Raw genomic sequence first — 165,180 nt, forward strand, 5'->3', positions numbered from 1 at the left:
GAGGAGGCGATACATCATGTGTTGCCCATTAAGCGAGAAGAGCGAATATACCCGAGAGCCGTGAAGCCTAAGGCAAAGAAATACCCCAATAAAAAGAAAGCCAGTCAGCTTAACTGACTGGCATTAGGCGTTAAGCCCTGTTTTTGTCTTTGATGTTGGCGATGGGCGGTTACTCGCCCTTGTCCATGCCACCAAGCTCTTCATAAAGGTTTGGCAGGAAGGCACCCAGTTCGCCGCACAACAATGACAGGTCGGCATCCAGACGCTGTGCAATGTCTTCACGGTCGATATCCGCGTTCTGGTCACGCAGCTCTTCGGAGAACTTGATGCGTTTGACTGACATATCGTCACACAGCATAAATTCGATGCGGTCTTGCCAGTTGATAGCCAGTTTGGTCACCAGCTTTTCAGCTTCAATGTGTGCCAGAATCTCATCGCTGGAAAGATCCTGCTGCTTGCAGCGGATCACGCCGCCTTGCTCAAGAATGGCTTTCAGCTCTGCTTCTTCACCGATTTCGAACCCTTTTGGCGCATTACCTGAACGAACCCATTCAGTCATTGCCAACTCTACCGGCTTGTTGGTTTCAACCGGAACCACTGGCAAGCTGCCAAGGGATTTGCGCAGCAGCGCCAGAATGTCTTCGGCTTTCTTTGCGCTACCGGCATCCACCAGTACCAAACCGGATTTAGGCATGATAAGTGCGTAAGTCTGGCTCATGCGGCTGAATGCGCGAGGCAGCAGATCCATCACGATGTCATCTTTGATGCTGTCTTTTTCTTTTTTCTTCAGCGGACGGCCTTGCTCTTGCTCCATTGCGTCCACTTTGGCCGCCAGCGAATCTTTGATCACAGATGCAGGCAGCATTTTTTCTTCTTTGCGGGCGCAGATCAGCAGGTTGCCATCGCTGACGTGGGTCATCATGTCGCCGTGCTTGCCGAGCGCAGTGGTCCAGCCAAACTTCTGCATGTCCTGACTGCCACATGGGGTGAAGCGAAACTCAGACAGTTGTTTTTCAACATGCTCAGGGTCGAGCTCAATATCGCGGGTCAGGCGGTAAGCAAAAATGTTCTTAAACCAAATCATGGCGAGGCTTTATCCATCCGGTAGTGAGAAAGGCCACATGGTATTGCATTCAGGGGCGAATGTCCCTTTATATGGGGTACAATTTGGCCTCAAGCACAAGAACGGGCGCACACCTTTCAATGAAAATACTCCACACGTCAGACTGGCATTTAGGGCAAAACTTTTTCACCAAAAGCCGCAAGCAAGAACATCAGGCCTTTCTGCAATGGCTTCTTCAAGAAATAGATAAAAACCAGATTGATGCCGTTATTGTTGCCGGAGATGTTTTCGATACCGGATCGCCACCGAGCTATGCGCGCGAAATGTATAACCAGTTTGTGGTCTCCATCAGCCAGCGCAACTGCTCGCTTGTTGTGTTGGGCGGCAACCATGATTCTGTTTCTACGCTCAAAGAATCCAAATCCTTGCTCGCTTGCCTGCATACCCATGTGGTGGCAAACACCAGTGACAATTTAGAAGAGCAACTGCTGACACTGAAAGATCAGCGCGGCGAGGTTGGGGCGATTGTCTGTGCAGTGCCCTTCGTGCGCCCCCGTGATGTATTAACCAGCCAGGCCGGTGAATCGGGCGTTGAAAAACGACAGGCGCTCGGTGATGCCATCAAATCCCACTACCACGAGTTGTATCAGGCCGCGATGAAGCTGCGTGAAGACAATGGCTGGAAAGTGCCGATCATCGCTACCGGGCATTTGACGGCGCTGGGTGTCAGCCCGTCCAAATCAGTACGTGATATCTACATCGGCACGCTGGATGGCTTTGCTGCTGATGGCTTCCCACCGGCGGACTACATTGCCCTCGGGCACATTCACCGCCCACAGGTTGTCGCCAAGTCAGAACATATCCGCTACAGCGGCTCACCGATACCTTTGAGCTTTGATGAACTGAAGTTCAACAAGCAGGTTGTGTTGGTCGAGTTTGATGCCGACCAGCGCGTGCGCATCGAACCCATCAGTATTCCGCGCTTTCAGCCTATGGGTGTTCTGAAAGGGTCGCTGGACGAGATAGACGTACAGCTTTCGGAGTATAAAGATCATGATGATCCAAAACCTGTCTGGCTCCACATCGAAGTCTCCGTGCAGGACTATCTGTCTGACTTGCAGCAACGTATCCAACTGATGACCGAAGGGCTCAATGTGGAAGTGTTACAGCTTCAGCGTAGCCGTGGGCCAAAAGCCCAGGCGCTGGCGCAGGAAGCAAAAGAAACCCTGTCTGAACTGACACCGAATGATGTATTCCAAAAGCGTCTTGCTCTTGAAGTGTTTGAAGGGGAGGACGAGGTGGCGCGTAAAGCGCGGATCGAAACCCAGTTCGCCAAAATTGTTGCTGAGGTTGAGCATGGGGAGGCTGACGCATGAAAATCCTGAGCCTTCGCTTTAAAAACCTGAACTCACTGAAAGGTGAGTGGAAAATAGATTTCACCCAGACACCGTTTTCCGACAATGGCCTGTTTGCCATCACGGGCGCGACCGGTGCAGGTAAAACCACCCTGCTTGATGCGATTTGTCTGGCGCTTTACCACCAGACTCCGCGCCTGGGACTCATCTCCACCTCGAGCAATGAAATCATGACCCGCGGCACGGCAGAGTGTGCCGCCGAAGTGGAGTTTGAGGTCAAAGGCCACCCGTACCGCGCCTTTTGGAGCATGCGCCGTTCGCGCGGCAAAGCGGACGGTAACCTGCAGCAGGCAGATGTGGAGCTGGTGGATGCTGAGTCCGACAAGGTGCTGGCTACGCAGGTAAAACAGAAAAATGAATTGGTCGAGCGCATTACCGGTCTCGACTTTGCCCGCTTTACCAAATCCATGATGCTCTCCCAGGGCGAGTTTGCCGCTTTCCTGAATGCCAAGGAAAATGAACGTGCAGAGCTTTTGGAAGAGCTGACGGGCACTGAAATTTACGGCCGGATCTCTGAAAAAGTGCATGAGCATTTTGCGGCCGCCAAACTGGCGCTAAGCCAGAAAGAAGCTGAAGCCAAAGGCGTGCAGCTGCTGGGTAGCGAGGAGTTGGAAGCGCTGGAAAATGAACTTTCCGGGATTGACACCTCACTCAAGACCGAGCGCGAAAAGCATACAGAGCTGACGGCGCACTTCTCCTGGTGGAAAGAGCATGAAAAAAGCCACTTGGAGCAATATCAGGCGCAAGCGCAGCTGCAGGCTGCAGAAGCGAATTGGGAGGCGGCAAAACCGCAACTGGATAAGCTCACTCACAGCGAACCGGCCGAAAAGTTACGCATGCCTTACGAGCGCTGGCAGTCGTCACTGAAAAGCGTTGCAGCCGTAGGCGCGATGCTGACAACAAAACAGGAAGCGCTTAAGACCAACACAGAAAAAAGCGCTCAGGCTGACGAAGCCCTGGTGAAAGCGTCAGAAGCGCTGGCGCTGGTCAAAACGCAGCAGCGTGAGCTGGAAACACTGATCAGCGAGAAAGTGTCGCCGCTCGATACCGATATCAAACACCAGTCGCAACGCCTGCAGGAATTGTTACTGCAACAGTCTGGGCTGAAAACCAAGCATCAGTCGTTGGTCTCGTCACAGGAAATAACCACACAAAACCTTGAGGCGAAAAAACATGCGCTGGAAGAAGTCACCGCGTATCTGACGAGCCATCAATCTGCAGGGCTGCTTAAACAACACCTTGGCCAGTGGGCACAAATGGGGCAGCAGATCGCGCAGGAGCAAAGCGCGATTGCCAAACTGACGCAATACGAAACCGAACTTGAAGCCCAATTGCAGGCAGAGACGTCGAAAGCGGACAGTGCAGAGAAAGAGAAACAGGTCGCACTGAGCGCAAGTGACAAGGCGAAGCAGGCATGGGAAGCGCAGCAAGAAGCGCTGAGCCAGGCCACAACAAACGGTGATATCGACGCGCTGGATAAACAACGCGAGCAGTTAAGTGCGCAGCTTTCTACTTATTTCCAGCTAGGCCAATGGCAACAACAATGGCTGGCGCTGGACAAAGAAAATGCGGAAAAGCGCCAGACGTTAGCTGATCAGACTCAGCAAGCCAAAGTGCTGGAGCAGGAAGTGACCTCGCTTCGCCAGCAATATAAAGATAAAAAGCAGCTGATTGAGGCGCTGTCGAAACTTGTCAGTCAGGAAGAGCATCTAGCACAGTACCGTGCGGCATTGCAGCCACATGAAGCGTGCCCGCTCTGCGGATCGACTGAACATCCTGCGTTGTTGGGGGCTGTGCTTGATGTTTCCGAAACCCTGCGCCAGTTGACGGATGCAGAATCCGCACAAAAAGAGATATTTGAGAAAGGCAGAGATTCAAAAGAGAAATTTGAAAGTTGCCAGCGCCATATTGAAGAGCTCCAGAAACGACTGGAAAGCACTCAGCGGCAACAACAGGCACTGGCTGAACAATGGAGCCAGGCCGCATTGCCACTCAACTTAACCCTGACGATTGATCAGCGCGAGTCTTTTGCTGCGTTCAGTGACCAGCAAACTCAAGCAAGGGATGTGTTAACCCAAAACCTGAATGCGTTAAAAGCACAGGAGAAGGCGCTTCAACAGGCGAAGCTGCAATGGGATGAAACGACTCGTGCTCTGGATGCTGTCGAGAAAAACATATCGATTCTCTCTGTGACCATTGAGAGTAAAAAGCAGGAAGCCCAGAAGCTGGCTGTCGATAAGCGCCAGAAGGTCGACTATCTCGAAACATTGGAAAGTGTGTTAAACCAGCAGATTGCAGACAAAGGCTATGAAGCCCCTGAAACCTGCGCGCTGCAAAGCTGGCTGGAAGCGAGAAAGCAGGATGCTGACCTATGGGAGCAGAACCAGCAGCAAAAAGAAGCGCTGGCAAAAGAGGTCGCCTTGCTTGAGGTCGAACTTGCAAACTGCCTGAAAGAGATCAACGCGCTGTCTGAGCAGCAACGTGCACAGCAATCAGACATCGATGCCTTGTCGGCCAAGCTTGAAGAGGCGAAATCAAAACGTGTCGCGCTCTTTGGTGACAAGCGGGTGGATGATGAAAAACGCCGTGCTGCCGTTCAGACCGAGCAAGCTGAAGAGGCTCAGAAAGCGGCACAAACCCTGGCACAGCAATATCAAGGGGATTTGCGTGCATCACAGGCTGACGTCGTGAGCCAGACCCAGTCGCTGGAAAGCGCCAATGCAGAATTGCAGTCCAATCTGTCCCAGTGGGATGAAAGCCTCGCTGCTTCGCCATTTGATTCGCTGGAAGCGTTCCAATCTGCCTTGTTGCCAGAAGAAGAAAAACAGCAACTGCTGGCAAGTAAACGCTCGCTGGAGCATGCGCTGGAAGGTGCCAAAGTACTGCTGAAAAAGGCGCAACAACACGTCAGTGATGTGCTTGCCCATGAGCGAGCGAAAGCGTGGCAGACATTGCCGGTCGAGCAGGTGGAATCGGCGTTGCAGCTGCAATCAGAAACGCTGAACAATCTTGTGCGCCGAAGCGGTGAGTTGAGCAACGCGTTGGCGTCAGACAAACAGCGCAGGGAAAACCAGCAAGCGCTGTTTGCGGAGATTGAAAGGTTGCGCGCGGAATACAATGATATTCAGTATCTCCATGCCCTGATAGGCTCGCAAAAGGGCGATAAATTCCGCAAGTTTGCTCAGGGGCTGACGCTGGACAATCTGGTCTATCTGGCCAACAAACAGCTCGACCGGATCCACGGGCGTTACCAGCTAAACCGCAAACAGGGGGAAGGGCTGGAACTGAGTGTGCTGGATACCTGGCAGGGCGACATTGAACGGGATACCAAAACCTTGTCAGGCGGGGAAAGTTTCCTTGTCAGTCTGGCGCTGGCACTGGCGTTGTCGGACTTGGTCAGCCACAAGACCAGCATCGATTCGCTCTTCCTCGATGAGGGCTTTGGCACCCTGGACAGCGAGACGCTGGATGTGGCACTGGATGCGCTGGATAACCTCAATGCATCGGGCAAGATGATCGGCGTGATCAGCCATATTGAAGCGATGAAAGAGCGGATCCCGACCCAGCTTCATGTTTCAAAGAAAACCGGACTGGGAATCAGCGAACTGGAAGAAAAATACCGCGTTGCTTAAAAAAGTGTCAATGCGGTAACAGGCGCTGGCTTTCGTTGGATAGCGCCTTCAATACGGGCGACAACTGTCTGGAATAAAAGGCAGTTGTCGGCTACTGCTGGTTGCAAACCTCGCCAAAGGTCACAAAACTGTCATAATAGAATCACATAATGACGGCCAAGACATATACCCAAACCACCTAAGAAACTCAGATTGTTTGGGTATAACGATTACACACACTCTAACTGGGTATGGAAAAATGGTAAGACGGATACTTGTTGTTGAAGACGAAGCACCAATTCGTGAAATGCTGTGCTTTGTGCTGGAACAAAAAGGTTATCAGGCCGTAGAAGCAGAAGATTATGACAGTGCTCTGGAAAAAATCTGCGAGCCTTACCCTGAACTGATCCTGATGGACTGGATGTTGCCGGGTGGCTCAGGGATCAACCTGATCAAACACCTCAAACGCGATGAGCTGACCCGCCAAATCCCGGTGGTTATGCTGACTGCGCGCGGCGAAGAAGAAGATAAAGTGCGTGGCTTGGAAGTCGGTGCCGATGACTACATCACTAAGCCATTCTCGCCGAAAGAGCTGATGGCGCGTCTGAAAGCCGTTATGCGCCGCGTGTCACCTACCTCGCTGGATGATGTGATTGATGTACAGGGCCTGAAGCTGGATCCTGTTTCGCACCGCGTGACGTCCAACGAAAAACCGTTGGAAATGGGGCCGACTGAATTCAAGATGCTGCACTTTTTCATGACTCACCAAGAGCGTGTTTACAGCCGCGAGCAGCTTCTGAACAATGTTTGGGGCACCAACGTCTATGTTGAAGACCGCACGGTTGATGTTCATATTCGTCGCCTGAGAAAAGCGCTGGAAGAAGACGGTCATGATAAACTGGTGCAAACCGTGCGTGGCGCGGGTTACCGTTTCTCAACGCGCACTTAATCCACAAACATGATCTTTGTGTCGCCCAAAGGCCTTGGGACGGCATACTGGAGAGATAGATGGTCGAAAGACTGACGTGGAAAAAGCTGGCACTGGAGCTGGCTTTTTTTTATTTACCCTGGTTTTTGATTGGCTGGTTCTTTGGCGGTCTGCCTTGGCTGCTGCTGCTTGCGACCGTGTTGGTGTTGCTGTGGAACTTCTACCACCAACTCAAACTGTCTGACTGGCTGTGGAAAGAACGTAGCCTGACACCACCGACTGGCTCGGGCAGTTGGACTCCGCTGTTCAATGGCATCTATCGTCTGCAGAAACGAAACCGTCGCCGCCGCAAAGAGCTGACTAACCTGATCCGACGCTTTAAAAACGGTGCCGAATCCCTGCCCGATGCGGTGGTGGTATTTGAGCATGACGGCTCCATTGTCTGGTGTAACAAGCTGGCGCAGGATCTGCTGGGCTTCCGTATGCCGGATGATGCTGGTCAGTACATTGCCAACCTTATCCGCACACCTGAGTTTATCGAATACCTTTCCCGTGCAGAGTTAGGGGAAGCCTTTGAAATGCGCTCGACGCTTCACGCCTCTAAAACACTGGAATTCCGTACCATGCCGTATGCCGAAGGTGAATACTTGATGGTGGTACGTGATATTACCCAGCTCAAACAGCTGGAGGGTATGCGCCGTAACTTTTTTGCCAACGTTTCCCATGAACTGCGTACCCCGATGACGGTTCTTCGTGGCTATCTTGAAATGGCGGAAGACCCGGATATGCTGGTGGGGCCAATGTGGGGCAAAGCCCACGGTGTAATGACCGAGCAGCTGACGCGGATGGAAAGTCTGGTCGAGCAGCTTCTGACCCTGTCCAAGATTGAAGCGAGCGTGAAGATCGCCCTGGATCAGAAAGTCGATGTGCCGGCCATGCTGGATGTGCTGGAAAAAGAAGCGCAAACCCTAAGTGGCGATCAAGCCCATGAATTTGAGTTTGAAATTGACCATTCACTGAAAGTGCTGGGCGATGACGATCAACTGCGCAGCGCGATTTCTAATCTGGTTTATAACGCGGTGAAGCATACGCCACCGAGTGCAAAAATCCGTGTTCGCTGGTTCCGCTCGGTGAAAGGGCCGCGACTGGAAGTGATAGACAGTGGTGAAGGTATTGCGCCACAGCATATCGACAGGCTGACCGAACGCTTCTACCGCGTTGACAAAGCACGTTCCCGTGAGACTGGTGGTAGTGGCCTTGGGCTGGCCATTGTGAAGCATGCGCTGAACCACCACGAGTCTGAGCTTGAAATTCAAAGTCAGGTGGGCAAGGGTAGTACCTTCTCTTTCACCCTGCCGGAGCGCCTTGCATGTTAAAAAGGATGGTTGCCACCTTGGCGTTGTTGCTGACCCTGACACCTGCGGTGGCTGATGACCACCTGCCGCTCTATCACAGGGTCGACAACATCTCTGGCAATCTCTCTTCGGTTGGCTCAGACACGCTTGCCAACCTGGTCACGCAATGGGCCGTGCTGTTCAAAAAGTACTACCCGAGTGTGAACGTGCAAATCCAGACGTCAGGTTCATCGACTGCGGTGCCTGCCCTGATTGAGGCGACCACCCAGTTTGGTGCCATGAGCCGACAGATGCGCGCCCGTGAAATCGAACTGTTTGAACGCAAATACGGTTATCCGCCGACGGCGATCAGAGTCGCCATTGATGCCATGGCGATCTTTGTCCATCAGGACAACCCGATTCAGGGTCTGGACATGAAGCAGGTGGATGCCCTGTTTTCTGAAACCTTGCGTTGTGGTTCAATGGAACGCTTTAATAAATGGGGACAGTTGGGGCTGACTGGCAGTTGGGAAAAACGCAATATCCAGCTGTTTGGGCGAAACTCAGTTTCCGGTACTTACGGCTTTTTCAAAGACAAAGCCCTGTGTGATGGTGATTTCCGCGCGGATGTAAATGAGCAGCCGGGCTCTGCCTCTGTGGTGCAGTCAGTCAGTTCATCGCTCAACGCGATTGGTTATTCCGGGGTAGGTTATCGTACCTCCGGGGCGAAAATGCTGCCGTTGGATGTGGATGGCCAACGGGTATATGCCACGGTCGACAACGTTATTTCAGGCCTCTATCCGCTCTCCCGCTACCTGTATATCTATGTCAACAAAGTACCGGATAAACCACTGGCACCGATGGAAGCGGAATTTATCAAGCTGATCCTTTCCCGACAGGGACAGGCGCTGGTGGCGGCAGAAGGGTTTGTACCTTTGCCGGAAAGTGTGATTGAAGCGCAGCTAGATGCGCTAGGGTTGATGCCCTGAGTTGCTCGGATAGTAAAGCGCCGGTGAATTTGCACCGGCGTTTTTGTATCTATGACCCTGAGGTGTCTTTGGGCGTCAGGCGTTAATAATGAGTTTCCAGCCTGCCGATTCCCAGTAGGTTTGCTCCACATCCAAATCGGCAGCCAGCAATCGGTTGTTGGCAAGCCAGCCTTCCGGAAACGTCAGTGACCAACAATCGTCTTTGGCATCAAGCTTCACTTCAGGCGCCAGCTCGCCCGTGCGCTGCACATTCAGCACACATGCCAGACGCAATGCACGGATCAGCGGGAAGATATGCTTGGTTTTGTAAAGAGTAAACTCCGGCATTTCCTCCAGCTTGAGTGATTTTCGGTGGAAGCGGGTCAGGGTTGCCAATACCGTCTGCTGCTCCTGGTTGAAGCCGGGTAAATTGGTGTTTTGCATAATATAGGCTGAATGCTTGTGAAAGCCGGAGTGGGCAATACTCAGCCCAACTTCATGCAGCAATGCCGCCCAGCTAAGCAAGATCGCGAGTTCTGCCTTCTTCAAGCCCAGTTCGGGCTCTGCCTGCAAATAAATATGCTCTGCTGACTGCTGGACACAATCGGCGTGGCGCTGGTCAATATGATAGCGCTCGGCCAAATCAGCGGCAGTGCGGCTCCGGATATCACTATGCTGGAACCTGTCCTCCATTTCATACAGCAACCCTTCACGCAATGCTCCGTCAGAAAAAACCATTTTTTCTATTCCCAGAGCGTGGAAAGTGCCGGAGAGGATCGCAAGCCCTGCCGCGAAAACCGGACGCCTGTCGTCAGAAAGACCAGGTAAGCTCAAGTCCTGACAGTTCTTGGCTTTCAGCACCTGATCAATCAGGCCATCCAGCCGCTTGCGGGTAATAATACCGTCTTCATGCCCCGAGGCTTTCAACACTTCGCGTATGGCTTTAATCGTGCCCGATGAGCCCACAGCCTCTTCCCAACCCATTTCTTTATATTGGCGGGCAATGGTTTCCAGCTTCAGTTCAGCCGCCAGTTGCGCCTGTGCAAAGCGCTTGGTTGAAATGTCACCGTCTTTGAAAAAGCGGGCGTTGTAGCTGACACACCCCATGTGCTTGCTGTTAACCAATGAAGGGGTGAAATCCCGCCCTATCACCAGCTCGGTACTGCCGCCACCAATGTCGACCACCAGTTTCCGCCCTTCTCCCGGTTGGGTATGGCTGACGCCCAGATATATCAGGCGCGCTTCCTCTATCCCGGGAATGATTTCAATGGGGTAGGGAAAGGCATTTCTGGCGCGTTGGAGGAAGATGTGGCGGTTCTTGGCTTCGCGCAGGGTAAACGTCGCTGCAACCCGCACGTTTTCTTCATCGAACCCTTGTAGACGCTCAGCGAACATCCGCAGGCACTCCACCCCGCGTTCAATGGCGGCGTTATCGAGGTTGTTGAAACTGTCGAGACCGGAGGCCAGACGCACACGTTGTTTGTGTCGGCTGACAATTTGCAGCCCTTGCCCGACGACGCGGGCAACGACCATGTGAAAGCTGTTGGAACCCAGGTCAATCGCGGCGATTTCCCTAGGTTTATCCACCGTTGTATCACTCATTCTTTTGTTTGCTCGCTATACGTTTTTCGGCGCGTTCTGCTTGTTTAAGGTACTCGTAGATAGCAATCTGCGAACGTACTTTTTTGCGATTCCCGCGTTTTACGTATTCGTTGGTCATGTCTTTGTCCAACACACGTGCCTTGGCGCGATCTGCAAACTGTAGTTCAAGAATATCCATGATGCGCTGTTTGAGGCGTTCATCTTTGATCGGTGTGCCGACCTCAATACGGTTATCGATGTTGCGCGTCATCCAGTCTGCTGAAGAGATGTACACATCGCGATCCCCACCGTTTTCAAAGGTAAACACGCGGGGGTGTTCCAGAAAACGGTCAACGATACTGATGGCCTTGATATTTTGGCTGACGCCTTTAATGCCGGGAACCAGGGCGCACATACCACGCACAATCATCCGGATTTTCACCCCTTCGTTGCTGGCTTTGTACAGCAGGTTGACCAGCCCTTTGTCGACCAGGTTGTTGACCTTGATGGTGATCCCCGCCTTGCGCTTGGCTTTGGCGTGTTCAATTTCGCGTTCTATCAGGCGATACAGGCGGCTGCGCGAGTTGCGCGGCGAAACAATCAAGTGGGTGAATTTCACCGGTTTGTAGGGGTTTTCGATAAAGTTAAAGACTTTACGAACCTCTGCTGTCAGTGATTTGTCAGCAGTAAACAGGGAGAAGTCGGTGTAGATGCGGGCGGTTTTCTCGTGAAAGTTACCGGTGCCAATATGGGCGTATTCGCGCACACCATCGTCTTCCCGGCGGGAGATAAGGCAGAGCTTGGAGTGGATTTTCAGCCCCGGCGTACCGAATACCACTTTCACGCCAGCATCGGTCAGCACGCGCGCCCACTCGATGTTGGCTTCCTCATCAAAACGTGCCTGCAGTTCAACCACCACAGTAACCCGTTTACCGTTGTTGGCGGCATCCATCATGGAGTTGATGATGCGGCTGTTTTTCGCCACGCGGTAAATATTGATGCGGATGCTGCGTACTTTCGGGTCGAAAGACGCCTGACGCACCAGTTCGGTCATGTGGCGGAAGGTGTGGTAGGGGTAATAGAGCAGGACATCCCGGTTGCGGATCGCATCAAATGCGTTGTCGAAGACGGTAAAGTCCGCGGAGTCCAGCGGCGGCAGCGGCGGGTTTTCCAGATACTTCATGCTGACATTCGGAAAGCCGATAAAGTCTTTGAAGTTGTGGTAACGCGCGCCGGGTAGAACACTGTCCAGATCAGAGATCTTCAGCATCTGGATCAGCTTTTTCACCATGTCCTGTGGCATATCCCGCTGGTACACAAAGCGCACCGGCAGTGCCGTCAGGCGCTGATCCAGACTGTCAGACATATTTTCGAGCAGGCTGTGATCTACCTCGTTAGTCAGGTCATATTCCGCATCCCGGGTCATTTTCATCGCGTAGGCTTCGATACTGTCGTAATCGAAAAAGCCCCGGAATATCTCATCAAGGCAAAGACGAATGATGTTATCGAGCAGAATAATGGTTTTCCGACGGCGCTTGCCTTTTGGCTCCGGTACCTTGATAAAGCGTTCGATTTCGTCCGTCGGGATCTCTATCAGCGCATAGCGGGTGGCTTCCCCTTCTTTTTTCAGCTCGACAGCCAAATAGGAATAGGCGTCTTTGAGAAAAGAGAGCACATCCATATCATCGGTGAGGATGATCGGGGTAATGTGGGGAAGTAAGTTACTGACGAAGTGTTTTTTAAGCCAGTTTTGCTGGTATTCGGTCAACTGACGCTCGTTGACCAAAAAGATATGGCGGCGTGCCATTTCCAGCAGAATATCGTTGTAAAGGTGGTCAAAATCCTGATTCAGCTTGAGCACTTTTTGCTGGATTTTGATCAGTAACTCTTTGGCTTCATTGCCGCCACCTTGTTCCTCACTGATCAGGATCCGTCGCTTAACATCGGCAAAGCGTACCTGATAAAACTCATCCAGATTGCTGGAGAAAATGCCGAGAAAGCGAACCCGCTCAATGATGGGAACGTTTTTGTCGGCGGCTTCCTGCAACACCCTTTCGTTAAACGATAGCCAACTAAGTTCTTTTTCTATGTAGTAATTATCCGTGCTCATGAGTTTCCTTTACATCAGAGAATATCGCTCTCGTCGAATTCAACAATCAGGTCGTCCGACAGGCGCTCAAGGGCGGCACCGATATCGTCGAGGGCGATGGTGTTGGCAATATCAAGATCAAACGCTGCAGTGAAAATCACGCCGCCTGAATTTGGGGCACTCTCTGCGTTGGTTTCCAGATTATTGATATTAATTCCAAACTTGGCGATTTCCCGGGTAACTTCCTGAATAATGCCAGGGCGATCATTTCCGGTAACAGACAATGTATGGGTGGTGGTGTCGTCATCGAGTGCATTGCTTGCTTCGGTGACCACAACGTCCAGATCAGGAATACTCTTGAGTGCTTTGGTCAGCGCTGGGACATCGTCTTCTTTGATATCAATTTGCACGATGCCGGCAAATTTGCCTGCGAGCTTGCTCAGACTACTCGCTTGCCAGCTGCCGTGATGTTTGAATACGGTGTCGGAAACAGTTTCTACAAGACCAGAACGGTCGGCGCCGATAAGTGTGATAACTAGCTGCTTCATGGTCATTCCTTAACGTCTAAAGCGGGGAGGGAATGGACATTATCTGAGCTGTATGAAAGTCTGTCCACCGGCGCTTTCGTGGCACATTTCTGATCTGTGTTTCACGTCAATGTTAGCGGAGGCTAGCGATTTTTTATTACACTTTCATTTCAGTCAGTTAAGGTGTAACTCTGTCTTACTGTCACATAACTGTCATCAAAAAGACATATTATGAGCCGCTTGACCAGAAAATGAGGTAACAATGGCAGACGCCACCAACGCGTTGATGCGGGGAGATACCCGTCGGCGCTTACAAGACAGACTCGCACGCTTATCCGTAACTGGCGGTGGTCTTGTGGTGTTATTTGCATTGCTGCTGATATTTTTCTACCTCGCTTATGTCGTTTTGCCGCTGTTTAAAAGCCCTGATGTGGCGGTGGCAAAACAGCTGACAATGAATTTTCCGCAACCTGCTGCCCAACTGGGGCTGGATGACAACAACCAGCTCGGCTTTCGCTATTCAAGCGGCGGCACCCTGGCCGTTTTCTCCCTCAATGATGGGAAGACAGTATTGCGCCAGTCTCTGGCTGAGAACCCGTCCAGTTTTGCTGCCCAGCATGGGTACGCCGGTATATCAGCGTACGGCCTGAACGATGGCCGGGTGAGTTTCCAGCGGCTCCGTTTTATCAACAGCTATAAGAATGGTGAAACCAGCATTACGCCCACCGTTGAACCCCTCGATACCATTGAGCTGGGCGGGCAGCCACTGCCGGTGACAGCACTCACTTTTGCCGAGCAAACCAGCGGTATGACAGTGGCTGGCATTGTGGGCGATAAACTGCAGGTGGTTTCAACCGACGCACAAGGCATATCCCGCTGGCATAATGCACTGCCGGTAACTGAAGGCACCCAGGTGTTGATGACACCGGATGGACGTAAGCTCTACGTGATGTCGGGTGATGTGATCAAGGTTTACAGCTTGTCATCAAAAGGCGTTTTTTTGCGCGAGTCTGTCAATGTGGATGTGGTGACAGGTTTCAAGCCGGTTGCGATGACACTGTTGGCGGGTGGTCACTCACTGATGGTGCGTCTGGAAAACGGGCATATCGGCCAATGGTTTGATGTGGTGAAATCCGGCTCCCGGACACTGACCATGGTACGTGAGTTCGACACTATGCCGGGCCAGGCGGTCGTTGAACCGCACCGTAATGTATTTGCTAACCTTTCTACGCTAGGCGTGCTGTCACTCTGGCATGCCCCGAGCGAAAGCCGCGAGCGGTTTGACTTTCCCGATTTGTCTAAAGACGTCGATATGCTGGCCTTTTCGCCCCGTGCCAACCGCCTGCTGGTGGAGCAGGGCAATACCCTAACCCTGCTGGATGTCGATAATCCCCACCCAGATGTGAGTGTCCGCTCACTGTGGAGCAAAATCTGGTACGAAGGCTACAGCGAACCGGATTATGTTTGGCAATCTACGTCTGGGTCTGACTCGTTTGAAGGTAAGCTGAGCGCGATGCCTGTGGTGTTTGGCACCATCAAAGTGGCGGCTTATGCGCTGATCTTTGCTATTCCGCTGGCAGTCGGTGGTGCTATTTACACAGCGTATTTTATGCCCGCCGGTATGCGCCGTGTGGTGAAGCCGACCATCGAAATTATGGAAGCGCTGCCGACCGTTATTCTGGGTTTTCTGGCCGGGCTCTGGCTCGCACCCATCGTTGAAACCCATCTGCCGGCGATGTTCCTGATCTTTGTTTCAATGCCGTTGTCTTTCATGCTGACTGCGGTTGTGTGGGTTTTCTTGCCCAGAGCGTTGCGTAAAAAATTGCCACCGGGTGGACACCTGTATGTGGTGATCCCTCTGATTTTGCTGCTTGGCTATGTCTCATTTGCGCTGGGCCCCTGGGTTGAGCGCGTGTTTATGAGGGGAGACAGCCGGGTATTTGTGACCGATGTACTCGGGGTGAACTTCGATCAGCGCAACGCGATTGTTGTTGGACTCGCAATGGGTTTTGCGGTGATCCCAACCATCTTCACCATTGCTGAGGATGCAATATTCTCGGTGCCTAGCCACCTCACCAATGGTTCTCTGGCATTGGGGGCAACCCACTGGCAAACTCTGACCCGTGTGGTGCTGCTGACGGCAAGCCCGGGCATTTTCTCTGCTGTGATGATGGGATTAGGCCGCGCAGTGGGGGAAACCATGATTGTATTGATGGCAACCGGGAATACACCATTGATGGAGTGGAACCCGTTTGAAGGGCTTCGTACCCTGTCGGCCAATATCGCGGTTGAAATGCCGGAGTCAGAAGTGGGCAGTTCGCATTACCGTGTCCTGTTCTTGACGGCATTTATTTTGTTTTCATTTACCTTTTTGTTTAACACCGTGGCGGAATTTGTCCGTCAGCGGTTACGGGATAAATACCGTGCGTTGTAAGGTTTCAGCCGATTTTCTTCTCCTCCTGAGAGGCGCGAATGTTTAAGCGTTTGAACAGCAGTTCGCCTTGGGTTTGGATGACAGCAGGTATGGTCAGTCTGTGTCTGGTCGCAGTGCTGGGCGTCATGCTGCTTATCGGCTGGAACGGACTGACCTATTTCTGGCCTTCGCCTGTCTACCAGTTCGAGATCAAAACGCCTAGCGGCACAGAAACCGCGTACGGAGAAATCTACGGTATAGAATCTGTCTCAACACGTCAGCTTCAGGAAGCGGGCGTTACCTTGCAAGACCCTACGCAACCGACCCACGACCGGCTGATGATTAAAATCGCCAACCGCGAGCGTGAAGCGCATGATTTTATCTCGGTGCTGGCACAAAACATTGTGTCGCAAAAAGCGCTGCCTGATATTGCCGTGATTGAGCGTGCAGAGAACGGCGCATTTTTCGGTATCCCTGTAGGCTATTTGCATGCCGGTAAGCTGGTGGAAGAAGGCATTACGTCGGCGTTCTATCAGCAGAAAATCGCTCAGGCAGATATCCTTCGCTCAGAGATTGCCAACATTGAGCGCACGGAAATTGAGAGCGTCAATTACCGTCTCAATGCACTCAAGCAGGATCGCAAACGTTTTGAGCAAAAAGGAAAGGTCGTCCCTGAGTGGCTGCAGGATGAAATTGATGTGCTGGAGCTGCGCTATCAGTCGATAGAAGAGGTGCTGATGAAGCGCCGAAGCGATCTGGCTCTCGACAGTTTGGTGGTGAAGGATCGCTTTGGTCAATCGGTTCGCATTCCGCTCAACAATGTATTGTCGATCTGGTACCCCAATGCCATGAGCTGGCATGACAAGTTGGTACACTGGGGACATCAAGTCGTCGCTTTCGTGACTGACAATCCACGTGAAGCGAACTCTGAAGGGGGCGTGTTTCCGGCCATCTTCGGCACCGTATTGATGGTGCTGCTGATGTCGGTCATGGTCACGCCACTTGGTGTGCTGGCTGCTGTTTACCTTCATGAATACGCGGGGAAAAACGCATTTACCCGTGTTGTCAGGATTGCGGTGGTCAATCTGGCAGGTGTGCCGTCGATTGTTTATGGCGTGTTCGGCCTCGGCTTTTTTGTCTATTTCGTCGGGGGCAATATCGATAACCTGTTTTATTCTGATGCCTTGCCCAACCCGACGTTCGGTACACCGGGGATTTTGTGGTCTTCACTGACACTCGCCATTTTGACGCTGCCTGTTGTCATCGTTTCAACGGAAGAAGGCTTGTCACGCATTCCGATCTCAGTACGTCATGGTTCGATGGCGCTGGGGGCGACGCAGGCTGAAACCTTGTGGCGTATCGTGCTGCCGATGGCGAGCCCTGCTATTATGACAGGATTGATCCTGGCGATAGCGCGCGCGGCTGGGGAAGTGGCGCCGCTGATGCTGGTGGGTGTGGTGAAAGTGGCACCGACACTGCCGCTTGACGGTAATTTCCCATTTCTCCACCTGGAGAGGAAGTTTATGCATCTGGGTTACCATGTGTATGATGTCGGCTTCCAAAGCCCCAATATTGAAGCTGCAAGGCCATTGGTATACGCCACCTCCTTACTATTGGTGACTGTGATTGTTGGCCTTAACTTGGCTGCCATTACCATCCGAAACCACCTGCGTGAAAAATACCGTTCGCTGGAACAGGACATATAACGAGGAAACCGCAACGAAATGATATCCATCAATGCCAATATCGGATTGCTGAACCCGGTTGATCTCTCCGCTTTGCCGGACGAGAAAACCGCGCTGGCTATCCGTCATCTCAATTTGTTCTATGGCAATACCCAGGCATTGTTCGATATCAATATGCGTATTCCAAAGGGGAAGGTGACCGCCTTTATCGGCCCGTCGGGCTGCGGTAAATCCACCTTGCTGCGCTGCATCAACCGCATGAACGATTTGGTTGATGGCTGTCGCGTGGAAGGGGAAATCTCATTGCACGGCACCAATGTTTACGATGAAGCCGTGGATGTACCGGCACTTCGCCGCAGCGTTGGCATGGTTTTCCAGCGTCCGAATCCATTTCCGAAATCCATTTATGAAAATGTGATTTATGGCCTGCGTCTGCAGGGCGTGAAAAATGTGCGTACCCTGGATGATGCAGTAGAGCGCTCACTGCGCGCGGCGGCGCTTTGGGATGAAGTGAAAGACCGTCTGCATGATAACGCCTTTGGCCTTTCCGGCGGTCAGCAGCAACGTCTGGTGATTGCCCGTGCGATTGCAATTGAGCCTGAGGTATTGTTGCTTGATGAGCCTACCTCGGCGCTGGATCCTATCTCCACCCTTACCATCGAAGAGCTGATTAACGACCTCAAGCGCAAATATACCGTCGTCATCGTTACCCACAACATGCAACAGGCGGCACGTGTGTCTGACCAAACGGCCTTCATCAACCTTGGCAAGTTGGTAGAATATGCCGATACAGATACACTCTTTACCACACCGAAAAACAAGCAAACCGAAGATTACATCACTGGCCGTTATGGTTAAGGTCTGTTGATCTTTAGTGATGATTTTTGCTAGAACAAAATTTAACCCCCAAAGGGTAACAGACCCTAAGGAAACGCACGCAGATGGATAATCAAAATATCAGCCGCCACATTTCCGGTCAGTTCAATGCTGAGCTGGAAGCTATCCGTACCCATGTGCTGGCGATGGGCGGGCTGGTGGAACGCCAGCTTACTGACGCACTGCGTGCGATGCATTACCAGGATGTGGATTTGGCCAAACAGGTGATCCGGGAAGATCACAAGGTCAATTCGATGGAAGTGGCAATTGACGAAGCCTGTACCCGCATTATTGCCAAGCGCCAGCCGACTGCAGGCGACCTGCGTCTGGTGATTGCCATTATCAAAACCATTACCGATCTTGAGCGCATTGGTGATGTTGCGGACAGTATTGCCAAAATGGCGCTGGACAACTTTTCCAATCACCAACAGCCGTTTTTGGTATCACTGGAAAACCTGGGCCATAAAGCTGCACGTATGCTGCATGACGTGCTGGATGCGTTTGCCCGTATGGATGTGGATGCTGCGATGAAGGTGTACCACTCTGACGATCACCTTGACCGCGAGTACGAAGCTATTTTACGCCAGCTGATGACCTACATGATGGAAGATCCGCGTTCAATCCCGAACGTGTTGAAAGTGATGTGGTCAGCCCGCGCGATTGAGCGGGTGGGGGATCGCTGCCAGAACATTTGCGAATACATCATCTACTTCGTAAAAGGCAAAGACATTCGTCATACCAACAAAGAGCAACTGGAAAAGATGCTCAAGTAAATACGCATCCGCAAGTCATGAAAAAGCCTAGGCATGAAAAAACCCGCATTCAGCGGGTTTTTTGCTCATTGGCTTGTGATTAGCGGATCACTTCGAAGAAGCTGGTACCAGGCTGGAAATCGCCTTTCATACCGACAAGCTGACCGTTGTCATCAAATGAAAGGATCAGCTCTTTTTGCTCAGGTTCCCCGTGTCCAGGTTTCAACCATTGAACAAAGTACCAGGTATTCGGATAGCCGGACTCCACCAACATTGGTGGGCCAAGTAAGAATTTCACCTGCTCTTTGGTCATGCCAAATTTGAGCTCTTCGACCGCGGTCTGGTCGATGTAATTTCCCTGATTGATATCTATGCGATACACCAGTTGGTTTACCCAGCTACAACCGGAGAGTGTGGCCAGTACAAGTGATGTCGCAACGATGTGTTTCCAACGCATGACTTCTTACTTCAATTCCAAAATAGGTGACGATGATAAACAAGCAACTGAGAGATGTAAAAAACTCTTGCTCGAACTTGCCTGTTTGACCGTGCTATTGGAAAAAAGTTTCGGGAGTGAAACTGGCCCGTATGAGCCAGTATTCGAAAGGGTGTTCAATTAAGCAGCAATCAGCAACTCTTTGGCGTTTGCCAATGTATGGGCGGTAATTTCACTGCCGCCAAGAAGACGGGCCAGTTCCTGTACCCTTGCCTGTGAGTCCAATGCCACCATGCTGGTTGTTGTGGTGCCTTTGTCGCTGGACTTGGCGACAAACATCTGATGATGGCCGCATCCGGCGACCTGCGGCAAGTGTGTGACACACATGACCTGGGTAGACTCTCCCAGTTTACGCAGAAGCTTGCCAACGATAGCCGCTGTCGGGCCACTGATACCCACATCCACTTCATCGAAAATCAGGCTGGGTGTATCGACTTTCTGAGCGGTGATCACCTGGATTGCCAGAGAGATACGCGACAGTTCACCACCGGAAGCCACGCGGCCAAGCGCCTGCATTGGTTGTCCTGGGTTGGTGGAAACCAGAAACTCGATATTGTCGACTCCAAGCGGTGACAGGTGGCTCTCTGGCTGACTATCCAGGGCAATATGGAACTTGCCATGCTGCATGCTTAGCTCATGCATGCTGGACGAAATCAGCTTATCCAGCTCTTTGGCGTAGCGTTTGCGGCTCTTGCTCAGCTTCTCTGCTGCGGCAAGGCAAGCCTGGTGTTTCACATCTACATTGGCTGCAAGCTGCTCAATCTGGTTGTCACTGTCGTTGAGGTTTTCCAAATCGTGCATCAGCGCCTGATGGGTGTTGAACAGTTCATCCGGTGTGACCTGGTGTTTGCGTGACAGGCGCATGATGGTCGCCATGCGTTCATCAAGGTATTGCAAACGCGCCGGATCCATATCCAGTCTGTCCATATAGCTTGAGATTTCATGGCTGGTTTCCTGCACCTGAATACAGGCTTCATCCAGCATCTGGGCTAAATCATTAAACCGGCTGTCCATGGCTGTCAGTTCTGCAAGCTTTTGCTGGGCATACTGCAGCAACTGCATCGCATTGTTTTCGTCATCCTCACTCAATGCCTGCAAGACACTCTGGCTGCAAAGGGCGATATCGCCGCAGTTCGAAAGGCGCTTGTGTTCTTCTTCCAGCTCCGGGTATTCGGTTTCACCAATCGCCAGTTCATTCAGTTCATTGACCTGATACTCAAGCAGCTGACGCTGCGCTTCGAGCGCTTCCTTGTTCTTTTCCAGTTGCTTGAGTTCATTACGCGCGGCGCGCCAGTCCTGATAACGCTCGCGCATAGTGCCCAGCAGGTTTTGGTGACCGGCGTACTGATCAAGCAGCGTGAGCTGGTAGTCGTTTTTCATCAGAAGCTGGTGGGCATGCTGACCGTGAATGTTGATCAGATGCTGCCCCAGTGATTTTTGCTGGGAAGCTGGCACAGGACTACCGTTGATAAACGCGCGGGAGCGGCCTTCTTTGGTGATGACTCGACGCAGAATGCACTCATCGCCGTCGACCAGTTCATTGTCTTCCAGCCAGCGGCGTGCGGCAGGGTTATTCTGAAGCTGGAACTGCACTACGATTTCGGCTTTTTCTTCGCCCGGGCGTACCATGGATGCATCTGCCCTGTCACCAAGGCATAGCCCCAGAGCATCAATCGCAATGGATTTACCGGCACCGGTTTCGCCGGTAATAGTGGTCATTCCTTTTTGGAAGTCGAGTTCTAACGCTTTAACAATGGCAAAGTTTTGGATTGTGATATGCGCCAGCATGAGAAAGTACCTGTGTTTATCATCACCTGTTGTTATGTACAGTATATACTGTGTTTGTATACAGTAAAGTTATTCGATGCGACATGGCGTAAAATTTTGTGACAGGCATAACGAAAAGAGCAGGCGACGCCTGCTCTTCGAAAAGGGAACCGAGTGGTTTTAGAACAGCTTGCTTGACCAGCCGAGCTTTGTGCGCAGGGTTTTGTAATAGCTGTATTTTTTAGGGTGAATCAGCTGAAGTTGTGTTGGGCTGCGGTAGATATGGACTTCATCGCCCGGATTGACCGGCAGGGATACCTGACTGTCGCAACTCACTTCCAGCGTGCTACCGTTGTCCGGTGATACCACAAGCTTGATATGGCGTTTGGCGTCCACAACCAATGGGCGGCTCGAAAGGGTGTGTGGGAACATTGGCACCAGTGAAATCGCTTCCAGGCTGGGTGACAGGATCGGGCCACCACCGGACAGGCTGTATGCTGTGGAGCCAGTGGGCGTTGAGATAATGATGCCGTCAGAGCGCTGGGAAAAAGCGAAGTTGTCATCAATATAAACTTCAAACTCAATCATGTGCGCCACCTGCCCGGGGTGTAATACCGCTTCATTCAGCGCGGCATTGTGGCTTTTGATTTGCCCGTGGCGGTGCACTTCCGCCTCCAGCAAGAAACGGTGGTCTTCAATGTATTCGCCATCCAGCACGGACTGCAGTGCGTCTTCATAGTCGTCCGGATCAAGGTCGGTCAGAAAACCAAGGTTGCCGCGGTTAACACCGATAACGGAAATATCGAAGCGTGACAGAACACGGGCTGCGCCCAGCATGTTGCCGTCACCACCGATGACAATGGCAAGATCTGCTTTGGCGCCGAGGGAAAGTAAATCGTGGAAATCTTCTGCAGGAACATTGATAAAGTTATGTAGCCTGTTATCGACCAGCGCACGATATCCTTTGCTGGTCAGCCAGTTATACAGACTCTCGTGCGTTGCGACCGCGTCTGGGTTGCGCGGCTTTCCGACCAAAGCAATAGTATTAAAGCGCTTTGTCATCTTATTGATCCTGCGTAAATTAGTGGCTTGAGTATATGTGAATCATCCTCACTTGTCGTGCTTTACAGCCAGCGACATCTTGAAACGCGAACATTCATCCCCATAATAGGCAAAACCGTCGAAAATGAAGCCTCACACAAACGCGTTTGGGGTTCAACACAGAGTAGTGTGTCGGAGAGAGCATGAGCAAAGAAGAAAACAAGATCCAGGAAGAAGAGCTGCTAAACGAAGCGGTTGACGCACAAGCAGAAGAAAATGCCCTTGATGCAGAAACCGATGCAATGATCAGCCGGATCACTGAACTTGAAGCGGCGCTTGAAGCAAGCGAAGCAAAAGTGAAAGAACAACAAGACAGCGTTTTGCGTGCACGTGCAGACGTGGAAAACATGCGTCGTCGTACCGAGCAGGAAATCGACAAGGCGCGTAAATTCGCCCTGGAGCGTTTTGCCAATGAACTGTTGCCAGTGATGGACAACATGGAACGCGCAGTTGAGATGGCCGACAAAGAAAACGAAGCCCTCAAGCCAATGATCGAAGGTGTTGAGCTGACGCTGAAGACCATGAAGTCAGCGGTTGAGAAGTTCGGTCTGAAAGAATTGAACCCGCACGGTGAGACGTTCAACCCTGAGTTCCATCAAGCGATGTCTATCCAGGAAAGCGCAGACCATGCACCAAACACTGTGATGTTCGTGATGCAAAAAGGTTACGAGCTGAACGGTCGCGTGGTTCGCCCTGCGATGGTAATGGTATCTAAAGCGGCAGCCGGTAACGTGGACGAAAAAGCGTAATTGGCCTGTTTGCAGAAAAAACCCGCATTGTGCGGGTTTTTTTTCGTTTCAGCCCTTGAAAGCTTATCCGCCGCCCTTATCTATGGGGCATCGAAAAGAAAATTTAAAAATTTTTTCTTGTACAGGGTTGAACCCTAATCCGTGACCCCCATATATGGGTTAACGCAACATAGACGTAAGACGAATTTTCGGAGAAAACCAAATGGGTAAGATCATTGGTATCGACTTGGGTACTACCAACTCATGTGTAGCAGTACTGGACGGTGACAAGCCACGCGTAATCGAGAACGCAGAGGGCGATCGCACAACGCCATCAATCATCGCGTACACCCAAGACGGTGAGATCCTGGTAGGTCAGCCTGCAAAACGTCAGGCAGTAACCAACCCAGAAAACACGCTGTTTGCAATCAAACGACTGATCGGTCGTCGCTTCGAAGACGAAGAAGTTCAGCGTGATATAGAAATCATGCCTTACAAAATCGTTAAGGCTGACAACGGTGATGCATGGGTAGAAGCAAAAGGCCAGAAAATGGCAGCTCCTCAGGTATCTGCTGAAGTCCTGAAAAAAATGAAGAAAACTGCGGAAGACTTCCTGGGTGAGGAAGTAACTGGTGCAGTTATCACAGTACCTGCGTACTTCAACGACGCACAACGTCAGGCAACGAAAGACGCTGGCCGTATCGCGGGTCTGGAAGTTAAACGTATTATCAACGAACCAACTGCTGCTGCACTGGCTTACGGCCTGGACAAGCAAGGCGGTGACCGCACTATCGCGGTATACGACTTGGGTGGTGGTACTTTCGATATCTCTATCATCGAGATTGACGAAGTTGACGGCGAGAAGACTTTCGAAGTTCTGGCAACCAACGGTGACACTCACTTGGGTGGTGAAGACTTCGACAACCGCATGATCAACTACCTGGTTGACGAGTTCAAAAAAGACCAAGGCATCGACCTGCGTAAAGATCCACTGGCAATGCAACGTCTGAAAGAAGCGGCTGAGAAAGCGAAGATCGAACTGTCTTCTGCACAGCAAACTGACGTGAACCTGCCATACATCACTGCAGATGCGACGGGTCCTAAGCACATGAATATCAAAGTGACCCGTGCGAAACTGGAGTCACTGGTTGAAGATCTGGTTCAACGTTCTCTGGAACCACTGAAAGTGGCACTGGCTGACGCAGACCTGTCTGTAAACGACATCAACGACGTAATCCTGGTTGGTGGTCAGACTCGTATGCCTATGGTTCAGAAGAAAGTTGCTGAGTTCTTCGGTAAAGAAGCACGTAAAGACGTGAACCCTGATGAAGCAGTTGCAGTAGGTGCAGCGGTTCAGGGCGGTGTTCTGGCAGGTGACGTGAAAGACGTTCTGCTGCTGGACGTAACTCCTCTGTCTCTGGGTATTGAAACCATGGGCGGTGTGATGACCAAACTGATCGAGAAGAACACCACTATCCCTACTAAGGCGAACCAAGTGTTCTCTACTGCTGAAGACAACCAAAGTGCAGTAACTATCCACGTACTGCAGGGTGAGCGTAAGCAAGCGATGTACAACAAGTCTCTGGGTCAATTCAACCTGGAAGGCATCAACGCAGCGCCACGTGGTATGCCACAAATCGAAGTTATCTTCGACCTGGATGCTGACGGTATCCTGAATGTGTCTGCGAAAGACAAGCAAACAGGTAAAGAGCAGAAGATCACTATCCAGGCATCTGGTGGTCTGAGCGACGACGAAATCGAGAAAATGGTTCAGGAAGCGGAAGCGAACAAAGAAGCCGACAAAAAGTTCGAAGAACTGGCGACTGCGCGCAACCAAGCTGACCAAATGATCCACGGTACTCGCAAGCAAGTTGAAGAAGCAGGCGACGCACTGCCAGCAGACGAGAAAGAGAAGATCGAAGCCGCAATCACTGAGCTGGAAACAGCGCGTAAAGGTGAAGACAAAGCAGCGATCGACGAGAAAGTTCAAGCACTTATCGCAGCTTCTCAGAAACTGATGGAAGTGGCACAGCAGCAAGCGCAAGCCGCGCAAGCTCAAGACGCCGGTGCACAACAAGCTAAGCAAGACGACGACGTTGTTGACGCTGAGTTTGAAGAAGTAAAAGACGACAAAAAATAAGACCGGGACCAACCCGCGAGGCTGATGTTGGAATAACAAATTCAACATCAGTCCCAAAGGAATAACCGATATTATTTCGCACGGGCGTGGGAGGGTTTTCTCCTTCGCCCGTAGTTGTATGATACTGGGCGAAAAAAATCGATTCGTTTAGTAGAAAAGCAGGTGACAAGTAAAACATGTCAAAACGTGATTTTTATGAAGTGCTGGGCGTAAGCCGTGATGCCAGCGAGCGCGACATCAAAAAGGCGTACAAGCGCCTTGCGATGAAATATCACCCGGACAAAAACCCGGGTGACGATACCGCTGCGGATAAATTTAAAGAAGTGAAGCTGGCGTATGAAGTACTGACCGACGACCAGAAGCGTGCGGCGTACGATCAATACGGTCATGCAGCCTTTGAGCAAGGCGGTATGGGTGGCGGCGGTGGCTTCGGCGGCGGCGCAGACTTCAGCGATATCTTTGGTGACGTGTTTGGTGACATCTTCGGCGGTGGCCGTCGTGGTGGTCAGGCGCGCGCGCAGCGTGGTGCAGACCTTCGCTACAACATGGAACTGACCCTTGAGGATGCAGTCCGTGGTGTGACCAAAGAGATTGAAGTACCGACTTATGTAAGCTGTGACAGCTGTAGCGGCAGCGGTGCCAAACCGGGCTCTTCACCACAAACTTGTGGAACCTGTCACGGTCAGGGCCAGGTACAAATGCGCCAGGGCTTTTTTGCTGTACAGCAAACCTGTCCAACCTGTCACGGTCGCGGCAAAATCATCAAAGACCCATGTGACAAGTGTCATGGCCAGGGCCGCGTTCAGAAAACCAAAACCCTCAGCGTTAAGATCCCGGCCGGTGTCGATACCGGTGACCGTATTCGCCTGACCGGCGAAGGGGAAGCAGGAGAGTATGGTGCGCCAGCGGGCGATCTTTACGTTCAGGTACATGTTCGCGACCACCATATCTTTACCCGTGATGGTAACAACCTTTACTGCGAAGTACCGGTGAGCTTTACCATGGCGGCATTAGGTGGGGAAGTGGAAGTCCCAACACTGGACGGCCGCGTAAGCCTGAAAGTGCCACCTGAGACCCAAACCGGCCGCATGTTCCGCATGCGTGGCAAGGGTGTGCAGTCAGTCCGTGGCGGTGGCCTTGGTGATTTGATCTGTAAATTGGTGGTTGAAACCCCGGTTAACCTCAGCAGCAAGCAAAAAGAATTGCTGCGTGAGTTTGAAGAAACCTTGGGTGGAACAGCCGCGAAGAAACACAAACCGAAATCGGAAGGTTTCTTTGACGGCGTGAAGAAGTTCTTCGACGACCTGACCAGCTAATCTGCACAACGTTAAAAACCGGCGGCTTCGCCGGTTTTTTTATACCTGCTGTACGGCACGCCAATGTTGCGGTAGCTTGAAAAGAGAGACTCAACATTTCTGGTCGACCATGATTGATACCCATTGCCATTTTGATTTCCCACCTTTTGACCAAAGCCCTGAGGATTGGCTTTCCCCCAGTCACGATGCAGGCGTCCACCATCTTATTGTCCCCGCCGTTTCCCGGCAAAACTGGCAAAGGGTAGATGACCTCAGCCAGCGCTTCTCTTCGATTTACTTTGCCGCGGGATTGCATCCGGTGTGGCTCTCTGAACACCAAAACGAAGACATCGCTAAGTTAGACGCATGGTTAGCGACGTCTCCCAAAGGGTGTGTGGCTATCGGCGAATGCGGTTTGGACTTTGCCATTGAAAATCCCCAACAGGAAAGACAGCTTCATTTACTGCGTGAGCAACTTGCTTTGGCGGTGAAGTACAAACTGCCGGTCATTTTGCATTGCCGCAAAGCGCATAACGAACTTTTGCAGGTGTTGAACGACTTTCCAGCTGTGCGCGGTGTTTTGCATGCTTTCAGCGGCAGCGAGCAAATGGGGCTTAACTATATCAAGCGCGGTTTTATGCTCGGTATAGGAGGTACGATTACTTATCCACGCGCCAATAAAACACGCAATGCGGTGTCGGCGTTGCCGCTGGCTGCTATGGTGCTGGAGACCGATGCGCCGGACATGCCGGTCAGTGGTTTTCAGGGACAACCCAATTCACCGGAGAAATTACCGCTGATTGCAAAGGCACTGTCCGAGTTAAAAGGTGTGACTGTAGAGGAAATTATTCACAGCACATCACAAAATGCTGCGAATTGTTTTGCATTGCAGAAGCAAATTTCATCGTTTGCCTAATCGTTTGCGTAAGATCTAGGTCACAAAATTCGATCTCCGTCACCTTTTTGAGTGAATTGCAGCGAAATTTACACTTAAAGCGTGACTCATGCATTCCTTTGCCATGCTTCACATGCGTATAATCGCGACCGGACTAAAACTCCAATTTGTCGAGACGCCAAGACTTTTTTAGGAACCCCTTTTATGAGCCTGATTATGAGCATTGTTGGGATAGTAGTACTGCTCGCTATCGCAGTCCTTCTGTCTGACAACCGCAAAGCGATCAACCTGCGTACCGTTGGTGGTGCATTTGCAATCCAGTTCCTGCTGGGTGGTTTTGTTCTGTTCGTTCCGTGGGGTAGAGACCTGCTGAACGGCATGTCAAATGCTGTACAAAACGTAATTAACTACGGTAAAGACGGTATCAGCTTCCTGTTTGGTAGCCTGGTTAACTTCTCTGTGGATGGCATCGGTTTTATCTTTGCTTTCCAAGTACTGCCTACCGTTGTGTTCTTCTCAGCGCTGATCAGCGTGCTGTACTACCTGGGCATCATGCAGTTTGTTATCCGCATCCTGGGTGGCGCACTGCGTAAAGTACTGGGTACTTCTCACGCGGAATCAATGTCTGCAACTGCGAACATCTTCGTAGGTCAGACTGAAGCGCCGCTGGTAGTACGTCCTTTCGTACCTAAAATGACCCAGTCAGAACTGTTCGCAGTAATGTGTGGTGGTCTGGCGTCTGTTGCCGGTGGTGTACTGGCAGGTTACGCAGCAATGGGCGTTCCACTGGAATACCTGATTGCAGCATCATTCATGGCGGCACCGGGTGGTCTGCTGTTCGCGAAAATCATCAAGCCTGAAACTGACGAGCCAATCGAGCAAATCGGTGCAGATGACGAGCAAGAAGACAAACCTGCGAACGTTATCGACGCAGCGGCGGGCGGTGCATCTTCTGGTATGCAACTGGCACTGAACATCGGTGCAATGCTGCTGGCGTTCATCGGTCTGATTGCGATGATCAACGGTATCCTGGGTGGCGTTGGTGCATGGTTCGGTATGGAACACCTGACGCTGCAATGGATTCTGGGTCAGATTTTCCGCCCACTGGCATTCCTGATTGGTGTTCCATGGGCAGAAGCAGAGCTGGCTGGTTCTTTCATCGGTCAGAAACTGGTTGTGAACGAATTCGTTGCTTACCTGAACTTCGTACCTTACGTTGGTGCTGATCCACAACTGGTTGCGGCAACTGGCGCAGCAATGAGTGCGAAAACAGTAGCAATCATTTCTTTTGCACTGTGTGGCTTTGCGAACCTGTCTTCTATCGCAATCCTACTGGGTGGTCTGGGTAGCATCGCACCGACCCGCCGTCACGACATCGCTCGTTTCGGTATCAAAGCAGTGTGTGCAGGTACTCTGTCTAACCTGATGAGCGCAACCATCGCTGGTTTCTTCCTGACGCTGTCAACCATGTAATCTGGTCTGACACTCAGTTAAAAAACCGCCTCAACCGAGGCGGTTTTTTTGTGCCCTTTACCCGGTGCCGGGTTTCCCCATGAATAAGACACTGGCTGGCTTTCCTGCTTCGTATAGTGAGCTAGGATATCTGTCACCAACAGCAACAAAGTGTTTATCAACAGAAACAGGTAACACCTAGTGCTGACACGGGAAGATTGGTAAAATTGGTGAACGCTGTCAAAGTTTCAATGGTGGGTTTTCACTAATTTCACTATGGTTTCACGACAGCGGAAGTGAAACGACATCCTGCACGGGTTACCCCGATACAAGGTGCGTGTGGGATTACACTCTGATTAGAGTGTGCGGCAACAAGGATGGTTGATTGGTTCTGAACGTTCAGCACCAAACTTCAAGGAGCCAAGTCCGCTCATCAGATGACAACGCCAAACCTGGCATTGTGATTTGTTACTTGGTTTTGAAATATTAAGACTGGAGAAAGTCATGAGCGATCTAAAAGCAGCAGCTCTTCGTGCCCTGAAATTGATGGATTTGACCACCCTGAACGATGACGACACCGATGCGAAAGTGATCGAACTGTGTAAGAGTGCGAAAACGCCGGTTGGCAACACTGCTGCTATCTGCATCTACCCACGCTTCATCCCTGTAGCGAAGAAGCAACTGCGCGAGCAGGGTACACCTGAAATCAAAATCGCAACCGTGACTAACTTCCCACACGGTAACGATGACATCGAAATCGCCGTTGCTGAAACCAAAGCAGCTGTGGCTTACGGTGCAGATGAAGTTGACGTGGTTTTCCCATACCGCACCCTGATTGCTGGCGACGAGCAAACCGGTTTTGAACTGGTTAAACAATGTAAAGCGGCGTGTGGCGATGTGACCCTGAAAGTGATCATCGAAACCGGTGAGCTGAAAGAAGCAGCACTGATCAAACGCGCTTCTGAAATCTCTATCGAAGCAGGCGCTGATTTCATCAAGACCTCTACCGGTAAAGTGCCAGTGAACGCGACCCCAGAATCAGCAGAAATCATGCTGACTGTTATCAAAGACATGGGCGTTGCAGAGAAAGTGGGCTTCAAGCCTGCAGGTGGTGTACGTACTGCTGAAGATGCAGCTGAGTATCTGGCAATGGCTGACCGCATTCTGGGCGGTGAGTGGGCAGACAACGCGCACTACCGTTTCGGTGCATCAAGCCTGCTGGCTAACCTGCTTCACACTCTGGTTGAAGGTGACAAAGCGGCGGAAGGTGGCTACTAAGCACTTCCGGATGGGGAGTGCTTGCACTCCCCCTGTTTTATACCAACCTTGAATGTGAGGTCGACCATGTACCTTCCCCAGGAAATCATCAGAAAGAAACGCGACAACGTCGCACTGAGTGCTGATGAAATTAATTTCTTTATCCAGGGCATTGCCAAAGAGACTGTTTCTGAAGGACAGATCGCGGCTTTTGCCATGGCGGTGTACTTCAATGACATGACCATGGACGAACGTGTCGCACTGACCTGTGCAATGCGTGATTCCGGCATGGTGATTGACTGGTCACACATGAATTTTGATGGCCCTATCGTCGATAAACACAGTACCGGCGGTGTGGGCGACGTGACTTCCCTGATGCTTGGCCCTATGGTGGCGGCATGCGGTGGTTACGTCCCAATGATTTCAGGCCGCGGCCTGGGTCATACCGGCGGTACGCTGGACAAACTGGAAGCGATTCCGGGCTACAACATCACGCCGACCAATGAGATTTTCGGCAAGGTGACCAAAGAAGCGGGTGTGGCAATTATCGGCCAGACCGGCGATCTGGCACCGGCGGATAAGCGTGTTTACGCGACCCGTGATGTGACCGCAACCGTGGACAACATCTCACTCATCACCGCATCGATCCTGTCGAAGAAATTGGCAGCCGGTCTGGAATCGCTGGTGATGGACGTGAAAGTAGGCTCTGGCGCTTTCATGCCGACCTACGAGAAATCTGAAGAGCTGGCGAAATCTATCGTGGCTGTTGCCAATGGCGCAGGCACCCGCACCAGCTCTTTGCTGACCGACATGAACCAGGTACTGGCTTCAAGCGCAGGTAACGCGCTGGAAGTGAAAGAAGCGGTTCAGTTCTTGACCGGTGAATACCGCAACCCACGCCTGTATGCCGTTACCATGGCATTGTGCGCGGAAATGCTCACCATCAGCGGTCTGGCAAAAGACAAAGACGAAGCGATGAACAAACTGCAAACCGTGCTGGATAACGGCAAGGCGGCAGAGTGCTTCGGCAAGATGGTAGCAGGCCTAGGTGGCCCGCTTGATTTTGTAGAGAATTACAGCAAGTACCTGGCAACAGCAAACGTAGTGAAACCTGTGTTTGCGGGCACCTCAGGCTTTGTTTCTGCCATGGACACCCGTGCGATCGGCATGGCAGTGGTAGGACTGGGCGGCGGCCGCCGTGTTGCGAGCGATACCATTGATTATTCTGTGGGCTTCAGCGATGTTATCCGTCTGGGTATGCAGGCTGACAGCACCACGCCACTGGCAGTGATTCACGCCAAGGACGAAGCGGCTTGGCAACAGGCTGCAGAGCAGCTTCAGGCGGCAATGCAAATTGCTGATACCGCACCTGCGGCTACACCTGAAGTGTACTGTCAGATCGGCCCACAAGACGTCTAAAGGAGGCGATCATGAAACGCGCGATTATTTTGGTACTGGATTCATTCGGTATCGGTGCATCAGCAGATGCTGAGAAGTTCGGTGATGTGGGTGCGAACACCCTGGGTTCTATTGCGAAAGCGTGTGCGGCGGGTAACGCCAACAACGCAGACCGCTCTGGCCCACTGTCACTGCCTAACCTGAACAAACTGGGTCTGGGTAAAGCGTGTGAAGAAGCGTCTGGCTACTTCCCGGAAGGTCTGGATGCCAACGCAGAGATCATCGGTGCTTACGGCCATGCGCAAGAGCTGTCGTCGGGTAAAGATACCCCGTCAGGTCATTGGGAAATTGCCGGTGTACCGGTTCTGTTTGACTGGGGCTACTTCACTGATAAAGAGAACAGCTTCCCGAAAGCGCTGACCGACCGCATCCTGGCACGTGCTGGCCTGCCTGATTACCTGGGTAACTGCCACGCATCAGGCACCCAAATCCTTGACGATCTGGGTGAAGAGCACATGAAAACCGGCCTGCCGATTTTCTACACCTCAGCAGACTCTGTGTTCCAAATCGCGTGTCATGAAGAAACCTTCGGTCTGGATCGCCTGTTAGAGCTTTGCCAGATCGCCCGTGAAGAGCTGGAAGACTACAACATTGGCCGTGTTATCGCGCGTCCGTTCATTGGCCCGGGTAAAGGCCAGTTCGAGCGTACCGGTAACCGCCGCGACCTATCTGTTGAGCCGCCTTCAGCCACTGTGCTGCAAAAGCTGGTGGACGAAAAGCAGGGCGAAGTGGTGTCTATCGGTAAGATTGCCGATATCTACGCTAACTGCGGTATCACCCAGAAAGTGAAAGCAACCGGCCTGGAAGCGCTGTTTGACGCGACCAAAGACCAGATTGCCAAAGCGGGCGACAACAGCATTGTGTTCACCAACTTCGTGGACTTTGACTCCCACTACGGCCACCGCCGTAACGTGGCAGGTTATGCTGCGGCGCTGGAATATTTTGACGGCCGCCTGCCTGAGATCATGGCAATGCTGCAGGATGATGACATCCTGATCCTGACCGCAGACCACGGCTGTGACCCAACCTGGGAAGGTACGGATCACACCCGCGAATACATTCCTGTACTGGTGTATGGCAAGAAAGTACCGGCAGGCTCTCTGGGCCGTCGTGAAACCTTCGCCGATATCGGTCAGACACTGTCAGCGTACTTCGGTACTTCAGACATGGAATACGGAAAAAACTTCCTGTAATTCCAAACCCTATTCCGGCCACAGCGCACGCTGTGGCCAGAGAAACCTCGGTTAGACGCCGAAATTTGATCAAAAGGAAAGAGAAAATGGCAACTCCACATATCAATGCCGAAATGGGTGATTTTGCAGATGTAGTTCTGATGCCGGGCGACCCGCTGCGCGCAAAATACATTGCAGAAACCTTCCTGGAAGACGTTAAGCAAGTTTGTGATGTTCGCAACATGTTCGGTTACACCGGTACTTACAAAGGTCGTAAGATCTCTGTAATGGGCCACGGTATGGGTATCCCTTCATGCTCTATCTACACCACTGAGCTGATCAAAGACTTCGGCGTGAAGAAAATCATCCGTGTAGGTAGCTGTGGTGCAGTACGTGAAGACGTGAAACTGCGTGAAGTTATCATCGGTGTTGGCGCGTCTACTGATGCGAAAATCAACCGTACCCGCTTCAACGGTCACGACTTTGCTGCGATTGCAGACTTCGACATGACCCGTAACGCAGTCGATGCAGCGAAAGCAAAAGGCATCAACGTACGTGTGGGTAACATCTTCTCTGCAGACCTGTTCTACTCGCCAGAGCCAGCATTCTTCGACACTATGGCGAAGTACGGCATCCTGGGTGTGGAAATGGAAGCGGCAGGCATCTACGGTGTTGCAGCAGAGTTCGGCGCGAAAGCACTGACTATCTGTACCGTATCTGACCACATTAAGACCGGTGAGCAAACCACCTCTGAAGAGCGTCAAACCACGTTCAACGAGATGATTGAAATCGCTCTGGAATCTGTACTGCTGGGCGACGCTGAAGAAGCGTAAGTTCTGCTGACAGACAAAGACGAAAAAGGATGGCTTCGGCCATCCTTTTTGCTATCTGGGATATTCTCTTCCAGTACCCAGTACCCAGTACCCAGTACCGCTCTCGCTCTACTAGTCGTTACTCTTCAATAAAAACGTTGAACGCAGTAAATCTTTGCGGTTAGCGAATGTGAAGATCAGCAGGGCGCCTGTGACAATCGCCACCAGGATCATCGCGCGCACCAGATTGATGCTTTGCTCAAGGCGGTTTGATGCATCTTTGATCACCTCGCCATGCTCAAGCGTGATGCGTACAAAGCCCACCATGTTGTCACTGCCGACAATTGGCTCCACCAGTTGCTGGCGGCCAATACTGGCGACAGACAATGGAGTATTCAGCCCGGTAAGCTGTTCCAGCGGCATTGCGCCGAGCGAGCTGGCCATCAGGTTTCCTTTGATGTCGTAGATGGCAGCATCAAGGATCAGTGGTTCGTCCTGCAGGTGAGCGACCAGCTGCTGTACCGACTCAATATCATCGTTGGCAACTGCCGGGTAGGCCGTTGCCGCAGCCTGGCGCAGGATCACCCGCGACAATGACTCCGTCTGGTCGAACAGCATTTTGTAGTTTCGGTTGTTCAACTGGTTACTGTACATAAACAGCATCATGACGGTTGAAAAACACGCCACCAGAATGATGAACTGCCAAAGCCTCTTCAGGCGTTTTTTATTGATTTTCAGCATAGGCTTTCCAGGCTCTAGGCGGGAGTGAATGCTTTCCCGCGTCAAATCAGCGCCCGCTCAGTTTGCTGTTGTGGCTGGAAAATTGCAAGCAACCTGCCAGTGTATTGCGCAACTGTGACGGCTGTGATCTGTCGCACTCTTTGATATAGTAGCCTCAGTTTATAAAAAGGAACTTATGCAATGGATGCACATTCGGTTTATCCCATCAAAAAGCACGTTAAGTTGCTGAATCGCTTTCCAACCTTGCGCGGTTTCCGCCCCTCCGATTGCCGTCAGGCTGGGTGGATTTTATTTGGCCCTTTTCTCAGCCCTGCCTGCCTTGATGATTTTTCCTTTCTGCTCGGCGAGCCGGTTGCACCCTTAGCGGGCTGGACCGTTGGCCCATATGAAGTGCTGTTGATGCGTGGTGAGCTGTCGCCGGAAATCGTGGCTCTGGCGGATGCCATGTCACTGGATTGCGCACCACTGGACAATATTCCCAACCTCTATGAGCCGGGGCTGGCGCTGTTTGATATGGACTCCACGGCGATTCAGATTGAGTGTATCGACGAGATTGCCAAACTGGCGGGTGTGGGCGAGCAGGTGGCAGAAGTGACTGAGCGCGCTATGCGCGGAGAGTTGGATTTCGAGCAAAGCCTGCGCCAACGGGTCGCAACGCTGAAAGGCACGGATGTCTCTGTGCTTGAGCAGGTAAGTGACAACATCCCTTACATGCCCGGCATGAAGCGCCTGACCGCCAGCCTGCAGGCACGCGGCTGGAAAGTCGCCATTGCGTCCGGCGGATTTACCTGGTTTTCAGACAAGCTGAAAAACGACTTGTCCCTGGCGTATGCGGAATCCAATCAGTTGGTGATTGAAAACGGCAAGCTGACCGGTGAAGTCGCGGGCAATGTCGTGGATGCACAGCGTAAGGCTGATATCCTGCGCGATCTGGCAGCAGGTTATGAGCTTACCCCGGCCAACACTTTGGCTGTAGGGGATGGCGCGAATGATCTCACTATGATGGCTGCGGCAGGGCTGGGGATTGCTTACCATGCCAAACCAAAAGTGCAGCAGGCAGCGCAGGTGGCGATCCGTCATGCGGATCTGGGTGGTGTACTTTGTGTTCTCTCTGCCTCTTTACTGCCCCAGCGTCTGAGTTGGTAAAAGCACGAGCATAAAAAACGGGGCTGACGCCCCGTTTCTGTTTTCAGGAAAGCATTATCCCATTTCAAGCCGGCGCAGGACTTCCTCAGTGATATCCGTCATTTCGCCATACGCACACAAGTCGGCAAATTCCATCTCAAGTTGCCTTGCCCGCTGGGAAGAGAGGTGCATCAGAGACTCGAGCTTTTTCGGTGACAGCCACTTCTCACCGTCTTCCAATGGTTGCACCCAGTTACGCACAGCAAAAAATTTACCCCGCTCCCTGGCCTGTGCAATGAAGAGTTTTCGCTCTTCCGGCGTGTCAAAGCTTTCCAGCGGCCTCGCATTGATATCGACAATATTGCCTTCGGTCGTGCAGGTGGCTGCGAGATAAAACTCCTGTTTCACCTGGGTAAGACGGTTGCGCTGGCGAGTGACGCCATTGATGTATTTCGACAAGTGCTCCCCAAGCACCGGAGCCAGCGACATCATGCCGGATGCCGCACTCTTATGTAGCAGGCGGCTCAGCTCATCACTTGGGTAGTTGGCGCCTATGGCTGAAACCTGCAGGGTCTCACCGCGGCGCACAATGAAATAAGGTGTAGCGGCGAGCCTTGTCAGCAACATTTGGTGCATGGCCCGGAGTAGCGGCGGCGGTGGCAGCCTTTCGCTGTCGACCATCAGCCTGTGCTGGTTGTGTTCAATCAGGCGCTGAAGATAGTGACTGCGCTGCTGGCTGTTGCGGTTTTTGAGCAGGGCCAGCTTTACATTGGTTCTGTCTTCACTGATCTGCACGACCTTGTAAGGCACATTGCCCAAAGGTGCGTTAGGATCGACCCGCTTTAAGTCATCAAACGTCACCGATACCTGCTCCAGCTTGCTGCCGGTGAATGGCTTGTTCAGCTCAAGGTTCAGGCCGTGTGAAGAAAAGTCGATGGTTTTCCCCTGCAGCTCACCGCTTTGGTGGTGAACCAAGGTGGTACGGGTGCGGTGTTGATATCGGGGTTCTTTACGCTGTGGCAGCAGGGCAGAGGAAACCGCTTCAACCTTCACAATCGGGTCGCGGGTATGGACAAAACGGTTCAGGGTTTTGGTCGGTGTCTTGGGCTTTATAGCCAGCCGGAAATCCGGGGTTGCGGTTTCCAGCGTGAGATCCTGCACGGTAGCAATGTGCGTCAGTTCATCAATCTGCTGGATATAGGCCGGGGCGGCTTCCTGCAGGCGGCGATTATCTTCGTCATTGATACGCGCCATGGTGACACGCAATACCCGCCACGAGGCGCGGCTTGAACCCACATGCCAAAAAAGGTGGCGTAAATCCTGATCCAGCTCGGTGGCGCAGGCCGAGAAGAAGAAGGTTTTGTCGCCATGCTGGTGGCTGAAGCAGTAGATAAGAGTTTCGCTGCTGGAAAGGCCATCCATCGCCAAATGTTGCAACCGTTTTGGGCTGAAAAGCTTATCGATCACCGGCAGGTTGCGTTCGTCATGCCAGTAGTCCCAGATGGCGCGGTTTTGCTCAGTCAGCAGGCTGTAGCGCAAATCCCCTTCACAAAAAAACAGCGGCAGGGAAGGGGTTTGTTCCAAGAATACCTGCTCGTAGGCACGGGTGCGGTAAGAGAGGAATTTGTCCTCATTTTCCCGTCGGATATCCTGAGCGCCTTTCTGCGTCTTTTGTTCAATCACCTCGCCAATCGCATCCGTACTCGACATCAAACGCAGGCGAAGGCGCTGGAAAGTATCCCCGGAAGCATTCAGTTCCTTGCCGACAATGCAGTACTCCAGCCCGCTGAACAACTCCGGCAGGTGACATTCATCGCCAAGTTGCGGGAAGTAAACAACCAGTGACGCGCCCACTTCATAGTGGAACGAGGCAGGAAGCTTCACCTGCATGCCGGAGTGGGAGATATCGACGGTCGAGCCGTTGACTTCCGTGCCATCAGAAAGAAATGCCTGGATACGGCTGGAGATCTGAATGCGGTTTTCGCTGCGCGACAGGTAGTGACCGAAGCGTAGAGGAACGGCGTCCAGCGTATCGAGGGATTCTGTCGTCTTCACTTCACCACCTTCGCGTTGCAGCACCCGGTAGCTGTTGGGAGTGTGGTGCAACTCTTCAAACAGACCAAGTGTCATCTGGCCTTGGTAGATATCTACCCGGCGGTGATAGAGGTTAATGGCAACATCATCCATCCAGTGGTTGGCACCGTGGAGAAAATAGGGGCGGCAGTTGCCGGCAACCTTACCGCGCAAATCCACCGGTTTGCCACAGGGTGACATCAGATGGCGGATTTCTATCTTAATAAGCAGACGCTGAGGGTTGGTTTCATTCGGTGTCAGCTTGTTAAGCAGCTCGTCAAAGCCGTCTTTTTCGTGCAGTGGCAGTAGCTGATCATACAGCGCCTTGTCGTGGTCCTTCATCTCGGTAAAGTCTGGTAGAATCTTGAAATATTTAACGGCAGAGAAAGCCGGAAGTTTACCTCCTTTTTACACTTAAGTTCCGAAAAGGTGAGTAAAAATGTATGACATCGCACTTCAGGAGAAACCATGGCGAAAACAAAGCGTGCCTACGTCTGTAATGACTGCGGAGCTGATTATCCGCGCTGGCAGGGGCAATGCTCGGCCTGTGGGGCGTGGAACACCATTACCGAAGTGAGATTGGCGGCATCACCTACCGTCGCGCGCACCGAAAAATACGCCGGTTATGCCGGTGCTACCGAAGCCAAGGTGCAAACCCTGGCGGCGATTGATTTGCAGGAAGTGCCACGCTTTACCAGTGGTTTCAAAGAGCTGGATCGCGTGCTGGGCGGCGGGATTGTACCCGGCGCAGCAATATTGATTGGCGGTAACCCGGGTGCCGGTAAAAGTACTCTGCTGCTGCAAACCATGTGCTGGCTGGCAGGCCAGATGCCCACCTTGTATGTGACGGGGGAGGAATCATTGCAACAGGTCGCCATGCGCGCTGAGCGTCTGGGGCTGCCGAAAGATAAGCTGAAAATGCTGTCGGAAACCAATGTTGAAACCATCTGTTCAATTGCCCGTACCGAACAGCCGAAAATCATGGTGATCGACTCGATTCAGGTGATGCACTGCGCCGATGTGGTCTCTGCACCGGGCAGTGTGGCGCAGGTGCGTGAATCCGCTGCGGCGTTGACCCGTTATGCCAAGCAGCACAATGTGGCGATATTTATGGTCGGCCACGTCACCAAAGACGGTACGCTTGCTGGCCCGAAAGTGTTGGAACACTGTATCGACTGTTCAGTCCTTCTCGATGGCTCCAGTGACAGCCGTTTCCGTACTCTGCGCAGCCACAAAAACCGCTTTGGTGCGGTGAACGAACTGGGCGTATTTGCCATGACCGGGCAGGGGCTGCGTGAAGTCAGTAACCCTTCGGCAATTTTCCTTTCCCGCGGTGAAGAAGCCACTTCAGGTAGTTCCGTAATGGTGCTTTGGGAAGGGACTCGACCATTGCTGGTGGAGTTGCAGGCGCTGGTAGATTACAGCCAGCTTGCGAACCCTCGCCGTGTGGCTGTGGGTCTCGAACAAAATCGTTTGGCACTGCTGTTGGCGGTGTTGCATAAACACGGTGGCTTGCAGATGTCCGATCAGGACGTGTTCGTCAACGTGGTTGGGGGTGTGAAAGTGACGGAAACCAGTGCTGACCTTGCGTTACTGCTGGCGTTGATTTCCAGCTTCCGTGACCGCCCGCTGCCAAAGGATTTGGTCGTGTTCGGTGAGGTGGGTCTGGCCGGTGAAATTCGCCCGGTACCGAGCGGACAGGAGCGCCTGATGGAAGCAGCCAAGCATGGCTTTACCCGTGCGGTGGTGCCAATGGCCAACGCGCCGAAAAAAGAGATCCCTGGCATGAAGGTGTATGGCGTAAGCAAATTGTCTGATGCCCTGTCGGTACTGGATGAGTTTGACTAAACCTTTATTCCGGATAGGAAAAAGTCTGGATATGAAAAAAGGCGCCGCGGGCGCCTTTTTTCATGCTATTGATTTTTGCAGAGTATTTTTTGAGTGGCTTATTGGGTTGATGCGTCTTTTTCGCTGGCTTTAGCGTCCACCACTGCGGTTGCTTTTGCCGTTACATGACCTGGCTGGGAAACCACTTCAGAAGCCAGTTGTACCTGGGTTGCCACCATGCCTTCGACAATTTTCACCAGGCTTGCCCATTTCACTTTGTCTTCCTCTTTGAACAGGGATTCAAAGTTATCTGGTGTCCAGGCGATAAAGCGTTTCGGGTTCAATGCACGGCCAAGGAAGCGCACTTCATAGTGCAGATGTGGACCGGTAGACAGGCCGGTGTTGCCAGACCAGCCAATCAGGTCGCCTTTTTTGACGAACTGGCCGGTATTGACGTTAAACTTGTCGAGATGTGCATACAAGGTCATAAAGCCAAAGGCATGGTCAATCTTGAGTAGATTGCCATAGCCCTTTTTCTTACTTGGGCGCTTGTACTCCACCACACCGTCCGCCGGGGCATAGACGGGCGTACCGATGTCTGCGGTCAAATCCAGTCCAAGGTGAAACTTCTTGTTGCCGGTAACCGGATGGGTGCGTGAGCCGTAACCTGATGAGCGGCGGTAGCTTTCAATCGGCTTACCGCTTGGGATCAGCTGCAGCATGGTCGCGCGCACCGCAGAGTTAATCGCGGCAACATCAAGGCGCTCTGACAGTGGCACTGCATTCTCAGCATCTTTCTCCAGTCCCAGCACTTCCTCCACGGTCGAAACGCGCTGGGTCAGGTAGTTCAGTTGGCTGTCTTTATCCTCAATGATCTGGGCGTACTCTTCTTCCTTGTTGGAAATGAGTTGCTCAAGCTGTTGGCGCTTTTGTTTCAGATCTTCCAGCTGCCCGACCAATGCAGAGCTTTTCTCTGTCATCGATTTCAGCGTGTCTTCCGCTGCTGTAGAGCGGTGGTTGAGGTAATAGATGGTCGCGATGCTGGCAAAAATACCAATGATCAGCGTCGCCAGCAGGGAGAGAAGGATTTTCTTCAGCGACGGAGAGAGCACAAAATGGCGAGATCCATTCGCATGGGAAACGGCTATACGTATGTTTTGTGGCATGTTTCTACTACTTCGTAACTATGCACGCTCTCGGAATACGGCGTGCCGACAACTTTACGCTTGGGCAAACTGCCGCGATTATACGGTATCTTTCAAATCTGTCAGTTGTGCAAGTTCGCGATGGAGCAGATCGTCGTTACCCACGTTCAGTTCCACCAGACGTTTCAAGTGGCTGGCGCTGTCGATATCAATATGGTCGAGCTGGAAGCGCAGGTACTCACCGCACTCTTGAATCAGCTTGAGTTCCATCGCCAGTTCAATGTCTGAATCATGCAGGCGGAATGAAATGTCGTAGTCCTTGTTGTTTCCCTCTACCCAGTCAAGCGGGGTTGCGAGCAGTGCACCTTTCAAGGAAAGGTCGAGCACCTTGGACTGCCAGCTTTGCTCTCCTTGCTGGATCGTGGCGGGGGTGCGGTACACCACGCGCGAAAATTTGCGACGTTCTGGCATGTGACAATTCCTTTGATTTATTTACAACCAGTGTAGGAGAGTCGACGCTATATCTCTACTTTGGTGTTCCGTCTCCGTGATGTTCTGCGCGTCTTATTTATGATTTTAACAATACGTTATGCGGTACCCGATGGCGCGCCATAAAAAAGGGCCACCGAAGTGACCCTGATTCTTATCAGCGGTGATTACTTGGTCACGCGCTTGTATTTGATGCGGTGTGGCTGTGCCGCCGCAGCGCCCAGCGTTTGCTTCAGCCAATCGCTGTATTCGGCGTAGTTACCTTCGAAGAAGTTCACTTTACCCTCATCACGGTAGTCCAGAATGTGGGTCGCGATACGGTCAAGGAACCAGCGGTCGTGCGAGATAACCATGGCACAGCCAGGGAACTCAAGCAGCGCTTCTTCCAGTGCACGCAGGGTTTCTACGTCCAGGTCGTTGGTTGGTTCATCGAGAAGCAGTACGTTACCGCCAGCCTTCAGCAGTTTTGCCAGGTGAACACGGTTGCGCTCACCGCCCGACAGTTCGCCGATGCGTTTTTGCTGATCGCTGCCTTTGAAGTTAAAGCGTGAACAGTATGCACGTGCAGGGATCTCGAAGTTGTTGATGCGGATGATTTCTGCACCTTCAGAGATTTCCTGATAAACCGTGTTGTTGTCATTCATGCTGTCACGGAACTGATCAACCGATGCCAGTTGTACGGTTTCACCCATTTCGATGGTGCCGCTGTCTGGCTGCTCTGCGCCGCTCAGCATCTTGAACAGGGTAGATTTACCCGCACCGTTGGCACCGATGATACCCACGATCGCACCTTTTGGTACGCTGAAAGACAAATCGTCAATCAGCACGCGGTCACCGAACGATTTGGTCAGGTTATTCACTTCAATAACCTTGTCACCCAGGCGTGGACCAGGTGGGATGAACAGCTCGTTGGTTTCGTTACGGCGTTGGTAATCAGTGGTGTTCAGCTCTTCAAAGCGCGCCATACGTGCTTTAGATTTCGCCTGACGGCCCTTCGGATTCTGGCGAACCCACTCCAGCTCTTTCTCGATGGTTTTCTGGCGGGCTTTCTCAGAAGACGCTTCTTGTTGCAGACGCGCGTCTTTTTGCTCCAGCCAAGAGGTGTAGTTACCTTCCCATGGAATACCTTCACCACGGTCAAGTTCCAAAATCCAGCCAGCCGCGTTATCCAGGAAGTAACGGTCGTGCGTGATAGCCACAACAGTGCCGCTGTAATCCACTAGGAAGCGTTCCAGCCAGCCCACAGACTCTGCATCCAAGTGGTTGGTTGGTTCGTCGAGCAGAAGCATGTCAGGACGCTCAAGCAGCAGACGACAAATCGCGACACGGCGGCGCTCACCACCTGACAGGTGTTTGATTTTCGCATCCCACTCTGGCAGACGCAGTGCATCGGCTGCACGCTCAAGGGCGTTGTCCAGGTTGTGACCGTCTTTCGCCTGGATCAGTGCTTCCAGTTCGCCTTGCTCTTTTGCCAGTGCGTCGAAGTCTGCATCAGGTTCCGCGTAAGCGGCGTAAACTGCGTCCAGACGGGACAGGGCATCAACAACGTCCGCTACGGCTTCTTCTACCGTTTCGCGTACGGTTTTTTCTTCATCAAGCTTAGGTTCCTGAGGCAGGTAACCGACTTTGATGCCCGGTTGTGCACGTGCTTCACCTTCGATATCGGTGTCGATACCCGCCATGATGCGAAGAAGGGTTGATTTACCTGCGCCGTTCAGACCCAATACGCCGATTTTGGCGCCAGGGAAAAAGCACAGAGAGATGTCTTTCAGGATCTGACGCTTCGGTGGCACGATTTTGCCAACGCGCGACATGGTATAAACGTACTCAGCCATTTCTGCTCGCGTTCTCTTGTCACATAAAAGGATTATTCTAACCGCTAAACCTCATCATTGTAACAGTCAGGTGTTGCAGGGAACCATTTGCCCCTTCTAATTATCAAAACAAGCTGAGACAACCGAAATGAGCCTCGCTTCCCAATTTGAATTTTGGATAAGTGAGTGAACGCACACGGTTATTTTTCGTAACCTTTTTTCCCCGGCAATGTCCGGCGCGATTTGATATACAGAATGACCGACACAATGAAAGCCTGCCGGGATAGACGAATAGGTATAAGCTTAAGGTCTGGCTTGCTCACAAAAAGCATGAGATGTGCTGTCGATGAAATACTCAATAAATACAAAAGTGTACATTAAGTCAGTGGATAGAATTCGTAAGGCAGCGCCGATAGGGCTGGCGCTGTTGATAGCCGGTATTGCACCGGCACAAGCCCTGAGCCTCGATGAGCAGCGTACGCGGTACGAAAAAGCCATCGCGGCCATTGAACGAAACGATCTGGCGACCTTTAGCTCCCTGAAGGCGCAAATCAAGGATTACCCGCTTTATCCGTATCTGGAATATCGTGACTTTACCCGCGATCTCAATCAGGCCAGTCCAAAACAGGTAGAGAATTTCCTTGCCCGTTACGATGCGCTGCCCTTTACCGACACCGTCCGTGCTCGCTATATGAATGTGCTTGCCAGCCAGAAGGATTGGAAAGCGCTGCTTAAGTTCCAGCCGAGCGTGCCGCGTGGGGAAAGCTACCAGTGTAATTACTACTATGCCCACAGTCAGGCCGGGGACAAGGCGCTGGCGCTTTCCGGTGCAAAATCCCTTTACCTGTCCGGATCATCAGTCGACAGGGCATGTGACAAGCTGTTTGATTACCTCGACGACAAAGGCAAGCTGACCGACAAACTGGTGCTGGATCGCATGTTGCTGGCGTTTGAAAACCGCAATGGCAACTTGGTGCGTTACCTTGATAAGCAGCTTAGCGGCACCACCGCAAAAGCACAGGCAGATGACGTGCTGGCGCTGTACAAAAAACCGCAAGGTGTGGCGGATTTTTCTAAAAAAAGCAAAGTGACGCCGTTCAACCAACGCCTGACACAAATGGCGTTTGAGCGTCTGGCCCGCAGTGATGCTGAAGAGGCCGTTGCCCAGTTCAAACGCACGGTAGAAGGCCAGCACTACAGCAAAAGTGAACGTCAGAAAATGGCGGATTACCTCACTAGTCGCCTGATGTCTACTGATGATGACAAGCTGGCGGCTTGGCGGGATAAATGGCTCAAGACCACCGCAAACCAATCACTTCTGGAGCGCCGTTTCCGGGTCAGCCTGACCCAGGCGGACTGGCCTGCACTGGCCGGTTGGCTGAGCCGTATGTCAGCCAGCGAACGCAAAACCCTGAAGTGGCGTTACTGGGAAGCGCGTATTGCACTGGAAACCGGTGATATGGCTCGCGCCAACAAATTGTTTGAAGCCATGGTGGGGGAGCGCAACTTCTACAGCGTGGCGGCAGCCTCTCACCTTAATAAACCGATTGCCTTCGACTATTCGACCTCTGCACTGGATGTTAAAGCGCTGGCACCTTATAAAACCTCACTGAGGCGCATCAGCGAACTGCTTGAACTCGATAAGCTCACCGCAGCTAAGCGCGAGTGGTACCACCTGTTAGAGCGTGTAAACAGTCAGGAGAAAGCCATGCTGGCAGCGTATGCGGCCGAGAGTAACTGGCACCATCTGGCGGTACAGGCGACCATTTCCGGCAAGCTTTGGGATCATCTGGAATACCGCTTCCCGGTAGCACACCGCTGGTGGTTTGAGTTTTTCAGCAAAGAGCGCGAATTGCCGCTGACAACCCTACTTGCTCTGTCACGTCAGGAAAGCGCGTTTTACACCCATGCGGTGTCGCCCGTGGGGGCGCGTGGCTTAATGCAGCTGATGCCTGCGACAGCAAAAGAAACATCGAAAAAGCTCGGTTTCCGCTACCTGGGCGTCAGTACATTGAGCGATCCGGGGATCAACATTCGTCTTGGCAGCGGCTATCTGAAAATGCTGCTCGACCAATTTGATGACAACCGCATTCTGGCGTTTGCTGGCTACAACGCCGGGCCTCACCGGGCAACACGCTGGCTGGAAAAAACCGACGGCAAACTCGATGCGATTGCTTTCATTGAAGCTATCCCGTTTAACGAGACCCGCCGCTACGTGCAAAACGTGCTGATGTACGATGTTTACTACCGCAAGCTTCTGGGCCAGCCTTTGCAGTTTTTGTCTGAAAATGAAGCGAATCGCCGCTATTGAGGTATGAATTGCTAAGACTCCTTAGGAGTTAGCGTATAATGGCACGGTTAATCAGAACCGTATCCCTGAGGTGACTATGAATGCAACGCCGGAATATTCTGACTGGCAGGATGTGTTGGATTTGATCCACCGTGCCATTGAGAGTGGGCAGGAAGCCGAATTGCTGAAGATGTTGCTGACGCAGGATGAGCGCACCGCGTTAATTGCGCGCGTGAACATCATCAATGAGCTGCTCAAGGGCGAGATGAGCCAGCGTCAGCTCAGCCAGTTGCTCGGTGTGGGGATCGCAACCATCACCCGTGGCTCCAACGAAGTGAAGCAACTGGATGATGAGCAGAAAAACGGGCTGCTGGCGCTTTTGGAAAAGTGAAAATGGTTCGAGAGACGGGGTTATTCTCGTCGCTAGATAACAGAATTGAGACGTGAGAAAAAGCAGATAAAGAAAAAGCGAAAAGAACTGAGCAAAGTTTGATTCTCTCTGAGAAATGACTTCATCCTGCTCGTCTCTCGTCTCTCGTCTCTCGTCTCTCGTCTCTCGTCTCTCGTCTCTCGTCTCTCGTCTCTCGTCTCTCGTCTCTCGTCTCTTATTCCGTCGGAAACAGCCCCGGATTCATAAACGGGATCAGCGCTAAGATCAGCGCCTGATGGTATACCGAGCTTCGGGTGAGCAAATTGCCCGTCAGCATGCCGATTGCCCCGCCTTTCTGCTTCACATTTTGTTCGTTGAACATTTCGTCCATCACATCGCCCAGCTCTTTGCCCTGTTCCAGCATTTTCAGAGCTTGTGGCGGCAAGGGAACAGACGCCGAGCGTGATTCACCAACACGGCACGCCGATTCCACCACCATCCAAGCAAAGGTGTAGGGCGCATCCAGCCCGGCTTCCACACCCACGTAGAAATTCCCGTCTATCACCTTTTTCGCGTTGTGTACCCGGTTGCGCGCACCGGCCAGTGTTTCCTCACTGGTCATTGGCTGGTCGGCTACACCACTCGAGACAGAAATGCCTTCAAACGTCATGTCGTTATTGGGGAAAACTTCTTTGAACGCAGCTTCAACGGCTGCAATTTTGGCTGGGTTTAACGAAGTGACGATCACTTTTGTCATGGGCATTCAGTCCTGAATTAAATGTGTTTTTCTGTTTTCTTTTTCGGTTGTCGGCTGAACAGGTGGAAAGGCAGCGTGAGCAGCCCGGTCAGCCAAATCACCTGCTTCTCGTCGCGGTGACTTTTTATTCCTATGGTCATGCCATCATGCCCACCCTCAGGCTGGGCGCGGTAAGTGTTAAACAGCCTGTCCCAGATCGCAAGGTTGAACCCGTAATTGCTGTCGCTCTCGTAGCGGTGAACCGAGTGGTGGACACGGTGCATATCCGGCGTGACTACCAACAGGCGCAGCCAACGGTCGACCGACAGGGGAATCGCGACATTGCTGTGGTTAAACAGTGCCATGCCGCTCAATATCACTTCAAACAGGATCACGGCGACTGCTGGTGCGCCGAGCAGGGCGATAGCGGCCACTTTTATCACCATGGACAACAGGATTTCGATGGGATGGAAACGGGCACCGGAGGAGACATCGAGATCGCGGTCTGCATGGTGTACTGCGTGAAGACGCCAGAGAACTGGAATACGGTGAAACAGTCTGTGCTGGAACCAGATAATGCCATCCAAGGCGACAATACAGACAAGGATGGTCAGCCATTGCGGCGCTGCTATCTGGTTAAAAAGGCCAATGCCATTATCACGACACCAAAGGGCAAAACCGGCGGCAGCCAATGGGAAAACAGCGCGTAACAGGGCGGTGTTAAGCAGGGTCAGGGCGATATTGTTGAACCAGCGTTTGGATTTGCTCACTGTCAGTGGGCGGCGCGGATAACGCCACTCGGCGAACGCCATCACCGCAAAAATGCCGAAAAAAAGACTCAGGCGGAACAGTGATTCCTGTGATTCGATAAAGGCCAGCACACCCACTCCTTGTTCGCATGGTTTGTTATCAGCTTAACACAGGCCGACACCAAAACCCGGGATGATGCGCCCAGTGTGAATGGGCGCATACATTGACTCCTTCCAGCTGCGTTACCACTTGCGTTTGATGGTGATTTTGGCGGCGGGATTATCGAAGCGGTGGCGGTAGTGCAATGCTGAGCCTGTCAGTCCGTCGTCAGCAGAAAGCACTCCGGGATGAATGCGGATACGGTTCACATCATCGCGTTCAGGGTTATAGCCTTCCCCTTGTGCCGCAGGCCCGGGTACAGTGGCCTGGGATTCGCTGTTTCCTTCCGTACCGGCATCCCATGCCGGTACCAGCAAGGTGATGCTCTGTCCCGGACGCAGGGCACTGATGTTGATATCCGTTTCAGCAACGAGGGCATCATTGGTGTTGACCAGCATTGAAGTCATAGAGAGATAGCGTGTATGCGGATTGGTCACGTAAAGGGAAAACTCGTCGGATGCGCCGGGTGGCAACAGCGCCTTGCCGGATAGCGCTTCTTCAACATTGCGCTGCTTACCGTATTTCAGCACCGCACTGTTGTCGCCCCCTTCCGCCAGCAACTCCACGGCCTGTGAGACAGGGGTGCCAACAGTAAACAGCAAATCGGCGTCGCTGTGGGTCAGCAGTGCAACCGGAGACATGGGTTGGGCATCGGTGAGGTTTTCAACAGTAACCGTATACTCTTTTTGCAGCGGACAGCCTGCCAAGGCCAGTGCCGCTGCGCCAATCAGGGCAAAGCGATACATGGTGAGCCTCCTCAGTACACGGTGACAGTGATGATAGCGACAGGGTTGAGCCAGCGGTGCTTGGTGCTGTCGAAATCACTCAGTCCGCCGTTGGGGTCGGTGTCGCCCAGATTGCCGGGGTGGATGTGTACTTTGTCATTGGCAACGTCAGTGTCTACCCCTGTGCCCCCTTGACCAAAGGTGATAAAAGGCGGGGTAGGTACACTTCCTGCCAGCTCATCATTGGCTTCCGTACCGGCGTCGTAACCGTTGGCTTCAATACGGTAGGTGCCCTTTTTCTTTGGAATCTTCCAGCTGTCGACGCCGATAAATGCGTCATTGGAGGGAAGCAGCATGGCCGTCACCGAAAGGACATCACCATGTTTTGCTGAAAGGGTTGTGGTTGCTGAATCGCCAGGATTCAGAATACCGCCTGCGGGGTTTTCGCTGATTTCTGCTCCGATGCCACTAGCCAGTGCTGAAAGTCCGGAAATATCGCCGCCTTCTGCCATGGCTTCAATTTCTGCCGAAGCCGCCTCGCCGGTGCGGAACAGGTAGTGGTCACTGGCATGGGTGGCAACCAGTAAAGGGGTGAAATAAATGCCATCGGTCGCGTTGGTAATGGTGACATCAACCGTAGCCGCATGTGCTGAAAAAGCGGCACCCATTGCCAGGCTAAGCAGTAATGTTTTCATGACGTTCTCCATGCTTTGAGGATTTCACCTCAAAGCATGGCGGGTAAAAGTAGCAGACTGATCTCAACTTTCTCGCAAAACCCTCACAATGGAGGGAGGCGGTTCAACCATTGTTGTTGAGCGTCAACGGTGGCTCAGTCGGGTTCACGTGAATCACTTCCACATGGGTCAGCACCCGGTTGCGTCCGCGCTCTTTGGCGAGATAAAGGGCGGAATCTGCCGCTTCGATAATGCTGTCCACCGATGTGAATTCAGGGAAGGTCGCTATACCGGCGCTCAAGGTGGCGTAAAAGTTCTCATCACCGTTGGAGAAAGGGGTGCGGGAGAACATCAACCGGAATTCGTCAATCAGCCGCAGGGCAATGTCTGCCGGTGTGTCGGGGAGGATCAGCGCAAATTCCTCGCCACCATAGCGGGCGCTGGTATCCGATTTACGGAAGCGGTAATTAAGCAGCCTTGCGACGCCTTTGATGACTTTGTCCCCAACAGGGTGACCATATTTGTCATTGATGGATTTGAAATGGTCGATATCAATCATCACAAAGCTGACCTGGGAGCCATTGCGCTGGGCGCGGGACAGTTCTTTTTCCAGCTCAATTTTGAGGTTGGAGTGATTAAGCAGTCCGGTCAGGCTGTCTCTGTCCATCATGGCACTGAGCGCCCGGAAACGGCGGGTGCGGATAGACACTGCCTGTGTCAGGTGGTGATCACTGATAGGTTTGGTCAGAAAATCATCGGCACCGACCTGCAGGGCTTTCATCTGTAGCTTCAGGTCAGTTTCGCCGGAAAGGTAAACAATGGGTACGTTGTTGTGCTTGGCATGTTGGCGTATCACACTCGCGGCTTCCACCCCGGAGCAGGTTGGCATATACAAATCCATCAGCACCAGATCCGGCGAAAACTCACCCAGTTCTTCCAGCAGTTGTTCGGGTTGGTCGACAATGACTGTGCTCATGCCTGCATTTTGCAAAATGGCGGCGAAGTGCTCAGCGAGCACCCGGTCGTCTTCGACGATCAGAATGCGGTATTTGGCATGGCTCGACTCCCAGAGTGAGTCGAGCACTGAGAGTATTTCATCGTATTCGATGGGTTTTTGGAAAAAGGCATAAGCACCAGATCGGGATGCGTGCAGGCGGCATTCCCAGGAGTTGCTGTTACTGAGCACGACCAGAGGAACACCGCTGCGTTTTCGCCACACTTTCTTGATGTCTTCGAGCAACGCGTCGCTATTCATGTCCAGAATGATCACGGATGGCGCTTCTTTATCCAGTGCTTTTTTAAGTGTGGCGGTGTCCTTGTAAAAGTTCACTTTGTAGTCGATATAACGCAGTTGATCGACCATTTCCTGTGTGGCATCCATGTCTTCGGCAACCACATAGATCAGCTGGTGGTTCTGCTCCTGTTCATGTAACAGTGTGGCTTCATTGTTCAGTAATTTATCCGCGCGCTTGGGTTCTATTTCAGTAACCGTGTCTAGGCAGTCCATCAGGCGCTGAAGTTCCGGATCTTCATAGGCTACCGTGGCACGTTGCTGGTGGGATTTGAGCAGGGTTTCGACATCGCGGCCCCATTCCCCCAAATCAATAAAGCCCAGCGTGGTGGCGGTACCCGCCAGCTTGTGGGCTTCGAGAATCATATCTTCACGGCTGCTTTGGTCTGCAGGCACCGCCGTCGCCATTTGGGCCCACAACATCTTTATTCGGGCGACCCGGTCAGGCACCCCTGCTGTAAATTTATCCTGTTGTTGTTGAAAGCGTTGAATTTGCGATGGCTTCATAAACCCCGTCCAGTCATCAAGTTTTTAATCTCATCAGCCAGGCTCATGGGATCGAATGGCTTGCTGATAACGCCGATGGCGCCGCAGTCTTTATAGGCCTTGACTTCAGACGGATGCACTTTGGCTGTCATAAAGATGGCCGGTGTACTTTCCAGGTGTGGGATTTTCCGGAGATTGGCCAGGGTTGTCGGGCCATCCATGTCGGGCATCATCACATCCAGCAGCAAGAGGTCCGGGCTGGCGAGCGCCGCTTTTTCCAGTGCCTGGTTGCCGCAATCGCAGGTGAGCAAAACAAAGTCATCGCCTTCCAGAGCCATCTCGGCGACGTCTCTGATATCTTCGTCGTCTTCAACATAGAGAACGGTAATTGGTGTACTCATCACATCACCTCTCGCGGGAAGGTATTCTTAAGTATAAGACGGAGTTCGGATTTTAGATGGGACATGTTGCATGTCGACTGATTGCATATTGCAATCACCCGCTCAGGATGGGGAAAGGGCTTGTCTCCGTGAGAAAGTAAAACAATAGGAATCTCTTGTTTATTAAAAAGTTTTATCACTTCATGCTCATCGGCTTTAACCGGCCATTCCAGCACTAAAAGATTAAAAGGCTGTTTGGAGGTCGCCAACAGTGCTTGGGACAGGTCGTCAGCGTGTGAAACATCGCAAGTTGAAGAAAAGCTTTGACGGAACTGGGACAGGATTTTTTCATTGTTGCCAAAGTAAAGGATCTGGTAACCAGATACCTGAAACACAGGGCTGGCGTCCTGCCAGCTGTCACTGGCTGATTCTGTCGGTAAGGTGAAGTAGAACGTTGACCCTTTGCCCAGCTCAGAGAAAAACTCTAACGTACCCTGATGCCCCTCAACAATGGCTTTGGATATTGCCAGTCCGAGTCCTGTCCCCCCTACGCGGCGGGTATCTGAACTGTCAGCCTGGGAGAAGCGCTCGAAGATTTTTTCATGGTATTCAGGGGGAATACCGGTACCGACATCTATCACCTCAACCCGGTAACCATTGGAAAGGTGTTTGAGCGAAACCGTCACCGCCTCGCCGGGTCTGGAATACTTGATGGCATTGGAGAGCAGGTTAGCCATGACTTGCTGCAATCGGATGGAGTCGGCATTGACAAAGGCTTCTTGTACCTGGGAGTTCAGCACGAGATCCACATTGTGCTGGTGGGCATAACTTTCGTTGTCTTCGATGCTGCGGCGAACAATGGTGTCGAGGTTGACGCGGGTAAACGTCAGGGTCAGTTGGCCGGATTCGAGTTTTTCAATATCCAGAATGTCGTTGATGAGCAAGGTCAGGCGTTCACTGTTGCGTAACGCCAAAGTCAGCATCTTTTTGTTCTTCTCACTCAATTCGTCGCCAAATTTCCCCAGAATCAAACCCAGCGCACCACGGATTGACGTCAGAGGTGTACGCAATTCATGGCTGACGGTGGCGACAAATTCATTTTTGACCGCCTCGTCTTTCTTACGCTCGGTGATGTCACGGATAACGCCGGTAAACATACGCTTGCCATTGATGCGCATTTCGCTGACAGCCAGTTCTGCCGGGAATACGGTGCCGTTCTTGCGCCTTGCGGTAATTTCGCGGCCGATCCCGATGACTTTTGCCGGTTTGCCGGAGAGGTAATTGGTCATGAACTGGTCATGCTGGGAAGAGTAGTTGTGCGGCATCAGAATGTTGACCTTCTCGCCGATCACTTCGGAGGCGGTATAGCCAAACAAACCTTCTGCGGCAGGGTTGAAGGTTGCGATAAAGCCAAGGGTGTCGATGGTGACAATGCCATCGATAACCGTATCAACAATGGCGTGTACCTGACTTAAGCCGGAACGGCGCTCTTCCTGGATGGTAGACTCGCTGGCTTTACGAATGTGCTCTGTGGCCTGGTTGAATGCCTGTGCGAGCGAAGTCAGCTCGCTGCTTTCATAGGGGCTTTCAATGGGGTAGTTGCCTTGTTTGACCTTATCTGCCAGTTCGACGATGGGACGGGCCATTTTTTTACCCAACCGGCGGGCAATGATTATCACCGGAAGCAGGGTCAACAGCGCCAGCAGGCTAAAATTTATCAGCCAGGAAGAAATGTCTTTTAGCAAGTTGAAGTAGGGCGTTGTTAGCGTCAGAGTGATGGGCAGTACCCCTTTGCGCATGCCGGGTATTTGGGAAACAGATACCGATACACCGGGCCTTTTTTCCACAATATTGGTAAAGGTAAGGTTGTTCCCTACGGTCAGGGTGTAAAGGCTGTCCAGGGAGCCCAATAACGGGGCTAACAGGTTGTCCAAATCAACATGGGCAATAATGCCGCCTTGAACCGCACCGTAGTAAATAATGGGCTCGATAATGTAGAGATGGTTTTTACGGAGCAGGGTTTTCCCTTTGCCGGAGACCAACACCTCTTCCACCATGTCCGGTTTAAACCATTCCTTGTCGTCGTCATGACTGAGAATTATCCGTCCGGCATAATCAAACAGATGCGGATCTTCGATGGCGGTGTAAAGGGTCAGGTCTTCCAGCGCATATTGGAAGTAGCTGCTGCCTGCGCCCAAATCAACCAGGCTGTTAATGGAAAGTTGGCTTTGTGCGGTGCGGACGATGGCGCTTTGCTGGGTATTTAGCTGCAGATCTATCAGGTTGAGCGTGTTGAACGCCTGATCCTTCAGACTTTCATGCTGTTGCCGCGCCACACTGGCGACTTCCATGACGGATGTTACGCAGACGGTAAACAGCAAAACGCCTGTCAGCATTGACAGGATAAGTTTGGAAAAACGGTTGGCAATACTGCCGTTATTCAGCTTTGGCATCAGACCTCTTTGGATACAGCGTGCCATCTTTGTAGATGGCGAACAGATAGTCGTCCGCTTTCAACGCGTCCTGTGGATCATTGAGGAATGGCTGCTGGTATTGCTTCATCAGCCCTGAGTAAGCGTCGATTTTCTTCAGTTCGTGGCGGATGGCAGACATGTCTGGCTTGCCAGCGCGCTGTGTTGCAATCGCCAGCATTTTCATCAGGTCATACGCATGCGCAGTGCCGGAAGGCGAAACAATGTCGGTCGCATTTTTGGTGTAGTAGCGCTGGTGGTATCGCTTGGCCAGCGAGACGGCAAGGGGATTGTCGTTATCGACAAAAGTGAATGTCTGCAGCACTCGGAAGTCGACTTTCTCCAGCGCCTTTGCTGCTTTTAGGCCAAAGTCTGATCCTGTTACCCCCCAATGTGAAAACACCACCGGCGGGTTGGGGTAGGAGGCAAGCAATTCGACAAATGCGTGGCCTTCCACTGAACTGCCGACAAAGATGAGCGCCTTGGCACCCTGGTCGATCAGGTTTTTGATTTTTTGGGCGCTGTTTTTCTCCCCCCAGTCAAACCACTCGGTGTGTACCGGCCTGACTCCGCGTTTTTGCATGCTTTCCTGCAAGGCGGTGTAATTGCTGCGCCCCCAGCCGTTATTCACCATCAACAGGCCGATATCCTCAGTCTCGCTTAACGCGCCATCCAGCATAAACTGTGCGGCATACTCATCCCGCACGGAGACACGGAATACATAGCTGGGATCCTGTCCATTACTGGTGATGGGGGTCGCCGCCGCCCACGGTACCAGCATCAGCATTTTCTCCTGGTGCAGCAGATCGATTTCACTGAGCACTACCGGACTGCTGATCCCGCTGAACACCGCAAGCAGGTTCGGGTATTGGGAAAAGCGTTTGATGTTGTCCAGTCCGCGGGAAGGCAGCATCGTGTTGTCCCGCGCCAGCAACACCACTTCCTTACCCAACAAGCCGCCGTTGGCGTTGATTTCCTCCAAGGCCAACTCAATGCCGCGGCGGATAGACAGCCCTGATTTGGCTGATGCGCCGGTCATGGCCGCATCCAGAGCCACAATCAGTTTGTCAGGGTAGGGGTTTTCCCAGTCCTGCTTGAGCTCGAGTAGTTGCTCAAGGTTGGCGGTGCCAACGACGTGGCGGTTTTTCTCCAGTGTGTCCTCATATGCCTGCTTGAGTGATGCCATCAACGCCGGACTGGGCTGGTAAACAACGCCCTTCTCCTCGAGTGTTTTCAGCGCCTTACCGTTGATGCGCTCAGCGACGATATACTGCAGACTGGAAGCCTCTTTCGCTGCTTCACTGATGATATTTTTTTGCTGAGGTGTCAGTCGGTAAAAGGCCTTCTCAGACATGATCAGAAGCAGGGTCTGGTGACCGTGATTGGTCATGTACACCCGTTTACCTTCTAAGGTCTGGTGCCCGATATGGGAAAGGGACTCCTCACTGCCGTTAATATCCCCGTTCTGGAAAGCCTCGGCAACCAGGCTGTGGGCGATGGGTGTGGTCGCCGCGCCCCAGTACTCGAACTGTTGCTGGAGAAGGGTACTTTCCATGATCCGGAAACGCTTACCGGCAAAGTCGTCCACTGAATCCAACGGAAAGTTGGTGACCAGTTGTTTGAAGCCGCCATCCCAAAACCCGAGGCCGATTAACTTGTCCTGCTTCAGCAGTTCCAACAACTGGCGCGCTAACTGGCTGCGGTAAACCCTGTGTACCTGCTCCACGTTGGAGAAAATAAACGGCACATTAAACAGCTCCAACTCGGGGCGGATATGCGTCATTTTCGCGCTGGGTATGACGGCAAAATCAATCAGCCCTTCCTGAAGACCGGCCAGTACCCGGCGTTCATCTGTATGCTCAATGGGGTGCTGGGGCAAGACCACGAGCGACCCCTGTGACAGGCTTTTCACCAATTCACCAAACTGAACGGCAGCCTCATGCGCTGCGCTGCCTTCGTGGCTGCTCACCTGTATGACCAGGGAGGTGGGCATTGCGGGCTGCGGTGCTTTTGATTTCTCAGCCACTTTGGCCTCATCACACCCAGTCAGCAATGCCAGCAGCAGAACACAGTAAAAGCGCGTCATGGATAATCTCCGAACGTTTGGCGAAACAAGTGTTTATACAAAAGCGGGTAATCACTTAAAGATTAGAGATGAGACTAATGTTTCGCCAGTGATATATCTTGCAGTGATCCAGCAACGGCTGACGTTTGGAAGGCGACGCTGCCAGCACACTGAATTTCCTTTCGTTTAATAAATCCTCGATAAAAGGCGGAGATCCATAACTGCGCTAGTATGTTAAATAATGGTTAATTGCCGTTTGGGCGGCGTAACCACTTCGGCATTGATTAAGGGGCGGTATATGCTTTACGAACTGAACGCAACGTATATGGATGCGATAAAGCCATTAAACAGCTGGGCAAGGTTAGTGCGGGATATCAATGCTGCGCCGTGGAACATCATGCGCACCTTGCCAATGACGCGCACTCTGGATGCCTCCATGGAACTAATGGAACGGCTGACGGGCTGTTACGATGAACCGGCCTGGGGGCTTGATACGACGGTCATCAGGGGTGAAACGCTCACTATCCAGTACAACGTAATTGCCAATAAACCTTTTTGTAATCTGCTCCACTTCCGCCGCAGCAAAGCGCAGCCAAACCAACCCAAAGTGCTGTTTGTTGCCCCACTTTCCGGCCATTTTGCTACCCTGCTGCGTGGCAGTATTGAGGCGTTTCTACCCGACCATGATGTGTATGTGACAGACTGGCGCAATGCCCGTGATGTTCCGTTAAGCGAAGGCGAATTCCATTTTGATGATTATGTCGATTACCTGATTGAGTTTCTGGAACTGCTGGGGCCGGACACCCATGCGATTGCCGTGTGCCAACCCTGTGTCCCTCTGCTGGTGGCAACTGCCAGAATGTCAGCCATGAACAACCCTGCTGTGCCGCTTTCCATGACGTTAATGGGCGGGCCGATTGATACCCGCATTAACCCGACAGAAGTGAATGACTACGCCAGTGGCAAAGATCTTGAGTGGTTTGAGTCCAATGTCATTTGCTCGGTGCCGGAACAGTATGAAGGGGCGGGGCAGTTGGTGTATCCGGGGTTTGTGCAGCTGTCAGGGTTTATGTCGATGAACCTTGATACCCATGTGCAAAAACACTTCAAATTCTTCGATGATTTGATCAAAGGAGATGGAGAGAATGCTGAGGCACACCGCAAGTTCTACAACGAATACCTCGCCGTGATGGATTTACCTGCCCATTACTACCTCGACACCATCCGCAAGGTCTTCCTGGAACAAAAACTGCCCAACAAAACCATGCTCTACCGGGGCGAACCGGTTGACCTTGGCACAATCAACAAAACAGCGGTGTTCACCATTGAAGGGGAGCTGGATGACATTACCGGGCGTGGACAGACCAGGGCAGCCCTTGATTTGTGTGCCGGATTGAAAGCGTCGAAAAAAGCCCACCTGGAAGAGGCGGGCGTCGGTCACTACGGCATTTTTAACGGTCGCCGTTACCGGGAAAGCATTGCGCCGAAGATCAAAAGCTTCATCAAAAAACATCAACCCAAAATGGCACGCACGTCCGGTAGCTAGCGGCACAAAAGCTAGCTCAGTTCCTGCGAACCGCCGCCACTGACAGTCAGTACCTGACCGCTGATCCAAGCGGCTGCCGGTGAGCAGAGAAACAGCGCTGCGTTGGCGATATCATCGGTTTTGCCGAGGCGTCCCAGTGGCGTGTGCTTGAGCATGGCAGCCTCAATGTCAGGTGTCAGCACCTTCTCAAGCGCAGCGGTACGGATTGCACCCGGAGCAATGGCATTGACCCGGATCCCTTTGGGGCCCAAATCGAACGCCGCGTTTCGGGTCAGGTGGTTAACCGCGGCCTTTGACGAGCCATACGACGTCATCATGGCGTTTTTGTTTTCACCCGCCATGGAGCTGATATTCAGGATCGCTCCCCCTCCTGCTTTTTCCATTTCAGGCGCGCAAAGCTGCATGAGCTGGAAAGGGGCAAAAACGTTTAACTGGTATGCCCATTCAAAATCACTGATTGGCATATCAAAGGGCTTTGGCCCGCCACCCCCTGCGTTATTGACCAGCAATGTGACCTTGCCGAACGTTGTGATAGCCCGCTCAACCAGCGCTTCGCGTTGCTCTTCAACGGTGACATTACAAGGCGCTGCAATGGCGTGTCTGCCGGTCGCATTGATGCGTGATGCGACATCGTCAGCGGCGTCCAAATCAAGATCACTGACCACCACTTTGGCGCCGGCATCGGCAAACACTTCTGCGATGCGGCGACCTATTCCGGCGGCGGCACCTGTGACGATAACAACCTGATCATTAAGACCGAATAGGGATTCAAACGACATGATGTTGTCCTCTTTTCCTGTTGTGCATTGAGCGTAGAAGTGGGGACAGCATGATAGCGGATCAAAGGTGATACGGGAGAGGATTAAGATGAAAAGCGCATGGGGGATTTGAGATTGGAGACGGGAGATTGGAGATAAGAGATAAGAGACAAGAGACAAAAGAAAAGAGGCAGGGGATTAGAGAGCAGGGAAGCAGCGTGATGGCTGCTTCCCGGGTGTTTGGGATTAACTGGCGTAGCGGAAGTAATCCAGACCTTCTACCTTGCTGGTGATCTGGTCTGTAATGATCTGCGCCAGCAGGTGGCCTGAGCCACACGCCATGGTCCAACCCAGTGTGCCGTGGCCTGTGTTGGTGAACAGGTTGGTGAACGGCGTTTTACCAATCAATGGCGTGCCGTCCGGCGTCATTGGGCGGAAGCCTGTCCAGAACTCAGCTTTGGCAAAGTCGCCGCTGTTCGGGAACAGATCTTTCACCACCATGGAAATGGTTGCTTTGCGCTTTTCCGGAATCGACGGGTCGAAACCGGCAAGCTCAGCCGTGCCCGCGACACGGATACGGTCGTCAAAACGGGTCAGCGCTACTTTGTAGGTTTCATCCATTACGGTTGATGTCGGCGCCTGCGATTCGTCAGTGATAGGTACAGTCAGCGAGTAACCCTTTACCGGATAAACAGGAATGCTCAGCCCAAGCCCAGCCATAAATTTGGTGGAGTAGCTGCCCATCGCAACCACATACACATCCGCTTCCAGCTCGCCTTTGTCGGTGACCACGCGGGTGATCCTTGTGCCTTCGCGTTTGACGTCCTGCACCTGGGTATCAAACATAAATTCGACGCCGTGGGCTTTGGCAAGCTCAGTCATTTGCTGGCAGAACAGGTAGCAGTCGCCCGTTTCATCGTCCGGCAGGTACAGGCCACCTGTCAGCTTGTGGCTGACCGCCGTCAGGCCAGGCTCCTGCTTAATGCACTCTTCCACCGACATACGTTGGTAGCGGGTGCCGCTTTGTTCCAGCAGGGCAATGTCTTTTTCTACTGCATCCAGTTGTTTCTGGTTGCGGAACACCTGCAGCGTGCCTTTCTGGCGACCCTGATATTCAATATTGTGCTTGTCACGCAGTTCAATCAGGCACTGGCGGCTATGATTGGCAATGCCCAGCATGCGGGATTTGTTCACCTTGTAACGATCCAGCTGGCAGTTGACCAGCATCTGGGATGCCCACTTCATCAGCGCAGGATCCAGTGAGGGTTTTACTTTCAGCGGCGCGTGCTCTTCCAGCAGCCAGCGGATGGCTTTTTGCGGAATGCCAGGTGCAGCCCACGGGGAGGAATAGCCATAGGAAATCTGTCCGGCATTGGCAAAACTGGTTTCTTCTGCGCTGCGAGACTGGCGATCAACCACAGTGACCTGATAGCCCGCTTTTTGTAAATACCAGGCGCTCATCAGACCAACTACGCCGCTTCCCAACACCAATGCTTTCATGCTTTTTCTCCTCGTAGAAAACAGCGTGAGTTTGTGGTGTTTACATGTCGCTAACAATCGATTTAAATTAATCGCAGTGTTTAGAAATTCTATAAGCAAAAATGCAGGTATTAAAAGGACAGCACTTAGGTGCGCTATTTACGTTCGCCGAAGTGGGAAAGCACAGCACCCTGACGGCTGCAGCCAAAAGCCTTTGCCTAACCACAGGTGCGGTGAGCCAGCAGTTGTTGCAGTTGGAGCAACAGCTGGGATTTTCCCTGCTTGAACGCCACTCCCGCGGTATCCGATTGACAGATAAGGGGAAATCCTTACATCAGAGTATTAGCTTCCATTTAGCAGAAATTGACGCAGAAATCGCCAGTCTGCAACAGAGCAGCCATAAGCGGCAGGAGATCCGTTTAAAGCTGACGCCATCCTTTGCCTTTAAGTGGCTGGTGCCCAAGCTGGAAAGCTTTCATCAAAGCTTCCCGGATATTCAGGTGCAGATCTTTGCCGAAGGGGCGCTGGTCAACAGCGATACCCGCGACTTTGATTTGGCGATTGATTACCGCCCCCATCCGTTTCGCCACCCCCATGGCGAATTGCTGCTCGATGAATACCTGCTGCCAGTGATGAGCCCGCGCTATCTGGAACGCCACAGTTGGCTGCAAAACGATGCGGGAAATGCGAAACGCTGGCAGGAAGTGACGTTGTTGCACGACGCCATGCCGTGGGAAAAAGCGGAGAAAAACCTGGAGTGGCGTGACTGGGCAAAGGCAATGCAGCTTCCGATTACGACGGACAAGGGGCATTTTTTCAACCGCACCGACATGGCGATGTCAGCCGCCGAAGCAGGCGTCGGTATCGCCATGGCGCGGGTTGCCCTTATCGACAACGAGCTGGAAACCGGCCGTCTGGTGTCCCCGTTTTCACCTATCAAAGCGGACGCGGGGTATTACCTGATCAGCAGCACACAGAATGAGAGCAACGAGCAGTTTGTGGACTGGCTAAAAAACAACATTGATTAGCCCAGGTTTATTCCTCATCACTCTCCTGTTCAGCACTCACACCTTCAGGCAGTGCTTTGTGGCTTGCCAGCCAAAGCCTCAACATGCCCAACAGGCGCTCCGCGTCGAGGGGTTTGGTCATGTAGTCGTTGGCGCCAGCCTCAATGCAGATTTGGCGGTCTTCTTTCATCGCTTTGGCGGTCAGGGCGATGATTGGGGTGTGCTGATAGGCTGGGATTTCACGAATACGGGTCATGGTTTCATAGCCATCCATTTCCGGCATCATGATGTCCATCAGGATCAGGTCAAATTCCGCCTTATCCTCTACCAGTTCCAGTGCTTCGAACCCGTTGTTGGCAATGGTGCAGTGCATGCCATGGGTTTCGAGGATCTCCGTCAAGGCGTAGATATTGCTGAGTTGGTCATCGACAACAAGCAGGCGCTTGCCGCTGTATAGATTATCCGCGCGGTAGTGCTTGCGCAGCAGGGCTTGCTGCGCCGGGGTCAGGGAGAGGCTGACCTGATGCAGAAACAGGCTGGTTTCAATCAGCAGGGAATCGTTCGTGATCACCTGCACGATGGGGTGTTCCCGCTCCAATACACTGAGCACCGCTTTTTGTGCTGACGAAAATGGCGTACTGGAGTGGATGATCACCGGTGCTGGGATTTGACCTGCCAGTGAGTGTTGCTGCAAAAGGGCGGTCACCAGACTGATATCCGGGTCGTCATCGAGCGAGACAATCACAATGTCGATGGGGTCATTGAGCAGGTGTTCACCGGCGGTTTCCAGATCCTGACAACCGAACAGCACCAGACTGTCAGAGGCGAGAAAATCGCTCAGTTGCTGTAAGACGGTCTGGTGAGGCGAAAGCAGCAGGGCATGGCAGGCGTCGCGCTGCAAAAAATGACTGATGTTATTGAGCATGGCCTTGATGCGCTTGCTGCTGACCGGTGTAGCGTGAGCGTCGGCAACACCCAGCGTCAGTACGTCTTGTTCATTGGGTTCACCGGTAATGAGGTGGATAGGGATGTGTCGCACATCCAGATTGGCTTTGAATTTCTCAACCAGCAACTTGCCATCAACAATATTGCGGTTGTCAGCAATGATAATGGCACTTGGCAGCAGGGAGACGGCAAGTTCCAGCCCCTTACCACCGTCAAAGGCGGCGACCACATCGTACCCGGCCTCTTCGCCGATTTTACGCAACTGATTGTGTAGTTTCGGGTCATCGGAAATGATGAGGATCCTAGATTTGTGTTCGTAGGTCGCCAGATAGTGCTCATCGACCGGCGCTTGTCTGGACGGTGGCTTCTCTTCTTCTTGCAGGCCAGCCAGAAACTCCGGCGGGATCAGGGTTTCGACATCCTTGAACTTACTTTCGCTGTCGGGCGTCAGCACGGTGTGGCGGGGCTCTTCTTCGCCCAGCGTGTTTCTCAATACCGGCGGCTCGCTGCTTTCTCCATACTGTTGCGGCAGATAGAGATAGAGCGACGTCCCTTGCCCTTCGACACTTTCTACTTCCAGATGACCACCAAGTAATTGCGCCAGTTGACTGGAAATAGAGAGCCCCAAACCTGTGCCTTCGAAGTTGCGGTTTGCTTTGCCATCCGCCTGACAGAAAGGGTTGAAGATATCGTCCAGCTTTTCGTCAGGAATGCCGATGCCGGTATCTTTGATGCAGTAGCAGTAAGTCGGGGTCTGGAACGGTTTGCCGTAAAAAGAGGTATCGCCTACCTTCAGGGCATTAATTTGCAGCTCCACCGAACCTTTTTCGGTGAACTTGATGGCGTTGGCGATAAGGTTGATCAGTATTTGCTTCAGGCGCTTGAAGTCGGAAGTGAGGTTGTCCGTGCCTGAGTGATCGTCAATGGTGAAGGTTAATCCTTTTTCTTCCGCCATGTGGGCGAAGGTGTCAGAAATATCCCCCAGCAGGGTGGCGATGGGGAAGCTTTCCACCACCATGGCCATTTTGCCCGCTTCGACCTTGGAGAGATCTAGGATGTCATTGATCAGCGCCAGCAGGTTGCTGCCGGAGCGGAAGATAACTTCGGCGTAAGAGCGTTGTTTTTCAGAGAGATTGCCTTCGGCATTGGTTTTGAGCAAATCGGCCAGAATGAGCATGCTGTTAAGCGGGCTGCGCAGTTCATGGGACATGTTGGCGAGGAACTCGGATTTGTATTTGACCGACTTTTCCAGCTCTCTGGTTTGGTTTTCCAGATCGCGCCTTACTGCCTCCAGCGCCAGGTTTTTCTCCTGCAGCTTCTCTTGCTGTTCGGTTAACTCCCGCGCTTTTTCTGAAAGCTGCTCGTTGGTGTAGCCAAGCATATTCTGTTGTTTTGCCAGCTCTTCGGTCTGGCGCTGGCTTTGTATCAGCAATTGCGCTATCCGGTCGCGGGAAACGGCTACGCGCATGGCAATGCCAAGATTAGGTATCACCTGCTGAATGAAATCCAGTTTGTCACTGCTGGGGTTTTCATGGGTTGCCAGCTCCATCACCCCCTCGACTGATTGTTCGAACAGCAATGGCGCCACAATCACAAAACGGGGGCGGACTTTGGCGATGCCGGACTGGACGATGGGGAAGGTGTCTTCTGGGTTAAGCTCGTGTACCGAGACCGTTTTATCGATGCAGCACTGGCCTATCAAGCCCTCGCCGGGGATGTATTCACTGGGGAATTCTACGTTGGTGTGTAGCGCCGCCCCGTAGTGGGCAGTAATTTTCAGTGCCTTGATTTGGTTGTCTTCCCCATATTCACTGCGGTACAGGAAGGCGACATTGGCACCCAGATATTTGGCAATAAAGTCAATGGAACGTTTGGCAATATCCTCTAATGGCAACTCACCGCGCAGACTGCTGTTAAGGTCGCTGATCCCGTTTTTCAGCCAGTCCTGACGCAGACTGCGCTGGTTCGCCTCTATCAGGTCGCCGAGTGTTTTAACCAGGTTGGCCCGTACTTCCTCAAACTCTTCAATGGCAGTGTTGCTTTCCTGATTGGTCGGGTCGTTTTGCAGCAGGTTTTGCTTCGCTTCACTGAAATCCCCATCGGAGATGGCTTCAGACACATCCATCACGCTCGACAGGGCGTTGAGGATCAAGCGGTTGAGTGCGTAGACAATCGCAAGCCCCAACAGCGCCGAAATGATCGCGGCTGTTAACAGGGCGAAAATGGTGAGGCTGAGGGTTTGGTTGAGGGAGTTCAGCGCCTTATTGGCATCGTTTTCCTCTTCCTGGGCAGATTTTGCCAAAATACCGATAAGGCGGTCGTGGACATCATGTTCCAGCTCATCTACCCGTTTGGTAGCGAGCGCTTTTGTGGTGGGGTTGTAGTTCAGGTAGATGTCGTTGGCGGTGGTTTTTATCTCTGAAAACAGGACACGGATATCTTTGAGCTTCTCAATTTCCTGCGGTTGGAGTTCCAATTGGTTAAGGCGCTCAATATATTCGACAAACAGCTCCGCACTGCTGGAAAAATCCTGCTTCTGGCCGGTTTCTCCGGCGACGTAGGCAAGCAGGGCATTCATCATATCGCCCGCTTCATCGATCATTTTTAGATAAAACTGGATGATAAGGGATTCACTCACCAGTTCGGTGTCAGCGCTTTTGCCCCCGCGGTGGTTTATCTCCCGATCCTCCGTCAGCTTTTCCAGCATTAAAATGATGTTGGTGCCTGCCCCACTTGCAAGGTTGTTGTAAACCTCAAAGGCATCGATTTCATTTTGGGGATTAAAACGTTCAAAGACGCCGTTTTCGATACTGGTTTTATACTCATCAATCAGGTTTTTGATCGTCACCATTTTCTGTACGTTTTCAACGGTTTCTGATTCAAGCTTGATGAGATTGTTGAGCTTGGTGTTGAAGTCGAGGGACGCTTCTTTAAAAACCTCAATTTCTTCGGCTTCACCGCCAAGGTATTCCAGCACAGTAGACTGCATCAGGTTCGCTGATTCGAGCATTCGCAGGTAATAGAATGCGGCAGGGACATCATCGGTCGAGATACTTTTCGATGCGCGCTGGGCATTGTTGAGGAAATACCAGGCAAGCATGAAGGTGATCAGCAATATGACCAGATTCAGGCTGAAGCCGGAAAGGATGATGGTTTGCAGTTTCTTATGCTTTGCCATAAATGCCGTCCAGAATCTTGTTGCGCTTTTTCAGCCAGGCCAGCGTGTCTGCTTCTGACATGGGTTTGGCGTAGCGGAAACCCTGGGTGAAGTCGACGCCCGCTTGTCTGAGAAACGCCTCCTGCTCGCGTTTTTCAACGCCTTCTGCAACCACGCTGAAACCGAGTTTGTGGCAAAGGTCGATGGTGGATTTCACCACCACTTCATCTTTCCCTTGAGAACCCAGCCCACGGATAAAACTCTGGTCGATCTTTATCTTGTCGGCGGGCAATTCTTTCAGGTACATCAGGGAGCTGTAGCCGGAACCAAAGTCATCGACGGCAATGGTAATCCCCAGTTTCCTGAGGTCTTTGACGATTTGGATGGCACTTTCAATATCACTCATCAGCAAGTTTTCGGTGATCTCCAACTCGATGAGGTGCAGGCCAATCTGGTGTTTTTCCTGCGCGGCTTTGATTTGGGTAATAATGATGCCTTGCTGGAACTGCTTGGGACTGACGTTGATAGTGACCCTTGCTGTTGGCGGCCAAAGCCCTGCATCCGTCCAGGATTTTAACTGGGCAAAGGCGTTGTCGATGACCTGCGCACCGAGGTCAATGATCAGGTTGGATTCTTCAGCGACCGGGATGATTTTGCCGGGCATGATGAGCCCTTTCTCCGGGTGAGGCCAACGGACCAGCGCCTCCATGGCGCCGAGGCGGCCGGTTTTTGCATCAATAATGGGGTGGTAGTAGCAGACAGTTTCATGGCGGGTAATGCACTCGCGCAGCTCACTTTCAAAGGAATAGTAATCGGCGGTTGAGTTTTTAAATTCTTCTTCAAATTCCACCCATTGGTTGCCACCGGATTGTTTTGAAAGGCTTATGGCGATATGTCCGGCGCGGATGATGTTTTCGGCATCGCCGCCACAATCGGGGTAGGTAACCGCGCCAATGCTGGCGGTGATGTAGCGCTGTCTGCCGTCACAGTCAAACGGGGCATTAATGGTCGACATCAGTTTTTCGGCGGTCTCTTTGATGTCAAAACCGTCTTCGACATCCTGGAACAGAATCGCGAACTCATCGCCACCGATGCGGGCAATCACATCGGTTTTACGGATATGGTTCACCAGCCTTTCCGCCACCTTGATAAGTAACCTGTCGGCGACAACATGCCCGAACTCATCGTTGATTTTTTTGAACTTGTCCAGACTGACAAAACACACGGAGAAGCGTTTTGCGTGGCGATCGCTACGGTGAATTTCGTTTCGGAGCAGCTCGGCAAACAGCACGCGGTTGGGATGACCGGTCAGGGCGTCGTGTGTGGAAACATGGAGCAGGGTATTCTGGTATTTAATCTCTTCAGTGATGTCCTGGAAGATCATGACACCGCCTGAACCTTCTGCGGTGTTGTAGGGGCCAAAGGAATATTTGATGGTTCGTACATCCTGATTGGCGGTCACAATGTCCAGTTGGCGGTGCTTGCGCACGGTATTGTTGGCAATCGCCTCTGCCAAAGCGCTTTGCGCCCAGTCAATATAGGTTTCCCCCTCAGGGTGGAGCACATCGAGCAGGTTTTTACCAAGCAGGGTGGATTCGGTTTCGCCCAGCGTGACCAGAGAGGCCGGGTTGAGATACACCACGGTGCCGTTTTCGTCGCAGGCGATGATCCCTTCCTGCGCGTACTCAAGGATCAGGTTTTTACCGCGTTCGAATTGTGTGGTTTGCTCAACCAGGGATTTCAGTTTGTGGTTCTGGTTATCCAGCGAGAGGAAGTATTTCACCTTGGTGGTGAGTATTTTGGGGTTAATGGGTTTGCAGACGTAATCAATGGCGCCGAGTTCATAGCCTTTTTCCACATAGGCTTCGTCTTTGTGGATGGCGGTGACAAATATAATCGAGATATGACGGGTTTTCGGGTGTTTACGGATCAGCTCTGCGGTGCTGAAGCCGTCCAGTTTCGGCATCTGCACATCCATCAGTATCAAGGCAAAGTCCGGGGTGCTGGCGAGGATAGCGAGGGCATCAGTACCGGAGAGCGCTTTAACAACCTCAGCCCCCAGTGGTGCTAACAGCTCTTCCAGGGCAAACAGGTTTTCTTCTTTATCATCAACGATGAGTATTTTGGATTTGTGATTTTTGAGTGGTGAGCGTTTTGAGCGAAAGAATAACGTCATACTGTTCTTATCTCTTTGATAGATTCGCACCAGTCGGGTTTGCCTTTTTGTGCTCCGGCCTTGCAAGGAACGCGCAATCAAAGTGCCGCGTAACCGCAGACAGACCGTTGGCGGAAAGCCGCCTCCCCGGATTTTCGCAGTCAGGTAACAACCCTCTTAAAAATTAAGTCTAGTCTCACTTTTGATTTGCATGGGGAAAGCGGGAATTTCGCTTGCGGCGTGCAGGCCGCGGGAGGTGGGCGTACGGATGCAGGAATTAGTGTGATGGAATCGACACTTTTTGTGACAATACCAAAGCTTTTTCCTTTGTCTGCCGATACATAGGGAGATCGTTTGCCGCTTTTGGCTTTTGTAGCGTCCCTCCGAGTAGTATCGAATGAAAAGAACCATCAAGACCCGACTTCTTCTCTCTATCGCCCTGATTGTGGCTGCCGTGAGTGCAGTGCAGTCCTGGATTTCTATCAATACCCTTCGCAGCACTACCGCTGAAGCCATCGAGCATGAAATGCGCGATGCCGGTCACTCGCTTTCCAATTACATCAACAGCTGGTTGGGGATCCGTGCCGACATGCTTTCGGCCAACCTGACCTTACTGGCTGCCGGTGAGAATGCTGACCGTGAAATGCTGGTGACGAAAAAAGCCGGTGATTTTCTGTCGGTGTATGCCGGTTTCAGCGATGGCACCATTGCGTGGGGGGATAAGTCTGAGTCCTGGCCTTCAGATTACGACCCCCGCACCCGCCCTTGGTACCAGGATGCGATGAAAGCCGGTGAGCAGATCATTACCGATCCGTATAAGGATTTTGACGGCAGCATGGTGGTGAGTATTGCGGAACCGTTCCGAAATGCGCGTCAGGGTGTCGCAGCACTGGATGTGACGGTGACAGACATCGTCAACCAAGTGCTGAATATCAAGCTCAGCAACAGTGGGGTTACTTTCCTGCTCGACAGTAATGACCTTATCGTGGCCTACCGCGACAATGGGCTAGTGGGCAAAACCGCAGCCGCCATCGATCAGGCGCTTTCCTCTGACAAATTGGCCACTTCATTGCGTGAAGGTGGCTTGCAAACATTCACCTCTGCAAGAAACGGGCAGGAAAAACTGCTGGTGGTGATGCCGGTCAGTGGCACGGAATGGAAGCTGGTGGTCGTGGAAGACAGTGCTGAAGCCTTTGCGGTGGTGACGGATGCGGTTTATGAAACCCTGTTGATGTCGCTGGTATTGTTTGTGTTGATTGCCGCGGTTGCCACCTGGCTTATCAGCAAACAACTGCGCCCATTGGCCGAGCTGAACCAGGCGGTGAGTGAGCTGGCAAACGGTGAGGGTGATTTGAGCCATCGTCTGCACATCGAACGTGACGATGAGATTGGTCAGCTGGCGGTCAGTGTTAACCGCTTCCTGGCGCAGCTTCAGGTTATCATCAAAGACATTGTTTCCCAGACTTCGGTACTTAGCGAGTCGGCTTCGCAATCCCGCGTACTGTCGGAAGGGGCAACGGATGTACTTCGCGGCCAACAGAGCAATATCGATCAGGTGGCGACGGCAATTCATGAGATGTCGGCCACCGCCGGTGAAGTGGCAAGCCACGCTGAAATGACAGCAAACGCGGCGCAGGTAGCGGAAACATCGTGTCATGACGGGCTCGAGGTTATCGGGAAAAACCGCACCGGCATCGAGACCCTGTCGACCCAGATTGATGCCGCAGCCGGCGTGATTGAGGAGCTCGACGCCAACGCACAAAGCATCAACCAGATCATCGCGACCATTCAGGGCATTGCCGAGCAGACCAACCTGTTGGCACTGAACGCGGCCATTGAAGCGGCGCGTGCCGGTGAGCAAGGGCGTGGTTTTGCCGTGGTGGCCGATGAAGTGCGTGTGCTGAGCCGCCGCACCCATGATTCGACCGAAGAAATCCGCGCCATGATTGAAAACCTGCAGGGCAATACCCAGCAAGCCGTTAGCACCATGAAAGCGAGCACAGAGCAGGCGACTTTTACCGTTTCGCTGGCAGAAGAAGCAAGCGCCAAGCTGGATCAAATTACCCAGGCGATTGGCGATATTTCCCAGATGGCGTTCCAGATTGCCAGTGCCGCTGAAGAGCAACGTGCGGTAACAGAAGACATCAGCCGCAATACGCAGGCCATCAAGGATGTGTCCGACAAAGTGGCGGCGCAGGCTGTTGTCAGCGGCGAGCAGAGCGCGAGCATTGCAGCAACGGCTGACCATGTCAGGGAAAGCGTCAGCAAGTTCAGGGTGTAAGCGCGTTCCCACACCTATCAACGAAAGAGCCCCGGTCAAAACCGGGGCTCTTTGTTATTTAAAACGGAGTCTTACACCGTCAGCGATACCGCAGGGAAGTCGACATCTGTGCCTGCAATGTGGTTGGCGTAGTTGGTGAAGGTGTTCAATGCTACCTGCGCCAGCACTTCAAACAGCAGCTCGTCAGTCAGCCCTTTTGTCTGCAGCTGTTGCAGTTGCTCATCAGAGATAACGCCGCGTTGCTTAACTGCCAGTGCCGCAAATTCCACAATCGCCTGATCCAGCGGGTTGTCTGCCGTGATCTTACGCGCTGCGAGGATTTCATCCTTGCTCAGGCCGGTGCTTGATGCGATCAGCGTGTGTGCTGACAGGCAGTATTGGCAGGCGTTTGTCTGACCAACCGCCAGAGCAACCAGCTCACGCTGACGCGCAGTCAGTTTGCCTTTACCCAGCTCATCACCCAACGCCAGAATCGCATTCAATACGGTTGGCGAATGGGCGATAGTCGCATACAGGTTTGGCACCATGCCCAGATTTTTGTTGATAGCAGACAGGGTGATTTCCGCGGCGCCTTGAGGGTTAACCAGTTTTTCGATACGAGACATAGTGATATTCCTTTTTATTTGTGTCTGTTGTTTTGTTGGAGCCATATTGACACGACATGTGAGACGAATTATCACTAATAGTCTTAATAGATATACCAAGAGTCTTTTTTATGGATGCGCTATCGGCCCTTATTCAACATGCCTCTCCCAAGGCAAACCTGTTTTTCAGTGGCAACCTGTGTGGCAGCTCAGAGAGCGATTCGCAAGGCGGTCAGCTTCATTTGCTGAAAAGCGGTGAGTTAAATGTGTATGAGACAGGCGGCAGCAAGCATGTGCTGACTGAGCCGACGCTGATTTTCTACCCCAAGGGGCGCAGCCATAAAATCCAGTCACAATCACTGCAAGGGTGCGATTTGGTGTGCGCCACGGTGACGTTTCAGGACTCACCCTTATCCAGGGCAATGCCGGAGATGGTGGTTATACCCCTCAGCCAGCTAACTCATCTTGAGGCTGTGCTGACCTTGCTGTTTGATGAGGCGTTTTCAGAGCGCTACGGCCATGTGGCGAGCGTCGCCCATCTGCTCGACTTGCTGTTGATCCTGCTAATCCGCCATTTGGTGGCAGAAAAAGTCTGCGAAGCCGGGGTGCTGGCGGCACTTTCACACCCGAGGCTGGCATCCTCATTGGAAGTGATGCACAACCAGATGGATGAGCCTTGGACGATTGAAACATTGGCGCAGAAAGCCGGTATGTCCCGCGCCCGTTTTGCGGCGGTTTTCCAGCAAACCCTCGGCCAGCCTCCGCTCACCTACCTGACCGAAGTGCGCCTGCTGAAAGCTCAGCAACTGCTGCTTGCCGGACAGCCGATAAAATCGGTGGCACTGGAAGTGGGATACAGCGGCAGTGTTGCCTTTACCCGCGCTTTCAGCCGCTGTTTTGGCACAACGCCTGCCCAGTGGCTGGCGACGCTACAAGCCTAGTTTGGTGACAAACTCACTTTTGAGGTAGAGATCGATAGATTGCTGTGGCCAGCCGGGATGGTCAGTAAACCATTTGTCGAGCAATGGCATCACTTGCGTTTTGCCCATACCGGCTCGCACCTCAGGTGAGTAGAGCAGGCGCAGGAGCGTGATATCCAGCGGGGACATCAGGTTGTTCTTGGAAGAATCATTGAAAATGGAAGGGTAGACCTTATCGGAGTCGTTCGGCAGCCCCATAGTCTGGGTTAACTCTTCCACCAAACAGGCAAGCAACTTACCACGGTGACGGGCCAAATCCACCGGGATAACAATCAACGCCGTTTTGATCTCCCCGACAGAGGATGTGGTCATGTGCGCCATACAAATCGCACCACGGAACGGAAAATCCTTCTGCGTTGGCCAAAGCTCGCGGGTTTCATCCTGCCAACGTTTCTCAGTAGTAAACACCACCCGGATATTGGCCTTTCCTGGCGCATCAACCAACGCAATATCATGCCCTGTTACCCGCGCTAGATCGCCCAGTTGAATGGTCGTCAGCATGGTATGCAGCGGCGCATCACCCACTCGGTGATCTAAATACACACGGATAGGTTTGTGCCATTTGCGCACCGGATGGGAGAGGTTGTCATACTCATTGTTCAAGGCAATCAGGCTAAACGCCCTTTTCACATACGCCGGATCGTTCCAGTTCGCCAACGCAGGGGCGCAAAGCAGCGACAGCAATAAACCCCAGATAAGTTTTCGCATTTGGCTCTCCATAGCCCAAGAGAAAAGTCGTTTTAGTAATGGCAGCGCATCGAAAATTGTGGCGGTTTGTGGAGGATGTTTCCAGTTGCGGGGTTCAATGTCCAGACACAATCATCCAAAAGATATTTGTGAGGGCTGGGGGAGTGGTGGTTTATCCCCAAAAGGGGGTATTTTGACCGCGAAAAGTGATAGGGGCTAAAAGCGATAGCCTTTAGCCCCTTGAATATTTACAGTGCTTTAAAGCCGCAATTTATTAGATAGCTGTATGTGCCATCGTAAAAGCGTCGAGGGCGAGTCGAATCGCTATCATCACCATTTGGTATAAAAACGATCATCCCTTGTCGCGCGCGTGTTAAAAGTACACGATAAGCATTTTCCAAATAGCGCTTATCTTCTTCTGAGCGACGTTTTTGCCATTTGGTGCCTTTGAATTTCCAATGCTCGAAGGATTCGCCATGGCGGCGATAATCAGCATCCCAGCCAATCAGACACCAATCCAACTCTAACCCTTGAACATCAAACTCGGTGGCGACATCTTCCAAGAAGTGACAAGAGCGAATGTCGTCATGATCATTAAGGAACCAAGCTGCAGGGTCGAACTTGTTCTTTACAAAAATCCCCTCTGCTTTCAGGCGAATACCATTAGATGAGGCAAGTAGCCCTATGCTTTCGTTTGCTCTGGACTTGGCTTTTAACCATGATTTCGCAGCGCTGAGATCTCTGGTCACAAACAATGGATATTGAGCGTGGAGTTGAGAAGCAAGGGCTTGTGCTTTGTGCGATTCGCCAGCAATCACATTGTGCACAAAGCTTGATAGCTTTTCCGCTCGAAAAGAGCGCATCGAAGTGGCAAGGTGAAGGCTGGCTAATTGTTTCACTTTGTTCAGCCTCTTTCTATCAACGCCATCCGAGACATATTCACCAGTAAGAAGTTGCTCAGAACAGTAAACGTTCCAATGAGAGAATTGTTTTTCTAGTGCATCAAGCCAACCTGCAAGGCCTGCTTCCCCAGTGTTAATTTCCTGCCCTCCGCCAATCAAAGCGACGATGACAGCCCAATCTCGGTGTCTATCCATCACTTCAATAAGAAACTCTGGCTCTGACTTATTGAAGTTGGGTTGGTTGCGTTTCCGTTGCATAAACGCTGATGCTTGAGTTGCATCCCAAGCGCGTTGCGCTTCATCGAATATCGCCACTTTCTCTGGTGGCGTTGACCCATTTAAAGCTTCATCTCTGAACCTATGAATGTTCTGAATAAATTGAGAAGTTTCACGACGAGCCGCTGCTTTAGTGATGCTCTGGCGAGAAGATTTATCGATCGCCAATGCTTCTTGCAATACCGTCACAAGAGGGCCATTACCGCTTAAAAATACTGAGTACTCATTATCTTTCGGATTGGAGTGGGTATTGGCTATGTTTAGGCCAACCAATGTTTTCCCTGCCCCGGGCACACCAGTGACAAAGCAAATGAGCTTCTTTTTTTCGACGCGCGCTTGATGAATAAGCTCAAGTAACTGCTTGCTTGTCACCCCAAGATTTTGGGTATCTGCTTCATTTCTCGCGATATCTTGGACGGCATGATCGGCGTAAAGTGCTTGGGCTGCCTCGATAATAGTTGGTGTCGGCAGATAACCACTTGCTGCCCATTCGTTGACCTCTAGGAATGTTGCATTCGTTTGTTGAGCAACTGATTCAATCAACTCGCAAAGATTGTTTCCATTGCTCAAAAGAGGCGAAGCGACCAGATCATCCTCATAACATAATGCTTGGTCGAAGCCCTCCGCGTTTGTAGCTACTAACAGTGGGACGATGTGCTTGTTATGGCTTCCTTTATGGAAGTTTTTGAGATCAAGTGCATACCCATGAGCCTGTCGAATATCAGATGAGTGGAAACGGCTCGAGCCGATTTTGAACTCAAGAACAAACACAATGCCGTGATACAGGAAAACGACATCAGCGCGTTTGCCCATTCGTGGAATCAGAAATTCAAAGTAGATTTGCCCGCTTTTGTCCTCGAGCCCTTTGAGGCATTGAAGCACATTGATTTGCGCTTCCCATGCATAGGTTTGCGAGTGCTCAAGCCGCTGAGTGTGGTGTTTTGCGATCTCGCCGATTATGTGTTCTGCGGGCGTGTTAAGGAAACCTTCTAGCGTCGACGAATAAAAAGCGCGGTTACTCATTGGTTGTCTCAACTGAAAAATCTAGAAGGGCTGAGGGAGTCGCGCCAAGAGCTTCCGCCAAACGAAAAATATTGATAAGGCTAACGTTTCGCTTTCCACGCTCGATACCACTTATGTAGGTTCTATCAAGCCCGCAATTTGCAGCGAGTTCTTCTTGGCTGATTTCTAATTGTTGGCGCAGTGATCTGACGTGCTTGCCGAAAGCGATAAGAAGTTCTTCGTTCATGCTTCTAACTCATTGAGAGGTATGAACGATATGCTGTTATGGTGAGGATTATGAGTCTACGGACTATAAGTCACGTGTCGCGGCTAGTTGCCAACATTTATACGTTTGGGTACTGATTTGCATAACAGCCCCAACGACGGGGCTGCTGTTTTGTTGAGTGTTCGCTATCGAATCACCGCTTTCAACCTCGCAAACGTGCGCATGTTGTCCGTAGCGGCCATATTTTGGTAATCCGGATTTTGAGCTTCCAGCTCGTATTGCCCGTCTCCCGTTTTACGCACCACTCTCAGTAGGTATTGGTTATCTCCAGTGTCATCTTGGGTTTCAATCGCCATGGTGAGATTAGAAATAGAACCTGCACTGTCAGGTGTTACCCATTCCAGCAGCAACATATCGCCATCCCAAATGGGATTCTTGCCGCCATTCATTGAGTTGCCCGAAGCGGGGGCAACGAAGTGGCGTGATGGGTCGAGCTTTCCATAACCGTCAGGCACAAAGGTCGTTTCTGCGGATTCATGAGAGCCAGACTTAAAGTGGCCGCAAGCGATTTTAAGGTCAGGATAGAAAGGTAGTGCTGTGCCCTGAGGCGCTTCATCGTTGCGTGTTAACGGCAAAATATCTGCACTGGCCTGAATGTTGGTTTTTGGCGACTTGCCACCAACTCGGGCAATATATTGCGCAAGGCGCAAATCTACCAATTCTTGCACCAAATCATGAAGCTGTGGCACTTCAGTCGGTGATACTGAAAAGGTTGGTACAAAGAAATTATTTTCGACTTTAAACCATTGCTCACCAGATTTGTTCGGTTCCGCATAGGCTTTGATAGGGTTCCCTTTCCAGTAACTTAACCAGCCTTTATCCGTAGCAGAATAGGCTTTTACTTTTTCCGGTAGCTCCGAGTCCCGTAAATCCGGTCGGCGAGAGAGCGCCTTGTAGCTTCGTTCTGCTAACGCTTCAAGTGTCGGCGAGGTGCGAAAACCATCCAGCTCCAGCAACGCCTCCAGCAAAATAGCTTTAAAGCATTTTGACATCGCTGTGGTTTCTATGCCTTTAAGCAAAAACTCACCGTGATGTTTCAGTAATGAAGTCAGAGGCTCGTCTTGTTCTTGTTTGGCGACCAAGTTGAACCAACTGGTGTCTTGCTTGCGCACTTTCGCGAGATCAAATCCGTGATGGAAAAACTCGGTGGCGGTGGGGCGATGAGCAAGCTGCAGTTTAAGCTCATTGTAATCATCGGTGGCGGACGCACGAATTTTCTTGGCGAGCGTTTCCCAAAAGTTAACCAATGTCGGGTCAAAATTGATAAAACAACCATCAGCAAGCGTTGGTTTGCCTTGGAGTTTTTCAACGATGTCTTTGGTTCCACTCGCGTTGAGTAAGGTTGCTGGGCGGTTTAAGAAAGACTCGTGATTACCGATAAAATCCAACACCACCAAATGCTGCTTGCCGGTTTGAGGTGATTGGCGAAGCCCGCGACCAAGTTGCTGTAAAAATAGGATCTTGGACTCTGTCGGGCGGATCATCAACACGGTATCGATGGAGGGTAAATCTGTGCCCTCGTTAAACAAGTCCACCGAAAACACCACTTCCACATCCCCCCTGTTCAACATATCGAGCGCATCGTTGCGCCGCACTTCAGAGTCACTGTATACCGCGACAGCAGCTATGCCCTGAGCGTTAAATTGTGCCGCCATATAATCTGCATGGGATTTGGAGACGCAGAATGCCAGTGTCCTTTGCTGGCGTTTCTCTTGCCAGTGCTCAAAGATATGGTTGGCACGTTGTTTGGTCGCGAAGGCATTGTCGAGGGAAGCAGGGTCGAACTTACCATTTCGCCACGGTATTTCCTTATAATCGACAAAGCTGTCGTGAATGCCGTAGTAGTGGAAAGGCACCAGTATTTTTTCGTCGATGCCATGAACGAGGTTTCTTTCAAAGACTAGATTGTTGTCACATAGCGATAGAATGTCAGCCTGATCTGAACGCTCCGGTGTCGCTGTTAGCCCCAGTAAAAACTTGGGTTGGAAATGGGCGAGTAGAGCTTTGTATGTTGGAGCGCTAGCATGATGGAATTCATCCACCACGATGTAATCAAAGTGGTCTGGCGCAAAATGCACCAAATGTTCCTCTTTGCCGAGTGTGCTAATAGAGGCGAATAGATATGGCGCTTGGGCATCTTTGCTCGCTGCGTTGTAAAGGCCAGTATGAGCATTAGGTGTGAGTAAACTGAACGTTTTTTCTGCCTGCATCAGGATTTCTTCGCGATGGGCAACAAACAACACTGTTTTTGCATTTATTTGTCTAGCATCGAATGCAGATAGCCAGGTCTTACCCATGCCAGTCGCCAGCACCACCAAGCCCCGTTGGTAGCCTTGTTGTCGACTTTGGTGAAGGGCTGAAAGCGCAAGCTCTTGAATACTATTTGGTGTTGGGGGCTCTATTTCTTCAGGCGTAGTATCCCCGTTCACTGGCACCAGCGGTCTATGCGCTTTAGCTTGTTCGTGACGAACAATGTATTCATCTATCCAGTGGTGGCTGAGTTCACACGTACTTGGGTGAGTGAAGATAGCGTCAAACTGCTGGCGAATATAACGAAACTCCAAAGCCGCTTTGGAGTCGGGTGGTAGCTCATAGTCGTGGCGCAGTGCCCATTCATGACTTTCCAGAAGTGCTGTTTTACTGATGTTATTTGACCCAACCCATGCACAGCCCTCTACGGTTTCTCCGTTTTGTGTGCGCACAAAAATGTAGGACTTCATGTGAAAGCTTTTGTCCCCTTTGCACTCAAACATCCGGCATTGCGCGCCGCGCTCAACCAATAGCATTAACTGGCGAAGCGCAACTGGACTAGTGATAGAAAGATAATCAGAGGTCAGAAGTTTCAATGATGCGCCGCTTTTAAGCGCATCGAGGATTGGGTCAAATAATAGGTTTAAACCGGAGGGCTGAATAAAGGAAACGGAAATTTCAATTTCAGAGGCATGGTTAATAGCCTGAACTAATTTGGGTAGCAAGGGGTCGCTGGCGCCGCCGCTTGTCAGTTTGTTACCACTGTAGAGCTGCGCGTTGTTATTGGTTGGCTGCATGGTATTTATTTTTATTGTTTAATCAAAATGGCGTTTAACCAGCGTTCTTCTTCTCGACCCGGTCTTAAATCCGTGGTTTGCCAGGTTTCATGCACTGCCAACCTGGCTTCTTGAATAAAACTTTCCAGTCGCGCTTCGTCACAATTGGTGAAGTATCGCCCATCTCGTTCTGTATCTGACGAGCCGTATTTGAACGAACAGTAAAATGTGCCGCCAGTTTTAAGTAGTGATGCCAAGTGCGCAAAGGTTGAAGGGAGTTCACTGGCAGGCACATGTAGCAAAGACGCGCATGCCCAAATGCCATCAAATTGCGTGTCGCTCTCAAAATCAGCAAACGTGCAGATAGACACCGACTGTTGAATATAGCCTTCAGCAATAGCAGCTAAAGCGGTACTGGCATCAAAAGACGTTACCGCATAGCCCATTTCGAGCAGTCTCTTGCTGTCCCGACCAGAGCCACAGCCAGCATCAAGCACACTCGCACCATTGGGCAGGTGGGGCGTGAAATGAGCCAAAAGGGAAGAAACATCCACCTCTTTGGTGGAATCAAAAAACGCCTGCGCGTTCTGGTTGTAAAAGTCGACCGACATACAAACTCCTTGATGAGTAAAAACATTGTATCGGTAGGGGAAGGGGGGCTCAATGAATGAAAGAAGAGATTTACTTAAAGCCGAGATCGAGAAATAAAAGCCATGGTTTATACCAAATGGCTCATCTTTCGCATTAATTTACATGTTATTTTTCCTACAGTAATCGTGACGGTCGCTTAATTACAGGGAGTATTAGCTAGGATGTTGTTAGCACTGGCGATGGTGTGCGTTTTTTTCATTGGTTACTTGTCTCAAACCACCGGGCTTTGCATGGTGAGAGGGGTTAAGCAGGCGAAAGCGGGGAGTCCCTTTTTCTTAACGGCGATTGTTTCCAGTGGCGCGTTTGCTTGGGTGTTAATGGCGAGTAGTCACTACTTGGTTGGTATAGAGCCGGGAAGTGGTTTTTATCCAAGTATCTACGCATTCATTGGCGGTCTGCTGTTTGGTCTGGGAGCTGCGGCAAACGGGGGATGCGGTGTGTCGACAGTGAGTCGTTTTGCTCGCGGTGAACTGCCCATGCTCATGACTATCTTTGGATGGGTTGTCGCTTGGCTAGCGCTGGAGCCTTTTATTCCGCAGGCGATTTCTCCCGAGCCAATCCATTTAGGCTGGTCTCTGCGCTATGGGGTATTGGCACTACTCTCTTTCATTGTGCTTTGTTGCCTTTTCTTTGTCAGATCAGAGCGTCGTAAATTGTGGCTTTCTATTCTTGGAATTGGGCTGCTTGGCGGCTTAGTTTTCCTCTACGAGCCTCACTGGACACCAAGTGGGTTGCTGCGCTCGATGAGCCTCTCTATGTGGCATAGTGACGATGCCAAGTGGCCTGAATCCTCGAGGTTTGTTCTTGTCGCTATTTTGATTCTAGGTATGTTTGTTGCTGCAAAACTAACGAAATCGTTTCTCTTACGGGGAATGAGATTTGGTCGTGGTGCCAAACACTTTGCTGCTGGTTGTTTGATGGGGATCGGCGCGGTCATGGCTAAAGGTGGAAACGATACTCAGCTTCTTGTTGCGATGCCTTCGTTGTCGCTCAATGGTTTTGTTGCGGTGGCGAGCATGGTGGTGGGTATTTATGTTGGGTTGCTCGTGATTGAGCGTCAGTGAGCGTACCGTTAAGCATCGTACGAGTTCAACCGTCCAGATATCTTCATCTAACACCATTCGCATATCCCTTACTGGGTATATGCAAACCAATATCCCCTTAGAAGGATATTAATCAATATAAGTGTGAGCAGTTTGTCATAAATGGGCGCTGACTCAGGGGCTCAGATATTAAAAAAGCGCCAACCCTTTCGAGTTGGCGCTTTCCCAAACGTTTGGTGGAGCTGGCGGGAGTTGAACCCGCGTCCAAAATCAGTCTAACTAATGGCGCTACATGCTTAGTCTATCTTTAATCTCGTCAGTGCACTGCGGGTAGACACGCCATACAAAGACACACCCGAATTATCTTTAGCGCTTCAGCTCTCGAGTCAAAGCATCCACGCGATCCTGTTTGGGTTTGACTGCCCTGATTCCCCGTCCTACAGGCGGAGGCTAGGGAGGGCAGGCTCTAAGCAGGTTATTAAGCTGCTAGTGCGTAGTTTTCGTCGTTTGCGACTATTTTTTTGCGGCTTTTAACGAGGCAAACCGCCCCTCGGCATGCTCCACGAGCCTTCTTGATCCTGTCGAATCCTGAATCAGCCCCGGAATATGGACGCGATGTTAGCATAAAGCTCTGCTGCGTCAACGATTATCTGGCGGCATGTTTCATGATACGCGCTTTGTCGCGCTGCCAATCGCGATCCTTGGTTGCATCGCGCTTGTCATGAAGTTTCTTACCTTTTGCCAGACCAATCTTAAGTTTAGCCCATGACTGTTTCCAGTACAGGGAAAGCGCGATCACGGTGTAACCTTCGCGGTTTACTTTGCCAATCAAGGTGTCGAGTTCACGACGCTTGAGCAGCAGTTTCCGTACGCGTGTTGGATCGGCCACTACGTGCGTAGAGGCAACATTCAATGGGGTGATGGTCGCGCCGGACATGTAAGCCTCTCCATCACGGAAGAACACATAGCTCTCGCTGATGTTGGCTTTGCCAGCACGAAGTGATTTCACTTCCCATCCTTGTAGCTCAAGCCCTACCTCTATATCGTCTTCGATGAAGTATTCGTGGCGAGCCTGGCGGTTCATAGCAATCGTGTTGCTGCCCGCCTTATTCTTTGCGTTTTTCTTTACCATAGTGGCGGCATTATACGTAGTGGAATTCACAGGCGAAACTGTTTTTAACGGATTTTTGAGCTGTCGGCAACTGCTTGTATCAGCAATATTGGGGCTTTGGGAGGTCGCGACACAAAACCGTGGGCGGGGATATGCCCTAATGGTGGAAATTGGCCGAAGATTGAAGGTGTTTGGGCTATTTTGTGCGGCGGTGATATGATGTCGCCAATACCTGAAAGGAGACGCTATGCCGCGAATTACCCGTTCTGCGCTGGTGCCGTATAGTGCAGAGCAGATGTTTAAACTTGTTAATGATGTGGAAGCCTACCCGGCGTTTTTACCGGGATGTGCCGGTTCACGTGTGCTGGAAGCGAGCGACAGTTCGATGACGGCATCAGTGGATGTGTCCAAAGCCGGGATCCGCAAAACCTTCACTACCCGCAACGAGCTAGTGAAAGGGGAAGCCATTAAGATGGAATTGGTCGACGGCCCGTTCCGCAAACTGGTGGGCGGCTGGCATTTTACTTCGCTGGATGTGGATGCCTGCAAAATCGAGCTGAATCTGGATTTTGAGTTCACTAATGGCTTGGTGGAGATGGCATTCGGCAAAATTTTTAACGAGTTGGCCATGAACATGGTGAAGGCGTTTACCCAAAGGGCGAGAGAAATTTATGAGTGACGAAAAGCTGCTGCACGTTGAGGTGGTGTATGCCTTGCCGCAAGAGCAGCGCGTGTTCAAGGTGGTGGTAAAGCCGGATACCACGGTTGAGGCCATAATCCGCCAGTCTGGCATCTTGGATGCTTACCCTGAAATCGACCTTGGCAGCAACAAAGTTGGTGTGTTCAGCCGCTTGGTGAAACTTGATGCTACTGTGTTTGATGGTGATCGAATCGAAATCTACCGCCCGTTGGTGGCTGATCCAAAAGAAATCCGCCGCCGCCGTGCCGAGCGCATGAAGTCGGAAGGCAAATCTGATCCGGTAACCGGCGGGAAGGTGAATCCGCTGCGCAAAGGTGAGTAATTCTGCTTTCTGATTGCGGATAAGAATAAAAAAGAAAAGCGGTGGTCATTGGCCACCGCTTTTTTGATGGATTAAAGCTTCAGCCAGGCATCCTGCCAGTATGGTGAGCGACTCGGCTCATAGCTTGGGTTGCTGCACCAGCCTGAATTTGGCCACGGTTTGCACTGGTAGAGCTTTTTGTTGTGCGCCCTGACAATATCCCCGGCCTGATAGGCTAAACCTGCCTCGTAATCTGGGTATTCACCCGGAACAGGAGGAGTAATGTCCGGCTCCTCGGTATCAGGCGCACCGCAGCTGGTGTCGTCTGTTTGTTTCCATACGCCCCATTCACCCGTGGTACCCGGCTCTTCGCCTTTGGTCCACCAACCGGCCAGCCAAACAGTGCCTTGGTGCGAAACTTTATCACCGCCCACGTATGTTGCCTTTTTCTCCCAGTTGGCAATACAAACCGCACTTGCTTCCACGGTTACGATGCGAGTGACGGAGACTGTCTGCCCCTCACTGTCTGTCACACTGTAAGTCAGCACATAGTCGCCCGGTGTTTGGGTGTCCACGCTGCCTGAAACAACAATGCTGGCGGTAATGTCACCGTCTTCTGCATCAAATGCCTGAATGCCATCCAATGGATTGAATGCATCGCCCTGTTGCAGGGTAATGTGCTCTGCGCCTGTGAGAGTCGGCGCCTCGCCAAGCTCTGTGGTAACAACGCCTGCCTTCAGTTCGACGGTTGGCGCGGTAATGGCAGTGCTCGCCAGCAGCTGGTTATCACAGAAAAGTTCAGCGCGGTAAGGGATGAGCGCCGTTTCCACATTGACATGGAAGCGGTTCATCAGGCCTTCCTTAAAGCGGCGGTTGTGCAGGTTGAATGTCTGGGTGCCGCCTTGTTGGGTAAGGACATTCAGCTGGCATGACGATGTCGTAAAGTTATCTGCATACACTGCACCGTAAGCGCCGTGCAGCGCAGGGTAGATGTAGCTTGGCAGTGAGTTGGTAGGATCGTAATAACCGACCAAGGTGGTGACAGCAATGCCCTGTTTCGTTGCAATACGTGGCACGGTTTTGTCGATGATATCTTTTTCCACTTCCATCCATTGACCCGCTTCAAAACGGTAGGCGTACTTGGTGCCGTTGACCAGAAGTTGGGATTGATCGCCGAAGTAAATGTGGGAGTTGTAGCCTGCTGAGGAGCTGAATACCACGACCTTGCCTTCGAAACTGCTATCTGCAGGCAGGTAGAATTCACGCGCCCAATAGCCGTTTCCGGTGTTGATGCGCACTGCATCGGCGTCTTGGAACAGTTCGTGAAACTTGCGGCTATCCGCGCCAAATTGGCTCAGGGTATTGTTGTCGCTGACAGTCACTATGTTGTAGGCCAAATCGTCCTTCACATTGTGCTGCCAAGGTTCCATACGCTGACTTTCCGGGTTCCATTTGCTGAAACCGGTTGGAGAGGCTGGGTCGAAATTAGCTTTGCCTTCAAGGAAGTTCTGGAACACGTTCAGTTCATAAGGGGTGTGGAGCGTGTACTCGTTGCCTTTCGGATGAAGCGGCCAGCCGCCCGCCATGGTGCCCTTGCCAAAACTGTGTCCTGAAAACGGCTCTGCGCATTGGCCTTCGTAGCACGTTGAGCCGTTGGTTCTGGCTTTGCTCAGGTTAGGCAGGAAAGTGTTGGTAAACAGATCCCAACCCCAGGTGGAATTGATGTTGGTAGAGCTGTTGTGCACTGAGCCTGCAAACCCACCCAGATAGTGGGCTTCTGCGTGTGTGCCTGCGCCAAATTCATGGCCGACTTCGTGGCTGAACTCATTGCCGGTTGAGCTGACGACTGAAGCGACACCTGCATAAGAGCCGAGCAGCCCGTGGTTGATAATGCCGTTGCTGTAATTGCCCCGTGAGTTATTCACCGTCACCTGTGCGGCGAAGTAAGGTGCGCTGATGTTCCACTGCGAGCCGTTCATCACATCGGCGCTATGTACGCCGTAGTTGGCACTGTTGATACCGGCGGAAATCAGCTCGCGGGCAATGCGGTAGTGGGAATCACTGCCGTAGGCGTCGGCTTTACTTGGGTCGACATCGACCAGTAACCTGCCGTCCGGCAACATGATTTCTTCGAGGTGGATCGGCGCGTAAGGGTTGACGATAAGCTTGCTGATTTGCAGGGACTGGAAGTAATCGCGGTGCAGGTTTTCATCAGTCATAAAGCGGAATTCACCGCGTGGTTCGGTCAGCAGGCCCACATCTACCGTGTTCATGATAAGCGTCGTGTTTGCGCCAACTTTTATTCCTTCAACCACGCCTTCCTGATTGCCGTCATTGAACGTCAGGCTAAAGCCCGGTTCAACCGCTTCGGCAGGCAAAATGCCGGTGTAGGCTTTATCGCTGTATGCCAGTTTGCTGTAATCAAGATCAGATTGGGCAACCCAGTCGCCACCGACATTGTTGTAGGTAATACGGTTGCCTGAGGAAAGTGTGTCGATGCCATGAGTGTAATGAATACGCGAGTTGTATCCGGCCTGCGAAGAGAAAGTAATGATCTTTCCATCAAGCTCTGCGCCTTCTGGCAACATAAAGTCGTAGGCAAAGTTACCGTTACTGGTTGCGATTTCTACTGTGTCATGTTCGATCAGCAGGGCTTTGAAAGCCGCCTTTCCTGATTCGTAGGCGATGGCGTCGATAGCCTGCTGTGAAGCAATACGGTGGGCGTAGCTGTCTGGCACAACAAGGTCTAGATCCACGTCAATTTGGCCTGTGAGTTTTGGCTGTGCAGAAGGCTGGCGCATGGTTGCCCGGTGCACTTCTTCACCCTCGCGGTTTTTTACCACGACAGAGATGTTTTTACCTACTAGCGCCTCACTGTCTTTAGGCTCGAAGATGACCAACGCTTTGCGCAAGGCAACAAGGTGCGGCTGGCGATCGCCGTCAATACCATGCACAGTCGGTACGATCACACTCTGCGCCATACTGACACTGGCGGCGAGGGTGCCCTGCGTATCTGACGGAAGCGATTTTTGGTTAAAGTAGACGGTTTGGGTGCTTTGCGTTTCTGCAAAGACTGCCTGAGTGCTCATGCCAGTAAGAAGGGCAGGGATCAGGCAAGCCAAAAGTTTCTTGCTCATATGCTGATTGTTGCTCTGGTTAATAGGAAGGGGCGGGAATATATAGAGGGATGAATAAGTTAGTGATCAAAACAAGCGGTTATTTGAACCAGTGCCTCAAATCAAAACGCTAAATTGGCAGCAGGCGCACTGCAGTGACAATTTTTCGGCGATTTTTCGAGGAAATTCAAGTAATTGACGCTGTCAAGAAAGGAAGGCGAAACGAAATAAAATCCATACAAAACAAAAGGAAGCGCCATTCCATAGGGACGCTTCCTTTGCAAGAGGTGGTTTTCAGCTGAGATCTTCAGTTACATCCGGTACGAAGCTCTGGCTTTCCAATGGTACCCGTACATACCCCTCTTTGTTGATCTCCGGCAATTCGATAGGGTCATATTCAATCGCTTCGTAAGGAATACTTGTAAGCAGGTGTGAAATACAGTTCAGGCGTGCCCGCTTTTTATTGTCGGCTTCAACTACCCACCAGGGGGATTCTTTGGTGTCGGTAAAGGCAAACATCTTGTCTTTGGCTTCGCTGTATTCCACCCAGCGGCTGCGGGATTCCAAATCCATCGGGCTGAATTTCCAGCGTTTCATGGGGGTGGTGATGCGTTCGCTGAAGCGTTTTTCCTGTTCCTCGTCGGAAACTGAAAACCAGTACTTAAGCAAGATGATGCCAGAGCGTTGCAGCATGCGCTCGAACTCGGGACAGGTACGCATAAACTCTTCGTACTGGTCATCGGAGCAAAAGCCCATGACCCGTTCTACACCGGCGCGGTTGTACCAGCTACGGTCAAACAGGACGATTTCGCCTGCGGCTGGAAGGTGGGAAACATAGCGCTGGAAATACCATTGGGTGCGTTCACGTTCTGTGGGTTTATCCAGCGCGACAATGCGGCAAACACGGGGGTTGAGCTTTTCGGTAATGCGTTTGATGACGCCGCCTTTCCCTGCGGCATCGCGCCCTTCAAACACCACCACCACTTTCAAGCCTTTCAGCTTCACCCACTCCTGCAGTTTGACCAGCTCGGTTTGCAGTTCCGCAAGCTTGTTTTCGTAGGCTGATTTGGAGAGTTTTTTGGATTTTTTGTCTTTGGGCGTGTTGGAATCTGCCATCGTACCGCTTCCTTTCGTTGGTCTTATTTTCACCGTAGAAAGTGAGGGGGATGTTTGCAATCCCCCTTTTGGAAAAGTGCGATGCTGGCTGGTGGTCAGGCGCGGATGGCGGCAATGGTCTGGGCGATTGTCTCAGGGTTGGTAACAGTGATCGCGAAATCAGAGTCACCGCTGCCCATGGTGGCTTTCTCGTTGCGGTAGCTCATCAGGGAGTTGCGCACTGTTTTGCCTGAAAGGTGAATTTCGGTAACGCCGGTTTGTTCGATGATGCGCTTGGCGTTATCCGGTGAAACACCTGCGCCCGGCATAATACTGAGTCTGCCTTGGGTAAAAGCGACCATTTCTTTGAGGGTACCAATACCTTCGTCAGCGCGTTTGGCAAGGCCAGAGGTGAGAACGCGCTCAACGCCATGGGACATCAAAAACTCCAGCGCATCGAACGGCGCTGAGCAATGGTCGATGGCGCGGTGGAAAGTCATCCCCATGCCGGAAGCGGCCTTCACCATGTCGGCAACGACAGTCTCATCAATTCTGCCGTCTGCTTTCAATGCGCCGATCACCACACCATTCAGGCCAGCCTGCTTGGCGGTATGGATGTCAGCCAGCATGATTTCAACGTCGTCACTGTTGTAGAGAAAATCTCCTTCGCGTGGGCGGATAATGCCGTAAACCGGAATGCCTGATATGCGCGCCGCCTGTTTCATGTAGCCTGCGCTGGCGGTTAACCCGCCTGTCGCCAGTGAACTGCAAAGCTCAATGCGCCCAGCACCAGCTTTTTCGGCAATTGGAAGGGATTCAATACTATCAATACACACTTCGACCAACACAGACATACAACTCTCCTTGCAAATGGGAGACTCATCATCAACGAGTTAGCGGTGGAATTGAAGCGGTGGGGGTGTAAAAGTTTGGTAAAAGTTGGTTAAGAGCGGGAAGAGCAGGACCTATAAAGTCCCTTTGAAACTCTGAAGTGCGGGCTTAATCAAGAGGTGGTGAACCACCAAATCTCTGAGGCTCAAATACAAAAAGGGCCCGGTGGTCCGGGCCTCAATTTTATTTTTATAGCTGACTTTTGGCTTTACGCTTACGCGTTAGGGGGAAACTGCGCGAGCAGCTTGCCAAAACTTACAGGTCTTCAGTGTGCTCAGACAGGTAAGCTGCAACGCCTTTAGGAGATGCGTCCATACCTGCTTTACCTTTTTCCCACTGAGCTGGACATACTTCGCCGTGCTCTTGGTGGAAGTTCAGAGCGTCAACCATGCGCAGCATCTCGTCGATGTTACGGCCCAGTGGCAGGTCGTTAACGACTTGGTGACGAACCATGCCGTCTTCGTCGATCAGGAAAGAACCACGGAAAGCAACGCCTGCTTCTGGGTGCTCAACGTCGTATGCTTTGCAGATTTCGTGCTTAACGTCCGCTACCAGTGGGTATTTAACTTGGCCGATACCGCCGTTGTCCACTGGAGTGTTACGCCATGCGTTGTGAGAGAACTGAGAGTCGATTGAAACACCGATAACTTCTACACCTTTCTCTTGGAAATCAGCGTGACGCTTGTCGAATGCGATCAGCTCAGAAGGACATACGAAGGTGAAGTCCAGTGGGTAGAAGAAAAGAACTGCTTTCTTACCTTTAGTGAACTCTTTCAGGTTGAAGTTTTCTACGATCTCACCATTGCCCAGAACTGCTGCTGCAGTGAAGTCTGGTGCTTGACGGCCTACTAGTACCATTTCTCAGCTCCTAAAAATGTTTAATTATCAGGCTTAAACGCCCTGATTCATCTATGAACGGGACAAACTATAATGGAACTGCTAGATTGGAAAAAGCGGATTTAACAGATTAACACAATCGGAAAAATCGATGACAAAATTCCCTTCTCTCAAACAACTCCATTATTTGGTCACACTGTATGAAACCCGCCATTTTGGCGAGGCTGCCAAACAGTGTTTCGTTAGCCAGTCTACACTAAGTTCCGGCATACAGAACCTTGAAGAACTGATTGGATCTCAGCTTATTGAGCGCGATAACAAAACCTTGGTTTTTTCCGCGATAGGCGAAGATGTGGTATCCCGCAGCCGTGAGATTCTGGCACGTAGTCAGGATCTGATGGAGCTGACGCAAGTCAGTGAAAAGCCGATGCAGGGCAACCTGCGGCTGGGCTGTATCCCCACCATTGCCCCCTTCCTGTTGTGTGATTTGGTGCAGGCGGTCAACCGGCAATATCCCGAACTGCATCTATTGCTGCGTGAAGACACCACCGCCAACCTGCTGACCGCACTGAAAAGCGGCGAGATGGATGTGCTGATCTTGGCATTGCCGGTTGAGATTGGTGGCATGCAAAGCCGTATTGTGGGTAAAGACGTTTTCAAAATGGTGCTCAATACCACGCAGGCTAAAAACGTCAATGTGCCTGTGAGATATGCCGACCTTCCTGATGAATCAGTGTTTTTGCTGGAGCGGGAACACTGTCTGACTGATCATGCCGTGTCTGCGTGCCAACTTACTTCATCGGAAAAGATAAACCCTTTCACAGCAACCAGTTTGCACACTCTGGTGCAGATGGTCGCGAATGGACTGGGCACTACCTTCCTGCCGCAAATGGCGATCAACCATGGGTTAATTGATAACCTGGACTTGGTTGTGGTTGAGCCGCCTGGCCGCGAAGCCTACCGGGAGATCGGTCTGGTCTGGCGTCCGACGTCGAGCCGTAAGGCGACATTTGAGCAGTTGGCCGATTTGGTGGAAACCCTGCTGTAACTTAAAAACGCAGTGGGTGGGCTGGGGATTATTCATTCTGTTTCGGCGTGACAACGCCTGAAAATGATGAAATTTCCCCAGTTTTTTCAATATGCTTTAGTACTTTTTGGTATTCGCAATAACTTTGGTCGAATCATCCTCTTATTTCCCTCTTTTTAGATTTTAATTTTGTTTACAATTTTGTAACCAATATGCATTCCTGAAATTAAATTCTGTCGGAATGCCGACATTTTTTTTATCAATTATTAATCACTTAATCTGCATAACTGTTTCTCTGTCACAAAATCAAATGATGTTATCTTTTTGTAATAAAAAGATTTTCTGCACAAATTCCATACAGGTGCTACGTTTAAAACATGCCGTACAAATATTCGGTGTGTTAGTTGTTTGTGTAATTTAATTTCGTAAGTGGTTACAAAAATCACTCCAAAGGATGAAAAGGTCACAAACCGTATAACCCTCTAAGATTCGTTTTAATTTAGTGTTTTGAGTTAAAACTCTATATTTTTTAAATTATTGAAATATATACAAATATAAGAATTAATACTTAAGTCTAACCTTGGCTTAGGTGTTGACGCACAAAAAGAAATACGCCAGCTTAATGGGGTGTTTCGGCGATGTGAATGTATTCGAAGCAGTAAGGGATTATTGAGTACCGTTGTGATTTAGTTACAAATGGAAATGGAGGCCTTTTATGGGATCACAAGCACAACACGCTTTTAAGGAGTTATCGTTCGTTCCGCCGATCACTGAGAAAGAATCTGATGTGCTAACTGATGATGCGCTGGCGTTTATTCATCAATTGGCAACGCGATTTGCACACCATGTGCCTGAACTGTTGGCGGCTCGAGAAGCGAGACAAGCCAAATTTGATGCCGGTGCCTTGCCTGACTTTCTCTCTGAAACGGCTGATATCCGTGAAGGGGATTGGACAATCCGTGGCATTCCCGCTGATCTTCAGGATCGCCGTCTCGAAATCACCGGCCCGCCTGAGCGAAAAATGGTTATCAATGCCCTGAACGCTAACGTGAAAGTGTTCATGGCAGACTTCGAAGATTCATTCTCTCCGGTTTGGGGACCTGTGCTGCAAGGCCAGCGCAATCTCACCGACGCCATTGCGCGTACGATTTCCTACGAAAACCCCGGCAACGGAAAAAAATACGCGTTGAATGATGACCCCGCGGTTTTGATTTGCCGTGTCCGTGGCCTGCACCTGAAAGAAAAGCATGTCCTGCTGGATGGCAAGCCTATTCCCGGTGCTCTTTTTGATTTCGGGCTTTATTTCTACCGCAACTACAAAGCGCTGCTGGCGAGTGGCTCTGGCCCGTATTTCTATCTGCCGAAGCTGCAGGCGCACCAGGAAGCGGCGTGGTGGAATGATGTGTTCTGTTTTGCCGAAGACGAATTCGGGCTGGATCGCGGCACTATCAAGGCGACGGTGCTGATTGAAACGCTGCCTGCTGTGTTCGAGATGAACGAAATCCTTCATGCGCTGAAAGACCACATTGTGGCGCTTAACTGTGGCCGCTGGGATTACATCTTCAGCTACATCAAAACCTTCCGTAATCATCCGGACCGTGTGTTGCCAGACCGCCAGGTCGTGACCATGGAAAAACCTTTCCTCAACGCTTACTCACGCCTGTTGGTGAAAACCTGTCACCGCCGCGGCGCGATGGCGATGGGGGGCATGGCAGCATTTATCCCGTCGAAAGACCCAGAGAAAAATGCCTGGGTGCTGGAGAAAATCAACGCGGATAAATCGCTGGAAGCCAAAAACGGCCACGACGGCACCTGGGTTGCACACCCTGGTTTGGCTGATACCGCGAAAGCCGTCTTCGATGCCGCATTGGGTGAGCGTAAAAACCAGCTGGATGTAATGCGTGAGCACGATGCGCCGATCACTGCCAAGGAGCTGACTGAGCCTTGCGACGGTGACCGCACGGAAGAAGGTATGCGTCACAACATCCGTGTGGCGGTGCAATACATTGAAGCCTGGATCTCGGGCAACGGCTGTGTGCCTATCTATGGCCTGATGGAAGATGCGGCGACGGCGGAAATCTCCCGCGCCTCTATCTGGCAGTGGATCAAACACCAGAAATCACTCAGCAACGGCAAGACCGTGACCGCCGATTTCTTCCGCGCATGTCTCGCAGAGGAAATGGAGGTGCTGAAACAGGAACTTGGGGAAGACGTATTCAACGCAGGTAAATACCAGCAGGCGGCCAGTTTGATGGAGCAACTGACCACCAGTGACGAGCTGGCAGATTTCCTGACGTTATCCGGATACGAATTGCTGGACTAATCAACATACTTGAACATTGAGAGAGGGAAGCACAATGACACTGACAAGACAGCAGCAAATTGAAGCACTGGAAAAAGACTGGGCAGAGAATCCACGTTGGAAAAACGTGAAGCGCACTTACACCGCACAAGACGTGGTCGACCTGCGCGGCTCTTTCCTGACAGAGCACACTATCGCCCAGCGCGGTGCTGACAAACTGTGGGAACTGGTCAACGGCAGCGCGAAGAAGGGCTATGTGAACTGTCTGGGCGCATTGACTGGTGGTCAGGCTGTTCAGCAAGCAAAAGCGGGTATTGAAGCGATTTATCTGTCAGGCTGGCAGGTCGCGGCTGACAACAACACCGCATCTTCTATGTATCCGGATCAGTCACTGTACCCAGTGGATTCTGTACCGGCAGTGGTGAAGCGTATCAACAACGCGTTCCGCCGTGCTGACCAAATCCAGTGGTCGAAAGGCGGTTCTCCGGAAGAAGGTACCGATTACTTCCTGCCAATCGTCGCGGATGCAGAAGCGGGCTTCGGTGGTGTGCTGAATGCCTACGAGCTGATGCGTAGCATGATTGAAGCGGGTGCCGCAGGCGTTCACTTTGAAGACCAACTGGCTTCAGTGAAAAAATGTGGTCACATGGGCGGTAAAGTACTGGTACCAACCCAGGAAGCGGTTCAAAAACTGGTTGCTGCACGCCTGGCCGCTGACGTTGCAGGTACCACAACACTGGTGATTGCACGTACCGATGCGAACGCAGCAGACCTGCTCACCTCAGATTGCGACCCATACGATGCAGACTTCATCGTGGGCGAGCGCACTTCTGAAGGCTTCTACAAAGTCCGCGCGGGTATTGAGCAAGCTATCGCACGTGGTCTGGCTTACTGCCCATATGCAGATTTGGTGTGGTGTGAAACCGCGAAGCCTGATCTGGAAGAAGCGCGTCAGTTTGCTGAAGCTATCCACGCGAAATTCCCGGATCAACTGCTGGCGTACAACTGCTCGCCATCGTTCAACTGGGAGAAAAACCTGGACGCAGAAACCATTGCCAAGTTCCAGCAAGAGCTGTCAGACATGGGCTATAAGTACCAGTTCATCACCCTCGCCGGTATCCACAACATGTGGTACAACATGTTCGATCTGGCACATGCTTACGCGCAGGGTGAAGGTATGCGTCACTACGTGGAAAAAGTTCAGCGTCCTGAATTTGAAGCTGCAGAGCGTGGTTACACCTTCGTTGCTCACCAGCAGGAAGTGGGCACCGGCTACTTCGATAAGATGACCAACGTGATTCAAGGTGGTAATTCATCAGTCACAGCACTGACTGGTTCTACCGAAGAAGAGCAGTTCTAAACAAGCAAGACTCCTAGCTGTTCAGGGGCTTCCCGAGCCCCCGTTTTATCCACGCATTTGGGCGGCCTTTGGCCGCTTTTTTTATTTTCGGCGTATTTTTACGCGCCAAGAGCAAATAACACCCAGCCAAACTCCGGCCTTCTACTTGATATTTCAGGAAAAATCACCTGTCTTTCTGTGAACTTTTTGTCATACAGATCAAAAATGTGTGCTTCAGTCCACATTTTTAAAGTTTTCCTAGTCCGTATTAAATCTGTGGATATATTGCGCGCAAACGAAAAAGAGCAATTAGCTCAATAACTTCTCCGTAATTTATATATCTAGGACAAGAAGATGCAGACACCGGGTCACAAGACGGGTAAGCGCTTTGCGCTATCGATCGTAGCAGCGTCATGCTTGCTGGCGTTCCAGGCGCAAGCAGCTGTGGATTGCTCTGGCATTGCAGAGTGGAATGCCTCCGTTGCTTACAATGGCGGCGCAGAGGTTCAAAAATCAGGCGTGGTTTACAAGGCAAACTGGTGGACGCAGGGTAACGATCCGGTTCAGCATTCAGCGCCTTACATGGAATGGACCAAAGTTGATGTCTGCTCTGGCGATGGTGGCACCGATCCCGAACTGCCAAACGAAGCGCCGACAGTGGCATTTACAGCACCTACTGCGGGCAGTGAGTTCACCGTCGGTGATGCAGTTTCACTGAACGTCAACGCTGCGGATAGCGACGGCGCCATTGCGAAAGTCGAGTTTGCTGTAAACGGCACCACCATTGCGACGGTAAACCGTGCACCTTTCCAGACCGTTTGGACAGCAACCGAAGGCAATCAAACCATTACCGCCACCGCGTTTGATAACGAAGGTGCAACGGCTGTAGCCACTACCTCTGTGACTGTTAAGCCAGAAGTGGTTGAGCCAGAAAACCAACTGCCAACTATTGAGCTTGCTGTGTCCAGCACCAGCATCAAAGTCGGTGAGAGTGTCACTCTTGATGCCACCGCTGCTGATGCCGACGGTTCCATTGCGAAAGTGGACTTCTTTGCCAACGGCGTGCTGATCGGCACCCGCGCAACGGCACCTTACTCATTGGCGTGGACATCAACCGCCGCTGGTAATGTGACCTTCCATGCCCGTGCAACAGACAATGAAAACGCTACCCGCGATTCACTGAAAAAAGTAGTGAAGGTGCAGGGTGATGACACCGGTGGCATCGTTGAAAACTGCCGCCCTGAAGGCCTGTACCAGACGGAAGGCGTGAACGTGCCGTACTGTTCTGTGTATGACAAGGACGGCCGCGAGATGCTGGGTGACGATCACCAGCGCCGCGTGATTGGTTACTTCACCTCATGGCGTACCGGCGACAACCCTGCAACCGGTAAATTCCTGGCTAACGACATTCCTTGGGACAAGCTGACCCACATTAACTATGCCTTCGTCAGTATCGGTCAGGACGGCCGTGTAAACATCGGTGACGTGAACGATCCGAACAACGTGGCTGTGGGTAAAACCTGGCCGGGTGTGGACATCGATCCTGAGCTTGGCTTTGCCGGCCACTTTGGTGCACTGGCGACTTACAAGAAGCGCTACGGTGTGAAAACCCTGTTCGCCGTTGGCGGCTGGGCGGAAACCGGTGGTCACTTTGATGTCAACGGCGATCGCGTGGCAGACGGTGGTTTCTACACCATGACTACCAATGCTGATGGCAGCGTCAATCATGCCGGTATCGAGAAGTTCGCGGAATCTGCCGTTGAAATGATGCGTAAATACCAGTTCGACGGTATCGACATCGACTACGAATACCCGACCAGCATGGGTGGTGCAGGTAACCCGATGGATGCAGAGTTCTCTGAAGCCCGTCGTCCATACCTGATGCGCTCTTACAACGAGCTGATGCGCGTATTGCGTGAGAAACTGGATCAGGCATCTGCAGCAGATGGCACCCACTATATGCTGAGCATCGCGTCGCCTTCATCGGCGTACCTGCTGCGCGGTATGGAAAACTTCGAAGCGCTCAAGTACCTGGATTACGTCAACATCATGTCTTACGACCTGCACGGCTCGTGGAACGAATATGTTGGTCACAACGCGGCACTGTTTGACACCGGCGAAGATGCCGAGCTGGCACATTGGGGCGTTTACGATGAAGCACAATACAAGGGCGTGGGCTACCTGAACACCGACTGGGCGTTCAACTATATGCGCGGTGCGCTGCAATCTGGCCGCATCAACATTGGTGTGCCTTACTACAGCCGCGGCTGGCAGGGTGTAACCGGTGGTGAAAATGGTCTGTGGGGCCGAGCGCCACTGCCGAACCAAAGCGCGTGTCCGGAAGGCACAGGCGGTACCGGTGGTAAGTGCGGTGATGGCGCAATGGGCATCAACAACCTGTGGCACGATCTGGATGCCAACGGCAATGAGATTGGCGCGGGTGTGAACCCGATGTGGCACGCGATGAACCTGCAAATCGGCCGTCAGGGCAGCTATACCTTCACCAACAGTATGGACCCGGAAAACAACCCTGATCATCAGGTTCGCGGTACTTACAGCCGTCATTACGACGAGGTGGCTGGCGCGCCTTGGCTGTGGAATGCCGAGCAGAAAGTGTTCCTGTCGACTGAAGACAAAGCGTCTATCGCCAACAAGGCTGACTATGTCGTCGATAAAGGCATCGGCGGTGTGTTGATTTGGGAACTGGCGGGCGACTACAGCTGTTACGAGCTGGGTGCAAACGGTGAGCGCGGCGCGAAAGACCCTTCAGAGCAAGCGTGTCTGACCGGCCGTGGTGAGTACTACATGGGTGATACCCTGAGTGCGACCATGTACGACAAGTTCAAGAATGCAGAACCTTACGGCAACAAGCGTGCAGTACGTGACATGCCGGCGCAGGCAGTGAACATCACTGTGTCTGTGGGCGGTTACAAAGAAGGTGATCAGAACTACCCGATTAACCCGAAAGTCACCTTTACCAACAACACAGGCGCGGCGCTGCCGGGCGGTACCGAGTTCCAGTTCGACATCCCGACTTCCACGCCGGATAATGCAATGGATTGGTCAGGCGCGAAACTCTCGGTGGTGGAATCGGCGCACAGCCGTGATAACAACGTGGGCGGTATGGACGGTGAAATGCACCGCGTCTCGTTCAAGTTGCCACAATGGTCTGACGTAGCGGCGGGTGAAACTTACGAGCTGGACATGGTGCATTATCTGCCAATCTCTGGCCCAGCCAATTACACAGTGATCATCAACGGCACTGAGTATGCGTTCGCATTCGAATACCCAGAGTTGCCTTTGGCAGACCTGGATGACGAAACTACGAACCCGGGTCCAAACCCAGGCCCAAACCCGGATCCAAGTGACTGTGACACCACAGGTGTGAACGTGTACCCGAACTGGCCTCAGGTTGACTGGGCAGGTAACCCTGATCACGCAACCGGCGGTGACCGCATGGTTCACAACGGCGCGATGTACGAAGCAAACTGGTGGACGAAAGCCGAGCCAGGCAGTGACGGCAGTTGGACGAAAGTGTGTTCAGTTAACTAAGCCTATGGTTTAGATAAAACGATGAAGGGTCACTGCGGTGGCCCTTTTTCATGCTTGTTGTTTCCGGAACTGCAGGGCGGCTTGCAGTACATCTTCATAAATCGGCACAAATGCATCGAGGAGCGGTTGGCGGTACGTAAGCAGGGTGTCTGCGGTCTCTGCCAGCGGCGCCATACGAGGGCTGCGCGTTGACATGCGTTGCAGTACAAAGGGCAGGGTGTGTATATCCTGATAAGACTCAATCCAGCCTTCGCGCCACATCCTTGAAGAAAGGCGAAGATAGTTTTCGGGCAATGGATAGTTTTCCTGCCTGGCGGCATCTACACATGCATCCTCAGCATTTTCAATAAACCGGGAGAAGGCGTCTGAGCTGAAATGTTGCCAGTGGTGCACCAGCGCATGATCCCAGAAGATATCCAGTGCAATGGCACTGAAACGATACAAAGATTTGGGAAACAGTGAGCGGCAGGATTGGATAGCAGGCAGGTTGTCGATGTAACTGTCTACGAATCGATGGAGGTAGATAGCTTGGGTGGTATCGGGATTAAACCGCCCATCAGGTTTACCCCGCACAAAGTCTGCCAACAAGTTACCCATTAACTGACTGTTGCAGCGTTTGGCAATATGCAGGTGTGCCAGATAGTTCACTCGCCTTCAACCTCAATCCGTAATGTGGAAGGCGTAGCCTAAGCTTAATTTGCACCCGCTTTCAATCATTCAGGCGGTTTGATCGTGTTTCCTTTTTCTAGCCAGCCGGTTATTCATCCTCTTCCAATGGTTCAGCTTCTTCCTGAATCTCCAGCAAATTGATGGCGATAGCCACGAAGTCAGTATCCGTAATAATGCCCACCAGTTTTTCTTTCTCAACCACAGGCAAACAGCCGATTTTATGTTTCTGCATATAAAGAGCGGCCGCTTTCAAGCCTGCGCAGGGTGAGACGGTGTAGAGCGGACGGTCGAGAAAGCGTGCCAGTTCTGCCTCCATGGGCTCGTTGTCCCCGACGGCTTTTTCCAGACTGGAACTTTGTGCTGCCAGAACATCCCTTTGTGTCACTAGCCCAAGCAGGTGGTCATCTTCGCCGACGATGGGAATGTGACGGATTCGGTGTGAATCCATCAGGCGCTTTGCCTCAGATATCTTATGCTTAGAGGTAAGGGTGATGGGGTCTGAGCTCATCATATCCTGAACGGTAAACATAGTGCCTCCGGTTCTCTCAGGTTGAATGTGTATATATCGAATGTAGCCAAAAAAGCGGGCAGTTTAGGTGACCGCTTTCAAAGTTCAGCCGGGTTGAAAGGAGCAAAGACTCCTAACTTGAGAGAAGGCAGGCAAGCGCTTCACATTTTCCGGGGATTGCGTATGAAAAGCATGAAAGGGATAGCTCTTCTGGTTTTGGGAGCGGCCGGAATTGCTCAGGCCGCAGAACGTGCGCCTAGGGTTGTCGGTGGCAGTGATGCACTCATATCTGATGCCCCCTGGCAGGCGTATGTGCGCATTGGCAGTGCTTACTGCGGTGGGGTGGTGATTGCTAACCGCTGGATTTTGACGGCAGCCCATTGTCTGGATACGGCCGGTGACAATGACGCCTTTGATCTAGCGTCTGCCAATGATGTGTCTGTATATACCGGCACGGCGGAAATTAATGGCGTCGGGTTTGCCGATTTTCAGTCTAGTGTTGCAGCCATCTATGCCAACAGCAACTACGACAAAACCACGTTTTCCAATGATATTGCGCTGATCAAGCTCTCCACCGATATCCACGCCAACGCGTCTGCCGTGCAGTTGGCCGATTTGACGGTTCAGGCCGATGTCGATGCTACGGCCAACCTTTCCAACAACGACTTACAGCTCACCGGGTGGGGATTTACCAATGCTAACCGCACCGGTTATACCGACACTTTGCAAAAGGCTGCCCTTTCAACGGTCAGTGATGCCACTTGCGCGTCAGACTGGGGGACGACGGTCAGTGGCGTGTCCAATTACCAGAAAAAGTATTTTTGTGCTGAAGCGCCCGGGAAGGGGGCATGTAATGGTGACTCCGGTGGCCCGTTGGTCTGGTTTGACCCATCCCGCGCAGGGGATGCAGATGGCGGGGCGACGCTGGTGGGGCTGGTCAGCTTTGGTATTGATGCCCAATGCGCATCATCATCGTTTCCTGATGTGTATACCCAGGTATCGAACTATTCAAGTTGGATAAGCACCTGTCAGGCGGGCAACTGTGCGGCTGAAACGTCGAATGTCACAATCTTCTCCAAATCAGACGGAGGCGGTGGCGGGTTTGGAAGCATGACGTTGGGGTTCTTACTGCTCGCTTTTTTGCGACGCTTTTTGCCGATACCAGTAGGAAGAGCAACAAGGCAGTAAACAGGGGACAGATACTTTCGGGTTCTCAATTCTTGCAATTGCGATGTAAAAGCGAGAACCACAGTGCAATCAAGACAGCCTGCGCTTGAGTTGTGAGTCTCAGCCGTTACCTTGGGTGTGTGACGTGATCATGCATCAAGGAGGAAACGTGATGAGGTCAATGTTTTGGATTGCACCGGTGCTGATGCTTGCACAGGCAGGAACATCGATTGCCGAAGAAAATGTGCGCGCACCACGCATCGTTAACGGCTACTCGGAAGATATTCAGTACGCACCATGGCAAGTGTTTATCGAGTTTGACAATGGTGACGGTACTTATGACGCGTGCGGCGGATTTGTCATTTCGGATCAATATGTGCTTACCGCAGCGCACTGCGCTGTTGGACATAATGCATCAGCAACAACCGTATACGCTGGCATTGATGATTTGGCGAATATCACTGCTTCTAATGTCATTGATGTGTCGGATGTGACAGTCTATCCGGGATACAGCGCGAGTACACTGACGGGTGATTTGGCGCTGATACGCCTTGCTGACTCCTTGCCTGCCGGCGTTAAACCTATTGGTTTGCTGACGCCGTCAGAACAGATTGATATGGATAACCAGTTTGAGACTGGCCAGCGGAATAACCTCTATGTGGCTGGTTGGGGGGCAACCTCTACCGGAGGTGGTGGCGTCACGCGCTACTTGCTATTTACTTTCCTTAATGGCGTACCGGATGACCAGTGTAGCTGGACGTCTGTGAACGGCGTGTATGATCAGGCCCTGGGTGATGCCCTGGTGTGTGCTAACCAAACCCGCACAACCGGCGTCTGTGATGGCGATTCTGGTGGCGCGCTGGTGTGGCGCGATCCTAACCTTGCCAGTAATTCTGATCTGGGTTACCGCGCTGTCGGCATTGTCAGTTTTTCGAGCGGTACGCTTGGGTGTGGCAGTACCCAGTCAGAAGATGCGTTTACCCAGATCAGTACCTACCTGAACTGGATAGACGGTGAAGTCGGCGGGTACTCTCAGCCTAATCCTAGTTTCAGCCTTGATATATTTGAACCGCCATCGGATAACACCACCAATGACTCTGGTGGTGGTGGTTCACTCGGCTGGCTGTCCCTTATTCCATTGGGACTGCTGACTTTCCGCCGTCGCCTGTCATAACTCCTGACAATTTGCCTGCTGGATTTACAGCGGGCAAACCCCATCTGGCTTGATATTGCAGCAAGGCAGCCTATACTAGCGGGCTGCTGTAGAATGGGGCTTTTTCAATGCAAGTATCCGATTTTCATTTTGACCTTCCAGACGCACTGATTGCGCGTTATCCGCAACCGGACCGCACGGCGAGCCGCTTGCTGCAACTTGACGGCAACAGTGGCGAACTGAGCCACAAACAATTCACCGATATTCTTGAGCTGGTGCAACCGGGCGACCTGATGGTGTTCAACAACACCCGTGTTATTCCGGCTCGCGTATATGGCCGTAAAGCCTCTGGCGGCAAGATTGAAGTGCTGGTGGAGCGTATGCTGGATGACAAATCGATCCTTGCCCATGTCCGTGCATCCAAGCCACCTAAGCCGGGCAACCAGCTTTTCCTGGGTGAAAACGACGAATATGAAGCGGAAATGGTGGCACGCCATGATGCCCTGTTCGAAATCAAATTTACCGGTGAGAAGGCGGTTCTGGATATCCTGAACCAAGTGGGTCACATGCCCCTGCCGCCTTACATCGACCGCCCGGATGAAGATTCAGACAAAGAGCGCTACCAAACGGTTTACAACCAAAAGCCGGGTGCCGTTGCTGCACCAACAGCAGGTCTGCACTTTGATGAAAACATCCTGGCAGCACTGAAAGCCAAAGGTGTGGAAACCGCATTCGTGACCCTGCACGTCGGTGCGGGAACCTTCCAGCCGGTTCGTGTCGACAATATTCTTGACCACGTGATGCATGCTGAATATGCAGAAGTACCTCAGGAAGTGGTGGATGCTGTACTGGCAACCAAAGCGCGCGGTAACCGTGTGATTGCGGTGGGTACCACTTCTGTGCGTTCACTGGAAAGCGCGGCACAGCGTGCCAAGCAGGAAGGCACTGAGCTCAAGCCATTTTTCGATGACACCCAGATCTTCATCTACCCAGGCTACGAATGGCAGCTGGTGGATGCCCTGGTGACCAACTTCCACCTGCCGGAATCGACCCTCATCATGCTGGTGTCGTCATTCGCTGGCTATGACAACGTCATGAAGGCGTATCAGGAAGCGGTGAACCATGAATATCGCTTCTTCAGTTACGGCGATGCGATGTTTGTTACCCGCAAGACTGAGGTATAATCAGCCCCGGACGCTGATAATCACGGCCCCAAGGCGTGACAATCCCCATTTTGACTGGCTGTCAGTGAACGACAGCCAGTTTTGTCTCTGTGCGACAGGCACATTAGCGCCAGACTGTTTCTCTGGCATTTCGGAGGTATCGTGAAATACGAACTGATTAAGAAAGAAGGCCGCGCCCGCCGTGGTCGTCTGGTATTTGAACGCGGCACAGTAGAAACCCCGGCATTTATGCCAGTGGGTACTTACGGCACCGTAAAAGGTATGACGCCGGAAGAAGTGGCGGAAACCGGCGCACAAATCCTGCTGGGTAACACTTTCCACCTGTGGCTGCGCCCTGGTCAGGAAGTGATGCGCGCTCACGGCGACCTGCACGATTTTATGAACTGGCAGGGTCCTATCCTGACAGACTCAGGCGGTTTCCAGGTATTCAGCCTGGGTGCAATGCGCAAAATCACCGAAGAGGGTGTGCATTTCCGTAACCCGGTAAACGGTGACAAGATTTTCATGGACGCGGAAAAGTCGATGGAAATCCAGTACGATCTGGGTTCTGACATCGTGATGATTTTCGACGAATGTACGCCATACCCGGCGACGCACGAAGAAGCGAAAAAATCGATGGAAATGAGCCTGCGCTGGGCACAACGCAGCCGTAACCATTTCGACAAACTGGGCAACAAGAACGCACTGTTCGGTATCGTTCAGGGTTCGGTTTACGAAGACCTGCGCGATGTGTCTGTTGAAGGCCTGACCAACATAGGTTTCGACGGTTACGCTGTGGGTGGTCTTGCGGTTGGTGAGCCAAAAGAAGACATGCACCGCGTACTGGAACACACCTGTCCAAAACTGCCGGAAGATAAGCCACGTTACCTGATGGGCGTAGGTAAACCGGAAGACCTGGTTGAGGGTGTTCGCCGTGGTATCGACATGTTTGACTGTGTAATGCCGACCCGAAATGCACGCAACGGCCACCTGTTTGTGACCGGCGGTGTGATCAAGATCCGCAATGCGAAGCATAAAAGCGATACAACTGCACTGGATCCAGAGTGTGACTGTTACACTTGCCGCAACTACAGCAAGGCGTATCTACATCACCTTGATCGCTGTAATGAAATCCTTGGCGCGCGCCTTAACACTATCCACAATCTGCGCTACTACCAGCGCCTGATGGAAGGTTTGCGTAACGCTATTGACGAAGGTAGATTAGAAGCCTTTGTTGAAGATTTCTATGCACGCCGTGGCCGTGAAGTGCCACCGCTGAAAGAAGACTAAGATGTGTCGCCGCAACGGGATAACCCTGCTGCGGCGAATGTCTGGACAATGTTCATATTAAGACGAGGACGTTACTGAATGTTTATTTCTCAAGCTCATGCAGCAGCAGAAGGCGCACCACAAGGTGGCGGTATGCAGCTATTTATCATGCTTGGCCTGTTTGCCGTTATTTTCTACTTCATGATTTACCGTCCGCAGGCAAAACGTGTTAAAGAACACAAAAACCTGATGGCTTCTATGGGTAAAGGCGACGAAGTTCTGACCGGCGGCGGCCTGGTGGGCAAAATCACTAAAATCTCTGAAGACAACGACTTCATCGTTATCGCACTGAGCGCGAACAACGAAGTGACAATTAAAAAGGATTTTGTGACTGCAGTTCTGCCAAAAGGCACGATTCAGTCGCTGTAAGCCCATCACCATAAAGGATCCTAGCAGTGCTAAACCGTTATCCTTTGTGGAAGTACATTATGGTTGTCGCCGTCCTTTTGATCGGCGCACTTTATGCACTTCCCAATCTTTACGGTGAAGATCCAGCGGTTCAAATCACCGGGGCGCGTGGCGCCTCGGTTGATCTCTCAACTCTGGACACCGTTAAATCAACCCTCGAAAAAGACAAGATTCCTTATCAATCCATCGCGCTCGAAAACGGCACAGTACTGGTTCGTTTTAAAAACACCGATGATCAGATTGAAGCCCGTGACCTGCTGAATGCTGACTTCAAAGAAGCAGGATTGGTTATCGCACTGAACCTTGCCCCTGCAACCCCTGAATGGCTTGAAGCAATTGGCGCCAACCCAATGAAACTGGGTCTGGACCTGCGTGGTGGTGTGCACTTCCTGATGGAAGTGGACATGGACGCTGCAATGGAAAAACTGCTGAGTCAACAGGAAGACACTTTCCGTACAGAACTCCGTGAAGCGAAAATCCGTTACCGTGGTATCCGTGTCGGCGGCGACGACAACATCGAAGTGATGTTGCGTAACGCGAACGAAATGGAAGAGGCGGAACGTGAACTGGCGAAACTGCACCCAGATATGGTGTTTACCACCGATAGCGACCGTTTTGCTGTTTCTGCGAAGTTCACCGAAGCACGTCTGCAGGAAATCCGTAACTACGCTGTTGATCAGAACATCACCATTCTGCGCAACCGTGTGAACGAACTGGGTGTGGCTGAGCCACTGGTTCAACGTCAGGGTGCGAGCCGCATCGTGGTTGAGCTTCCAGGTGTTCAGGACACTGCACGTGCGAAAGAAATCCTGGGTGCTACGGCAACCTTGGAATTCCGCGAAGTGGATGACAGTGCGGATCTTGCAGCAGCTGCTTCAGGCCGTGTGCCTCCAGGCAGTGAAGTGAAGATGACCCGTGATGGCCGTCCTGTCGTGCTGAAAAAGCGCGTGATCCTTGGTGGTTCCAGCATCACAGATGCAAGCTCAAGCTTTGACGAATACAGCCGTCCACAGGTTAACATCTCGCTCGACAGCGAAGGTGGCAGCAAGATGGCGGCATTCAGTAAGAACAACGTTGGCAAGTTGATGGCGACGGTTTTTGCTGAATACAAAGACAGCGGCAAACGTGATGCGAATGGCAAGGTTATCCTGTCCAAGCACGAAGAAGTGATCAACCAAGCGACAATTCAATCTGCGCTGGGCCGTAACTTCCGTATCACTGGTATCGACTCCCAGGCTGAAGCGCACAACCTTGCGCTGCTGCTGCGTGCCGGTGCCCTGATTGCGCCAATCTCTATTGTCGAAGAGCGTACTATTGGCCCGTCTATGGGTCAGCAGAACATCGACATGGGTATCAAGGCGTGTCTGTACGGCTTACTGGCAGTCATGCTGTTTACTGCGGTTTACTACCGTCGTTTCGGTCTGTTTGCGAACGTTGCCTTGCTGGCAAACGTTGTGCTGATCATCGGTGTAATGTCGATGATTCCGGGCGCAACCATGACTCTGCCGGGTATCGCAGGTATCGTACTGACCGTAGGTATGGCGATTGACGCCAACGTACTGATCTTCGAGCGTATCCGGGATGAACTCAATGAGGGACGCAACCCTCAACAGGCGATTCACCAGGGTTATGCGAATGCATTCAGCACCATCGCCGATGCCAACATCACCACCCTTATCACAGCTATCATCCTGTTTGCTGTGGGTACAGGTCCGGTGAAAGGCTTCGCGGTTACGCTGTCTATCGGTATTCTCACCTCTATGTTCACTGCCATTATCGGTACCCGTTGCCTGGTTAACCTGGTTTACGGCGGTAAGCGCATTGATAAATTGTCGATTTAAGGAGGCATTAAAATGTTTCAACTTTTAAAGCCGAACTTTTACTTCGATTTCATGCGCTTGACCAAGCCTGCATATATTTTGTCGGCGCTGATGATTGCCGCCTCGATCTTTACCCTGTCAACCAAATGGCTGAACTGGGGTCTGGATTTCACGGGCGGTACCCTGATTGAAGTAGGGTTCGAAAAACCGGCGGATTTGCCTCAAATCCGTGAAGCACTGGCAGCAAAAGGTTTTGGCGATGCGATCGTACAAAACTTCGGTACTGCACGCGATGTGATGGTGCGCCTGCGTCCTCGTGACGATCTGAAGGGCGAATTGCTGGGTACGCAAATTCTGGACGCTATCAAGGCCGGTACTGGCCAAGAAGTGGAAATGCGCCGTATCGAGTTTGTGGGCCCGAACGTGGGTGAAGAGCTGACCGAAGCGGGCGGCCTGGCGATTCTGGTATCGCTGATCTGTATCTTGCTTTATGTGTCACTGCGATTTGAATGGCGTCTGGCAACCGGTGCAGTAATGTCACTGGCTCACGACGTTATCATTACGCTGGGTATCTTCTCGCTGTTCCAGATTGAAGTTGACCTGACTATCGTTGCAGCACTGCTGACCGTTGTCGGTTACTCGCTCAACGATACCATCGTTGTGTTTGACCGTGTGCGTGAAAACTTCCGCAAGATGCGTAAGGGCGACAGCGCGGACATCATGAACGAGTCAATCTCGCAGACACTGAGCCGTACTATTATCACCTCAGGTACCACCCTGTTTGTGGTAATCGCACTGTTCCTGCAAGGTGGCGCGATGATCCACGGTTTTGCCGCAGCGTTGCTGATTGGTATCACCGTCGGTACTTATTCATCAATCTACGTTGCATCCGCGATTGCTCTGTCTCTGGGTCTGACCCGTGAGCACCTGCTGCCACCACCACCGGTGGACAAAGAAGGTGAAGAGTTCGATGCAATGCCTTAATGGCTAGCTGAAACGGTGAAATAGAAAACGGAGCTGAAAGGCTCCGTTTTTTTATTTGGTGATCGAGATTAAGAGCAGGGAATAGAAAAAGCAGATGGGTAGAAAAAGCAGATAGAGCAGATAGAGCAGATAGAGCAGATAGAGCAGATAGAGCAGATAGAGCAGATAGAGCAGATAGAGCAGATTTTCTCGTGCCTCAACCGGAGAGACAATAACCTTCCAGTCTCCAGTCTCCAGTCTCCAGTCTCAATCGCCCCAAACAAAAACGGCGCCCCGAAGGACGCCGTTTTTATCGAAAGCGAAGAGGCTTATTTCTTCATTGCTTCGTTTGCGTTGTCGCGAATTTTACCCAGGATACCTTTCAGTACTTTAGGGTTAGCAACAACGATGTTGCCTGACTGCATGTAATCAGTACCGCCAGCGAAGTCGGTGCACAATGCGCCAGCTTCACGTGCGATCAGTTCACCTGCCGCCATGTCCCAAGGTTTCAGGCCCAGCTCGAAGAAACCGTCTACACGGCCAGCTGCCGCGTAACACAGATCCAGTGCTGCAGAACCAGTGCGACGGAAGTCTGCACAGTCAACGAACAGTGCGCCAACGACTTTGATGAAACCTTCAGAGTGTTGTTTCGCTTTGAACGGGAAACCAGTTGCCAGGATAGTACCTTGCAGATCTTTCGCCACGCCCACACGGATACGTTTGCTGTTCAGCTGTGCACCAGCACCGCGCTGAGCAGAGAACAGTTCGTTACGCAGTGGATCGTACACACAAGCTACCTCGGTGCGGCCTTTGATGCGCAGCGCGATAGACACAGAGAAGTGTGGGAAACCTTTTACGAAGTTGGTAGTGCCATCCAGTGGGTCGATGATCCATTGGTAATCAGTGTCTTTACCAGTAATAACACCGGCTTCTTCAGTCACGATGTTGTGCTCTGGGTACGACTTCTTGATCACGTCGATGATGATTTGTTCTGCTGCTTTGTCGATGTTAGTAACAAAGTCGTTAGAACCTTTTTGAGTGGTTTCAACGTTATCAGAGTTTTCAGCAGATTTAGCGATAAAATCGCCAGCTTTTCGCGCAGCGCGAATAGCAATGTTTAGCATTGGATGCATACGAATTTCCCAACGGATGTTAAAGAACGGAAAGCGGCGGCGAGTATATCAGAGCTGCGGCAAAAGGGAAGTGGTTATTTTTTGCTCATCTGCTTTTTACACAGGCGCTAAAAAGGGAAAATCAAAAGCTGCTGTGTTAGAATCCCGCGGCTTTATTATCAAATGGCGCCAAGGCGCGGTTTGATTGCTTTTCGTCAACGAATTTCAGTGAACGTTAAATGTTAGATAATATTCGAATTGTGCTGGTCGGCACCACGCATTCAGGCAACATTGGCTCTGCCGCCCGTGCCATGAAAGTGATGGGTCTTAAACACATGGTGCTGGTTGCGCCTGAGTGTAAAGTAGATGGTCAGGCGATCGCACTGGCTGCCGGTGCCAGCGATATTGCTAACAACGCACGTATCGTGGAGACGGTAGAAGAAGCGGTGGCAGATTGTGGTCTGGTGATTGGTACCAGTGCACGCAGCCGTACGCTGGATTGGCCAATGCTGGATTCCCGTGAATGTGGTATCAAGGCGATTGAAGAAGCGCCTCAGCATCCAGTTGCTTTTGTGTTTGGTCGTGAACGCACCGGTCTAACTAACGATGAACTTCAGGCGTGTAACTATCACGTGGCTATCCCGGCCAACCCTGAATACAGCTCTCTGAATCTGGCGATGGCGGTACAAACCCTTTGCTATGAATCACGTATGGCGTGGCTCGACAGCCAGGCTTACAAAGGTGAAGTGAAAGAGCAGGAGTATCCGCTGGCTGAAGATCTGGAACGTTTCTATGACCATCTTGAGCAAGTGCTGGACAACACCGGTTTTATCAATAAGTCCCACCCGGGCATGGTCATGACCAAGCTTCGCCGTTTGTTCAACCGTGCAAGACCTGAGAGTCAGGAACTGAATATCTTGCGTGGTGTGCTTTCATCGGTTGAAAAAAAGATGAAAGAGGCGCAAAAATAACCACTTTACGTCTAGGGCTAAAAGCCTGACTGTTTTAGTAGGTTAAATACTTGACCATAATAGTCGGGTATGTCAGACTCATTTCATTACTCGCTCACAGGTAGGATGTTATGAGACTGACTTCGAAAGGCAGATATGCCGTTACTGCGATGCTCGATGTCGCACTTCACTCCGAACAGGGGCCAGTGCCTCTCGCGGACATTTCAGAACGCCAAGGAATTTCTCTGTCGTATCTGGAGCAACTCTTTTCCCGTCTCCGCAAAGCGGGGCTGGTATCAAGCGTTCGTGGCCCGGGTGGTGGTTACCGTCTGGGTGTGGATGCAAATGAGATTGCAGTCGGCATGGTGATTGCCGCGGTGGACGAATCAGTCGATGCCACCAAGTGTCAGGGTAAAGGCGATTGCCAGGGTGGAACCCGTTGCCTGACACACACGCTTTGGCGTGACCTTAGCTCGCGTATCAGCAGCTTTTTAAATGACATTACGCTCGGCGAATTGATGCAAGACAATGAAGTTAAGCAGATCGCGGGTCGTCAGGACTCTTCGTTAGAGTCCACAACTATTGTAAGACATGGTTTAAACTCCAGTGGCAGTGAAAGGCCAGCCACCAATGTGAGCGTTAACATTCGCTCGTGATCAGTCGTGCCGGAGTACTTGGAGAAACAAATGAAATTGCCGATTTATTTTGACTACTCAGCAACATGCCCAGTGGATCCGCGTGTTGCAGAGAAAATGATGCAGTACCTGACCATCGATGGATGTTTCGGTAACCCGGCATCCCGTTCACACCGTTTCGGCTGGCAAGCTGAAGAGGCGGTTGATACTGCCCGTGAACACATCGCCAACTACCTGAACGCTGATCCGCGTGAGATCGTGTTCACATCAGGTGCGACTGAATCAGATAACCTGGCAATCAAAGGCGCTGCGCACTTCTACGGCAAGCAAGGTAAGCACATCATTACCTGTAAGACCGAGCACAAAGCGGTTCTTGACCCATGCCGTCAACTGGAGCGCGAAGGCTACGAAGTCACTTACCTTGAGCCAGAATCAAACGGTATTATCGACCTGAATAAACTGGCTGATGCGATGCGCGAAGACACCATTTTGGTTTCTATCATGCACGTGAACAATGAAATCGGCGTGATTCAGGACATCAAAGCGATTGGCGAACTTTGCCGCTCGCGCAAAATCATTTTCCACGTTGATGCGGCGCAATCTGTTGGCAAACAGCCACTGGACACTCAGGATATCAAGGTTGACCTGATCTCCATGAGCGCACACAAAGCGTATGGCCCTAAAGGTATCGGTGCACTGTATGTTCGCCGTAAGCCACGTATCCGTCTTGAAGCGCAAATGCACGGCGGCGGTCATGAGCGTGGTTTCCGTTCCGGTACGCTGCCAACCCACCAAATCGTGGGCATGGGTGAAGCATTCCGCATCGCAAAGGAAGAGTTGGAAAAAGACATGGCGCATTCACTTGCCCTGCGTAACCGATTCTTCGACGGTGTGAAAGATCTGGAAGCGGTTTACGTGAACGGTGATTTGGAGCAACGTGTTGCGTCCAACCTGAACGTGAGCTTTGCCTTCGTTGAAGGTGAATCACTGCTGATGGCGCTGAAAGACCTGGCAGTATCATCTGGCTCTGCATGTACTTCTGCAAGCCTTGAGCCTTCTTATGTATTGCGCGCATTGGGACTGGATGACGAACTGGCACACAGCTCAATCCGTTTCTCATTCGGCCGTTTCACCACGGAAGAAGAAGTCGACTACGCAGTTGAGCAGGTTCGCAAAGCGGTAACCAAGCTGCGTGAAATGTCACCTCTGTGGGACATGTACAAAGAAGGTATTGATTTGAGCACTGTTGAGTGGGCACACCACTAAGCGGCTACAGGATTTGAGGACATAATCATGGCTTACAGCGAAAAAGTAATCGATCACTATGAAAATCCACGTAACGTGGGTGGCTTTGACAAAAACGATCCAAGCGTAGGTAGCGGCATGGTTGGCGCACCGGCGTGTGGTGACGTGATGAAGCTGCAAATCAAGGTAAACGAGCAGGGCATCATTGAAGATGCGAAGTTCAAAACTTACGGCTGTGGTTCGGCGATTGCTTCAAGCTCACTGGTTACTGAGTGGGTAAAAGGCAAATCACTGGACGAAGCGGCTGCGATCAAGAATGCTGAAATCGCAGAAGAGCTGGAACTGCCACCAGTAAAAGTACACTGCTCAATCCTTGCGGAAGATGCTATCAAAGCAGCAGTTAACGACTACAAGAAAAAACACGAAGCTTAATACGTAATAAAAGGGTTGTTGTATCTATGGCCATTACTATGACTGACGCAGCGGCATCGCGCGTTCGCACCTTTCTTGAAAATCGCGGCAAAGGCATCGGCCTGCGTCTGGGTGTTCGCACGTCGGGCTGTTCAGGAATGGCGTATGTTCTGGAGTTCGTTGATGAGCTCCAGGAAGAAGACCAGGTGTTCGACCATGACGGTGTAAAAATCATCGTCGACAGCAAAAGCATGCTGTACCTGGAAGGCACTGAGTTGGACTTCGCAAAAGAAGGGCTGAACGAAGGCTTCAAGTTCAACAACCCTAACGTAAGCAGTGAGTGTGGTTGCGGCGAAAGCTTTAACGTTTAACTCGTGAGATGAAATGAATCATTTCGAACTATTCGGGCTATCATGTCAGTTTGAACTGGATGGTAGCTCTCTTTCTTCGCAGTTTCGCGAACTTCAAAGACGTTTTCATCCGGACAAATTCGCGACAGCCTCTGAGCAGGATCGCCGGTTGGCCGTGCAGAAAGCCGCCCAAATCAACGATGCCTATCAAACGCTGAGCGACCCTGTTCGCCGTGCGGAATATATTCTCTCCCTCAACGGTATTGAACTGCGCGACGAGCAGCAAACCCTGCAAGATCCGGAATTTCTGATGCAGCAAATGGAGCTACGTGAAGAGCTGGAAGAGATTGCAGACAGCGATACGCCGGAAGACTTGTTGTTCGACTTTGAACAACGCGCTACCACCTTGCACAAGGTGTTGCTGGCAGAATTGACCACTCAACTGAATGAAGCACAATGGCCCGATGCGGCAGCCACCGTGCGCAAGCTGAAGTTCTTGGTCAAACTCAAGCAAGAAATCGAACGAATCGAAGATCGGCTGTTGGGCTAACGCAACGCAGCAGGTCAGGCTACAGGAATCCTCATGGCACTGTTACAAATTGCAGAACCGGGTCAAAGTGCTGCGCCGCACGAGCACAAGCTTGCGGTGGGTATTGACCTTGGAACAACCAATACGCTGGTGGCTTCTGTCCGCAGCGGCACCGCAACCACGCTTAACGATCTGGACGGTCAAGCGCTGATCCCGTCAGTGGTTCATTACGGCGAAGAAACCACAGTGGGTTTCCAGGCCAAGGCGATGTCAGAAACTGACAGTGCCAACACCATCAGCTCTGTCAAACGCCTGATGGGGCGTTCTCTGGCGGACGTTCAGGCGCGTTATCCAAACCTGTCTTACACGCTTTCAGCCTCTGAAAATGGTCTGCCCCTGATTGAGACCCGCGCCGGCAAAAAGAACCCGATTGAAGTGTCAGCGGACATCCTCCGTGCCGTCAATGCACGTGCAGAATCGGCACTGGGTGGTGAGCTGGAAGGTGTGGTGATCACGGTTCCTGCGTACTTTGACGATGCGCAGCGTGCAGGCACCAAAGACGCCGCCAAACTGGCCGGTCTCAAAGTACTTCGTCTGCTGAACGAGCCAACCGCTGCGGCAATTGCCTATGGCCTGGATTCAGGTCAGGAAGGCGTGATTGCGGTTTACGACCTGGGTGGCGGTACGTTTGATATTTCTATCCTACGCCTGTCAAAAGGTGTGTTTGAAGTGCTATCAACCGGCGGCGATTCAGCGCTCGGCGGCGATGACTTTGACCATCTTGTGGCTGACTGGATCAGCGAACAAGCGGGCTTTACCAAACTTTCCGGCGATGACCGTGCGCGTCTGATAAATGCCGCAACGGCAGCAAAGGTGGCGCTGAGCGGTGCTGACAGCACAGACATCAGCGTGCTGGGCTGGCAAGGTGAGATCACCCGTGCCCAGTTCGACGATCTGATTGGTTCATTGGTGAAGAAAACCCTGTTGTCATGCCGCCGAGCGCTGAAAGATGCGGGCGTGGGTGCTGACGATGTACTGGAAGTGGTGATGGTGGGTGGTTCGACCCGTGTTCCTCTGGTACGTGAGCAGGTGGGCGAGTTTTTTGGCCGTACGCCACTGACCAGCATTGACCCGGACAAAGTGGTTGCTATCGGCGCCGCGACACAGGCAGACATTCTGGTGGGTAACAAGCCGGATGGCGAAATGCTGCTGCTGGATGTTATCCCACTGTCGCTCGGTATTGAAACCATGGGCGGTCTGGTGGAGAAAATTATTCCGCGTAACACTACGATCCCTGTCGCCCGTGCGCAGGAGTTCACCACGTTCAAAGATGGCCAGACAGGCATGAAAGTGCACGTGGTCCAAGGTGAGCGTGAAATGGTGGACGATTGCCGCTCACTGGCCAACTTCACCCTGAAAGGCATTCCGCCGATGACGGCAGGTGCTGCCCATATCCGCGTGACCTACCAGGTTGATGCGGACGGTCTGCTGTCTGTGACTGCGATGGAAAAGAGCACTGAGGTGCAGGCGTCGATTCAGGTGAAACCGTCTTACGGTCTGAGTGATACCGAAATTGCCGACATGATCAAATCATCATTCAGCCATGCGCAGGAAGATAAAGATGCCCGCTATCTGGCGGAGCAGCGCGTGGAAGCGGATCGTGTGATTGAAGGCCTTCTGGTGGCGATGCAGGCCGACGCCGACACATTGCTGTCCGAGCAAGAACAGAAAGATCTGGTGAAAGCCATTGAGGCACTGATTGCCTTGCGCAACGGTGACGATGCTGCTGCGATTGAGCAAAGCATTAAAGATACAGATAAAGCGAGCCAGGAATTTGCTTCACGCCGTATGGACAAATCCATCCGTGAAGCGCTGGCTGGCCATTCCATTGACGAGGTTTAAACATGCCAAAGATTGTTGTTCTGCCACACCAGGATCTCTGCCCTGAAGGCGCGGTGTTGGAAGCAAATACCGGTGAAACAGTACTGGACGTTGCGCTGCGTAACGGTATTGCGATTGAGCATGCTTGTGAAAAATCGTGTGCATGCACCACATGCCACGTAGTGATCCGTGAAGGCTTCGATTCACTGGAAGAAAGCGACGAGCTGGAAGATGACATGCTGGATAAAGCATGGGGTTTGGAGCCTGAATCACGTTTGGGTTGTCAGGCTAAAGTAGCGGACGAAGATCTGGTGGTCGAAATCCCACGCTACACCCTGAACCTGGCGGCAGAAAACCACTAAGCACAGAATTGGTAGGAGAGACTATGAGCCTGAAATGGATTGATTCGCGTGATATCGCGATTGAGCTGGTAGAAAAATTCCCGGACACTGACCCTAAAACGGTGCGCTTTACCGATCTGCACCGCTGGGTGATGGAACTGGAAGATTTCTCTGATGACCCAAATCACTCCAACGAGAAAATTCTGGAGGCGATCATCCTGTGCTGGATGGAAGAAATGGATTAAAGCCCTTGTTTTAGGGCATTAATGCAGGCAAATTGAAATCAATCAAAGCGGGCATGATGCCCGCTTCGTTGTATCAGGCAAACCGTCATATTTGAGATGTATACCTAAACGACCTGAAGATGCTCGCATTGATGGCCTCCCTTCGGGCGAGTTGACTGACGCCGTGCTCTTTGTTGTTCCTTTTTGATGGAGGTGACTACACCTACAAAGGAACGCCGCGATCACAACGTCAGTCAATCTCGCTGAATCCTGAATCTTCAGGTTGTTTAGGTATAAGCTTGAGGCGAAAATCAGCCAAGAATAACAATGACACTCTGCAAAGAACGCCAGGGTGAAAAACAAAAAGGAGTTCAGCATGACTGACAAAATGCTTATCACGCTATCCCACGAAGCGGCAGCGGATGTTTGGGGCGCGAATGCACTGCTTTCTTTCGGTGAGCAAGGTGCGGTGATCCATGCAACTGGCAAAGACAAGATCACTCCGGTTCAACAGGCGGCCCGTAAGCTGGATAGCCAGGGGATCCGCAAAGTATCTCTGTCTGGTGCTAACTGGGATCTGGAAACTGCCTGGGCATTTTATCAGGGTTTGCGTGGACCTAAACCGGGCGTGGAGTTTGTGGCACCCGAGCTTGATGATGCAGCGCAGAAAGCACTGAGCAACCGCATGGTGGCGACGGATTGGGTACGCCAGATCATTAATGAAACCGCAGAAGAAGTTGGCCCTCAGCAACTGGCTGTCCGGGCTGGCGAGTTCATTAAATCCCAGGCGCCAAACCCGGAGCATGTGAGCTACAAGATTGTCTCCGGTGCGGATCTGCTGGAGCAAGGCTGGGTGGGTATCCATACCGTAGGCCGTGGTTCCGCGCGTAAACCTGCCATGCTGCAACTCGATTACAACCCAACCGGCGATGAGAATGCCGAAGTATTTGCCTGCCTGATTGGCAAGGGCATCACCTTTGACTCCGGTGGTTACAGCATCAAGCCCTCCAACTTTATGGATGCGATGAAGTCTGACATGGGCGGCGCAGCGATGGCGACTGGTGGCCTGGGTCTTGCTGTCGCTCAGGGTTTGAACAAGCGCGTCAAACTGATCCTTTGCTGTGCAGAGAACATGATCTCCAGCAATGCGTACAAGCTTGGCGACATCATCACTTACAAAAACGGCGTGACCGTAGAAGTGCTGAACTCGGATGCGGAAGGGCGTCTGGTGCTGGCCGATGGCTTGTTGTATGCCAACGAGTTCAACCCTGCGCTGACTATCGACTGTGCCACCCTGACCGGTGCAGCAAAAATGGCGCTGGGTAACGATTACCACGCCCTGTTCAGCTTTGATGATGCGCTGGCAAATCGTTGTCTCTCTGCAGCAGATGCAGAGCAGGAAGGCATGTGGCGTCTGCCGCTGGCGGAATTCCACCGCCAGATGTTGCCTTCAAGCTTTGCCGATCTGTCCAATGTGGGCGCAGGTCAGTATTCGCCGGGAGCAAGCACAGCAGCAGCGTTCCTGTCCTACTTCGTTGAGGAATACCAAAACGGTTGGATCCACCTGGATTGCTCCGGTACTTACCGTAAGTCTGCCAGCGATAAATGGTCGGTGGGCGCAACAGGTATGGGCGTAAAAACCCTTGCCCGCATCCTGCTGGATGAATCACACCGTTAATTGCTACAAAAGCTACGTGATTTAACAACACAGTTAACGGTTTCGCAATGTCAGTGTGGGGGCTGGCATTGCGCTCTGGTAGGCTACCTTTGAGATTACAAACAGATAACATGTGTTAGGCAGGTTATCTGGCATAAATAAAAGGAAGATAGAATGACTATTGAGCGCACTTTTTCGATTGTTAAGCCCGACGCCGTAGAACGTAATTTGATTGGCGCAATTTACCAGCGCATTGAGGCGGCAGGTCTGCGCATTGTGGCAGCAAAGATGCTTCAACTGACTAAAGAGCAGGCGCAAGGGTTCTATGCCGAGCATGAGGGTAAACCGTTTTACGAGGATTTGGTGGCATTCATGACATCTGGCCCTGTAACCGTGCAGGTGCTTGAAGGCGAAAATGCGATTGTCCGTTACCGTGAGCTGATGGGTAAAACCAACCCGGAAGAAGCAGCCTGTGGCACATTACGCGCTGATTACGCAGTTAGCATGCGCTTTAACTCGGTTCACGGCTCAGACAGCCCGGTATCTGCCGAACGTGAAATTGCTTATTTCTTCGCCAATGATGAAATCTGCCCACGTAAAAGCTAATTCATTCAGTAAAAACGAAAAAGGAGAGCGCTGGCTCTCCTTTTTTTGTGTCTACGCTTTTCAGCGACTATAAAACCCTGTAGGGAACAGGTGGAATCCCGATCACAAAGGCTGTACAATTTCGCGCCTTGATTTAAGGCGAACCGCCATTGACCGCTCAAGCACAACGCTTGATAGGTAGACCCCTGATTTATTGTTCACGAGGCAATCTGATGACAACAGAAAAAATCAATCTGCTGGATTTCGATCGACAGGCGCTGCGTGCGTTTTTCGCTGAAGAGTTAGGCGAAAAGGCATTCCGAGCCGATCAGATCATGAAGTGGATGTACCATTTCGGTGTTGATGATTTCGATCAGATGAACAACATCAACAAACAGCTTCGTGAAAAACTGAAAGCAAAATGTGAAATCCGCGCGCCCGAAGTCAGCGCAGCCCAGTATTCTTCTGATGGCACCATCAAATGGGCGATGCGTGTGGGCAACCAGGACGTAGAAACCGTTTACATTCCTGAAGAAGACCGTGCGACCCTGTGTGTGTCTTCGCAGGTGGGTTGTGCGCTGGCATGTACCTTCTGTTCAACCGCGCAGCAAGGCTTTAACCGTAACCTGAAAGTGTCTGAGATCATCGGCCAGGTTTGGCGTGCAGCAAAAGAAATCGGTATCGAGAAAGAAACCGGCCGCCGTCCAATCACCAACGTGGTAATGATGGGCATGGGCGAGCCTCTGCTGAACATGAAAAACCTGATCCCGGCATTGAACCTGATGCTGGACGATCTGGGTTATGGTCTGTCAAAACGCCGTGTGACCGTATCTACTTCAGGCGTGGTATCTGGCTTGGATCAGATGACGGGTAAGATTGACGTCGCGCTGGCGATTTCCCTGCATGCGCCGAATGACCAACTTCGTAGCGAAATCATGCCAATCAATGATCGCTATGATATCGAAACGTTTTTGGCATCTGTGCGTCGTTACATTGCATCATCAAATGCTAACCGCGGTCGCGTAACGGTTGAGTACATTTTGCTCGATCACGTTAATGATGATATGGAGCATGCGCGCCAACTCGCAGAGCTGTTAAAAGATACGCCAGCGAAGATAAACCTGATTCCTTTTAACCCTTATCCTGGGTCACCATATAAGAAACCGAGTAACTCACGCATCGACCGTTTCCAGAAAACACTGATGCAATACGATTACACGGTCATCATTCGTAAGACCCGTGGGGATGACATCGATGCGGCATGCGGTCAGCTTGTCGGTGATGTGATCGATCGAACCAAACGCACGCAAGGCAGACTGACTTCCGAGGAGCAAATTCCCGTTAAATCAGTCTGATTGCTGAGACTGATAGGATGGGATAATGGCAAGGACGCTTAGCGCTCTGTTATTGATGGGATTATTAGCTGGTTGTGTCACAGTAACAGAGAAGCAAAATAACGCGAAGTTTGATAGCATTGACGCTGCAGAGTCCAGAATCTCGCTTGGTCTGGCATATTTGAAAGCCGGGCAGTGGGAGCGGTCGAGACAAAACCTCGAACAAGCGGTGCAATTTGCACCGACGTATTACCGCTCACTGATCAGTTTTGCCTACTACCTTCAGGAGGTGGGCGAGTACGACCAAGCGGAGCAGCAATATAAAACGGCGTTGCGTCATTCACCGAAAAACGGAGACGTTCGAAATAACTACGGTGTATTTTTATGCCGTCAGGAACGTTATGACGAAGCGCAGCAAGCATTTGCGAAGGCGATTGAGCAACCCTACTATTACAAGCTGTCCGGAAGTTTTGAGAACGCCGCCATATGCGCATTAAAAGCGGGTGATCGGGATAACGCTAAATTGTGGTTTGCCAAGGCGATAGATCACGAGCCAAACAGGCCGTTGTCGTCAGTGAAACTCGCCCAAATGGAAGTGGATGACAATCAACTGAACGAGGCACGTATGCGCCTGTTCCATTTCCACAAACGCTACGGTTACAAACCGACAACGCTGTTGACGCTGATTGAACTGGAAAACAAAGCAGAGCGGCCAAAAGAAGCTGAGCGTTATGCCAGCGTACTGGCCAACAAATTTCCACAATCAAAAGAATATAGACAGTACTTAACGAATGAATACTGAACAAAACGAAGAGCAGCAGTTAGAGGTTGAGTCTACGCATCCTGGGAAAATTCTGAAGAAAGCCCGTGAAGCGATGGGGCTTAGCGAACAGGATGTTGCGGACCGTCTGAGACTTCGTGCTTCCGTCATTCGCGAGTTAGAAGACAACTGCTGTGACGACCAACAAATAGCCACGTTTACCCGTGGCTATATCCGATCTTATGCCAAGCTGGTTGGACTAAACGCCGACGAGCTGCTCGGCAATTTCAAACCGACACCACAGGCCGAAGAAAATGCGCAGAAAATGCAGAGTTTCTCGCGTAAAACCCGCCTTGAAAAAAATGACAGCCGCGTAATGAGCCTGACGTGGGTGATCCTGGCTGCCGCGGTTGGTTTGACTGCGTTTTGGTGGTGGCAGAACCAGCAAAACGATTCCCTGCTGACGCTGGGGAATGATACTGAAGTTGTTGTCGATGAAACGGCAATGCTGTCACCGGTCGATGAAGCTGTTGCTGAGCCAATGGAAGAGATGACTGTCGCTGAAGTCATGGAGCCAGAAGCACCTGACAATGCAGACACTGCCCTTGTTGTTGAAAACGAGGTGATCGAACCCGCGGTGTCTGAAGTGGTAGAGACCTCACCAGCGATTACAGCACCGGTGGAAGTGGCCAAAACCGAAGAGCCTGCAAACAAACCTGCAGCCGACACACCAAACATGGTGTTGTCATTTGACGGCGACTGCTGGGTGGATATCCGCGATGCCAGTGGCAAACGTCTGTTGACAGGGATAAAATCTGCTGGCGAGACTATTGACCTTACCGGTCAGGCACCATTCAAATTGGTGTTGGGTGCGCCTGCAGCAGTGAATATTGAATATAACGGCGAAAAAGTCGATCTGAGTGGCTATCCATCAGGGCGTGTCGCGCGTTTGAGCCTTCCAAAGTAATCCAGAGTACACCTAATGCATACCGAATCTCCTATTAAACGTCGCCAGTCTACGCGTATTTATGTGGGTGACGTGCCAATTGGCGATGGCGCCCCGATCGCAGTTCAGTCCATGACCAATACCCGTACCACTGACGTTGCAGCGACAGTGGCGCAGATCAAGGCGCTGGAAAAAGTCGGTGCGGATATCGTTCGTGTCTCTGTGCCGACCATGGAAGCGGCGGAAGCGTTTAAGCTGATCAAGCAACAGACGTCGATCCCATTGGTTGCTGATATTCACTTTGACTACCGTATTGCCCTGAAAGTGGCGGAGTACGGCGTTGACTGTCTGCGTATCAACCCGGGTAATATCGGTAACGAGCAGCGTATCCGCTCTGTGGTTGATGCCGCACGTGACAAAAACATCCCAATTCGTATTGGTGTAAACGGTGGTTCGCTTGAGCGTGACATTCAAGAAAAATACGGCGAGCCAACACCTGCGGCGCTGGTGGAATCTGCCATGCGCCATGTTGATATTCTTGACCGCCTCAACTTTGACCAGTTCAAAGTGAGTGTGAAAGCGTCGGATGTTTTCCTGGCAGTAGAATCCTACCGTCAACTGGCTAAGCGCATTGACCAGCCTCTTCACCTTGGTATTACCGAAGCAGGTGGCGCACGTGCTGGTGCTGTGAAATCAGCGGTTGGCCTTGGAATGCTGCTAAGTGAAGGTATTGGTGATACCCTGCGTATCTCTCTGGCGGCTGACCCGTTAGAAGAGATCAAAGTCGGTTTCGACATTTTGAAATCGCTGCGCATCCGTTCGCGCGGCGTCAACTTTATTGCCTGTCCAACGTGCTCCCGACAGGAGTTTGATGTGATTGGCACCGTAAACGCATTGGAACAACGTCTGGAAGACATTGTGGTACCAATGGACGTTTCAGTGATCGGCTGTGTGGTTAACGGCCCAGGTGAAGCTGAAGTGTCACACATTGGTGTTGCCGGTGGTAACAAACGCAGTGCGTATTACGATGATGGCAAACGCCAGAAAGAACGTTTTGATAACGACAACCTGATCGACCAGCTGGAAGCGAAGATCCGGGCCAAAGCATCGATGTTGGATGAAACCAACCGCATTGACGTGAATACACAAGAGTAAGCTCTGGCTTACTTGCAGCTAGAACAAACAGATCGGTTACGAGAGTTAACGTGGCAAAAATTATCCAAGCAATCCGAGGCATGAACGACTGCCTCCCGACACAGTCTCCACTTTGGCAAAAAGTTGAAGGCACAGTTAAAGACGTTATCAGCGCATACGGTTACAGCGAAGTGCGCATGCCGATCGTTGAAATGACTAACCTGTTCTGCCGCGCCATCGGTGAAGTGACCGACGTGGTAGAGAAAGAAATGTATACCTTTGAGGATCGCAACGGTGACAGCCTGTCCCTGCGCCCTGAAGGTACGGCGGGTTGTGTACGCGCCGGTATTGAAAACGGTCTGCTGTACAACCAGGAACAGCGTCTGTGGTACATGGGCCCAATGTTCCGTCATGAGCGTCCTCAGAAAGGCCGCTACCGTCAGTTCCACCAGTTTGGTGTGGAAGTATTTGGCCTGAACGGCCCTGACGTTGACGCAGAGCTGATCATGATGACAGCACGCCTGTGGCGCAAGCTGGGTATCCATGAGCACGTTCGCCTGGAACTGAACTCTATCGGTTCACTGGAAGCGCGTGCCAATTACCGTGAAGCGCTGGTGGAGTTTTTGATGCAGCACGAAGACGTGCTGGATGAAGATTGCAAACGCCGCATGCACACCAACCCACTGCGTGTACTTGATACCAAAGTGCCAGAAATCCAGGCGGTGCTGACTGACGCACCTAAGCTGTCTGAGTACCTGGATGAAGAATCAAAACAACATTTTGCAGGTCTTTGTGAACTGTTGGACGCTGCGGGCATCCAATACACGGTAAACGAGAAACTGGTTCGCGGTTTGGACTACTACAACCGCACCGTATTTGAGTGGATCACTGAAAGCCTGGGCTCTCAGGGCACAGTATGTGGCGGTGGCCGCTATGACGGTCTGGTTGAGCAACTGGGTGGCAAACCGACACCAGCGGTAGGCTTTGCAATGGGCGTTGAGCGTCTGGTGCTGCTGATGGAAACCCTGGAACTGAGCCAGACCCGCGCGGTCGTGGACGTTTACATGGTGACTGCCGGTGACGGTACTTTGGTTGCAGGTATGCAACTGGCGGAAAAACTGCGTGAGCAGGTGCCGGGTCTGCGTGTGATGACACACTTCGGCGGCGGTAACTTTAAGAAGCAATTCAAACGCGCTGATAAAGTAGGTGCGAGTGTTGCACTGGTACTGGGCGAAGACGAAGTCGCGAACAACCAGGTAACGTACAAAGATCTTAAAGGCGGCGAACAGCTGACCATTTCTCAGGATGATGTAGCCGAAAAACTGGCTCAATTGGTTTAAGAGAGGATTAAACGTGGACGTCTACACCACAGAAGAACAACAAGTCGAAGCGATTAAAAAGTGGTGGCGGGACAACGGTAAAGCCGTTGTCCTCGGCGCAGTCATTGGTCTGGGCGGTCTGTATGGATGGCGTTACTACCAGGCCGAGCTGGAAACAAGCCGCGAACAGGCTTCAGCACAGTACACTCAAGTAGTGAACGCGCTGGCAGCAGGCGACGCGCAGGCGGAAGCACAAGCGGAAGCCTTCTTGAAAGATCACGAAGGCTCATATGCAACCTTGCTGGAGCTGCAACTGGCAAAATCGTACGTGGAAGCGGGCGATTTGACCAAAGCGGCAGAGCAGCTTCGCAAAGTACAATCTTCGAAAGATGCCACCCTGAAAACGCTGGCAACTGTGCGTCTTGCACGAGTTGAAGCGCAACAGGGCAACTACGATGCGGCGCTGAAAGCGCTGGATGGCGTAACTGCAGAAAGCTGGAAAGCGCAGGTTGAAGAGCTTCGTGGCGATATTCAACTCCGCAAAGGTGATATGGCAGCAGCGCGCACAGCGTATGCAGCGTCTATTGCAGCAGCTACCAACCCTGTGGTTCAAATGAAACTGGACAACCTGTCCCAGTAAGGTCTGAGTATGATGCACAAAGGATGGAAACAAATTGGTGCAGTGGCCGTGCTGGGAGCACTGCTTGCAGGCTGTGCGGGTGAGGAAGATTCCATCCAGATGGCACCTGTGCCGGTTGTAAACAGCGAGTTTACGCCGACACAGGCATGGTCTTCCCAAGTCGGTGACGGTGTTGGTCAATACTTCAGCCGGCTATCACCTACCGAAGCTTACGGCAAGGTTTTCGCGGCTGACCGTGAAGGCGTTGTAAAAGCAATCGGTTCGGAAGATGGTCAAACCGTCTGGAGTGTGGATCTCGGTGAAGAAGCACCGGCTCTGATTTCTGGTGGCTTGACGGCTTCCTACAACAAGGTGTACCTGGGCACTGAAACCGGCGATCTGATTGCGCTGGATGAAGAAACCGGTGATACCGTGTGGCGCAGCAACGTCGGCGGGGAGATCCTGTCAAAACCGCTGGCGGATGCGGGCGTGGTGATTGTTAACACCAGCCGTGGCGAGCTGGCGGCTTTCGATGCTGAAAGCGGCGAAGAGCGCTGGCGTATTTCCAGTGACGTCCCTAACCTGACGCTGCGTGGTGACAGTTCACCGGCATCAGTATCAGGCGGTGTTTTCTGGGGGATGGGTAATGGCCGTTTAGGTGCTGCGTTTATTGAAAACGGCAACATCATTTGGCAACAGCCTATTGCCAGCCCGAAAGGGGCAACAGAAATTGACCGCTTGGTGGATGTTGACGCATCACCTGTGATTGAAGGCTCATTGCTTTACGCGGTGGGGTATAATGGTCAATTGGTAGCAATTGATCTGCGTTCAGGTCGTCCTGCGTGGAAACGCACATACAGTTCAGCGACAGATTTTCTGGTAGTGGGCAGTTACCTGTTCCTTATCACAGACAAAGATCATGTGGTGGCTGTTGATGCACGTAGCGGCACTGAGTTGTGGCAGAACAACGATCTGGAATACCGTCAGTTGACGGCGCCGGTAGCCATTTCCGGCTATGTGGTGGTAGGCGACGCAGAAGGTTACCTGCATTGGATGGAACCAAACAGCGGTGAGTTTGTGGCACAGCAGAAGCTCGATAGCAGTGGCATAGCGGCGGCACCTGTTAAGGTAGAAGACGGCTATGTGGTTATCACGCGTGATGGCACAATAAGCAAAAAACAAACACTGTAATATCAGCTGTTTACCTATTATTCGGCTCCTGATCTTCACCGGTCAGGAGCCGCTGTTATTAATGAATTAGAGATTTTTAGAGGTCAGTATGATTCCTGTAGTAGCCCTTGTTGGGCGTCCTAATGTGGGGAAGTCGACACTCTTTAACCGACTGACAAGGACGCGTGACGCGCTTGTTGCAGATTTTCCGGGTTTGACCAGGGATCGTAAGTACGGCAAAGCCATGCTCGGCGAGCATGAGTTCATCGTGGTGGATACCGGCGGTATCGACGGTACCGAAGAAGGTGTTGAAACCAAGATGGCTGAGCAGTCGCTGGCAGCGATTGAAGAAGCAGACGTTGTCCTGTTCATGGTTGATGGCCGCGCTGGCCTGACCGTGGCGGATGAAGCGATTGCCAAGCACCTGCGTACCCGTGAAAAGAAAACCTTCCTGGTGGTTAACAAGGTTGATGGTATCGACGCTGATGCGGCAAGTGCCGAATTCTGGCAACTGGGTATGGAAGAGATGTACCAAATCGCAGCGGCACACGGCCGTGGCGTGCTGGCACTGATCGACCGTGCGTTGAAACCATTCGCAGAAGAGTTGGCTGAGCAGGAAGAGGCGGAAGCTGAAGCGCTGGGTCTGGTTGACCTGACTGGTGAAGAAGACACTGATCAGGAAGACAAAGAGTTGACCGAAGAAGATGCAGAGTCTGCATTGGAGCGTCTGCGTAACCTGCCTATCAAATTCAGCATCATCGGTCGCCCGAACGTAGGTAAATCCACCCTGACTAACCGTATTCTGGGTGAAGACCGCGTGGTGGTATATGACATGCCTGGCACTACCCGCGACTCCATCTATATTCCGATGGAGCGTGACGGCCGTGAGTACGTGATCATCGACACCGCCGGTGTGCGTCGTCGTAAGCGCGTGAGCGAAAAGGTTGAGAAGTTCTCGGTTATCCAGACCCTGAAGGCGATTGAAGACGCTAACGTGGTACTGCTGGTTATTGATGCCCGTGAGAACATTTCTGATCAGGATTTGAGCCTGTTGGGCTTTGCCCTGAACGCCGGTCGTTCTATCGTGATTGCAGTGAACAAGTGGGATGGTCTGGACACTGATGTGAAAGACCGCGTGAAGTCTGAGCTGGACCGTCGTCTGGGCTTTGTTGACTTCGCCCGTATCCACTTCATTTCAGCGCTGCACGGTACCGGTGTTGGTCACCTGTTTGAATCGATTCAGGAAGCTTACGAGTCTGCGACCAAGCGTATCAGTACTTCTATGCTGACCCGTATCATGAATATGGCGCAGGACGATCACCAGCCACCGATGATCCGTGGCCGTCGTGTGAAACTGAAATATGCACACGCAGGTGGTTACAACCCGCCGATTTTCGTGATCCACGGAAACATGGTGCGTGAGCTGCCAGATTCGTACAAACGTTACCTGATGAACTACTACCGTAAGTCTCTGGAAATTATGGGTACCCCAATCCGTATCCAGTTCCAGAACAGCGAGAACCCGTTTGAAGGTAAGAAAGAAAAATTGACTATTTCCCAGTCACGTCAACGTAAGCGTTTGATGGATATGGTGAAAAACCGCGGTAAGAAGTAATTTTCATGCTGCACTAAGAAAGCCGGCCTTCTGGGGCCGGCTTTTTTATGTCGATAGAATGACGGCAAAATGACAGCCTGTGTAATTTAGCCAGTCTTTTATGTTTCCGGATTACCGTCAGAGAAAAGCCTGGAAATAGTGTGTTTTACGGGATGACGTTGGCTGATCTGCTTAGATTTCTGTGTCGATCAGAGTGCTTATTTCATGATTAGTTTGATCTTTGTCACGTAAATAGAGCGCTTGGCGTCGGAAATATCGTTCTGAGTGGCAAAGCGCAATTATTACTCGCTCATTACTGCACCTTGTATTTATTAAATGCTGTGTGTGGCTATATTTATTGAAATTAACGATATTTAATATCGTTGAGAATCCATATGCAGAACATGTAACTTATGCTTTCGGGGGTTGTATTGATAAATATTTTTTTAAGGGGTGATCGCTGATCGGATCCCATTATTGCTGTGATCGGACGATCTTGATCGGATCCAGCGGCAGGCTGTTCATTTTCCACTCGGGCTAAGGGTAGAATAGCGCAGCGAAGATCGTCGCGCCTTTTTGTGTGAAAAGTTTGCGACTTGAGAAGAGAAGGAAAAGCTTGATGGAAAACTACTGCCCAGAGTGCGGTAAAGAATTGGTGTGGAACAACGGACACTATTTTTGTGAATCGTGTGAAAAAGCCTATGTTAAACAGGCATTTTGCAACGTCTGTGGTGCGGAACTGGAAAAGCTACGCGCCTGTGGTGCCGTGAACTACTTCTGTAACAGCTGCAATGAATTGAAATCGAAGTCCAGCGCCAGCTATGTGTTTGAGGAACAAAAAACGGTGTCTGAGTGACACCGTTTTCGTTGGTTTGGATGATCGATCAGATCACCTGTGACTGGATCTCACCGTCAGCAAGAGTGGTGGTGATCCGATCGCCTTTCTTAACAGAGGATGCAGAACGGATCACATCCCCTCTGTCATCTCTTGAAATGGAATAGCCGCGCGCCAGTGTCGCCAGCGGGCTGACGGCATCCAGAGTTTCCATTTTCAGCGCCAGAGCGTGTTGCTGTTGGCGCAACTGGCGCCGCATCGCCTCTATCAATCGCTGTTCACTGTAACCCAGCTGGGTTTTTAAACCGGGCAACTGGCTGGCAGGAGAGTAACGGTCAAGCTTTACCGCCAACCGGTCCAAGCGCTGGGCTTCAGTCTGCAGTTTCTGCTGCATGGCCCGGGATAAACGTCTGTCCAATTCATCCAGTTGCTGTGCCTGTTGCTGAAGCCTTGCTTTAGGATGTTGCATCGCCAGACGGTGCTGGAGGCGGGTAAGCCTTTCCTGCTGGCGGCCAAGTAAGCGGCTGAATACATGTGCCAGGCGATCGGCGCGCTGCAGGAACTGCTGGGCGCGTACCGAGGTATCCCGGCTGACCAGTTCGGCTGCTGCCGACGGCGTTGGCGCGCGGACATCAGCGACAAAATCGGCAATCGTTACATCCACTTCATGTCCCACTGCACTAACAATGGGAATCGAGCTCGCCGCAATAGTGCGGGCGACAATCTCTTCGTTAAAGCACCACAAATCTTCTAACGAACCACCGCCACGGCCAACGATCAGCACGTCACATTCGTTGCGGCTGTTAGCGCGTCCGATCGCCTGAGCAATCTGTATCGCTGCATCTTTGCCCTGAACCTGGGTGGGATAAATCACCACTGGCAGGCTGGGGTCACGGCGTTTCAGCACATGCAGAATATCATGCAGTGCAGCGCCGGTTTTTGAGGTAATAATCCCGACACGTTTCGGCTGCTCAGGCAGTGCTTTTTTCTGGCTGGCGGCGAAAAGCCCCTCTGCGGCCAGTTGCATTTTCAGTTGTTCAAACTGCTGTTGCAGACGGCCATCACCTTCAGGTTGCATGCTTTCCACGATGATTTGGTAGTCACCGCGAGGTTCATAAAGGGAGAGACGCGCACGCACTAATACCTGGTTTCCGTTTGCCGGTTTAAACGTCACCCGCCGATTATTGCCTTTAAACATGGCGCACTTTACCTGCGCCTGACTGTCTTTGAGAGTGAAGTACCAGTGACCGGATACCGGCACCATCAGGTTGGAAATTTCCCCGACCAACCAGACGATACCCATTTCATTTTCCAACAGCAGGCGCACCTCAGCATTGAGGCGGGAGACGGTGTAGATGTTGTCGTTGCGCAAGTTCATGTCCAAGGATTGCCTATAATTTCAATGAGTTGAACGTATGGTAAAGAGTGAAAAAAATGATGCCAAACGTTTTCGTAAAAATCTGTAGCCAAACGTTTGCGTCGTCAGTATAATGCGGCGGCAATATTTTGAACCCCCCGTATTTTATTTTGGCGTGAGATATTGCAATGTTACGAATAGCTAAAGAAGCCCTCACTTTCGATGATGTTTTGCTGGTTCCAGCACACTCAACCGTACTCCCTAACACTGCCGACTTGCGCACGCAATTGACAAAGAAAATCTCCCTGAACATCCCGCTGATCTCAGCTGCGATGGATACAGTGACTGAAGCCCGTCTGGCGATCGCACTGGCTCAGGAAGGTGGCATCGGTTTTATCCACAAAAACATGTCAATTGAACAGCAGGCTGAACAAGTTCGCCTGGTGAAAATCTTCGAAGCCGGTGTGGTTTCAAACCCTATCACGGTTACCCCGGATCAAACCATCGCAGATGTAAAAGCACTGACCGAAAAACACGGTTTTGCAGGCTTCCCGGTTGTCACTCGCAGCAACGAGCTGGTGGGTATCATTACTGGCCGTGACGTTCGCTTCGTGACAGACCTGAACTTGAAGGTTGAGGAAGTGATGACACCTAAAGATCGTCTGGCGACGGTTAAAGAAGGTGCAAGCCGCGAAGAAGTGCAAAAGCTGATGCAACAATTCCGCGTAGAGAAAGTGCTGGTCGTGAACGACAACCACCACATCTCAGGCATGATCACTGCAAAAGATTTCCAGAAAGCCGAGCGCAAACCAAACGCATGTAAAGACGAGCAAGGCCGTCTGCGTGTAGGTGCAGCGGTTGGTGCAGGTGCAGGTAACGAAGAGCGTATCGCGGCTCTGGTTGAAGCAGGCGTTGACGTACTGCTGATTGACTCATCACACGGCCACTCTGAAGGTGTACTGCAGCGTATCCGTGAAACACGTGCTGCTTTCCCTGATCTGCAAATCATCGGCGGTAACGTCGCGACAGGTGCTGGCGCGAAAGCCCTGATTGAAGCGGGTGTGGACGCCGTAAAAGTAGGTATCGGCCCTGGTTCAATCTGTACTACCCGTATCGTTACCGGTGTTGGTGTTCCACAAATCACTGCGATTTCTGACGCGGTTGAAGTGGCTGAGCAATATGGCATTCCATGTATCGCAGACGGCGGTATCCGCTTCTCTGGCGACATGTGTAAAGCGATCGTTGCCGGTGCATCCTGTGTGATGGTGGGCTCAATGTTGGCAGGTACTGAAGAATCTCCAGGTGAAGTGGAACTGTACCAAGGCCGCGCATACAAATCTTACCGTGGAATGGGCTCGCTGGGCGCGATGTCTAAAGGTTCTTCTGATCGTTACTTCCAGACTGACAACGCAGCAGACAAGCTGGTACCGGAAGGTATCGAAGGCCGCGTAGCGTACAAAGGCCGTCTGAAAGAGATCATTCACCAGCAAATGGGTGGTCTGCGCTCGTGCATGGGCCTGACTGGCTCAGCAACGATTGAAACCCTGCGTACCAAGGCAGAGTTTGTGCGCATCACGGGTGCGGGTATGACCGAGTCACACGCACATGACGTGACTATCACCAAAGAAGCGCCTAACTACCGTACTGGCCAATAATTTTACGATTTAATCAAAAGGGGCTCCGGCCCCTTGTCTCCATGACTTTTTGAGAAAAGCTGAAATGACGCAAAACATTCATGACCAACGTATTCTGATCCTCGACTTTGGCTCTCAGTACACCCAGCTTATCGCACGCCGCATCCGTGAAATCGGTGTTTACTGTGAGCTGTGGGGCTGGGATGTAGAAGAGCAGGACATCCGTGACTTCAACCCGGACGGTATCATTCTGTCTGGTGGTCCAGAGAGCGTGACTGAAGAAGGTTCACCACGTGCTCCGGAATACGTGTTCAACGCGGGCGTACCAGTGCTGGGCGTTTGCTACGGCATGCAAACCATGTCTGAGCAGCTGGGCGGTAAAGTTGCTGGCTCTGACGAGCGTGAATTCGGCTACGCGAAAGTGACCATCGACAATGCGGGCAGCCTGTTTGAAGGTATCGAAGATTCCATCAATGAAGACGGCAAAGGCGTACTGGATGTTTGGATGAGCCACGGTGATAAAGTGGTGGAAATCCCAGCTGACTTCGTAAAAGTGGCGTCAACTGACACCTGTCCGTTTGCGGCAATGGCGAACGAAGAAAAACGCTTCTACGGCGTACAGTTCCACCCAGAAGTGACTCATACCCGCCAAGGTCACCGTATGCTGGAACGCTTTGTGATGGATATCTGTGGTTGTGAGCGTCTGTGGACGCCAGCGTCAATCATCGAAGATGCCGTTGCACGTATCAAAGAACAAGTGGGTGACGATGAAGTAATCCTTGGCCTGTCTGGCGGTGTGGATTCATCGGTAGTGGCTATGCTTATCCACCGTGCGATCGGCGACAAGCTGACCTGTGTATTCGTGGATAACGGTCTGCTGCGCTTGAACGAAGCAGAGCAGGTACTGGAAATGTTCGGTGACCACTTCGGTCTGAACATTGTTCACGTTGATGCTGAAGAGCGCTTCCTGACTGCGCTGGAAGGCATTGCGGATCCAGAAGCCAAGCGTAAGAAAATCGGCCATGTGTTTGTTGACGTCTTCGATGAAGAGTCGAAGAAACTGAAGAACGCGAAATGGCTGGCACAGGGCACAATCTACCCTGACGTTATCGAGTCTGCTGCGTCTAAGACCGGTAAAGCACACGTTATCAAATCTCACCACAACGTAGGTGGTCTGCCAGAAGAAATGGCAATGGGTCTGGTTGAGCCGCTGAAAGAGCTGTTCAAAGACGAAGTGCGTAAGATTGGTCTGGAGCTGGGTCTGCCGTACAACATGCTGTACCGTCACCCGTTCCCGGGTCCAGGTTTGGGCGTGCGTGTATTGGGCGAAGTGAAGAAAGAGTACTGTGACCTGCTGCGTCGTGCGGATGCGATCTTCATTGAAGAGCTGCACAAAGCTGACCTGTACAACAAAGTGTCTCAGGCATTCACCGTGTTCCTGCCAGTGCGCTCTGTAGGCGTAATGGGCGATGGCCGTAAATACGACTGGGTTGTTTCACTGCGCGCAGTAGAAACCATCGACTTTATGACCGCGCACTGGGCACACCTGCCATACGACTTCCTGGGTCGCGTATCAAACCGCATCATCAACGAAGTGAACGGCATCAGCCGCGTGGTTTACGATATTTCCGGTAAGCCGCCTGCAACCATTGAGTGGGAATAATGCATTAATTACTAATCAGTAAAGTATGCGGTAAATCCTCAATGCCAATGAGCCCTGATTATTCTGTCAGGGCTTTTTTTATCCCGGTGACCATCATTACCACAACCGCATCTTCCGTAATCCAGATGCGCCTCTTCAGTTCAAATGCAGATCCTTTGTCCAAAAATTTCAGCGAATTGATGCCTCCCCGGAGTAATAGCCGTTAAGGAAATGGCAAACATGGCAGCCTCATTTTCCAGGCAGTATTACCCCATCCTTTATAAGGTAATGCTTTTTTAATCACGGCTAATTTAACCCGTGCTGCATACTTTTTCATGCCAGTTGCGCACATTGCAGATTTGAACTGCTTTGCCATATTCGGAGTTGGATGCTCCAAAAATTTAGGCTCACCTGTGGGGCTTACGAATGTCACCCAACAAAGGTCGTAGCCTGATATGTCCAGTCTTCTAGATGCATAAAGGTAATATTGTTATGGCTACAATCAACGGCACAATCAATGACGACACGCTGGTGGGCACAATCGATGCTGACGTTATCTATGGCTCAACAGGTGATGACTACATTCGCGGCGAAGGCGGTGATGATTACATCGATGGCGGTGAGGGCAATGACACCCTGCTAGGCAGCGACGGGAACGACAAAATACTGGGAGGACTGGGAGATGACAGCATTGTCGGCGGCGGGGGAAATGACACCCTTTACGGCAATGAAGGTAACGACAATATCGACGGCGGTGACGGCGCAGACCTGATCTATGGCGGTGTAGGCAACGACACCATTTATGGCGGTATCGGAAATGACCGGCTCTACGGTGGTGAGGGCATTGATAAGATCCGCGGCGGTCTCGGCGACGACTACCTCAACGGTGGCGCTGATGATGATGTGCTTTTCGGCGAAGCGGGGAATGACAAGCTTGTCGGCGGTGCTGGCAATGACGTGCTTTGGGGCGGTGACGGCAATGACACCCAGTATGGCGGTACCGGTGATGATTACCTTTGGGGGGAAAACGGTGTCGACTGGCAATATGGCGGTGATGGAAACGATGTCCTCCTGAGCGGTGACGGTGATGATTTCATGTATGGCGGCAAAGGCAACGATATGTTGTTTGGTCAGGCTGGCAGCGATTACATGGATGGTGGTGAGGGTGATGACAAGCTGGAAGGTTACTTTGGTGATGATTGCCTGATTGGGGGAGATGGCAATGACGATCTCTGGGCAGGTGAAGACGATGACAAGCTGGATGGCGGTGACGGTGATGATGTGCTTTCCGGCGGCTGTGACAATGACCAGATCGACGGTGGTAACGGCAACGACCTGGTATATGGTGATGCCATCAACCTTGTTGTGAATGGTGATTTTGAAGAGTGGGGGGATGACGCCGGTAACAAATGGACCCTGCTTTACGACAACCAAATTTCTGGCTGGTACAGCGAAGGCAATACCCGGATCGAAGTGCAGCAAGGCCAGTTTGGCGGCACGCCTGCAAATCCCTATACCAATACGGTGATCGAGCTCGACAGCACTGTCAACGTGTCCGTGCGTCAGGACATTGACGTGTCCAGCCTGACGGCCAGTGCCGATCAGGAGATGAGTTTCTCCTTTGATTACGCCAACCGTTTCCGGGGCTCAGACAACACCACCAGTCCATTTGATGTTGATGTGTTTGACCAGGACGGAAACCTGCTTTTCAGCCAGTCTTTCGACAATGATTCCACCCTGAAAACCTACAACCACTTTGATGCCACATTTGTTATTCCGCAGGGAGTTACGGGCATTACGCTCAGTTTCACAGGAACAGGGGCATCAGACTGCATTGGCGCGTTGATAGACAACGTTGAACTGGTCGCGGAAGAGTGCGCCGGTGATGATGTTATCGATGGTGGAAATGGCCAGGATGTAATTTTTGGTAATGGCGGCAATGACAGTATTGATGGCGGCTGTGACGACGATATTATCGATGGCGGAACGGGTAACGACGTTATCTACGGCGACGATGCCGGTGAAGCTCCATGTCTGAACGATCTGGACACGAACATCGTTATCAACGGCGATTTTGAAGAGTGGGGTGACAACGCCGGTAACAAATGGACTCTGCTATACGACAACCAGATCTCCGGATGGTACAGCGCAGACGAAACCCGTATTGAAGTTCAGCAAGGGCAGTTTGGCGGTACACCGGATAACCCCTACACCAACACAGTGATTGAGCTCGACAGCACGATTAACACGTCTGTCCGTCAGGATATCAATGTCTCCTCGCTGACACAGGACGGGGACAATGAGATGGCATTCTCCTTTGATTTTGCCAACCGTTTCCGGGGCTCAGACAACACGACCAGCCCATTTACGGTGGAGGTCTTTGACCAAGATGGCAATGTGCTGTTCAGCCAGTCGTTTACCAATGATGGACTTGAGCGTGTTTACCATGAATTTGAAACCAGCATCATCGTGCCGCAAGGAACAGAGAGCATCACACTGGCCTTTACCGGCACTGGGAACTCTGACTGTATTGGTGCGTTGATTGACAATGTCTCTCTGATCCCTGATGACTGTCACGGTGATGACGACATTAATGGTGGCCTCGGCGACGATACCCTCTTCGGTAACGGCGGCAACGATATCCTCTCCGGTGGGGCGGGTAACGATACCCTTTGGGGCGGTCGTGGTGATGATGTGCTTATCGGTGGTGAGGGGAACGATGTGTTTGTGTTCTGCGAGGCAACCGGTGACGACACTGTCCGTGATTTTGTCAAAGGCGAAGACACGTTGAAAATTGATGCTTCTATTGCCCTGCATTTCAGCGACGTGAACGCCGAGCAGGTGGGTGGGTCCACTGTTCTCAGTTTTGCCAATGACGATACCCAGATCACCCTGCTGCAGTTTGATGCCACGACCGTTTCGGCAGATATGTTCGACTTTACTGTCCTCTAGTTTCCTCTGAGGCTTCCCGTGTAAACACACAATCCTTCGCACCCGCGAAGGATTGTGTTCTTCTCTCACTACCGCTACGCGCTGCTTTTTAAACCTGCCCGATACTTATTTTCTGAGCAAAAGTAACGGCATTATTGTGTTTGTTGTCACCTTGGTGCTTCTTTGTTTTATTCATGTTTGTTTGTTGTGTTGATATTGAATTAATATGCTGAATGTGTGTATTTAATCGAAATTTGGCGCTATTAATTTCGGTTGATATGTGTATTTTATGCTGTTGAATAATTATGACGTCATTGTGAATCCACCTGATGGATTAAGCGACTGATGCAAACACACACTAACAACCATGGAGCTTTAAATGAGTAACCATGCTATGAGCAACTCTCCAGAAGCGCCGAATGGCGGTATGGAAAAATTCCTTAACTGGATTGAACGGGCAGGTAACAAAATTCCTGATCCTGCACTCCTGTTCTTCTATGGCCTCCTGATTGTCTGGGGTCTGTCCGCCGTACTTTCTCAGGTCGATTTTGGCCTGATCCATCCTATTTCTGGACAGGCTGTAGAAATCAATAACCTTCTGACCGGTACTGCACTGGCGAACTTCCTGGCGAATATGGTGACGACGTTCACCAGCTTTGCGCCAATGGGGATCGTACTGGTAGCAATGCTGGGTGTGGGCGTGGCGGATGCGTCAGGCTTTATCACTACCGGTCTTAAGAAGATGCTGAACGTGACACCGAAGAAGCTGCTGACGCCAGCGCTGATCCTGGTGGCTATCGTTTCGCACACGGCTGCGGATGCGGGCTACGTTCTGGTTATTCCACTGGGCGGTATCATCTTCCATGCAGCGGGTCGTCACCCACTGGTGGGTATTGCAGCAGCATTTGCGGGTGTATCAGGCGGTTTCTCTGCTAACTTCATCCCGGCAGGTATTGACCCACTGCTGGCGGGCTTTACCCAGTCTGCGGCACAGGTTCTGGATAAAGACTACGTGGTTAACCCACTGGCGAACCTGTACTTCACCGGTCTGTCATCATTCCTGATCGTAGGTATCGGCTGGTATGTGACTGAGAAAATCATCGAGCCGCGCCTGAGCAAAATGCCTATCGATGACGATGCGGAAAAAGCACCGGATCTGGGCAGCTTCACGGCAATTGAAAGTAAAGCATTCAACCGTGCAGGTCTGGCAATGCTGGCGGGTATCGCGCTGCTTATCGTTGCGCTTATCCCAGAAAACTCAGCACTGCGTTCTCCAGACGGTGAGCTGACTGCGTTCTCTGCGCCGCTGATGAAATCTATCGTTCCACTGATCTTCATCCTGTTTGTTATCCCTGGTGTGGTTTACGGCCGCGTTGCGGGTACGTTCAAAACCCAGGGCGAAATCATCAAGGCGATGAGCACCACCATGTCGACCATGGGTTCATACCTGGTGATGTCTTTCTTCTGTGCTCAGTTCCTGGCCGCGTTCAGTCAGTCGAACATCGGTACTCTGCTGGCACTGGAAGGTGCAGCGTTCCTGAAAGCACTGGATATGCCAGGTCAGCTGACCATCGTAGGTATGATCCTGCTGACTGCGTTCGTTAACCTGCTGATTGGTTCTGCGTCTGCGAAATGGGCACTGATTGGTCCAATCCTGGTACCAATGCTGATGGCACTGGGTATTTCTCCTGAGCTGTCTCAGGCGGCATACCGCGTAGGTGACTCAGTGTCTAACATCATCTCTCCACTGATGGTGTTCTTCCCACTGGTTGTTGTTTACTGCCAACGCTACGTGAAGAGCTCTGGTATCGGCACGCTGGCGTCTATGATGATGCCGTACTCTATTGCGATGCTGATTGGCTGGTCTCTGTTCCTGCTGGCGTACTGGGCACTGGGCATTCCTCTGGGTATCCAGGCACCATACACTTACCAGATGTAATTCGCTGGATTACATCAAAAGCCCTGCCATTGAGCAGGGCTTTTTTCTGCCTGATGAAAAGTGCGGACGGCATCCGTGCTACATTTTGTTAACTAGCGCAAAACAAAAATCCATACATTAAAGGTTTTGTGAAATTTTGTATAAGAGTTGTATCTGCTGGCTATTGAGCTTTATCTCACACTATCTGCTGATGCGGGTGTAAATGACACGCATAAATTATTTTCCAATGAAAAATAACAGATATTAATTTCATAAAATCTCATTTTTCGGAATTTTACTCCAAAAGAGTCATCTGCTAAGTTCGTGGGGCAAATATAACGGATAAGCCTGCGGTTGCTGTGTGTGAAAGTACATAGTGATGTGTCGGCATGAACTCATCGATAAGGTGGTACGAAATGAGTCAAGTTTTACAAGGAGCGCCTCAACAGAAAGGCGCAATTGCGTTCATCGAGCGCGTAGGTAAAAAAATCCCCGATCCTGTGATCATTTTTATGTTCCTTTTTGTGGCTGCGCTGGCCCTGACAGGATTGATTGGTGGAATGGAATTTCAGACGACAGGTGCCGATGGTAACCCTGTCAGTCACACCGTTAAGAGCATGCTGGCGACAGAAAACGTCCGCTGGATGTTCGACAACGCGATTCTGGAAAACTGGCTGAAGTTCGGCCACGGCGTACTGGGCGTTATCCTGGTGGTGATGCTGGGTGTGGGTATCGCAGAAAACTCAGGCCTGCTGGGTGCGGTGATCAAGCGTGTTGGCCTTCGCCTGAACGAAAAGTGGCTGCCAATGCTGCTGGTGTTCCTGGGTATCATGAGCTCCATCGCGACAGACGCCGGCTACCTGGTGCTGATCCCGCTGGCAGGTATGCTGTACGCAGGCGTAGGTAAAAACCCGCTGATCGGTATGGCGGCAGCGTTTGCCGGTGTATCGGCAGGTTTCAGTGCCAACCTGATCCCGGCGACACCTATCGACGTTATCGTGGGTCTGAATGCGCGTGTATTCGCAGAAGCGCAGGGCGTGCCTTTCACCACCGCAGACGGTGTCGAGTTGAACCCGGCGACCATGCACTACTTTTTCATCTTTGTGTCGACGTTTATGCTGGCCATCCTGGGTGCATGGGTAACCAAACGCTTTGTTGCACCGCGTCTGGAGAAGATGGAATACACCTTGCCTGAAGATCTGCAGCAGTCAGATTTTGAAGTCAGCAAAGACGAGCAAAAAGGTCTGCGTGCGGCAGGTCTGGGTCTGGTGGCTTCTCTGGTTGCCATCGTAGCATTGGCAATGGGCCCTCTGGCACCGTACACCAATGAAGCGGGCCGCACTGTGACGCCATACATGAACAACGTGATCCTGCTGATTGCGATGGTGTTTGCGGTAACCGGTATCTGCTTTGGTTACAGCACGGGTAAGTTTAAGTCGCTGCAGGACGTGGTTAACGCCATGGTCAAGCAGATGAACACCTTCGGTTATGTGCTGGTGTTGACCTTCTTCAGCCACAACTTCCTGGCGGTACTGAGCTATTCAGGTCTGGGCGTTTACATCACCTACTTGGGCGCAACTTCTCTGTCTGCGCTGGGTCTGGAAAACTTCCCGGTTCTGCTGATCATCGGCTTTATCATCACCACGGCGATCATCAACCTGTTTGTGGGCGGTCTGACCTCGAAGTGGATGCTGCTGGGCCCAATCTTCATCCCTATGCTGTACCAGGTGAACCCGAACATGACACCGGATGTGGTTTCAGCCGCGTTCCGTGTCGCTGATTCATCAACCAACATCATCACACCGATGATGACCTATGCGGGCGTTATCCTGGCGTTCATGCGTAAGTACAAGTCAGACCTGACCTTCGGTGATGTGATTGCGATGATGGTGCCATACTCGGCGGCTTTCCTGACGGTATGGACAACCCTGCTGATTGTCTTCTTCAGCTTTAACATTCCACTGGGTTTCTAACCGAGTGTGAAAAAAGAAAGCCCGGCTCAGGCCGGGTTTTTTGCGTTTCGCGTCAGGCTATTTCAAATGCTCGGCATGGAAGCGAAGGTGATCTTCAATAAAGCTCGAGATGAAATAGTAACTGTGGTCATAGCCTTCCTGCATACGAAGCTCCAGCGGATAGCCAGCTTCTTCGGCTGCCTGCAGGAGGTTGCCGGGTTTGAGCTGTTCGTGCAAAAACTGGTCACCGTCACCTTGGTCAATCAGCATCGGCAGGTGTTTGTGCGCCTTTTTGATTAACGCGCAGCTGTCGTATTCCAGCCAGGTGGATTTGTCCTCACCCAGATAGTTGCTGAACGCTTTCTCACCCCAGGGCACCGCGGCAGGGTTCACAATCGGGCTAAAAGCCGACACAGAGCGGTAGTCGTCACTGTTTTTCAGTGCAATGCTCAGTGCGCCATGGCCGCCCATGCTGTGACCGGAAATCGCCTTCACGTCGCTGACGGGAAAATGTGCCTCAACCACGGCAGGCAGCTCTTTTACCACGTAGTCATACATCTGGTAGTAGCGGTTCCACGGGGCTTCGGTGGCGTTAAGGTAAAACCCTGCGCCCAGACCAAAGTCATACGCGCCGTCAGGGTCGTCTGGAATACTGTCGCCGCGTGGACTGGTGTCCGGCGCGACAATTGCAATCCCCAGCTCTGCCGCAACACGGTGCGCCCCGGCTTTTTGCATAAAGTTTTCATCGGTGCAGGTCAGGCCTGACAACCAGTAGAGCACGGGAACACGGTTTGATTCAGATGCCTGTGGTGGCAGGAAAATCGCAAAGCGCATGTTGCAGTGAACCGTGCGCGATGTGTGGGTGTATTGCTTATGCCAACCGCCAAAACTGCGGTTACTGCTGATGTTCTCTAGACTCATGTCTGGCTCCATAGCGGGCGGCGGAAAAGCCGCCCGCGGTGGGGTTGTTTGAGGTCGTAGGGCTATTTGTCGTAATGGATCACTGAGCGGATACTCTTCCCTTCGTGCATCAGGTCAAAGGCCTCATTGATCCCATCCAGCCCCATGGTATGGGTAATGAAATCGTCCAGTTTGAACTCGCCCGCCAGATAGCGCTCCACAATCTGTGGCAACTCAGAGCGTCCTTTTACGCCACCGAAGGCGGTACCGCGCCATACACGGCCGGTAACCAGCTGAAACGGACGGGTAGAGATTTCCTGACCGGCACCGGCCACACCGATGATGACAGATTCGCCCCAGCCTTTGTGGCAGCACTCCAGCGCTGAGCGCATCACGTTCACGTTACCGATACACTCAAACGAGAAATCCACGCCGCCGTCGGTCAGTTCAACAATCACTTCCTGGATCGGTTTGTCGTACTTGCTTGGGTTAATGCAGTCGGTCGCACCGAGCTTTTTCGCCAGCTCAAACTTGCTCTCGTTGATGTCGATACCAAGAATGCGGCTGGCACCTGCCATGGCTGCACCAATGATGGCGGAAAGACCGATACCCCCCAACCCGAATACGGCAACGGTATCGCCTTTCTGCACCTTGGCGGTGTTCAGCACTGCCCCCATCCCGGTCGTGACACCACAACCGAGCAGGCACACTTCTTCAAGTGGCGCTTCCTTGTTCACTTTTGCCAGTGAGATTTCTGGCAAGACGGTGTACTCCGAAAACGTGGAGGTACCCATATAGTGGTAAATCGGCTTGCCGTCTTTGAAGAAGCGGGTAGTACCGTCCGGCATCAGGCCTTTGCCCTGAGTTTCACGGATTTTCTGGCACAGGTTGGTTTTGCCAGACAGACAGAACTTACACTCGCCACATTCCGGGGTGTAGAGTGGGATCACATGGTCGCCGACTTCTACACTGGTGACACCTTCGCCTACCATCTCAACGATCCCGCCGCCTTCATGGCCGAGGATCGCCGGGAAAATGCCTTCAGGATCATCACCGGATAAAGTAAAAGCATCCGTGTGACATACCCCGGTGGCGACAATACGCACCAGTACTTCACCGGCTTTCGGCAGCATGACATCCACTTCTTCGATACTCAGTGGTTTCCCTGCTTCCCAGGCAACAGCGGCACGCGATTTGATAAATTGATCAGCCATTGGCATTGTCCTCTCTAACGGTTGGTCAGTCCCTTAACGACTAACCCTAGGTGATTTACCGTACGGTAATAGGTTCACTTTTGTGACAAGTCTTGATTACAACCTAGTCTATTTGTTTCCCTTGTGGTGATAATCCATAATTCTGACAATTGACATTTACTGGTGAGTAACAATGGCGGACTGGCAAGGGATTTGTGAGTTTCTGGCGGTAGTGGAAACCGGCAGTTTTACCAAAGCATCCAAGCGTATCGGGGCTTCCACTGCGCACATCAGCCGACAGGTCGCCATGCTGGAAGAGCGCCTCAATACCCGTTTGCTGTTTCGTACCACGCGGCGGGTATCGACCACCGAAGAAGGGGCGATCTACTACCAGCATTGCCGCATGTTGGCAGACGGCTTGAAAGAAGCGGAAAGCGCCGTTACCCAGATGCACGAAACCCCCAATGGTCATATCAAACTGACCGCGCCGGTGACCTATGGTGAGAAGGTTCTGATGCCGTTGATCCTTGATTTTATGGCGCAGTACCCCGAGATCCTGATTGAGGTAGAGCTGACCAATGCAACGCTGGATTTGGTGGATTCTTCCTGCGATGTTGCCCTGCGGCTTGGCCGCCTGACTGACTCTTCTATGGTCTGCCGCCGGTTGGCAACCCGCCGACTGATAGTCTGCGGCTCGCCGGAATACCTGATCAAGTCAGGCACACCCCACACTTTGTCTGAACTCTCCCAACACAACTGCCTGCGCGGACAGCACGATTACTGGCGTTTCAGGGAAGATGGCAAAGAGCGTTCGGTGAGGGTGCGTGGCACCCTGCGTTGCAACAGTGGTATTGCGCTGCTCGATGCCGCTACAAGGGGGCAGGGATTAATTCAGCTGCCGGATTACTATCTCCATGAAGCGTTGGCGTCCGGCGCGGTGGTGAAAGTGCTGAATGCCTATCAGGACATGGAGGAGGGAATTTGGGCGCTGTTTCCACACCGTCAGCTACAGCCACTTCGGGTCAAGCTGCTGGTGGACTTTCTGGCGCTGCAACTGGCTAAAGCAAATGGTGTTTAGGATGCTATACCTAAACAACCTGAATCCTGCATCTTCAGGTTGTTTAGGTATATACTTCGCGCCCGTTATCGGTTCAGGAAAATATTCACAGTGACACAGAGTGATTTAGACCAGAAGTTTATGCAACGTGCTATCGAGCTGGCAGCCAAAGCAGAGGCCGAAGGTGAGGTGCCGGTTGGCGCAGTGGCGGTGCATAATGGTGTGGTAGTGGGCGAGGGCTGGAACCGTCTGATTGGCCAGCACGATGCAACTGCCCATGCGGAAATGATGGCGCTGCGTCAGGCAGGAAAAGTACTGCAAAACTACCGCCTGTTGGACACTGTGTTGTATGTGACGCTGGAGCCTTGCCCGATGTGCGCTGCGGCTATGGTGCACAGCCGAATTGGGCGTGTTGTTTACGGTGCGCCGGATCTGAAAACCGGGGCTGCAGGCAGTGTGATGAACCTGTTGAGCTATGAAGGTGTGAACCATCATGTGCTTTATCAGGGCGGGGTGATGGAAGCGGAATGCCGTGAACAGCTACAGGCATTTTTCCGCCGTCGACGTGCAGAGAAAAAAGCGGCGCGTGATGCACAAAGGGCTGCGCAAAGCGGCGAAAGTTCAGACGATCAGTAGTTTTCTTCCATCATGGCAAACTCCCGGATAGCAAACGTACGCTGACGCCACAGCACTTTTTTCAATGCCATATTACGTTTGATTTTGCGGCGGTTTGCGGACGCACTGGAGTTGCGGGAGAAATTGGCCTGTTGCTTGCGTTTATTGGCGAACATAACTTTCCTTCTTCAAGAATGAGCGCAGCCGAGGCTGCGCTTTTTTGTTGTGTCACCGTTATAGCTTGAGAGTGTTAACGCAACATGACAAGGGAAAGCAGAGTTATTTCTCCGCTTTCTTGTCGCCCTGCTCACCGTTGGGCGCAGGTGTCTCATCGGCAATCGGCGTTACCGTCACGTTTTCTTCGCGCTCCAACGTTTCTTCATCGCGTGGATCGTCACTCACAGTGATAGTTTGCAGATCTTCAAGGTTGTCTGCCGTATCGCTGGTAATGGCTTCTTCATTCATCTGCTCATAACCCACAATACTCTGGTAGTAACGGCGGATATTTTCCACGTAGCTCAGGGCTTCATAACCGCGGGCATAGCCGTAGCGGGTCTGTTTGTAGTACTGGCGCTTGGCCAGGAGTGGCAGGCGTTGTTTCACGTCCGCCCAGGAGTCGGGGTTGCCGCCCTGTGCTTTGGTCAGCCTGCGCGCATCCATCATGTGGCCAAAACCAATGTTGTAGGAAGCCAGTGCAAACCAGATTTTCTCATTCGGGTTAATGCTCTCCGGTACACGGTGCAACATCATACGCAGGTATTCCGCGCCACCTCTGATACTTTGCTCCGGATCCAGACGGTTTTTCACGCCCACGGATTTGGCGGTCGGCAGCGTCAGCATCATCATGCCGCGTACACCCGTTGGCGAAATGGCTCGGGGGTTCCAGTGTGATTCCTGGTAGGAGAGGGCAGCCAGCAAACGCCAGTCGAATTCGTCGGCGTATTTTTTGAACAGCGGTTCCCATTTCGGCAGCTTGGTGTCGATGGCGCGCAGGAAGGCGCGGGTGTCGACAAAATCAAAGCTGTCGATATGGCCGAAGTACTTCTCTTCCAGCGACGCCAGTTCGCCGTTTTGCGCTTTCTTACCGAAAAATTCAATCATTAGCGCGTAGACACTGTCGTCCTGCATTTTCTTCATGAACCAGGCTACAGGCTCGTCTTCGGTCAGCTCAAGCGCGACGGTGATTTCCGGGTGGGTGCGCTGCACCAGGGCAATATCAACAGAATCGGCGATGGTGAAATCCAGTTTACCGTCGGCAACCTGTTTTAGCAGTTCATCGTCATCAGTGTCTTTGACGCTTTCCCAGATAAGATCAGGGTACTCACGCTGGATGGCTTGAAGGGTCAGGGCATGGCTGGAGCCTTCCACCACAGCAACACGCGCACCGTCTTTGTTCAGTTCGGTCAGGTTACGCGGACGCCAGTGGCCGTTTTTGTACACCAGTTGCTGGCTGACATAGTAATACGCAGGCCCCGGACGGAAATGATCCAGCCGGTCTTTGGTGATGGTCAGGCCCGCTGCAATGATATCTACATCGCCGCGCTCAAGAGCAGGGAAAAGGCCGGAAAGGGTATAGGCCGGCTGCATTTCGAGTTTCACGCCAAGGCTTTGGGCAAACTGGGTGGCGAGCTCGTAGTCCAGACCGGTTGGGCCATCAGCCCCGATATAGTAAGAAAGCTGGTTATTGAGGGTACCGACTCGCAACACGCCACGATCGCGAATTTTTTCCAGCTCGGTTCTGTCGTCAAATTTCCATTCACAACCGGAAAGAAACAGCACCAGAAACAGCCCGGCAAGCAGTTGGTAGATTCGTTTTACTGCGTTCTCGTTCAAAAAGTTATGCTCACTCGTATTTCGTAGCGCCTGTTATATCAAAGCTGGCTTGATGCGAAAAGTTCAGGCGATAGCGTTACTTGCGGATTTGCTCAGCTTAGCGACAGATTATGCGGGGTAAAAAAAGTTACGCAAACGGTTGCGTCAAGTGTTACGTCGCTCACTTTTTTCCCCTATAATAGCGCCCCGAAGCCGATGGAAGTGATATCGGCGTAGCGCGGTGATTGACTCAATATTATTGAAATCATTGCGTTAGGCCAATATCACTTTAATTCACCCGCTAATCGAGAGACGTACGCACATGGAAATTTTGCGTGGTTCCCCCGCTCTGTCTGAGTTTCGTGTTCAAAAACTGCTGGAAAGCTGTAAAGCGAACCAATTACCTGTTATCAGCCTCTATGCAGAGTATATCCATTTTGCCGATCTTAGCGCGCCGCTAAGTGACAGTGAGCAACAAAAGCTCGATAGCCTGCTCACTTATGGGCCGACTATTGCAGAGCATGCGCCAACCGGCACCCTTTTCCTTGTTACCCCTCGTCCTGGCACCATTTCCCCTTGGTCTTCCAAAGCCACCGACATTGCCCGTAACTGTGGCCTGAGCCAAATCAAGCGCCTGGAGCGCGGTACGGCGTACTACGTTGAACTGTCTACTGACCTTTCAGACGAACAGCAAAAAACGCTGTCTGGCCTTTTGCACGACCGCATGATGGAAGTGATTTTCGCAAACCTGAACGATGCGGCAGCACTGTTTAAGACTGCAACACCGGCACCGATGACGGCTGTGGATGTGCTGACTGGTGGCCGCGAGGCGTTGGAAAAAGCCAACGTGGAACTGGGTCTGGCGCTGGCGGATGATGAAATCGATTATCTGGTGGAAAGCTTCACCAAGCTTGGCCGCAACCCGAACGACATCGAACTGATGATGTTTGCCCAGGCCAACTCTGAGCACTGCCGCCATAAGATTTTCAACGCAGACTGGACCATCGATGGTGTTGAACAGCCAAAGAGCCTGTTCAAGATGATCAAAAACACCTTCGAGCACAACAGCGAATATGTGCTGTCAGCATACAAAGATAACGCTGCTGTAATGGAAGGTTCGAACGTTGGCCGTTTCTTCCCGAATCCTGAATCACGCCAGTACGATTACCATCAGGAAATGGCGCACATCCTGATGAAAGTGGAAACCCACAACCACCCAACGGCGATTTCACCATGGCCAGGCGCATCAACCGGTTCAGGTGGTGAAATCCGTGACGAAGGCGCAACCGGTATCGGCGGTAAGCCAAAAGCGGGTCTGGTGGGCTTCACGGTTTCTAATTTGCGTATTCCGGGTTTTGAGCAGCCTTGGGAAACGGATTTTGGTAAACCAAACCGCATTGTTAACGCACTAGATATCATGCTGGAAGGCCCGCTGGGCGGCGCTGCATTTAACAACGAATTCGGCCGTCCAAACCTGCTCGGCTACTTCCGTACTTATGAAGAAAAAGTCACCTCGCACAACGGCGAAGAAGTGCGTGGTTACCACAAGCCAATCATGATTGCAGGCGGCATGGGCAACATCCGTGACCAGCACGTACAGAAAAAAGAAATCCCAGTCGGCGCGAAGCTGATTGTTTTGGGTGGCCCGGCGATGAACATCGGTCTGGGTGGCGGTGCAGCTTCTTCTATGGCTTCTGGCCAGTCCACTGAAGACTTGGATTTTGCGTCTGTTCAGCGTGAAAACCCGGAAATGGAACGCCGCTGTCAGGAAGTGATCGACCGTTGCTGGCAGCTTGGCGAGCAAAACCCGATTGCGTTTATCCACGACGTAGGCGCGGGCGGTATTTCGAATGCCCTGCCTGAGCTGGTGGATGACGGTGAGCGCGGCGGTAAATTCCAGCTGCGTGATGTACCGAATGACGAGCCTGGCATGAGCCCACTGGCAATCTGGTGTAACGAATCGCAAGAGCGCTATGTGATGGCGGTTGCGCCAGAAAACATGGACGTGTTCGATGCGATTTGTAAACGTGAACGTGCGCCGTATGCAGTGGTGGGTGAGGCGACAGAAGAGCGTCACCTGACGCTGGAAGACAGCCACTTCGACAACACACCCATCGACATGCCAATGGATATTCTGCTTGGCAAGCCACCGAAAATGCACCGCGACGTGACGTCGCTGAAAGTGGAAGGTCAGGCGATCAGCCGCGACGGTATCGACATCGAAGAAGCGACCCAGCGTGTGCTGCGTTTGCCTTCTGTGGCGGAGAAGACATTCCTTATCACCATCGGTGACCGCACTGTAACCGGTCTGGTAGCGCGTGACCAAATGGTCGGCCCTTGGCAGGTACCTGTCGCGAACTGTGCGGTAACCGCAGCGAGCTATGACACTTACCACGGTGAGGCTATGTCCATGGGCGAGCGTACGCCGGTGGCACTGCTAGACTTCGCTGCGTCTGCGCGTCTGGCTGTTGCGGAATCCCTGACTAACATCGCCTGTGCTGACATTGGCGACCTGAAGCGTATTAAGCTCTCTGCAAACTGGATGGCTGCAGCGGGTCACCCAGGTGAAGATGCCGGTCTTTATGAAGCGGTGAAAGCGGTGGGTGAAGAGCTGTGTCCAGCGCTGGATCTGACCATCCCTGTTGGTAAAGACTCCATGTCGATGAAAACCCGCTGGGACGAAAACGGCGAGCAGAAAGAAAACACCTCGCCACTGTCTTTGATCATTACTGCCTTTGGTCGTGTCGAAGACGTGCGCAAAACGGTAACTCCTCAACTTCGCACCGACAAAGGCGACAGCGCACTGGTGTTGGTAGACCTTGGCTGCGGCCAAAACCGCATGGGCGCAACTGCGCTGGCGCAGGTTTACAAGCAACTGGGTGACAAGCCTGCTGATGTTGACAGCCCTGAGCTGTTGAAAGGCTTCTTCAACGCGATGCAAACACTGGTTCGCGACGAGAAACTGCTGGCTTACCACGACCGCGGTGACGGTGGTCTGTATGTGACACTGGCGGAAATGGCCTTTGCCGGTCACGTGGGCGTGGAAGTGGACATCAACACCTTGTCAGCGGAAGACGAGTGCAGCGACGAACTGGCAGCACTGTTCAACGAAGAGCTGGGCGCGGTGGTTCAGGTTCGCACTGAAGATCTGGACTCTGTGCTTTCGACGCTGTCTGCGCACGGACTGGAAGCGTGTAGCCATGTGATTGGTACTCTGACAGAAGACGATGCTGTCCGTATCTGGAACGGTGACGCACTGGTGCTGGATCAAAACCGCACTGAGCTTCGTACCATTTGGGCGGAAACCACTTACCAAATGCAGGCGATGCGCGATAACCCACGCGGTGCTCAGCAAGAGTTTGACGCCAAGAAAGATGTGACTGACCCAGGTTTGTCAGCGAACCTGACTTTCGATGTGCAGGAAGACATTGCTGCACCGTTTATCGCAACTGGCGCACGTCCTCAGATGGCGATTCTGCGTGAGCAGGGCGTAAACTCCCACGTTGAGATGGCAGCGGCATTTGACCGCGCGGGCTTTGATGCCAAAGACGTTCACATGAGTGACGTATTGGCTGGCAAGGTATCTCTGGAAGAGTTTAACGGCTTGGTGGCTTGTGGCGGCTTCTCTTACGGTGACGTATTGGGCGCGGGTGAAGGTTGGGCGAAATCCATCCTGTTCAACGAGCAGGCGCGTGACCAGTTCGAGCGTTTCTTCCACCGTGGCGATTCCTTCGCGCTGGGCGTGTGTAACGGCTGTCAGATGCTGTCTAACCTGCACGAGCTTATTCCGGGTGCAGACTTGTGGCCGCGCTTCGTCCGTAACGAATCTGAGCGTTTTGAAGCCCGCTTCAGCCTGGTTCAGGTGCAGGAAAACCCATCCCTGTTCCTAAGCGGTATGGCAGGCTCCCATATGCCTATTGCGGTTTCCCATGGCGAAGGCCGCGTGGAAGTGCGAGATGCAGAGCACCTGGCTGCGATTGAACAATCGGGCACGGTTGCACTGCGCTATCTGGATAACTTCGGCAAAGTGACCGAAACCTACCCGGCGAACCCGAACGGTTCACCAAACGGTATTACCGGTCTCACCACCCGCGATGGTCGCGTCACTATCATGATGCCGCATCCAGAGCGTGTATTCCGCACGGTGGCGAACTCCTGGCACCCGGATAACTGGGGTGAGGACAGCCCATGGATGCGCATGTTCCGCAACGCGCGCGTTAAGTTGGGTTAATCCATAAGGGTAAACAGCCAAACTTGTGACACAGCCGCTACCTTCGTGTGGCGGCTTTTTTATCGGATTGCATCCGGTGTTTGGCTGGAGGTAAAGTGTTCGGGCAATTTTAAGGAGAGAAATGCAATGGACAGTGCAATCAGCTTTACACTCATTCCTACCGGTCAGGTTCCGGAATATTTGCTAAGCCGTTTTCCTTCGTTGGCAAACATCAGCGACACCATTTCCGATCTGGAAGTGCCGATGCTGGTGGCGGAAAAGCAAGGCGAGCCAGTCGCTGTGGCTGTGCTGCAACACGCCAAGCGCCATAACGGCATTATGGTCGAAGATGCTACTCTGACCTTGCTGGAAGTGGATCAGGCCAGCCGTTTGCAGGGCATTGGTAAAACGCTGCTGAATGCGCTGGAAGCCTATGCTGCTACCGTTGCCTGTGAACTGAAAGTCGATTGCGGAGCCGTGATTGGCCGTAAACCGATGCAGTCTTTACTGACCAATTCCGGTTATCAGCCACCATTTGCCTGTGGTGAAACAAAGACCACTACGTGGAAAAAATCCTTGGTGTAGTGCCTGAATTTTGCGTTAGCACTGCGTCATTCATGCAGCAGCGGTTACAATTAACGTATTGAGCTGACTGCTTGATCCAGAATTTAAGGGAATGCGATATGAAAAAAATCGAAGCGATCATCAAACCGTTCAAACTTGACGATGTGCGTGAAGCATTGGCGGAAGTGGGCATTACCGGCATGACGGTTTCTGAAGTGAAAGGCTTCGGTCGTCAGAAAGGTCACACAGAGTTGTACCGCGGTGCGGAATACATGGTGGACTTCCTGCCAAAGGTAAAACTGGAAATCGTGGTAGCTGACGATGCCGCTGACCAGTGCGTGGAAACCATCGTACAGACAGCACAAACCGGTAAGATTGGTGACGGCAAAATCTTCGTGACTGAGGTTGAGCGCGTTGTGCGTATCCGTACCGGCGAAGAAGACGAAGAAGCGATTTAATTGCCCTCCGACTTTCCCAAAACGCCGATTTTCCAAAAGCACAGAGACCGCCAACCGGCGGTCTCTGTGTTTATATCAGGCTGAACCTTATTTTTTGGTCAGGCCTGCGGCGTCATCAATCACGTGGAAGATGTAGTTTTGCTCAACCGCCCCCTGGAACAACCAGGCTTGTGGGCCCTGGGCGAAAATTGCTACGTCTTCACCGGAGTGGGTTTCTGAGCCCAGGCTGATAAGGGATTGTTGCAGGTAGTCGAGTTTGAGTGCTTCGTCTTGCGTCACCGCAGGACGAGGCGCTTTGTCATTCACCGCACCTGGGCCATTTCCGTATACGATGGTGGTGTAGGTGTTGCCATTGGTATCTTCGTTGAACTTGTCTTTTTGTTTCGATAGGCCAAGGATTGGGTTACCGCGCTGGGCATAACCGTTCATGACCATGGTGTGGGCATGGTCAGCGGTGACGATGACCAGTGTTTCTTTCGGGTCGGTTTTTTCCAGTGCGACCTTGATAGCTTCGTCATACGCCAGGGTATCTTCCAATGCACGAGCTGCATTGCCTGCGTGGTGGGCATGGTCGATACGGCCAGCTTCAACCATCAGCACATAACCGTCTTTGTCCTGACTCAGGATATCAATTGCCTTGTCCGTCATCTGTGCCAGAGAAGGCTCTTTGTTTTCAACTTTTCGGTCGGCTTCGTACTGCATGTGGCTTGGTTCAAACAGACCCAGCACGCGGGTTTTGTCGTTTACTTTGATGTTGTCGAATCCGTCGAAGTCATAAACAAACTGACCGTCGCTGTATTTGGCCTGCCATTCTTCAATCAGGTTGCGGCCATCTTTGCGCTTGCCACCTTTGTCCGGGTACTCCGGATCTTTGGCATCGGCAGGGATGAATTCTCGGCGACCGCCGCCCATCGCCACCTTGAAACCGTCGCCAGACTCAAAGCTTATTAGCTGAGATGCAATGTCCTTACAGCCGGTATTTTTGGCAATGTTTGGCATGGCGGCATCGTTTTCCCAGTTGCGGTCAGCACTGTGGGCATAGGCTGTCGCCGGTGTGGCGTGGGTAATACGCGCGGTGGAAACCACACCCAGCGCCTTACCTTTTTCACCGGCAAGGCTGAAGATGGTATCGAGTTCATTGCCAGCCACAGTGTCACAAAAGCCGCGGCGGACATTGTCATTGATATTGATGACACCGGCTTTGGTTTTGACACCGCTGACCATGGCAGTCGCCGTGCCTGCAGAATCCGGCGTTTGCATGTCGGTGTTATAGGTTTTGGACAGCGCAACGTTTGGCAGGCTTTCCAGGGTCAGGCTGTTTTCTTCGCCGGTTTTACCCTGAAGCTGACCTGCATAGATGCGTGCAGCTGTAATGGTGCCAACGCTCATGCCGTCACCGATAAACAGGATCACGTTTTTGGCTTTGCCTTCAATCGGCTTTTGCTTTTTGGCATTTTCCAGCGCGGCTTTGGCATCGGTATACCAAACGTCACCTTGTTGGCTGGGCGTCGCCAAGGCGGAAGAGGCAATCAAGGTTGTTGCGATAAGTGAGAGAGAAAATGTTGTTTTCATTGGTAGCTTCCACTGCATGAATTGTCGGCCATGATTGTTGACAGCCACGATGACAGAGCAATGATGATTAGATGACAAAATAAATACGCTTAAAGCGCGGGTGGGAGCGAATAACCAAATGAAACCGTTCGTTTTGATGCATAAAAAAGCCCTGCCATCGTGTGAAGGGCAGGGCATTTTAAAAAGAGGGGATTATCAGTAACAGACGACGTAACGGTCGGGTCTGTGGTTCATGGCCAGTACCAGGTTCAGGACAAAAGCACCGACGACTGAACAAGCCAGAAGCCAAGGGGAAACAAAGAAAAATGAGGCCATCAAGATTGTAATGTCGATCCCCATTTGGACATTTCCGGCACGGATCCCGAACTTATCCTGACAAAACAGCGCCAACACGTTAAACCCTCCGAGGCTCGCGTTGTGGCGGAAAATCATCAACATGCCCACACCCATCAGCAAGCCGCCGATCAGTCCACAGTAAAGAGGTTGCAGCCACCCGATAGTGAAAACGTGGGAAATGTGGTCAACCATCAGGGACACCATGCCACCGGCGAAAATACTGCGTAGGGCGAATTGTTTACCGAAGCGATACCATCCCATCACATAGAAAGGTATGTTGAACAGGAAATACAGGGTACCGAATGATAACTCGGTAAACTGGGAAACAAGCAGCGCAAGACCTGTCGTGCCACCGGTCAGCAATCCTGCTTGCTGGAGAAAATAAACGCCTTGAGCGACTAGAAAGGTACCAGAGAGGATCGCAATCATATCTTCAATCTGGGAATGGCGGGGGAGGTGTTGCAAGGTGTCGCTCCTTAAAAAAATGGGATGTCGTTTTTCAATGCATCCGCGACGCAAGCACGGCTATCGACTAAAAAAAGCAAGGCATATTAATGAGATTGCATTCTTGAGAGAAGAGGGGCTTTACACAGCGTTGCGTATCGGTGTCAGCAATTGGTTACGTGCTGTAAACCTGAAAACTTTACAGTGTGGTTATCCCGCGATATGAACTGAATTCATGCTGGGAATGAAAAATGACCATGTTCACTGATGCAAAAAAAATGTGATTGCTACTATCTGTTGCGCAACAAATTTTGTAGAATCGCAGCGATTGGGAATGCCATGACGAAAACGTTTGCGTCCGCATGGATACTGATGTTTGCGTCATGATGAAAATCAACTCATTCCAAGGTGAAAACCAGGTTGACCGGTTAGTTTGCTCGCGCGAGTTATCCGGTCAACTTGGTACCAAATTCCTAGGGAACAATCTGAGTCAGGAGATACAGATGCTAAAGCGTGACATGAATATCGCTGATTATGATCCGGAGCTGTTTGCCGCGATCCAGGAAGAAACTGCACGTCAGGAAGAGCACATCGAGCTCATCGCGTCAGAAAACTACACCAGCCCTCGCGTAATGGAAGCGCAAGGTTCCCAGCTGACTAACAAGTATGCGGAAGGCTACCCTGGCAAACGCTACTACGGCGGTTGTGAATACGTCGACAAAGCTGAAGCTCTGGCTATCGACCGTGCGTGTGAGTTGTTTGGTTGTGAATACGCGAACGTTCAGCCTCACTCAGGCTCTCAGGCGAACAGCGCTGTTTACATGGCACTGCTGAATCCGGGCGACACGGTACTGGGCATGAGCCTGGCACACGGTGGTCACCTGACTCATGGTTCTCCGGTTAACTTCTCAGGCAAGCACTACAACGTTATCCCTTACGGTATCGACGAAGCGGGCCAAATCAACTACGACGAAATGGAAGCGCTGGCGCTGGAGCACAAGCCGAAGATGATCATCGGTGGTTTCTCTGCGTACTCGCAAATCGTTGACTGGGCACGCATGCGTGAAATCGCGGACAAAGCAGGTGCTTACCTGTTCGTTGATATGGCGCACGTTGCGGGTCTGATTGCGGCGGGTGTTTACCCAACGCCAATCCCACACGCTCACGTTGTCACTACCACTACGCACAAAACCCTGGCGGGTCCACGTGGCGGTCTGATCCTGTCTAACGCGGGCGAAGACATGTACAAGAAGCTGAACTCAGCGGTATTCCCTGGTGGTCAAGGTGGCCCTCTGATGCACGTTATTGCTGCAAAAGCAGTGGCGTTCAAAGAAGCGATGGAGCCAGAGTTCAAAGCGTACCAACAGCGCGTGGTGGATAACGCCAAAGCCATGGTAGGTCAGTTCCAGGAGCGCGGTTACAAGATCGTTTCCAACAGCACTGAAAACCACCTGTTCCTTGTTGACCTGATTGACAAGAACATCACAGGTAAAGAAGCCGATGCAGCGCTGGGCGCAGCGAACATCACTGTGAACAAGAACAGCGTGCCAAACGACCCACGCAGCCCATTCGTTACCTCTGGTATCCGCGTAGGTACCCCGGCGATTACCCGCCGTGGTTTCACTCAGGAAGATGCCAAAGAGCTGGCGAACTGGATGTGTGACGTACTGGACAACATCGACAACGCAGAAGTTATCGACGCGACCAAAGCGAAGGTACTGGATATCTGCAAACGTCTGCCAGTATACGCATAAGCCGTTATCTGATTGAAAAAAGCACCTTCGGGTGCTTTTTTTGTGCCTGTTTTCACCACTTTCACGCTTTCCCGCTTGGGTAAATCGGTTACACTGTTCACCAATTGTTTAAGGAGGCGAGATGCACTGTCCATTTTGTGGTGCGAATGACACCAAAGTCATTGATTCCCGACTGGTCGCAGACGGTCATCAGGTGCGTCGTCGTCGCCAGTGTTTGGCGTGTAACGAACGGTATACCACGTTTGAAACAGCAGAGCTGGTGATGCCGCGTATCATCAAAACCAATGGTAACCGAGAGCCATTTAACGAAGATAAACTGCGTGGCGGCATTCAGCGGGCTCTGGAAAAACGTCCGGTGAGCACAGACGATATTGAAAAGTCGATTAACACGATTAAGTCGACCCTGCGTGCAACCGGTGAGCGTGAAGTGTCCTCTACCTTGGTCGGTAATCTGGTGATGGATGCGCTTAAAGAGCTGGATAAAGTGGCGTATATCCGTTTCGCTTCTGTGTATCACAGCTTTGAAGATATCCGCGATTTCGGCGAAGAGATCGCCCGTCTGGAAAAATAAACTGTTTTATGTTTTCAGAATTTGATTCCCAAATGATGCTGCGCGCCATTGAACTGGCAAAGCGCGGCGTTTATACCACAGCACCAAACCCCAACGTGGGTTGTGTGATCACCTTGGGTGAAGAAATCATTGGCGAAGGGTTTCATTTCCGCGCCGGTGAGCCTCATGCCGAAGTGCATGCCCTGCGCGCCGCAGGCGATCGCGTCAAAGGCGCGACCGCGTATGTCACCCTTGAGCCCTGTTCCCATTATGGCCGCACACCGCCGTGTGCTGATGCGCTGGTTGCCGCCGGCGTCAGCCGCGTGGTCTGCGCCATGGTTGACCCTAACCCGCAGGTAGCGGGGCGTGGCATTCAGCGCCTGCGTGATGCGGGCATTCACGTCGATGTTGGCTTGTTCCAGGCCGATGCTGAAGCACTTAACCCCGGTTTTATCAAAATGATGAAATCCGGCTTGCCTTATGTTCAGTTGAAGCTTGCATCCAGCCTTGATGGACGAACCGCGCTTTCTAACGGTGAAAGCAAATGGATCACCGGCAGTGAGGCACGCGCGGATGTACAGGCATTCCGCGCCAAAGCGGGTGCTGTCCTCTCTACCAGCCAGACCGTGATTGATGATAACCCATCGCTCAATGTGCGCTGGGAGCAGTTACCTCAGACGGTGCAAGCAGAGTATGCGCAAGCAGATTTGCGACAGCCCGTCCGTGTGATCCTGGATACACATGGCAAGGTATCTTCTGACGCCCATTTATTTTCCCTGGAAGGCAGCATCGTTTTGCTGACTGCAGCGCCAGATCAGGTTGCATGCCATGACGGTGTGGAAGTGGTGGCGATTGAACAAGGGAATAACGGCCTGAACCTCGACGCTGCGATGCGTGCGCTTGCAGCCCGTGGCATCAACCATATCTGGGTAGAGGCTGGGGCAACACTGGCTGGCAGCCTCCTGAGTGCTGGGCTGGTGGATGAACTGATTGTCTATCAGGCGCCTAAACTGATGGGAACTGACAGCCGCGCTCTGGTGAACCTTTCTGGGATCACTTCCATGGACGAGGTGCCGGCATATAGGCTCACTGACGTAGCGCGTATTGGTAACGACGTGCGCCTTCGCATGCAAAAGCCGTAAAAGAATACAAAGCGAATTACTATGTTTACAGGAATTATAGAAGCGGTTGGCCATATCCAGAAAATTACCCCGAAAGGCGGTGATATATCCCTGACCGTGGAAAGCGGCAAGCTGGATTTGTCGGATGTGAAACTCGGCGACAGCATTGCCACTAACGGCGTTTGTCTGACGGTGGTTCAACTCACGGGCAACGGCTATGTCGCTGATCTGTCCGGCGAGACGCTGAAACGCACAGCGTTTGCCACTTACAAAGCCGGTCAGAAAGTGAACCTGGAAAAAGCCATGCTGCCGACCACACGTTTCGGCGGCCATATGGTTTCTGGTCACGTTGACAGTGTGGCGACCGTGGTTTCACGCACCCAGACTGGCCGTGCAATAGAATTTTGGTTGGAAGCGCCTGCCAATCTGGCCAAATATCTGGCAGAAAAAGGCTCAGTCACCATTGACGGTATCAGCCTGACCATCAACGCTGTTGACGGCAACCGCTTCAAACTGACTATCGTGCCGCACACGGCACTGGAAACCACCATTAACGACTTTACCGTTGGGCATAAGGTCAACATCGAAGTGGACGTGATTTCCCGCTATTTAGAGCGTCTGATGATGGGCGATCGCGCCGCACAGCAAAGCGGGGCGGGTGGCCTTACCATGGCAAAACTCGCCGAATCAGGCTTTCTCCGTTAACGGACACCGATAAAACAGGGACAGGTATTATGACAATCAGCAGCGCAGCAGACATCATCGACGATATCCGTCAGGGCAAAATGGTTATCCTGATGGATGATGAAGACAGGGAAAACGAAGGCGATCTCATCATCGCCGCAGAAAAAATCACGCCGGAAGCGATCAATTTTATGGCCATGTACGGCCGCGGACTGATTTGCCTGACCATCACCAAAGAGCGTTGTCTGCGCTTAGGTTTACCGCTGATGGTTCAGGACAACAATGCCCAGTTTTCCACTGCCTTTACTGTCTCTATTGAAGCAGCAGAAGGGGTGACAACCGGTATTTCGGCTGCTGACCGTGCCCGCACGGTTGAAGCGGCGGTTGCGCCAAATGCGGTTGCAGCAGATTTGGTTCAACCCGGTCATATCTTCCCGTTGATGGCGCAGGATGGCGGTGTGCTCACCCGTGCAGGCCATACTGAAGCTGGTTGTGACCTGGCGCGTCTTGCGGGTTATTCGCCGGCAGCGGTGATTGTTGAAATCCTCAATGAAGACGGCACCATGGCGCGCCGTCCGGATCTGGAAAAGTTTGGTGAGAAGCATGATATCAAGCTAGGCACCATTGCTGACCTGATTGAATACCGCAATAACAACGAAACCACCATTGAGCGCGTGGCGTCCTGTAAGCTGCCGACGGAATTTGGTGAGTTTGACCTGATCACCTACCGCGACACCATCGACAATCAGGTGCACTACGCCCTTTGCAAAGGCGAAGTGAGCAACCAGCCAACGCTGGTGCGTGTTCATCTGCAGGATACTTTTACTGATTTGCTGCATTCAGACCGTTCGGCCGAGCGAAGCTGGACGCTGACCGATGCGATGAAGCGGATCAATGCCGAAGGTGGCGTGTTGGTTATCCTCGGCAAAGAAGAATCGTCTGAGTCGATTATCCATAAAGTGCGTAACTTTGAAGCGCAGGATAGCGGCGAAAAACCGGCTTCTGCCAAGTGGCAGGGTACCAGCCGTCGCGTGGGGGTGGGGTCGCAAATCCTTGCCGATTTGGGCGTTACAGAAATGCGCCTTTTGTCCTCCACCAATAAACGTTATCACGCCCTTTCTGGCTTTGGACTGAAAGTGGTGGAATATGTCGTCGACTAAACTTTCTCAATGGCGATGATGATAAACGCAGCCGAGGCTGCGTTTTTTGTTGCTGTCGGGCGGGGAAGCAGGCTTTTTTCAGCGTGGTATAAGCGCTGGCGGCGTTACAGAAAAGTGTGATAGAATCCCGCGGTTTCTCAATCCGGATAATCAGTCATAGGAAGGCCCATGAAGGTAATCGAAGGTGCATTCGCAGCACCAAATGCTCAAGTTGCTATCGTTATCTCCCGTTTCAACAGCTTTATCAACGAAAGTCTGCTGGATGGTGCTATTGATGCGCTGAAGCGTCAGGGCCAAGTAAACGAAGACAATATCACTGTAGTACGTTGCCCAGGCGCTTACGAGCTGCCATTGGTGGCACAACGTGTTGCAAAAAGCGGCCGTTACGACGCTATTATCGCTCTGGGATCAGTGATCCGAGGCGGTACGCCACATTTTGACTATGTGGCCGGAGAATGTAACAAAGGTCTGGCACAGGTTGCTCTGGAGTTTGATACTCCGGTTGCATTTGGCGTGCTGACCGTAGACACCATTGAACAAGCCATCGAACGCGCGGGTACCAAGGCTGGTAATAAAGGGGCAGAGGCTGCACTAAGCGCGCTTGAAATGGTGAACGTACTGTCCCAAATCGAATCCTAATCGGGGGTTATTGTGAAACCAGCCGCAAGACGCAATGCGCGTCATTTTGCACTACAGGCAATTTATTCTTGGCAACTGACGAAAGACAATGTTGCTGATATCGAAGCTCAGTTTTTGGCTGCAGATAACTACGAAGAAGAAGAGCATCAAGCAGATGAACCACGTCTGCGTCAGCCAGAAACCGACGTAGAATACTTCCGTGATCTGCTGTCTGGCGTTGTGCTGAACTACCAGGAACTGGACAGCAAAATGCGTCCATACCTGTCTCGTCCAATCCAAGATCTGGACGAAATGGAACATGCAATGCTGCGTCTGGCGATGTACGAACTGTGCAAACGCGAAGACGTACCTTACAAAGTGGTTATCAACGAAGCAATTGAACTGGCGAAGCGTTTTGGCGCAGAAGACAGCCACAAATTCGTTAACGGCGTGCTGGATAAAGCAGTACCGACCCTACGTAAGAAGTAAGAACGAGTTAAGACCCCAAAGGCCAGCCACGCTGGCCTTTTTGTTAGGAATGACATAATGGCCGGTAACGAATTCGATCTGATAAACCGTTACTTTAAATCTCAGCCGGTGACACGGCGCGATGTCGACCTGGGCATTGGTGATGATGCCGCAATTATTACGGTGCCGGAGAACTGCCAGTTGGTCGTTACTACCGACACGCTGGTAGCTGGAAACCACTTCCTGCCCGATGCTGACCCTGCCCTGATTGCCTACAAGGCGTTGGCATCCAATCTCAGTGACCTTGCAGCCATGGGTGCCATGCCTGCCTGGTGTTCCCTGGCGTTAACCCTCCCATCCCCTGATGAAGCCTGGCTGGATGCATTCTGCCGTGAATTTTTTGCGTTAGCAGAATATTTCCAGGTTCAGCTTGTAGGTGGTGACACTACCAAGGGGCCTTTGAGTATCACCATCACCCTGCAAGGGTTTGTCCCTGCCGGAAAAGCGCTGCGCCGCGACGGTGCCAAAACGGGAGACTGGCTGTATGTGACCGGTAATCTGGGTGATGCGACGGCAGGGCTGGATGTGATTTTGCGTGACAACCAACCGCAAAATGACACAGAGGCAACCCTGTTAGAACGCCACTACCGCTCAAATCCGCGGGTGCTTGCCGGTCAGGCATTGCGAGATATTGCTTCATCTGCACTTGATATTTCAGATGGCCTGATTTCCGATTTGCCTCATATCTTGAAAGCCAGCGGTGTGGCTGCGGTGATCAATGCGGATGCGCTACCACTGTCGGAAGCATTACTTACCTACACCGGTGATAAAGAGAAAGCGGCCAAAATGGCGCTTTGCAGTGGTGAGGAATATGAGCTGTGCTTTACGGTACCTGAAAGTCACCGCGGTGCGTTGGATGCGGCGCTGGCACACACTACAACGCCTGTGACCTGCATTGGCCAGATTCGCCATGGTGAGGGTCTGAGTGTCTTGTGGAATGGTGAGGCAGTGAATTGGTCACTGTCTGGCTGGGATCATTTTTCTGAGTGATGTATGACTAACCCTATCGAAAAAATTCGTCTTTCCAACCCAGTACACCTACTGGCAACGGGGTTTGGTTCTGGCCTGTCTCCTTGGGTGCCGGGCACCATGGGCACATTAGCGGCGGTGCCGTTTTATTATCTGCTGGTGTGGATGTCACCGTGGGCGCTTATCGCCGCTATTGCTATCGGCTCGTTGGTGGGGATCTACCTTTGTGGGAAGACTTCATCTGACATGCAGGTTCACGACCATGGCAGCATCGTTTGGGATGAGTTTGTCGGCTTTTGGATCACCATGTCACTGGTGCCGACCACGGACTGGCAGACAGTGCTCGCGGGTTTTGTCATTTTCCGTTTCTTCGACATGGTGAAGCCCTGGCCTATCAGCTGGCTCGACAAGCGAGTTCACGGTGGCTTCGGCATTATGCTGGACGATATTGTGGCGGGATTGATGTCCATGGTTGCGTTGTGGCTGCTTCATCCCTACCTGTTGGCTATTTAAGGTCGATATAGTTTCTAAAGCGCTCGATCCGGGCTCTGTTCTCCACGATGGTTTCAAGCAGGGGACGGAGCCTTTCCTGAATATCGGCTGAGGCATGCCATTTTGGATCGGGCTTCCATCTTTTCGTCCACGGGATGATGTCATCGGGCGGGATGGGGCGTGAAATACCAAACCCCTGTCCCAAATCACATCCCAGCCAAAGCAACAGTTCAATTTGCTCGTGCGTTTCGACGCCTTCTGCCACCACTTCACGGCCAAAGGTGTTTGCCAGGGTGATGACCCCTTCCAGAATAGTTAGGTCGTCTTTATCCTCCAGCATATCCCGCACGAAGCTACGGTCTATTTTCAGGGTCTGTGCTGACAGGCGTTTGAGATAAGTCAGGGAAGCGTAGCCTGTCCCGAAATCATCAATCGCAAAAAGCAGACCCATCTTTTTGCCGCGCTCAATGACTTTTGATACTGCATCGATGTCTTCGAAAGCACTGGTTTCCAGAATTTCCAGCTCTAGTTGGCTGGGTTCAATGTGGGGATAGCGCGCCAGTTTAACCCGAAGTTTATCGATGAAATCCTGTTGCAGCAGGTGGTAGGGTGAGATGTTTACGCTGACACTGGTGTTGAGCCCCTGCTCTTGCCATTTTGTCAGTTGGGAGAGAGACTCTTCGATGACCCAGTTACCGATATCGCTGATGAGGCTGTGGTTCTCAATGTGAGGGATGAACTCGTTGGGACTGAGCAATCCCTGCTCAGGATGCTGCCAACGGATGAGTGCTTCGACACCAATGATTTCACCGGTTCGCAGATTAACCTTTGGCTGGTAAAGCAGGAAAAACTGGTTCTGCCGCAGTGCTTCACCAATACGCTGCAGGTTTTCATTCTGGGTTTTCAGGCTGCGCTCAAGCTCGGCGTCAAAGAAGTGGTAGCGCTTTTTGCCTTTGAGTTTGGCCTGGTACATGGCGTAATCAGCCTGACGCAGCAGTTTGTCTGAATCCACTTCATCGTTTTGTGGGTAAGTGGTGATCCCAAAGCTTGCGGAAACCTGCACCACATTCCCGCCAACATCCACAGGCTCACATGCGGCATCCAGCAAGCGGGGTAACAGCGGTTGGCAGGCCTCAGGGGAAGGGAGGTCGCTGAGCACGGCGACAAACTCATCACCACCGATACGGGCGATGGTATCGCACTCCCTCAGGGCGTATTTCATCCGCTTGGCCAACTGCTGCAACAGAACGTCGCCAACGTCATGGCCGAAGTTATCATTCACAGGCTTAAACCCATCAAGGTCTAGAAAAATCACCGCGATGTAGTGCTGATGGCGCTTGGCGAGTTTCATTGCATGCTTGAGGCGGTCCAGCAGCAGCAGGCGGTTGGGTAACTCTGTCAACGGGTCAAAATGGGCGATTTTTTGCAGTTTGTGTTCATGTTCTTTGTAGGCGGTAATATCTGAAAAAACGGCGACATAATTTTGAGGCACGCCTTCATTGTCCGTCACCACACTGATGGTCAGCAGCTCTGCATAGGTTTCACCGGTTTTACGCCGGTTCCAGATTTCACCGCTCCAGTGGCCCCGTTTTTGTAAAGATGCCCACATGTCTTTGTAGAAGGATTTGTTTTGTTTCCCTGAGCGTAAAATGCTGGGATTCTTTCCCTTGACATCTTCTAGTGTGTAACCGGTGATGCGGCAAAAGGCATCGTTAACTTCAATGATCCGACTATGTGCATCGGCAATAATGATCCCCTCACGGGCATGGGTAAACACTTTAGCGGCCAGTCTCAGGTTGTCTTCAGCCTGTTTGTGGGCGGTGATGTTCTGTAAGGTGCCCAGTATTTTTAAGGGGCGGTACTGATGATCCCACTCAACAACTTTGCCCCGGGCGAGAACATGCAGCCATTGTCCTGACCAGTGACGAAGTCGCAATTCACAGTCATAGAAGCTCACTTGCTTGCCGAACAGTAATTCCAGCTCCGCATCGGATTTCATTTTGTCTTCGGGGTGGATGAACTGTTTCCAGTCCTGATTAGGAGGGCCGTTGAGGGTTTCAGCGTCATAACCAAGAATGTCCATCCATGCGCCGTTGTAGGTGATTTTTCCGGTTTCTACATCCCATTCCCAGGTACCAGACTGGGTGCTTTCAATCACGTTATGGAGCCGGGCATGTTCCATTTTTACCGTATGATGCGAATGGCGGATCATGTCTATCATGGCGTTCATGGTGTGGCTCAGCGTGGAAAGCTCCCGGTTCGGGAACTCAGGGATATGTGAAATGGGGATCCCGCTTATATCCCGTAACCCAATGGCGGAGGTGATCTGTTCCAGTGGGCTGGTAAAGAAGCGCTTGGCGAAGAAGAGCAACAGGCTGATCAGGATTAATGCGGTGATGACAGACGTCGCGAGTGTTTGCCTCAGCAAATGTCCCAAGCTTTGGGTTATTGCCTCGTCGGTAACAAAAATGGACACGCTGCCAATGGGCGCGCCATTTGAGTCGGTCACAGTTGGAGAAGCCGCCAACTGTGCCTGGCTGAGTAATTCTTCATGGTGCGCCCGGCCTTCAACATAGCGCTTCGTTTCACCGTTGGGCAGGCGTATATGACCTGTAATATAATGCTTTTTGCCAAGCACCTTTCCCATGAGATCATCTTTAACCAAGATGGCGTGAAAACCCTTGAGGTTCAACTCGGCTTTGATGAGATTTTCATATTCATTGATAGAGTAAGCGCTGATAAATGGCGCCACGGTGCGCGTGAGACGTTCAGCCGATTCGCTCACGCTCTCCTGCTGTCTGTCGAGTAACTCGTTGCGCTGCTCTATATAAATCAGCGCAGAAGAAACTGTAAAAACGGCGATGACAGCAGCACAAACCAACACGGCCAAATGGGTAAACAACGAGCCTTTTCTTATCTCAGTGACGGTCATAAGCCCGCATCCAGACCAAGGACATTGCGTTTGATTTTTGGCATAAGCGTGTCGACATTTTCTGGGGACACGGCCAGAACCGGCAAAGAAATGCTTTTCTCTACCGGCTTGCCCGTCAAGTGGTTATGCAGGGTTTCTGTAGCAATCTCCCCAATCATGAAAGGTTGTTGCATACCTGCTGCAACCAGTGTTCCCGCTTTCAGCATGTCGATAAATTCAGGTTCGGCGTCAAAACACAGAAGTAAGATCTCCCCTTGCTTGTTACTGTCTTCAATCGCGTCCAATGCGGCTTGATAGCGGTCAGAACCTTGCAGCCACAGCGCGTGGAGCTTGGGGTTTTCGTTAATCAACTCAATCGCAAAACCATAGGTTTCCTGATAAGAAAAGGTACGCTGCTGACGAAGCCCTACAGATTTAAAACCGGCTTCGTTCATGGCATGTAAAAAACCCGAGGTACGTGCCCGTCCATTCTCACGTTTTTGTGGGATGGCGATGATCCCAACGCCAGGATTGTCCCAGCCTTTGGTGCGAAAGGCTTTGGCCAGGATCTTCCCGAGACTGTGGGCACCATTGAGGTTATCTGAGGAGATATAACTGACATATTCACCGCCATCGGTGCCAATATCTGCAATCACCACTGGGACATTTTCGCTGGCGGCGAGTTCGAGAATGGTAACGGCGTTGGAGGAATTAGTTGGGGAGAGAATAATGCCCTTTACACCTGATTTGAGGGCTTTGACGGTGTTAATCAGCTCCTTTTCGCTACTGTTTTCCGCACTGTAAACGTCAATGTGATAGTTGAGCGCTTCTCCTTGGCTGACGATGCCACGCTTCATGATGTTCCAAAATGGAATACGGACATCGGACACCAGATACGCGAGGTGAGGTTGTGGCTCGGCAGCTTTGCTTATTCCTGCGAAGAGAAGCAGGAGCACTGCAAGGAGGAGTCGACACCGGATATATCGTTTGGTGGGTATCATTTGGCAATCCCAATATTAGCCAGATATTCGGTAACCGGTTGATTAAACGGTCTATTACGCACCGTTAAGGGTAGTATCAAATATGAGGTATTGCTTATTTTTGAGAAAGTTTGTGACAGGTGAAGGTGATTGAAGGGATTGCCGTGAAACATCCGGTTTCAGGCACAAAAAAACGCGGCATTGTCAGGCCGCGTTTTCACGTTATACCTAAACGATCTCTGAATGCGAGTATCTTCAGGTTGTTTGGGGACACATTCAGGCTTGGAGATAGCGGCGGATTTGCGCTTCGATCCCTTTGCCGTCCAATTCTAGTTCAGCATGAAGTTCTTGCTGTGAACCTTGATGGATAAATTTGTCCGGCAGGCCAATTTGCAAAACCGGTTTAATCTGGCGTGATTTCATCAGGTATTCGATCACACCCGAGCCGGCACCACCGGCGATGGCGTTTTCTTCTACCGTCACCAGCACATCGTGGCTTGCTGCCAGTTGGCTGATGAGGCTCTCGTCCAGCGGCTTCACAAAACGCATGTCTGCAACTGTGGCGTTGAGTGCTTCAGCGGCTTCCATAGCATATGGCAAAGTTGTGCCAAAGTTCAGGATGGCAATTTTCTCGCCTTCGCGTCGCACAACGCCTTTGCCCATCGGCAGTGCTGTCATGGTCTTTTCAACCGTCGCTCCACAGCCGGTGCCGCGTGGGTAACGAACTGCTGAAGGTCCTTTGTAGGTATGGCCGGTGTAGAGCATCTGGCGACACTCGTTTTCGTCACTTGGTGCCATGATAACCATGTTCGGGATGCAGCGCATAAAGCTCAGGTCAAACGCGCCTTGATGGGTTTGACCATCTGCGCCTACCAAACCACCGCGGTCGATGGCAAACATCACAGGTAGATCCATGATAGCCACATCGTGGATCAACTGGTCATAGCCACGTTGCAGGAAGGTTGAGTAAATCGCGACAACCGGATTGTAACCGCCAATGGCCATACCTGTGCCAAGCGTTACAGCGTGTTGCTCAGCAATAGCGACGTCGAAGTACTTATCTGGATGCTCTTTGGAAAAACGCACCATGCCTGAACCTTCGCGCATGGCAGGCGTGATTGCCAGCAGCTTGTCGTCCTGCTCAGCCATGTCACACAGCCAGTCACCGAAAATCTTGGAAAACGTCGGGCCAGTGGATGGAGATTTTGGCAGGGTATCTTCCGCAGGGTTGAACTTAGGCACGGCGTGGTAGCCGATGGGATCTTTTTCCGCCGGCGCGTAGCCTTTACCTTTCTTAGTCATTACATGCAGGAACTGCGGGCCTTTGAGGTTACGCATGTTCTTGATGGTTTTCACCAGCTCTTCTACATCGTGACCATCAACAGGGCCGATGTAGTTAAAGCCCAGCTCTTCAAACAGGGTGCCCGGTACAACCATGCCTTTCAGGTGCTCTTCTGCGCGGCGAACCAGCTCTTTGATTGGCGGTGCGCCAGAGAGAACTTTTTTACCGCCTTCGCGGATGGACGTATAAAAGTTGCCGGAAAGCAGTTGTGCCAGGTGATTGTTCAGTGCACCAACATTTTCTGATATCGACATTTCGTTGTCATTCAGGACAACCAGCATATCGGCGTGCACATCACCGGCGTGGTTCATGGCTTCAAACGCCATGCCTGCGGTGATCGCGCCATCACCGATCACGCTGACAACCTTACGCTCGCGGCCTTCTTTTGCCGCTGCAATGGCAAGACCCAAAGCGGCACTGATAGACGTTGAGCTGTGACCGACAGACAGTACATCGTATTCGCTTTCTTCACGCCAAGGAAAAGGATGCAGTCCATCTTTTTGGCGGATTGTCGGCAAGCGCTCACGGCGTCCGGTCAGGATTTTGTGGGGGTACGCCTGGTGGCCAACGTCCCAGATCAGATGATCGAAAGGGGTGTTATAGACATAATGAAGCGCCACAGTCAGTTCAACTGCACCCAGCCCCGAGGCAAAATGACCACTGGAATGGCTGACAGAGTTGAGCAGATAGGTTCTTAGCTCGTCGCACAGCTTAGGCAGAACGTCCCGAGGGAGCGTTCTAAGTTCGTCAGGTGTATCTGCCAGCGCGAGCGTTGGGTATTTTGCGATATCGAGAGTCATAAATTCGTAATTTGGGCGCTATTTGTAGTTAGTTCTTGCGCTCGATGATGTACCGGGCGAACTGTTCCAATTGTTCAGTATTGTAGGGGATTGCATGCAGTGCTTGTAGTGCTTCTTGATAAAGAAGCTCAGCTTTCTGTTGTGCACCTTCAAGACCAAGCAGTGCAGGATAAGTACTTTTCTCTGCCGCTAGATCTGAACCCTGTGGTTTTCCGAGTGTTTCTGTGTCACTGACGATATCCAGAATGTCATCCTGAACCTGAAACGCAAGCCCGATGGCATTGGCAAATGTATCCAACTGTGAAAGCCAGGCCGTGCCTTTTTCACCCGCCGCCATTGCACCAAGTCGCACTGCGCAGCGGATAAGCGCACCGGTTTTGTTGCGGTGGATTGTCTCAAGGGTGGCTAAATCCACCTGCTTGCCTTCTGCGGCTAAATCCAACGCCTGCCCCAGACACATGCCAGATGCACCGGACGCTGCAGCCAGTTCTTTGACCATTTGTATACGGTATGGGTCACCTTCTTCAGACAGTTCACCTTCAGCAAGAATGGTAAAGGCCAGGGTTTGCAGGGCATCCCCGGCCAAAATAGCGCTCGCTTCATCAAAGGCGATGTGACAGGTCGGTTGACCACGGCGCAGATCGTCGTCATCCATGGCAGGTAAGTCATCATGGATCAGCGAATAGGCATGCACGCATTCAACCGCAGCCGCCGGGGTATCCATGGCTGATTCCGGCAAACCGAAAAGCTGTCCGGTAACGTAAGTCAGGAAAGGACGAACACGTTTTCCCCCAAGTAGGGCGCCGTGTTTCATAGCCTGGAGCAGTGGCTGTTCAGAATGCCCAAGCGAGTCAATCCAATGCGCCAGTTGGGCATTGTTGCGCTCTTGGTAATGAAGAAGGGTGGAAGATAAAGCTTTGTCACTCATCGCGCGTGTCTTCGAATGGTTCCAATGGAGCGTTGTCGTCTTGCGCCAGCAGAATTTCAACGCGCTGCTCTGCGTCAGTCAGGGTTTTCTGCCCTTGTCTGGCCAATGAAATACCGCGCTCAAACTGCTTTAGCGCCGTATCTAATGGCAAGTCGCCGTTTTCAAGGCCAGTCACGATCGTGTCCAACTCTTTGAGAGTTTCCTCAAAGGTCATGTTTTCAGGTTTCTTGGCAGCCATGAGGTTCCTACCGTTAAGGTCAGCTGATCCTAAATAATGGCGGAGAAGTTAACCCAGCGCCCTTTAGTGGTCAAACGCTTGAGTAAAAAACTGCGCCACTTAGGTGAAATTCACGGTATGACTGGCGGAGGTGGCGGGTTTCTTGCTTGTGATTTGTTCAGCGGCAATTTTTTGTCATCGGCATGATGAAATTCAAAGAACAGGACATTTCACTTAAACTTGAGAGTAAAGTCTGCATCTTGCGATGACTTGCGTATAAAATCTAAAGACACACTAAATATTTGGGATTCGCGGCCGTTACTGAGAGAGGCGAAAAGCGAATTCACCTCACCATTTTGTAATCGGGCTAGAGAAAATTAAGGGGATCGTTCTGTGGATCTGGCGACACTCATAGGGATGCTCGGTGCCTTTGCCTTTATTGTCATGGCAATGTTGCTTGGCGGCACCATCAGTATGTTTGTTGACGTCCCGTCTGTGCTGATCGTGTTCGGCGGGAGTCTGTTTGTTGTATTAATGAAATATCCCCTTGGGCAATTTTTCGGTTCCTTCAAAATTGCGGGTAAAGCTTTCATGTTTAAAGCTGATGATCCGGAAGACTTGATCGCGAAAATTGTCGAAATGGCGGACGCCGCCCGTAAAGGTGGCTTTCTTGCGCTTGAAGAAATGGAAGTGCCGAACACTTTCATGAAAAAAGGCGTGGACATGCTGGTGGATGGTCACGATGCAGAAGTTGTGAAAATGACGCTGCAAAAAGATATCGTGATGACTGATGAGCGCCATGATGGCGGAGCTCAGTTTTATTCAGCACTGGCGGACATTGCGCCTGCGATGGGGATGATCGGTACACTTATCGGTCTGGTTGCCATGCTGTCAAACATGGATGACCCTAAAGCAATCGGCCCTGCGATGGCGGTTGCACTGTTGACCACGCTGTACGGTGCCATGCTGGCGAACATGGTGGCGATTCCTATCGCCGACAAACTGCGTTTGCGTAAAGATCAGGAAAAACTGAACCGACGATTGATCATGGATGGCCTGTTGGCGATTCAGGATGGCCAGAACCCGCGTGTTATCGACAGCTACCTGAAGAACTACCTCAACGAGAAAAAACGTAACGTTGACGTAGACGGATAAGGAGTCGGGTATGGATGAAGAATGCAAATGTCCCCCTCCCGGGCTCCCGGCCTGGATGGGAACATTCGCCGATTTGATGTCGCTATTGATGTGCTTTTTCGTACTGCTGCTTTCGTTTTCGGAAATGGACGTACTCAAGTTCAAACAGATAGCAGGCTCAATGAAATTCGCATTCGGTGTGCAAAACCTGCTTGAGGTAAAAGATATCCCTAAAGGAACCAGCGTCATCGCCCAGGAGTTCCGTCCCGGGCGGCCAGAGCCGACGCCCATCGAAGTGATCATGCAGCAAACCATCGACATGACCCAACGCACCTTGGATTTCCAAGAAGGTGAGTCAGACCGGGCGGGGGGCTCGCAACGTGATTCTGCGCAACTCGATGGTGGGTCGACAGCTAATCAGGCGTCACTTCAAGAGCAGGAGCAAGACACCGAGCAGATGTCCAGCACTGCACAGATGGTGGTACAGGCACTGGAAAGGGAAGTGGAAGAAGGGGCGGTTGAGGTAGAAAACCTCGGCCAGCAACTGATTATCCGAATACGTGAAAACGGTGCCTTCCCGGCAGGCTCCGCGTTTTTGCAACCCAAGTTCAGGCCACTTATCCGACAGATCGCGGATTTGGTGAAAGACGTTCCAGGGATTGTCCGCGTATCCGGTCATACTGACGATACGCCACTGGATTCAGAGCTTTACCGTTCAAACTGGGATTTATCTGCGCAGCGGGCGGTGTCTGTGGCGCAGGAAATGGAAAAGGTGGACGGGTTTGACCCAATGCGTATGCGGGTTGAAGGCATGGCGGGCACGGCTCCACGGGTGCCGAACGATACACCTGAGCATCGTGCCCAGAACCGTCGGGTGGAGATTGCCATCATGCAGGGCAAACCGCGCGAGTCTGATGAACTTTCGGCAGACGCACCAGTACAGCCTATTCAGGAAAACTGATTGGGTTTGAAGCAAAGAGAAAAGGCAGCGATTCCCGCTAATGCCGATCAGTTAAGAGATAAATGATCGGTTGAACGATCCAACAGATGGCTTATAAAGGCTCTAAGTCCCCATACTTAGAGCCTTTTATTTTGCAATTGACCACAGCCCTTACCCTCGCGAA

131 protein-coding genes and 1 other RNA gene are annotated in these 165,180 nt (G+C 51.9%); 81 read left to right on the forward strand and 51 right to left on the reverse strand.

Annotation, left to right across the window (positions count from 1 at the left end; genetic code table 11):
* Positions 1 to 169 precede the first annotated feature (169 nt).
* Complete coding sequence (gene rdgC / locus KU854_RS13950) at positions 170 to 1,081, reverse strand: recombination-associated protein RdgC (RefSeq protein ID WP_218359210.1); 912 nt, start codon at positions 1,079 to 1,081, stop codon at positions 170 to 172.
* 122 nt (positions 1,082 to 1,203) lie between these two features.
* Between rdgC and sbcD the strand changes: the two genes are divergently transcribed.
* From sbcD to KU854_RS13975, 5 genes are all read left to right on the forward strand, one after another.
* Positions 1,204 to 2,439 carry an exonuclease subunit SbcD gene (gene sbcD, locus KU854_RS13955; RefSeq protein ID WP_218359100.1) on the forward strand — a complete coding sequence of 412 codons (1,236 nt, stop codon included), beginning with the start codon at positions 1,204 to 1,206 and terminating at the stop codon, positions 2,437 to 2,439.
* A complete protein-coding gene (locus tag KU854_RS13960; RefSeq protein ID WP_218359101.1) occupies positions 2,436 to 6,110 on the forward strand; it encodes an AAA family ATPase in 3,675 nt (1,224 codons plus the stop codon). The genes sbcD and KU854_RS13960 overlap by 4 nt, the downstream gene beginning before the upstream one ends.
* A 238-nt stretch (positions 6,111 to 6,348) precedes the next feature.
* Entirely contained in the window at positions 6,349 to 7,038 is a 690-nt protein-coding gene (gene phoB / locus KU854_RS13965; protein ID WP_218359102.1) for a phosphate regulon transcriptional regulator PhoB, read from the forward strand.
* Positions 7,039 to 7,097: 59 nt separating this feature from the next.
* The gene (gene phoR, locus KU854_RS13970) at positions 7,098 to 8,393 is read left to right on the forward strand and encodes a phosphate regulon sensor histidine kinase PhoR (protein ID WP_218359103.1); all 1,296 of its coding nucleotides are present in this window, start codon (positions 7,098 to 7,100) and stop codon (positions 8,391 to 8,393) included.
* Positions 8,387 to 9,340, forward strand: coding sequence for a PstS family phosphate ABC transporter substrate-binding protein (locus KU854_RS13975; protein WP_218359104.1), 954 nt, complete (start codon positions 8,387 to 8,389; stop codon positions 9,338 to 9,340). The genes phoR and KU854_RS13975 overlap by 7 nt, the downstream gene beginning before the upstream one ends.
* A gap of 75 nt (positions 9,341 to 9,415) precedes the next feature.
* Here KU854_RS13975 and ppx read toward each other — a convergent pair whose 3' ends face one another.
* From ppx to KU854_RS13990, 3 genes are read right to left on the reverse strand one after another with little or no spacing between them, the layout of a single operon-like run.
* Complete coding sequence (gene ppx / locus KU854_RS13980; RefSeq protein ID WP_218359105.1) at positions 9,416 to 10,921, reverse strand: exopolyphosphatase; 1,506 nt, start codon at positions 10,919 to 10,921, stop codon at positions 9,416 to 9,418.
* Positions 10,914 to 13,010, reverse strand: a complete 2,097-nt coding sequence (gene ppk1, locus KU854_RS13985; protein ID WP_218359106.1) for a polyphosphate kinase 1 — start codon at positions 13,008 to 13,010, stop codon at positions 10,914 to 10,916. Before ppk1 ends, ppx begins: the two co-directional genes overlap by 8 nt.
* Before the next feature lie 14 nt (positions 13,011 to 13,024).
* Positions 13,025 to 13,537, reverse strand: a complete 513-nt coding sequence (locus KU854_RS13990) for a glycine cleavage system transcriptional repressor (protein WP_054779783.1) — start codon at positions 13,535 to 13,537, stop codon at positions 13,025 to 13,027.
* 241 nt (positions 13,538 to 13,778) lie between these two features.
* On the opposite strand from KU854_RS13990, the gene KU854_RS13995 reads away from it, so the two are divergent.
* The 4 genes from KU854_RS13995 (at position 13,779) to phoU (ending at position 19,263) form a co-directional block, all read left to right on the forward strand.
* On the forward strand, positions 13,779 to 15,950 hold the full coding sequence (locus KU854_RS13995; protein ID WP_218359107.1) for an ABC transporter permease subunit: 2,172 nt from the start codon (positions 13,779 to 13,781) through the stop codon (positions 15,948 to 15,950).
* Positions 15,951 to 15,988: 38 nt separating this feature from the next.
* Positions 15,989 to 17,635 carry a phosphate ABC transporter permease PstA gene (gene pstA / locus KU854_RS14000; RefSeq protein WP_218359108.1) on the forward strand — a complete coding sequence of 549 codons (1,647 nt, stop codon included), beginning with the start codon at positions 15,989 to 15,991 and terminating at the stop codon, positions 17,633 to 17,635.
* Between the two features lie 18 nt (positions 17,636 to 17,653).
* Positions 17,654 to 18,472, forward strand: a complete 819-nt coding sequence (pstB, locus tag KU854_RS14005) for a phosphate ABC transporter ATP-binding protein PstB (RefSeq protein ID WP_218359109.1) — start codon at positions 17,654 to 17,656, stop codon at positions 18,470 to 18,472.
* An 83-nt stretch (positions 18,473 to 18,555) separates the two neighbouring features.
* Complete coding sequence (phoU, locus tag KU854_RS14010) at positions 18,556 to 19,263, forward strand: phosphate signaling complex protein PhoU (RefSeq protein ID WP_054779786.1); 708 nt, start codon at positions 18,556 to 18,558, stop codon at positions 19,261 to 19,263.
* A gap of 79 nt (positions 19,264 to 19,342) precedes the next feature.
* Here phoU and bamE read toward each other — a convergent pair whose 3' ends face one another.
* The 3 genes from bamE to nadK form a co-directional block, all read right to left on the reverse strand.
* Positions 19,343 to 19,699, reverse strand: a complete 357-nt coding sequence (gene bamE / locus KU854_RS14015) for an outer membrane protein assembly factor BamE (protein WP_054779787.1) — start codon at positions 19,697 to 19,699, stop codon at positions 19,343 to 19,345.
* Positions 19,700 to 19,858: 159 nt separating this feature from the next.
* Positions 19,859 to 21,526, reverse strand: coding sequence for a DNA repair protein RecN (recN, locus tag KU854_RS14020; RefSeq protein ID WP_218359110.1), 1,668 nt, complete (start codon positions 21,524 to 21,526; stop codon positions 19,859 to 19,861).
* Positions 21,527 to 21,685: 159 nt separating this feature from the next.
* A complete protein-coding gene (gene nadK / locus KU854_RS14025) occupies positions 21,686 to 22,567 on the reverse strand; it encodes an NAD(+) kinase (RefSeq protein WP_218359111.1) in 882 nt (293 codons plus the stop codon).
* Between the two features lie 182 nt (positions 22,568 to 22,749).
* Between nadK and grpE the strand changes: the two genes are divergently transcribed.
* The 9 genes from grpE to deoD all read left to right on the forward strand — a co-directional run bounded on the left by grpE (position 22,750) and on the right by deoD (position 33,836).
* Positions 22,750 to 23,355, forward strand: coding sequence for a nucleotide exchange factor GrpE (gene grpE, locus KU854_RS14030; protein WP_054779789.1), 606 nt, complete (start codon positions 22,750 to 22,752; stop codon positions 23,353 to 23,355).
* Positions 23,356 to 23,557: 202 nt separating this feature from the next.
* Positions 23,558 to 25,474 (forward strand): molecular chaperone DnaK, encoded by a 1,917-nt coding sequence (dnaK, locus tag KU854_RS14035; RefSeq protein WP_218359112.1) that lies wholly within the window; start codon positions 23,558 to 23,560, stop codon positions 25,472 to 25,474.
* A gap of 176 nt (positions 25,475 to 25,650) precedes the next feature.
* Positions 25,651 to 26,790 carry a molecular chaperone DnaJ gene (gene dnaJ, locus KU854_RS14040; protein ID WP_218359113.1) on the forward strand — a complete coding sequence of 380 codons (1,140 nt, stop codon included), beginning with the start codon at positions 25,651 to 25,653 and terminating at the stop codon, positions 26,788 to 26,790.
* 109 nt (positions 26,791 to 26,899) lie between these two features.
* Positions 26,900 to 27,685: a TatD family hydrolase gene (locus KU854_RS14045; RefSeq protein ID WP_218359114.1), complete on the forward strand. Its 786-nt coding sequence runs from the start codon at positions 26,900 to 26,902 to the stop codon at positions 27,683 to 27,685.
* A 183-nt stretch (positions 27,686 to 27,868) separates the two neighbouring features.
* Entirely contained in the window at positions 27,869 to 29,137 is a 1,269-nt protein-coding gene (locus KU854_RS14050; RefSeq protein WP_218359115.1) for a NupC/NupG family nucleoside CNT transporter, read from the forward strand.
* Positions 29,138 to 29,620: 483 nt separating this feature from the next.
* A complete protein-coding gene (gene deoC / locus KU854_RS14055) occupies positions 29,621 to 30,394 on the forward strand; it encodes a deoxyribose-phosphate aldolase (protein WP_218359116.1) in 774 nt (257 codons plus the stop codon).
* A gap of 66 nt (positions 30,395 to 30,460) precedes the next feature.
* A complete protein-coding gene (gene deoA, locus KU854_RS14060; protein ID WP_218359117.1) occupies positions 30,461 to 31,792 on the forward strand; it encodes a thymidine phosphorylase in 1,332 nt (443 codons plus the stop codon).
* An 11-nt stretch (positions 31,793 to 31,803) separates the two neighbouring features.
* A complete protein-coding gene (locus KU854_RS14065; RefSeq protein ID WP_218359118.1) occupies positions 31,804 to 33,024 on the forward strand; it encodes a phosphopentomutase in 1,221 nt (406 codons plus the stop codon).
* Positions 33,025 to 33,110: 86 nt separating this feature from the next.
* Entirely contained in the window at positions 33,111 to 33,836 is a 726-nt protein-coding gene (deoD, locus tag KU854_RS14070; protein ID WP_054779793.1) for a purine-nucleoside phosphorylase, read from the forward strand.
* Positions 33,837 to 33,947: 111 nt separating this feature from the next.
* Here deoD and KU854_RS14075 read toward each other — a convergent pair whose 3' ends face one another.
* Positions 33,948 to 34,556, reverse strand: coding sequence for a YtjB family periplasmic protein (locus KU854_RS14075; protein WP_218359119.1), 609 nt, complete (start codon positions 34,554 to 34,556; stop codon positions 33,948 to 33,950).
* 180 nt (positions 34,557 to 34,736) lie between these two features.
* Here KU854_RS14075 and serB point away from each other — a divergent pair, with 180 nt between their 5' ends.
* The gene (gene serB, locus KU854_RS14080; RefSeq protein WP_218359120.1) at positions 34,737 to 35,702 is read left to right on the forward strand and encodes a phosphoserine phosphatase; all 966 of its coding nucleotides are present in this window, start codon (positions 34,737 to 34,739) and stop codon (positions 35,700 to 35,702) included.
* Positions 35,703 to 35,756: 54 nt separating this feature from the next.
* On the opposite strand, the gene KU854_RS14085 is transcribed toward serB, so the two are convergent.
* Complete coding sequence (locus tag KU854_RS14085; protein WP_218359121.1) at positions 35,757 to 38,096, reverse strand: PilZ domain-containing protein; 2,340 nt, start codon at positions 38,094 to 38,096, stop codon at positions 35,757 to 35,759.
* Between the two features lie 126 nt (positions 38,097 to 38,222).
* On the opposite strand from KU854_RS14085, the gene radA reads away from it, so the two are divergent.
* Complete coding sequence (gene radA, locus KU854_RS14090) at positions 38,223 to 39,602, forward strand: DNA repair protein RadA (RefSeq protein ID WP_218359122.1); 1,380 nt, start codon at positions 38,223 to 38,225, stop codon at positions 39,600 to 39,602.
* Between the two features lie 98 nt (positions 39,603 to 39,700).
* Here the strand turns inward: radA and KU854_RS14095 are convergent, their stop codons facing one another.
* From KU854_RS14095 to ettA, 3 genes are all read right to left on the reverse strand, one after another.
* Positions 39,701 to 40,747, reverse strand: coding sequence for a peptidoglycan DD-metalloendopeptidase family protein (locus tag KU854_RS14095; protein ID WP_218359123.1), 1,047 nt, complete (start codon positions 40,745 to 40,747; stop codon positions 39,701 to 39,703).
* Positions 40,748 to 40,825: 78 nt separating this feature from the next.
* The gene (locus KU854_RS14100) at positions 40,826 to 41,197 is read right to left on the reverse strand and encodes a PilZ domain-containing protein (RefSeq protein WP_218359124.1); all 372 of its coding nucleotides are present in this window, start codon (positions 41,195 to 41,197) and stop codon (positions 40,826 to 40,828) included.
* A 185-nt stretch (positions 41,198 to 41,382) separates the two neighbouring features.
* Positions 41,383 to 43,050, reverse strand: a complete 1,668-nt coding sequence (gene ettA, locus KU854_RS14105; protein WP_218359125.1) for an energy-dependent translational throttle protein EttA — start codon at positions 43,048 to 43,050, stop codon at positions 41,383 to 41,385.
* 316 nt (positions 43,051 to 43,366) lie between these two features.
* Here ettA and sltY point away from each other — a divergent pair, with 316 nt between their 5' ends.
* Both sltY and trpR read left to right on the forward strand, forming a co-directional pair.
* Positions 43,367 to 45,340 (forward strand): murein transglycosylase, encoded by a 1,974-nt coding sequence (sltY, locus tag KU854_RS14110; RefSeq protein ID WP_336245251.1) that lies wholly within the window; start codon positions 43,367 to 43,369, stop codon positions 45,338 to 45,340.
* Positions 45,341 to 45,416: 76 nt separating this feature from the next.
* Positions 45,417 to 45,710, forward strand: a complete 294-nt coding sequence (gene trpR, locus KU854_RS14115; protein ID WP_054779795.1) for a trp operon repressor — start codon at positions 45,417 to 45,419, stop codon at positions 45,708 to 45,710.
* Positions 45,711 to 45,924: 214 nt separating this feature from the next.
* Here trpR and yjjX read toward each other — a convergent pair whose 3' ends face one another.
* The 8 genes from yjjX to dctP form a co-directional block, all read right to left on the reverse strand.
* Complete coding sequence (yjjX, locus tag KU854_RS14120; RefSeq protein ID WP_054779796.1) at positions 45,925 to 46,446, reverse strand: inosine/xanthosine triphosphatase; 522 nt, start codon at positions 46,444 to 46,446, stop codon at positions 45,925 to 45,927.
* A gap of 17 nt (positions 46,447 to 46,463) precedes the next feature.
* Positions 46,464 to 47,306 (reverse strand): sterol desaturase family protein, encoded by an 843-nt coding sequence (locus tag KU854_RS14125; RefSeq protein ID WP_336245252.1) that lies wholly within the window; start codon positions 47,304 to 47,306, stop codon positions 46,464 to 46,466.
* A gap of 111 nt (positions 47,307 to 47,417) precedes the next feature.
* Complete coding sequence (locus tag KU854_RS14130; RefSeq protein WP_218359127.1) at positions 47,418 to 48,080, reverse strand: spondin domain-containing protein; 663 nt, start codon at positions 48,078 to 48,080, stop codon at positions 47,418 to 47,420.
* An 11-nt stretch (positions 48,081 to 48,091) separates the two neighbouring features.
* On the reverse strand, positions 48,092 to 48,754 hold the full coding sequence (locus KU854_RS14135; RefSeq protein WP_218359128.1) for a spondin domain-containing protein: 663 nt from the start codon (positions 48,752 to 48,754) through the stop codon (positions 48,092 to 48,094).
* Between the two features lie 103 nt (positions 48,755 to 48,857).
* Entirely contained in the window at positions 48,858 to 50,531 is a 1,674-nt protein-coding gene (locus KU854_RS14140) for a diguanylate cyclase (RefSeq protein ID WP_218359129.1), read from the reverse strand.
* Positions 50,528 to 50,911: a response regulator gene (locus KU854_RS14145; protein ID WP_218359130.1), complete on the reverse strand. Its 384-nt coding sequence runs from the start codon at positions 50,909 to 50,911 to the stop codon at positions 50,528 to 50,530. Before KU854_RS14145 ends, KU854_RS14140 begins: the two co-directional genes overlap by 4 nt.
* Positions 50,911 to 53,343 (reverse strand): ATP-binding protein, encoded by a 2,433-nt coding sequence (locus tag KU854_RS14150; RefSeq protein ID WP_218359131.1) that lies wholly within the window; start codon positions 53,341 to 53,343, stop codon positions 50,911 to 50,913. Before KU854_RS14150 ends, KU854_RS14145 begins: the two co-directional genes overlap by 1 nt.
* The gene (gene dctP / locus KU854_RS14155; protein ID WP_218359132.1) at positions 53,327 to 55,447 is read right to left on the reverse strand and encodes a TRAP transporter substrate-binding protein DctP; all 2,121 of its coding nucleotides are present in this window, start codon (positions 55,445 to 55,447) and stop codon (positions 53,327 to 53,329) included. The genes KU854_RS14150 and dctP overlap by 17 nt, the downstream gene beginning before the upstream one ends.
* 277 nt (positions 55,448 to 55,724) lie before the next feature.
* Between dctP and KU854_RS14160 the strand changes: the two genes are divergently transcribed.
* Complete coding sequence (locus tag KU854_RS14160; protein ID WP_218359133.1) at positions 55,725 to 56,972, forward strand: polyhydroxyalkanoate depolymerase; 1,248 nt, start codon at positions 55,725 to 55,727, stop codon at positions 56,970 to 56,972.
* An 11-nt stretch (positions 56,973 to 56,983) separates the two neighbouring features.
* Here KU854_RS14160 and hdhA read toward each other — a convergent pair whose 3' ends face one another.
* Together hdhA and KU854_RS14170 are read right to left on the reverse strand one after the other, a co-directional pair.
* Complete coding sequence (gene hdhA / locus KU854_RS14165; protein ID WP_218359134.1) at positions 56,984 to 57,751, reverse strand: 7-alpha-hydroxysteroid dehydrogenase; 768 nt, start codon at positions 57,749 to 57,751, stop codon at positions 56,984 to 56,986.
* A gap of 225 nt (positions 57,752 to 57,976) precedes the next feature.
* Positions 57,977 to 59,230: a D-amino acid dehydrogenase gene (locus KU854_RS14170; RefSeq protein ID WP_218359135.1), complete on the reverse strand. Its 1,254-nt coding sequence runs from the start codon at positions 59,228 to 59,230 to the stop codon at positions 57,977 to 57,979.
* 101 nt (positions 59,231 to 59,331) lie between these two features.
* Here KU854_RS14170 and KU854_RS14175 point away from each other — a divergent pair, with 101 nt between their 5' ends.
* Complete coding sequence (locus KU854_RS14175) at positions 59,332 to 60,237, forward strand: LysR substrate-binding domain-containing protein (RefSeq protein ID WP_218359136.1); 906 nt, start codon at positions 59,332 to 59,334, stop codon at positions 60,235 to 60,237.
* Between the two features lie 7 nt (positions 60,238 to 60,244).
* On the opposite strand, the gene KU854_RS14180 is transcribed toward KU854_RS14175, so the two are convergent.
* Positions 60,245 to 64,339 (reverse strand): response regulator, encoded by a 4,095-nt coding sequence (locus tag KU854_RS14180; protein ID WP_218359137.1) that lies wholly within the window; start codon positions 64,337 to 64,339, stop codon positions 60,245 to 60,247.
* Positions 64,326 to 66,494 (reverse strand): two-component system response regulator, encoded by a 2,169-nt coding sequence (locus KU854_RS14185; protein ID WP_218359138.1) that lies wholly within the window; start codon positions 66,492 to 66,494, stop codon positions 64,326 to 64,328. Before KU854_RS14185 ends, KU854_RS14180 begins: the two co-directional genes overlap by 14 nt.
* A 376-nt stretch (positions 66,495 to 66,870) precedes the next feature.
* On the opposite strand from KU854_RS14185, the gene KU854_RS14190 reads away from it, so the two are divergent.
* Entirely contained in the window at positions 66,871 to 68,754 is a 1,884-nt protein-coding gene (locus KU854_RS14190; protein WP_218359139.1) for a methyl-accepting chemotaxis protein, read from the forward strand.
* Positions 68,755 to 68,825: 71 nt separating this feature from the next.
* On the opposite strand, the gene KU854_RS14195 is transcribed toward KU854_RS14190, so the two are convergent.
* Entirely contained in the window at positions 68,826 to 69,359 is a 534-nt protein-coding gene (locus tag KU854_RS14195; RefSeq protein WP_218359140.1) for a carboxymuconolactone decarboxylase family protein, read from the reverse strand.
* Positions 69,360 to 69,469: 110 nt separating this feature from the next.
* Between KU854_RS14195 and KU854_RS14200 the strand changes: the two genes are divergently transcribed.
* The gene (locus tag KU854_RS14200) at positions 69,470 to 70,279 is read left to right on the forward strand and encodes a cupin domain-containing protein (protein WP_218359141.1); all 810 of its coding nucleotides are present in this window, start codon (positions 69,470 to 69,472) and stop codon (positions 70,277 to 70,279) included.
* On the opposite strand, the gene KU854_RS14205 is transcribed toward KU854_RS14200, so the two are convergent.
* The 5 genes from KU854_RS14205 to KU854_RS14225 form a co-directional block, all read right to left on the reverse strand.
* Entirely contained in the window at positions 70,268 to 71,026 is a 759-nt protein-coding gene (locus tag KU854_RS14205) for a DUF2927 domain-containing protein (protein WP_218359142.1), read from the reverse strand. The two genes, KU854_RS14200 and KU854_RS14205, sit on opposite strands and share 12 nt — an antisense overlap.
* A gap of 227 nt (positions 71,027 to 71,253) precedes the next feature.
* Complete coding sequence (locus KU854_RS14210; RefSeq protein ID WP_218359143.1) at positions 71,254 to 73,206, reverse strand: DUF2075 domain-containing protein; 1,953 nt, start codon at positions 73,204 to 73,206, stop codon at positions 71,254 to 71,256.
* Positions 73,199 to 73,432, reverse strand: a complete 234-nt coding sequence (locus KU854_RS14215) for a helix-turn-helix domain-containing protein (protein WP_218359144.1) — start codon at positions 73,430 to 73,432, stop codon at positions 73,199 to 73,201. Before KU854_RS14215 ends, KU854_RS14210 begins: the two co-directional genes overlap by 8 nt.
* 164 nt (positions 73,433 to 73,596) lie before the next feature.
* Positions 73,597 to 76,518 (reverse strand): DEAD/DEAH box helicase family protein, encoded by a 2,922-nt coding sequence (locus KU854_RS14220; protein ID WP_218359145.1) that lies wholly within the window; start codon positions 76,516 to 76,518, stop codon positions 73,597 to 73,599.
* 11 nt (positions 76,519 to 76,529) lie between these two features.
* The gene (locus KU854_RS14225) at positions 76,530 to 77,108 is read right to left on the reverse strand and encodes a class I SAM-dependent methyltransferase (RefSeq protein ID WP_218359146.1); all 579 of its coding nucleotides are present in this window, start codon (positions 77,106 to 77,108) and stop codon (positions 76,530 to 76,532) included.
* A gap of 201 nt (positions 77,109 to 77,309) precedes the next feature.
* Here KU854_RS14225 and KU854_RS14230 point away from each other — a divergent pair, with 201 nt between their 5' ends.
* A complete protein-coding gene (locus tag KU854_RS14230) occupies positions 77,310 to 78,212 on the forward strand; it encodes a YeeE/YedE thiosulfate transporter family protein (RefSeq protein WP_218359147.1) in 903 nt (300 codons plus the stop codon).
* A 213-nt stretch (positions 78,213 to 78,425) separates the two neighbouring features.
* On the opposite strand, the gene ssrA is transcribed toward KU854_RS14230, so the two are convergent.
* Both ssrA and smpB read right to left on the reverse strand, forming a co-directional pair.
* Positions 78,426 to 78,792, reverse strand: a transfer-messenger RNA (tmRNA) gene (gene ssrA / locus KU854_RS14235).
* 45 nt (positions 78,793 to 78,837) lie between these two features.
* The gene (gene smpB / locus KU854_RS14240) at positions 78,838 to 79,323 is read right to left on the reverse strand and encodes an SsrA-binding protein SmpB (protein WP_218359148.1); all 486 of its coding nucleotides are present in this window, start codon (positions 79,321 to 79,323) and stop codon (positions 78,838 to 78,840) included.
* Positions 79,324 to 79,549: 226 nt separating this feature from the next.
* Between smpB and KU854_RS14245 the strand changes: the two genes are divergently transcribed.
* Both KU854_RS14245 and KU854_RS14250 read left to right on the forward strand, forming a co-directional pair.
* Positions 79,550 to 79,981: an SRPBCC family protein gene (locus tag KU854_RS14245; protein WP_218359149.1), complete on the forward strand. Its 432-nt coding sequence runs from the start codon at positions 79,550 to 79,552 to the stop codon at positions 79,979 to 79,981.
* On the forward strand, positions 79,974 to 80,324 hold the full coding sequence (locus KU854_RS14250) for an RnfH family protein (RefSeq protein ID WP_054779813.1): 351 nt from the start codon (positions 79,974 to 79,976) through the stop codon (positions 80,322 to 80,324). Before KU854_RS14245 ends, KU854_RS14250 begins: the two co-directional genes overlap by 8 nt.
* 71 nt (positions 80,325 to 80,395) lie before the next feature.
* Here the strand turns inward: KU854_RS14250 and KU854_RS14255 are convergent, their stop codons facing one another.
* The 4 genes from KU854_RS14255 to KU854_RS14270 all read right to left on the reverse strand — a co-directional run bounded on the left by KU854_RS14255 (position 80,396) and on the right by KU854_RS14270 (position 86,263).
* Positions 80,396 to 83,440, reverse strand: a complete 3,045-nt coding sequence (locus KU854_RS14255; protein WP_218359150.1) for a M66 family metalloprotease — start codon at positions 83,438 to 83,440, stop codon at positions 80,396 to 80,398.
* A gap of 273 nt (positions 83,441 to 83,713) precedes the next feature.
* Positions 83,714 to 84,535 carry a polyphosphate kinase 2 gene (ppk2, locus tag KU854_RS14260; protein WP_218359151.1) on the reverse strand — a complete coding sequence of 274 codons (822 nt, stop codon included), beginning with the start codon at positions 84,533 to 84,535 and terminating at the stop codon, positions 83,714 to 83,716.
* Positions 84,536 to 84,630: 95 nt separating this feature from the next.
* Positions 84,631 to 85,368 carry a copper homeostasis protein CutC gene (locus tag KU854_RS14265; protein WP_218359152.1) on the reverse strand — a complete coding sequence of 246 codons (738 nt, stop codon included), beginning with the start codon at positions 85,366 to 85,368 and terminating at the stop codon, positions 84,631 to 84,633.
* A 292-nt stretch (positions 85,369 to 85,660) separates the two neighbouring features.
* Positions 85,661 to 86,263 carry a peroxiredoxin C gene (locus KU854_RS14270; protein ID WP_218359153.1) on the reverse strand — a complete coding sequence of 201 codons (603 nt, stop codon included), beginning with the start codon at positions 86,261 to 86,263 and terminating at the stop codon, positions 85,661 to 85,663.
* A 130-nt stretch (positions 86,264 to 86,393) separates the two neighbouring features.
* On the opposite strand from KU854_RS14270, the gene KU854_RS14275 reads away from it, so the two are divergent.
* The 4 genes from KU854_RS14275 (at position 86,394) to KU854_RS14290 (ending at position 94,462) form a co-directional block, all read left to right on the forward strand.
* On the forward strand, positions 86,394 to 87,290 hold the full coding sequence (locus KU854_RS14275) for a hydrogen peroxide-inducible genes activator (protein WP_218359154.1): 897 nt from the start codon (positions 86,394 to 86,396) through the stop codon (positions 87,288 to 87,290).
* A gap of 694 nt (positions 87,291 to 87,984) precedes the next feature.
* On the forward strand, positions 87,985 to 89,592 hold the full coding sequence (aceB, locus tag KU854_RS14280; RefSeq protein WP_218359155.1) for a malate synthase A: 1,608 nt from the start codon (positions 87,985 to 87,987) through the stop codon (positions 89,590 to 89,592).
* A 34-nt stretch (positions 89,593 to 89,626) separates the two neighbouring features.
* Positions 89,627 to 90,931: an isocitrate lyase gene (gene aceA / locus KU854_RS14285; protein ID WP_054779817.1), complete on the forward strand. Its 1,305-nt coding sequence runs from the start codon at positions 89,627 to 89,629 to the stop codon at positions 90,929 to 90,931.
* A gap of 333 nt (positions 90,932 to 91,264) precedes the next feature.
* The gene (locus KU854_RS14290) at positions 91,265 to 94,462 is read left to right on the forward strand and encodes a chitinase C-terminal domain-containing protein (RefSeq protein ID WP_218359156.1); all 3,198 of its coding nucleotides are present in this window, start codon (positions 91,265 to 91,267) and stop codon (positions 94,460 to 94,462) included.
* Between the two features lie 48 nt (positions 94,463 to 94,510).
* Here the strand turns inward: KU854_RS14290 and KU854_RS14295 are convergent, their stop codons facing one another.
* On the reverse strand, positions 94,511 to 95,110 hold the full coding sequence (locus KU854_RS14295) for an acyl carrier protein phosphodiesterase (protein ID WP_218359157.1): 600 nt from the start codon (positions 95,108 to 95,110) through the stop codon (positions 94,511 to 94,513).
* 109 nt (positions 95,111 to 95,219) lie between these two features.
* Complete coding sequence (locus tag KU854_RS14300; protein WP_218359158.1) at positions 95,220 to 95,660, reverse strand: CBS domain-containing protein; 441 nt, start codon at positions 95,658 to 95,660, stop codon at positions 95,220 to 95,222.
* Positions 95,661 to 95,822: 162 nt separating this feature from the next.
* Between KU854_RS14300 and KU854_RS14305 the strand changes: the two genes are divergently transcribed.
* The 7 genes from KU854_RS14305 to secF all read left to right on the forward strand — a co-directional run bounded on the left by KU854_RS14305 (position 95,823) and on the right by secF (position 103,663).
* Complete coding sequence (locus KU854_RS14305) at positions 95,823 to 96,827, forward strand: S1 family serine peptidase (RefSeq protein ID WP_255555568.1); 1,005 nt, start codon at positions 95,823 to 95,825, stop codon at positions 96,825 to 96,827.
* Positions 96,828 to 96,978: 151 nt separating this feature from the next.
* Positions 96,979 to 97,980, forward strand: a complete 1,002-nt coding sequence (locus KU854_RS14310) for a S1 family peptidase (RefSeq protein ID WP_218359159.1) — start codon at positions 96,979 to 96,981, stop codon at positions 97,978 to 97,980.
* A 107-nt stretch (positions 97,981 to 98,087) separates the two neighbouring features.
* Positions 98,088 to 99,143, forward strand: coding sequence for a tRNA preQ1(34) S-adenosylmethionine ribosyltransferase-isomerase QueA (gene queA / locus KU854_RS14315; RefSeq protein WP_218359160.1), 1,056 nt, complete (start codon positions 98,088 to 98,090; stop codon positions 99,141 to 99,143).
* A gap of 141 nt (positions 99,144 to 99,284) precedes the next feature.
* Positions 99,285 to 100,412 carry a tRNA guanosine(34) transglycosylase Tgt gene (gene tgt / locus KU854_RS14320; RefSeq protein WP_218359161.1) on the forward strand — a complete coding sequence of 376 codons (1,128 nt, stop codon included), beginning with the start codon at positions 99,285 to 99,287 and terminating at the stop codon, positions 100,410 to 100,412.
* Between the two features lie 78 nt (positions 100,413 to 100,490).
* Entirely contained in the window at positions 100,491 to 100,820 is a 330-nt protein-coding gene (gene yajC / locus KU854_RS14325; RefSeq protein WP_218359162.1) for a preprotein translocase subunit YajC, read from the forward strand.
* A gap of 26 nt (positions 100,821 to 100,846) precedes the next feature.
* Complete coding sequence (secD, locus tag KU854_RS14330) at positions 100,847 to 102,700, forward strand: protein translocase subunit SecD (protein ID WP_218359163.1); 1,854 nt, start codon at positions 100,847 to 100,849, stop codon at positions 102,698 to 102,700.
* Positions 102,701 to 102,712: 12 nt separating this feature from the next.
* Positions 102,713 to 103,663: a protein translocase subunit SecF gene (gene secF / locus KU854_RS14335; RefSeq protein ID WP_218359164.1), complete on the forward strand. Its 951-nt coding sequence runs from the start codon at positions 102,713 to 102,715 to the stop codon at positions 103,661 to 103,663.
* 308 nt (positions 103,664 to 103,971) lie between these two features.
* Here secF and suhB read toward each other — a convergent pair whose 3' ends face one another.
* On the reverse strand, positions 103,972 to 104,775 hold the full coding sequence (gene suhB, locus KU854_RS14340; RefSeq protein WP_054779821.1) for an inositol-1-monophosphatase: 804 nt from the start codon (positions 104,773 to 104,775) through the stop codon (positions 103,972 to 103,974).
* A 218-nt stretch (positions 104,776 to 104,993) separates the two neighbouring features.
* Between suhB and trmJ the strand changes: the two genes are divergently transcribed.
* The 20 genes from trmJ to KU854_RS14440 all read left to right on the forward strand — a co-directional run bounded on the left by trmJ (position 104,994) and on the right by KU854_RS14440 (position 123,294).
* The gene (trmJ, locus tag KU854_RS14345; protein ID WP_218359165.1) at positions 104,994 to 105,725 is read left to right on the forward strand and encodes a tRNA (cytosine(32)/uridine(32)-2'-O)-methyltransferase TrmJ; all 732 of its coding nucleotides are present in this window, start codon (positions 104,994 to 104,996) and stop codon (positions 105,723 to 105,725) included.
* A gap of 110 nt (positions 105,726 to 105,835) precedes the next feature.
* The gene (iscR, locus tag KU854_RS14350; protein ID WP_218359166.1) at positions 105,836 to 106,360 is read left to right on the forward strand and encodes a Fe-S cluster assembly transcriptional regulator IscR; all 525 of its coding nucleotides are present in this window, start codon (positions 105,836 to 105,838) and stop codon (positions 106,358 to 106,360) included.
* Between the two features lie 30 nt (positions 106,361 to 106,390).
* The gene (locus KU854_RS14355) at positions 106,391 to 107,605 is read left to right on the forward strand and encodes an IscS subfamily cysteine desulfurase (protein WP_218359167.1); all 1,215 of its coding nucleotides are present in this window, start codon (positions 106,391 to 106,393) and stop codon (positions 107,603 to 107,605) included.
* A 27-nt stretch (positions 107,606 to 107,632) separates the two neighbouring features.
* Positions 107,633 to 108,016, forward strand: a complete 384-nt coding sequence (iscU, locus tag KU854_RS14360) for a Fe-S cluster assembly scaffold IscU (protein ID WP_054779823.1) — start codon at positions 107,633 to 107,635, stop codon at positions 108,014 to 108,016.
* A gap of 26 nt (positions 108,017 to 108,042) precedes the next feature.
* A complete protein-coding gene (gene iscA, locus KU854_RS14365) occupies positions 108,043 to 108,366 on the forward strand; it encodes an iron-sulfur cluster assembly protein IscA (protein WP_054779824.1) in 324 nt (107 codons plus the stop codon).
* A 13-nt stretch (positions 108,367 to 108,379) separates the two neighbouring features.
* A complete protein-coding gene (gene hscB, locus KU854_RS14370) occupies positions 108,380 to 108,895 on the forward strand; it encodes a co-chaperone HscB (RefSeq protein WP_218359168.1) in 516 nt (171 codons plus the stop codon).
* A gap of 33 nt (positions 108,896 to 108,928) precedes the next feature.
* A complete protein-coding gene (gene hscA / locus KU854_RS14375; RefSeq protein ID WP_218359169.1) occupies positions 108,929 to 110,776 on the forward strand; it encodes a Fe-S protein assembly chaperone HscA in 1,848 nt (615 codons plus the stop codon).
* Between the two features lie 2 nt (positions 110,777 to 110,778).
* A complete protein-coding gene (gene fdx, locus KU854_RS14380; protein WP_218359170.1) occupies positions 110,779 to 111,117 on the forward strand; it encodes an ISC system 2Fe-2S type ferredoxin in 339 nt (112 codons plus the stop codon).
* A 23-nt stretch (positions 111,118 to 111,140) separates the two neighbouring features.
* Positions 111,141 to 111,341 carry a Fe-S cluster assembly protein IscX gene (gene iscX, locus KU854_RS14385; protein ID WP_054779827.1) on the forward strand — a complete coding sequence of 67 codons (201 nt, stop codon included), beginning with the start codon at positions 111,141 to 111,143 and terminating at the stop codon, positions 111,339 to 111,341.
* Positions 111,342 to 111,696: 355 nt separating this feature from the next.
* Positions 111,697 to 112,998, forward strand: a complete 1,302-nt coding sequence (pepB, locus tag KU854_RS14390; protein WP_218359171.1) for an aminopeptidase PepB — start codon at positions 111,697 to 111,699, stop codon at positions 112,996 to 112,998.
* A 153-nt stretch (positions 112,999 to 113,151) separates the two neighbouring features.
* Positions 113,152 to 113,583 carry a nucleoside-diphosphate kinase gene (gene ndk / locus KU854_RS14395; RefSeq protein WP_218359172.1) on the forward strand — a complete coding sequence of 144 codons (432 nt, stop codon included), beginning with the start codon at positions 113,152 to 113,154 and terminating at the stop codon, positions 113,581 to 113,583.
* A 212-nt stretch (positions 113,584 to 113,795) separates the two neighbouring features.
* Positions 113,796 to 114,917, forward strand: a complete 1,122-nt coding sequence (rlmN, locus tag KU854_RS14400) for a dual-specificity RNA methyltransferase RlmN (RefSeq protein WP_218359173.1) — start codon at positions 113,796 to 113,798, stop codon at positions 114,915 to 114,917.
* 25 nt (positions 114,918 to 114,942) lie between these two features.
* Positions 114,943 to 115,698: a type IV pilus biogenesis/stability protein PilW gene (gene pilW / locus KU854_RS14405; RefSeq protein ID WP_054778556.1), complete on the forward strand. Its 756-nt coding sequence runs from the start codon at positions 114,943 to 114,945 to the stop codon at positions 115,696 to 115,698.
* Positions 115,688 to 116,623 (forward strand): cytoskeleton protein RodZ, encoded by a 936-nt coding sequence (rodZ, locus tag KU854_RS14410; RefSeq protein WP_218359174.1) that lies wholly within the window; start codon positions 115,688 to 115,690, stop codon positions 116,621 to 116,623. The genes pilW and rodZ overlap by 11 nt, the downstream gene beginning before the upstream one ends.
* Before the next feature lie 15 nt (positions 116,624 to 116,638).
* The gene (gene ispG, locus KU854_RS14415) at positions 116,639 to 117,757 is read left to right on the forward strand and encodes a flavodoxin-dependent (E)-4-hydroxy-3-methylbut-2-enyl-diphosphate synthase (RefSeq protein ID WP_218359175.1); all 1,119 of its coding nucleotides are present in this window, start codon (positions 116,639 to 116,641) and stop codon (positions 117,755 to 117,757) included.
* A 50-nt stretch (positions 117,758 to 117,807) separates the two neighbouring features.
* Positions 117,808 to 119,076 (forward strand): histidine--tRNA ligase, encoded by a 1,269-nt coding sequence (gene hisS, locus KU854_RS14420; RefSeq protein WP_218359176.1) that lies wholly within the window; start codon positions 117,808 to 117,810, stop codon positions 119,074 to 119,076.
* A gap of 13 nt (positions 119,077 to 119,089) precedes the next feature.
* Complete coding sequence (locus KU854_RS14425) at positions 119,090 to 119,695, forward strand: YfgM family protein (RefSeq protein WP_218359177.1); 606 nt, start codon at positions 119,090 to 119,092, stop codon at positions 119,693 to 119,695.
* A gap of 12 nt (positions 119,696 to 119,707) precedes the next feature.
* Positions 119,708 to 120,865, forward strand: a complete 1,158-nt coding sequence (gene bamB, locus KU854_RS14430) for an outer membrane protein assembly factor BamB (RefSeq protein ID WP_418885862.1) — start codon at positions 119,708 to 119,710, stop codon at positions 120,863 to 120,865.
* A gap of 88 nt (positions 120,866 to 120,953) precedes the next feature.
* Entirely contained in the window at positions 120,954 to 122,459 is a 1,506-nt protein-coding gene (gene der / locus KU854_RS14435) for a ribosome biogenesis GTPase Der (RefSeq protein ID WP_218359179.1), read from the forward strand.
* A gap of 598 nt (positions 122,460 to 123,057) precedes the next feature.
* Positions 123,058 to 123,294, forward strand: a complete 237-nt coding sequence (locus KU854_RS14440) for a zinc ribbon domain-containing protein (RefSeq protein ID WP_218359180.1) — start codon at positions 123,058 to 123,060, stop codon at positions 123,292 to 123,294.
* 28 nt (positions 123,295 to 123,322) lie between these two features.
* On the opposite strand, the gene xseA is transcribed toward KU854_RS14440, so the two are convergent.
* Positions 123,323 to 124,651 carry an exodeoxyribonuclease VII large subunit gene (gene xseA / locus KU854_RS14445; RefSeq protein ID WP_418885861.1) on the reverse strand — a complete coding sequence of 443 codons (1,329 nt, stop codon included), beginning with the start codon at positions 124,649 to 124,651 and terminating at the stop codon, positions 123,323 to 123,325.
* 167 nt (positions 124,652 to 124,818) lie between these two features.
* Between xseA and guaB the strand changes: the two genes are divergently transcribed.
* The 5 genes from guaB (at position 124,819) to KU854_RS14470 (ending at position 134,728) form a co-directional block, all read left to right on the forward strand.
* Positions 124,819 to 126,285: an IMP dehydrogenase gene (guaB, locus tag KU854_RS14450; RefSeq protein WP_218359182.1), complete on the forward strand. Its 1,467-nt coding sequence runs from the start codon at positions 124,819 to 124,821 to the stop codon at positions 126,283 to 126,285.
* A gap of 64 nt (positions 126,286 to 126,349) precedes the next feature.
* Complete coding sequence (gene guaA / locus KU854_RS14455) at positions 126,350 to 127,927, forward strand: glutamine-hydrolyzing GMP synthase (protein ID WP_218359183.1); 1,578 nt, start codon at positions 126,350 to 126,352, stop codon at positions 127,925 to 127,927.
* 471 nt (positions 127,928 to 128,398) lie between these two features.
* Positions 128,399 to 130,858 carry a calcium-binding protein gene (locus KU854_RS14460; protein ID WP_218359184.1) on the forward strand — a complete coding sequence of 820 codons (2,460 nt, stop codon included), beginning with the start codon at positions 128,399 to 128,401 and terminating at the stop codon, positions 130,856 to 130,858.
* A gap of 358 nt (positions 130,859 to 131,216) precedes the next feature.
* A complete protein-coding gene (locus KU854_RS14465; protein WP_218359185.1) occupies positions 131,217 to 132,776 on the forward strand; it encodes an AbgT family transporter in 1,560 nt (519 codons plus the stop codon).
* 395 nt (positions 132,777 to 133,171) lie between these two features.
* Complete coding sequence (locus KU854_RS14470; RefSeq protein ID WP_218359186.1) at positions 133,172 to 134,728, forward strand: AbgT family transporter; 1,557 nt, start codon at positions 133,172 to 133,174, stop codon at positions 134,726 to 134,728.
* A 57-nt stretch (positions 134,729 to 134,785) separates the two neighbouring features.
* Here the strand turns inward: KU854_RS14470 and fghA are convergent, their stop codons facing one another.
* Together fghA and KU854_RS14480 are read right to left on the reverse strand one after the other, a co-directional pair.
* Positions 134,786 to 135,628: an S-formylglutathione hydrolase gene (gene fghA / locus KU854_RS14475; protein ID WP_218359187.1), complete on the reverse strand. Its 843-nt coding sequence runs from the start codon at positions 135,626 to 135,628 to the stop codon at positions 134,786 to 134,788.
* A 62-nt stretch (positions 135,629 to 135,690) separates the two neighbouring features.
* On the reverse strand, positions 135,691 to 136,821 hold the full coding sequence (locus tag KU854_RS14480; protein ID WP_218359188.1) for an S-(hydroxymethyl)glutathione dehydrogenase/class III alcohol dehydrogenase: 1,131 nt from the start codon (positions 136,819 to 136,821) through the stop codon (positions 135,691 to 135,693).
* A 172-nt stretch (positions 136,822 to 136,993) separates the two neighbouring features.
* On the opposite strand from KU854_RS14480, the gene KU854_RS14485 reads away from it, so the two are divergent.
* Positions 136,994 to 137,878, forward strand: coding sequence for a LysR family transcriptional regulator (locus KU854_RS14485; RefSeq protein WP_218359189.1), 885 nt, complete (start codon positions 136,994 to 136,996; stop codon positions 137,876 to 137,878).
* Between the two features lie 90 nt (positions 137,879 to 137,968).
* A complete protein-coding gene (tadA, locus tag KU854_RS14490; protein WP_336245253.1) occupies positions 137,969 to 138,493 on the forward strand; it encodes a tRNA adenosine(34) deaminase TadA in 525 nt (174 codons plus the stop codon).
* Here the strand turns inward: tadA and KU854_RS14495 are convergent.
* Both KU854_RS14495 and mltF read right to left on the reverse strand, forming a co-directional pair.
* Positions 138,487 to 138,648, reverse strand: coding sequence for a hypothetical protein (locus KU854_RS14495; protein ID WP_218359190.1), 162 nt, complete (start codon positions 138,646 to 138,648; stop codon positions 138,487 to 138,489). The genes tadA and KU854_RS14495 overlap by 7 nt on opposite strands.
* 103 nt (positions 138,649 to 138,751) lie before the next feature.
* Complete coding sequence (gene mltF / locus KU854_RS14500; protein WP_218359191.1) at positions 138,752 to 140,305, reverse strand: membrane-bound lytic murein transglycosylase MltF; 1,554 nt, start codon at positions 140,303 to 140,305, stop codon at positions 138,752 to 138,754.
* A 301-nt stretch (positions 140,306 to 140,606) separates the two neighbouring features.
* On the opposite strand from mltF, the gene purL reads away from it, so the two are divergent.
* The 3 genes from purL (at position 140,607) to glnB (ending at position 145,516) form a co-directional block, all read left to right on the forward strand.
* On the forward strand, positions 140,607 to 144,515 hold the full coding sequence (gene purL, locus KU854_RS14505) for a phosphoribosylformylglycinamidine synthase (protein ID WP_218359192.1): 3,909 nt from the start codon (positions 140,607 to 140,609) through the stop codon (positions 144,513 to 144,515).
* A gap of 126 nt (positions 144,516 to 144,641) precedes the next feature.
* A complete protein-coding gene (locus tag KU854_RS14510) occupies positions 144,642 to 145,079 on the forward strand; it encodes a GNAT family N-acetyltransferase (RefSeq protein WP_218359193.1) in 438 nt (145 codons plus the stop codon).
* Between the two features lie 98 nt (positions 145,080 to 145,177).
* Entirely contained in the window at positions 145,178 to 145,516 is a 339-nt protein-coding gene (gene glnB, locus KU854_RS14515) for a nitrogen regulatory protein P-II (protein WP_054778420.1), read from the forward strand.
* A gap of 87 nt (positions 145,517 to 145,603) precedes the next feature.
* Here glnB and KU854_RS14520 read toward each other — a convergent pair whose 3' ends face one another.
* Positions 145,604 to 147,088, reverse strand: a complete 1,485-nt coding sequence (locus KU854_RS14520) for an alkaline phosphatase family protein (RefSeq protein ID WP_218359194.1) — start codon at positions 147,086 to 147,088, stop codon at positions 145,604 to 145,606.
* A gap of 195 nt (positions 147,089 to 147,283) precedes the next feature.
* A complete protein-coding gene (locus tag KU854_RS14525; RefSeq protein WP_054778560.1) occupies positions 147,284 to 147,853 on the reverse strand; it encodes a YitT family protein in 570 nt (189 codons plus the stop codon).
* 518 nt (positions 147,854 to 148,371) lie between these two features.
* Between KU854_RS14525 and glyA the strand changes: the two genes are divergently transcribed.
* The 9 genes from glyA (at position 148,372) to pgpA (ending at position 155,765) form a co-directional block, all read left to right on the forward strand.
* Positions 148,372 to 149,622: a serine hydroxymethyltransferase gene (gene glyA / locus KU854_RS14530; RefSeq protein ID WP_218359195.1), complete on the forward strand. Its 1,251-nt coding sequence runs from the start codon at positions 148,372 to 148,374 to the stop codon at positions 149,620 to 149,622.
* Between the two features lie 121 nt (positions 149,623 to 149,743).
* Positions 149,744 to 150,193 (forward strand): transcriptional regulator NrdR, encoded by a 450-nt coding sequence (nrdR, locus tag KU854_RS14535; RefSeq protein WP_218359196.1) that lies wholly within the window; start codon positions 149,744 to 149,746, stop codon positions 150,191 to 150,193.
* 8 nt (positions 150,194 to 150,201) lie between these two features.
* Positions 150,202 to 151,314, forward strand: coding sequence for a bifunctional diaminohydroxyphosphoribosylaminopyrimidine deaminase/5-amino-6-(5-phosphoribosylamino)uracil reductase RibD (gene ribD, locus KU854_RS14540; RefSeq protein ID WP_218359197.1), 1,113 nt, complete (start codon positions 150,202 to 150,204; stop codon positions 151,312 to 151,314).
* A gap of 21 nt (positions 151,315 to 151,335) precedes the next feature.
* Complete coding sequence (locus KU854_RS14545) at positions 151,336 to 151,998, forward strand: riboflavin synthase (RefSeq protein WP_218359198.1); 663 nt, start codon at positions 151,336 to 151,338, stop codon at positions 151,996 to 151,998.
* 29 nt (positions 151,999 to 152,027) lie between these two features.
* The gene (gene ribBA, locus KU854_RS14550; RefSeq protein WP_218359199.1) at positions 152,028 to 153,137 is read left to right on the forward strand and encodes a bifunctional 3,4-dihydroxy-2-butanone-4-phosphate synthase/GTP cyclohydrolase II; all 1,110 of its coding nucleotides are present in this window, start codon (positions 152,028 to 152,030) and stop codon (positions 153,135 to 153,137) included.
* A gap of 168 nt (positions 153,138 to 153,305) precedes the next feature.
* Positions 153,306 to 153,776 carry a 6,7-dimethyl-8-ribityllumazine synthase gene (ribH, locus tag KU854_RS14555; protein ID WP_218359200.1) on the forward strand — a complete coding sequence of 157 codons (471 nt, stop codon included), beginning with the start codon at positions 153,306 to 153,308 and terminating at the stop codon, positions 153,774 to 153,776.
* A 12-nt stretch (positions 153,777 to 153,788) separates the two neighbouring features.
* Positions 153,789 to 154,244, forward strand: a complete 456-nt coding sequence (gene nusB / locus KU854_RS14560; protein ID WP_054778422.1) for a transcription antitermination factor NusB — start codon at positions 153,789 to 153,791, stop codon at positions 154,242 to 154,244.
* 57 nt (positions 154,245 to 154,301) lie between these two features.
* Positions 154,302 to 155,273 (forward strand): thiamine-phosphate kinase, encoded by a 972-nt coding sequence (thiL, locus tag KU854_RS14565; RefSeq protein ID WP_218359201.1) that lies wholly within the window; start codon positions 154,302 to 154,304, stop codon positions 155,271 to 155,273.
* A gap of 3 nt (positions 155,274 to 155,276) precedes the next feature.
* Positions 155,277 to 155,765, forward strand: a complete 489-nt coding sequence (gene pgpA / locus KU854_RS14570) for a phosphatidylglycerophosphatase A (protein WP_218359202.1) — start codon at positions 155,277 to 155,279, stop codon at positions 155,763 to 155,765.
* Here the strand turns inward: pgpA and KU854_RS14575 are convergent.
* From KU854_RS14575 to xseB, 5 genes are all read right to left on the reverse strand, one after another.
* A complete protein-coding gene (locus tag KU854_RS14575; protein WP_218359203.1) occupies positions 155,758 to 158,676 on the reverse strand; it encodes a bifunctional diguanylate cyclase/phosphodiesterase in 2,919 nt (972 codons plus the stop codon). The two genes, pgpA and KU854_RS14575, sit on opposite strands and share 8 nt — an antisense overlap.
* Positions 158,673 to 159,656 (reverse strand): substrate-binding domain-containing protein, encoded by a 984-nt coding sequence (locus KU854_RS14580; protein WP_218359204.1) that lies wholly within the window; start codon positions 159,654 to 159,656, stop codon positions 158,673 to 158,675. Before KU854_RS14580 ends, KU854_RS14575 begins: the two co-directional genes overlap by 4 nt.
* Before the next feature lie 255 nt (positions 159,657 to 159,911).
* On the reverse strand, positions 159,912 to 161,777 hold the full coding sequence (gene dxs, locus KU854_RS14585; protein ID WP_218359205.1) for a 1-deoxy-D-xylulose-5-phosphate synthase: 1,866 nt from the start codon (positions 161,775 to 161,777) through the stop codon (positions 159,912 to 159,914).
* A gap of 28 nt (positions 161,778 to 161,805) precedes the next feature.
* Complete coding sequence (gene ispA, locus KU854_RS14590) at positions 161,806 to 162,705, reverse strand: (2E,6E)-farnesyl diphosphate synthase (RefSeq protein WP_218359206.1); 900 nt, start codon at positions 162,703 to 162,705, stop codon at positions 161,806 to 161,808.
* A complete protein-coding gene (xseB, locus tag KU854_RS14595; RefSeq protein WP_218359207.1) occupies positions 162,698 to 162,943 on the reverse strand; it encodes an exodeoxyribonuclease VII small subunit in 246 nt (81 codons plus the stop codon). Before xseB ends, ispA begins: the two co-directional genes overlap by 8 nt.
* Before the next feature lie 372 nt (positions 162,944 to 163,315).
* Between xseB and pomA the strand changes: the two genes are divergently transcribed.
* Both pomA and KU854_RS14605 read left to right on the forward strand, forming a co-directional pair.
* On the forward strand, positions 163,316 to 164,077 hold the full coding sequence (gene pomA / locus KU854_RS14600; protein WP_218359208.1) for a flagellar motor protein PomA: 762 nt from the start codon (positions 163,316 to 163,318) through the stop codon (positions 164,075 to 164,077).
* Positions 164,078 to 164,087: 10 nt separating this feature from the next.
* Positions 164,088 to 165,017, forward strand: coding sequence for a flagellar motor protein MotB (locus KU854_RS14605; protein WP_218359209.1), 930 nt, complete (start codon positions 164,088 to 164,090; stop codon positions 165,015 to 165,017).
* The last annotated feature ends 163 nt before the right edge of the window (positions 165,018 to 165,180 follow it).

Source organism: Enterovibrio paralichthyis, assembly GCF_019209835.1.
GTDB lineage: Bacteria > Pseudomonadota > Gammaproteobacteria > Enterobacterales > Vibrionaceae > Enterovibrio > Enterovibrio paralichthyis.

Bases quoted from the DNA above. Each gene is read 5' to 3' on its own strand.
- sbcD (WP_218359100.1), top strand. From the start codon at position 1,204: ATGAAAATACTCCACACGTCAGACTGGCATTTAGGGCAAAACTTTTTC.
- KU854_RS13960 (WP_218359101.1), top strand. From the start codon at position 2,436: ATGAAAATCCTGAGCCTTCGCTTTAAAAACCTGAACTCACTGAAAGGT.
- phoB (WP_218359102.1), top strand. From the start codon at position 6,349: ATGGTAAGACGGATACTTGTTGTTGAAGACGAAGCACCAATTCGTGAA.
- phoR (WP_218359103.1), top strand. From the start codon at position 7,098: ATGGTCGAAAGACTGACGTGGAAAAAGCTGGCACTGGAGCTGGCTTTT.
- KU854_RS13975 (WP_218359104.1), top strand. From the start codon at position 8,387: ATGTTAAAAAGGATGGTTGCCACCTTGGCGTTGTTGCTGACCCTGACA.
- ppx (WP_218359105.1), bottom strand. From the start codon at position 10,921: ATGAGTGATACAACGGTGGATAAACCTAGGGAAATCGCCGCGATTGAC.
- ppk1 (WP_218359106.1), bottom strand. From the start codon at position 13,010: ATGAGCACGGATAATTACTACATAGAAAAAGAACTTAGTTGGCTATCG.
- KU854_RS13990 (WP_054779783.1), bottom strand. From the start codon at position 13,537: ATGAAGCAGCTAGTTATCACACTTATCGGCGCCGACCGTTCTGGTCTT.
- KU854_RS13995 (WP_218359107.1), top strand. From the start codon at position 13,779: ATGGCAGACGCCACCAACGCGTTGATGCGGGGAGATACCCGTCGGCGC.
- pstA (WP_218359108.1), top strand. From the start codon at position 15,989: ATGTTTAAGCGTTTGAACAGCAGTTCGCCTTGGGTTTGGATGACAGCA.
- pstB (WP_218359109.1), top strand. From the start codon at position 17,654: ATGATATCCATCAATGCCAATATCGGATTGCTGAACCCGGTTGATCTC.
- phoU (WP_054779786.1), top strand. From the start codon at position 18,556: ATGGATAATCAAAATATCAGCCGCCACATTTCCGGTCAGTTCAATGCT.
- bamE (WP_054779787.1), bottom strand. From the start codon at position 19,699: ATGCGTTGGAAACACATCGTTGCGACATCACTTGTACTGGCCACACTC.
- recN (WP_218359110.1), bottom strand. From the start codon at position 21,526: ATGCTGGCGCATATCACAATCCAAAACTTTGCCATTGTTAAAGCGTTA.
- nadK (WP_218359111.1), bottom strand. From the start codon at position 22,567: ATGACAAAGCGCTTTAATACTATTGCTTTGGTCGGAAAGCCGCGCAAC.
- grpE (WP_054779789.1), top strand. From the start codon at position 22,750: ATGAGCAAAGAAGAAAACAAGATCCAGGAAGAAGAGCTGCTAAACGAA.
- dnaK (WP_218359112.1), top strand. From the start codon at position 23,558: ATGGGTAAGATCATTGGTATCGACTTGGGTACTACCAACTCATGTGTA.
- dnaJ (WP_218359113.1), top strand. From the start codon at position 25,651: ATGTCAAAACGTGATTTTTATGAAGTGCTGGGCGTAAGCCGTGATGCC.
- KU854_RS14045 (WP_218359114.1), top strand. From the start codon at position 26,900: ATGATTGATACCCATTGCCATTTTGATTTCCCACCTTTTGACCAAAGC.
- KU854_RS14050 (WP_218359115.1), top strand. From the start codon at position 27,869: ATGAGCCTGATTATGAGCATTGTTGGGATAGTAGTACTGCTCGCTATC.
- deoC (WP_218359116.1), top strand. From the start codon at position 29,621: ATGAGCGATCTAAAAGCAGCAGCTCTTCGTGCCCTGAAATTGATGGAT.
- deoA (WP_218359117.1), top strand. From the start codon at position 30,461: ATGTACCTTCCCCAGGAAATCATCAGAAAGAAACGCGACAACGTCGCA.
- KU854_RS14065 (WP_218359118.1), top strand. From the start codon at position 31,804: ATGAAACGCGCGATTATTTTGGTACTGGATTCATTCGGTATCGGTGCA.
- deoD (WP_054779793.1), top strand. From the start codon at position 33,111: ATGGCAACTCCACATATCAATGCCGAAATGGGTGATTTTGCAGATGTA.
- KU854_RS14075 (WP_218359119.1), bottom strand. From the start codon at position 34,556: ATGCTGAAAATCAATAAAAAACGCCTGAAGAGGCTTTGGCAGTTCATC.
- serB (WP_218359120.1), top strand. From the start codon at position 34,737: ATGGATGCACATTCGGTTTATCCCATCAAAAAGCACGTTAAGTTGCTG.
- KU854_RS14085 (WP_218359121.1), bottom strand. From the start codon at position 38,096: ATGAAGGACCACGACAAGGCGCTGTATGATCAGCTACTGCCACTGCAC.
- radA (WP_218359122.1), top strand. From the start codon at position 38,223: ATGGCGAAAACAAAGCGTGCCTACGTCTGTAATGACTGCGGAGCTGAT.
- KU854_RS14095 (WP_218359123.1), bottom strand. From the start codon at position 40,747: ATGCCACAAAACATACGTATAGCCGTTTCCCATGCGAATGGATCTCGC.
- KU854_RS14100 (WP_218359124.1), bottom strand. From the start codon at position 41,197: ATGCCAGAACGTCGCAAATTTTCGCGCGTGGTGTACCGCACCCCCGCC.
- ettA (WP_218359125.1), bottom strand. From the start codon at position 43,050: ATGGCTGAGTACGTTTATACCATGTCGCGCGTTGGCAAAATCGTGCCA.
- trpR (WP_054779795.1), top strand. From the start codon at position 45,417: ATGAATGCAACGCCGGAATATTCTGACTGGCAGGATGTGTTGGATTTG.
- yjjX (WP_054779796.1), bottom strand. From the start codon at position 46,446: ATGACAAAAGTGATCGTCACTTCGTTAAACCCAGCCAAAATTGCAGCC.
- KU854_RS14130 (WP_218359127.1), bottom strand. From the start codon at position 48,080: ATGTATCGCTTTGCCCTGATTGGCGCAGCGGCACTGGCCTTGGCAGGC.
- KU854_RS14135 (WP_218359128.1), bottom strand. From the start codon at position 48,754: ATGAAAACATTACTGCTTAGCCTGGCAATGGGTGCCGCTTTTTCAGCA.
- KU854_RS14140 (WP_218359129.1), bottom strand. From the start codon at position 50,531: ATGAAGCCATCGCAAATTCAACGCTTTCAACAACAACAGGATAAATTT.
- KU854_RS14145 (WP_218359130.1), bottom strand. From the start codon at position 50,911: ATGAGTACACCAATTACCGTTCTCTATGTTGAAGACGACGAAGATATC.
- KU854_RS14150 (WP_218359131.1), bottom strand. From the start codon at position 53,343: ATGCCAAAGCTGAATAACGGCAGTATTGCCAACCGTTTTTCCAAACTT.
- dctP (WP_218359132.1), bottom strand. From the start codon at position 55,447: ATGACGCGCTTTTACTGTGTTCTGCTGCTGGCATTGCTGACTGGGTGT.
- KU854_RS14160 (WP_218359133.1), top strand. From the start codon at position 55,725: ATGCTTTACGAACTGAACGCAACGTATATGGATGCGATAAAGCCATTA.
- hdhA (WP_218359134.1), bottom strand. From the start codon at position 57,751: ATGTCGTTTGAATCCCTATTCGGTCTTAATGATCAGGTTGTTATCGTC.
- KU854_RS14170 (WP_218359135.1), bottom strand. From the start codon at position 59,230: ATGAAAGCATTGGTGTTGGGAAGCGGCGTAGTTGGTCTGATGAGCGCC.
- KU854_RS14175 (WP_218359136.1), top strand. From the start codon at position 59,332: ATGCAGGTATTAAAAGGACAGCACTTAGGTGCGCTATTTACGTTCGCC.
- KU854_RS14180 (WP_218359137.1), bottom strand. From the start codon at position 64,339: ATGGCAAAGCATAAGAAACTGCAAACCATCATCCTTTCCGGCTTCAGC.
- KU854_RS14185 (WP_218359138.1), bottom strand. From the start codon at position 66,494: ATGACGTTATTCTTTCGCTCAAAACGCTCACCACTCAAAAATCACAAA.
- KU854_RS14190 (WP_218359139.1), top strand. From the start codon at position 66,871: ATGAAAAGAACCATCAAGACCCGACTTCTTCTCTCTATCGCCCTGATT.
- KU854_RS14195 (WP_218359140.1), bottom strand. From the start codon at position 69,359: ATGTCTCGTATCGAAAAACTGGTTAACCCTCAAGGCGCCGCGGAAATC.
- KU854_RS14200 (WP_218359141.1), top strand. From the start codon at position 69,470: ATGGATGCGCTATCGGCCCTTATTCAACATGCCTCTCCCAAGGCAAAC.
- KU854_RS14205 (WP_218359142.1), bottom strand. From the start codon at position 71,026: ATGCGAAAACTTATCTGGGGTTTATTGCTGTCGCTGCTTTGCGCCCCT.
- KU854_RS14210 (WP_218359143.1), bottom strand. From the start codon at position 73,206: ATGAGTAACCGCGCTTTTTATTCGTCGACGCTAGAAGGTTTCCTTAAC.
- KU854_RS14215 (WP_218359144.1), bottom strand. From the start codon at position 73,432: ATGAACGAAGAACTTCTTATCGCTTTCGGCAAGCACGTCAGATCACTG.
- KU854_RS14220 (WP_218359145.1), bottom strand. From the start codon at position 76,518: ATGCAGCCAACCAATAACAACGCGCAGCTCTACAGTGGTAACAAACTG.
- KU854_RS14225 (WP_218359146.1), bottom strand. From the start codon at position 77,108: ATGTCGGTCGACTTTTACAACCAGAACGCGCAGGCGTTTTTTGATTCC.
- KU854_RS14230 (WP_218359147.1), top strand. From the start codon at position 77,310: ATGTTGTTAGCACTGGCGATGGTGTGCGTTTTTTTCATTGGTTACTTG.
- smpB (WP_218359148.1), bottom strand. From the start codon at position 79,323: ATGGTAAAGAAAAACGCAAAGAATAAGGCGGGCAGCAACACGATTGCT.
- KU854_RS14245 (WP_218359149.1), top strand. From the start codon at position 79,550: ATGCCGCGAATTACCCGTTCTGCGCTGGTGCCGTATAGTGCAGAGCAG.
- KU854_RS14250 (WP_054779813.1), top strand. From the start codon at position 79,974: ATGAGTGACGAAAAGCTGCTGCACGTTGAGGTGGTGTATGCCTTGCCG.
- KU854_RS14255 (WP_218359150.1), bottom strand. From the start codon at position 83,440: ATGAGCAAGAAACTTTTGGCTTGCCTGATCCCTGCCCTTCTTACTGGC.
- ppk2 (WP_218359151.1), bottom strand. From the start codon at position 84,535: ATGGCAGATTCCAACACGCCCAAAGACAAAAAATCCAAAAAACTCTCC.
- KU854_RS14265 (WP_218359152.1), bottom strand. From the start codon at position 85,368: ATGTCTGTGTTGGTCGAAGTGTGTATTGATAGTATTGAATCCCTTCCA.
- KU854_RS14270 (WP_218359153.1), bottom strand. From the start codon at position 86,263: ATGGTACTAGTAGGCCGTCAAGCACCAGACTTCACTGCAGCAGCAGTT.
- KU854_RS14275 (WP_218359154.1), top strand. From the start codon at position 86,394: ATGACAAAATTCCCTTCTCTCAAACAACTCCATTATTTGGTCACACTG.
- aceB (WP_218359155.1), top strand. From the start codon at position 87,985: ATGGGATCACAAGCACAACACGCTTTTAAGGAGTTATCGTTCGTTCCG.
- aceA (WP_054779817.1), top strand. From the start codon at position 89,627: ATGACACTGACAAGACAGCAGCAAATTGAAGCACTGGAAAAAGACTGG.
- KU854_RS14290 (WP_218359156.1), top strand. From the start codon at position 91,265: ATGCAGACACCGGGTCACAAGACGGGTAAGCGCTTTGCGCTATCGATC.
- KU854_RS14300 (WP_218359158.1), bottom strand. From the start codon at position 95,660: ATGTTTACCGTTCAGGATATGATGAGCTCAGACCCCATCACCCTTACC.
- KU854_RS14305 (WP_255555568.1), top strand. From the start codon at position 95,823: ATGAAAAGCATGAAAGGGATAGCTCTTCTGGTTTTGGGAGCGGCCGGA.
- KU854_RS14310 (WP_218359159.1), top strand. From the start codon at position 96,979: ATGAGGTCAATGTTTTGGATTGCACCGGTGCTGATGCTTGCACAGGCA.
- queA (WP_218359160.1), top strand. From the start codon at position 98,088: ATGCAAGTATCCGATTTTCATTTTGACCTTCCAGACGCACTGATTGCG.
- yajC (WP_218359162.1), top strand. From the start codon at position 100,491: ATGTTTATTTCTCAAGCTCATGCAGCAGCAGAAGGCGCACCACAAGGT.
- secF (WP_218359164.1), top strand. From the start codon at position 102,713: ATGTTTCAACTTTTAAAGCCGAACTTTTACTTCGATTTCATGCGCTTG.
- suhB (WP_054779821.1), bottom strand. From the start codon at position 104,775: ATGCATCCAATGCTAAACATTGCTATTCGCGCTGCGCGAAAAGCTGGC.
- trmJ (WP_218359165.1), top strand. From the start codon at position 104,994: ATGTTAGATAATATTCGAATTGTGCTGGTCGGCACCACGCATTCAGGC.
- iscR (WP_218359166.1), top strand. From the start codon at position 105,836: ATGAGACTGACTTCGAAAGGCAGATATGCCGTTACTGCGATGCTCGAT.
- KU854_RS14355 (WP_218359167.1), top strand. From the start codon at position 106,391: ATGAAATTGCCGATTTATTTTGACTACTCAGCAACATGCCCAGTGGAT.
- iscU (WP_054779823.1), top strand. From the start codon at position 107,633: ATGGCTTACAGCGAAAAAGTAATCGATCACTATGAAAATCCACGTAAC.
- iscA (WP_054779824.1), top strand. From the start codon at position 108,043: ATGGCCATTACTATGACTGACGCAGCGGCATCGCGCGTTCGCACCTTT.
- hscB (WP_218359168.1), top strand. From the start codon at position 108,380: ATGAATCATTTCGAACTATTCGGGCTATCATGTCAGTTTGAACTGGAT.
- hscA (WP_218359169.1), top strand. From the start codon at position 108,929: ATGGCACTGTTACAAATTGCAGAACCGGGTCAAAGTGCTGCGCCGCAC.
- fdx (WP_218359170.1), top strand. From the start codon at position 110,779: ATGCCAAAGATTGTTGTTCTGCCACACCAGGATCTCTGCCCTGAAGGC.
- iscX (WP_054779827.1), top strand. From the start codon at position 111,141: ATGAGCCTGAAATGGATTGATTCGCGTGATATCGCGATTGAGCTGGTA.
- pepB (WP_218359171.1), top strand. From the start codon at position 111,697: ATGACTGACAAAATGCTTATCACGCTATCCCACGAAGCGGCAGCGGAT.
- ndk (WP_218359172.1), top strand. From the start codon at position 113,152: ATGACTATTGAGCGCACTTTTTCGATTGTTAAGCCCGACGCCGTAGAA.
- rlmN (WP_218359173.1), top strand. From the start codon at position 113,796: ATGACAACAGAAAAAATCAATCTGCTGGATTTCGATCGACAGGCGCTG.
- pilW (WP_054778556.1), top strand. From the start codon at position 114,943: ATGGCAAGGACGCTTAGCGCTCTGTTATTGATGGGATTATTAGCTGGT.
- rodZ (WP_218359174.1), top strand. From the start codon at position 115,688: ATGAATACTGAACAAAACGAAGAGCAGCAGTTAGAGGTTGAGTCTACG.
- ispG (WP_218359175.1), top strand. From the start codon at position 116,639: ATGCATACCGAATCTCCTATTAAACGTCGCCAGTCTACGCGTATTTAT.
- bamB (WP_418885862.1), top strand. From the start codon at position 119,708: ATGCACAAAGGATGGAAACAAATTGGTGCAGTGGCCGTGCTGGGAGCA.
- der (WP_218359179.1), top strand. From the start codon at position 120,954: ATGATTCCTGTAGTAGCCCTTGTTGGGCGTCCTAATGTGGGGAAGTCG.
- KU854_RS14440 (WP_218359180.1), top strand. From the start codon at position 123,058: ATGGAAAACTACTGCCCAGAGTGCGGTAAAGAATTGGTGTGGAACAAC.
- xseA (WP_418885861.1), bottom strand. From the start codon at position 124,651: ATGAACTTGCGCAACGACAACATCTACACCGTCTCCCGCCTCAATGCT.
- guaB (WP_218359182.1), top strand. From the start codon at position 124,819: ATGTTACGAATAGCTAAAGAAGCCCTCACTTTCGATGATGTTTTGCTG.
- guaA (WP_218359183.1), top strand. From the start codon at position 126,350: ATGACGCAAAACATTCATGACCAACGTATTCTGATCCTCGACTTTGGC.
- KU854_RS14460 (WP_218359184.1), top strand. From the start codon at position 128,399: ATGGCTACAATCAACGGCACAATCAATGACGACACGCTGGTGGGCACA.
- KU854_RS14465 (WP_218359185.1), top strand. From the start codon at position 131,217: ATGAGTAACCATGCTATGAGCAACTCTCCAGAAGCGCCGAATGGCGGT.
- KU854_RS14470 (WP_218359186.1), top strand. From the start codon at position 133,172: ATGAGTCAAGTTTTACAAGGAGCGCCTCAACAGAAAGGCGCAATTGCG.
- fghA (WP_218359187.1), bottom strand. From the start codon at position 135,628: ATGAGTCTAGAGAACATCAGCAGTAACCGCAGTTTTGGCGGTTGGCAT.
- KU854_RS14480 (WP_218359188.1), bottom strand. From the start codon at position 136,821: ATGGCTGATCAATTTATCAAATCGCGTGCCGCTGTTGCCTGGGAAGCA.
- KU854_RS14485 (WP_218359189.1), top strand. From the start codon at position 136,994: ATGGCGGACTGGCAAGGGATTTGTGAGTTTCTGGCGGTAGTGGAAACC.
- KU854_RS14495 (WP_218359190.1), bottom strand. From the start codon at position 138,648: ATGTTCGCCAATAAACGCAAGCAACAGGCCAATTTCTCCCGCAACTCC.
- purL (WP_218359192.1), top strand. From the start codon at position 140,607: ATGGAAATTTTGCGTGGTTCCCCCGCTCTGTCTGAGTTTCGTGTTCAA.
- KU854_RS14510 (WP_218359193.1), top strand. From the start codon at position 144,642: ATGGACAGTGCAATCAGCTTTACACTCATTCCTACCGGTCAGGTTCCG.
- glnB (WP_054778420.1), top strand. From the start codon at position 145,178: ATGAAAAAAATCGAAGCGATCATCAAACCGTTCAAACTTGACGATGTG.
- KU854_RS14520 (WP_218359194.1), bottom strand. From the start codon at position 147,088: ATGAAAACAACATTTTCTCTCTCACTTATCGCAACAACCTTGATTGCC.
- KU854_RS14525 (WP_054778560.1), bottom strand. From the start codon at position 147,853: ATGATTGCGATCCTCTCTGGTACCTTTCTAGTCGCTCAAGGCGTTTAT.
- glyA (WP_218359195.1), top strand. From the start codon at position 148,372: ATGCTAAAGCGTGACATGAATATCGCTGATTATGATCCGGAGCTGTTT.
- nrdR (WP_218359196.1), top strand. From the start codon at position 149,744: ATGCACTGTCCATTTTGTGGTGCGAATGACACCAAAGTCATTGATTCC.
- ribD (WP_218359197.1), top strand. From the start codon at position 150,202: ATGTTTTCAGAATTTGATTCCCAAATGATGCTGCGCGCCATTGAACTG.
- KU854_RS14545 (WP_218359198.1), top strand. From the start codon at position 151,336: ATGTTTACAGGAATTATAGAAGCGGTTGGCCATATCCAGAAAATTACC.
- ribBA (WP_218359199.1), top strand. From the start codon at position 152,028: ATGACAATCAGCAGCGCAGCAGACATCATCGACGATATCCGTCAGGGC.
- ribH (WP_218359200.1), top strand. From the start codon at position 153,306: ATGAAGGTAATCGAAGGTGCATTCGCAGCACCAAATGCTCAAGTTGCT.
- thiL (WP_218359201.1), top strand. From the start codon at position 154,302: ATGGCCGGTAACGAATTCGATCTGATAAACCGTTACTTTAAATCTCAG.
- pgpA (WP_218359202.1), top strand. From the start codon at position 155,277: ATGACTAACCCTATCGAAAAAATTCGTCTTTCCAACCCAGTACACCTA.
- KU854_RS14575 (WP_218359203.1), bottom strand. From the start codon at position 158,676: ATGACCGTCACTGAGATAAGAAAAGGCTCGTTGTTTACCCATTTGGCC.
- KU854_RS14580 (WP_218359204.1), bottom strand. From the start codon at position 159,656: ATGATACCCACCAAACGATATATCCGGTGTCGACTCCTCCTTGCAGTG.
- dxs (WP_218359205.1), bottom strand. From the start codon at position 161,777: ATGACTCTCGATATCGCAAAATACCCAACGCTCGCGCTGGCAGATACA.
- ispA (WP_218359206.1), bottom strand. From the start codon at position 162,705: ATGAGTGACAAAGCTTTATCTTCCACCCTTCTTCATTACCAAGAGCGC.
- xseB (WP_218359207.1), bottom strand. From the start codon at position 162,943: ATGGCTGCCAAGAAACCTGAAAACATGACCTTTGAGGAAACTCTCAAA.
- KU854_RS14605 (WP_218359209.1), top strand. From the start codon at position 164,088: ATGGATGAAGAATGCAAATGTCCCCCTCCCGGGCTCCCGGCCTGGATG.